Source organism: Microbacterium luteolum (assembly GCF_039533965.1).
Taxonomy (GTDB): domain Bacteria; phylum Actinomycetota; class Actinomycetes; order Actinomycetales; family Microbacteriaceae; genus Microbacterium; species Microbacterium luteolum.
This window is the reverse complement of sequence record NZ_BAAAUN010000001.1, coordinates 1,697,893-1,926,319: the sequence shown is the minus strand read 5'-3', so window position 1 is coordinate 1,926,319 and position 228,427 is coordinate 1,697,893. Positions and strand designations below refer to the sequence as shown.

Here is a 228,427-nt window from a genome sequence, read left to right as displayed (position 1 = left end):
GATGACATCGTCTTCCTGCAGTACCCGACCGTCGGCGACAGCGACGATCCCAACAAGGTCGTGCCGAACGAGCAGGCGGCGAGCATCATGTGGGATGCCATCACGGCGAACGCGAAGCTGCAGGTCACGCACCAGAACACCAGCAACGACGGCGTGGTCGTCCAGGACCCCGCGGCCCCGGTCGAAGGCGCGACTCCTGACCCGTCCGTGGTCGCGCTCCCGGACACGATCAAGGGAAACTCCGCCGCGCAGCAGACCTGCTCGAACGGAAACGTCCGCTAGTCGGTCGTCTTCGCGGCCGCCGGTTGGAGGGCGTCGATCAGCGCGGCCATGATGCCGGGCATGTCCACGGTGGGGTCGATCATCCACTGCAGCTGCAGACCGTCGGACGCGGCCTGGATGATCCGTGCCAGCGTGTCGGGGTCGAGCGTGGTGCGCTGCTGCTCGGAGGAGAAGCTCTCGGCGATGGTCGAGCGCAGCCGCTCGCTGCGCTCGAGGAAGTAGTCGTGGGCGGGATGCGCGGGGTCGGCGGCGTCGACCGAGAGGCGTGAGAACAGGGCGACAAGACCCGGGACCTGGGTGTTGTGGCGGATGACCTCGAGGAAGCCCTCGACGGCATCCTGGGCGTCGAGCACGGAGGGCTCGAGGCCGTCGTGCTCGTCGCGTTTGCGCAGCACCGCGGTGAAGAGCTCTTCCTTCGAGCCGAAGTAGTGCAGGAGGGCGGCGGGGGTCACGCCGACGACCTCGGCGATCTCCTTGAGGGAGGCGTTCTGGTAGCCCTTGCGGCCGATGACGTCGAGGGCGCTCTCCAGGATCTCTTCGCGTCGTGCGACGCCTTTCGCATAGGAACCTCGGGCAGCCATGACTCGAGACTAATCCTGAATGACGTTTGGAATCTAATACTGAAGCGCATATAGTTTTCGCAAGGACACCGCCGTCGCTGCGAAAGGAAGACCATGACCGAGATCTCGGCCTCCGACCTGACCCTCGAGGAGAAGGCGTCGCTGACCAGCGGCGCGGACTTCTGGACCACGAAAGCGGTCGACCGAGCCGGCATCCGGGGCGTGATGATGACCGACGGCCCGCACGGCCTCCGCAAGCAGAGCGGCGGCACGGATCACCTGGGTCTCGCCAGCAGCGTCCCGGCGACCTGCTTCCCGCCCGCGGTCGGCATCGGCTCGTCCTTCGATCCCGAGATCATCGAGCGCGTCGGCGCGGCGATCGGCGTCGAGGCCGCGATCGAAGACGTCGCGGTCGTCCTCGGGCCGGGCATCAACATCAAGCGCTCACCCCTGTGCGGTCGCAACTTCGAGTACTTCTCCGAGGACCCGATCGTCTCCGGCATCCTCGGTGCCGCATCCGTGCGCGGCGTGCAGTCGCAGGGCGTCGGCACCTCGCTCAAGCACTTCGCCGCGAACAACCAGGAGTTCGACCGGATGCGTGCAAGTTCGGACGTCGATCCTCGCCCGCTGCGCGAGATCTACCTGCGCGGCTTCGAACGGGTCGTGAAGGATGCTGCGCCGTGGACGGTCATGTGCTCGTACAACAAGCTCAACGGCGTCTGGACCTCGGAGGACCCGTGGCTGCTCACGAGCGTGCTCCGCGATGACTGGGGCTTCGACGGGCTCGTCGTCTCGGACTGGGGCGCGGTCAACGATCGCGTCGCCGGCGTCGCCGCGGGGCTCGACCTGGAGATGCCGGCATCCGGCGGCCGCACCGACGCGCAGCTGGTTGCGGCGGTGCGCGCAGGAGCACTCGATGAGAGCGTGCTCGACACCGCCGCCGCGCGCGTGGTCGACCTCGTGCGCAAGGCCGGAGAGCGGCCCGCGGTCGCCGGCCCGCTCGACGTCGATGCGCACCATGCACTCGCCCGCGAAGCCGCCGGTCGGTCGATCGTGCTGCTGAAGAACGACGGGGCGCTGCTGCCGCTGGCTCCCGCGAAGAAGGTCGCCGTCATCGGCGCGTTCGCGACCGAGCCCCGGTTCCAGGGCGCGGGGTCCTCGCTCATCAACCCGACACGTGTCGACGCGGCGTTCGACGAGCTGCGTGCCGTCGGGGGCGACAACGTCTCCCACGCTGCGGGCTACGCCGTCGAGGGCGGCGCGATCGCGGCATCCGGCCGTTCGGCGGATGAACTCCGCACGGAGGCGGTCGCGGTCGCCGCGGCCGCGGACGTCGCCGTCGTCTTCCTCGGGCTGCCCGCGGCGGAGGAGTCCGAGGGCTTCGACCGTGAGCACATCGATCTCCCCGCGGTGCAGCTCGCCCTGCTCGACGCGGTGCTCGAGGCGAACCCGCGCACCGTGGTCGTGCTGTCCAACGGGGGCGTGGTCGCCCTGCCCTTCGTTGATCGCGTCCCGGCGATCGTCGAGAGCTGGCTGCTCGGCCAGGCCGGCGGCAGCGCCGTCGCCGACGTGCTCTACGGAGCCGTGAACCCCTCGGGCAAGCTCACCGAGACGGTTCCGGTGCGCCTCGAGGACAACCCCTCCTTCGGCAACTTCCCCGGCGAGTTCGGCCACGTCCGCTATGGCGAGGGGCTGCTGGTCGGCTACCGCTGGTACGACGCCAAGGGACTCGACGTGACGTTCCCGTTCGGCCATGGGCTGTCGTACACGACCTTCGGATACGGGCCGGCGACAGCACAGGTCGACGGGGCGGGCGACATCGTCGTGCGCCTCGACGTCACGAACACGGGAGACGTGGACGGTCGCGAGGTCGTGCAGGTCTACGTCGCGCGGACCGGATCGATCGTGCAGCGCGCGCCGCGCGAGCTCAAGGCGTTCGCCTCGGTGCCGCTCGCCGCGGGGGAGACCCGCACGGTGGAGCTGGTCGTGCGCCGCGAGGACTTGGCGTACTGGGACGTACGGGTCGACAGCTGGATCGTGGAGGGCGGCGAGTACACGGTGGATGTCGCCGCGTCGAGCCGCGACATCCGCTCGTCGGCATCCGTGCAGGTCGACGGCGACGACGTGCTGCTGCCGCTCAACCTGAACTCCTCGATCGGCGATGTCGTGGCGCACCCGGTCGCAGGCCCGATCGTCATGGGTGCGCTCGGCGGCTTCCTCGGCGAGCTGTCGGGCGCCGACTCCTCTGCGGCATCCATGATGCCGAACGACGAGGCCATGGAGAAGATGATGGCCTCGTTCCCGATCGGGCGTCTCATCGGGTTCCCCGGGGTCGACGTGTCGCACGAGCAGGTCGAGCAGCTGCTCGCGGCCGCGAACGCCGGCGGTGCCGTCGCCGACTAGTGGCGGAGGTGACACCGCAGTTGCGGAGGTGACACCTGTTGTCGCTATGGGCTGCTGATAGCGGCAACAGGTGTCAAGTTCCGATGTGCGAGTGCTTCGGAGGTGGCACCTGTTGTCGCTACGGCCTGCTGATTGCGGCAACAGGTGTCAAGGTGGCGCGAGATGCTCCGCCGATGTCAGGGATGCGGTGTGAAGCGCCGCGGGGCGTGCGTCGCGGCGACGAGCGCGCGCATTTCCTCCAGCGTCGCGGGCGCGGCGCCCAGGGCGCGAGCCTGCACGAGCACGTTGCCGAGCGCTGTCGCCTCGACAGGACCCGCCAGCACCGTGAGCCCGGTGCGGTCGGCGGTCGCCTGGCAGAGGAGGGCGTTCAGTGAGCCTCCTCCGACGAGGTGGATCACGTCGATCGGGCGTCCGGACAACCGGGCAGCTGTGGTGATCGCCTCGGCGAAGGCGGCGGCGATCGACTCGACGATGCTGCGGGCGAACGCGGCCCGGTCGGTCGGCGGTTCAGCGCCGGTCGCGCGCAGGAGTGCCGCGATGCGCCCCGGCATATCACCCGGGGCGTTGAGTGACGGATCGTTCGCATCGAAGAGCGGCACAGTCCCGTCGACGGCGGATGCCGCGGCCAGCAACTCCGGCAGATCGACGGGTGCGCCGTCTTCGGATTCCCAGGCGCGCACCGTCTCGCTGAGCAGCCAGAGCCCTGTGACGTTGTGCAGGAAGCGGTAGCGGCCGTCGACGCCCAGCTCGTGGGTGAAGTTCGCGTCGCGCGCGGCATCCGTCAGCACCGGATCCGACAGTTCGAGCCCGACCAGTCCCCACGTGCCGCAGGAGATGTAGGCGGCAGAGGGCGAGGTCATCGGCACGGCTGCGACGGCGGAAGCGGTGTCGTGCGACCCGACCGCGATGACGGGCAGCGTCGCGCCGATGCGCGCGGCGAGCTCCGGACGCAGTTCGCCGATCAGGGTCCCCGGGTCGACGAGCTCGGGCAGCAGCGCCGACGGGATGCCGAGGCGGTCGGCGAGCTCCGTGTCCCACTCGCCGCTCTCGACGCCCAGTAGACCGGTCGTCGACGCGTTCGTGCGCTCGGCGACGCGCGCGCCGGTGAGCAGGAAGGCGAGGAGATCCGGGATGAGCAGGGCTACGTCGGCGTCGGCGAGACGGGTGTCGACGCGGTACTGGTAGAGCGTGTTGAACGGCAGGAACTGCAGGCCGTTGCGGCGGTAGAGCTCGGCGAACGGCGCGATCGCGTGCACCTCTTCGACCCCGCGCGCGGTCCGCTCGTCGCGGTAGTGGAAGGGCTCCGCGAGCAGCTCTCCGCCGGCGAGGAGTCCGTAGTCGACGGCCCAGGAATCGATCCCGATGCTCTCGATCGCCGGCTCACGGCGGATCGCCTGGGCCAGCCCCTCGACGATGTGCTCGTACAGGGCTGCGAAGTCCCAGTGCAGGCCGTCCTCGCGTTCGACGGGCCCGTTGCGGAAGCGCGAGACGAGCTCGAGCTCGAGCACGCCGTCGCCGACGCGCCCGATCATGACACGCCCGCTGGTCGCCCCGAGGTCGACGGCCGCGACCGCGCGCACCGTCATGACGTCGTCCCGACCGAGGAGGCGCGTTTCGTCTCGTCGCTGCGCTCCTCGCTCAACGACCGGGGTCTCTTTCGGTCGTTGAGCGAGCGAAGCGAGACGAAACGCATCGCCGGGGAAGTCATCGCAGGAAGGCCGCGGCGACGCCGGAGTCGACCGGGATGTGCAGCCCGGTCGTGCGGCTGAGCTCGGGTCCGGTCAGCACGAAGACGGCATCCGCCACGTTCTCGGGGACGACCTCGCGCTTGAGGATCGTGCGGTTCGCGTAGAACTGGCCGAGGTCCTCCTCGGCCACGCCGTAGGTCGCGGCACGGTTCGCGCCCCAGCCCGAGGCGAAGATGCCAGAGCCGCGCACGACACCGTCGGGGTTGATGCCGTTCACACGGATACCGTACTCCCCGAGCTCCACCGCCAGCAGTCGCACCTGGTGCGCCTGATCGGCCTTCGTCGCCGAGTACGCGATGTTGTTCGGTCCGGCGAAGACCGAGTTCTTCGACGAGATGTAGATGATGTCGCCGCCGAGCTTCTGGTCGATCAGCACGCGGGCGGCGGCCTTCGATACGAGGAACGAACCCTTCGCCATCACGTCGTGCTGGAGGTCCCAGTCCTTCTCCGTGGTCTCCAGGAGCGGCTTCGAGAGCGAGAGTCCGGCATTGTTGACGACAAGGTCGACACCGCCGAAGGCGAGCACGGTCGCATCGAGCGCGGCCTGGATCGCATCGGCATCCGCGACGTTCGCGGCAACGCCGATGGCGACGTCGGTGTTCCCGAGCTCCGCCGCAGCGGCCTGGGCCTTCTCGAGGTCGAGGTCGGCGACGACGACGCAGGCGCCTTCCGCAGCGAGCCGGGTCGCGATGGCCTTGCCGATTCCGGATGCCGCACCGGTCACGAACGCGATGCGCCCCTGGTGCGTCTTCGGCTTGGGCATGCGCTGCAGCTTCGCCTCCTCCAGCGCCCAGTATTCGATGGCGAACTTCTCGGCATCGGAGATGGGGGAGTACGTCGACAGCGCCTCGGCGCCGCGCATCACGTTGATGGCATTGACGTAGAACTCGCCGGCGACGCGGGCGGTCTGCTTGTTGGCTCCGTAGGAGAACATGCCGACGCCGGGGATCAGGACGATGAGCGGGTCGGCGCCGCGGATCGCGGGGGAGTCCGCCGTCGCGTGCGCGTCGTAATAGGCCTGGTAGTCGGCGCGGTACTCCGCATGGAGTTCGTGCAGGCGCGTGACCTGCTCTTCGACGGTCGCCGTGGCGGGCAGATCGAGGATCAGCGGCTTGACCTTGGTGCGCAGGAAGTGATCCGGGCAGCTCGTGCCGAGGGCGGCGAGCGCCGGCGCCTTCTCGGATGCCAGGAAGTCGAGCACGACGTCGGCGTCGGTGAAGTGGCCGATCTGCGGACGGTCGTGCGAGGCGATTCCGCGGATGGTCGGAGCGAGGGCGGCGGCGCGCTCGCGGCGCTCGGTCTCGGGCAGCGCCTCGAACCCGGTGCGGATGCCGCCGAAGGGATCGGCCTTGCCGTGCGCGACGATGTAGGCGGCGGCGGTGTCGATGATCCACAGCGAGTTCGCCTCGACCTCCTCGGAGGTGTCAGCCCACGCGGTGATCCCGTGCCCGCCGAGGATGCAGCCGATCGCCTGCGGGTTCTCCGCCTTGATCGCCGCGATGTCGAGTCCGAGCTGGAAGCCGGGACGGCGCCACGGGACCCACACGACCTTGTCGCCGAAGATGGCCGACGTCAGCGCTTCGCCGTCGGCGGCGGTCGCGATCGCGATGCCGGAGTCGGGGTGCAGGTGATCCACGTGCGCGGCGTCGACGAGGCCGTGCATCGCGGTGTCGATCGAGGGAGCCGCACCGCCCTTGCCATGCAGGCAGTAGTCGAAGGCTGCGACCATCTCGTCCTCGCGCTCGAGACCGGGGTAGACGTCCGTGAGTGCCCGCAGGCGGTCGAGGCGCAGCACGGCGAGGCCCGCCTCCTTCAGCGTGCCGAGGTCTCCGCCGGAGCCCTTGACCCACATCAGCTCGACGGGCTGTCCCGTGACCGGATCGGTCGCGGCGCCCTTGGCCGAGGTGTTCCCACCGGCGTAGTTCGTGTTCTTCGGGTCGGCGCCCAGGCGGTTGGACCGCGCGAGAAGGGCGGCAGCGGTGGGGGTCGTCATGTTCTGCATCCTCGGTTCGAAAAGTCTCGGTGGGTGGCGGGCGCTCAGGCGCCCCAGCCGGCCTGCACGCCGCCGACGCGGTCGGTGGCGATCTTCTGCTGGTAGCCGGATGCCGCGTAGGCGGCCATCGGGTCGCCGGCGAGGCCGCGCGACTCGCGCCACTCGGCCAGGGCCGGACGCACGTCGGTGTAGAACGCGTCCATGAACACGGCATTCGCGGCCAGCACATCGCCGGACTTCTGTGCCGCCGTCAGAGCGTCGCGGTCGACGAGCAGGGCCCGCGCCGTCATCTCCTGCACGTTCAGCACCGAGCGGATCTGGCCGGGGATCTTGTCCTCGACGTTGTGGCACTGGTCGAGCATGAAGGCCACGTCGGGGTTGTTGAGGCCGCCGCCGCGGATGACCTCGAACAGGATGCGGAACAGCTGGAACGGGTCGGCAGCGCCCACGATGAGGTCGTCGTCGGCGTAGAAGCGCGAGTTGAAGTCGAAGGAGCCGAGCTTTCCGAGGCGCAGCAGCTGCATGACGATGAACTCGATGTTCGTGCCGGGGGCGTGGTGGCCGGTGTCGAGACAGACCATGGCCTTGTCGCCGAGCGCGCTCACCTGGGCGTAGGACGTTCCCCAGTCCGGAACATCGGTGTGGTAGAACGCCGGCTCGAAGAACTTGTACTCGAGCACGAGGCGCTGGTCGTCGCCGAGCCGGTCGTAGATCTTCTGGAGCGACTCCTGGAGCCGGTCCTGGCGTCCGCGCAGATCGGCCTGGCCCGGGTAGTTCGAGCCCTCGGCGAGCCAGATCTTGAGGTCGCGGCTGCCCGTGGCATCCATCACGTCGATGCAGGCGAGGTGGTGATCGATCGCCTTCTGGCGGATCGCCGCATCCTCGTGCGTGAGGGCGCCGAACTTGTAGTCGTCGTCCTGGAACGTGTTCGAGTTGATCGTGCCGAGGGTGACGCCGTGGTCCTCGGCGTGCTTGCGCAGGTCGTCGAACGAGTCGACCAGGTCCCACGGGATGTGCAGCGCGACCGTTGGCGCGAGTGCGGTGTAGGCGTTCACCTGCGCGGCATCCGCGATCTTTTCCCACGGATCGCGCGGCGTGCCGGGCGTGCCGAAGACCTTGAAGCGGGTGCCGGAGTTGCCGAACGCCCAGCTGGGGAGCTCGATGCCCTGCTGCTCCAGGGCGGCGAGGTTTTCGGTCGAGAGGATGCTCATGGGGCGCTGCCTTCGGTGTCGGCGCGGTCGACGTCGACCGCGAAATGAATCGTTTCAAGTGTAAGTCGGATGGGGGGACGATGCAACTGCGGCGCTACGGTGTCGCTATGGAGCATCAGGAACGCGCGCTGGCCGCGTACATCGCGCAGGTGGCCACCGACCCGCAGGTGCTGGGCGTCGTCCTCATCGGGTCGCTGGCTCGCGGCACCGAGCGGGAGGACTCCGACGTCGACGTGTACCTCGTCGTCACCGAGGAGGCTTTCGCCCTCGCCGGCGCGGAAGACCGATGGGCATGGATCGATCGCCACGGCGTCGACTACCCGGGGTCGTACATCGACGTGAAGCTCGCCGACCTCGCCTATCTGCGCGCGGCGGTCGACCGCGCCGATGATCCCACCAGGGCGTCGTTCGCCGGAGCGCGCGTCGCGTTCAGCCGCGCCGAGGAGCTCGAGCCCCTCGTCCGCGCGATCAGCGTTCTCGGCGACGACGTCTGGGTCGGCCGCGTGCGCTCGCACATCGCCCAGGCGCACCTGCACGGCGGGTACTTCCTCCGCCAGGCCGAAGAGCACGGCGACCCCTTCCTGCTCCAGCACGCGGCCGTGCACCTGGCGCTCGCCGCAGCGCGCGCCGCGATCGCGGCCGACCACCGCCTGATGCCGGGGCCGAAGTACATCCACGGGCTCGTGCGCGAGGTGCCCGCTCCCGACGGATTCGTCGCGGCCTGGGACCGCCTGGTCGCCGAGCCGTCGACGGCATCCGCGGAGGCGCTGACGACGATTCTGGACGACTGGCTGGGTGACGGTCAGACGCGCGACGAATCCCTCTCGATCTTCATCCGCGACAACGAGCTCGCGTGGCTGCGCGGCACGACGCCGGCGGAATACTTCTGACACCGGTCAGCCCTTGACGGCGCCGCTCGTCATACCCGCCACGATCTGCCGGTTGAAGAAGACGTACATGACCAGCGGCGGGATGGTGATGAGCAGGATGTTCATGAACAGCAGGTTCCACTGACTCAGGCTCTGACTCTGGAAGTTGTACAGGGTCAGCTGCACGGTCGCATTCGCATCGCCGGGCAGGAAGTAGAGCGGTCCGGTGAAGTCGTTGAACACCGCGACGGACTGCACCACGATCACCGTGATCGCGACCGGCTTGAGCAGCGGCATCACGACGGTGAAGAACAGGCGCAGGGGACCTGCTCCGTCGATCACCGCCGCCTCGTCGAGCTCGCGCGGTATCGTCGAGATGAACGCGCGGAACAGCAGGATGCAGAAGCTCAGACCGAACGTCGCCTCGATGAGGATCATGCCCGGCATGGTCTTGAAGAGCCCGATGCCCTGCAGTACCCAGATCGTCGGCACCACGGCGGGCGGGACGATGAGGCCGGCCAGCACGAAGACGTTGATGACGTGGTTCCACCGCGACTTGCGCCGCTGCAGGATGTAGCCGACCATCGCAGCGAAGACGACCATGATCGCGACGCTCGCCACCGTGAGGACGGTCGAGTTGATGAACGCGCGCACCAGCATCCAGTCGCGGGTCTCGAGGACCGTCACGACGTTCTCCCACAGATACCAGCCCTGCGCCGGCAGCGAGAACTCGAACAGCGAGGCCTCGGCCGGGTTCTTGGCAGCCGTGAGCACGATGAACGCGAACGGGACGATGAAGACCACGATCGACGCGATGATCGCGAGGATCCCCACCACGTAGCGGCTGAGGAATCGTCGAGGGGTCATCGGGCGGCGGTCCTGACGGCGGATCTTCGCCTTCGAGGCGCCGGCCGTCGTGATGGTGCGGGTGAGGGTCATTGCTCCACCTGCCTCTTGTTGAGGATGTACTGGACCGGCACGATGATCGCGGTCACCACCAGGAAGAGGACGACGTTGCCCGCCGTCGACAGGCCGTAGAAGCCCGCCTGGTACTGCTTGTAGATGACCGAGGCGATCACGTCGCTGGTGAATCCGGGTCCGCCCTTGGTCATGGCCCAGATGAGTTCGAAGGACCGCAGTCCGCCGATCAGGGACAGCAGGATGACGGTCGCGGTGGCGGGCTGCACGAGCGGCAGCGTGATGTTCTTGAATCGCGCCCAGGCGCCGGCGCCGTCGACCTTGGCCGCTTCGAAATACTCCTGCGGGATCGCGACCAGCCCGGCGATGAAGATGAGCGTGGCGATGCCGACGCCCTTCCAGACGTCTACGAGTGCGACGGACAGGAGTGCCCAGGCGGGATCGGTGAGCCATCCGGGCCCCTCGACGCCGATGAGGGAGAGGGTCTGGTTGATGAGACCGTCGAACGGGTCCATCAGCACTTTGAACGTGATGCCGATGCCGACCGTGGAGACGAGAACGGGGAAGAAGATCGTGGACCGCAGATAACCGCGACCGAGGATCGAACCCGTCAGCAGCAGGGCGAGCGCGAGCCCGAGGACCACCTTGAGAGCGGAGGTCACGAAGCCGTAGACGAACGTGTTGACGAAGCCCTGCACGAGCATGGGTTCGGTGAAGAACTGGACGTAGTTGTCGAAGCCGATGAACTGGATGTCGAACAGCGACCAGCGGGTGAGGCTGAAGTAGAACGAGGCGAAGGTCGGGATGGCGAACAGGACGATGTAGAGCACCGCCGACGGGATGTAGAACCACGTCGGGTAGGAGCTCCTGATCCCCTTTCGCCCGCGGGGCGAGGTCTTGGCGGCGGGTGGCGTCGCAATGGCGGTCATGGGTCTCTCCGTCGAGTGAGGTCGGCGGGTGCGGGCCCGTGCATCGGGCCCGCACCCCGGGATCAGTCGGCGATCACCAGCCGTCGAGGCCCAGCTGCTGGGCCTGCTTCTTCACGTCCTCGTCGTAGAGCGCGGCGCCGTCCTCGGCGGGGCGGATGCCGCTGCCGACCTCGACGGTGATGTTCTCGAGGTTCGGTCCCTTGATGGGCGAGAGGAACTCGAGCGCGGGGTTCGTGTTGCCCTCGTCGAAGTAGACCTGCATGTCCTTCAGCAGACCGGGCACGTCGTCGCCGAGTTCGCACGTGCTGATCGCGTAGGGGCCGGAGGGGACCATCGCGGTGTTCTGCACGTCGCATCCGGCCGGCGAGTTGATGAACGCGACGAACTTCTTCGCTGCCTCGAGCTGGGCGCCCTCGGTCGTCTTGGGCACGTACACGGCGTTCGGGAGCCAGACGGTCAGCTTGGTGTCCTCGGCCTTCTGCGCGGGCAGCGGGAAGACGCCGATGTCATCGATCTGGTCGGGGAAGTTCTGCTGGAAGGTCGAGACGATGCCGGTGAGGATCGGGTAGTGCGCGCCCTCGCCGGTCGCCACCATCCGTGCGCCGTCGTCGTACAGGGCGGAGGCGAAGTCCTCGTTCCACCAGCCCGACTCGAAGCCCTCCTGCTGGTTGGCGAAGCCGGCCAGGGCGGGCTCGTCGACGTACTTGCGCTCGCCCGCCGTGTACTCGGTGCCCCAGTCCTCATCCTGCGCGAGCACGTTGCCGAAGTCGCCGAGGACGAACAGCTGGCTCGTCCAGGTGTCGCCGTAGGTCTGGATGACCGGGGTGATGCCGGCCGCCTTGATCTTGTCGTTGTTGGCCGCGAACTCGTCCCACGACGTCGGCACCTCGAGGCCGAGGTCGGCGTAGATCTTCTTGTTGTAGACGACGGCGCCGGCCTGGGTCGCACCGAACGGTGCGCCGTAGACGCCGTTGTCGGTCTCGACGACGGCCTTCATCGTGTCCTGCATGTCGCCGACCCAGGACTCGTCCGTGAGCGGGGCGAGGTTCTGGTCCGGATTCAGCGCCTGGAACAGCGAACCGGAGTTGTACCAGAAGACGTCGGCCATCTCGCCGGTGGCGAGCTTGGTCTTCATGAGGTTGTCGCCCTCGGTGCCGGCCGGCTGCGACTCCACCTTCACGGTGATGTCGTCGTTCTCCTTCTCGAAGGCCGCGACCATGGCCTCCGCGGACTCGATGTTGGTCCCTGCGGTCGGAACGAGGAAGGTGATCTCGACGCTGCCGTCGGCGCTTTCGCCTCCTCCGCCGGTGCTGCAGGCGGCGAGGGGGATGGCGAGGGCTGCGACGCCTGCTGCGGCGAGGAGGACCCTCCGACTACGGGTGTTGTCCATTCTTTTACCTCCATGTAAAAGCTGACTCTTGAGTGACGATCTCCGCACCGAGAACGTCTTTTCGTCGATGGGTTGAAACCATTCAACGTCGGTAACGTACGACGATCCGGAGCGAGTGTCAACGATTGTCACCGAATCGTCAGAACCCGAGTCATCCGCGGTGCGACCGATCCGGCACCGGTGTGCGTCCAGACCTTGACATCCGATCATGAATCGTTTCAGTATCGTCTCGTGTGCAGCGAGGGAGCGCATGCGGGGAATGACAACCGTGGACCTCGGCAAGAAGGCGGGAAGAATGACTCTGACAGTGGCGCGCGTCGACGTGGATGCGCCGTACCGCAGCGATGCGGTGGCCGTGGAAACTCCGGCGATCAGCTGGGTGACCGAGGCCTCCGTGCCGGGATGGACGCAGGACGCCGCGGAACTCGAGCTCACCGGCGACGGCGTGCAGACGCACGTCGTCCGCGGCCGCGAGTCGGTCCGCGTCCGCTGGCCGTTCCGCCCGCTGCGTCCCCGCGAGGAGGTGCAGCTGCGTGTGCGGGTGACGGGCGCCGACGGTGAGGTGTCGGACTGGAGCGCCCCGCGTCGCATCGTCGCAGGCTTCCTCGCCGACGGTGAATGGCAGGCGAAGACCGTCGGCATCGCGGCACCGGCATCCGCGGCGGAGCCGGCCGAGCTGCGGCGCGTGTTCGCGCTCGAGGGCGACGTGCGCCGCGCCACGCTGTATGCGACGGCGGTCGGCGTCTATCAGGCATCGATCAACGGCGTCGACGTCGACGATCAGGTGCTGAAGCCGGGATGGACGCCCTTCCAGGCCCGCACCGTGCATGAGAGCACCGACGTGACCGGTCTTCTCGCTGCGGGGGAGAACACTCTCGCGGTGCGGCTGGCGGGAGCGTGGGCGACGGAGCGGTACGGCTTCCGGGACGAGGCGGCCACCGTCTACGGCGATCAGCCGCGCTTCGCCGCGCAGCTTCTCATCGAGTACGCCGACGGGCGCACGGAGACCATTGCGACGGATGCCGACTGGCAGAGCGCCCCCGGCCCGATCACGGCCAGCGGCCTGTACGCCGGGGAGGACCACGACGCACGTCGCACCGCATCGACGTGGGCGCCGGTCGCGGTGGTCGAGGACGTGCCGGTGCCGGGCGCCCGCGTCTCGCCGTTCGTCCGACGGATCGAGGAGCTGCCGGTCGTCGAGGTCATCACGACGCCGTCCGGGAGGACGGTCCTGGACTTCGGGCAGAACCTCGTCGGGCGGTTGCGCATCCGGGTCGACGGTGAAGCGGGCCAGGTGGTGACCCTGCGGCATGCGGAGGTGCTCGAGCACGGCGAGCTCGGCACGCGTCCGCTGCGCGCCGCTGCCGCGACCGACCGGTACACACTCGCCGGAGGGGGCATCGAGGAGTGGGAGCCTGAGTTCACGTTCCATGGGTTCCGCTACGCCGAGATCGACGGCTGGCCGGGGGTGTTCGATCCGGCCGACGTCACGGCCGTGGTGATCCACAGCGACATGGAGCGCACCGGGTGGTTCGATACCTCGCATCCGCTCGTCCGCCGGCTCCACGAGAACGTCGTGTGGGGCCTTCGCGGCAACTTCCTCTCGGTGCCGACCGACTGCCCGCAGCGCGACGAGCGACTCGGGTGGACCGGGGACATCCAGGTGTTCACGCCCACCGCGAGCTTCCTCTACGACGTCCGGGGATTCCTCGACTCCTGGTTGCGGGATCTCGCGATCGACCAGGTCGACGGCGTCGTGCCGTTCGTCGTCCCGAACGTTCTCGGCCCGGCGCAGCCGGCCGCAGCCTGGGGCGACGCCGCGACGGTGGTGCCCTGGGTGCTGCACGAGAGGTTCGACGACCTCGAGACGCTCGGGCGGCAGTACGACAGCATGAAGGGCTGGACCGACGCCATCGTCGCGCTGTCCGGCGAGCGGCGTCTGTGGGAGGGCATGTTCCAGTTCGGGGACTGGCTCGACCCGGATGCTCCGCCCGAGCAGCCGGCAGATGCAAAGACGTCGGCCGACATCGTCGCGACCGCCTACGTCTTCCGCTCCGCCGACCTCACGGCGCGCGCGGCGACGCTGCTGGGCAGGGACGACGAGGCGCCGGAGTATGCGCGGATCGCCGAAGACGTGCGGCTCGCGTTCCTCGAGGCGTACGTCTCATCGGACGGACGGATGACCTCGGATGCGCAGACGGCGTACTCCCTCGCGATCGTGTTCGACATCGTGGACCCGGAGCAGCGTCAGGCTCTGGGCGACCGGCTGGCCGAGCTCACGGCGCAGGGCGACCACCGGATCGGCACCGGCTTCGTCGGGACGCCCATCATCGCGGACGCCCTCACCCGCACGGGGCACATCGATGTCGCCCAGCGGCTGTTGACCCAGACCGAGAACCCGTCCTGGCTGTACCCGGTCACGATGGGGGCGACGACGATCTGGGAGCGCTGGGACTCGATGCTGCCCGACGGCACGATCAACCCCGGGGAGATGACCTCGTTCAACCACTATGCGCTGGGGGCGATCGCTGACTGGCTGCATCGCACCCTCGCCGGACTCGCGCCGGCGGCACCGGGCTACGCGCGTCTGACGATCGAGCCCCATCCACTGGACGGATTCGACTTCGCCGAAGCCGCGCACCTGACCCCGTACGGGGAGGCGCGGGTGCGATGGGAGCGTTCCGACGAGGGGGTCGTCGTCGAGGCGCAGATCCCGGCGAACACCGAGGCGGATGTGAAGCTGCCGGACGGGCGGATTCAGGTCGTCGGCTCCGGACGCCACCGTTGGGTCTCGGCGACGACGAGTGCACGGCGGGCCGCGGACTAGGCGGGCCGAGGCGTGCCGTACACTCGCGGACAGTGCACGACAGGAAGGGGCACCCGGTGGCAGTGAGCGTGCGCGAGGTGGCGGCTGCGGCCGGCGTCTCCGTCGGCACCGTGTCCAACGTCCTGAACCGACCGGACAAGGTCGCCGAGGGCACCGTCCAGCGCGTGCGCGATGCGATCGACGAGCTCGGGTTCGTGCGGAACGACGCCGCGCGTCAGCTGCGCGCGGGTCGCAGCCGCAGCATCGGTCTCATCGTGCTCGACGCCGGCAACCCCTTCTTCGCCGACGTCGCCCGCGGCGCCGAGGCTCGCGCGGACGAAGACCGTCTCTCGGTCCTGCTCGGGAACAGCGACGAGGATGCCGCGCGCGAGAACGGCTACCTCGACCTGTTCCGCGAGCAGAGGGTGAACGGGGTGCTCATCACGCCGGCATCCGATGATGTCGCTGGGATCCAGAGACTCGCGGATTCGGGGACCCCGGTGGTCCTGGTCGACCACGAGATCCCGGGCAGCGGGTTCTGCTCGGTGTCCGTCGACGATGTCGAGGGCGGGTACCTCGCCACGAGGCACCTGCTCGAGATCGGCCGCAGGCGCATCGCCTTCCTCGCCGGGCCCGGGTCGATCGCCCAGGTCGCCAACCGTCTCGAGGGGGCCCGCCGTGCGGTCGCCGAAGAGCCCGATGCCGAGCTCGAGGTGATCGAGGTGCCGGCGCTGACCGTGCTGCACGGGCGGGAAGCCGGCGAATCGATCGTCGCGCGGGCAGCCGCGGAGCGTCCCGACGCGGTGTTCGCGGCCAACGACCTCCTCGCCGTGGGCCTGATGCAGGCGCTCACGATCCTCGGGAGTGTGCGTGTGCCGGAGGAGATCGCGCTGATCGGCTACGACGACATCGACTTCGCCTCGGCCACCGTCGTGCCGCTGACCTCCATCCGCCAGCCGGCGCGGCTCATCGGACACACGGCCGTCGACCTCCTCCTGCGGTCGATCGACGACCCCGAGGGCGACTACGAGCGGAACGTGCGCTTCCGTCCCGAGCTCGTCGTGCGCGCCTCGACCGCCGGCTGACCGAGCCCTGACGTCTCCCGGAGGAGATGACGTTCCGCGGAGGACTTCGCGCGGTGTCCTCCGCGAGACGTCATCAGTTCCGTGATCCGTCGCCGGATGCGGCGCTCCAGGCTCCCTCGATGCGGTGACTGCCGCTGCCGATCTCGTGGCGCTCGCCGCCGGGCAGCTCCACGGTCGCGGTCGTGCCGGTGGGAACGACGACGTGGACCCGCAGCACCTCGCCGTCGATCCGCCACGCGATCTCGGCCCGGCCGTACGGCGTCTCGTGCGCGGCTCGCGCATGCGTGAACTCGCCGCCCGGCTTCGGCGCGAAGCGGATCGCACGGTAGCCCGGCGCCGCGGGGGCGAGCCCGGCGACGGTCCGATGCAGCCAGTCGGCCACCGCGCCGAGGGCGTAGTGGTTGAACGAGGTCATCGTCCCGGGGTTGACCGTGCCGTCGGGGCGGAGGCTGTCCCAGCGCTCCCAGATCGTCGTGCCGCCCTGCAGCACCGCATAGAGCCACGACGGTGCCTCGGTCTCCAGGAGCAGGTCGTACGCGGCATCCGCGTGGCCGGTGACGGTGAGGGCGTCCGAGACGAGCGGCGTGCCGACGAAGCCGGTGGCGATGCGGTGGCCCGCTTCCTCCACGAGCTCGGCCAGGCGGGCGCCGGCGGTCGCGAGGTGCTCATCCGACACGAGCTCGAAGGCGATCGCGAGCGAATACGCGGTCTGTGCATCGCTGGTCATGCGGCCATCCGGCAGCACATATGCCGCCGTGAACGCCGCGCGCACCTCGGCGGCGAGCTCCGCGTAGTGATCCCGGTCGTCGTCGTGACCCAGCACCTCGGCCATCCGGGCGACGCGGTCCGCGGAGCGCGCGAAGTACGCCGTCGCCACGAGGTAGCGGTCGGTCGTCGCATCAGCGGGGTCCTCGGGCGGGGCCGCGGGGTCGAGCCAGTCGCCCAGCTGGAAGCCCTCGTCCCAGAGCCGGTCCTCGCCGGCCAGGCGCTCGAGCAGATCGACCCACTTCTTCGCGCTCTGATACTGATCGCGGAGGATGCGGCTGTCGCCGAAGCGCTCGTAGAGCGTCCACGGGGTGAAGGTCGCGACATCGCCCCAGGCGGCGCCGGGGCGGATGGGCGTCCACTGCTTGTCGGCGGGGATCACCGGGACGTACCAGGGCACGGTGCCATCGGGCAGCTGTTCGATGGCGACATCCTTCAGCCAGCTCGAGAGCATCCCCGACACGTCGTAGAGGAACGACGCGGTCGGGGCGAACACCTGCAGATCGCCGGTCCACCCGATGCGCTCGTCGCGCTGCGGGCAGTCGGTCGGGATGTCGAGGAAGTTGCCCCGCATGCTCCAGACGACGTTCTCGTGCAGCCGGTCGACGCGGGCGTTCGACGACTCGAACCACCCGGTGCGCTCCATGTCGGTGTGGTAGACCCGGGCGACGATGTCTCCCGCGGCGACCGCGGCGTCGAGGGCATCCGCTCCGCCCGGCCATTCCACCTCGGCGTACCGGAAGCCGTGGAACGTGAATCGCGGCTCCCACTCCTCGACGCCGCCGCCGGCGAGGATGTACTCGTCCGTCGACTTCGCGTCGCGAAGGGGGCGGGTGTAGATCTCGCCCTGCTGCAGCACCTCGGCGGTGCGGAACCGAACCATGTCGCCGGCCTGCCCGGTGACGCGGAAGCGCGGACGTCCGACGAGGTTCTGCCCGAAGTCGAGCACGCGCCGGCCGCTCGGCGTCGTGAGCAGCTCGACCGGCGGCACCTCCTGCGTGCAGCGGACGGGCGGGCCCTCGGGGGCGGTGAGGGTCGCGGGGTCGCGATGGGCCGCGACGACGCGGGACCAGTCGCGGGCGTCGAATCCCGCCTCCGACCAGCCGGCGATCTCGGCGGCGACCCGTGCGTCGTAGGTCTCGCCGTCGTAGTTGCCGGTGTGCAGGATCGGGCTCGGCGCCGCGCGCCAGTCGCCGTCCGTCACGACGGTCTCCGTCGAGCCGTCGGCGTATCGGAGTTCGAGCTGGGCCAGCAGCGACAAGTCGGTCCCGAAGACGTTGCGGAAGCCTCCGCGCCAGCCCATGCGTCCGCGGTACCACCCGTCGCCGAGCCAGGCGCCGATGGCGTTGGGCCCCTCGGTGATCGCGTCGGTCACGTCGTAGGTGTAGTAGCGCAGCTTCTGCCGGTACGGCGTCCAGCCGGGAGACATGGCGTCGTCTCCGACGCGGCCGCCGTTGATCTCGACCTCGTAGACGCCGTGCGCGGTGACGTACAGGCGCGCCGACACGAGTCCCTCGCGCGCCGCGAAGTCGCGCCGAAGGACCGACGGGCGGCGTTCGTCGCTGAGCGGATTCTCGTTCGCGTTCGAGCCGACGGCCATCGCCGACCAGTCCGCGGGGTCGAGCAGTCCGGCTTCCACCGCGGCGGGCTCGCTCCAGTCCGAGACCGAGCCGTCGCCGCCTGTGACACGGACGCGCACGACCGCGCGTTCCCGCGAGGAGAGCGGATGCGACGGCCACGGGCGCAGCACCGAGTCGGCGTCTTCGGCGGACGCGGTGGACACCTCGTCCGCACGCGTCACCTCGAGTTCGTACGACGCCTGCGTCCAGCCGGCCGGCGCCTGCGTCTTCCAGGAGATGCGGGGCGTGGATTCGCCGATGCCGAGGGCGTGGCGGTGGTGCTCGAATGTGGGCGCAGCGACGACGATGCTCATGAGTCTCCAGATCGGGGTGTGTCTCGATCATTCCTGATCGATTGACACGTTTCAAGGGTGGGCGGGAAGATGGAGGAAACGAAAGGATCCCCATGCGCGTTGTCGTCACCGGCAGTTCGGGAAAACTCGGACGTGCCACCGTGGAGCGGCTGCGCGCCGACGGCCACGAGGTCGTGGGATTCGACATCGTCGGCTCGCCCGGTCCCGGCTTCGTCCGGGTGGACCTGCAGGACTACGGCCAGGTGCTCGATGCGCTGCTCGGCGTCACGGCCCGTCACGACGGCCTCGACGCCGTCGTGCACCTCGCCGCTCTGCCGGTGAACGGGCTCGTTCCGGATGCCGCCACCTTCACGAACAACATGAACGCCACGTTCCATGTGCTCCACGGAGCCCTGCGCGCCGGCATCCGCACCATCGTCCAGGCGTCGAGCATCACCGCGATGGGCTTCCCCGATTTCGCGAACCTGACGTCGCTCCCGGTCGATGAGGCCTACGTCGAGGCGAACAACACCTATGCGCTGGGCAAGGTCGCCGAAGAGGCGATCGCCGCGCAGCTGGTGCACTGGGCCGAGGGCACGAGCATCACCGCGCTGCGGTTCACCAACGTCGTCGCGGAAGGGGAGTACGCGACCTTCGAGCGCGCCGGCGTCGCCGACTACCGCCGCGACCTGCTCGGCACCTATGTGGACGCGCGCGATGCCGCCACCGCTGTCGCCCTCGCGCTCGATCACGCGACCCCCGGCTTCGAGGTCTACAACGTCGCGGCGTCCGACTCCGGCGTATCGACCCCGACCGCCGAATATGCGGCGCGCAACTATCCGGGAGTGCCGCTCAGCGAGGGGCTCGGCGAGTTCGAGACGCTGATGTCGATCGACAAGGCGCGCGACCGGCTCGGGTTCGAGCCCGTGCACCTGTGGCGTCAGGAGTACGCGGCGACACCGCAGCCGGCGTCGTAGGCGACCGGCACCGCGTCGGTCTCGCCGGAGGACCGGCGTCACGGACCCGCGTCGACGTGCGCCCAGGCGTCGGCCAGAGCGCGCAGGGTCGCGAGACCCGGCGCCAGCCTCTCCTCCAGCGTCGTCGGTGCGGCCGGTGCGCCGACCTTCACCCCCACCTGCAGCGGGCTCGCTCGCCGCGCGACCGCGACGGCATCGACGAGTGCGGCCGTGGTGAGGAGCGACTCCGGGTCGACGTCCGCGATCGCGAGATGCACGTCCTCCCACGGAAGACTGCGGGAGGTCGGCTGTCCCGACACCCCCGAGACGGTGAACCCGCAGAGCGTCCCCGCCGTGCGCAGTCGTTCGAGGTGCTCGACGGCGCCGCGAGGCGCGCGTGTCTCGATCACCGAGCGTCCCCAGTTGACGGCCTGGCCGATGGGCGCGCCGGTCCGTGCGGATGCCGTGCGCACGGCGTCGATCTCCTCGTCCAGCGACAGCCAGCCCTTGGCCGGCGCGTGCGTCGGGGTCGCCGCATCCGAATGCTCGACGAGGAGCCGCACACCCGACCAGTCCCAGCCGGCGATCTCGGTCAGCGAGGCGGCGAGGTGCGTGCTTCCCGCCGCGCCGGCGGCCGCCGAGGGGGCGCACTGCAGTTCGACCGTAGTCACGGCGAGCGGTCCGAGCGCCTCGCGCAGCGCGAAGACCTCGTCGCGCAACTGCGCGACATCATCGACCGCGCGACGACGGCCGTCCGCGTCGGCGGAGGCGAGGCCGTAGGCGGGGTCGACGTCGACCGCCGCGAGCGTGTGGGGCATCGTGGTGGCGATGTTCCGCCACCCGGGGTCGAGCAGGGCGGAGAGCCGCCCGATGCCGTGCGGGTGCAGGCCATGCAGGAAGCCGAGTTCGAGCCCGCCGATGAGCGGTTCGGCGCGCAGGAGGCGGTACCACTCGTTCTCCGTGTGTGCGGACGCGGCGAGCTCGGCAGGTGCGGCCGCGGCGAGCTCGGCAGGTGCGGCGTTGTAGGCGGCGTACGTGAACATCGCTCAGGCCGCGGTCGTGGTGGTGCGGATCCGGTAGAGACTCGTCGAGGCCGTGATGAACAGGTCGTGGCCGTCGTCGCCGCCGAAGGTGCAGTTCGACACCGTCTCGGGCACCGGGATGTGCTGGAGCAGCTCGCCGTCGGGCGCGTAGACGTAGATCCCGTCGCCGGCCGAGCTCCAGAGTCGGCCTTCGCGGTCGACCGCGAACCCGTCGGAGGCGCCGACCGGAGGCTTCGCGAACTCCGTGCCGGGCCCGACGACGGTCGCCCCGTCGACCTCGAACACGAGGATCTGCTGGGCCTCCGGACGGTCGGCGTAGAACCCCGTGTCGGCGACGTAGAGCCGCGTGCCGCCGGGGGAGAAGGCGATGCCGTTCGGGTGCACCATGCTCGTCACGACGGGCACCGCTTCGCCGGTGACCGGATCCCAGCGGAACACGTAGCAGGCGTCGTACTCGGAGGTGCCGGGGTGACCCTCGCGACCGCTCGGGTCGATGCCGTAGGGCGGGTCGGTGAACCAGATCGCTCCATCGGATGCCACCGCGAGATCGTTCGGGGAGTTGAAGCGGCCGCCGCTCCAACGGTCGACGATCATCTCCGGGCCCTCTGCCCCCTCGCGCTCGATCGCCCGGCGCCCGTGACTGCACTGCACGACCCGGCCTTCGTGGTCCAGCGCCCTCCCGTTCGTGTACTCGGCGGGCTGGCGGAAGGTCGAGACCTCGCCGGTGCGCGCATCCCATTCGAGGATGCGGTCGTTCGGGATGTCGCTCCAGCGCAGGCGTCGGGTCTCGGGCAGCCAGACGGGGCCTTCACTCCACACGGCGCCGTCGGCGAGGCGCTCCAGTTCCGCTCCCGACGCGATCAGCGCCGGTGTCGATGCCGTTGACATGTGAATTCTCCTATGAATAAACTTGCGCTGAAACGGTTCATGACCGACCGTAGCACTCGCGGCGAGGAGATCCCACGATGACGTCCCGGCAGCGGCCGACTGTTCTGGTGCTCGGCACCTCGGGGCTCGGCTCCGGCGATGAGGAAGCCGCGGTCGAGACCGCCGTGGCGCTGCTGCGCAGCGAGCACCTCATCGACACCTCCAACAACTACTCCGGTGGAGCATCCGAACGCATCCTCGGCCTGGGGTTGGCTGCGCTGGCCCCCGAGGAGCGGATCGCGGCGGCGCGCAGGATCATCACGAAGGTCGACCGGGATCCGGAGACCGGCCGCTTCGACGCCGACCGCGTGCTGCGCTCGGTGGAGGAGAGTCTAGGACGGCTCGGCGTCGACACGGTGCCGCTGCTGCATCTGCACGATCCCTACGTCGTCACGGTCCGTGAAGCTCTGGCTCGCGGCGGGGCGGTCTCTGCGCTGGTCCGGCTGCGTGAGGAGGGCGTCGCGGCGACGATCGGCGTCGCGGCCGGTCCCGTGCCGCTGCTGCAGCGCTACCTCGACAGCGAGCTGTTCGACGCGGTCCTCTGCCACAACCGCTACACGCTCGTCGACCGCAGCGCCGCGTCGATGTTCCGCGATGCGCACGAGCGTGGATGGCAGGTCTTCAACGCGGCGCCGTTCGGCGGCGACCTGCTGGCCCGCGGGCCGCGTGCCGGTGCGCGGTACCACTACCGGCCGGCATCCGAGGAGCTCGTGGACTGGACGGCGCAGGCCGAGCTCGTGTGCACGCGCCACGGGGTCTCGCTGCCCGCCGTCGCCCTCGCGCTCTCCCTGCGCGAGCAGACGATCGACGGCACGGTGGTCGGCGTCTCCTCTCCGGCGCGCCTCGACGCGCTCCTGCAGCTCGCGGCGACCGTGGTCCCCGACGCGGTGTGGGATGAGCTCGACGCGCTCGGTCCGGCTCCGTCGCCCATCGATGACAGCGGATACGGAGACGACGAATGACCGGTCGCTACTGGGAGAGCACGCTGCCCGGTGCCGGCAGGCGCGCCCCGCGTGCGGATGCCGTGAGTGACGCCGCCGTCCGCAGCCTGAACGGCGTCTGGCGCTTCCGGCTCTCGCCGACCGCCGCCGGAACCGGCGACGGCTTCTTCGCGACGGAGTTCGACGACACCGACTGGGACGCGATGCGCGTCCCTTCGCACTGGGTGCTCGAGGAGTTCACGCCGCTGGCCGGTGGTCCTGCGCGCCGCATGCTCGGCACCGAGGAAGGCCCGCTGTACACGAACACCGCGTATCCCATTCCGCTGGATCCGCCGTACGTGTCGACCGAGAATCCGACCGGCGACTACCGACTGGTGTTCGAGGTTCCGGACGACTTCGGAGCGGCCGTGCTGCGCTTCCAGGGTGTGGACTCGTGCGCGAAGGTCTGGCTGAACGGCGAGGAGCTCGGCTGGTCGACGGGCAGCCGCCTGCCGTTCGAGTTCGACGCACCGGTGCGCGCCGGCCGGAACGTGCTGGCGGTGCGCGTGCACCGCTGGTCGGCCGGGACGTACCTCGAGGACCAGGACATGTGGTGGCTGCCGGGCATCTTCCGCGACGTCGAGCTGCTCGCGCGGCCGGCCGGTGCGATCGACGACCATTTCGTGCACGCCGACTACGACCCGGTGAGCGGAGTCGGCACCCTGCGTGTCGACGCCTCGGTCGATGCCGTGGTGGAGATCCCCGAACTGGGGATCTCGATGCCGACCGGCCAGACCGTCGCCTTTCCGGTGGAGCCCTGGAGCGCCGACACCCCGCGCCTCTACCGCGGCACCCTGAGCGCGGCGGGGGAGTCCGTCGAGCTCGCGATCGGATTCCGCCGCGTCGAGATCGTCGACGGGGTGTTCGTGGTCAACGGCTCTCCGCTCACGTTCCGGGGAGTGAATCGCCACGAGCATCACCCCGACACCGGACGCACGCTCGACCGCGAGACGATGATCCAGGACATCGTGATGATGAAGCGCGCGAACATCGATTCGGTGCGCACGAGCCACTACCCGCCGCACCCCGAGTTCCTGCGCCTGTGCGACGAGTATGGACTGTGGGTGGTTCTCGAGGTCGACCTGGAGACCCACGGCTTCATCTACGAGGGGTGGGAGCACAACCCGCCCGCGCTGCCGGAGTGGCGCGAGGCGATCATGGATCGCCTGCATCGCACGGTCGAGCGCGACAAGAACCACCCCAGCATCGTGGTCTGGTCGCTCGCGAACGAGAGCATGTCGGGCGACGGCTTCACCGAGATGCGCCGCTGGCTCGACGAGCGCGATCCGTCGCGGGTCGTGCTGTACGAGCGCGACCCGAGCTATCGCGACTCGGACTTCTACTCCCTGATGTATCCGTCGCTGGAGCTGCTGGAGAGCATCGGGCGGCGCGAGGAGCCGCGCGGCGGCAAGCTGAGCATGCACGGGATGGTGTTCGACGGCCCCGACGAGCCGCTTCCCGCCGGGGTGACCGAGGCTGAGGAGGAGCGCCGTCGGGGGCTGCCGTTCCTGCTGGTCGAGTACGCCCACGCGATGGGCAACGGACCCGGCGGGCTGCAGGACTACTGGCGCGTGCTCCGCTCGTACGACCGGCTCTGCGGCGGTTTCGTCTGGGAGTGGATCGATCACGGCATCAACGCGGTCGACGCCGAGGGTCGCGCGTTCATTCTGCAGAGCGAGGACATCGACTACGAACCGCGCGGCGGCCGGTTCAGCCTCGACGGCCTGGTGCTGAGCGACCGCACGCCGAAGCCGGCGCTCGCCGAGCTCGCGAAGGCGCACGAGGTGATCGACATCGAGGTCGGCGAGCGCGTGCGCATCGCGAACGAGCGGCACGCGGCCGACACCTCGGATCTGCGGTTCCGCTGGTCGGTCGAGGCGGACGGGCGGAGCGTCGCCGACGGACTGCTCGACGTGCCGACGATCGCCCGCGGAGAGCGCGTCGAGATCGCGATCCCGGATGCCGCGGCATCCGCTCTGCGTGCGACGGACGCGGTGCTGACGGTCGAGGCGACGCTCGCGGCGGAGACGCTGTGGGCGCCGGAAGGCCATGTGATCGCCTGGGCGCAGAAGATCGCGGCGCCGGTCGAGGATGCCGTGCGCCGAACGGGGAATCCCGCAGGGGCGACCTCGCGCGACGGTGACGTCATCCGGGTCGGGGAGGCGTCGTTCGATGCCGCCACCGGCCGCCTCCTCGGGCTCGGCGATCTGCAGATCGACGGCCCCTGGATCGACCTGTACCGGGCGCCCACCGAGAACGACCGCGGACAGGGAGACAACAACAACCTGGCGGCCGTGTGGCACGCCACCGGCCTGCATCGCCTTCTGCACCGGGTCGATGACGTCGGGCTCGACGGAGAGCGCCTGGTCGTGCGCGGACGGACCGCGCCGCGCACGCACCCGCACGGTGTCACCTGGACGATGACGTGGGTGCCGGACGGCGACGGGGTGCGGTTGGAGACCTCCGTCGACTTCGTGGGGCCCTGGGCGGACACTCCGTACAAGCATCGCGACATCTGGGTGCCGCGAGTGGGGCTGCGCTTCGCCCTGCCCACCGCCGCCGACCGGGTCGCGTGGTTCGGGCGGGGGCCGGAGGAGACGTACGTCGACTCGGTCCAGGGTGCGCGCGTCGGCCGCTTCGCGCGCACGATCGACTCCGTGCAGACGCCGTATCCGATCCCGCAGGAGAACGGCAACCACACGCAGACGCGCTGGCTCGACGTGTCGGGAGAGGAGATGGCCACGCTCCACGTGGACGGCGACCCCTTCGACTTCACGGCGCGGCGGTGGACGTCGGAACAGCTCGAGCAGGCGCGTCGTCCGAGCGATCTCGTCGCCGGCGACCGGGTGTGGCTGAACATCGATCATCGACAGCAGGGCATCGGCTCGGCATCCGTCGGTCCTGCACTCCCCGAGCAGTACCGCGTGCCGCGCGAGCACACCGTCTGGAGCGTGCGGCTTTCCGTCGGTTGACAGGGGAAGGACAACTGTTGGTGCGCATCGGCGTTACCAACACTTATTGAGCTAAGTGTTGGTAAAGTGGGTGGCATGCCGACACATTCCTCGACCATGCGCATCCCCGTAGATGCGGTCTCGCAGGAGACTCTGCGCTGGACGCCGCGCGCGCCCGAGATGTACTCGCGGGCGGAGGTCGAAAGGCAGACGGGAGCGTACGCGGCGACGATCACTGCGGCAATCGCTGAATGGAGACCTCAAGTCTCCGCCGAAGATGCGGCCGATATCGAAGACGCCACTCGCCGGCTGGTCGCATTCGATGACCACGCCCAGCGCAGGCTCGGGATGGGCAGCCCCGTCCTCGGACCGATGGCAGCGATCCTGCTCCGCACTGAATCGGCGTCGAGCTCGCAGATCGAGCAGCTGACGACATCAGCGAAACAGCTCGCCCTTGCCGAGATCGACGAGGGTGGGAAGAGCAACGCGCTCACGGTCATCGGCAATGTCCGCGCGATGGAAGCGGCACTGGCGCTCTCTACCGACATCACGGAAGGCTCCATCCTTCAGATGCACGCGGCGCTCCTGCGGCATCAGGCCGGGTCCGAGCAGGACGCCGGGCAGTACCGTCAGGAGCAGGTCTGGATCGGGGCGGGGAGCGCGGGCCCGCGTCTCGCCGAATTCGTCGCACCTCGCCCAAGCCTCATTCCCGCAGCGATGGCCGATCTCATTCGGTTCATCAGAAGGCAGGACCTCTCCGTGCTGGTCCAGGTAGCCGTGGCGCACGCGCAGTTCGAGACGATTCATCCGTTCGTCGACGGCAACGGCCGAACTGGTCGAGCGCTGGCGCAGTCGATTCTGCGGAACAAGGGACTCGTCGGCTCGACCGCAGTGCCGATCTCTGCGGGCCTTCTCCGGGACACCGGGCGCTACTTCGCCGCCCTCACCTCGTTTCGAGCGGGGGACGCGGGGCCGATCATCCGGGAGTTCGCCGCCGCGAGCCGAATCGCCGCGACGACGGGGGTGCAGCTCGTCGATGACCTCGTCGCCGAGCTGGAAGAGTCGCGCGCCCGGATGCAGGGCCTCCGCGCTGACGCCGCGGCGTGGAGCCTGCTTCCCGCACTCGTCGGACAGCCCGCCGTGAACACTCCGTACCTCGTGGACACGCTTGGCTTCGGTGAGATGGCGGCTCTGCGCGCGTTGGACGCGCTCGCCGAACGCGGTGTGCTCGTCGAGACGACCGGCAAGGGGCGTAATCGTGTCTGGCAGCACCAGGGGATACTCCGCGTCCTCGATGGTTACGCCGCGCAGATCCGTCGGATGACACCACGAAAGTAGTTGCTGCACCTCGCTGAAATAGAGGCTTGATGCGGCACTTGTATTTTGCAAGTATGAGCGCATGAGCCTCTTCATCACCTGCCCGGTCGAGAGCGTCGAACGCGCGACCGCCTTCTACACGGCCCTCGGCTGGACCCTCAATGCCGAGATGTCGGATCACAACGTGTCGTGCTTCGCGATCGCGCCCGAGCAGTACGTCATGCTCGGCAGCCGCGAGATGTACGCGAGCGTCGGAGGAGTCGAGGAGCTGATCGGCGGCCCCGACACGCCCTCCAAGGTCACGGTCTCGTTCGACCTCGGCAGCCGCGAGGCGGTCGACGAGTTCGTGGAGCGCGCCGGAGCCGCCGGTGGACGCATCGGCGACACCGACGACTACCCCTTCATGTACCAGCGCCAGTTCGACGATCCGGACGGCTACCACTACTCCCCGTTCTGGATGAAGCCGGCGGACGAATCCGCCGCGTGAGCGACCTCGCCGCGGCCCTCGACATCGTCGGCGCGCGGTGGGCCCTGCTCATCGTGGAGCGACTGCTCGACGGGCCGCAGCGCTACGGCGACCTGCAGCGCGACCTCGGTGCGCCGACGAACATGCTGGCGACGCGCCTGCGCGAACTCGAAGCGGCCGGAGTGCTGACGCGGCTGCCGCTCCGGCACAACACCCGGGCCTACGCGCTGACCGAGCGCGGAGTGGCGCTCAGCGAGGCGATCACGGCTCTCGGACGATGGGGCGCGGGGAGCGCCTAGAGCTCTCGGTCCGGCTTCGCGCTCAGGCGTCGAGCGCCTCCACGTCGAGGAACAGAGTGTCGGCACCGACCTGGCCGCCCTTGAGCAGCAGCTCCAGCCCGTCGATCGCGGGGTCCGTGGCGTGCGGCCGCAGCAGCACGACGTTGCCCCACGGATTCGCGGCGATGGACAGCGCCTCGATGCCGAGCAGCCGCGTGATGCGACTGGACGTGTCACCGCCGCACACGATCACGCGGCGCGCGGCCCGCGCCTGCGCGGCGGCCTTGACGATGATCGCGGATGCTTCCGCGATGGCCTCGAGGACCGGACGCTCACCAGCCCCTGACACGTCGGCGTCGGCGGAGGTGAAGACCACTCCGCGGCCGGAGGAGAGCGCTGCCACGGCATCCTGCGCGGCTTCGGCCGCGTCGGCGACGTCGAGAGGAAGCGGCCGGACCAGCCATCCTGCGGCCGCGGCGGCTTCAGCCTGCCGACGCGTCTGCGGCGAGCGGCTGCCCGAGACGACCAGCACCGCACCGGCGGCCGGTGTGGCGACGGGAACCGGCGCGCTCGTGCCGGGCGCCGCTGCGGCGATGCCCTGCGAGAGGCCCCCGGAGCCGATCGCGAACACGGGAACCGGGAGGTCGCGAAGGGCGGCGCCGACGGTGACGAGATCCGCGTCGGTCACGGCATCCAGGACGACGCCCGCCGCGTCCGCATGGCGGAGGCGCTCGGCGAGGTCGGCGTAGACCGTGAGCGACACGGCTCCGATGGGCAGGGCGGTCTGCCGGCCGATGTGGATCGCGAGATCGGCCTCCGTCATCGGGGTGGACGGGTGACTCGACATGGTCGGCTGCCGGTCCAACCGGTGCACGACGCCGTTCTCGGACGCGAAGTGCGTGCCGAACAGGGTGAAGCGCCCGAAGTCCGGCTGGGCGAACAGCATCGGCACCGGGTGCGGTGCGACGATCTCGCGCCCGAGCTCGATCACGCGTCCGAGGCTGCCGACCTCCGGCGCGGAGTCGGCGGTGGAGCACGCCTTGTACTGCACGATCGGAGCACCGGTCGCGAGCAGAGCCCGTAGCGCGGGGGTGACCTCGGCATCCATCTGCTCCGGTGAGAGCGATCGCGCGATGCCGGCGATCCCGACCACGTCGACGGTCTGCGCCGCCGCGTGCAGAGCCTCGGGCGTGGGGAGCGTGGTGAAGAGACGTCCCGACCATCCGCGCCGCGCGAACTGCAGCAGCGCGTCGACGCTCCCGGTGAAGTCGTCGCCGTAGAACGCCGCCCGGATCTCAGACATGCCGGACCTCAGACACGGACGGGGCCGAACACCTCGGTCGCCCGGCGCAGAGCGGCCGATCGGTCGACCGCATCCTGAGCCGTCTCGCCGCGGGCCGCCGACGCCCAGGCGTCGCGCATGCTGCTCACGCCGGCCGCCGCGCCGTCGGGGTGGCCGTGGATGCCTCCGCCGGCGAGCACCAGCAGATCCGTCGTGCCGACCGCGCGGTAGGTGGCGTGCGCGAGGCCTCCCCATTGGCCGCTGGAGAGCACCGGAACGGTCGGGGCGATCCCCAGAAGCGGTTCGCGCACCGCGGCGATGGAGTCGAGCACCTCGTCGTCCGTCTCGTAGAACTTGTTGCTGATGCCGTTGGTGTGCAGATGATCCGCGCCCGAGAGGCGGGCGATCTTCTGCCACGCGCGAAAGCCTATCCCGACCTGCTCCGACCGGCCGATCGCACCGAACATGGTGCGGTGCCCGTGGATCGGCACGGCGGTGTGCGCGCTGAGGAATTCGAGGCCGGCGAGACCGACGAGGTTGACGCACGCCATCACGCAGGTGCCGCCGGCGGCGACCACGAGGTCGTGGTTCGCCTCGAGGCGCGAGATGTCGTCGGTGATGTTGAACGCGTACATCGGCATGCGGCCGGTGCGGTCGGCGTATCGGTGCAGCACCGGCATGACCGCGGCGACGCGTGCCGACAGCGGCGAGGACGGACCGTTCCCCTGCAGCTCGTCGTCCTTGATGAAGTCGATGCCCGCCTCGGCGAGCTCCCCGACGACCTCGGCGAGCTCGGTCGGGGCGAGGCCGATGCTGGGCTTGATGATCGTGCCGATCATGGCGCCGTCGGACGCGCCCATCAACCGGCGTGTGCCCGCCACCCCGAAGCGCGGACCGCGGTAGCGCTCGGCGAACGCGGGCGGCAGATCGAGGTCGATCAGGCGCACCGCGGAGAGCTCCTTGATCTCGAAGAGGTTCCCGGCGACGGCCGCGAGCAGGTTCGGGAGGGAAGGCCCGAAGTTGTCGAGGGGGAAGCGCAGCCGCAGCACGGCCCTGCGCCGTGCGGCGGGATCGCCGACCGCGCCGGGCAGCGGCGAGGCTCCGGTCAGGGGAATCTCCTGGAGGGACTCGACCTGGGCGGCGAACCGCGCCCGGAGGTCGTCGGACTCGCGCTGCACGCGGACGAACGTGCCGGTGGACTGCTCGCCGGCCAGCACCTCGGCCGCGTGCTGTAGCGGAAGAGAGGTCTCAATGACATACGTCGCGATGACGTGGTGCGTGCTCATACGAGTCACCACACCAGGGGGAGCCACACGGACATCTCGCCCGCTCCCCGGTTGCCCCACGTGTAGTACGGCACGAGGCGGGCGGGAGCCGTGGCGACCTCGGCGTCGCCGAGCAGGTCGTAGAGCGAATCCTCCGACGTGGTCGGCAGCACGGCGATCTCGGTGTCGAGGGCGACGACGCGGTGTCCGTCGATCTCGGTCGGCACCGGCGTCAGTGCCGCCCCGCGCCGGAGCGCCGCCTGCTCGAGCACGACCCCGTCGGGCAGGTCGGCGCTCTCCAGGGCGTAGACCACGGGTCCACGGCGCACCGCGACCTGGTTGGCCGTCTCCTCGGCGAGGCGGTGACCGCGCAGCATCCGCACCGGCATCGGCAGCGTCAACACGACCACGTCGCCCTCGACCCAGTCGCGCTCGATCCGCGTGTACGTGCTCGGTGCCGACACCGCGACCTCGACGCCGTTGACCGTCGCGGTCGCGCCCTCGCTCCAGCCGGGGATGCGCAGATGCAGGGGGAGCCCGCCGCCGGATGCCGCGGTCACGGTGAACGTGAGCGTCTCGCTCCAGGGGTAGTCGCTCTCCTCGCGCAGGGCGAGGGAGCGGCCGTCCTCCGTCGTCACGTTCAGCTCGCTGCCGCCGTACTGGTGCACGTACAGGCCGTCGTCGCCGAGACCGGCAGCGCGCTCATGGAACCGGGCGAGCGTGCGCGCGATGTTCGGAGGGCAGCAGAAGCAGGCGAGGTAGCTCTCGCGCAGGCGCTCATCCGAGGGCGGCGGCGGGGGAGTCGGGTGGATCGCGGTGTCGCCGGGACGACGCAGCGGATACGGGAGGTCGCGGACCTGGCGCAGGGCGTTCGTGTAGAAGTACTCGGAGCCGCCGAGGCTGATGCTCGCGAGCAGGCTGTTGTAGGCGACCTGCTCGATCACATCCGCGTACTTCGCGTCGCCGGTGAGGGCGAGCATGCGCTCGCTCCAGAAGATCATGCCGATGTTGGCGCACGACTCGTTGTGCGCGGTGGTGTGCGGCAGCTGATACGCGCGGCCGTAGGCCTGGTGCACGCGGCTGATGTCGCGCTGCCACGGGGAGGCGTCGGGGGAGGCGCCGTCGTAGAGCGCGCCGCATCCGCCGGTGATGTAGAGCTTCGTGTCGACCACGTCCTGCCACAGCCGCTCCAGCACGCCCTCGAGCTCGGCGTCGCCGGTCTCGAGCACCAGGTCGGCGAGGCCCGCGTAGAGGTAGTTGGCACGCACGGCGTGACCTGCCACGACCGTCTGCTCGCGGATCGGCACGCGGTCCTGGTTGTCGTCTCCGCCCTCGAAGTCGTCACGCACGCGCACGAACGCCTCGGCGAGGCGCAGGTAGCGCTCCTCGCGCGTCACCCGGTACAGCTCGATGACGGCCATGTAATGCGAGGGGCAGATGGCGCTGCGGGCGAGCTCCAGCGGCTTGTTCGTGGCGAGGTCTTCCAGGAAGCCTGCTGCTCTGCGCGCCGCGTCGAGAAGAGTGTCGGACCCGGTGACCTCGTGGTGCCGCACGCCGGCGGTGATCAGGTGGCCGAGGTTGTAGGTCTCGAAGTGGAAGCGGTCGGCGAGGGCTGCGACGTCCAGATCGTTTCGATCCGCGATGATCGTCGGGGTGTGCAGGTAGCCGTCGGGGCGCTGCACGGAGGCGATCAGCGCGGCGATGTCCTCGATGCGCGCGGCGAGCTCCTCGTCGGGGTCAGTCTCGAGACTGGCGATCGCCGCCTCCAGCCACTTGTAGAAGTCGCCGTCCATGAAGGAGGGGCCGAGGTGCTCGCCCTCCTCGAGGCCGGCGGCGATACGGAAGTTCGCGAGCCCCGGGCTCACCGCCGGATCGCTGAGCGACGACCAGATCTGCGGGACCGTGACATCACGCGTGCGATCGTGGATGCCGCCCCAGAAGCCGTGGGTCCAGCGGGCGCTCTGTGCTCCGAGCGGCCGCAGCGGGCTCGATTCGCGCAGAGTGTTCGTCGTCGACATGACGTGTTCCTTCCGAGGCGGCTGCCGTCGATGGCAGCAGTCAGATCGTGCGTTCTGCAAGTCATCGCAGGACTGCATGATCATGCATGTTAGCGCGAAATCAGGGTCGATGTGAATAAATTTTCAATACTGATTGTTGACACACCGTTGAAACGATTCTATTCTCATGTCATACCCCGCATCGCCCTGCACTTCGTCAAGGAGGACGTCATGAACATCCACAGCACCCGCAGCCGGAAGTGGCTCGCGCTCGGAATCGTCGTCGCGGCGGCCCTGCCGCTCGCGGCCTGCGGCGGCTCCGGCGACAACGGCGGCGGCGGTGGTGGTGGCTCGTCCGACGGCGGCACCGACCCCGAGGCCTTCACCGTGATGACGGCCAACGAGAACACGGTCATCGGCCCGACGCTCGACGCTCTCGCGGCGGACCAGTGCAAGGCCGAGAACGAGGCGCTCCCCATCGAGCACCAGAAGATCGCTCAGGCCGACACCGTGCAGCGCATCACGCTGCTGGCCAGCCAGGATGCGCTTCCCACGCACACGATCGCCGGCACCGCGCTCATCCGCCCCACCGGCGACCTCGGCGCTGCGGGCCTGGTCGGAGACCTGAAGGCGGCGCTCGAGGAGAAGGACGCCTGGGACAACGTGCTGCCCGCTGCGGCATCCACCGTCGAGCAGGTGTACGGCGGGTTCGTCTCGCTGCCGTACCAGTACAACATCGAGGGCATCTTCTACAACAAGCAGATCTTCGAAGAGCTCGGCCTCGAGGAGCCCCAGACCTGGGATGAGCTCGCCGAGGTCTCTCAGGAGCTGCAGGACGCCGGGTACACGGCCATGGCCCAGGCAGGTGCCGCGGGCTTCCCGCTCACCCGTCTGCTGGGCATGTACATCTTCCGCAACGTCGGACCCGAGGCCATGCAGGCGGTCGCCGACGGCGACGCGAAGCTGACCGACCCCGAGTACGTCGCCGGCGCCGAGGCGATCGCCGAGTACGCCGAGAAGGGCTACTTCGGCGAGGGCTTCTCGACCCGCGACCCCGACGCCACGTCGAACCTGTTCCTCACGGGCAAGGCCGGCATGGCCTACGACGGCACCTGGCTGCTGAGCGCCATCAACGACCCGGAGCGCAACCAGATCGGCGGAGAGAACGTCGGCTTCATGCCGTTCCCCGCGGTCGACGGCGGCAAGGGCTCGATCGACCAGTACCCCGCCAACGCGGGAGCGCCAATGATCATCGCGGCCGGGCAGTTCGGACCGAAGGTCAAGGACTGGGTCGCCTGCATCGCCGAGAACTACGGCCAGCAGGCGCTGCAGGACACCGGCTCGATCTCGGGCTTCGCCGTCAACGGCGAGGTGTCCGACATCAGTGAGAACACGCTCGAGATCCAGGAGCGCATCTCCGGCATCGACGAGACCGTACTGTGGTTCGAGGCGCTGATGGACCCGAAGAGCAACTCGCTCGCGTCCACCAACGGCACGCTCCTCACCACCGGTCAGATGTCTCCGGAGGACTACATGGCGGCGCTGCAGGACAGCATCGACGCCAACCGCTGACCCGGAAGCCGACTCCTCGCCGTCCGGGTGAGGAGTCGGCTTCTTTCCGAGAAAGGACCGAGCGAATGAACTCGATCTTCGGAGATCGCAAGACGATCTTCATCCTGCTCGGCCCCGCGCTGCTGCTCTACACGCTGCTGAAGATGGTGCCGGTGCTGTGGTCGTTCGGCCTCTCGTTCTTCGAGGGCAACACGCTGCGCGGGTTCGACTTCGTCGGCATCGAGAACTTCACCACGTTCTTCACCGACAAGGCCGCGTTGCAGTCGCTCGGCGTCAGCGTCTTCTTCGCCATCGTCGCGACGGTCGGACAGGTCGCGCTGGGCTACGGCCTCGCGCTCCTCTACGTCTTCGTGCTGCGCAAGGGCTCCTCGCTCGTGCGCACGATCGTCTTCTTCCCGGCGATCCTTCCCACCGTCGCCGTCGCGCTGCTCTTCAAGAGCTTCGTGGCCGTGGGCGACAACCAGGGGCCGGTCAACGACATCATCAACTTCTTCGGCGGTGAGAGCGTCGAGGTGCTCGCGTCGACGGCCGGAACGATGGCGACCGCGATCGTCATGACGCTGTGGAGCTCGATGGGGTTCTACGCGGTGCTGCTCTACGCGGGCCTCCTCGACATCCCCGAGGAGATCATCGAGTCCGCTCGGCTCGATGGCGCCAACGGTCTGCGTCTGGTGAAGAACATCATCCTGCCGCTGTCGCTCCCGATCCTGTTGTCGTCGATCATCTTCAGCCTGAACTCCACGCTCAAGGTCTTCGACAGCCTCCTGGCGCTGAACAACGGTCAGCCGGGAACCTCGACAGCCCCGCTGACCCTGTACATGTACCGCACGGCCTTCGAGTACGCCGAGTACGGCTACGGATCGACCATCGCACTCGTGCTCACGATCCTGTGCCTGGTCTTCACCCTCGCGATCTTCCGATCGCAGCGACAGAAGGCGGAGGTCTGATCATGACGACGCTGCAGACGCAGACACAGCTCACGGTCGCCACGCCCACGGTGCAGCGGCCTCGACCGGGTCAGGGGCGCCGCGCCGCGATGCGCGCCATCCGTCGCATCCCGGTCTGGATCCTGGTCGCGCTCCTGATGGTGGTCGTGCTCTATCCGCAGGTGTGGATGGTGCTCGGATCCTTCAAGACGCAGTCGGAGTTCCTCTCGGACCCGGCGCTGTCGCTCCCGAAGACCTGGCAGTTCGACAACTACATCTCGGCGCTCACGAACGGCGATGTGGCCCGGAACTACCTCAACAGCATCATCGTGACGATCCCGTCGGTGCTGCTGATCGTCTTCATCGGCGTCGCTGCCGGGTACGCGCTCGAGGTGATGATCTGGAGGGGCCGCAACGCGGTCCTGCTCTACGTCCTCGCGGGCATCATGGTGCCGGGGCAGATGATCCTCGTCCCGCTGTTCATCGTCTACTTCCGGCTCGGTCTCACGAACACGATGCTGCCGATGATCATCACCTACACCGTGATGGGTCTGCCGCTGACGACCTTCCTGATGGCGACGTACTTCCGCGCCGTGCCGCGCGAGATCTTCGAGGCCGCGACGGTCGACGGCTCGGGTCCGCTGCGCTCGTTCTTCCTGATCGGCATGCCGATGATGAAGAACGCCATCCTGACGGTCGGGATCGTGCAGTTCTTCAGCGTCTGGAACGACCTGCTGATCGCGCTGACGTTCACCACCAGACCCGAGCTCGCGACGATCCAGGTGGGACTGCTCAGCCTGAGCGACGAGTACGGCTCCACGCAGTACGGTCCGCTGTTCGCGGCCGTGAGCCTCAACATCCTCGTCCTGATGATCGTCTTCCTGGCGCTCAACAAGAAGATCATGGCCGGCATGGCCGGCGGTGCCCTGAAAGGATGATCCGATGACCTCCTCCATTCCGCGTGTCGCGTTCATCCACACCGGGGCCGTCGTGATCCCGCCGGTCGCGGATCTCGCGCGCGAGCACCTCGCCGGGGTGACCACGGTCAACTACCTCGATGACAAGATCGTCGCCGATCTCGGGGATCCCGAGCGCGCGGCATCCGTTCCGGAGCGCCTGATCGACCTTGCCCAAGCGGCCCGTGCAGGCGGGGCCGATGTCGTCATGTTCACGTGCTCGTCGATCTCTCACCTGGCAGGTTCCACAGCGGATGCCGTGGGCATCCCCGTGCTGCGGATCGACGAGGCCATGGCCGATGACGCCGTGACCGCGGGGGACCGGATCGCCGTCCTGGCCACCCTCCCGACGACGTTGACCCCGACCCTCGCCCTGCTCCACGAGCGCGCGGAGCGAGCGGGACGAGCGCCGGAGTTCGTCAGCGAGGTCGTGGAGGGAGCCTTCGCGGCCGTCTCCGGCGGCGACAGGGCCACGCACGACCGGCTGGTCGGTGCGGCGATCGAGCGCCTGGCCGCGGATGCCGACGTCGTCGTGCTCGCGCAGGCGTCGATGGCCAGCGCGGCCGAGGGCGTCGATGTGCAAGCACGGGTGCTCACGAGCCTCGACCCCGGCATCCGGCGACTGAGCGAGGCCGTCGCGGCGCTCTAGGAGCGGCGCCCCCGGCGTCGTCAGATCGTCTCGGCGAGGCGCTCTGCCGTGTGCAGGTCGGTCACCAGCGCGGTGACCCATCCGCCGGCGATCGCACCCCGGATCGCATCGAGCTTGCGCTCGCCGCCGGCGATGCCGACGCGGCGCGGGATGCGCAGGAGCTTGTCGACGGGGATCGCGATCACGCGGTCGTCGATCTCGCCGGTCACCGCGGAACCGTCGATGCGGAGGACGTGGTGGCAGATGTCGCCGACCGCGCCCTCGGCGAGCAGCTGGGCGCGCTCGTCGTCGGCGAACGCGTTGCCGCTGGTCGACAGCACGTCGGAGGGCTCGATGCTGCCGATCCCCATGATGGTCATCGTCAGCGACTCCCAGTGGCGCATGGTCTCCTGCATGGACGGGTCCTTGAGCAGGCTGTCGCGCACGGCCGGGTCGGCCACGATGCCGGGGGCCTGGACGTATATCGGGTCGGCGCCGAGCATCCGAGCGAGCGAGCTGAGGAGGCGGTGCGAGTGACTCTGCGCCTCGGGCGCGCCCGTGCCCCCGAGCAGCTGCACGACCTCGGTCGCCCCGCGCGTCGGGAGCGGCCGCATCCGGTCGGTCATCGCCAGCACGGAGCGGCTCCACGACGAGACGCCGATCCGATCGGTGCCCGACAGCGAGGCCTCGAGGTAGCCGGCGGCTCCGGCTCCGATGGCGGCGAGCAGCTCGGCTTCGTCGGCATCCGGCTCGACGTCGACGATGACCGCTTCCGCGAGCCCGTACCCCGCTTCGAGTCGTTCCTCGAGCTCGGCGTGCACGCCGGGGGCGACCGTGACGATGGTCCGCACGATGCCGGCGGTCTCCGCGCGCTTGAGGAGTCGCGACACCTTCGCCTGGGAGATGCTCAGGGCTGCGGCGATCTCCGACTGGCGGATGCCGCGCTCGTGGTACATTCGCGCCACCTTGGTGAGCAGGCGCAGCTGTCCGTCGACGGGGGTGGCGAAGGGGGTCGACGACACGGTGGTCCTCCTGCTTCAGCGCGGATCGGATGGAGATTCGCTGATGAAAGTATATTCTCTCAGATTCTCGATGAATAGAGATTCATCAGGCGCGGATTATGCAAGACTGGGGATCATCGACGCCCGACGACGGGTGGCCGCCGACGCAGGAGGATGATGATGTTCCCCAGGTACGACACCGTCGAGCTCGTCTTCGAGGGTGCCGATCGTCTGCCGGTCGGTGCGGAGCCGCCCTTCTCGGTGCGCCTGCGCAACGGCGCGGAGGAGATCGTCGTCCCCGGATTCTGGGACGGCGGGACGACCTACCGCGTGCGGGTCTGCCCCCAGTCGGACGGCACCTGGACGTGGGAGGTCGAGGGCGCGCGCACCGCGCTCGACCGATCGAGCGGGAGCTTCGAGGTCACGCCGGGAGCCGCGCACGGTCCGGTGCGGGTGGCGCACCGCTTCCACTTCGCGCACGCCGACGGCACGCCCTACCGTCCGGTCGGCACGACCGCGTACAACTGGCTGCATCAGGACGAACCGCTGTTCACTCAGACCGTCGACGACATCGCCGAGGTCGGGTTCGACAAGCTTCGTTTCATGGTCTTCCCGCAGGGCGGCGGCTACATCGAGCACGTGCCCGCGCTGATGCCGTTCGAGAAGACGGACGGGCACTGGGACGTCAGCCGTCCGGTGCCGGAGTTCTTCCAGCATCTCGACCGTGCCGTCGAGATGCTCGGCGCGCGGGGCATCCAGGCCGACGTGCTCATCTTCGACGCCTATGACCGTGGCCAGTTCGGACTCGACGCCCTGACGGAAGAAGAGGATGCCGTCTACCTGCGGTACCTCGTCGCGCGGCTGTCGGGATACGCGCACGTGTGGTGGTCGCTGTGCAACGAGTTCGACCAGCTCGAGCGCCCCGACGACCGTTGGGACCGCACCGGTGCGCTCCTCGCCTCCGTCGACCCGCACGACCACCTGCGCTCGATCCACAACTGGATCGAGATCTACGACAACAACCAGCCGTGGGTGACGCACGCCTCGATCCAGAACGGCGCGGCGACAGAGGACTTCGGCCGGGCCAACCTGTACCGCGACGTCTGGAAGAAGCCCGTCGTGCTCGACGAGATCAAGTACGAGGGCGACATCCCCGATCGCTGGGGGCACCTCGACGGCCAGGAACTCGTGCACCGCTTCTGGATCACGACGGTGGCCGGATGCTACGCCTCGCACGGAGAGAGCTTCCTCACCGAGAGCGGCAGCCTGCACATGGTCGAGGGCGGTGTGCTGCGCGGCGAGTCCCCGGCGCGGATCGCCTTCCTGCGCGGCATCCTCGACGATCTGGTCGTACCCGGCCTGGACCCGATCGACAAATGGGACGACCCCGCGTACGTGGCTGGCTGGCCTCGGCAGCAGTACGTGCAGTACCTCGGGCGCTCCGCGCCGGCGTCGTGGTCGTTCCGGCTCCCGGTCGGACAGCCCGGGGAGAGTCCGGAGGAGGGTGATGTCTTCGAGGTCGACGTCATCGACACCTGGAACATGACCGTCACGCCGGTGGGGCGCCGCTTCACCCTCACCGAGGTCACCCGCAACGAGGCCTTCGACCGCGACTCCGCGCCGGTGGACCTGCCCGCGGGGAAGCCGATCGCGCTCCGCATCACGCGCGTCGAGGTCTGAACCGTGGCCGAGAGCGGGTCCCGCCGTCGGACCGCATGGGCGGACGGCCCGCGGCTGGGCACGGCGTACTACAACGAGTACCTTCCAGACCCCTCCCGGCTGACGACGGACCTCCGGCTCATGGTCGAGGCGGGGATCACCTGCATCCGGGTGGGGGAGTCGGTGTGGTCGACGTGGGAGCCGCGCGACGGCGAGTTCGACCTGGAGTGGCTCGCGCCGGTGCTCGACGGTGCAGCGGCGCACGGGATCGACGTGATCCTCGGCACCCCGACCTACGCGGTTCCGCCGTGGCTCAGCAGGCTCCACCCCGAGCTCGCGGTCGTCCGCAAGGACGGGTCGTCGGTCCCGTGGGGCGGGCGGCAGGAGGTGGACTTCACCTCCGAGGTCTTCCGCGGGTACGCCGAGCGCGTGATCCGCGCGGTGCTCGGGCGCTACGGCAGGCATCCGGCCGTCATCGGCGTGCAGGTCGACAACGAGGCGGGTCTGCACCTCATCCACAATGCGCACGTGGTCGCGCGCTTCCGCCGCTGGGTCGCGGAGCGCTATGGCGACGTCGAGACGCTCAATCGCGAATGGGGCCTCGCCTACTGGTCGCATCGGATCTCCGACTGGGATGAGTTGTGGGCCCCGGCGGGCAACACGACGCCGGCGTACGACCTCGCCTGGCGACGCTTCCAGGCCGAGCTCACCGCGGAGTTCATCGGCTGGCAGGCCGGGATCGCGCGCGAACTGGTCGCCGACGACACGGTGCTCACGACCTGCATCGCCTATCAGCGCCCCGCGATGGACGACGTCGCCGTCGGCGCCCACCTCGACATCGCCAGCGGCAACGCCTACTACCTGGCGCAGGACTCCCTCGATTACGAACGCGAGTGGGCCGGCGGCCAGTGGTACGCCGACGATGTGCCGCAGCTGATCCTCAGCGCCGACCGGATGCGGGCGACCAGGCAGGCGCCCTTTCTCGTCACCGAGACCGGAGCGGCGTCGATCGGCGCGGCCTCGCTGACCCGGCCGCCGTACGACGGGCAGCTGGCGCAGGCCGCGTGGCTGCTCGTCGCGCGAGGCGCACGACTCGTCTCCTACTGGCACTGGCACACGCTCCACTCGGGCGCGGAGGTGCACTGGGGTGGGATCCTCGGGCACGATCTCCAGCCCGGCCGGGTGTACGACGAGATCGCGGAGATCGGACGGCAGTTCGCCGTGGCGTCGGGATGGCTGGCGGATGCCGTGCCGGATGCCGACATCGGCATCGTGTACGCGCACGACAGCGAGTGGATGATGGCGTTCGAGCCTCCGCTGGCGGCGCCCGGCGGCGCCCCGGACCGCGGCTCCTACGCGCGGATCGTCGGCGCCTTCGGCCGTGCCGCGATCGATGCGGGACTGCAGGTCGAGTACGTGAACGAGCGGCAGCTGACGGATGCGGGGGAGCTGCTGTCGCGGTATCCGACACTGATCGCAGCCGGGCTCATCGCGGCATCCGATCGCACGCTCGAGATCCTCGCCGAGTACGCGCGGCTGGGCGGTCGTCTCGTCGTCGGACCGCGCACCGGCTACGCCGACGATCAGGGGCGGATGCGGGCGGTCACGGCGCCGGCGGTGCTCGGGCCGCTCGCCGGAGTCGCCTACCGTGAGTTCGCGGCGCCGCCGACGCCGGTGCCGCTCGAGCGCGATGGGACGGTCGTCGGCGAAGCGCGCGGCTGGATCGACGCGCTGGAGCCCGACCAGGCCGACGTGCTTCTCGGGTACCGGCATCCGCACTACGGGCGCTGGGCCGCCGTCACCCGTCGATCTGTCGGGGAGGGCACGATCACGGTCGTCGGCACGCTTCCCGACCGCTCGTCTCTCGCGGGCGTCATCGCCGAATCCGCCCCACCGCCCCGTTCGTCGGGAATGTTCGGCGACCGTCCGAGGTCGATCACCGCCCACTCGCTGACCGGCGTGCGCGGGCGCGTGTGGGTGCTGCACAACTGGTCGGGCCGAGCGCAGACGATCCGTCCGGAGCGCGCCGTCTCGTCGGTGCTCGACGGCGCCGCCCATGACGCCGGCGCCCTCGTCGAGCTCGATTCATGGGACGTGCGGGTCTGGTGCGAGAGCTGATGCGGAAGCAGAATCACGGGGGAGGAGAGACATGCGAGTAGCAGTCACCGGCGCATCGGGACGCGTGGGGCGCGCGGTCGTCGACGTGCTCGTCGCCGCGGGACACGAGGTGCAGCGTCTCGACCGTGCCCCGGGCGAGGAGATCACGCAGATCGACCTGACCGATGCGGAGGCGACAGCCGACCTGCTGCGCGGCATCGCACCGCAGGCGCTCGTCCACCTCGCCGCGATTGCGGTGCCGTTCAGCGCGCCAGAGCGGGACATCTTCACCGTGAACACGGGCATGGCCTTCACCGCCATCGAGGCCGCCGTCGCCGCCGGCGTCACGCGGATCCTCGTCGCATCGAGTCCGACGGTGCTCGGCTACGGCACCCCGGATTGGACCCCGGAGCGGCTGCCGCTCGACGAGTCGGCTCCCACGGCCCCCGCGAACGCCTACGCCCTGTCGAAGGTGTGCGTGGAGGAGACGGTCGCCGCGTTCGCCCGCTCCGCACCGTCCGTGCGTCTCGCCTCTTTCCGCCCCTGTTACGTCATCACGCCCGAGGAGTGGGACGGGGCTCCCACCCAGCAGGGGCACACGGTCCTCGACCGGCTGCGGGACCCGGCGCTCGCCGCCGTCTCGCTGTTCAACTACGTCGACGCCCGCGACGTCGGCGTCTTCATCGACGCCTGGCTCGCGGCGGATGCCGCACCGAGTGGGGCCCGCTACTTCGTCGGCGCGGCGGATGCCCTGGCCGTCGACCCGCTCGACGAGCTGCTGCCACGCTTCCACCCCGGCACGCGCGACGCGGCCCCTGCGCTGCGCGGAACCTCCAGCGCCTTCGACAACACGGCAGCGACGCGCGACACGGGTTGGGTCCCGCGACGCTCCTGGCGCACCGAACTCCACCCCGATGCTCTCGCGGCTCTCGCCGCATCCACATCCGCTCCCGACGGAAGGACCTCCCGATGACACTCGCATTCCGCGATGGCCCCCTCTACTTCCCGGTCACGGCCTTCGACGCCGACGGCGAGGTGGATCTCGCGACCACGGCGCGGGTGCTCGCCGAAGGGATGGAGCACGGACCCGGCGGAGTGTTCCCCGCCTGCGGCACCGGCGAGTTCCATGCCCTCTCCGCCACGGAATCCCTCAGCGTCGTGCGGGTCGCGATCGACACGGTCGCGGGGCGCGTCCCGGTGGTCGCCGGCGTCGGCGGACCGGTCGGGCAGGCGATCGCGTCGGTCCGCGAGCTGGCCGGGATGGGGGCCGACGGCATCCTGCTGCTTCCGCCGTATCTCGTCGGCAGCTCGCAGGAGGGGCTGGTCCGCTATGTGAGCGCGGTCGCGGAGGCGTCGACCCTCCCGGTCGTCGTCTACCACCGCGGCAGCGCGCGCTTCACCGCCGAGACGTTCGCGCGCCTGCTGGCCGAGCAGCCCACGATCGTGGGGTTCAAAGACGGGATCGGAGACGTGGCCCTCGCCCAGGCGATCGTCCTCGCGGCGCGCCGCGTGCGCGACGACGTGCAGTTCTTCAACGGCCTGCTCACCGCCGAGGCCAGCCAGGCGGCGTACCGCGCGATCGGAATCCCGCTCTACTCCTCCGCCGTCTTTGCCATGGCGCCGCGGATCGCCTCGGCCTTCTACCGCGCGTACGTCGACGGCGACAGCGCCGCGTGCGATCGTCTGCTCGAAGGGTTCTACCATCCGCTCGTCGCCCTCCGCGACACGACGCCGGGCTACGCGGTCGCGCTGATCAAGGCGGGGCTGCGCTTGAGCGGAGCCCCGGTCGGCGGCGTCCGTCCCCCGCTGACCGACCCGGGTGATGCCCACTCGGAGGAGCTGCGCCGGATCCTCGACGCCGGCGAGCGGATGCTCGGCGGCTCATGAGCGAGATCATCCGGATCGACGTCCGGCCCCTGTCGGTGCGGATGCCGCGGCCCTGGGTGCCGGAGGCCCCCGACCTGCATCTCGTGCGCGTCGACGTGGAGGATCGCGACGGAGGCGTGGGGAGCGGATTCTCCTGGACGCCGACGATCGGAGCCCGTGCGGTCGCCGCGCTTCTGGAGGACGACATCCGCCGCTTCGCGCTCGGTCGCGACAGCGACCCGACAGTGCTGTGGCCCGCGCTGTGGGCTCATCTCCACGAGGCCGGTGGAGGCGGAATCACCACGATCGCCATGGCAGGCCTCGACCTCGCGCTCTGGGACCTGCGCGCGCGTTCACGCGGGGTCGGCGTGCCCGACCTGCTCGGCCGCACGCAGGAGCGGCTTCCGGTCTACGGCTCGGGCGTCAATCTGCACTACACGGAGGCCGAGCTCGCCGCACAGGTCGAGCGGTGGGTCGAGCGCGGCATCCGGGCGGTGAAGATCAAGGTCGGGCGGCCGGACCTCGGTGAGGACGTGGCGCGGGTCGCGCTCGTGCGGGAGATCCTGGGTGCCGACCGGCAGCTCATGATCGACGCGAATCAGCGGTGGGATGTCGATCGGGCCACGCGCGCCATGAGTGCACTCGCCCCCTTCGATCTCACCTGGATCGAGGAGCCGCTGCGCTCCGACGACACCGCCGGCTACCGCGAGCTGGCCCGGCGCATCACGACGCCGATCGCCCTCGGTGAGAACCTGCACACCGTGCACCGCTTCCGGGAGGCGCTCGACGCGGGATTCGCCGCGGTCGTCCAGCCGAATGTCATCCGCGTAGGAGGGATCACTCCCTTCCTCGAGATCGCCGGCCTGGCCGAGGAGCGCGGCGTCACGCTCGCTCCGCACCTCCTGCCCGATCTCTCGGCGCAGCTCGCCGTGACGCTTCCGCGTGCGACCTGGGTCGAGGACGTGGAGGATGCCGGATTCGACGCACTCGGCATCCTGGCCGCGCCCTCGCCCGTGCGCATCGAGGGCGCCTGGGCGACGGTGTCCTCGGCTCCGGGGCTCGGGCTCGACCTCATCGTGCCCGCCGTCGCCTAGGCGCGGCCCGGGGCCTCGGCGATGGAGCCGCCCGGCACCATCTCGCACGGGATGAGCACGGCGGGCAGCCCCGCGTCGGGATTCTCGATCCGGTCGATGATGGTGTCGACGCCGAGGCGCCCCAGCTCGTCGGCCGGTGAGCGGAGGAACGTCAGGGCGGGGTCGACCATGTTCGCCATGTGGGCCGAGGAACCCAACGAGATGATCGAGAGGTCCTCGGGCACGCGCACGCCGGCCTCGCGCAGACCGATCACGATTCCCGGCGCCGCGTGCTCGTTCAGCAGCAGCATGGCCGTCACGTCGGGGTGCTCGTCGCGGAACGCGCGTCCGAACGCCCTGCCCTCGCGCGAGTCCTCGAGGCAGTAGCGCACGGCGCCGGTCAGTCCTGCGGCCTCAATATCGGCGAGGAACGCGGCACGCGAACGCTCGGCGGGACCGTGCTCCTCGAATCGACCGGCGCGGGAGCCGCCCGTGACCAGGCAGAAATCGCGGTGTCCGAGGGCGACGAGCGTCTCGACCGCGGTCGTCACGGTGGCGCCGAAGTCGACGTCGACGTACGCGAGCCCTTCGGGGTCCGCGGTGCGTCCGATGAGGGCGAACGGGGTGCGGCCCTGGACCAATGCCGGCACGCGATTGTCGTTCAGCTGCACCTCCATCAGCAGCACGCCGTCGACCAGCCCGGTGTCGGCCAGCGCCATCGCCTCGTCGGACTCGTTGCTGATCGGCCACAGCACGAGCTGGTAGCCGCGCTCCTGCGCGCGGACAGCGGCGCTGGTGAAGAACCCTCCGACGGTGCCGCTCAGCGGGCGCTGCAGCGCGGGGTACAGCATCCCGATGATCTTGGTGCGGCCGCGGGCGAGGGCGGCTCCGACCGGATTGCGACGGTAGCCGAGCTCCCGCATCGCCTGCTCGACGCGCGACGTCGTGGCAGGCGAGATCGGCTTGGTGCCGTTCACGACGAACGAGACCGTCGCCACCGAGACGTTCGCTCGGGCGGCGACGTCGTGCATGGTGACCATGGTCGATCCTCTCGGGGCGAGGCGATCCCGCGGGGTTACGGGTGCGTCCATCATCGCTGATGAATATGTTGACAAGTCCAACATATGTCTGCATACTCGGACAACGGTGAGTTTAAACGCTTAACCGAAACTCTGGTGCGATGACGAACAGGAGTGGTGATGACAGAGATGTCTGACGGCCGTGAGCTCGGCGTAGGTCTCGTCGGAACGTCGTTCATGGGCCGCGTGCACTCACAGGCCTGGACCCTGGCATCGCGGGCGTTCGACCTCGCGCTCACCCCTCGGGTCCTCGCCGTCGCGGGTCAGGATTCGGAGCGGACCGCCGCGTTCGCCGCGCGGAACGACATCGCCCGGTCGTCCACCGATTGGCGCAGCCTCCTCGACGATCCGCGCGTCGACGTCATCGACGTCTGCGTGCCGGGCGACCTGCATGCGGTCATCGCGGAGGAGGCGCTCGCGGCCGGCAAGCACGTGCTGTGCGAGAAGCCGCTGTCCAACTCGCTCGCCGAAGCCGAATCGATGGTCGCGGCCGCACAGTCGGCGCGCGAGCGCGGGATCCAGTCGATGGTCGGGTACAGCTACCGCTTCGTGCCGGCGCTCGCCCACGCCAGGGCGCTGGTCGGCGCCGGTCGCCTCGGGACGATCCGCCACATCCGTGCTCAGTACCTGCAGGACTGGATCGTCGCGGAGGACTTCCCGCTGGTGTGGCGCCTCGATCGCGAGCGCGCCGGCTCCGGCGCGCTCGGTGACATCGGAGCGCACATCGTGGATGCGGCCGTCTTCGTCACCGGCCAGCGGCTCACCGGGGTGAGCGCACTCACCGAGACGTTCGTCAGAGAGCGCCCGCTACCGGCCGCGACGGGTGCGCTCGCCGCGACGGCCGGCAGCGGATACGGCCCGGTCACCGTCGATGACGCCGCCGTGTTCATCGGCCGCACCGACGGCGGCGCCCTCGCGACCTTCGAGGCGACGCGCTTCGCGGCGGGACGCAAGAACGCGATGCGCCTCGAGGTCAACGGCTCGCTCGGCTCCGTCTCCTTTGATTTCGAGAGCGCCGACGAGCTGTGGTTCCACGACCACACCGTCGATGCGTCGGAGGCGGGGTTCCGTCGGATCCACGTGACGGAGCCGTCGCATCCGTACGCCGGTGCCTGGTGGCCGGCCGGCCACGGACTCGGCTACGACCACGCGTTCGTGCACGAGGTCGCCGACTTCGTGCGTGCGATCGCGGAAGAACGCACGCCGGAGCCCTCCTTCGAGGACGGCCTCTACGTGCAGCGGGTGCTCGACGCCGTCGAGCGCAGCGCAGCAGCCGACGCCGGCTGGACGCCGGTCGACGCGGATCGACCCTGAATCACATCCTGCATCACACACGAAGGAGTAGACGATGCGCACACGCAAGACACTGATCACCCTGGTGGCGGGGGCCGCCGTCCTGCCGCTCGCCCTGGCCGGCTGCGGCGGGGGAGGCTCCGCATCCAGCGGCGACCCCGACACCCTCACGATCCTCGACTACTACAACAACGAGCCGGACAAGACGCTGGTGCAGGACCTGCTCGACCAGTGCGCCGCCGACATCGACGTGACCATCGAGCGCGAGTCGGTGCCGGGCAAGGACCTCATCCAGAAGGTGCTCCAGCGCTCCTCGTCCAAGACGCTCCCCGACGTGCTGATGCTCGACAACCCCGATGTGCAGGAGATCGCCGCGACCGGCGGGCTCGCGCCGCTGAGCGACTTCGACGTCGACACCTCGGGCTTCGCCCAGGGGATCCTGGATGCCGCGACCTACGACGGCGAGGTGTACGGCCTCGCGCCCGTCGTGAACACCCTCGGCCTGTTCTACAACGTCGACCTCTTCGAGCAGGCCGGCCTCCAGCCGCCCACGACCTGGGACGAGCTGAAGGAGACCGCTGCGGTGCTGACCTCCGGCGACCAGTACGGCATCGCCTTCTCGGCGATCGCGACGTACGAGGGCAGCTGGCAGTTCCTCCCGTTCATGTGGACCAACGGCGGAGACGAGACCGATCTGCAGACCCCGGAGAACGCCGAGGCGCTGCAGCTCTGGGTCGACCTCGTCGGCAGCGGATCCGCCTCCGAGAGCGTCATCAACTGGAGCCAGGGCGACGTGAAGGACCAGTTCGTCGCCGGCAAGGCCGCGATGATGGTGAACGGCCCCTGGAACATCCCCGCCTTGAACGAGACCGACGTGAACTGGGCTTCGGTCCAGGTGCCGGTGAACAAGGTCGGACAGACGCCCGTCGCACCGCTCGGCGGCGAGGTGTGGACCGTGCCGCAGACCGGTGACAAGGCGAAGCAGGCCAAGGCGGCGGAGTTCGTGGAGTGCATGTCCGGCGACGACATCGAGCTGCAGGCGGCGGAGTCGCGGTTCACGGTCCCGACCAGGACCGACCTGATCCCGGAGTACGTCGAGAAGGTGCCGTCGATGGAGGCCTTCGCCGAGCAGGTCGTCAACGCGCGTTCGCGCACGGGCGAGCTCGGCGAGGACTGGCCGGAGCAGGCGACCGTGATCTACAACGCGATCCAGCTCGCTCTCACCGGCAAGGCCACCCCGGACGAGGCCTTCGAGCAGGCGGCCAAGGGCTGACCCGATCGGCATCCGATGGTGCCCCGCGGCGATCGCGGGGCACCGAGGAGGGAATCGACGTGATGACGACGACAGCGACAGCACCCGCGGTGAGCGCACAGCGCACGCCCACGGCCCGACCGACCAGCCGATTCCGGCGGGAGGGCGTGGTCAAGGCGATGTTCCTCGCGCCGGCCGCGCTCTACATCCTGCTCTTCTTCGGCTATCCGGTCGTGAAGAACCTGGTGATGAGCTTCCAGGAGTACACGACGAAGACCTTCTTCACCGGCGAGGCGCCGTGGGTGGGCTGGGAGAACTACGCGACTGTCGTGAACAGCGGGCTGTTCTGGCCCGCGATGCTGAACACGGCGCTCTTCACGGTCGGCTCCATCGCCGGACAGTTCGTGATCGGGCTCGCGCTCGCCGTGTTCTTCCGGAGGCGGTTCCCGCTCAGCGGGTTCCTCCGCGCGATGCTCCTGCTGCCATGGCTGCTTCCGCTCATCGTCTCGAGCGCGACCTGGCGATCCATCCTCGACCAGGACAGCGGCATCCTCAACGAGTTCCTCGCCTCGGTCGGGCTCGGGGCGGTTCCCTGGCTGAACAGTCCGGATGTGGCGCTGATCGCCGTCATCCTCGTGAACATCTGGATCGGCATCCCGTTCAACGTGACCATCCTGTACGGCGGTCTCCAGGACATCCCGGAGGAGCTCTACGAGGCGGCAGCCCTCGACGGGGCGACCGGCTGGAAGTCGTTCTGGCACATCACGCTGCCCAACCTCCGCCCCGTGATCAACGTGGTGCTGGTGCTCGGCGTGGTCTACACGCTCAAGGTGATCGACATCATCCTGGGGTTGACCAACGGCGGGCCGGCGAACGCGACGCAGACGATCGCGATCCGCTCCTATCAGTCGTCGTTCGTCGACTTCGAGTTCGGCGTCGGCGCCGCGTTCAGCAACATCCTCATCCTCATCTCGCTGGTGTTCGCGATCTTCTACCTCCGCGGGAACCGCAAACAGGTGGACGAGTAGGAAGGCAGAGCAATGACCACCATGGCCATCGTCACCGACGGCGCCGCGAAACGGCGGGCGACGCGTCGCTCCGGGCGCGACATCCTCTTCACCGCGCTCGGCGTCGCGTTCCTCGCGATCATGCTGTTCCCCGTCTACTGGATGTTCAACGCCTCGCTGCAGCCGTCGGGCAACACCCTCACCGCGTCGCTCCTTCCCCTGAACCCCAGCTTCGCGGGGTATGAGAAGGCGTTCGCCGACCAGGGGCCGAACCTCGTCACGAGCCTCGTCATCTCAGTGGGCACGGTCGTCTTCAGCCTCGCGATCGCTGCCCCGGCCGCGTACGCGCTCGCGCAGTTCCGCTATCGCTGGATCAACGTCGCGCTGCTCGCGGTGCTGATCGCGCAGATGATCCCCGGGGTCGTCATCGCGAATGCCCTCTACGCGGCCTACAACGACCTCGGCATGCTCAATTCGATCCCCGGGCTCATCCTCGCCGACGCCACTCACGCCATCCCGTTCTCGATCATGATCCTCCGGGCCTTCATGATGAGCGTGCCGCCCTCGATCATCGAGGCGGCGCGCGTGGACGGCGCCGGGCACGTTCGTGCGTTCTGGTCGATCGTGCTGCCGGTCGCGAAGAACTCGCTGATCACCGCAGGGCTCTTCGCGTTCCTGTTCTCGTGGAGCGACTTCCTCTTCGCGCTGACTCTCACGACCACCGACGACATCACCCCGGTCACCCTCGGCATCTACCAGTACCTCGGCACGCAGGTCGCGAACTGGAGCGCGGTCATGGCGACCGCGGTGCTCTCCTCGATCCCCGCGATCGTGCTGCTCGTCATCGCGCAGCGGTACATCGCCGCCGGCGCGACCGGCGGGGCCGTGAAGTAGCTCCGAGACACCCGACACCCCGCAGAAGACCCCCGCACCCGAGCGCAGAAGGAAGAAGAGAAAATGAGCGGCACCACCACCCCCGAGCACCCCATCCGCGTCGTCGTCTGGGGGGAGAACCGACATGAGCAGGTCGAGCAGAAGGTGCGCGACATCTACCCGTCGGGCATGCACACCACCATCAAGGAGGGCATCGAGGAGAACCTCCGCGAGCGGGCGGTCGTCACGACGGTCACGCTCGACGACCCGGAGCATGGCCTGACCGAAGAGGTCCTGGCCGACACGGACGTGCTCGTGTGGTGGGGGCATGCGGCGCACGACGAGGTCTCCGACGAGGTCGTGGACCGCGTGCAGCGCCACGTTCTCGAGGGGATGGGACTCCTCGTGCTGCACTCCGGGCACTGGTCGCGCATCTTCGGCCGCCTCATGGGCACGACGTGCACCCTGCGCTGGCGCTCCAAGGACGACCGCGAGATCGTCTGGACGGTCGACCCGACGCATCCGATCGCGCGCGGCATCCCGCATCCGTTCCTCATCCCCGCGCAGGAGATGTACGGAGAGTTCTTCGACGTGCCGGCTCCGGACGAGCTCGTCTTCCTCTCGACGTTCTCGGGCGGGGAGGTGTTCCGCAGCGGGATGACCTATCGGCGCGGCTTCGGGAAGATCTTCTACTTCAGCCCCGGCGATCAGGACTATCCGGTGTATCACCAGGCCGAGGTGCGGAAGGTGATCGCGAACGGCGTGGAATGGGCGAAGACGCTGCGTCCGAAGCGCGATATCCCCGTCCTGCTGCGCTATGAGACCGAGGACTTCTACAACGGGCGCGGGTACGAGGGGGCGATGGAGCGATGACGGGCCCGCTGCGCCTGGTGCAGGTCGGCGCCGGTGGGATGGGGCGCGCGTGGCTGCGCACGATCGCCGAGAGCCCGGAGGTCGAGCTGGCAGGTCTCGTCGACCTCGACCTCGACGTGGCTCGCGCCGCGCTGTCGGATGCCGGACTGCACGGCGTCGAAGTCGGCAGGAGCACGGCGGAGGTCGCGGATGCCGTCGGTGCCGACGCCGTCGTGAACGTCACGGTGCCCGAGGCGCATCTCGTCGTGAACGAGGAGGCTCTGGGCGCGGGGTATCCGGTGCTGTGCGAGAAGCCCGCGGCGCCGACGGTGGTGACCGCCCTGATCCAGGCCGGGATCGCCGAGCTCTCCGGTCGGCTGCTCATGATCAGCCAGTCGCGGCGGTACTTCGCCTCCCTCAGGGAGCTGCGGCGGCAGGCTGAGGCGCTGGGGACGATCGGCACCGTGAGCACGGAGTTCTTCAAGGCTCCGCACTTCGGCGGTTTCCGCGAGGAGATGCCGCACGTGCTGCTGGTCGACATGGCCATCCACGCCTTCGACGCCGCACGCTTCGTCATCGGCGCCGAACCCGTCTCGGTGTACTGCGAGGAGTACAACCCGTCGTGGAGCTGGTACGCCGGTGCAGCCAACGCGGCCGCCGTGTTCGAGTTCGAGGGCGGCACCCGCTACGTCTACAACGGCAGCTGGTGCGCGCCGGGGCAGGAGACGTCGTGGAACGGTTCATGGCGTGTGAGTGCCGCCGAGGGCACGGCGACCTGGGACGGCGAGGGGTCGCCGATCGTGCATCGACCGGACGCGGGTGAGTCCGTGACGGTCGCCGCGCCGCCGATCCGCGAGGAGATCGCCGGGTCGCTCGAGGCGTTCGTCGACGCCCTGCGCACCGGAGCCGAACCGGAGAACAGCATCCGGACGAACCTGCGGAGCCTCGCGATGGTCGAGGGTGCCGTGGCGTCGGCGGAGACCGGTGCGAGGGTGCGGATCGATGATGTGCTGGAGCGGGCGCGAGAGACGGCGAGCGCTCAGACCCGCCGGGATGACGTGCGCGAGTGGCTCCGGGGGGCGTCGATCGCGCGCTGAGGAAGGGCGGGCGCCCCGGCATCCGGGCGCTCGCCAAGGAGATGTGCGCTTCCCTCGGACGTTTCTGCGGAAACGGTCCGGGGGAAGCGCACTTCTCCTGTCGAGGTGCTCGGGCAGAGTGTCCGGGTCAGCGCTCGATCTTGTCGAGGTGCAGCATCCGCGCAAGGTTCTTGTCGAGCTCGTCGTCGCGGAAGATCTTCTTCCAGTCGTCCTTGATGATGCTCTCGCGGCCGTAGTCCATCGCGATCAGGCACGCGTCGGAGAACGGGTTGTCGCCGCGCAGTCCGTTCGCGAGCGCCACCTGCGTGTGACCGTAGAGGATGCTGCGTGCCGCCGCCTCCGGAACGCCCATGGTGTTCACGGTCTCCTGCAGGGCCTCGTTGAGCAGGTCGCCGATCATGCAGGCGACGGTCTCGACGAGGGTGGGCTCGAGCTGCGCGAGCTGCTTGATCGTGACCCAGTGCACGTCGATGACGGGCGCGTAGATCGCGCGGACGGTCGCCTCGACGATGTCCTTCTTGGCGTCGTCGTCGCTCTCGATCGCGGCGATGGCATCCTGCGGGGCGGCGATGCCGCCGAACGTGTCGGCCCACTGCTCCGGCGTCTCCCGCCGCAGGAAGATCGACGGGTGGCACGGGTGGGCGACGGCCTGGATCACGTCGTCGCGCGTCGTGAGGAGTCCCGCGTACGCGGCCGCCGGGTCGAGGGTGAGCACGATGGCTCCGCTCCTGGCCTGCGGCACGAGCTCGGCGGTGACCGGGCCGAGGGCGAGGTCGGGGACGGCGAGCACGAGGATGTCGGCGTCGGCGACGGCCGTCGCGGCATCCGTCAGTTCGCGCCCGGCGTCGATCGTGCGCTGCTGTCCGGCGGGCGAGTTCTCGACGTACCAGACGGTGTGATCGGTCTTCGCCAGGTTGTTCGATACGCGCATGCCCATCTTGCCGCCGGCGCCGATGACGGCGATCTTGTAGGTGGTGCTCATGATGTCGTGCTCCTCAGGTAGTCGAGTGCGGTGCGGGTCCATTCCCGCTCGGTTCGGATGGTGGTCTCTGCGTCGTCCTGCCAGGGCAGCCAGTGCTCGACGATCTCGTTGATGCCGCGTTCGCGCGGCTGCACGGCGGCGAGCAGCTGCGCGTAGTCGTGCAGCCCGGTGCCCATGGCGGCACCGGAGTAGGTGAAGCCGACCCAGCCGGGCTGACGGGCGAACGCGAAGTCCTTCACATGGATGTTCTTCGTGAGCGCCGCGGTCAGCTCGACGCAGGTCTTCGGGTTCTCCAGCTGGGCGACGACGTTCGCCGGATCCAGGCAGATGCCGAGGTTCGGGCTGCCGACGCGTTCGATGATGCCGACGAGCTCGGCGGTCGGCACCTGCTCGTAGGTCTCGAGCGCGAGTGTCACGCCGGCGGCCTCGTAGGAGCGGATGCTGTCGCGCAGCCAGGTCTCCGCCTCGTCGAGCGTCGGCCGGGAGTCGGGTCCGTACAGCATGCTCCGCACGAGCCGTGCGTCGAAGATCGCGGCGAGCTCGAGGAAGCGCGAGAGGTGCGCGGGGACGATGCCCTTCGTGCCGAGCTCGATCGTGAGGCCGAGGTCACGGGCGGCCGCGGCAGCGTCTCGCACCTCGTCGTCGCTCATCCGCTCGAGGGGCGCGTAGTCGCAGATCTGGAACAGGTCGACGCCCTGGGCGCGGGTGTCCTCGAAAGCGCCGATCAGGCTCAACGGCTCGGGCGCGCGGTCGGAGTGCTGCCAGAAGTAGGCGTAGGTGCCGAGGCCGATCATGAGTCGCCTCCGCTGGGTCCCTGAGCTCCGCTGGGCCCCTGAGCTCCGCTGGGTCCCTGAGCTTGTCGAAGGGCCGCCAGCTCCGCCGCCTCGTCCAGCACGGCGACGAGGGCATCCGGATCATGCGCGAATCGGCCGAGGAAGACGCCGTCGACGTCGTCGCCGAGCGCGGTGAGAAGGCCGGGGCCGGCGGCTCCGCCGTAGATGACGGTGGAGTCCGTGCGGTCGGCATCGCCATCGAGCGCGGCACGCAAGGCGGCCGCGACGACACGGATGTGGTCGTGCGGCGCCGGCTCGGGGGCTCCGATCGCCCACACGGGCTCGTAGGCGACGATCACGGCGCCGGCGGGGGCGTCGGTGAGGGCGGCACGCAGCTGGGCGACGGCGACGGCGGCGGCATCCGAAGGCTCCTGATGCGAGGTCTCGCCGATGCACAGCAGCGGCGTGAGCCCGGCGCGCAGGGCGGCGGCGGTCTTGTCAGCCACGACCTCGTCGGTCTCGGCGAAGAGGCGACGGCGCTCGGCGTGGCCGATCTCGGCGATCGAGGCGCCCACCTCGGCGAGCTCGGCAGCCGAGACCTCGCCGGTGAACGCGCCCGTGTCGGCTGCGGCGACGTCCTGTCCGCCGATCCGCACGGGGGTGCCGGCGAATGCGGCGATCGCGGGGAGCACCTGAAGGAACGTCGGCGTGACGAAGAGCTCGACCGCTCCGGACTGCACGGCGTCGTGCGCGCGGACCCGCGTGGCGACCGCGTCGAACCAGGTCGCCGCCTGCCGATGACCGAAGTACATCTTCAGGCTCACGCCGACCGTGACCTTGGCCATCAGCAGGATCCGGTGGACTCGTATTCGCCGATGACCGCGACCTTCTCGGCCGAGGCGCTGCTCGGGTCGAAGCGGTACGTCAGCCACTCGCGCACGAGGCGGCGGGCGAGCTCGATGCCGATCACGCGCTGACCCATCGTGAGGATCTGCGCGTCGTTGGAGAGCACGCCGCGCTCGACCGAGAACGAGTCATGCGCGGTGACGGCACGGATGCCGGGGACCTTGTTCGCGGCGATCGCGACGCCGAGTCCCGTGCCGCAGATCAGCAGGGCGCGGTCGGCTTCGCCCTTGGCGACGAGCTCGGCGGCGGCGATCGCGACGCGCGGGTACGCGGTGTGGCCGTCGGCATCCACTCCGACGTCGACCACGCTCGCGACGATGCCGTTCTGCTCGAGGTCCTTCTTCAGGATCTCCTTGTAGTCGAAGCCGGCGTCGTCGCTGCCGATCACGAGGCGGAGGGTGTCAGTCATTGCTGTTCCTTTCGAGGTCGGCGAGCAGGTCGCCGACAGCGGTCACGATCAGGGCGAGAGAGTGCGCGCCGGGATCGGGTGTGCCGACGCTGTGCTGCCCGTGGGCGCGGGCGCGGCCCATGCGGGGGAGCAGGTCGGCCGTGGCGGCGGCGGCGCGGGTGGCGGCATCCGCAGCGGTCCGCCAGGCGTCTACGAGGGAGGAGCCCCCGTCGACCGCGGCGGTCAGGGTGCTGCTGAAGGGCACGAGGGCGTCGACCAGGGTCTTGTCGCCGACCTCCGCCTTGCCGTACTCCATCACTCCGCGCGCTCCGGCGGCGACGCCCGACGCGACGGCTGCGGCATCCGGTCGTCCCGCATCGCCGAGGCGTGCGGCGATCGCGTTCAGGATGACGCCCCACAGGGCGCCCGAGGTGCCGCCTGCCCGGTCGGCCCAGGCGTCGGCGGCGTGCGACAGGGTGGTCGCCGCCCCCGCGCCGGCTCGGGCCGCGGTGGTGGCGGCGGCGAGCGCGGCGTGTGAGCCGCGCTGCATGCCGATGCCGTGGTCGCCGTCTCCGGCGATGGCGTCGATGCGGCCGAACTCCTCGACGTGCTCGTCGACCGTGTCCACGATGCGCTGCACGGCGGCCTGCACGACAGTGGCAGCGGCAACCGACTCGTCGTCACCGCGTTCGATCGCGGCCTCGGCGACGGCATCCGCCTCGGTGACCTCCGCGCGTGCGGCGGCGATCACGGAGCCCCGACGGTAGGCGGGGGTGTCGACCGGGGTCTCCCAGAGCTGCTCGAGCTCGTCGTCCAGCCAGAAGAGCGTGAGGGAGGTACCGGCCATGTCGAAGCTCGTGCAGTACTCGCCCACGTGCGGATCGACGAGGACCAGACCCGCATCCGCGAGCAGCTGGGCGATGCGGCGGTAGACGACGAACATCTCCTCGTACTTCAGCGAGCCGAGGCCGTTGAGGATGGGCACGACGCGGGCACCGGAGGTCTCGACGCCGTCCGGAACCTCGTCGAGCAGACGGCTGACGAGAAGCTCGGCCAGGCCGTCGGCCGTCGGGATGTCGGTCTCGTCGATGCCCGGTTCACCGTGGATGCCGAGGCCGATGGCCATCCGTCCGGCGGGGACCGTGAACAGGGGCTCGGGGGCTCCGGGGAGCGTGCATCCGCTGAAGGCGACGCCGAAGGAGCGCGTGCGCTCGTTGGCGAGCGTCGCGACGCGGGTGACGCCGGCCAGGTCGTAGCCCGCCTCGGCGGCGGCGGCAGCGGTGCGGAACACCGTGAGGTCGCCGGCGATGCCGCGTCGCTTGTGCTTCTCCTCTGCCGAGGCGCTGAAGATGTCGTCGGTCACGGTGACGGTCTCGCAGGCGATGCCCTCGGCGCGGAGCTTCTCCTGCGCGGCGTCGAAGTTCAGTACGTCGCCCGCATAGTTGCCGTAGCTGAGGAAGACTCCCGCGCCGCGGTCGGCCGCCTTGGCCACGGTGTGCACCTGCTGGGTGGAGGGCGAGGCGAACAGGTTGCCCATCACGGCACCATGGGCGAGGCCCTGGCCGACGAGTCCACCGAACGCCGGGTAGTGGCCGGAGCCGCCCCCGATCACGACGGCGACCTGACCCTCGGGCACGACCGTGCTGCGCACCACACCACCGGGAACCCCGCGCACCGAGCGCTCGTTCGCGGCGATGAAGCCCGCGATCATCTCGTCCGCGAAGTCGGCGGGATCGTTCCAGAGCCTGGTCATCGCGTCTCCTCCACGACGGGCGTGGCGGCGGTGGCACCGGGGAGGACGCGGCTCCGACGGGCGAGGATCACCATCAGCACGGCCGACAGCAGCATGAAACCGCCGACGATGAACATCGGCACCTGGTAGCCACCGGTCCAGTCGTGCACGGCACCCGTGATGTACGGAGCGCTGAAGCCGGCGAGGTTGCCGATCGTGTTGATGAGCGCCACGCCCGCCGCGGCTGCGACACCGGTGAGGAACTGCGTCGGCAGCGTCCAGAAGTTCGGCAGTGCGGCGAAGATCGCGCAGGCCGTGACCGTGATGACGGCGATGGTCGCCACCGGGGACCCGGTGAACAGGGCGAGCGGGATGGAGACCGCGCCGGCGAGGGCCGGGACCGCGATGTGCCAGGTCTTCAGGCCGCGCTTGCCGGCATCCCGCGACCAGAAGTACATGACGATGGCGGCGGGCAGGTACGGGATCGCGGTGATGAGGCCCTTCTGCAGCACGTCGAAGGTGCCGCCGGTCTCGGTCTGGAAGCCCTCGATGATCGTGGGCAGGAAGAACGCCAGCGCGTACAGGCCGTAGATGAAGCCGAAGTAGATGAAGGACAGCATCCAGACGCGTCCGCTGGAGAAGGCGAAGCGCACGGAGACGTGCTTCTGGCTCGCGGCGGTCGTCTTGCGCTCGGCCTCGAGGGCGGAGGTGAGCCAGGTCTGCTCCTCGAGGGTGAGCCACTTCGCGTCGGAGGGCTTGTCCTTGAGGTAGAACCAGGCGATCACGCCGACGACGATCGCGGGGATCGCGACACCCATGAACATGAAGCGCCAGCCCTCGAGTCCGAAGAAGACGCCGTGCTGCTGGATGAGGGCGCCGGCGAGCGGGGCGCCGATCACCGTCGTCAGCGGCTGGGCCAGGTAGAAGAGCATGAGGATGCGCCCGCGGTACTGCGACGGCACCCAGAGGCTGAGGAAGAGGATCGCGCCGGGGAAGAAGCCGGCCTCGGCGACGCCGAGCAGGAACCGCAGCACGACGAGCTGCTCGAAGTTCCCCACCCAGGTGAAGAGGAGCGCGACGATGCCCCAGCTGACCATGATGCGGGCGAGCCAGCGACGCGCTCCGAACTTGTGCAGGGCGAGGTTCGACGGCACCTCCAGCAGGATGTAGCCGATGAAGAAGACCCCCGAGGCGAAGCCGAACTGCGCGGCGCTCAGGGCGAGGTCGTCGTTCATCCCGTTGGGGGAGGCGAATCCGATCGCTGTGCGGTCGAGGTAGTTGATGAAGAACATCAGCGCCACGAACGGCACGAGGCGGATGGAGACCTTGCGGATCGCGGACTTCGCGACAGGCGTTTCGGTCTGGGTGGTGTCCACGGTGACTCCTGTATCGACGGTGATCGCGCAGGACTTCGTTCTGTGCGCACATCCATATTGGCGAACCGGTTGACCAATTGCAAGTCCGTCTTCTGCGACGGTGCCGGTAAGTTTGCTCCCATGCCCGCTTTTCCCGGAGAACCGGTGGATGACATCGCCGCCGCCCTGACGGCCATGCCGTCGGGCACGCCGGTGTCGGAGGTGGCCCGTCGCCTCCTCGACCTCTTCACCGGTGGCTCCATCGCCCCGGGTACTCGTCTGCCCCCTGAGCGCCAGCTCTCCGCGTCGCTCGGCGTCGGGCGATCCGCGGTGCGTGAGGCGCTCGCCGCCCTGGAGATCCTCGGGATCGTCGACGTGCGGCCCGGTTCCGGCACGTATCTCCGGGGGGCAGCGAGCGAGCTGCTGCCGCAGACGCTCCGCTGGGGGCTGCTGATCGGGGAGCGCAACACCGCCCAGCTGCTGGAGCTGCGCGAGGGATTGGAGATCTTCGTCGCGCGCCTGGCCGCGGCCCGCGCCGATGCCGCGATCATCGCGCGCCTCGAGAAGAGCGTCGAGCGGATGCGAGCGAGCATCGACGACCTCTCCACGTTCGCCCGCGCCGACCTGGACTTCCACCACGCGCTCGCCGAGGCCGCGGGGAACGAGACGCTGACCGATCACGTGCACGTCGTGCGATCGCTGCTGCAGGTCTACGCCGACCGTGCCGTGCACGACCCCGCGCACGCCGAGCAGGCGGTCGCCGAGCACGGCGCCGTGCTGGATGCCGTGCGGGCCGGCGATCCGGATGCCGCGGCGTCGGCCATGGCGATCCACATGTCGACCGCCACCAAGCGCCTCCTCGACGCCTGACGACGGCGCTCATCCGCTCGGTTCGTACCTGCCCATCGGACCCGTTATGATGGCTAGGTGCATCCGTGCTTTCGGGTCGGATGCCTGGAGACGTCGCATAGTCCGGCCGAGTGCACCACCCTGCTAAGGTGGAGTCCCCTCACGGGGACCAGGGGTTCAAATCCCCTCGTCTCCGCAGTGAAAATCCCCACTTAGGCGGGGATTCCTGGTTGCTGGAGTGCGGAGCACAGTTCCGCGATATCGTCATGCCGTCCACGAAAGCCGCCCACTGCCGGGGGTGCAGTGGGCGGCTTCCGTGTCTTGCGGTCAGGAGTGTCTATTCCTCAGGGACTCCGATCCGAACGAGCTCGATGCCACTCCCTGACTGTGGCCACTCAGCGCGAGGCTGGTCCAGGTTGCTGGGCAGCGACTCCCAGCGGAGGTACCAGGTTCCTCCCGCAGCGGCGGCTCCGTTGAGGTCGGTCTGGAGGTTGACCTTGAGCCCCGGGTAGGTGCCGCGAACGGTGGTGACCGATGCGGGCAGGGGCGGTGTGGGCGCCTGAGCCACCCCGGTCAGCGAATCGTTCACCACGATGCTCTGGGGTGATCCTTCGCACCGGAAGTCGACGCGGATGTTCCCGTCGCTCATGACCTGAGATCCGCCCATGATGACCTTGAAGTCGAGGCTTCCTCCGCCGCCAAAGCTCCAGCGTCCTTCCCAGTTGCTGACCTGGCTGATGTCCCAGTCGCCTGTGCCGTCCGCACGGGCGACATAGATCTGCGAGCGACCCGTGTCGTCGTACTTGTGGTAGCTGATGATGGGCGTGCCATCCGCGTCGAAGCCGAGCTTCGCGTTGCCGTTGAGCAGTCCTCCTCCGTCGGGAACGGGATCCACGACGTCGGCATCGCCATAGCGGAACGGCGACGTGAGCGGGTTGCCCGCGCTGTCGAACCAGTCGACGAGGTTCGCGCTGCGCGCGTACGTGAGCATGCTGTTCGTCGCCGCGTCACCCGTGTCCCTCCAGACCCAGACCATATGGAAGTTGCCGTCCGGACCGAGAAGCGGGTTCTCGAAGTAGGCGTTCCACGTGCCCGAGGGGTTGGTGGCCGAACCGGTTCCGTTGAAGAGGGGCTGGTCGACGAGCCGGGACCAGGTGTCGGAGGTCTCGTTGAAGACGTTGAAGTACGTGACGCCATCCCCGGAGCCGCCATTGCGGTGGCTGAAGACGAGGCTGCCGTCCTGCCTGTTCACGAACTCCGGGTACGTGACCGAGTTCTCGGTGCTGGCGCTCACCATGTTCGTCACGCGTGTCAGGGAGTTGACGTTGCCCGGCGTCGTGGTGCGGAAGTAGATCAGGCCGACGTTATGCATGTTGCCGGCGACGTGGAGGTTGCGGTTGCGGTCGAGCCCGATGGAGATGTAGTTGTGGCTGTCCCAGCCGAGCGTGGTGGGGAGGACCTTCGTCGTCCAGGTGGGGGTCGCGGCGGAAAGACTGCGATGCGCGATGGTCATGCCGCGCTGCGCGTTGTAGTACGCGACGTACTGGTCGTCGCCGTCGGTCAGGACGCGCTGCGTCACGGGTATTCCGGCGAAGGTGGTGCCCACCGGCACCGTCTCGAGAACCTCTCCGCTGCCGCCAGGGAAGTCGTACTGCCCGGTGGGCTTGCAGGCCACGGCGCCCGGCGGGGTGATGGCCGGAGTGGCGGTGGTGAGATCGAACGACCGCGCCTGGAGATTGCCCGAATTCGAGTAGAGCCCGGCGTAGCCGCCGACTCGCGCAGGGTCGATGACGGCGAGGGTGTGTGCACCCGTGGCGAGAGTAGCTCCCGTCGCCCCGTTGCGAACCGTCACCTGGAACTGTGCGCCGTCTCGCGCCAAGCTCAGCTGCAGGCGCGTCCCATAGGGAGCGGTCATCGTGCCCTGCGTGAGGACCGTGGGGGTCGCATTGTTGGCCATCTTCAGCAGCTGCCACTGGCCGGATCGAGTGCCACCGGCGGTCGTCGCCCGGAGCACGTAGTAGTTCAGCGACGTGGTGCCCTGGACGTTGGCGACGATCCCTGACCACTCGGCGCCGCCGGGCGCGGACGCGACGATGTCGATATCAGCGGTGACTGTGTACGACCGCCCGAGTTGCAGTGTTCGGTGGGTCGCGACGTTGTTCCCCGGTGAGCCCGCGGACAACGCCTTTCCTGATGCGATGCTCCACGTACCGCGATCAGCGGTCCACGCGGTTCCCAACCCGCCGTTCGCACGTTCGAAATCGTCTGATGCGCTGGCGCTTCCGGTCGTGGCCTGGGCGGGTGGGGCCGTGGCGGCGCCGGCGAGCGCACCCGCCGCGAGTGTCGCTGCGAGGAATATGGCAGTCAGCCGGTTCCTTCGCTGTGTGAGCCGAACGGTCTTCATCTACTTCTCTCTTCCTTGAGATCGGTAAGCGCGCGGGGAGGCTCCCGCAATCGAGCAAAACGTTACGACATGCGAAGAACTGCGTCAAGGCAAGCCCTGCCATTGATTTCCGACGCGTTCCGCTCTACTCTGAGTGAATCGTTTCGCCACCCCGACGTCGAGGAGCCCAATGTCTACGGCTGGTTCTTCTGTCGTTCCCAGCGGTCCTGCGTGCGCGGACCGGCTCTGCGACTCAGTCGGTCAGCCGTCGAACAGATGCGCCGATCTGGAGGTGTCCGGGAAGCTCGAGCATCACGTGGCTCGTCGTCGAATCCGGGTCGTCCAGTCGAGCGTTCATGATTCGAGCGGCCTCGGTCGCGATCTGCTCGACGGGCTGCACGTAGACCGTCAGTTTCGGGCTCGTCACCTTGGCGAGCTCGACGGAGTCGAAGCCGACGAGAGAGATGTCGTGCCCGAGGCGGAGCCCGGAATCGTTCACGGCGGCGACGGCGCCGACGGTCAGGTCGTAGTTCCCAGCGAACACCGCCGTCGGGCGCGTCTCCGCCGCGAGCAACCGCATCATCGCCGCATACCCGTAGTCCACGTTGATCGGGGCGCGTTGGATGTGGTCGTCGGCGATGGTGACGCCGGCGGCACGAGCCGCCGCGAGGAAACCATCGAGCCTGCCCTGCAGGCTCCACATTCCCTCTTCGCCGACCAGGGCGCCGAGGGTCCGATGGCCGTGATCGATCAGATGCTGGGTTGCGACCTTGCCCGCCTGCACGTTGTCGAGCGAGACCGAGTCAGCGTCCAGTCCACTCGGGAGCCAGTCGACAGTGACGACGGGGATGCCGATAGAGACGGCGGTTGCGAGCGCCGACGAGTCCGACAGTGCCGGAACGCCGATGATGCCATCGACTCTTCTGCTGAGGAGCAGCTCGACGGCGTTGACGCTGGATGGGGTCCCATCCTGCTCATTGGAAGTCACCAGCACGCCGATGCCGTGAGTGCGCAGATACTTCTCGATTCCGACGACGATCTCGAGGTGGAAGGGATTCTGAAAAGACGGCAGCAGAACGCCGACGGTTCGGGTGACGCCGCGCCGCAGGCTGCTGGCGAACGCGTTCGGCCGGTAGTTCAGTTCCGCAGCCGCCGCCTCGATCGCTTCCCTGTTCGAGGCAAGAACGTTTCGCCCGTTGTAGTACTTCGAGATCGTCGCCAGCGACAAGCCCGTCAGCCGCTGGATGTCCTTGTACGTTGCGGGAGATCTGGTGCTTTTCGACAATTCCGGTCCTTCGTATCGCGAGTGTCGCCACCGTTCGCGCTCATCAACGATGTTGCCCGGAGTCTACCCACGATCCGCAGACCTTTAGTCGTTTCGCTGTGTCGCGAAACGAAGATCACATACCAGGCGGGGCGCCACGTGGCGATTCGTCGAGTCATCCCGAGGAGAGAGCAATGACCGATAGTCCCACCCTGCCCGAATGGGCGAGGCAGTCCACTCTGGGCATCTTCATCCACTGGGGGCCGTACTCGGTTCCGGCCTGGGCGGAGCCGACCGGCGCATGGGGTGCTGTCCCGGAAGAGAAGTGGTTCGCCCACAACGCGTACGCGGAGTGGTACGCCAACACCTCCCGGATCGAAGGATCGCCGGCAGCACTTCACCACATCGCGGAGTACGGGGACAACTCCTACGACACGTTCCTCGACCGTTGGAACCCCAGCCAGTTTGATGCGTCCGAGTGGGCACGGCTCTTCCACCGAGCTGGTGCCGACTATGTCATTCCTGTGGCGAAACATCACGACGGGGTGACCCTCTGGGACGCACCCGGGGCGGGCAGGCTGTCCACGGTTGCTCGGGGACCCAAGCTGGATCTGCTCGCGCCCCTCGCCGAGGCTGTGCGCAAGGAAGGGATGCGCTTCGGGGTCTACTACTCAGGTGGACTCGATTGGGCCTTCACGGACTTCCCTCCGATCGAGTCGATGGCCGATGTCACCGAGTACCGGCCCAACGGCGCGGAGTACGCCGAGTACGCAACAGCACAGGTCCGCGACCTGATCGACCGCTACAAGCCGGCAGTGATCTGGAACGACATCGAGTGGCCGGATGCGGGCAAGGCGGACGGCTCGCTCGTCCAGCTGCTGGACTACTACAAGCGAGTGGTGCCGGAAGGCATCGTCAATGACCGCTGGGGCGCGCCGGTGTGGGACTACCGGACCAGCGAGTACTCGCACGACACTCAGAACGAGCGAGGGATCGGCTGGGAGCACAACCGGGGACTCGGATTCTCATTCGGGCACAACCGCACGGAGGACGAATCTCTGACGCTATCCGCGCGCGAACTCGCCCGTCTGTACGCTGATGTCGTCTCGCGCGGAGGTCGCCTGCTGCTGAACATCGGGCCGGAGGCCAGTGGTCGGATTCCTGACGTGCAGCGCCGCAGCCTCGAAGGGTTCGGCGAATGGAGTCATGACCTGAAGCCGTACACGCTCGACAGGTCGCCGATCGAACGCGGCTCCGTCACTGTTGGCGGCAGTGACTGGTGGGTGGCGTGGCGCCACCGCGACTCGATCGTCGTGGTGGCGGACGATCCTCACGTCTCCGTTCGCACGGACGAAGCGCTTCAGGTGGTCATCTTCGGACTGCCCGAGTTGGAAGATCCAAGAACGGACGCGTAAGCATAACGTTTCTCCCGCGAGGATTCGCGGAATGCAACCAGTTTCCTGAAGAAAGTCGAGACACTTCGCTCGCTGGGTGCTATATTTGCCCCGACAGAGCGAAACGATTCACCCTGAAGAATCGTCCGACGTCACGCAGCCACCACAAAGGAGTGAAAATGCACCAGAACCAGACCCCGCGAGGAGTGCGCAGACGCGCGCTCTCGATCACCGCCTTCGTCGGCGTTTCCGCGCTCGCCCTCGCCGGCTGCGCATCCGGCGCAGCAGCCGGAGGCGGTGACGGCGACAAGACATTGACCGTGCAGGTCCAGTCGGTCCAACAGCCCGCCTTCGAGTACGCAGCCAAGATCTTCGAGAAGGAGAACCCCGGAGTGACCGTCGAGTTCCAGACGGTGACCGAGCAGCAGAAGAGCACCACCAACACGCAGATCATGGCGTCGTCGAACGCACCGGACATCGGTCTCGTACCGGTCAATGCTCAGCCGTACTTCGACTTGGTGAAGGCCGACGCGCTCGAGCCCCTCGACGACCTGTGGGCCGACGCCGATCTCGAGTCTCGTTACGGCGACACGATCGCGGGTGCCCTCAAGTGGGATGGCACTCCGTACCTCGCGCTGTTCGACACCACCTACTACAACGTGGTGTTCTACAACAAGGATGCCTTCGCCGAGGCCGGGATCACCGCACCCGCCAACCACCAGATCGCTTCGAACGATGAACTGTACGACATCGTCTCGAAGCTCGACACGTCGGGTTACGACGGACTCGCGGTGGGAGGTGCGGCCGGATATCAGCTTGCTTGGCTCCAGGATGCGCAGCTGCAGGCGAACTCGCCCGACGCGCTGAAGGACTACCTCGTCTCGTGGCAGCCGGGAGTGGAGCCGAAGGAGAAGTACGACGATCCCGCGTTCACGGATTCGCTCGAACAGATCGCAGAATGGAACGACAACAACGTCTTCCAGGAAGGAATGGCCGGCGCTGCGGGCGATCAGGCGCAGGCGGCCTTCACCGCTGGCGACGCCGCAATGCTCCTCGGCGGCGTCTGGATCCCGTCCATTCTCGGCGACGTCGACTTCGAGTACGACTGGCTGCTGCTCCCCGGAGCGGGAGACGAGCCGACGCTCCCCTCGTTGTACGCCGGTGACACGCTGGCGGTCCCGAAGACGTCGAAGAACATCGACCTCGCCAAGAAGTTCCTCGCCGTGTACTCGTCCGACGATGTCCAGAAGTTCGCTGCAGAGAATGTCGGTTCTCTTCCCGCCGTCAACACCGTCGCGGCGTCGGACGTTCCCGGCCTCGGGCCGGTGGTGCAGAGCGTCATCGAGTTCACCAACTCGGTCGGATTCGGTCTCGGCCTGACCAGCACTCTCCCTGGCTCCATCGGCGGATCATTCATGGACCCGCAGATCCAGCAGCTTGTCAGCGGACAGACCACCGCGGAGCAGGTCGGTCAGGCGCAGCAGGGCGCTTTCGATACTTGGAAGTCTCAGAACAAGTAGCGCACGAAGGTGTGCCGCTCGCACTATTGAGCGGCGCACCTTCCTGTTCTGCGAGAAAGGCGCATGGTGAGTTCACTCGAAACCGTGACAGTCGTCCTCCCCGACGAATCCGGACCCTCACGACGAGCGGCACGATCAGCGAAAGGGCGGGGGACACCCCGCGAAGTCTGGTGGATGCTCGCTCCCGGGCTGATCATCCTCGCGGTGTTCTTCGGGCTCCCGATCATCGATCTGATTCGAACGTCGTTCACGCAGTGGCCCGGTGTCGGTGAACCCCAATACATCGGGATCGACAACTACGTCACGGCGTTCACCAGTTCCGCGGTGCGTGATGCTCTGTTCCGCTCCGTCCTCCTCGGCGTCGGCGCGGCGCTGGTGCTATGCGCTATCGCCACCGTCCTTGCGGCGCTCGTGTCGGGAGGCATTCGTGGAAAGGCCTTCTACCGGGTCGTGTGGTTCTTGCCGGCGATCGCACCGCCCTCTGCCGTTGCCGTGTTCTGGGCGCTGTCCGTCCAGCCTCGGTCGGGTGCCGTGAACGCCTTCCTGGGTGCCATCGGTCTCGGCGATACGCATGCATGGCTCGCAGATCCCTCGACGGTGATGTACGTCATCATCGCCGTGGCGGTCTGGGCGGGCGTCGGATTCGCATTCCTCGTGATTCTCGGGGCGATGGAGGAGGTGCCGGTCTCGGTGTACGAGGCGGCATCGATCGACGGCGCATCCCGGATCCGGCAGTTCTTCTCCATCACGCTCCCGCTCGTGCGTCCGGTGCTCTCCATGATCGTTCTTCTCGAGGTGATCTGGGCGTTCAACGGATTCACCCTGGTGTGGGGAATGACCCAAGGCGGGCCCGGAAGCGCGTCGACGATCCTGCCCGTGCAGGTCTACAAGGATGCGTTCCTCTTCGCCAACTTCGGCCTCGCCGCCGCCGTCAGCGTGGTCGGCGGGCTTCTTCTTCTTGTCGTCGGCCTCGTCGGCCAAGCCCTCGGATCCCGGAAAGGGGTAGACGAATGACACGCAAGACTCGCGTTCGCGCCGGCACCGTCGTCGGCCACACCGGCGCAATCCTCTGGAGTGCTCTCGCGATCATCCCGTTCGCGCTCATCGTTCTCCTGGCGTTTAAGTCGAACACGGACATCTACACCGATCCCCTGGGGCTCTTCGATGTCGACTGGCATCCGCAGAACTTCGTCGACGCGTGGAACGGAGCCCCTGGCGGTCAGGGATTCGCCGTCTATCTGCTGAACTCGGTGATCGTCACCACCGTGGCGATCACGGGCTGCTTGCTCATCGGAGCGTTCACCGCCTACTTCGCAACGCTCGCATCGACGCGAGTGCGGTTGACGATCATCCGATTGTTCCTCGTGGCGACGACGTTGCCTCTGATCATGCTCCTGATCCCGTACTACACGGCGTTCAACGCCCTCGACCTGTTGGGATCTCCCTGGGCGCTGGGAGTTCTGTACATCGCCCTGTGCCTCCCGACCTGCGTGTTGATCCTGCACAGCTTCTATCTCGGTTTCCCCTCGGAGCTCGCGGAGGCGGCAGCGATCGATGGTCTGGGACGATTCCAGATCTTCGTGAAGATCGTGCTTCCCCTGTCGAAGGGCCCGATCGTCGCGGTTGGCATGATCAACGCCTTCTTCGTCTGGGGCGAGACGCAACTGGCGATCGTGCTCCTGCAGGCCCCCGACAGCCGCACCATCCCCGTCGGTCTGCTCGACTTCAAGGGGCAGTTCGCGAGCAACACCGGCGCCATCTTCGCCGGCCTCACGCTCGCGACGATCCCGCTGATCGTCGTCTACCTCGTGTTCAACCGGAGCATCACCAAGGGCGTCGCCCTCGGTGGGGTGTTCCGATAGCCCGGGAGCTCTTCCATGATCCACGGTCACGTCGCTCCTGGCTTCTCGGCGGTCGGTGACGCCTTCGAGCGCGGACACTCGGACGACCCCGGCGGCGCCCAACTCTGCGTGTATCAACACGGGAACGTGGTGGTCGATCTGTGGACGGGCTCCGACCCGGAGACGGGCGCCGCGATTGACGGAGACTCCCTGTTCGTGCTGTGGTCCACCACCAAAGGCATGGTCGCGATCCTCGCAGCGCTGCTCATCGAACAGGGCCAGCTCGATCCCGAGCAACGGGTGTCGAGCGTGTGGCCGGAATTCGGCGTCAGCGGCAAGGAGCAGACGACCGTTGCGCACTTCCTCAGCCATGCGGCTGGTCTTCCCTTCTTCCCCTCCGGCGCGGGGATCCAGAGTCGTGACCTGCCGAACTGGGGGCTGTGCACGGAGACGCTGGCCGCCGCCGAACCGCTCTGGGTGCCGGGACCGCATCGTGGTACCACCCGTTCACGTTCGGGTATCTCAACGGCGAAGTGATTCGTCGCGTGACGGGCAAGACCGTGAGCGAACTCTTCGCCGAGCGCGTCGCCACTCCGCTCGCCCTGGACTTCTGGATCGGCGGGCTCCCGACAGCTCGCGAGACCGACGTGACGCATCGCAATGAGATGCATCCCGCCGCAAGTCCGGCTGATCTGTGGTCGCAGCACGGAGTGGATCTGTCTGACCCGGTCGTCCGGGAACTCCTCGAGGAGGTGCAGTCGATCCCTGACATGGTCGAGTTCCTCAACACCGCCGAGGGGCACCGGATGGAGTTCGGAGGGGCAGGGGGAATCGCGAGCGCACGATCGGTGGCGAAGGTCTACGCCGCCACCATCGGTGAGATCGATTCCGTGCAGTTGTTCTCACCGACGACCCTTGACCTCGTGACCCGGCCCCGCACTCTGGGCTTGGGTCCGGTTCCTCAACTGGCTGGGGTGCCGAACCAGCAGCTCGCCGAGTTCGGACTGGGATTCTGGTTGGGCTCGCAGTTCTCTAGTGGGAGATTCGCGACTGGGGGAACATTCGGGCACCCAGGGGCAGGCGGGAACTTCGGGTTTGCGCACCCCGAGTCGAACATGGCTGTCGCCTACACATGCACCGGGATGTGGTCGGATACCTCGCGACCGGACCCGCGCAGGGCCTGGGTCGATCCACTCGCCGATCTGGCCGGCGCATAGGAGCCACGTCCGGCGGAATGCCGGGCTTACTCGGAAGATGGATGAACATGGCATTCTCAATAGGCATCGTCGGTGCCGGGCAATTCGCCGGGCAATTCTCGACTCTGTTCACGCGGCACCCCGACGTGAGCGCGGTGTACCTCACGGATCTGCTGCCTGAGCGCGCCGAAGCGCTGCGCGTCGAGCAGAGCCTCGCCGGCACCTTCTCGACCTTCGAGGCGATGTTGGAATCGGATGTCGACGCGGTCGCCATCTTCACGCAGCGGTGGACTCATGGACCGTTGGTGGTGCGGGCCCTTCGCGCAGGCAAGCATGTGTACTCAGCGGTGCCGATGGCGATCTCGGAGACGGAGATCGCCGAGATCATCGACGCCGTTTCCGACACGGGGCTGACCTACATGATGGGCGAGACGAGCTACTACAACCCGGCGACCGTCTTCGCTCGTGATCAGTACGCGGCAGGTGCCTTCGGCCGCGTCTTCTATGCGGAAGGCGACTATCTCCACGACATGGATCTCGGCTTCTACTCGGCCTACGAATACAGTGGCGGGCCGGGGTGGAAGCGAACCGCGAGCTATCCGCCGATGCTGTACCCGACGCATTCGATCGGGGGAGTGCTGGGAGCCCTGCCCACGTACGCCACCAGTGTGAGTTGCATCGGTGTGCGTGACGACGTCGACGACGGAGTCTTCGACCGGGAGGTCAGTCAGTTCGGGAACGACTTCTCCAATGCGACGGCCCTCTACGAGCTTGCCTCTGGCGGGTCGATGCGGATCAACGAGTTCCGTCGCGTGGGGTACCCGAGTCACCTGCGAGAGTCGCGGTTCCGGTACTTCGGCACCAAAGCCAGCTTCGAACAACTGGCGAACGTCTCGGTGTGGCAGGACAAGGTCGGGCTGAAGGATGTATCCGATCTCCTGGCTACCAGTGAGACGCTCAGCCTCGACGACCCCTCGTTGGCGCACGTGGCACCCGAACTGCGCGCAGCGTTCGTGTCCGGACACGCGCGGGTCCACGATCCGGCGCGACTTCCGGTGACATTCGCCGGCGCTCCGGATGGGCACGAAGGAAGTCACCACTTTCTTGTGGACGATTTCGTCACCGCGGTCAGGGATTCCTCGATACCGAGTGTGAACGCGTGGGTTGCAGCCCGGTTCACCCTGCCGGGAATCATCGCCCACGAGTCGGCACTTCTCGGCGGAGTTCGCCTCCCGATTCCCGACTTCGGAGAGGCCCCTGCCTGACAGCAGCGGGAATCATCGATCAGGTCTGCCATCGGGTCCACGCCGCGGAGGCGATCGCGAGCGTCGGCAGAGTCCAGCCCCAGGGTGATGAGGCCATGGATGAGTGCGCTCATGAAGGTGTCGCCCGCCCCCACGGTGTCCACGACGTCGACACGCTGCCCGCGGATATGCGTCACCCCGGTGTGCGGTCCTACGGTCATGGGACCGCACCCGTGTGCGTCCGCTCCCCTCGTCTCCGCAGTAGATCTCCCAGCTGTCGATGGTGCGGAACGCCGCACGTAGGATCGACGCATGCACACACGCGCACTGGGCAACGACACCGTCGGCCGCGTCGAGGTCGGAGCGATCGGTCTCGGCTTGATGACCTTCGACCAGACCGGCGACCAGCCCCGCGAGCAGTTGCTCGACACCGTCCGCGCCGCGCTCGATGCCGGTGTCACCCTCTTCGACACCGCCGATGCCTATGGGCCCGGCCAGGAGCGGGGTTCCGACGCTCAGGGCGAGAACGAACGGCTCATCGCCTCGATCCTCGACGAGTTGGGCGTGCGCGACCGCGTGTTCCTCGCAACCAAGGGCGGCGCCTTCCGCACCGAGGGCGGCGGCTGGGATCACGACGGGCGTCCCGAGAATCTGCGCCGGGCGGTCGACGCCAGTCTGTCCCGACTCGGGGTCGAGCAGATCGCGCTGTGGCAGCACCACCGCCCGGATCCGAAGGTCGAATACGCCGAGACGATCGGCGCGCTGACCGAGATCACCGCCAGCGGCAAGGTGCGCATGATCGGGCTGTCGAACGTGAACCCTGGCCAGATCCGCGCGGCGCACGCGGCGCTGGGAGACAGCCTCGTCAGTGTGCAGAACCAGTTCAACCCGAAGTTCCGCAGCAGCCTGCCCGAGATCGAGGTCTGCACCGAGCTGGGGCTGGCCTTCCTGGCCTGGAGCCCGCTCGGTGGGTTGTCGGATGCCAAGGAACTGGCCACCCACCACCCGGCCTTCCAGCAGGTGGCCGAGGCTCGCCGCGTGAGTGCCCAGCAGGTGGCACTGGCCTGGGAGCTCGCGCAGTCGTCGGCGGTCATCCCGATCCCGGGGGCCAAGCGACCGCAGTCGATCCTCGACTCCGCCGCTGCCGCGGACCTCGATCTGTCCGCGGACGAGCTGGCCGCCCTCGATCAGACCTGAGCCCCGCTCTCGCCCGCAGGTCTCGCAGGCCGGTCACGAGGCTGTGACGGGGGAGATGCTCGAGTCGGATCACCCCGTTCGGCCCGGTGACTACGTTGAGGTCGTCGCAATCCTTCCCGGCGGGAAGATCACGGACCAGGCGCTCGTCACCGTCACGGCGTAGCGCGCGGTGGCGGCTCACCGAACGTTAGCCCGACGTTGCAGCGCAGGATTTCGATCCGAGCGCCCGCCGTGTCGCTCGTACGTTGGTAGTGAGCCCTTTCGGGCTGACAAGTCGTCGTGACCTGCAAGGGGCGATGACCGCCGTTCCGCGCATGTCCGGATTCCCAGACGGATGTGGCGCGGGCGTGAAGTGCTGTGGCTCCGTCGATTACCGATCACTCCTCCCCCAGAGGCCGCCTCTCCCCAGGAGGCGCAGGAAGACGGAGCCACAGTCTCACCCTTCGCCGGTCCCGAGCTTCTCGACCATCAGCCGCGTCTTCCGTCCGCATGGTCAGGGGATCACAGGCAGAGCGACAGCGCGAGGTCGGGCCGCGCCCACAGCAGAGAACCTCCGTATCCGGGAACCACGGTGAGGGAGGCGTTCGGCAGCCGCGACGTGAGCGTGCGTCCCTGGTCGGGAGAATGCGTCCAGTCTTCCGCGCCGAACAGAACGTGCACAGGGACGCCGACCGCAGAGAGATCCAGTCCCCAGTCCGACATGGCGAGGGCCGTGTCACGTGCGTACCCCAGTGGCCCCTGGGCGAAGCCCTCGTCGAGTGTGCGGCGGAAGCTCTCTCTGAAGCTCGCGTCCTGGTACACGGGAGCGTCCGCAGTCGGCGGATCGGACATGATCATCTCGAACAGGCTCGACGCGGAGAACGAGGTGAAGGCCTTCGTCGCCTCGCCGAGAGAACCCTGTGCCACACTCCGGACGAATCGTCCCATATCCTCCGGCAACTGCGCCGTCACCGCTGGATGCGCCACTTCATCGCCGGGGGAGACCAGCACCAGAAGTGTGGCCGCTCCCGCGATCGCCGCGGCGATCGCGAAGGGAGCGCCCTGGGAGTTCGCGACGATGGGGATGGCGTGCCCGGCGAGCTCCGCCACGAGGTCGGCGACATCCGCTCCGACGCTCTCCAGGGTCTTGGCGGGATCGGCCTCGGATCTGCCGAGCCCGGGGCGGTCGAACGACACGAGACGGAGACCATGAGCCTTCAGCACCTCTCCGCCGAAGGCCATCGAGGAACCGGATGCCGCGCCGGGAATGAACAGCACAGGAGACCCGTCGACGCTTCCGTATTCGGCGTAGGACAGGATGCGACCATCTCGGGCCGTGACGGTGCCGCGTGCGAAGGGCTCAGGAACGAGCTCAGCCACGGTTCCCGCGTGCGCAGCCGGTCGGTGCGATTCGCGGCTGTCTGGCCGTTCGTCGTCAGCGGGCATCGGATTCCGGTCAGGCATGATGGACAGCCGCCCAGAACGGTGAGAGCACGCGCCACCCCAGCGCCTCGTAGAGATGACGGCCTTGCCCGCTGGCGAGCAGGATGCCCTCGGATCGCCCTCGATCCAGTGCGGCGTTCGAAAGCGCGCCCATGATCGCCTTTCCCAGGCCGCGCCGCTGATGCGCGACCTGCGTGACGATCTGATCGGGCACGGCGAGCGCCGTCAACCCCAAGCGACCGCTCGCTGCGAGAGCGCCGGAGTCGGTCATCACCTTGGCCTCGAGTGCAGAGCCTTCGTCGTCCATCGTGAGGCTATACCCGTACGGCAGTGTCGGCGCGGCGCGTGCGAGCCGAGCGCTCATGAGGAACTGAGGCTCGACGAGTCTCCAGCCGTCGGGCATCGTCGGTTGGGCCTCATCGCGGGTCGCAGGCCATTTGATCCAGAAATTCGAAGCGGCGGTGTGCGATGCCAACTCGCGGGCGCGTCCGGTATGCGGCCCGGTCAGGACATACCGCGCGGATTCGGAGTCAGAATCGACCTGGATGTGCACACCGCCCCGGATCGGAGTCGGAGATGCGTGGCCGCGGGACCGGACCCATCCCTCGGTCCAGGCGAGGATGTCGGCTGCGAGAACGGGGGCAGTCTGCTTGGCGTCTGGCATCACGCCGGGGTCAGGTCGAGTCGCAGGTGCAGGATGGGGAACGGTCTTCCCTGGTCGTCGAGATCGGAACGAGAAGCGACCGAGAACCCGCGAGCGGCGTAGAAGCGGCGGCCGCTGTCATTGTCCTCATTCACGTCCACCCTCAGCTCACCGAGTCCGACCTTCGAGACGTCGTCGCGGACAGCGTCCAGGAGAGCCGATCCGACGCCACGACCCTGCGCAAGCTCCGCGACGAACAGCATCTGGATCGCGCCCGCCTCCTGCGCGATGAACCCCAGAGCTGTCTCGGCTGCGTCGGTTCCGTCCGCTGTCTCCTCGGTCGGAACCGCGATCCGCAGATCCGCAGCGGACTGCAGGTAGGAGAGCACGTGCGGTTCGTACCAGTCGATGTCGGCGGGACTCAGGAAGTGGTGTGTTGCCTCCACGGCGCTTCTCCAGACACTGAGGAGTCCGGGTCGTTCCGAATCTCTCGCACGGCGGACGATGGTCATGTCGTTTCTCTTTCTGGGGTGGGAACGGTAGCGAAAGGCGGGAAATCGCAGGTCTTCGAAGGGCCGGTGAACGCGCGGACGCGCCCACCGGCCCTTCTCATTCTCGCGGGATCGCCCGCGTCAGACTCGGGCGAGTCTGCGGCACATCACGATGACGCCTGCGCCCAGGGCCAGCAGAGCGATCGAGATCGCCGGCAGCCAGCCCAGGTCGAGACCGGTCGAGGCGAGGCCACCCGAGGTCGGCGAGCTGGCCGTGCCAGCTCCTGAGCCGTCGGTCGGGTCGGTCGGGTCGGTCGGGTCGACCGGGTCGGTCGGGTCGACCGGGTCAACCGGGTCGCTGTCCGCGACGACGACGTAGGTGAAGGCCCGCGTCGTCCGGTTGCCGGCCTTGTCGATGGCGTCGACCGTGAACGTGTGCTCACCGAGCTCGTTCGTGGGGAGTGCGTCGCCCGACGCGTGGGCCGAGGTGCACTTCTCGACACCGGACAGCGCGTCTGTGCACGTGTAGGTGAAGGGCACGACTGCTCCCTTCTTCACCTCGATCGGCGCGATACCGTCGGCCGCGAGACCTGCCGGCGCGATTTCGGAGTCCGCCTGGATTTCAGGGAGCGCACGATCGAGGTTGACATCGATGAACCCATGCTCGCTCTGGTTGCCCGCGTTGTCGGCCGCCCAGAACTCGATGGTCTGCGAACCGTCCGCAGGCTCGAACTCGAGCGTCTCCTCGTTGTCCACGTAGGTTTCGCCGTCGTAGTCCGCCCAGATCCCGTTGATTCCGGAACCGGTGTCGGTGGCCGTGATGGTGATCGTGTCGCGGTTGGACCATTCCCCGGCCGGCACGTCCCAGTCCGAGGAGACCTCGGGCCGCGTCGTGTCCGGGGCCTGCACGGTGAACTGGATGACCTGGGTGGTGCGGAGCCCGATGGAGTTCACGGCGATCCCGGTCCAGGTGTAGTCACCGTCGGCGAGTTCCAGGGGCGTTCCGACCGCGACCGGATGACCGTCCTGATCCCACATGGCGCACTTCTCGATGCCCGATTCCACATCAGCGCAGGAGAAGTCGACGTACTCGTCGCCGGTGCCGGTGTAGACACCGTTCATCGCGGGGGTGACGGAGGAGAAAGACGGAGCGGTGCTGTCGGTCGGATCCGTCGGTGCGGCGACGACGTAGCGGAACATGCGCGTCGTCCGGTTGCCGGCGTTGTCGAACGCGTCGATGGTGAAGCCATGCTCGCCGAGTTCCCCCGTGGGGAGTGCGCGACCGGAGGGGTACGCCGAGGTGCAGTTCGCCACTCCGGAGTAGTCGTCCGTGCAGGTGTAGGAGAACGGAACGTCAGAGCCCTGGATCACCTCGACGGGGGAGAGCCCGTCAGGAGCGATCTCCGAGTCGACCGTGATCGTCGGCAGGCCGAGGTCGATGTTGAGCTGCAGCGTCTTGTGCTCACTCTCGTTGCCGGCGTCGTCGGTGGCCCAGAACTCGATCGTTCGCGACCCATGCAGGAGTTCCACCTCCGCAGTGTCGGAGTTCCAGATCCGCCGACCGTCGTACTGGATCTGGATGTCACGAATGCCGGAGCCGCCGTCGGTGGCCGAGACTCTGAGCGTCTTGCGGTTGGACCAGTCGCCGTCTGCGACGTCCCAGTCCGAGGTGACCTCGGGACGGGTGGTGTCCGGCTTCTTCACGGAGAACTTGATCTCCTGCTTCGTGACGAGCCCGTTCGCGTTCGAAGCGATTCCGGTCCAGGTGTAGTCACCCTCCGGCAGCTTCAACGGCGAACCCGGGGCAACGTCGTGTCCTTCGTGGTCGCGCACAACGCAAAGGAAGATCGGTGATTCCGCGTCTGCGCAGGAATAGTCGACGAACTCGTCGCCCTGTCCTGAGTACGCGCCGTTCATCACCGGAGTGACCGGAGTGAAGGACGGAGCGGTGGTGTCGCCGGGGTTCGCCACCCAGAACTGGTAAACGCGCTCGAACCGAAGGCCGATCGAGTTCACGGCGACGGCGGTCCAGAAGTAGTGACCGCTCGGAAGCCACAGCGGTTCGCCGTTGGTCTGCGGGTGGTCGTTGTGATCGTAGAGCGCACAATCCGAGATTCCGGATTCGCTGTCGCGGCACTCGAAATCGATGGTCACTCTGCCGTCACCGAAGAACACCTGATTGGCGGCTGGAGTCCAAGCGAAGAACTCGGGCGGAGTGGTATCGGTCACTGCTTCCTGCTCCGCTGCGGAGGCCGGGGCAGAGGACTGCTCCGGACTCTCCGCCGCGACATCTGTCGGGGCAGCGGAGCTCGGCTCCGACGGGACAGCTGGCTCCGTTTCCGGTGCGGGCTCCGGGACGGGTGCCGGCTCCGGTTCGGGTGCCGGCGCCGGTGGGGCTTCAGGGTCCACCGGGTCCGTATCGGTAGAAGGCTCAGCGACGACCAGTGAGGTCGTCTCTCCGGCCGACGAGGTTTCCGCAGAGGGAGCCTCGCCCATGGCAAGGGCAGGCCCCGCCGCGATCAATGGCAGGGCGATCAACGCCGCGACTGCCATCGCAGCCACGCCAGTGGACAGAGGGGTTCTCATGTTGTTTCCTTCAGGGTTTCGACGGTGCGACGGTTGTGGCGACTTCAGCGACGCTACGGGGGGCGGGCGATCGCCGATCCGTGTTGTTGCTCGCTGCAACGTTCGTCTTACGCCCTGACGAAGTGGCGTCCATGATCCTTTTCGTGGCATAATTGCTCTAGATCACTTTAGGGAGTCATGTGGAAGTCGTGATTATCCGATCCGCCGCCGAAGCCGGTCGCATCGCTGCCGACCGCGTCGAGGCGGCAATCGCTGGCAGGCCGCGGCCCGTGCTCGGGCTCGCGACAGGATCCTCTCCGCTCCCGGTCTATCGCGAGCTCGCTGATCGAGTCCGCTGCGGACTCGATCTGTCGCATGCGCGCGGGTTCGCGCTCGACGAGTACGTCGGCCTGTCGTACGAGCACGCCGAGAGCTACCACTCCGTCGTCCACCGCGAGGTGACCATCCCCCTCGGCCTCGACCCGGATGCGGTGGAGGTGCCGCCCGGCATGGCCCAGGATCTCGCGGCGGCCGCCCGGCGCTACGACGACGCGATCGTCGGGGCCGGGGGCGTGGACATCCAGCTCCTCGGAATCGGCAGCGATGGTCACATCGGCTTCAACGAACCCACATCATCCTTCACTTCGCGAACGAGGGTGAAGCGCCTCGCGGAACGGACCAGAGCCGACAACGCACGGTTCTTCGGCGCGCCCGAAGATGTCCCGACGCACTGCGTGACGCAGGGGCTCGGGACCATCTCCGAGGCGCGGGAGGTGGTGCTGCTCGCATTCGGTGCGGGCAAGGCGGATGCCGTCGCCGCAGCCGTCGAGGGGCCGCTGGCATCGATCTGCCCCGCGTCGGTGCTGCAGCTGCACGAACGAGCGACGTTCATCCTCGATGAGGAGGCTGCGCAAGGTCTCCGGCTGCGCGACTACTATCGCCAGGCGTACGAGAGCAGCGGTATCAGTCGTTGAGCGGGTGGGGCAGTCGCACGATATTGCTCACGACCTCATAGCGGTCGAAGCGGTAGCGAGATCGCACATGCTGGACGACCTCGCCCAATGCGTCGGAGAAGGTGTCGACGATCTCGAGCGCCGGAGCGCCCGCCGGAAGCTCCAGCAGTGCGGACTCGTTCGGCGAGGCGACCACGGCGCGCACCCTGCGGAAGGTCGAGTAGGGAACCACGCCCTCGGCGGCGAGGGTCTCATGGACTGATCGCGTCAGATCTGCTGCCGACAGGATCTGTTTGAGTCGGGCCGGGTAGACGGAGATCTCGTGGCACAGTGGCTCGCCGTCCGCCGTTCGAAGCCGCTCCAGCACGACAGCCTGCTCGTTGGGACGCAGGGCGAGGATCGTCGTGGTCTCCAGGTCGGGGATGACCGGCTCGAACCGCAGAACCTTCGCTCCGGGCGTCAGGCCGAGGCGGCGGAGGTCCTCGGTCAGTGAGGTGAGGCTCGGCCCCATGGCGACGACCGGTCGACTGACGTAGGTTCCGCTCCCTCGCGTGCGTCGGATCCACCCCTCTTCGCCCAGCTTCGACAGGGATTGCCGGATCGTCATCGCACTGACCCCGAACTCGGCGGCGAGCGCTCGCTCGCTCGACAGCTTGGACCCGACGGCCAGATCTGCGCACCTCGTGCGGAGCTGACTGAGGATCTCTACGTACTTCGGCTCTGCCATTGCTTCTTTCCGGTTGCTGATGTAACCCAAGCGTAACGAATTCGAAATTTCTTGGATCAAACACTCGACTAGATTGCTCTAGAGCAGTTACTATCCAGATTAGTGCTCTTGGGAAGCATAGGGCAGGCAGCGCAACCTTCGAAGAGGTGCGTGTGCGGCATGACACAGAGAGGTGAAGCCATGAAACAGACCCGATGGGTGGCGGCAGCTGCGGCGGCCGTGACAGCGATCACGCTGGGCGGCTGCTCGGCCGGTCCCGCGGAGGGCGACAAAGAACTGATCCTTTGGCATATGGAGAGCACGCCCAACCGGGTCGCGGTCTTCAATGACATCGCCGAGCAGTACAACGCGACCGACCCCGAGTACCCGGTCAAGATCCAGGTCCAGGAATGGGACCAGGTCTACGCGAAGATCGCAGCGGCAGCGCAGTCCGGCGACCAGCCGGACATCCTGTTCTCGATCCCCGACTTCACGACCTACGTGCGCCAGCTCGGTCTCGGCCAGCCGGTGACGGACATCGTCGAAGCTCTCGACGAGGAGAAGGGCATCGCCGAGACGGCGTCGCAGCCCTACTTCGACGAGGACGAGTACTGGGCCGTGCCGCTGTACGGCATGGTGCAGATGCTCTGGTACCGGGCTGACCTCCTCGATGCGGCCGGGGTGACGCCCCCGCGCACCTGGGATGAACTGCTGGCGGCGGCCGAAGCGCTCACCACCGACGAGCAGAGCGGCATCGCCATCCCGGCGGGCAAGAACCTCGCCTCGGACCAGGTCATCTACAGCCTGATGACGACCGGCGGCGCCGCCGACTTCTTCACGGAAGACGGCGAGATCAACTTCGACACCCCCGAGACCGTGGCTGCCTACGAGCTCTACAACGAGCTGCTCAAGTACTCGCCGACCGACTCCGGTGCATACGCCTGGGGTGAACCGCAAGCGGCGTTCAACAGCGGTGCCGCAGCGATGGCGATCGAGAAGGGGCAGTACCTGAGCCCGTTCGAGGCGGAGTCGGGCCGGCCGGGCTCGGACCTCGGCTGCCTTCCGATCCCCGTGAAGGACGAGGGGGGAGAGCCGGGCAGCATCTACTACTCGAACGGCGCCATGGTGCTGAGCGACGATGCAGCGCACAAGGACGGCGCATCGGAGTTCTTCGATTGGCTGCTGCAGCCTGAGCAGTACAGCGAGTTCCTCAACGCAGAGCCGGGTCTGTTCCTTCCGGTGACCGAAGACGAGGAGAGCGCGGCGACGTGGAGGACCTCCGATGTCGTGAGCCAGTACCCCGACTGTGTGGACGCCATGCTGAAGCAGGCGGAGACCGGCGAGCTCTTCGGATTCGTGGACGGCCAGTACATCGACGTCGTGGGAGAGATCTCGGGACAGAACTTCCTCGCGCAGGGCGTGCAGGAGATGTACGTCAACGGCAAGTCCGCGGAAGAGGCGGTCGCCTGGACGCAGCAGCAGATGCAGGATGCGATTCAGTAGTGTCCCGTCCGACTATGACCGGCGCGGCGTCACAGGGCACCACCCTGCGGCGCCGCCCCGGCCCGCCCCGCACCCCGGTGCCTGACAGGCGCGCCTCGTCGCGAGAGGCCTCTCCGCGGCAGCGCTCCCGCCTCGCCGCGCAGCCGCTGTCGACCCGCCTGTTCGGGTACGCGCTCATCGCACCCATCGTCGTCATCATGGGCCTGGTCATCGTGTATCCGCTGATCAACGCGGTGGTCACGAGTTTCCAGGATCAGCGTGTCATCGGCAGCTCGTCGGACTTCGTCGGATTCGCCACCTACGCCAAGATCATCGGCGATCCCGAGTTCTGGGCGGCGTTGGGGCGGTCCACGTTCTGGCTGTTCGCGAACATGATCGTGCAGACCGTGTTCGGTTTCATGACCGCGCTGCTGCTGCAGCGCTCGGGCAGGTGGTCCCGAACGGCTCGCACGTGGATCGTCCTCCCGTGGGTCATTCCGACGGTCGCCGTCGCTGTGATCTGGCAGTGGATGCTGAACAGCAACTACGGCGTGATCTACAAGGCTTTCGATTCGATCGGGATCGACATCGGCTCGCCGTTCGGAGACAGCGCCATCGCACTCGTCGCCATCGTGCTGATCAACAGCTGGCACTGGTTCCCCCTCAGCGCCGTCATCATCTACGGGGCACTGTCCACCGTGCCGCACGAAGTGATCGAAGCCGCTCGGATGGACGGTGCGAACGCGTGGCGGTTGTTCTGGGCGGTCACCTACCCCCTGCTGCAGCCGGTGCTGTTCTCGATCGCCCTGGTCGGATCGCTCTGGTCGTTCAACATCCTCGACTCGATCTACCTGATCACCGAAGGCGGTCCGGCGGGGTCGACGACCACCGTGCCCGTCTACATCTATGACACCGCGTTCAGTGCGTTCCGCTCGAGTCAGGCGGCTGCGGCGAGCGTGCTCACCGTGATCGTCCTCGGTGTCGCGGCTCTGCTGTTCGTCCGCTTCGGCCGCCCCAAGGAGGACTGATGAAGCAATCGCGTGTTCTCAGAAAAGTCCCTCGTGTTCTGGCCATGGTGGTGCTCACCGTGGTCGTCCTCGGACCGTTGTACTGGATCGCCACCTCGGCGTTCAAGGGCCGGGAGGAGATCATCCGATCCGTTCCGACCCTGTTCCCCGAGACCTGGACCCTGAGCAATTTCGAGCGGCTGTTCACGGCGACCGAGTACGGCGTGTTCCTGTCGAACAGCCTGATCATCGCCGTGGCGACGACGCTCGTCACCGTCGTCGTGTCCCTCTGCGCCGCGTACGGGCTGTACCGCGTCAGGGTCCCGGGCAGCGGGAAGATCGCCGGGGTCGTGCTGCTGTCGTACATGATCCCGGGAACGCTCCTCATCGTGCCGCTCTACCGGACACTGTCCGAACTGCAGCTGATCGATACGTATGTCGGGCTCGTTCTCGTCAATGTGGCGTTCACCGCACCGTTCTGCACCTGGTTGCTTCGAGGCTTCATCCTCGCCGTACCGGTGGAGATCGACGAGGCGGCTGCGCTGGACGGCGCGGGGCCCGTGCGCACGATGTTGCGCATCGTGCTCCCTCTCATGGCACCGGGCATCGCGACGGTCACGGTGTACTCGTTCGTCTTCGCCTGGACGGAATTCGTCTTCGCGTCGCAGTTCATCGTGAGCGACGCACTGCAGACGCTGCCCATCGGACTCAATGCCATCGTCGGCCAGTACACGGTCGACTGGGGACTCGTCATGGCGGGAACCCTCTTCACCCTGCTGCCGACCGTGCTGCTCTTCCTGTTCGTGGGAAAGTACTTCGTCGGCGGCCTGATCGCGGGAGCGACCAAATGATGATCGACACAACCACCAACCTGACGACCTCGTCCTCCGACTACCTGGACGGGGTCACCGAACTCCTCGCCGAGGTGATCTCGAATGAGAAGCCGGCCATCGCTGCTGCAGGTCGGCTCGTCGCCGACCGGTTCGAGAACGACGGACTCCTCTATGTGTTCGGCAGCGGACACTCTCACGTGTTCGCCGAGGAGGCCTTCTACCGTGCAGGTGGCGCCGCACGCATCTGCCCGGTACTCGTGCCGGAATACATGCTGCACGTCAGTGCGGAGCACAGCACGACGCTCGAGCGCGAGTCCGGGCACGTGTCGCAGATCCTCAGCGCCTACGAGCTGAACCCGGAACGCGACGTGTTCCTCGTCGTGTCGAACTCCGGAGCGAATGCCCTTCCGGTGGAGATGGCGCAGACAGCCAAGGATCAGGGGGTGCCCGTGATCGCGATCACCTCGCGCGCCTATGCGAACGCCAGCACCAACCCCGGCCGTCGACTGCACGACGTCGCCGACATCGTCATCGACAACCACTGCCCGCCCGGCGACGCGACGATCACGATCGCCGATGACCTCCCGAAGGTGGGCCCGGCGTCGAGCTCCATCGGACTCGCGCTGATGAACGCCCTGCTGGTCGAGGCGCTCGCGCTGCAGGTCGAGCGCGGCGACAACCCGGACGTCTGGGTGAGTGCCGGCATGCCGAACGGGCGAGCGCATAACGTGGAGCTCGCCAATCGGTTCCGGTCGCGGATCCCTCACATCTGAGGATCCTCCGGCTGACACCCTCGACTAGAAGGCAGGAGCGTCGATGAGCGCGAACTCAGTGGTTCTCGGAATCGATCTGGGCACGACGGGTGTCAAGGTCGTCTGCTTGGACCCGCGACTCGGCCGCATCATCGCTGCGGCGAGTACGACCTATCCGTCGTACTCGCCGCATGCGGGTGCTCACGAGCAGGAGCCTGCCGAGTGGTGGGCAGCGGTGGTCTCCACTGCTCGACAGGTGATCGCGGACGTGGCGCCGCTCCGGATCGAGGCGGTCGGTCTCTCCGGCCACATGCACACACTTTTGCTGGTCGACGACGCAGGAGTGCCGGTCAGCCGCGCGCTGACATGGGCGGAACGCCGAGTGGGTCAGGACACTGCGCGGTTGGCGGCAGACATCAGATTCTCGGAGCGCGGGTGCAACGAGATGACAGACGTCTTCACGGCGCCGAAGCTCGCCTGGCTCGCTCGCACACAGCCGGACGCGATGGCGCGTGCGCGCCATCTGCTGCTCGCGAAGGACTACATCCGGTACCGGCTCACCGGCGAATGGTGCACGGACGAGACGGATGCCATGGCGACGATGCTGTACGACGTCAGGCGACGCGAGTGGGTCTCCGACTTGTGGAGCGCCGCGGGAGGATCGGTCGATTGGGCGCCGCGCGTCGTGAGATCGACGGAGGTGAGCGGGGTCGTCTCGCCCTCGGCGGCATCGGAGATCGGGCTGGTGGCGGGGACGCCGGTCCTGGGAGGTGCAGGGGACGTGTCAGCGGCCGTGCTGGGTACGGGCGTCGTGGATCGAGACCAGATCTGCCTCAACGTGGGCACAGCGGCTCAGGTCATGGGGCTCTCGCAGGCTCCGAACCCCGGCCCGGGATTCTCGTTCGGGTCCGCGTCGGACGATGGGTACATCACCATGGTCTCCGTCTACGCCGCGGGTGCCAGCATCCGGTGGGCGGAGCGTGCCCTGCTGAACGGCGGTGACGTGAACACGCCGGCGGCATCGGCGGCCGCGGGCTCCTCGGGGCTGACCTATCTTCCCTTCATGTTCGGGTCCACGGTGCCACGCAAGAACGATGCGGTCCGTGCCGCATTCATCGGCCAGACCGAATCGCACGGGCTCCCCGAGTTCGCGCGCGCGGTGATCGAGGGGATCGCATTCGGCTGCGCGCAGGCGATCGAAGCCGTCGCTGACGTCGTCGGCCGACCGAGAGAGGTGCGAGTGGTCGGCGGTGTGTCGAACTCGCTCATCTGGCGCCAAACCTTGGCCAGCGTGCTCGACGTCCCGATCGGCGTGGTCGCGGAAGGAGGTTCCGCGCGCGGTGCGGCGATCTGCGCCGCACTCGGCACGGGCCACTACTCCGATGCCTCCGACGCGGCTCGCTCCGTCACCGTGCATCGCGAGGCCGAGCCGGATGACGGCCAGCGGGCAGCCTGCGCCGATGCGTACGCCGCCTTCCGGGAGTCGGCGAACGCCCTGGTCTGATCGCGTCAGGCTTCGGTGCGTGGCAACGTCGCGAGTTCGTCCAAGAACGAACGGACGACAGGCGTTTCGTTCGTCGGGTTCCAGACCACGCCGATCTTCCAGGAGGCGCTCGTTCCGTTCAGGCGGCGCATGCGCACGTGTCGGGGCGCGATATTGCGAGCGCTCTCCGGCACGATGCCGATGCCGACGCCCGCGGCGACGAGCGCGAGGACGGTCTGAAGGTCGTCTGCGTCCTGGACGATGGTCGGCTGAGCGCCGACGTCCGAGACATAACGTGCGGCCTGAGCCGCGAGCCCCGGACCTCGGCCGACCGACAGCCGGACAAGCGGATGCTCGTCGAGCCAGTCGGTGAAGGCCGCATCGTCGGCCGGTGGCTCCCACTCGGCGGGATACGCGATCGCCAGATGGTCGGAGAGGACCGAGACAGCTCGGAGATCACGAGGAACCGGCAGGCGGGTGAACCCGACGTCCAGCTCTCCGGTGCGCACGCCGTCGACCTGAGCCGACGAGGACATGTCCTCCAGGCGCACCGAGACTCCTGGGGAGCTCGCGCGGAATGCTGCGACGGCGCGGGGGGCGATCGTGATGCTGGAAAGTCCGAAGCCGATGGTGAGATGGCCCTCTTCTCCGGCGCCGACGCGCTTCGCCCGACCCTCGAAACGAGCGACGAGGTCGACGATGGTGCGTGCCTCGCCCACGAGCTCCGTGCCTGCGGCGGTGAGCACGGCGCCGTGGCGCCCTCGGCTGAACAGCGGCGTTCCGACCAGCGACTCAATCTGCTGGATCTGCTTGGTGAATGCTGGCTGGGTGATGGAGAGCGCTAGCGCTGCATCACTGAACGTCTGTCTGTCAGCGCCCTCCACGAAGGCCCTCAGCAATCGGATATCCATTCCTCAAAGGTATATCAAGTTATGGTTTTTTCATTGGATGTAATGCATGCGTTCGGGTTGAGTGGAGGGAGTCCTCGACGAAGGGAAAGATCCGATGACCGAAACCGCTGCAGACCTCCGCGTGTCCGTGGTGCAGTTCGAAGCAGTGCCGGCGGACAAGGCCGGAAACCTCGCCACGGTGCGCCGCCTCGCCACCTCTGCGGCGGAGGATGGATCGCGTCTCGTGGTGTTCCCGGAGATGTGCCTGGTCGCATACTGGCACCTGACCAAGTCGACCACGGAGCGCCTCCGCGAACTCGCGGAGCCGGCCGATGGGCCGCTGGTGCAGGCTCTCAAGGAGATCGCGGCAGACCTCGGCGTGGGCATCGGTGCGGGTTTCCTCGAATCCGACGGCGACGAGTTGTTCAACTCCTACGCCGTGTGCTTCCCCGACGGGACCGTGCACATCCACCGCAAGCTCCATGCTTTCGAGCACGAGGCGATCTCGAGCGGCAACGACTACACAGTGTTCGACACGCCCTGGGGTGTGCGCATGGCGATCCTGATCTGCTGGGACAACAACCTCGTCGAGAACGTGCGAGCCGTGACTCTCCTCGGAGCGAAGGTCCTCATCGCTCCGCACCAGACCGGTGGCACGAGTTCGCGCAGCCCGCATGGCATGAAGGTGATCCCGTCAGCGCTGTGGCACGACCGGTTCGAGAACCCTGAGGCCCTGGAGGAAGCGGTCAACGGGCCGTACGGTCGAGGATGGCTCATGCGCTGGCTCCCCGCACGCGCGCACGACAACGGCATCTTCCTCCTCTTCAGCAACGGCATCGGCCCCGACGACGACGAGATCCGCACCGGAAACGCGATGATCATCGATCCCTATGGGCGGATCGTGGCCGAGACGCCCGTCGCGGACCAGTCGGTGGTGACCGCTGACCTCGACATGGATCTCCTTCCGCTGTCGACCGGTCGGCGATGGCTGCTCGGCCGCCGCCCCGAGCTCTACGGTGTGCTCACCCAGCGCTCCGGTCTGGAACGTGACGCTCGTACCGCGCGTCACTCCGACGTCCCCGTCCCGGACGATTTCCAGATCGAGAACTGACCCGGCCGCGCCACGAACGTCGAGAGACGGGTTCCCTCGTGGCGCGGTCGTACCAACGTCGAATCCCCCATTCGGCCCCTCCGAGCCCTCGGCGTCCCAGCGCCGGGGGCTCGATACTCGGCGCAGGTCGACGCGGGCAGAGCCCGCTGAACGGAGAGGTTCAGGAATCCCGATGAACCAGACAACAGAGTCCTCGAACCCCGTGGAGGCGGCCACCGGTCGCCCCCGCACTTCCGACGCCGGTCAGCGCCGAAGCGCCGGAGCCAAGGATCTCCTCCAGGCATTGCCCTGGATCGGGCCGGCACTGCTGCTGATCATCGGTGTCGTCCTGTTCCCCGCGGGAGTGATGTTCTTCAACTCCACCCGCGACATCTCGCTCTCGGGTCTCGACAAGGGGTCGGTCGGGTTGGACAATTTCTTCGCTGTGTTCGCGTTCGCGGAGTTCTGGCCGATCTTCTTTCGGACGATCGTCTGGGTCGTCGTCACCGTCGCGGTCACAGTGGTGATCTCGCTCGGGCTCGCGCAGATCCTCAACAAGGCGTTCCCCGGGCGGCAGATCGTCCGCATGGCGGTCATCGTCCCCTGGGCAGCATCCGTCGTGATGACGACGCTGGTGTTCTACTACAGCCTCGAGCCCTACTTCGGGGTGTTCAACAAGTTCCTCTACGACATCGGCCTCTCGGACGACGCCGTCGGGTACGGGTGGACGAAGAACTCGACGACGGCGTTCATCTGGTCGATCGTCGTGTCCATCTTCGTGTCCCTCCCGTTCACGACCTACACGATCCTCGCCGGGCTGCAGTCGGTGCCCGCGGATGCGATCGAGGCGGCGAAGATGGACGGCGCGGGTCCCGCCCGCACCTATTGGTCGATCGTGCTCCCGCAGCTGCGCAGCGCCCTGGCCGTCGCGGTGCTGATCAACATCATCAACGTGTTCAACTCGCTCCCGATCCTGAAGGTCATGACCGGGTCCATCCCCGGCTACGGGGCCGACACGATCATGACGATGATCTTCAAATACATCGAGCTGCAGAAGAAGGTCGATGTCGCCAGCGCCCTGTCCGTCGTCGCGTTCCTGATCGTGATCGTGATCGTCGCGATCTACGTCAAGGTCGTCAAGCCCATGAAGGAGGTCTGATCATGACCGTGACCGAGACCGAACTCGTCACCACCACCGGCCGCGGCGGACGCGCCCTCCCCCCGATCAACGGCCGCAAGCGCCGTTACACCGAAGACCAGGTCACCCTCCCGCGGGTCATCCTCCGCATGGCCGCCGGGTTCCTCGTCCTCGCGATCTTCGTACTCCCGTACCTGATCATGTTCTTCGGGTCCGTGAAGACGAAACCCCAGATCCGCTCCGTCGACCCCACGTATCTCCCCACCGAATGGCACTGGGAGAACTACCTCACGATGTGGTCGACCCCCGAAACACCCCTGCCCTACAACCTCATCTCCACGATCATCATCGCCGTGTTCGCGACCCTGCTCGTGCTCGTCGTGTCGCTGCCGGCCGCGTACTACACCGCCCGGTTCAAATTCCCCGGCCGCATGGTGTTCCTGTTCCTCGTCATCGTCACCCAGATGCTGCAGCCCGCCGTCCTCACCTCGGGTCTGTTCCGCCAGTTCACGACCCTCGGCCTCGGTGACACGTGGGCGGCGATGATCTTCATCAACGCCGCGTTCAACCTCTCCTTCGCCGTCTGGATCATGCACTCCTTCTTCGCCGGCATCCCCAAAGAAGTCGACGAAGCAGCCCAGATCGACGGCGCCGGACGCTTCACCGTCCTGTTCAAGATCAACCTGCCCCTCGTCTGGCCCGGCATCGTCACCGCCATCGTGTTCACCTTCGTCGCCTGCTGGAACGAATTCGCCGCGTCCCTGGTGATCCTCTCCACCGACAAGAACCAGCCGCTCTCCGTCGCGCTCACCAAGTTCGTCGGACAATACGAGACCAGCTGGCAGTACGTGTTCGGCGTCTCGATCGTCGCGATCCTGCCCGTCGTCATCCTCTTCATGCTCATCGAGAAACGCCTCGTCGGCGGATTGACCGCGGGCAGCGTCAAGTAGGGCAGTTCACACGCTCGAGTTCTGCGGCCATCGCTGACTTCTGCGGCCACCCCCATCCGGAATGGCCGCAGAAGTGGCGAGGGGCCACAGAACTTCAGGCGCGCGTGGCAGGACGCTCCAGAACGTACGACAGCCGTCGATGCTCGGTCTCGAACCCGAGGCGGAAGTACAGCTCGTTGGCCCTCGACTCCGATGCGCTGTCCACGTCCAGCGTCACCGAATCGATTGCCTGGTGAGCGGCCGACGCGACAAGATCGCCGAGCAGGGCTGCGCCCAGTCCCCGGCGTCGGTGCGTCTCTTCGACACCGAGCGAAGCGAGATACGCCGCCGAGTCCGTGCGGCTTCCGTGCTCGTCAAGGCTGTGCTCGACGAGCGTGTAGGCGACGACCTGACGCGATTCATCGAGGACGACCTTCGACAGAGTCCTGTCGAAGACCGGGCGCTCGACGTGCTGCGCCCATCCGTCGACGTCGAAGTCATGCGCACCCCACTGATCGCGGAAGGCCGTATTCCTGAGTCGGCGCACCGGCTCGCTGTGCTGATCACTGAACTGCTCGATCGTGTAGCCGCGCGGGGTCGTCGCGGTCAGCGGGGTATCGGTGCTCCTCTTCAGATGCAGATACTCTCGCGCCGACGAGAATCCTTCTCCGTGGAGAAGCGCGCGAGTATCCACCGCTCCGGCATCGGCGTACGTCAAGAGCCGCAGCGGGGCAGGGTCGCCGAGCGAACTCAACCACGCGAACCCCTGATCTCGTTGCCAGGCGACCATCCGTCGGCCCAGTCCCTGACGACGCGCATCAGGGGAGACAGCACCGAGCATCAAGGCGGTGACCGGAGATGTGTCCATGGAGAAGGGGAGCACCATCGCGTAGGCGATGATTCGACCGGATTCATCAGCTCCGACGATGCCGATGCCCTCGCCTGTGCTGATGGCCGCGAGGTCTTCGGACACCTCTTCTGCCGGGACCGTGAAGTACGGATGATCTATCGCTCCGGCACCGGATGCCACCGCGTGGATCGCATCCGCGTCATCGACCGACGCTCGTCTCCACTGGATTTGCCCTGGCCCGAGCGGAACGACAGTCGACCGATCGCGTGAGGGCGGGCCCGGTGTGCGGGTGGCAGCATCTTGTTCGCACTCTGGCGCGACCTCTTTATTCATGCTCCCCACGGTATGAGGGACGCGCCGCCTCGGTGCGGCTTCGGCGGCTCGTGCAACGCAACGCCAACGTACGAACTGCAGCGATTCCTCAGTGAGGTCGGGCGTCGGTCACGGGTGTGGGTGCGAGTCCCGGAAACGGGACGGAGGCCCTCCGTTGTCGCAAGGTTGTCGCCCCGGTTTCGCTCGTATGACGCCGCCCCGGTGCTCCTAGCGTGGCTTCATCATCACCGAACTCCATCTGAAGGAACGCCCTCATGACCGCTGAACAGTCCCTCCCCGCCGCCCCGCTCACCCCGTCCGAGGAGAGTCGCTGGGTCGTTCTCGCCCACATCGGCGGACTCCTCTCCTTCATCGGGCCGCTCATCGTGTGGCTCATCTATCGAGACCGCAGCGATGCTGTCGAGCGCGAATCGAAGGAAGCCCTGAACGCTCAGATCACCTACGCGGCGGCGGCGCTCGCGCTCTATGTCGTGGGCGGGCTCCTCGCGATCGTGCTCGTGGGCTTCGTCTTCATCATCGCCGCGACGCTCGTGCAGCTCGCCGGCCTCATCCTCGCCATCGTCGCCGCCGTCCGGTCGAACACGTCGGGGACCTTCCGCTACCCGCTCACCTTCCGGTTCCTGAAGTAACCCGAACCGACATCCCCAAGGAGATCATCATGGAGACTCAGTCCCCGCAGTTCCCGCCCCTGGTCGAATCAGCATCGCCGGCGCCGTACGCCCCGCCCCAGCACGTCGCGCCGAGCAACGGTCTCGCGATCACCGCCATGATCTTCGGGATCGTCGGTGCAGCCGTCGGCTTCTGGGCGATCATTCCCATCACCGGCTACTTCTCCGCGGCCGTCGCCTTCCCCCTCTCCGTCGTCGCGGTGATCTGCGGTCACCTCGGCCGAGGGCGATCCCAGCGCCTCAACGGCGCCGGTCGCAAGCAGGCCATGGCCGGCATCATCCTCGGCTACGCGTCGATCGCGGTGATGGTCATCGCCAGCGCGGCGTGGACCGTGTTCCTCTTCGTCGGCGCCTGATTCGGCGACGTCCCACCCATCGGCCGCCAGGCCATCCCACAAGGAGAACAAGACAATGACCCCCTCCCGCCGACGAGCAGCTGCGGCTGCAGCACTCGGCCTCTCGATGGCGGCCGCCCTCAGCGGCTGCGCGCTTCCCGCCCTCCCCGGGTTCCCCGCAGCCGGCGGCGACTCCGGCGGCGTCGGTTTCGATGACGTCCAGTCCGCCACGATCCAGATCGAGGCCGTCGGCACCTTCGTGTCGCCCGAAGAAGGGGGTTACGAAGCCGCCGGACGCGGCTCGGGCTTCCTGATCAGTGACGACGGTCTCGCCGTCACCAACAATCATGTCGTGGTCGGAGCCGGCACTCTGAAGGTATGGCGCGGCGGCGACACCGAGAGCACTCTCAACGCGAAGGTGCTCGGATCATCGGAGTGCCTCGACCTCGCCGTCATCCAACTCGAGAAGGACGACTACCCGCACTTCACGTGGCGTGAGGGCGAGATCCCGACCGCCACCGATGTGTATGCGGCGGGGTTCCCGCTCGGCGACCCCGAGTTCACCATGACGCGCGGCATCGTCTCCAAGGCCGACACCGCGATGGACACTCCCTGGGCCTCGCTCAGCCATGTCATCGAACATGACGCGCGTATCCGCGCCGGCAACTCCGGCGGCCCGCTCGTCGACGAGAACGGCAAGCTCGTCGGTGTCAACTACGCCGGCAACGATCAGCATGACCAGAATCTCGCGATCCACCGCGACGAGGTACAGGGCGTCCTGGACCAGCTGATCAAGGGCGAGAACGTGATGAGTCTGGGCATCAACGGCACCGGCCTCATGAACGAGGACGGCGAGGGCCTCGGCATCTGGGTCAACTCCGTCGCCTCCGGCTCAGCCGCCGACAAGGCCGGCGTGGAGCCCGGCGACCTCCTGACGAAGATGGAGGGCGTCTCCCTCGGCACCGACGGCACGATGGCCGACTACTGCAGCGTTCTCGAGACGCACGGCGCCGACGCGACACTGGCCGTCGATCTGTTCCGCTCCGGAGAGGGCGTCTACTACTCCGGTCAGTTCAACGGCGATGCCGTCGAGGCGGTCTCCGTCGCCCAGGACGCGGGTGCATCCGATGGTGGCGCACAGGGCGTCGACACGGAGTACGTCACGGTCGTCGACGACACGGAAAGCGTGGCGGTCGAAGTCCCGGCGAGCTGGAAGGGCCTCGACACGGCCGTCTTCGTGGATCCTGAGGGCGGCGAGTGGGCCCACATCGATGCCAGCCCTGACATCAGCGCGTTCCAGGGTGGAGATTGGAGCGTTCCCGGCGTTTCCATCATGGCCGCGCCGACCGCGACCGCCTCGTTCACTCCGGAGGAGTGGCTCTCCATGGCCGAGCAGCACCTCGGACAGTCCGGATGTGTGAAAGACACGGAGGACGCTTACGCGGATGGAATGCACGAAGGCGCATTCACGTATTGGACCGGATGCGGTGGCGTCGGTGCCCAATACCTGATGCTGTCGGCGTACTCGACGGACGGCTCCTACGTCATCGCACTGGCCGTCCAGGCGGTCTCGGAAGCCGACCTGACGACCATCGACCGAGCACTCGGAAGCTTCGCAGCGAGCTTCTGACCGCGCCCACCTCCGTCATGCCCCGGTCGACCTCAGACGTCGACCGGGGCATGACGCATGTTCCCCCGGCGTCAGCCGCGTTCGAGATCGCGGGACGCATCGCGCTCGTAGATGATCTCGAGCCCATCTTCTTCGTCCCACTGTTCGCCGGTCTCGACGAATCCGTAGCGGCGAATGAGCGCCGACGAAGCGGAATTCGCGGGGCTGATCGTGGCTCGAACAACCCGGACGTCAGGGTGCTGACCCGCGACGGCGAGCAGTATCTCGAGAGACCGCCCGGCGTACCCTCGTCGGCGTTGCTCCGGGTCGATCTGATAGCCAACCTCCACCATGCCCGTGTGATCGGGTGGCCCATGGAATCCCGCCATTCCGACGGGCGCCTCAGCTCCAGGCATCATGATGAACCGGGTGACCCACGGCGCATCCGACGGGTTCGTCCTGATCTGTGCGCTCCGCACCCGCCAGATGGGGAGGCATTCGGCTCCCCATGAGGTAGGGCGACGCGAATCGAGCGGGCAACGAGGCCGCGTCTTCGGCGGCGAAGGCGTGCAGGACGCCCTCGGGGACCATCTCCAGCCGCAAGCCCGACCGGATGGGCTCCGGGTGACGCCAGGGGCCGTCGTTCACCGCCGCCCTGCCGAGATCCGCGATCCGTTCACCGCGGAGATGGTCTCGTACTCGCTCGCCAGCAGAGCGAACTCGTCCAGAGTCGTCCACTCTCCCTTGAAGAAGTCGGCGTCGACGTGGCGAGCCTCCTGGTGGAATCCCACCCTTGCCAGCACCCGTCGAGACGGTTCGTTGCGTGCATCGCATGAAGCCGTGACCCGGTGGGCCCCAGCAGACGTGAACAGATGGTCCAGGACGAGGCGGACGGCCTCTGGGGCGAATCCCTGACCCTGTGCTGCCGGCGCCAGCGTGAACCCGATCTCGTACGTGTCGGGCTGTTCATCGAGCCGGTGAACGGCGACGTCACCGAGCAGCTCGCGAGACTGTCGGTCGCGAACTGCGAGCTGCACCCACTCACCTGCGGGCGGGAGCCCGTCACCGTCGGAGAGCGATTCCTGAGCGCTGACGAGGCGATGGGCTCTCTGCTCGTCGTAGTCGACGTCCCACGACTGGTACCGCGCGACGTTCGGATCGCGCCGGTAGGCGACGAAAGCCGGTACATCGACGGCCGTGAGGAGGTCGAGCTCGATGCGTTCACTCGAGAGTGGTATTCGCCTGTGAGTGGGTGTCGCTGCCCGCAGCATGCTCAGCTGCGCAAATCGGTGAGAGCGGTGAAGACACGCTCGGGGTGCTCGGCGATGCGGTTGAGGACGTAGAGCCACCATTCACCGCCGAAGACCACGTATTGACGCGTGCGATAGCCGTCGGCCCGCAGGCCGTCGAGCAGTTCCGTCCCCAGCCCGAGCAGCATCTCGAAATCCACGCCGGGCTGGCGGAGCCTGTCGCCGTGCTCACGCTGGAGAGCCTCGACAAGGGCGTCATCGTGGGTGGCGAATGTGACGGCGTGCCCGGACTCGAGCGCCACGCGACCGAGGTCCAGGTACCTGGCGGTGAGTTCCTCCGTGCCGCGACGAAGGGCGATCTCCTCGCTTTCGAGGAAGGCTCCCTTCACCAACCGCACGCGTCCGTCCGTTCGCAGCACGCGCTCGAGATCACGCGGCGTGCGGTGAAGGCGTGCCTGGAGCGTGATGCCCACATGGTCGTACTCGTTCGCGAGGGTCTCGTAGAGGCCGAGGACGAGGTCCGTGCGGTCGGAGCCCTCCGCCGAGATCATCATCTCCTGGCCGGAGCTCGCCGTCGCGGCGGCGAGCTCGCGCGCATGCGCCAGCCCGAGCCCGGCGTCGACCACGGCTCCGAGGTGCGACAGATCGAGCGACACCGAGCTGGGAAGGCCCTCGTCGGCGATGGCCTGAGCGAGCTCGAGGAACACGTCGGTCTCCGATCGGGCAAGGTCGCGATCGCGCACGCTCTCACCGGCGTACTCGATGCTCGCAAGGTGTCCGCTGGCGACTCCGGCGCGCGCGACGGCGACCGCCTCGCCGATCGTGTCCCCTCCGATGTAGCGGCTGGCGACGCGCCGGGCGGCGGCGGCCAGACCGGGGTCGCTGAGGACCCGTGCCTTGAGCTCTTCGTCGAGTGCCCAGGCGCGCAGGGCGTCGGCGACCTCTTCGCGACGGGTGGTGGCCGAGTCGTGGGGGTTGATCATGACGCTCTTCTCTCTCTGTGTCCTCGTGCGGAGGCGCTCGGGGGTGCGGTGGTGTTCGGTGTGGTGGTTCACGAGGCATGTCTCAGATCGGCGAACGGGCCCTCCAGAAGAGCCCACTGGAGGAGCATGATGGTCTTCCCATCCGTGATTCCGCCATCTCTGATCATCGAGTATGCGTCGATGATCGACATCTCGAGCACCTCGATGTCCTCGCCCTCGTGTTCGAGCCCGCCGCCGTCGTGACGTCGATCGATCGGCTCGTAGGGTGCGGCGAAGAAGTGCAGACGTTCCGTCACCGAGCCCGGGCTCATGTACGACTCGAAGACCGGCGTGACGGCCCCCACGATCACGCCGAGTTCTTCCTCGGCCTCTCGGCGGATGGCCGATTCCGGATCGTCGCCCTCGAGAAGCCCGGCGGCGCATTCGATGAGCATTCCGTCCGGGTGGTCGTTGACGTAGGCGGGGTAGCGGAACTGCCGCCCCAGCAGCACGGCCTGCTTCGCGACGTTGTAGAGGAGGATGACGGCGCCGTTGCCCCGGTCGTATGTCTCCCGCTGCTGCGTGCTCCAGGTCCCGCGACGGTCGCGGTAGTCGAACGTCGTGCGACGGAGCACGTGCCACCCTTCGGACGTCAATTCGACGTGCCTCACGATGACGTCCGGGTTGCGGTCGAGGCCCATGCCGGTGAGTTCGAGACCGGTACGGCCACGATGGTCGGGAATCTCGCCGCCGGGGCGGGGATCGGAGGATGCTGAGCTGGTCATGGAGGGTCCTCGGTATCAGCGGCTTCTGGTGAGGCCGGACGAAAGGGAGATGAGCTCACCCAGGGAGAGTTCCGTCCCGCGCTCATACGCGGCGCTGTAGTCGCGCGGGAGGAGGCCGCTCGCCACGCGGTCTCTGTGCACCTGGGCGTCGGCGCCTTCTGCGACCACGGGGTTGTACGAATAGCGTCGGCCGATCGTGTCGACGGCGCCGAACACCGCTGCACCGTCAGCATGCCGTTCGACGAAGGCGGACGCGCCTCCGGCGAGGTGCAGGAGAGCCAGTGCTCCGGGGATGTCCCCACCGATGGCAGCCGTCTGGGCGCCGCGGACGAGCAGCGGAATCGCCTCGCGCGATCGGCGGACCTCGATGAGGATCTTCCCCGCGACGTACTCGCTCGAGGACAGAGCCCACGCGTGGCCCGACTTCTCGGCGAGCTGCCGAGCTTCCGCGAGACTGTCGAGTGCTTCGGACGGGCGACCGAGTGCGCGCAGCGTCTGCCCGCGGCTCATGAGGATCTCGGCGCGCAACCACGACGGGCCCCCGGCGGCGTACGCCGTCGCCTGGTCGATGAGGCTCTCGGCCTCATCCGGTTCGCCGAACAGGGACTTCCCGTACGCGATGTAGGCGAGAAGGCTTGCGGTCGCGAGAGTGTCACCTCCTGCAGTGGCCCGCTCGAGGCCGATTCGAACGTACTCGAACGCCGATTCCGCGTCTCCGGACTGGTACGCGAGGTTCACGATGCCCAGAAGTGCGCGGGCTTCGATCGAAGGATCGCTCTCGCCGGGGATGGCCAGGGCGCGGTCGATGACCGCCCGGCCCTCGACGAGCCATCCGCGCTTGAACCAATGCCAGGCCTGGCCGCCCGAGAGCCTCAATGCCAGGTCTCTCTGACCTGCGTCGATCGCGTGCTCGGTCGCCAGGTGCAGGTCTGCGGCGAGGGCATCGAGCGTGGCATGTGCTGCTTGGGCGTCGTGCGTGCGGATTGTCGGCGCGACGCGGTCGACGAGGTCGGCGAAGTAGGCGGTGTGCCGCACGTACCAGGCGGCGGTCGCCTCCGTGTCCCTTCGGGGCCGCACGAAGGCGCGCATGGATTCCAGCAGCCGATAGCGCCTCTGCCCGCCCTCCGTCTCGTCGACGGCGACCAGGGACTTGCGCGCGAGAGCGAGCGTGAGGTCGCGCGCGGATCGTTCGCCAGCGGTGCAGATGCTCTCGACCGCGTCGAGCGTGAAGAGGCCGGCAAAGCTCGACAACTCGACGAGCACGGCGAACTCGTCGGGCTCGAGGTTGTCCGTGCTCCAGCGGATCGTGCTCTCCAGGGTCGCATGGCGTTCTCCTGCTCGCGCATCCCCGGCAAGATGCTCGCCGCGTTCGAGTGCTGAGGTGAGCTCCTTGACGCTCAGCACGTCAGTGCGGGCGGCGGCCAATTCCAGGGCGAGGGGGAGCCCGTCGAGAAGACGGCACAGGCGTCGGATCGTCGCGGTCTCGTCGGCCGATCCCTCTGCGCCCCCGCGGGCCGCAGCTGACCGCTCTCGGAAGAGCTCGACGGCGCGCTCGGATGACTCGCCGATCAACCCGTGCACCCGGATGATGAACTCTCCGGCGATGCCGAGCGGTTCCCGGGAGGTGACGAGTACCGCGAGACCGTCGCAACGCGCGAGAAGTCCTCTGACGAGGGCGCGGGTCGTCGAGATCACGTGCTCCGCGTTGTCGAGGATCAGCAGCGTGGCGCGCCCTTCGATTCGTGCCGCGATGCTCTCCAACGACGGGGAGACGGCGCCGAGCGTGTCGGCAGTGGTCGCGAGCACGTCTCCTCCGGCAGCGACGGTCGAGAGATCGACCATCCACTGCTCCGTATCGATCGTGCGGGTGGATCGGCGAGCGCTCTCGATCGCGAGACGCGTCTTCCCGACGCCGCCGGGACCGACGAGACTGACCAGGCGATGGGCGCTGCGTGCCTCTTCGATTCGTCGCAGCTCATCGTCCCGGCCGAAGAGCTGAGTGAGGGGCACGGGGATCGCGTGCCGCTCGACGTGCTTCTCCGTCGAGCTGCTCGCGCCGAGGGCCGGGTCCTGCCGGAGTATCGACTGCCTGAGCGCATCCATGCGCGCGGACGGGTCGAGCCCGCCGCTTTCGAGGAGCGCGGTCCGAGATCGGTCCATCACCGCGAGGGCTTCCGTGACGCGACCGTCGGACGCATAGGCGAGTGCGAGCGATGCGACCAGGCCCTCATGAAGGGGATCTCGTGCGACGAGGGGGGTCAGCTCGACGATGGACGCAGCGGCCTCACCCCGCTGGATCCGAACCCGCGTGACGCGTTCCAGCGCGAGAGCTCGGCGCTCTTCGAGCGCGGTGCGGGCACCTTTCACGAACGGGAACGCGCCGAGCGCCTCGAAGGGGTCGGCGGTCCAGACGCTGAGCGCCTCTTCGTAGCGTTCCGACTCGATGAGCGCCTCGAAGTGCAGGACGTCGACGTTCGCCGGGTCGATATCGAGCGTGTAGCCGCCCCGTCCGCCCTGAAGGACCTCCCCCAGAGGGCCGGACCGCAGCCGGGAGACGTACACCCGCAGAGAGCCGGACGCGTTCGTCGGCGGGGTCTCCCACAGTGATGCGATCAGTCGCTCCGTCGTCAGAGTCTGCCCGGCCGAGAGGGCGAGCCGTGCGATGATCGCGCTCGCGATACCGGCGCTCACGTCGATGATGTCTGACTCCGAGCGGACGGCGAATGAGCCGAAAGCGTTCACATGGAATCGGCTGTTCATCGGTAGCTCGCTTCCTCGCTGTCGAGAATCCTGTCCGGCACGGTCAGTGCGGATGCGGCGCGTCCTCGTCGGATGTTCACGAAGACGATGCTTCCGAGCACCAGCCCGATGCCGAGAGTCTGCAGGGTGCTGAGCGATTCGGCACCGAGGAGCACGCCGACGGCGACGCCGGTGATGGGGTTCAGCAAGCCGATCACTCCGACCACACCCGCAGGCAGGTGGCGGAATCCACTGAACCAGCAGAAGAATGCCAGTGCCGTCGCCACGAGGCTGACGTGCGCGAAGGCGACGAGCTGTGCGGCATCGAGCTGCGGCGGCGCCCCTTCGAAAAGCAGGGCGAGCCCGGTCAGCTCGAGGCCGCCGACGAGCAGCTGCCACGCGGTGACGGTCAGGATCGGGGTGCCGTCATCCCAGCGCCGGGTGAGGACGGCACCAACCGACGACAGGGCCATCGCCACGATGGACGCGACGACGCCCCACGCATTCAACGACCCCGTCGACGTGCCGACGATGAGCAGCACGCCCACGGCTCCGGTGGCAGCGCCGACGAGCACTCGTGAACTGGGGCGCTCGCGCACGATCAACCAGGCCGACCCGGCGATCATCAGCGGCGTGACGGAGCAGATGGACGCGGCGACGCTGGACGGCAGCATCTGTGCCGCGATGTAGACCAGGCAGAAGAACAATCCCATGTTCAGAGTTCCGAGGATCGCTGCCCGCCACCACCATGCCCCGCGGGGGAGTTGCCGCGCCACGAGCAACAGAACGATGCCGGCCGGCAGGGCGCGGATGGCGGACCCCCACAGAGGTGAATCGAGCGGCAGGAACTCCCTCGTCACCCAGTACGTCGATCCGAATGCCACGGGCGCCACCGCGACGATCAGCGGCCAGCGCAAGGGGCGCCAAAGCCGCCGGATCGACCTCAGAATGATTTCCATGGAAACCACTATAGCTTCCACGGAAACTATAGTGGCAACATGAATGAACCTGATCGTGTCGCACGGATGATCGAACAGTGGAATCGTGAGCGCCCGGACATCGATCCGAGTGCCATGGCCGTGATCGGCAGGATGCGCCGACTCTCCGACACGTTCACAGGAGTGTTGACGGACAACTACCGGTCGTACGGCGTCGGCGAGGGCGAGTTCGACGTGATGTGCGCCCTTCGAAGGGCCGGGCGGCCGTTCACGCTTCCTCAGGGGGAGATCGCCGAGCACACCATGGTCACGGCCGGCGCCACCTCGAAACGCGTGGATCGACTCGTCGGCGCCGGTCTCGTGTCTCGTGAACAGCAGGCCGGCGACGCCAGAGGGAGGATGGTGTCGCTCACTCCGCAGGGCCTGGAACTCATCGACGAGATGTATCCCCGGCACCTGGAGAAGGAGCGGCACCTCCTCGCTCCGCTGACCGCGGTAGAGCAGTCCACGCTCGAGAGGCTTCTGCGAAAGCTGTCCTTCGGGACCGAGGCGCAGGTCGGCATCCCGCCTATCTAGGGCTCCTCTGCCGGCCGCGAACATCGGCGCGCTCCTGCCTCGTGGTGCTAGCCGCAGAGCGCGGGATCTGCGCGGGTGATCCGAAGCGGAACGTCCTCCGGGTCGTTGTGCATGATGTAGTCCTCGCCCTCCGGCACGAGCCAGAACCTGGTGCCAGGGTGGATCCAGTCGCCGCCGTTCGTCGGGCTGGAGGTGTACTGCGCCTCCAGGTTGTCGTCGAATTCGAGGACGGTGGACCAGGTCTCCTCGATCATGGGAACACTGATGGAGACGTCCCACGGGCCGCGAATGCCTGTGCAGCTCAGGCCGGAGTACTCGGCGGAGTCGAAGGATCCCGAGAGTGCCCACACATCACCGCCGACCGTGATGCCGATCCCACCGCGCCCGATTCCTCGGCGGGTGACGACCTCGAAGTCGGGATCCACCTTGCCGTACTGCTGGCCTGCGATGAACTGGTAGTCCGCGTCGGCGATCTGCTGACGTCCCGTCGGGTTCACGGTCGAGTCGCCGATGATCTGGGTGAGCTCCACCGTCCCGCGAGTGATCTTCTCGCCGTCGACAGTGCTGACCGCATCCACCCACAGCTGCTGCTTCTCGCCGGGTCCGGGAGTGAGCTCCTCAGCCTCGACCAGGACGTCGACGCAGTTGCCGTCACGCCAGTAGTCCTCGGAGGCGCGGGCGACGAGGAGGGCGATCTGTTCGGCCAGGTCGTCCACCTGTGCGGAGAACGCTCCGTCGAGCTGCTCGTCGGCCGTCAACGCGCCTCGGTCCTGCACGCCCTCATCCCCGAACTCGAAGGCGTAGGCGTTGTCGTCACGACGGTCGGCGTCGGGGTCCGGTACGTCTGTGGGCGAGTCGGTCGACGGTGAGCCGGTGCGCACGGCGGAATCGACGCGTGCCCAGAGGTCGGCGGCGTACGCCTCGTCGTTCACGTGGGTGATCGTCTTCATGTCGATGTCGATCGTGGTTCGCTTCGGCTGCCCTCCACTCGGCGTGAACGTCACGGCCGCGGTGGTGAAGAACGCCCCCTCTGCCGCGCCGTACTCATCCGGGCATGCGCCGACGGAGAACGCTCCCTCGAGAGCGACGGTGACCGAATCGCCGGACTCATCGGTGTCGCTGATCGAGCTGGCGAACTGCCCGGACGCCTGCCCCTTATCCACGTTCCAGGAGCTGGACGGATTGTGACCTGCGGGGGACGAGTATTCGGCGGCGTGTCCCGCCGAATCTCGCGATGCGTCGCCCAGCGCGTCGCGGAGCAACTGGTGCAGGACGCTGAGGCTGTTGGTCGCCGCACCGACGGTCTCGGAATCCGGCTGGGGGACCGGGTACTCCGCCCGGGCGGATGCTGTCGCTCCTCCTGTGACGTGGGACGCCGCGATGAACAACGGGCCCGCGCTGCTTTCGTCGGATCGCGGAGCATCCGCGACCGGCGACGTGGTGTCACCGAATCTGGGCAGGCGCTGAGCGGCGTCGTCGGCTGACACGCCCCAGGCCTCGTTCATGCCGAGCTCGCGGACGAACTCCGCATCGAGGTCGTGCTCGGCCTCGCTCAATGCCCGGGCTCCGCTCTCCACCGAATCGAACGACCAATCGCGGGTGCTCGCAGGGCCATCCTCGGTCGACGGCGGAACGACTGAGCAGCCCGCGAGCGTCGACAGCGTGAGCAGAGCGGCGACGCCCAGAAGCAGGGATTTGCGGCAGGACATGGGGCTTCCTTCAAGTGACGCGGTGAGCGCGGTGCTCGCCGGTGATGTTCCTCACGCTAGGAGGGCCGATCGTTCGTCGAATCGGCGATACCCGGTCTGCAATCTTGCAGCAACGTTCGGTGAGGGCGGCCGACCTGCCGCTTGCCTACCCGCTGAGGCATCCGGGGGTCAGAGACCTCCAATGGCGTTCTCGACCGCCGTGGCGAGAGCGTCGACTCGGTCGAATGTCCCCAGCCCTCGCGTCACGTAGGCCATCGAGTATTCGAGTCCGGGGTCGTACCACGCGCAGCTTCCGCCGATGCCTCCCATACCGAACCCGCCGCCGTCGACGCGCAGACCCAAGGACCAGGATGCGGAGGACTCGAGGAAGTGATCGAAGCCCGTGGCCTGGGGTTTCATGAACTCCTCGTGGAGTTGAGGTCCCAGATACTCGGCGAGGGTGCCATCGCGGCGTGGCAGGTCGTCGTAGAACCGGGCGAGACTGGACGCGTTCGTGATCAGACCGTCGGCGGGGAAGGTCGCACGCCGGGAGGCGGCGGTGTTGGTGTGTCTGGGATCGAGTCGGCCAGTCGGTATCGTCAAGGCTCGACACGAGAGGTCTCGCTGCAGGTATTCGCCCACCCACGCCTTATCCATGATCTCGAGATCCGCCACTCGACCGAGCAACTCCTCGGGTACGCCGAACCAGAAGTCCGCGCCGAACTCTCGGGCGAACTCGGCTACAGCGGTGCGAACATCGTCGGCGCTTCCGGCGGCCAGGGCACCTTCGATCAGGTGTCCGTAGGTCAATGCATGCTCGGCGATGACCTGACCGGGAGCCCACAGGGGCTCCTGCGAGACGAGGTCCGCGATGAGCCGCGCCGAGTCCAGGGGGTCGGCTGTCCGGACACCTTCGGAGAACGCCGGGAGCCCGGCCGTGTGACTGAGGATGTGGCGCAGGGTTGTCGACGACTTGTTGTGCTGTCCGAACTCCGGCCACCAGCGGGTGATGGGCGCATCAAGGGTCAGGTGTCGCAGCTCGACGGCCTTCAACGCTGCGAGGGCGGCGAAGGGCTTCCCTGTCGAGTACGTCATAGCAAGGGTGTCGGCGCACCACGGGCGCTGGCGACCCGCATCCTGCCAGCCGGCATGCAACTCGACGAGCGGTCGTCCGTCGCGCCACACGCTGACGCTTGCACCGATCTCCTCGCCGGTGCGGAACAGGTCGAAGAAGACCTCTCTCACGTTGTCGAAACCGGCCGCGAGTGTCGATGTCACGGTCGGAGCGTGCGATGCCGGGCTCATGCGTGTCCTCTTCCGATGCGGGCGCTTTCCTTGACGCTGGCGGGATCGAGCCCGTTCTATCGCGCCGGGATCTCGTCGAGGCTGCGGTAGACGGGCAGACCGCGCTCGCGCGCGATCTCTTCGTCCTTATCCGCTCCGGAGGACTCTCCGGGGAGACGCAGCACCGCATCGCAGTGCTGCAGCAGGCGGTACGCGGTCTCGTACATCACATCTCCGTCGACCGAGTCCTGCTCATCCATTCCGCGGAGGATCGGCAGCGCAACCCACTCGCCGATCATCGGTACGTGGCCGAGCCGGTGGATCGGGGCGGCGGCCTCTTCGAGGCGCTCGAGGTTCTTGGCGATGAGAGCGGAGTCTCCGCCCGTTCCCGAGCGGTAGGGGCCGGCAATCAGAATCAACATTGGCTTTTCCATGCTCACAGGCTAAGCTAAAACATGCAGAAACGTGAAGCTTCGTAAAGGAATCGTATGCTCGGTGCTCAGCGCAAGTCCCATCTCCTGCAGATTCTCGCCCGTGACGGAAGGGTCGTCGCGAAGGATGTCGCACACGAGCTCGGGTTGTCGGAGGACTCCATCCGCCGCGACCTTCGGGAGCTGGCGGAGGACGGGAGGCTGGTGCGCGTCTATGGCGGAGCCTTGCCGATCCCCGCTGCTGACCGACCCGTCGAGCAGCGGTTCGCCCTCGCCACGGAGAGCAAGATGCGCGTTGCGGAACGAGCGGCGGCGCTGATCCGCCCGGGATCCACCATCGTGCTGGATGCCGGCACCACCGCTCACCAACTGGCGCGGATGCTTCCGAGCCACTCGGCGCTCACCGTCATCACGCCGAGTCCGGGGATCGCGATCGAGGTCGCCGACCGGACGGACGCGCGCGTGGTGATGATCGGGGGAGAAGTCGCCCGCTACTCGATGGTCGCGAGCGGTCCGCTCGCGATGGAGGCCATTCATCACTTGGCTGCCGACGTCTTCTTCATGGGAGTCACGGGTATCGACCCGACTCGCGGACTGACCACGGGGAACCTCGACGACGCCGCGACGAAGCGCGCGATCGCCGGTCGGTGCGAACAGACGTTCGTCCTCGGCAGCGAGGAGAAGGTCGGCGCCACGTCCCGCTTCCCCGTGATGGATCTCGATGACGTCGCGGGCGTCATCGTCGATCCGCTCGACCGCAATCCGCTCATCGAACGGCTTCCGATGGTCGTTGCTCGCTCGAGCTGAGGGCATCGGCCGGAGGAGCAGGGTTCCGATGCCGCGCATTCACGAAAGCGATGCCCTCAGCGCGAGAGACTTGTCCGCGCGCTTGAGGTCGGCTGAACTATGCCACGCCGACGTATCGCGCAGGATCGGCGTCGAAGGCCGGCCCGCACCCCGCGCAGCAGAAGTAGTACCGCGCTCCCTTGTGGTCTCGGTAGAGCCCCGCCGCCTCGGCGGCTGACGTGCTCGCCACGACACCGCCCATGACCGGGCAGGTCGTTGCGTCTTCCGGGGCGTTGCCGAGGAGATTGGCTCTGCCGCCGGCCGTGGGCGACGAAGTGTTGCTGCGAACGCTGCAACAGCTCATGGGGCTCGTGCTGTTCGTTTGGTCGATGCTCACGCTGATCTTCTTTCGTCGGTGACTCCTCAGTCTAATACCCCCAGGGGGTACTGTTAAACAGTTGATACAACGTTGCACCGCGGGAACCTCGTAGACGGACGGGTCGGATTCTCCATACCGTGATCTGACGAACTGAGTCACGAACGACACCTATTCCGCTGGATGGGAGGTCGATGAGGAATGGGAGTGCATCGTGGTGGAACTGGACGGCCTGAGCGCCTTCCCTCTGACGCCCCTGCGTGATGGCGCGTTCGACGAGGCTTCGTACGCCGGTCTGATCGAACGCCTCGCCTCGGCGGGCGTGGATTCGATCACCGCGCTCGGGTCGACCGGCTCCTACATGTACCTGGACCGCGAGGAGCGCCGCCGGGTCGCACGCGCAGCCGCGACGCAGGCGGGCGACGTACCGGTCATGGTCGGCATCGGAGCCCTGCGCACCTCGCAGGTGCAGCGGCTCGCCGACGACGCGCAGGAGGCAGGGGCGAGCGCCGTGCTGCTCGCACCCGTGACCTACCAGGCGCTCACCGTCGACGAGGTGTACGGGCTGTTCGAAGACGTCACCGCGGGGCTCTCGGTCCCGCTCGTCGTCTACGACAACCCCGGTACCACGCATGTCACGTTCACGGACGACCTGTACGCGCGGATAGCGACGCTGCCGCACGTCGCGTCGATCAAGATCCCCGGGGTTCCGTCGGCGCCGAAGGATGCGGCCGCACGGGTGGATTCGATCCGTGTGCGCGTCCCGAGCACGGTGACCATCGGCGTCTCCGGAGACTGGTTCGCGGCGACAGGTCTGAACGCCGGATGCGATGCCTGGTACTCGGTCATCGGCGGCACGCTCCCCGAGCCGGCACTCGCCATCACTCGCGCCGCGCAGAGCGGTGACCACGCGGCCGCGACGGCGGAGTCAGCGCGCCTGCAGCCACTGTGGGATCTGTTCGCGGAGTACGGCAGCTATCGGGTGACCGCGGCGATCGCCGAATGCCTTGAACTGGTGAGCTCGGATTGTCTTCCGCGTCCGGTGCAGGGGCTGAACCCGCAGGGGCGGGTGAAGGTCGCCGAGATCATCGACCGACTCGGACTTCGAGCCTGACAGGGAAAAGCCCGGAACTCATCTGAGTTCCGGGCCTTCTGACGGCATCGGCCCCGACGACGACGAGATCCGCACCGGGAACGCGATGATCATCGACCCGTACGGGAGGATCGTGGCCGAGACACCCGTCGCCGACGAAGCGGTGGTGACCGCCGACCTCGACCTGGAGCTACTTCCGCTGTCGACCGGCCGCCGGTGGCTCCTGGGTCGCCGCCCCGAGCTCTACGGCATCCTCACCCAGCGCTCCGGCCTGGAACGTGACGCGCGGACCGCGCGTCACTCCGATGTTCCCGTCCCGGACGACTTCCAGATCGGCCGATGACCCGATCGCTAGTTGCGCCCTAGAACCGCAGCAGGCGCCGGATCGCGACGACGGCTCCGGCGCGCGCCCACTCGGTGAACTCGAACGGCTGCACATCCAGGGGGATGGGCAGGTCGCTCGGCAGACGTGTGGCGTCGATCGCGCGCATGACCTCGTCGCCGGAGACGTCCATCACGGCGAGGCCGTCGCCGGTGAGCACGATCTTCTCCGGGTCGAGGCCGTTGATGATCGTGCCGATCATCAGACCGAGGGCGCGCGCCGCAGCATCGAACGCGCGCGTGGCCACCGGGTCTCCTGCGCGGGCGAGCTCCACCGCTCCCGGGTAGTCGAGGCCCTCGACGCCGATCGCCGTCACGATGCTCGCGCTCGGAAGATAGGCGCTCGCACAGCCGTGGTGGCCGAGGCCGCAGGTCGGGCCGTTCGAGTCCACGATGAGATGATCCAGCTGCCCGGCGCGACCGTTGTGCCCGGTGACGACCCGTCCCTCGACGACCAGCCCGAAGCCGATGCCGGCGCCGACGGTGACCAGCGCGAGCGAATCGCATCCCGCCCCGGCCCCGAACCAGTGCTCTGCCGCGGTGAGCGCCCGCACGTCGTTGTCGGCGGTGACCGGAATGCCGAGGCGCTGCTCGAGGAGCTCGGCCAGCGGCACATCGTGCCAGCGCAGGAAGTAGGACGCCACGACGATCTGCCGGCCGTCGATCTGTGCGAGGTCACCGGCCAGACAGATCCCCGCGGCGCGGATGTCGCCGAACGTGCGGGCGAAGCGCGCGTGGATGGCCGCGATCTGGTCGACGGTGTCCTCGACGGATGTCGAGACGAGCCGCTCCTCGACCTCGGCGACGCTGCGGGCGCGCAGATCGGTGACGACGGCGAAGACCGAATCTCCGGTGAGCTTGATCCCGAGAAGATGGTGAGTGTCCTCGCGGATGACGAGCATCTCGCTCGGTCGTCCCATGGCTCCGCGGAGCGCGATCTCGTCCTCGGCCACGAGCGAGTGCTCCATCAGCACGCGCGAGGCGCGTGTCAGGCTGGCTCGGGATACATTGATGCGACGCGCGATCTCGGCGCGGGGGAGTGCGCCATGGATGAGGAGCTCGCGCAGCGCGCCGCGTTCCACGCCGGTCAGGTAGGGCCAGGCATCGAATGCCGAACCGCCTCGTGCGTCTGCCACCTGTCCCGCTTTCGATCCACTGACATCCGGATCATATCTCCCGATGACTCTACCGACTTTGTTAACCTATGTAATAAAGTAGCAGCAGTAAGAACGTTGATTCGGCCCCCGACGCAAGGACGCTCATGGCATTCCGCCCCCTGCACGAAAACTGGACCCTCACGGCCGCAGACGGACCCGTTCCCGACGCGGTTCGCGGCGCATCGATCCCGGCTACGGTCCCCGGATGCGCGCATACCGATCTGCTCGCCGCCGGGCTGATCGCACCGCCGTTCGACGGCGACAACGAGGCCGAGCAGCAGTGGATCGGGAGCACGGTCTGGCGCTACGAGACTCGATTCGACTGGCAGGACGACGGGTCCGATCGACACGATCTGGTCGCCGAAGGACTCGACACGGTCGCCACGATCGAGCTCAACGGCGCGGTGGTCGGCCGCACCGAGAACCAGCACCGCAGCTACCGCTTCGACGTGCGCCCGCACCTCGTCGACGGCGAGAACAGCCTGGTGATCACCTTCGCCTCGCCCGTCGCCGAGGCCGAGGCTCGCAGCGCCGCCCACGGACCGCGCCCGCACACGAACCACCACCCCTACAACGCGCTCCGCAAGACGGCATCCAACTTCGGCTGGGACTGGGGCATCGATGTCGCCACCAGCGGGATCTGGAAGCCGATCGGACTCGACAGCTGGTCGGGCGCGCGCATCGCGTCGGTCCGTCCCCTCGTCGGCCTGTCGCACCGTGCCGATGGCGTCGACGGCCGCCTCGACGCGCGCGTCGCGCTGGAGTGGGCCGATGCCTCCGCCGAGGGCCCCTGGGAAGTCGCGGCATCCGTCGCCGGCGTCACCGCGGATCAGGCGGTCGAGGCGGGAACCACGGAGGTGCGCCTCGAGCTCGAGGTGCCCGATGTCGATGTCTGGTGGCCGATCGGGCATGGCGATCAGCCCCTCTACGACGTCGACGTCCAGGTCGCGCAGGCATCCACGCCGGTCGCGCACTGGTCGTCCCGGATCGGATTCCGCACCGTGCACGTCGACACGGCTCCCGACGCCGAGGGCTCGCCCTTCGTGCTCCGCGTCAACGACGAGATCATCCAGGTGCGGGGTGCCAACTGGATCCCCGATCACGCCTTCCTCGCCGAGGTCGACGCCGACCGCTACCGCCGCCGGGTCCGCGACGCCTCGGAGGCGAACATGAACCTCCTCCGCGTCTGGGGCGGGGGGATCTACGAGTCCGACGACTTCTACGCGGCATGCGACGAGGCGGGCATCCTGGTGTGGCAGGACTTCCTCTTCGCCTGCGCCGCCTACGCCGAGGAGGAATGGCTCGCCGTCGAGGTCGAGGCCGAGGCACGCGAAGCGATCACGCGACTCAGCCCGCATCCGTCGCTGGTCATCTGGAACGGCAACAACGAGAACATCTGGGGCTACTACGACTGGGGCTGGCAGGAGAGGCTCGAGGGTCGCACCTGGGGGCTCGGCTACTACCTCTCGCTCCTCCCGGGTCTCGTGGCCGAGCTCGACCCGAGCCGCTTCTACTCGCCCGCGAGCCCGTACTCGTTCGATGAGGCGCTCCATCCGAACGACGCCGCCCATGGCACGATGCACATCTGGGACGTGTGGAACACCGTCGACTACTCGGTCTACCGCAGTCACCGCCCGCGGTTCGTCTCGGAGTTCGGCTTCCAGGGCCCGCCGGCGTGGTCGACGCTGGTCGACGTCGTGCACGACGAGCCCCTCGAGCCGTACGGCGCGCAGATGCTGGTGCACCAGAAGGCGAACGACGGCAACCTGAAGCTCGAGCGCGGCATGCAGGGGCATCTGCCCGAGCCCCGCACGATCGACGAATGGCACTGGGCGACGCAGCTCAACCAGGCCGCCGCCGTCCGCTTCGGGATCGAGCACTTCCGCTCGCTGTCGCCGAGCAACACCGGTGCCATCGTGTGGCAGCTGAACGACAACTGGCCCGTCGTCTCCTGGGCCGCTGTGGACTTCGCCGAGCACCGGAAGCCCCTCTGGTACACGCTCCGCGACGTCTACGAGCCGCGGCTCGCGACGTTCCAGCCGCGCGACGAGGGCCTGGCGCTCATCGTGCTGAACGACACCGACGAGCCGTGGACCGGCGACATCCGACTGCAGCGGACGCTCTTCGACGGCACCGTGCTCGCGGAGACCGTGGTGTCGGCATCCGTCCCCGCCCGGGGAGAGACGACGGTGACGATCCCGACGGAGCTCGCCGCCTTCGGCGACAGCGCCCGCGAGATCCTCACCGCGCAGCTGGACGGGTTCGCCACCGCGATCCACAATCCGGTCGAGATCGTGGATCAGGCGCTCGACCCGGAGCCGCTCGAGGCGGAGATCGGCGAAGCGGATGCCGAGGACGGCATCGTGCTCGTCGAGGTCACCGCGCGCAGCTACGTCCGCGACATCACCCTTCTCGTCGATCGCTTCGACGCCGCCGCGCGCGTCGACCGGGGCATGGTGACGCTGCTCGCCGGGGAGCGCGCGGTGTTCCGCGTGACGACCGACTCCGCACTCGACCGCGCTGGCCTCCTCGCGCCGACCGTGCTGCGGCACGCGAACTCCCTGCACCGCGGCCGCAGCGTTCTCGCGGATCAGGTCGGCTGAGTGGGGGAGCGCGAATGATCAGCCTTCCGACACCGACGATCATCCCCCTGCGAGGCGGCCCCGTCGCCCGTTGGGGGGTGCTCGCCCCGGGCGGGATCGCCGAGGACTGGGTGAGTGCGCTGCACCGGCACACCGACCAGCGCGTGCTCGCCGTCGCCTCGCGGTCGGCGGATCGCTCCGCGGCCTTCGCTGCACGACACGGTATTCCGAGACACTACGAAGGTCAGGACGCTCTTCTGCAGGACCCCGACGTGGACGTCGTGTACATCGCCGCTCCCCATGCGCAGCACCATCCGCTGGCGCTCGCGACCATCGCGGCAGGCAAGCACGTCCTCATCGAGAAGCCCATCGCTCTGAACGCCGCGCAGGCGGAGGAGATCGCGGATGCGGCGCGCGCCGCCGGGGTCTTCGCGATGGAGGCGATGTGGTCGCGGTACCTGCCACAGTCGCATCTCGTCGCCCAGCTCCTGGCTGAAGGGGAGCTCGGTGACGTGCGACTCGCCACCGCGCACCTCGGGTGGCAGTGGAAGTACGACCCGGCCGATCGCAACTTCGATCCGGCCGCCGGCGGCGGGGTGATGATCGACGCCGGCGTGTACAGCCTGTGGTTCGCGCACTCCGTGCTCGGCGCGGCGACCGCCGTCTCCGCCCGAGGTTCGCTGGCTCCCACCGGCGTCGAGACGGAGGCGGTGATCCTCCTCGAGAACGAGCGGGGCGCGCACGCGGCGGTGAGCGCGTCCTGCACGATCGACACCCCCGGCCTGGCAGCCGTCCACGGGTCGACGGGAAGCGTTCACTTCGAGACGAGCTTCGTCTTTCCCGCCGAGCTGCGCATCGCACGGGGCGGTGACGAAGTGCGGTGGCGCGACGAGAGCGGCCTGGTCGGGCGAGACGGGCTGGCGTGGCAGGCGGCAGCCGTCGCGACGTACCTCGCCGAGGGCCGGACGCAGTCGCCGCTGCACTCCCTGGATGATTCCCTCGCGGTGATGCGCACCCTCGACGAGGTGCGGCGGCAGATCGGCAGCCTATGAGCGGCGCCGAGGTCGATCAGAACGACTGACCGACCTCGGCGCCCCTCCACCTCAGCCTCAGCGGCGCGTGAGGTGGAGGATGATCGCCTGTGCGGGCCACAGCGGTGGGATCTGCAGCCCGACCGTGTCGAGGAACGAGCCGGTCAGGCCGACGGTGCCGCTCGACAGCCAGGCGGGGGTCGCGAAGCCGTGCCGTGAGGCGCCGATCTCGTCGCGCACCCGCACGTCGTAGATCGCGTCCTCGTCGAGCCCGTGCAGCCGGATCCGCTCGGGAAGCGAGTCCTCGAGCGTCGCGACACTCGCGATCGTGAACACGGCCTCCGCGCGGTCGGGAGCGACGGCGCCGACGACGCGGAGCGCGGGGTCGCGCACGTCAGCGTGCACGGCCGTCCCCGTGTGGATCACCGAACGGAGCTCCTTGTACAGCGCAGACCATCGGGTGATGACCTCGAGCTCCTCGGGCGTGCACTCCGCGATGTTCCACTCGAAGCCCGCCGAGCCCATCAGGCTGGTGGCGAGCCGGAACGACAGCGGCGTCGTGCGTCCCGTCGAGTGGGCCGTCGTCGGACCGACGTGACCGCCCACGAGCTCGGGAGCGAGCAGCAGCTGCGTCCACCGCTGGATGTCCTGACGCTCGATCGGATCGTTGGAGTCGCTCGCCCAGACGCGGTCGGCGACCTCGAGGATGCCCAGGTCGCTGCGCGCGCCGCCGGAGGAGCAGGACTCGATCTCGAGACCCGGATGCCGTGACTTCAGCTCCGCCATCATCCGGTACACCGCGCGGGTCTGCGCGTGCGTGCCGGGACGGCCGTCGTGCACCGCCTCGACCAGATCGCGATTGTGATCCCACTTGATGAAGTCGATGCCGAGCTCCGTCACCAGGGCGTCGAGGCTGCCGAGGATGTACGCGTAGGCGTCTTCACGAGCGAGGTCGAGAACGTACTGGGTGCGCCAGGAGAGGTGCGCGGGCGTCGGCAGATGATCGCGCGGATGCAGGAGCCATTCGGGATGCCGGCGCGCGAGCTCCGAATCGAGATTGATCATCTCCGGCTCGAACCACAGCCCGAACTCCATCCCCCGCTCGTGCACGCGGTCGGCGAGCGGACCCAGGCCGTCGGGCCAGACCGCGCGGTCGACGAACCAGTCGCCGAGCCCCCTGATGTCGCTGCGGCGTCCGAGGAACCAGCCGTCGTCGAGCACGAACCTCTCGACGCCGACCGTCGCGGCGAGATCGGTTAGCGCGAAGAGGAAGGCGGGGTCGTGATCGAAGTACACGGCCTCCCAGGTGTTCAGCACGAGCGGCCGCGGCGAATGCGGATGGTTCGGGCGCGCCCGTTCGAACCGGTGGAACCGCTCCGACAGTCCGTCGAGACCTGCTCCCGACCAGGCGAAGTAGGCGGTGGGGGTCGTGTACGACTCTCCGGGACCGAGCGCGATCTCGCCCGTGCGCAGCAGTTCACCGGCGCCCAGCACGTCGACGGAGTCGGGCATCCGGTCGTTCCGGTAGGTGCAGTCGGCGCTCCAGCCGAGGTGGACGGCCCAGAGCTCGCCGCTGCGATCGCGCGGCCGATCGATCGAGACGATCGAGAGCATGGGGGCGTCGTGTCCGCCGCGCCCGCGCCTCGTCTGTCGCGTGGTCGCCCCGCGAGGGATCCTGCTGGTCGTCGGCACCTTCTCCCGCGTCCATCGGCCCGCGAACGTGGTCAGGTGGTCGACGGCCTTCGGGGTCGGGAGCGTGGCCTCCAGCCACTCGATCACGAGAGCGCTCGCGTCGTCTGCCGTGCGCGTGACGGTGTGCGTCACGGTGACGATGCCGCCGGCCTCGACGGCGACGGCGGAGTCCAGCTGCAGCCCGTTGCCGACATCTTCCGCGATGACGGAGAATCGGCGACCGTCGGGGTCGGTCGAGCACTCGATGCTCGCCCAGCGCGGGTGGACGGGGGTGCCGTCGACGCCGGCGCTCAGCCCGGGACGCCCGCCCCAGCCTTCTCCTTCGAGAGGCAGCAGCGACACCTGCCATGCGGCGTCGAGCGTGCCCGCGGCCTCCTGTCGGCTCATCGCCGCGACGATCTCTCCGGGATCGAGGTCGTCGAGGTCGCCGAGATCGGCTCCCCAGAACAGCACCTGGGGCATGGCGGACGAGGCGCCCTGAGCGCCCGGCGCCGACGCGGTGTCGATGACGAGAGACACCCCGTCGCCGCGCAGATGCGCGAGCCGCGAGGGGGGTGGAGGATGCGCGGCCTCATCGCCGCGGACATCCGGAGTAACGAGATCAGTCATGGTGCCCTCTCGGACGGGATCCGTCCGGTCGATTTCTGGAAGTGCTTGACGGACTTAGTTTACCTACGTAACAATGAGGGCGGTAGATGGAGATTCCTTCCACTCACACAGTCGGCGCGGACAACCCCTCGGGTGGCGCGCCTGGGAAAGGACGACGATGTTCCTCAGCACGAAGCGCCCACGCGCCGGCATCCGGATGGCCCTGGCGGGAGCCTCGGCCGCGATGGCCACCACCCTCCTGCTCGCGGGCTGCGCGCCGGCATCCGGCGGTTCCGCCTCCGGATCGGCGGACACCCTGATCGCGTACACGGGGCAGTCCGGCGACTATCAGATCAACTTCAACCCCTACTCGCCGTCGCAGATCGGCGGAATCGGCACGATCTTCGAGTCGCTCTTCTTCGTCACGAACGTGAACACCGAGGCGTACACGCCTCTGCTCGGCACCGAGTACACCTGGAACGAGGACGGCACGCAGCTCTCCGTCACGTTGCGCGAGGGCGTCACCTGGTCGGACGGCGAGGACTTCACCGCCGACGACGTGGCGTTCACCTTCCAGCTGCTCCTCGACACGCCCTCGTTGAACAACGGTGGCTTCGACGGGACCGTCGAGGCCACCGACGACACGCACGTCGTGTTCACCTGGGACCACCCCGCGTTCGTGAGCGGGCCGACCCTGCTCGGCCGCACCCCGATCGTGCCCGAGCACATCTGGTCCGGGATCGACCCCACGACCGACGTGATGGAGAAGCCGGTCGGCACGGGTCCGTACACGCTCGACAACTTCAAGCCGCAGGCGTTCACGCTCGCAGCCAACGAGGACTACTGGGACGGCGCCCCCGCGGTGAAGGCGATCCGCTACCTCTCGCTGTCCGGCAACACCGCCGGCGTGGACGCGCTCAAGGCCGGCACGATCGACTGGCAGACGGGCCCGGTGCCCGACATCGAGAACGTGTCCACGACCTACCCCGGATACGACGCGATCACCATCCCGCAGAACCAGGTCGCACTGCTCACCTGCTCGAGCGCCGAGCTCGGCTGCACGGGTCCGCAGACGGATCCTGCCGTGCGCCAGGCCGTGTACGCCGCGCTGAACCGCGATCAGGTCAACTCGCTGGCATTCCAGAACACCGCGAGCGAGATCTCGCCGACGTTCGCGCTCACCACGACGCAGAAGGACCTGATCTCGTCCGCCGTCGCCGAGCCCGTCGCGCCCGGTGCCGCCGACCCCGACACGGCTGCCGAGATCCTCGAGGCCGCCGGCTGGGCGAAGGGATCGGACGGCATCTACGCGAAGGACGGCGAGACGCTCTCCCTGACCGTGGAGGTCGTGACCGGCTGGACCGACTACATCACCGCGATCGACACGATGGCGCAGCAGCTCAAGGCCGCCGGAATCGATCTGCGCGTCTCGCAGTCGTCGTGGAACGAGTGGACAGACAAGAAGGGCAAGGGCACGTACCAGCTGGCGATCGACTCGCTCGGCCAAGGCGCCGCGTCCGACCCCTACTACCTCTACGACAAGTACTTCAACACGGCCTTCACGGCACCCGTCGGTGAGGTCGCGCCGCAGAACGTCGCCCGATTCAGCGACCCGGACGTGGACGCCGCACTCGCAGTGCTCAAGGCGACCAACCCGGAGGACGCCGAGACGCGACAGGTGCAGTTCGACATCATCCAGGAGAAGATCGTCGCCGCGATGCCGTACATCCCCGTCCTGACGGGTGGCACGACCAGCGAGTTCAACGTCGACAAGTTCACCGGATGGCCGACGCAGGACGACCTCTACGCGTTCCCGGCGGTCTGGGCCTCGCCGGACAACGCGCAGATCTTCAAGTCGCTGAAGCCGGCGGGGGAGTGATCGTGATCGTCACCGAGAAGGAGCGCGGCGAGCGGGGACAGGGACGGATGCTGTGAACTACTTCGTCCGAAAGCTGGGGTTCTATCTCATCGCCCTCTGGGCGGCGCTGACCCTCAACTTCCTGATTCCGCGGCTGCTGCCGGGGAACCCCGTCGACATCTTGCTGGCCAAGCTGCAGCAACGGGGCGGCATCGTCACCCCGGACACGCGCAAGGCCTACGAGCTCCTTCTCGGTGGCGATTCCTCGGAACCGCTGCTCGTCCAGTACTGGAACTATCTGATCAACATCTTCCGGGGCGACCTCGGGGTCTCGGTCAGCTACTTCCCGACGCCCGTCATCGAGGTGATCAACACCTCGCTGCCCTGGACCATCATGCTCGTGGGCGTGTCCACGGTCCTCGCCACGGTCATCGGGGTGGCGCTCGGGGCCATCGTCGGCTGGAAGCCGGGGACCTGGCTCGACTCGCTGATCCCCGCGACCACGCTGCTCGCCGCCGTCCCGTACTTCTGGCTGGCGCTGCTGCTCGTGTACTTCTTCGCATCGACGCTCAAGCTCTTCCCCTCGCAGGGCGGGTACGACGTGATCCTGGACCCCGGGTTCTCGTGGGAGTTCATCGCCTCGGCGATCCAATACGGATTCCTCCCCGCGCTGACGATCGTGATCGCCTCGGTCGGCGGATGGCTGCTCGGGATGCGCAACATGATGGTGTCGACCCTCTCCGAGGACTACATCCTCACCGCGCAGGCGAAGGGGCTCAGCCCGGGGCGGATCCTCCGCCACTACGCGGCCCGCAACGCCGTGCTGCCCTCGGTCGCCGGCTTCGCCATCTCCCTCGGGTTCGTCGTCTCCGGCTCCATCGTCACCGAGCAGGTCTTCTCCTACCCCGGCATCGGATCGAAGCTGCTCTCGGCCGTCACCAACAACGACTACGCGCTGATGCAGGGGCTGTTCCTCTTCATCACCCTGGCCGTCCTGGTCGCCAACCTCATCGTCGATCTGTTCTACGGGCTCATCGACCCTCGCACGCGGGTGAACGCCTGATGTCGGCGGCGATGACGCCGGTGCCGATCCGCGCGCTGCTCTTCCCGGAAGGACTCAGCCGATGACGAACCTCGCTCCCCGCACCGAGCCCAACGTCCCCGATGCGACCATGGCCCTGGCCACGGCCGCCGCCGAACGGGGCAGGAAGCCGCGCTCGCCGTGGCGGATGATGCTCCCCACCATGACGCCGTGGCTCGCCTTCGGTCTCGTGCTCGTCGGCGGCATCGCCCTGTTCGGCATCATCGGACCGCTCCTCGTGCAGGATCCGACGACCATCCGGGACTCGGGTCTGCAGCCGCCGAGCGCCGAGCACATCCTCGGTACGACGCAGACCGGACAGGACGTGTTCGCGCAGTTGGCCTTCGCGACGGCCGGCTCCCTGCAGATCGGCCTCATCGTCGGCGTGCTCGCGACGATCCTGTCCGCCTTCTTCGGCATCCTGGGGGCGTACATCGGCGGGTTCGCGGATGAGGCGTTCTCCCTCTTCTCGAACGTCTTCCTGGTGATCCCCGGACTGCCGCTCGTGATCGTGATCTCGGGATTCGTCCCGCAGGCGCAGCGCGGTCTCTGGACGATCGCGGTCGTCCTCGCCATCACCGGGTGGGCGGCGTCCAGCCGTGTGCTGCGTGCGCAGACACTCTCCATCCGCAATCGCGACTACGTCGCGGCATCCCGGGTGGCCGGAGAGCGCGCCGGTCGTGTGATCGCCGTCGAGATCCTGCCGAACCTGCTCCCCGTGCTCGCGTCGCAGTTCGTCTTTGCCGTGATCGCGGCGATCCTCGGTGAGGCGGGGCTCTCGTTCCTCGGCCTCGGCGCCTCGAACTCGTCGACTCTCGGCACCATGCTGTTCTACGCGCAGAACGGCTTCGCGCTCTCCCTGGGCGCGTGGTGGTGGTTCGTGCCGCCCGGCCTCATCATCGCGCTGTTCGGCATGGGGCTGTCGCTGATCAACTTCTCGATCGACGAGATCATCAACCCGAAACTCAAGAACGTCCGGCTGCACCGCAAGCGCGCCAGGGTCGCCGCCCGTCTCGAGCGCTCTCGCGTGACGCGGGAGAGGAAGGCAGCCGCATGACGATCTCGGAGGAGACCCGCACGCGGACCGGTTCGGACCGGCCGGCCGTGATCAGCATCGAGGACCTGTCGGTCGTCTACGAGGTCGACCACCCCGTCACGGCGGTGAAGAACGCGTCCTTCTCTCTCGCTCCGGGCGAGATCCTCGGCCTCGCCGGGGAATCCGGATGCGGGAAGACCACGCTGGCCTACGCGATCAACCGGCTCCACAAGCCCCCGGCCCGCATCTCGTCGGGCAGCATCACCTTCCATGATCGCGACGGCAGCGACCTCGACCTGCTGGCGCTGGACGAGGATCAGCTCCGGGCCTTCCGCTGGACGAAGCTGTCGATGGTGTTCCAAGGGGCGATGAACGCCCTTAACCCGGTGACGACGGTGCGCGCCCAGCTGGACGACGTCTTGCTGACCCACCGCTCGGAGATGTCGAAGAAGGAGCGCACCCAGCGCGCTGGCGATGTGCTCGAGCGGGTCGGGGTGGACCGTCGCCGCCTGCACTCCTATCCGCACGAGCTCTCCGGAGGCATGCGGCAGCGCGTCATGATCGCCATGGCGATGCTGCTCGAGCCCCAGGTCATGATCATGGACGAGCCCACGACCGCCCTGGATGTCGTCGTGCAGCGGGACATCCTGCGGGAGATCGTGCGGCTGCGCGACGAGCTCGACTTCGCGGTCATCTTCATCACGCACGACCTGCCGCTGCTGCTGGAGATCAGCGACCGCATCGCCATCATGCTGCGCGGCGAGATCGTCGAGCTCGGCACGGCCGATCGGATCTACCGTGCGCCGGAGCACGAGTACACCCGGCAGCTGCTCTCCTCCTTCCCGAGCCTCAGCGGATCGCGCGGGGCATTCATCCGAACCGGCGACGACGAGGGACAGGTGCAGCGCTCATGACCACGATCCGAGTGACCGATCTGACGAAGGACTACACGATCAGGAAGGGTCTGCGCCGCGGCGCGTTCCGCGCGGTGGACGGGGTCTCGTTCGACCTCGTCCCCGGACGGACGATCGCTCTCGTCGGCGAGTCGGGGTCGGGCAAGTCGACGATCGCGCGGATGCTGTCCCGGCTCGAGAAGCCGACGTCGGGGCAGATCGACGTCACGCTCGACGACGGCACGCCGATGCCGCGCTCGCTCTACCGCCGGCACGTGCAGATGGTGTTCCAGGACCCGTTCGCGTCGCTGAACCCGTTCCACAGCATCGAGCATCACATCGCACGCCCCATCCGCATCCACCGTCGCGCCTCCGGCACGGTGGCGGTGCACGAGAAGGTGCTGAGCATGCTCGATCGGGTGAACCTCACACCGGCGGAGGACGTCGCGATCCGGCGCCCGCACGAGCTCTCGGGCGGCCAGCGACAGCGCGTCGCGATCGCCCGTGCCCTCGCACCGGGTGCCGAGGTCCTGATCGCCGACGAGCCGGTGTCGATGCTCGACGTGTCGATCCGCCTCGGCGTGCTCAACCTGCTCGGACGACTGCAGCGCGAGGACAACCTGGCGCTGCTGTACATCACGCACGACCTCGCGACCGCCCGGCACTTCTCCGACGAGATCCTCGTGCTGTACCACGGCCGAGTCGTGGAGCGCGGGCCTGCCGATGACGTCATCCTCAACCCGCAGCACGGCTACACGCGCCTGCTCGCGATCGCCGCGCCCGACCCGGAGAAGATCGGGAAGGTCGTGTCGAGTGAGGCCGCTCCCGACCGCTCGACTCTGGACAACTCCATCTGCTACAACCACTTCACGCAGTCCTGGGAGGGCTCGGAGCGGGAACCGGCCCGTGCCTGAGGAGCTCGGCCGACCCGGCGACGACGTTCTCGTCTGGGGTGACGACGCGCTCGAACTCGTGTTCGCGATCGGACGGGACGCGCCGGTGTCGCTCATCGGGCTGGGGGCTCCTGGCACGTCGCGAGCAGGAGCCGCCGTGCTGGCGCCTGCCCTCCGGCAGCCGCTCGTCGAGATCTCGGCGTTCGGGCACGGGCGCTTTCCCGGGGGCTTCCGCAACGTGGACACGGTCATCGGCGCGCGGCTCCGCCACGAGTCGCATGTCGTCGAGGAACACACGCTGCGCATCCGCCAACGCGATGAGGAGACGGGGCTCGCCGTGACGAGCGTCTTCGAGGTGACTCCCGGTGTCGGAGGATTCCGGACCTGGTCGGAGGTCTCGTATGCGCCGTCGCCGGCGGGCGGTGTCGAGGCCGCCTCGATCGTGCTCGACTTCGTCTCGACCTTCGCCACCGGGGCGTTCCTGACGGAGGCTCCCGACGTCGACGGGTTCCAGCTCGCGTCCGCCGCGAACGACTGGGTGAGCGAGGGGCGCTGGTCGACACGCTCGCTCCGAGACTCCGGGCTCGCGCGCATCGATCGCGACCTGCAGCATCACCCTCCGCGCAGCCGGATACACGTCGCCGATCGGGGTTCGTGGTCCAGCGGCGAGCATGTTCCGACGGCGGCGCTCCTCGCGGAGTCCGGCGACTACGCCCTCGCCTGGCAGATCGAGCACAACGGCCCCTGGGGCTTCGAGATCGGGGAGACCCGGCACGGCGCCTATCTGCTGCTCACCGGCCCGACCGATCAGGACAACCAGTGGAGCGTGCGACTGCGGCCGGGCGACTCGTTCACGAGCGTGCCGGCGTCGGTCGTCGTCGCGTCCGGGGGAATGGACGAGGTGCTTTCGCGGATGACGTGGCAGCGTCGGGCCGTCCGGCACGTGCGCGCCGCGGATCGTCGTCTGCCCGTCGTCTTCAACGACTACATGAACACGCTCATGGGCGATCCGACGACCGAGAAGCTGCTGCCGCTCATCGACGCGGCGGCCGCGGCGGGTGTCGACATCTTCTGCATCGACGCGGGCTGGTACGCGGACGGGAGCTGGTGGGACTCGGTGGGGGAATGGCGCCCCGCTGCTCGCCGATTCCCTGGCGGCATCGAGGAGGTCATCGACCGGATCCGTTCGCACGGGATGGTCGCGGGGCTGTGGCTGGAGCCGGAGGTGATCGGCGTCCGCTCTCCGCTCGCCGTCGCATCCTCGGGGAGGGCGCTCCCCGACTCGGCGTTCTTCTCCCGCGGCGGGGTGCGACTGGCCGAGCATGGCCGCCATCTGCTGGATCTGCGCGACCCGGCGGCCCGCGGCCACGTCGACGCAGTCGTTGATCGCCTGGTGGCCGACTACGGCATCGGCTTCATCAAGATGGACGACAACACCATGACCGGACCGGGGACGGATGCCGGTGGCCTCGCGCCGGGCGCCGGACTCCTGGAGCACAACCGCGCCCTCCTCGCCGTGATCGACGGCTGGCAGGCGCGGCATCCGGAGCTCCTGATCGAGAGCTGCGCGTCGGGCGCGATGCGCCTGGACCAGGCGATGCTGTCGCGGCTGCATCTGCAGTCCACCTCCGACCAGCAGGATCCGGTGATGTACGCGACGATCGCCGCGGCCGCACCCGCCGCGATGCTTCCCGAGCAGGCCGGGAACTGGGCGTATCCGGTCGCCGGCAGCTCGCGCGAGGAGATGGTCTTCGCGCTGGTGAACGGCATCCTCGGTCGCCTGTACCTCTCCGGCTATCTCAATCGGATGACGGCGGACGAGCAGGCGCTCGTCCGCGCCGCCGTGGACGCGCACCGCCGCGTGCTGACGACCATCGAGCGAGCCGTGCCGTTCTGGCCGCTGGGCCTTCCCGCCTGGGAGACCCCGTGGGTCGCACTGGGGCTTCGCGAACCCGCCGGCTCCGCGCTGGTGAGCCTGTGGCGGCGCCCCGGTGCCGCCGACGAGGTCGTGATCCCGCTGCCGTTCCATCGCGGCGAGGAGATCGAGGTCGAGGCCTTCTTCCCCGATTCCGCCGACGGCTGGTCTTGGCGGTGGGACGCGGCGGCCGGAGAGCTCGCCGTCACCGTCGCCGTGCCGGCACCGACCGCCCGCGTTCTGCGCGTGACGTGGACATCCCCCGCCCCTTCCCCCGAGAGGACCCCCGATGACCAGTAGCACCGAGACCCTGGACGACGGCCCTCGCCGGATCGTCGAGTGGCCGACCGAAGGACTCTCGTTCGGAGGCGACTACAGCCCCGAGCAGTGGTCGTGGGATGTCGTGCTCGAGGACATGGAGCTGATGCGCGAAGCGGGTGTGAACCTCGTGACGCTCGGCGTGTTCTCCTGGGTGGTGCACGAGCCGCGCGAGGGTGTCTTCGACTTCTCATGGCTCGACCGGATGCTCGATCTGCTGCACGAGAACGGCATCGCGGTCGACCTCGCGACGCCCACCGCCGCGGTGCCGATGTGGCTGCACCGTCTGCACCCCGAGATCCTGCCGCAGGACATCCACGGGCATCCCCTCGCCCCCGGCGGCCGGCTGGGCTGGTGCCCTTCGTCCACGGTCTTCCGGAAGTACGCCGTGCGCATCGTCGAGCGCCTCGCCGAACACGTGGCCGGTCACCCGGCCGTGCTGATGTGGCATGTGAGCAACGAACTCGGCGGCGGGAACGCGCGCTGCCACTGCCCCGTCTCGAACGCCCGATTCCGCGAGTGGGTGGCAGAGAAGTACGTCACGGTCGAGGCTCTGAACGCGGCCTGGGGCATGGCGTTCTGGGGCAACAGCTACTCTTCGTTCGAGGAGGTGACGACTCCGTGGGGCGTCACGGCGCACAATCCGGGGCATCTCCTCGACTACGAGCGCTTCTCGTCCGACGAGCTCCTCGCGCAGTACCGCGCCGAGAAGGAGGCGCTGCAGCGGTTCACCCCGGAACTCCCCATCACCACCAACTTCATGGTCGGTCTCGGTCCCGACGTGGTCGACTACACCCGGTGGGCCGACGAGATGGACATCGTGGCGAACGACCACTACACGTTCGGCCCTGATCCGCGGAAGCACCAGGATCTCGCGTTCAGCGGGGACCGCATGCGCGGCATGTCGGGAGGTCGGCCGTGGATGCTCATGGAGCACGCGACCGGTGCGTCGAGCTGGCATCCGATCAACCAGCCGAAGGCTCCGGGGGAGATCAGCCGGCACGCGCTCGCGCATGTCGCGCGCGGCTCCAACAGTGCGATGTTCTTCCAGTGGCGCGCATCGAAGTCCGGCACCGAGCAGTTCCACTCCGCGATGCTGCCCCACGCGGGCAAGGACACCCGGGTGTTCCGCGACATCGTCGCACTCGGTGCGCAGCTCGCCGCGCTCGCCGAGGTGCGGGACACGGTCGTCGCCCCGGCGGAAGTGGCACTGCTCCACGACAACGAGGCGGGCTGGGCGCTGCGGTCGGGTCTCAAACCCGCCAACAACCTCCGCTACGCCGACACCGCGCGGGCCGTGCACAACGCGCTGTTCGAACGTGCGGTGACGGCGGATGTCGTGGCGCCGTGGTCGCCGCTGGGCGACTACCGGCTCGTGATCGTTCCGGGGCTCTACCTGGTGTCGGAGGAGAACGCGCGCGCCCTGCACGAGTATGTCGAGGCGGGTGGCACCGTGCTCGTGACCTGGTTCTCGGGCATCGTCGATGAGGCAGGCACCGTGCACATCGGCGGGTATCCGGGCGCGTTCCGCTCCCTCGTCGGCGTGACGAGCGAGGAGTTCTTCCCGCTCGAGGAGCAGCGGACCTTCGCCCTGGACAACGGCTGGACCGGACGCCGGTGGTCGGAGCGGCTGCGGCATCCGCAGCCGGAGGACGACGTCGAGATCGTCGCGGGTTACGCCGAGGGCCCGCTCGCCGGACACCCCGCTCTCACGCGCCGGCAGGTCGGCGCCGGAACGGCGTGGTACCTGTCGACCGACCTCGACGAGACGGGTCTGACCGAGCTGGTCGACCGCCTGCTGGCCGAGGCGTCGGTCGCTCCGACCGCCGTCGTGTCACCCGGTGTCGAGGCCGTGCGACGGAGCTCCGCCGATGCGTCCTACCTCTTCCTCATCAACCACACCGATGAAGAGGGCTGGGCAGAGGCATCGGGGACCGACCTGCTGACCGGATCCGCGCACACCGATCGAGTGCCGGTGGCTGCGGGTGCTGTCGTCGTCATCCGCGAGTAGCCGCGGTACCGGCGGCGATCCGACGTGCTGATCGCCGCCGGCATCCGCGTCAGTCCTCCGCCGGCACCCGCTCCGCTTCGAGCACGAGAGCCTGACCCGGTCCCAGCAGGGGCAGACGGATGCCGCGCTGCGCGAGCGCCGCGCCGGTGAGCACCACGTGCCCGCGATCCATCCACGGCGGAGGCGTGGGTTCGATCGCCCGCGGCATCCGCAGTTCGGGGACCGGCCGCACGAGGTACTGCGCCTCCGGATCGAGGTCGGGGATGCGGAGAAGTCGCGGAAGCGCGCGATCGGAACTGGTCACCCGCGCGACCCTGATCACCGCACGACTCGCATCCGGCGAAGTGACCGACGTGACGCGCAGGCCCTCGTCGCCTCCCTCGGGATGCGCGAGGACACCGCTGTGCAGCAGGCCACGGAGCCGTCGGTAGGCGGCGATGCCGTCGCGCATCTGATCGAGCTCGTCGGGCGAGCACTCCGTGATGTCCCACTCGATCCCGAAGGAGCCGAAGAGCGCGACCGCGATGCGCAGGCCGAGGCCCGTCTCGCGACGTGTGGTGTGGGTGACCGGCGGCCCGACGTGCGAGCCGATCAGCTCGAGCGGCAGGAGCAGCTCCGTCCATCGCTGGATGTCGAGACGCTCGATGGGGTCGTTGGTGTCCGACGCCCAGACGCGATCGGTGTGCTCGAGCACACCGAGGTCGACGCGCGCTCCGCCCGACGCGCACGCCTCGATCTCCAGGCCCGGATGCGCGCGGCGCACGGCGTCGAGGAGCTCGTAGACCGCGAGCGTGTGGCGGTGCACCGCGGCTCGTCCGTCGTGGACCGCCTCGATGAGATCGCGGTTCTGGTCCCACTTGATGTAGTCCAGCTCGTACTCGCTCACGACGGAGGAGATCGAGTCCCGCAGATACGCGAAGACGGCCGGGTTGGCGACGTCCAGCACGTACTGGTTCCGCCACGTGCGCACGCCCGCGTCGGGGTCCTGCAGCAGCCAGTCGGGATGCTCGCGCGCGAGGTCGGAGTCGACGTTGACCATCTCGGGCTCGAACCAGAGCCCGAACTGCATCCCGAGGCTGCGCACCTCATCGGCGAGCGGGTGGAGCCCGTGCGGCCAGATCTCCGCGTCGACGCTCCAGTCGCCGAGGCCGGCCACGTCGCTGCGCCGCCCCCGGAACCATCCGTCGTCGAGGACGAAGCGCTCCACTCCGATGTCGGATGCCGTCTCGGCGAGGGTGCGGAGGCGATCGATGTCGTGGTGGAAGTACACCGCTTCCCAGGTGTTGAGGGTGACCGGACGTGTCGAGGGATGTCCGTCGCGGGTACGGAGCGACGAGTGTAACCGCGCACCGATCCCGTCGAGCCCGCGATCGCTCCAGACGAAGACGGCAGTCGGAGCACGGAACCGGTCTCCCGGAGCGAGGACGACCTCGCCCGCGCGCAGCAGCGGCCCGGCACCGAGGAGGGTCGGCGCCTCCGGGAGTGCGTCCTGACGGTAGACGGAGTCGGCGCTCCACGCGAGATGCGCCGCCCACACCTCGCCGGTCCGGTCGCCGAAGTCCGAGGTGCCGAGAGCCAGCAGCAGGGGGGAGTCGTGGCCGGTGCGGCCGCGGCGGGATTCGCGCACGCGGCTGCCCTCGAGAAGACGACTGCGCTGCGGGCTGCGCTCCCTGGTCCATCGGCCGGAGAAGTCGAGCGCGTCGGCGGCGAGGTCGCCGACCGGCATCGTCGTCTCGAGCGCGAGAAGCTCGAGATCATCGTCGCCGGTGTTGCGGATCTCGTGCGTCACGCGGAGGACTCCCGCGTCGTCGAGCCGCATCTCCGTGCGCAGCTCGAGACCCTCGGCCCGCGCGGTGACGAGCAGTTCCGTCTCGTCGCCGTCGATCGCGACCACGGTCCATCTCGGCAGGCAGATCCGTCCCGACCGGTGGGCCGCGAATCCGGGCCGCCCCTCCCACCCGTCGTGTTCGCTCGGGAGAAGAGTGATCGGCCACTCCGCGTCGAGCGCGCTCGGCGACACCTGCCGGCGCGAGGACAGCACGAGCTCCTCCCGGTCGGCGGCGCCGAGGGGTGCGCCCCAGTGCAGGATCTCCGGGAGACGATCGGGGGCGGACATCACGGACACCTCCACACCGCCTCCGCGGAGGGCGTGGTGCTGAGGTCGGGGCAGTTCCAGCCTCGTGTCATCCGATCGGAGGTCGGTCGCTGTCATGGGTGCTGCGCTTTCCTCGGAGAGTCCGTGCTTCGACGGCTCGGAGGCGAACGCCCCCGGCCGTCACAGCCTGGTGCGAATCCGCGCGTTTGTCAACAAGTGAAACTAACGCCCGCTAGAAGCGGAGGACGGTGCGGATGCCGAGGACAGCCGCCGCGCGCGCCCACTCGTTGAACTGGAACGGCTGGACGTCGAGCTCGAGGGGCTCGGATCCGGCGCTCAGGACCTCGTCGATCGCCGCGCGGATCTCGGGCTCGGCGATCTCCCACACCGGCAGGCCGTCGCCGGTGAGGATGATCTTCTGGGGGTCGATCCCGTTGGCCGCCGTCGCGATGAGCGTGCCCAGCGCGGTGCCCGCATCGCGGAACGCACGCAGCGCCGCGGGGTGCCCGCCGCGCGCCAGTTTGACGGCCTCGGTGTAGTCGGCGGCGGCACCGTTCAGCGACCGGACGATCGACTCGTTGGTGAGATAGACCGACGCGCAGCCGCGGTGGCCTTCCGGGCAGAACGGGCCGGCGTCGTCGATCCTCAGGTGATCGAGGCGCCCCGCCCTGCCGTGGTGGCCGGCGACGAGACGGTCGTCGATCACGAATCCGAAACCGATTCCCGCGCCCACCGTGATGAGCGCCAGCGACGAGCATCCCGCCCCTGCCCCGAACCAGTGCTCCGTGGCCGTGAGAGCGCGGACATCGTTCTCCGTCGCCATGGGAATCCCCAGTTCATCCGTGAGAATTCGGGCGAGCGGCACGTCTTTCCAGCCGAGGAATGGCGAGTCGACGACGAGCTTCCTGTCCTGGGTCAGGTCGCCGGCGACGCACACTCCGCCGGCGACGATGTCGTCGAACGCTCCGGACAGCTCGGTGTAGATCGCGACGATCCTCTTCACGACGTCGGCCACGTCGCGCGACGTCAGGGCCTCCTCGACGGTGGCGACCTCGTGAGCACCGAGATCGATGACGGCGGCGAAGATGGTGTCGCCGGTGAGCTTGACGCCGAAGAAGTGCCGGGCGGTCGGAGCGATGTCGAACAGCTCGCTCGGTCGCCCCGTCCACGCGCGCTGCTCCGTCGCCCCCTCGATGATGAGGCCGTGTTCGAGGAGGCTGCGCGTGACGCGCGTGAGGCTGGCTCGCGAGACCCCGAGGCGGCGAGCGATCTCCGCGCGGGGGAGTGGACCGTGGATCAGGACCTCGCGCAGCGTCTCGCGCTCTCCGTGGTTCAGTCTCGGCCACGCGGTGGTCGCGGCAGGAGGGGGTGCGGAGCTCTTCGTCATCGCAGTTCTCTCTTCGTTCATCCCCATCATGCCGTAACGAAGAATTCCGAAGTTAGTTTCACTTGTTGACAAACACGCCCCGCGGCGGCAATCTAGGTGAGCCGGCATTGTGACCGGTCCCGATGCCGGAGACAGTCCGGCGCACACAGCAATCAAAGGAGATGTTGATGCGCACTCATCGACCGCTTGCCGCCGCCGTGGCGGGTCTTGCCATCATCGGTGTCGCCGGACTGGCCGGCTGCTCAGGTTCCGACGCGAACAGCGACGGTCCCGTGCAGCTCGAGTACTGGGCGTGGGCCTCGAACTCGCAGGACGTCGTCGACCAGTGGAACAAGGAGAACCCGGACATCCAGGTCAAGTACACGGATGCCGGAGGCGGGACCGACTCCTCGGCCAAGCTGCTGACCGCCAACCGTGCGGGGAACGCGCCGGATGTCGCGCTCGTCGAGTACACGACCCTTCCCGCCATGATCGTCGCGGATGTTCCCGCCGACATCACCGAGTACGTGGGCGATGTCGAGGATGCGTTCACGGAGGGCACCTGGGCGCAGACCACCTTCGGCGGCGTCGTGTACGGCATCCCGCAGGACGTCGGGCCGATGGCGAACGTCTACCGCGCCGATCGGTTCGAGGAGCTCGGGGTGACTCCGCCCACGACGTGGGCGGAGTTCCGCACGGCCGCCGAGGCCGTGAAGGCTGCCGATCCCGCGACGGTGATCGCCGCACTCCCGCCTGCCGAGTTCGGATTCTGGGCCGGCGTCTCCACCCAGGCCGGTGGGCAGTGGTGGTCGAGCGAGGGCGACGAGTGGACCGTCGGCATCGCCGACGAGCCTTCGCTCGAGGTCGCCGACTTCTTCCAGGCGCTCGTCGAAGACGGCCTGGTCAGCACCGACCCGCTTCTGACGCCGGAGTACAACGCGGCGCTGAACAACGGGACGATGCTCTCCTGGCCCTCCGCCGTCTGGGCTCCCAGCGTGATCGAGAACGTCGCGGCCGACACGAGCGGCGGGTGGGCGATGGCTCCGCTCCCGCAGTGGACCGAGGGCGACGCGGCCGTGCCGTACCAGGGCGGATCCGCACTCGTGGTGACCACGAGCAGCGACCACCCCGAGGAGGCGGCGAAGTTCGCCAAGTGGCTGAACGCCTCGGAAGAGGGCAACGAGCTCATGATCAACACGCAGTCGCTCTACCCGGCGGCGATCGTCGGCCAGGAGATGACCGAGAGCAACGACCCGCCGGCCCTGATGCCGCAGCAGACCGACTTCTACGCCGTCGCGGCCGAGATCTCGGCCGACACGATCCCGGTCACCTGGGGTCCGAACGTGAACCTCGCACGAACGGTGTTCGCGGACGAGCTGCAGAAGGCCATCGACAACGGCACTCCCTGGCGTGACGCGTTCATCGCCACCCAGAAGGCCGTGATCGACGACATGGTCAAGAGCGGTTTCACCGTCACGAACGACTGACCGGAGAGGGGTGTCGACAGGGTCGGCACTCCTCCCGCCAGCCGACCGCAGACAGAAGCGAGGCAAGAAAGTGACCACCGCATCTCCGCGACGGGCCGCGAAACCGGCGGCATCGTCGAAGCCCAGAAGGGCGAAGTCGAACCGGCTCGCGCCGTACTTCTTCACGACGCCGGCGATCGTGCTGTACATCGTCTTCACGGTGATCCCCGTCGCCTACGCGATCTGGCTCAGCCTGCGCGCCTACCGGGTGACGGGAGGAGCGCTCGGGCGCAAGCAGGACGTCTTCGTCTGGTTTGAGAACTATCTCGCCGTGCTGCAGGACGAGACGTTCCTCGCCGGATTCGGAAGACTGCTGATCTACGGCGTCATCGCGATCCCGCTGACGCTCGGCCTCGCCCTGCTCTTCGCACTCCTGCTGGACGCGCCGGCGGTCCGCGCCAAGCGCTTCAGCCGGACGGCGATCTTCATCCCCTACGCGGTGCCCGGTGTCGTGGCGGCGCTGCTCTGGGGCTTCATGTACCTGCCGAGCACGAGTCCGTTCTCCTACTTGACCAAGGCTGCCGGGCTCGGATCGATCCCGTTCCTCGAGGAATCGGGCATCTTCGGGTCGCTGGCGAACATCGCCATCTGGGGCGGCGTCGGCTTCAACATGATCATCATCTACACCTCGCTGCGCGGCATCCCCGCCGACATCTACGAGTCGGCGCGCCTGGACGGCGCGAACGAGCTGCAGATCGCCTGGCGGATCAAGATCCCCCTGGTGGCTCCGGCCCTCGTGCTCACGGGCTTCTTCTCTCTCATCGGGACGATCCAGCTCTACAGCGAGCCGGCGACGCTGCGGCCGATGACCAGCACGATCTCCGCCGGCTGGGTGCCGCTCATGGCCATCTACCGAGATGCGTTCGGCACGGACAATCTGCCGCAGGCTGCGGCAGCATCCACACTTCTCGCGGTCGGCACGGTGCTGGTGTCGGCGCTCGTCCTCCGGCTCGTGAACCGCCGACGGAACGGAATGGAATCATGACCTCGACGATGACGCGATCGATCGTCCTCGGCGACGAGAAGAACCGGTCCGCACGCTCTCGGCGCGCGAGCGAGCGCAGCCGTCAGGGCGGCTGGGGCGTGCTCCCGACGATCGTCCTGATCGTCGGCGCCATCTACTGCCTGATCCCGGTGGCGTGGGTGTTCACCGCGGCGACCAAGTCCCGCAGCGAGCTCTTCACCACCTTCACCTTCGCGCCGGGAAGCGGTCTCTGGGAGAACCTGGTCGAGGTCTTCACCTATGAGGACGGCCAGTACCTGCTCTGGTGCCTGAACTCCCTGCTCTACTCCGGCGTGGCCTCGGTGCTCTCCGTCTTCGTCTCCGCGATGGCCGGATTCGCTCTGGCGAAGTACAGCTTCCGCGGGCGCAACGCGATCTTCTTCGGCTTCCTCGTCGGCATCCTCATCCCCGGCATCGTGCTGGCCGTGCCGCAGTACCTGCTGATGTCGACCGTGGGCCTCACCGGAACGCAGTGGTCGGTGCTGCTGCCGAGCATCGTCAGCCCGTTCGGCATCTACCTCTGTCGTGTCTACGCGATGTCGGCCGTTCCTCAGGAGACCCTCGAGGCGGCACGCATCGACGGCGCCGGTGAGTGGCGCATCTTCCGGATGATCGTGCTGCCCCTGATGGTGCCGGGCATGGTGACCGTGTTCCTGCTGCACTTCATCGGCACCTGGAACAACTTCCTGCTGCCGTACATCATGCTGTCCGATCAGGACCTCTACCCGCTCACCGTCGGCCTGTTCACGCTCCTGTCGAAGGGATCGGGAAGCCCGGCGCTCTACTCGGTGGCGATCACCGGGGCCGCGATCTCGATCATCCCGCTCGTGGCGCTCGTGCTGTCGTTGCAGCGATACTGGCGTCTGGACCTCGTCTCGGGAGGAATCAAGGGATGACAGCGCGCGTCCTGCCCCCGCTGTGCGTCGGGGCGAGCCCGCTCGGCGGTATGGCGCAGACGTACGGCTACGACGTCGACGAGAGCACGGCGATCCGCACCGTGCGACACCTTCTCGAGAGCCCCGTCCGGTCGATCGACACCTCCAACCAGTACTCGGGCGGAGAGAGCGAGCGGCGGATCGGGCGGGCGCTCGCCGACGCCGGCGGCGTTCCGGACGACTTCGTGATCGCCACGAAGGCCGACCCGCTCCCCGGTGACGGCGGGTTCTCCGGCGACCGCGTGCACCGGTCGTTCCAGGAGAGCACGGAGAGGCTGGGCGGTGCGCGTTTCGGCGTCTACTACCTGCACGACCCCGAGTGGTTCGACTTCGACACGATGGTCGGTCCGAACAGCGCGGTCGAGGCGATGGTCTCCCTGAAGCGGGATGGCCTCGTCGACGCGATCGGCGTCGCGGGCGGCGACCTCGACGAGATGCGTCGGTACGTCGATCTCGGCGTCTTCGACGTGCTGCTGAACCACAACCGCTACACGCTGCTGGATCGGTCGGCCGACTCGCTCATCGACCATGCGATCGAGAGCGGCGTCGCCTTCGTGAACGCCGCTCCGTATGCCAGCGGCATCCTGGCGCGACCGGCCGCCGCACGGCCCACGTACCAGTACCGGCCGCCGAGCCCGGAGATCGTCGCCACGACCGCACGGCTCCGCGAGGCGTGCGCGCGTCACGGCGTCCCGCTGCCGGCGGTCGCCCTCCAGTTCTCCACCCGCGATCCCCGCATCACCTCCACGGTCGTCGGGGTCTCCGCTCCTCAGCGCGTCGACGAGCTCGTCGAGAATGCGGGCATCGATGTGCCCGCCGCCCTCTGGCACGAGGTCGGCGACATCATCGGCGCCGACGCCTCCCACCTCCTCACCTGAAAGACGACAGATGCCGCACACGCAGTACGCACCAGGTCAGTTCCTCTTCGGAGGCGACTACAACCCCGAGCAGTGGTCGCGCGAGACGTGGGCCGAGGACATCGCGCTGATGCGCCGTGCGAAGGTGAACACGGTCACGATCGGGGTCTTCTCCTGGGCCATGCTCGAGCCGAGCGAGGGCGAGTACGACGCGGCCTGGCTCGACGACGTGATCGCCGGCCTCGGCGCCGCCGGCATCGGGTTCTTCCTCGCGACACCGACGGCCTCACCGCCGCCGTGGTTCACCGTCGCGCACCCCGATGCGCTGCCGATCCGCGCCGACGGCACTCCCGTGCTGCACGGTTCGCGCGACACCTACGCGATCAGCGCCCCGGCGTACCGGGAGGCCGCTCGTCGCATCGCTCGTTTCCTGGGGGAGCGCTACGGCACGCATCCGGGGCTGCGCGGCTGGCACATCCACAACGAGTACGGCACCGTCGACTACGGACCCCACGCCGCTCGGGCGTTCCGGGAGTGGCTGCGGGCGAAGTACGGCTCCATCGAGGCGCTCAACACGGCCTGGTACACGGCCTTCTGGTCGCAGCGCTACGGGGACTGGGATCAGATCCTCCCTCCGCTGCAGACGCAGTATCTGCACAACCCCGCCCAGCTCGTGGACTTCCGGCGCTTCAACTCCGACGAGATGCTCGCGGCCTACGGCGAGCAGCGGTCGGAGATCCGCGCCACCGGGTCGACGGCTCCGATGACGACCAACTTCATGCTGCCGACCTGGAACTTCCTCGACCAGTGGTCGTGGAGCGCCGAGCAGGAGGTCGTCTCGATCGACCACTACCTCGACACCGACGGTCCCGACGGTGAGACGCACGTCGCCTACGGCTCCGACCTCACTCGCTCGTGGGCGGGTGGGCCGTGGCTGCTGATGGAGCAGAACGCCACCGGCATCCGCGTGGGTGAGCAGACGCTCGTCAAACAGCCGGACCGCATGATCCGGAACTCCCTCGGCTACATCGCTCGCGGATCGCAGAGCTCGCTGTTCTTCCAGTGGCGGGCGTCCGCCGCCGGCTCAGAGCTCTGGCACGGCGCGCTCGTTCCGCACGCCGGTGCGGACTCCCAGGCTTTCGAGGCCGTCGTCGAACTCGGCGGCATCCTCGAGAAGATCGCCGAGGTGGCCGCCCCGCCTGCGGACGGTGTCGTCGTCGAATCCGACGTGGCCGTCGTGTGGGATGCCGAGGGCTGGTGGTCGCTCGAGACCCCGCACCTGCCGAACGACGCGATCACGTATTCGGACGAGGTGCGCGCCGCGCACCGGGCGCTCTGGCGCGGCGGTCACGCCGTCGACTTCGTCGCGCCCGGAGCGGACGTGTCGAGGTATCGGATGCTGGTGGTGCCCGCGCTCTACGCGATCACCGCGGCGACCGTGGACTGGCTCGAGGAGTACGTACGGGCCGGCGGTCATCTCGTCGTCACCTTCGCTACCGGCCTGGCCGACGAGAATCAGCGCATCGTCCCCGGCGGGTATCCGGGCATGCTCCGAGACCTTCTCGGCATCCGGGGCGAGCAGATCCTTCCGCGCGCGGACGGGGACACGGTGCCGCTCAGCAACGGGATGACGGGCGGCTCCTGGACCGAGCTGTTGCATGCCGAGACCGCCGAGGTCGTCACACGATACGAGTCGGGTCCTCTCGCGGGAGTGCCGGCCATCACCCGGCGCGAGCTCGGGGAGGGGAGCGCGACGTACGTGTCGACGAAGCTCGAGCAGGAATCGCTGGATGCCTTCCTCGCCGGTGTCGCATCGACGGCAGGGGTGGAGGCGGTGTTCCCCGATTCCCGCGCGTTCGGAGTGGAAGCGATCAGGCGGCGTGGAGCGGACGGGGACTACCTGTTCCTGCTGCACCACGGCGGGCGGCCGGTGCGTGTGGACGGTGAGGGGGTGGATCTGATCTCCGGTGCGGTCGACGGTGTCGTGCTGCAGCCGGGGGCGGTGGCGGTGATCCGGGAGGGCTCTGCGGCATGGTCGATCGCGGCGGTGTCGTGATCTGACGGTCTCGTCACCGATTCCAGTGGCGGAGCTTGTCGGGATTGCACACGACCCAGACGCTGGACAGGAGTCCCGATCGCTCCTCTGCGGTGACCGCTCCGACGACCTGTCCGCCGCGGATCAGGGTGAACCCGGGAACGCTGTTGATCGACGCCATCGCGACGGACGTGTCCGACGTCATCAGGCTGAGCAGCTGCGAGGTAGCCGCGGCCGGTCCCTCGGCGGGCTCGGCCGCGTGGGGAACGAACCCGCCGCTGTCGATGATCACCACGACGTCCGGGTGCAGCATCTCGCGGAGCACATCCTCATCGTTCGACGTCAGAGCGCTCGCGAGTTCGCTCATCGTGCCCTCGGCGGCGGCACCACGAAGCCTCCGGCGCCACCACGCCGGGTAGTGCTTGCGGGTCATGCGCTGACCGCGGTGACATGTCCGAGCTTCTGCGGGCTCATGACCCAGAGGAGCTGAAGGATGCCTTCGGTCGATGTCGTCACGGTCACGATGGTGGTCACCGCGTCGTCCTCGGTGAGGGTCGCGGCGGGCTGACCGTTGACGTGAACCCAGTCGATCGTCTTTCCTGTCCAGAAGTGGTGGGCGAACGCGGCGACGAACTGCGCGACGCGGCGGCGTCCGTTCACGGGAGTGCGCGCGGCGAGCTTCACCCCGTTGCCGTCGGTGTAGCTCACGACGTCGGACGCGAACAGGCGCTCCAGCTCCTGGGCGTCACCCTTCTGCGCCGCAGTGAGGAAGGCTTCCAGCAATCGGCGTTGCGCGTGCGGATCCACGGTCGCCACCTTCGTGGAAGACAGATGCGCTCGCGCCCTGCTGACGAGCTGTCGCGCGCTGACGACGCTGCTGGAGATCACCTCGGCGATGCGGGGATACGGGTAGTCGAACGCTTCGCGGAGGATGTACGCCGCCCGCTCGGTCGGGGTCAGCTTCTCGAGCGTCAAGAGGATCGCGAACTGCAGCGCCTCAGCCCGCTCGGCACCGAGAGCCGGGTCGTCGTCCGTGTTGACCGGCTCGGGCAGCCACGGCCCGATGTAGGTCTCGCGTCGCGTGTGCGAGGACTGCAGGACGTTGATCGAGAGCCTGGTGGCGATCGTCGTGAGAAACGCCACGGGCTCCTGAATCTGCGTGCGATCCGTGTTCTGCCACCGGATCCACGTCTCCTGGACGATGTCCTCCGCATCCGCGACGCTGCTCAGCATGCGATAGGCGATGCCGAACAGGCGTCGACGGTGGGTGTCGAAGATCCGCACGGCCTCTTCGAGGTCTCCGCTCCTGCCGAGATCGTCAGGGCTCGACATCACCTCATCGATTCGCATCTCGCCCGCTCCGTTCCGTTCCCGCGCACACCCCTACAGAAGCACAGACCGGTGGCGGCCACGATCTGTGACAGGTCGGGTGAGGAATCCGACGGGGGCCGATCGGGTCGAAGGCGCGCTGTCACATCGAGCGTCTCTCCCCGGTCCTATCTGATGGGCGCCGAGCGGCGCTCTTGAGAACGAAAGGCAGGGAAATGGCAAAGATCGTCGTCATCGGGGGCACGGGCCTCATCGGATCCAAGGTCGTCGCGAAACTGACGGAGCACGGCCACGAGGCCGTCGCGGCTTCGCCGAACACCGGTGTCAACTCCCTCACCGGAGAGGGCCTCGCCGAGGCATTGACCGGAGCGGATGTCGTCGTCGACGTCTCGAACTCGCCGTCGTTCGCACCGGACGACGTGCTCGAGTTCTTCACCACCTCGACGCGCAATCTGCTCCGCGCGGAGGCGGAGGCCGGCGTGAAGCATCACGTCGCGCTCACCATCGTCGGCACCGACCGCCCGCAGGCGATCCCGTACTTCGCTGCCAAGGTCGCTCAGGAGAAGCTGATCCGAGAATCGGGCATCGCGTACTCGCTCGTGCACGCCACCCAGTTCTTCGAGTTCATCGGAAGCATCGCCGACATCTCGACCGAAGGCACCGAAGTGCGGCTGCCCGGCGCACTCGTGCAGCCCATCGCCGCCGAGGACGTCGCCACGGCCGTGGCTCGCACCGCCGCCGGCGCCCCGAGCGGCGACGTCGAGATCGCGGGGCCGGAGGCCTTCGGCATGGACGAGTTCATCCGCAGGGGACTGACCTTCCGCAAGGATCCGCGCACCGTCGTGCGCGATGACAGCGCCCCCTACTACGGCGCTCAGATCGAGGAGCGCACTCTGGTACCTCTCGACGGGGCGCACATCTTCGAGACGCGCCTCGAGGAGTGGCTGCCGCTCAACCCGCCCCGCAAGTAGAGGAAGCGCCACCGGGCGGACGACGTGCAGGACACGCGTCTGCCCGGGCTGCGCTCTCGGGTCAGCGCGTGGCCAGGCCGACGAGCGCGGCGATGAGCCCCGCGCCCACGAGGATCACGATCGCGATGATGTGGACGACCTTGCCGACGACGAGCATCGGGAGGTCGGGCCCGTCGTAGGCGGCGGCGCTGAACATGAGGCCGCGGGCGGGGAAGCTCCAGCGGATGCGGAAGCCGATGCCCCGGAGCTGATGCGACGGGGCGGCGAAGGTCTGACCGCGCTGTTCCCGTGATGCCTTCCACGCCGCCTGCGCGGCGTACCACGCGATCACGAAGAAGGGCATCGCGAGGGACGCGGCCCAGGCGATGAGGGCGACGCCGATCAGGACGCCCATTCCGGCGCCGAGCTCGCGGATGAAGAACAGGCCGAGTGCGGCCAGCCCCACCGCTGCCGGGACGAGCACCACGCCCCATCCCCAGCCGGGATGCGCTTCACCGGTCTGCCGTCGATCCACGTGTCCTGCGTCTTGCCAAGTCATATATCGGCCCCCGGCTCACCACCCTAGACGGCGCTCACCGTCTCATCGCCGGTCCCGAGCCGGAAGAGAGGCACGAAGTCGGGGTCGACGATCGCGGGTCGCGTCAGGCTGAACGACGAGATGTCGTGCTCCGTGCGGCCGACCGTGAGCAGATCGGCGAGGATCCGCCCGACCAGGCTCGCGAACTTCCCCGCGTGCCCTGCGCCGTTGAACACGGCGACGTGAGGATGCCCCGGCACGGTGTCGAGCACGAAGTCTCGGTCGGCGGGCATGTCGTACACGCACGTCTTGCTCATCAGCAGCGGTCCGTCGGCACCCGGCAGGTGCGCACGGAGGAAGGCGCGGAGGACCTCCGGCTCGTCGTCGTCCGGGACGAACGAACGCTCCGAGGGAGAGATGAAGTGGCCGCGCATGTCGCGTGCGAGCTTGACCGCCGCTTCGCCGTACACCGGGAATCCGTAATGCACCTCGTCGCTGTGGTGGATCCAGATCGGGAATCTGTCCGGAGTGAAATCGGAGAGATTCTGCGAGGAGAAGTACCCCACCTGCTCCTGGCTCAGAGTGAGAGCGAACGACAGTCCGAGGTCGGGCATCAGGTCTCCGAGCCAGGATCCCGCGGCGACGACGAGCTGGCCTCCGTCGAACGATCCCTCCGACGTCGAGACGGTCACCCCGTCGGCGTCGATCCGCACGCCCGTCACGACGACACCGGAGCGGAACTCCACCCCGGCGGCCCTGGCCAGCGACACATGGGCCGACACGGAGCGGCGGATGTCGAGGATGCCGGCATCCGCCTGATGGATCCCGATCGTGTCGTCCGACACGTTCCACTGCGGATACTGGCCGCGGATGTCGTCGATCGTCAACTCGTCGTAGCGGATGCCGGCCGCATCCATCGCCCGTCGGTACTCGTCGATCTCCGCCGCGCCCGGGCTTTCCGCGACCGCGAGGTCGATGCCTCCGGTCTGCGTGTAGATCTTCAGACCGGAGCGCTCCTCGACGTGCGCCCACGCGGCGAACATCGCGGCGGTGAGCTTCGTGTAGTCGTCGCGGTGGTACGCCCGACGGATGATCCTCGAGTGGTCGCCGGACGAGCCGAGGGCGTGGCCGAGCTCGAACTGCTCCAGCACGAGCACGCGTTCTGCGCCCGCCTGCGTCAGCCAGTAGGCGGCAGCGGATCCGATGGCTCCGGCGCCGATGACGATGTGGGAGTATCCCTGGGTCATGTCGTTCCGTTCTTCCGATGATCCTCGAGGCGGGGCGTCGCGAACGATGCGATGAACCGCTCGGCCGCGGCATCCACCTCCTCGGAGGGGCTCAGCAGTCGTTGCAGCAGCAGGCCGCGTACGCACGCGATCGCGATGAGGCTCTGCTGCACGGCCTCCGCCTCGGGCCATCCTTCGCGTCGTGCCGCCGCCTGGAGAAGGCGGGTGAGGTCGTCGAGGTCGGCGACGAAACCGTCGAAGGCGCCGCGCTCGTACACCGCCAAGCCGATCAGGTGGAAGAAGGCGCGGGTCCGCTCCTCATGCCCGGTGTTGGCGTAGAAGCCCCAGATGGCGCGGAGCATGTCGACGAAGCCGAGGTCGTCGCCGGTCGCCGCGATGATGAGGTTGTCCCGACGACGCGCCTCCGAGAGGACGGCGCTCAGCAGAGCAGGGCGCGACCCGAAGTGGTACGTGAGGAGCGTGTGGTGCACGCCGAGGCGCTCGGCCACCTGGCGCATCGACAGGTTCGGGCTGGGCCCGGTCTCGCCGAATTCATCGAACAGCGCCTGCAGGAGGCGCGCCTTCCCTTCGCCGATCGATGCTCGCATGTTGCCTCCGTTGACACCTTCACCACTGTTGAGTACGTTAGCCTACAACGAATTCACCACTGTTGAGGACAGGGCTGTTCTCCGGAAAGAGGCTCCATGACCGAGATCTGGTTCGCCGGCGGCACCGTCGCGGATGGATCCGGCTCCGAGCCCTCCGCCGCGGATGTGTGCGTCGAGGACGGCGTCATCACCCGGATCGGAACCGCCCCGGCGGGGGCCGAGACCGTCGACCTCGACGGCATGCTGCTGACCCCCGGCCTGATCGACGCCCACGTGCACCTCGGACTCTCGAGTCCCATCCGGGCCCAGTTCGGGTTCCAGCTCTCCGCGGCCGAGATCGCCGCCGACATCTTCAGCACGGCCGGCCGCACCCTCGACGCCGGCTTCACCACGGTGCGCGACACCGGAGGCATCGACGGAGGGGTCGTCGACGTCATCGCGAAGGGCAAGGTCCGCGGCCCGCGCGTGCTGTCGTGCGGCCCCGTGCACTGTCAGACCGGCGGGCACGGCTACTACGGCGCCGAGTGGGAGCCGACCGAGCTCTGGGAGACGCATCACATCCCCGGTCTCGCCGCCCTGTCGCTCATGTCGGGCAACGCCGACGAGCTGCGGCGCAACGTCCGGGAGTCGTTCCGACGCGGAGCATCCTTCCTGAAACTGTGCGTGACGGGTGGGGTCGTCGGGGGTCATGATCGCCTCGAGGACACGCAGTTCACCGTGGCGGAGATCGCGGTCGCGGTCGAGGAGGCCACCGCGCGCGGCACCTACGTGACCGTGCACGCGCACAACAACGCCGGCATCCGCAACGCCGTGATGGCGGGCGTGCGGTGCGTGGAGCACGGCACCGACATCGACGAGCCGACCGCGCAGCTGATGCGCGAGCACGACGTGGCGCTCGTCCCCACCTTCGCGGTGATCGACCAGATCATGGACCCCGGGAGCCTCGACGTGGATCCCTCGACGCGCGAACGCATCGCCGGCGCCCGCCGCCGTATGGCCACCGCCCTCCGGATCTCTCGTGAGGCCGGCGTGCGGATCGGTCTCGGCTCCGACCTCCTCGGGGCGGGCCAGCACCGCCGCGGCGAGGAGCTGCGGTTGCGTGCCGAGCTGGAGTCGCCCATGCAGGCGCTCGTCTCGGCCACCAGCGTCAACGCCGACATCCTCGGCATCGGCGAGACAGTCGGGATGATCCGCGTGGGGATGGCGGCGGACCTCGTCGCCTGGAAGCGGAACCCGCTCGACGACGCCCGCATCTTCGCGGAACCGGACATGGTCGCCTTCGTCGTGAAGGCCGGCCGCATCATGAAGGGAGACACCCAGTGAGCGCGATGCTGAACGGCTGCTTGGCCGACACGGAGTACCTCGAGGTCACCGCACGGTCGGGGAATCGGTACGGGGTCTGGGTGACGACGCCCCCGGGCTACGCGGAGTCCGCGGACGCCCTGCCGCTGATCTATGTGGTGGACGGCAACTTCGCTGTCGGGCTGACCGCCCCGCTCATCGTCACCCAGGCCGATCCCTATCTCACCGTCGCCCCCTACATCCAGGTCAGCGTCGGGTACGCCGGCGAAGAGGCCGAGCAGTGGGCGCAGCTCCGCAACCGCGACCTCGTGCCTCCGGGAGAACCCGTCAGCGACGAGATGCGGAAGACGCTCGCGGCCGCCCGGGACTCCGGGGCGATGACCCAGGAGCACATGGACGCCTACCTCGCGCACCTGGTCGACACGCACGCGGACGTCTTCCTCTCCTTCCTGACCGAGGAGCTGCATCCGCTCCTGCAGTCCCGCCTGCGTGTCAGCGAATCCGGCCATGGCCTCTTCGGCTACTCCTACGGAGGCCTCTTCACCCTGTACGCGTGGTTGCGTCGGACGTCTCCGTTCGCGACGTTCGGCGCCGGCAGCCCCGGCGTCGCGGCCACCGACAGCCAGGTGTTCCCCTTGATCGCCGCCTTGCCGGACCACGGTTCCGCCGCCGCCCGTCGGCTGCATGTCACCCTGAACGAGGCCGAGCTGCTCGGGGACATTCCCATCTACCGCGAGATCGGTCGAAACCTCCTCACGGTCGTGGAGGAGCTGCACACCAAGGGGCGCGCGGGGGAGGTCACGAAGGCCCTCCTGCACGAGACCCATGTCACGGGCTTGCAGGCGTCGTTCCTGAGCTATCTGAAGACCTGCCACACGCGTTCGGGATCCGCCGCCGGCGATGACGACCGTGAGTGAGTCCGCGCTCCTCGGCGACCTCGCGGCGGTTCTCCCCGCCGACCGTCTCACGACGGACCCCGATGTGCTCGAGAGTTACGCGCACGACGACGCCGAATGGGCGGAGTGGTCGCTGCCCGCCGGCCTCGTGCGACCGCGCACTCCCGAAGAGGTGCAGCTCGTGGTCCAGGCGTGCCTGCGCCACGGCGCGGCCGTCGTCGCCCGTGGGGCGGGAACCGGCCTCTCGGGCGGCGCCAACGCCGTCGCCGGCTGCATCGTGATCTCGCTGGAGCGGATGAACGCCGTGCTCGAAGTCGACGAGCTCGAGCGGCTCGCCGTCGTGCAGCCGGGGGTCGTGAACGACGATCTCCGGGCGCGCGCCGCCCAGCACGGGCTCTGGTATCCGCCCGATCCGGCGAGCTCGCCCTGGTCGACCATCGGCGGCAACGTGGCGACGAACGCGGGCGGCGTCTGCTGCGTCAAGTACGGCGTCACGCGGGACTACGTGCTCGGGATGCAGATCGTGACTGGGACGGGGGAACTGGTCCGGCTCGGACGCCGCACGGCGAAAGGGGTCGCGGGGTACGACCTCACGGGTCTTCTCGTCGGCTCCGAGGGCACTCTCGGCATCGTGACGGAGGTCACGGTGCGGCTCCGGCCGATGCGCCCGGCCGAGCAGACGATCGCGGGGTACTTCGATTCGCTCACCGACGCGGGGAAGGCGGTGCGCGAGGTCGCGGCGGCCGGGCTCACGCCCTCGGCACTCGAGCTGATCGACCGCAACTGCCTGCGGGCCGTCGACGAGTGGAAGAACATGGGGCTCTCGGCCGATGCCGCCGTCGTCCTGCTCGGACGCGTGGACACACCCGGCGCGGCGGGAGACGAGGAGGCGGCGGCGCTGCTGTCGGCCTTCGAGCGCGGTGGCGCCACGTGGGCCGATCGGAGCACGGATGAGGCCGAGGGGGAGGCGCTCTTCGCCGCCCGGCGCCTGGCGTATCCGGCGCTCGAACGCCTCGGACCGGTGCTGACGGAGGACGTGTGCGTCCCGAAGGCGGCCGTCCCGGAGATGCTCAGCCGTATCGAAGCCATCGGGCTGGCGAACGACGTCCTGATCGCCAACATCGCGCATGCCGGTGACGGCAATCTCCATCCGCTCCTCGTCGTCCCGGCCGGGGACGATGAGGCTCGCGCTCGCGCAGAGAAGGCGTTCGCCGAGATCATCGACGATGCCCTCGCGCTCGGCGGCACGGTCACCGGAGAGCATGGCGTGGGCCTGCTCAAACGCGAGGGGCTCCGATCCGAGCTCTCACCGGCAGTCCTCGACATGCATCGAGCGGTCAAGGCGGCTCTCGACCCGGCCGGGATACTCAACCCCGGCAAGGTCATCGGTTGACCTCCGAACCACGAGGCGGGACGGACTCCCGGCTTCACGATCACGATCGGCCACGACATAGACACGCTCCGGCGCATCGAGTTCATCCGGATGTTCCCGCGCGGCGTCGAGTGGGCCGCGACGGGCGAGATCACGCTCAGCGGACCCGACCGCCGCGGCGACCGTCGCTTCCTGCCCTGGCCGTACTACAACGGCGAGGGCTGAGCGCCCGACCGCACTCCGCGCGTGTCAGCGGAAGTCGCCGACCTGGTCCTCGAGCGGCACGGTGCGTTCGGTGATGACGTCGCCGGTGTGCGTGGTGGTGACTGTCTCGATGAGGACGATCTCGACCTCCTCCTCGGCGATCGGGTTGTGCTGCACACCCCGCGGCACGACGTAGAACTGTCCGGGGGTGAGCACGACCTCCGCGTCGTCGGGGAGCTGGATACGGAGGCGGCCCGACACCACCAGGAACATCTCGTCCTCGGCGTCATGCGCGTGCCAGACCAGCTCGCCGAGCAGCCTGGCGACCTTGATGTACTGATCGTTCACTCGACCGACGACGCGCGGAGTCCAGTGAGCCTGGACCTGCAGAAGTTCGGCAGCGACGTCGATTCCGTGAAGAGCAGTCATACCACCAGTCTGGTGCCTCTCGCGGGTGACGAACCTGTCCGGGGGTCAGGATTCCGCCCTGAGCGTCGGCTCCGGTGGTGACGTGGCGGCGTCGGCGGCCCAGGACGCCAACAGCTTCAAACGCTCTGCCGACGGGGAGCCCGGTTCGGCGGAGTAGATCAGAAGGACCTGGCCGGGTTCTGCGGTGATCGCGAGTTCCTCGTACACGAGCGTCACCTCACCGACGACAGGGTGATGGAAGCGCTTCTTCCCGGATCCGTGGGAGCGGACGTTGTGCGCGGCCCACAGGGTGCGGAAGGTCTCGCTGCGGGTCGAGAGTTCGCCGACGAGATCCTGGATGCCTTTGTCATGAGGATCGCGGCCTGCCTCGGCGCGGATCACGGCGACGCACATGTCGGCGAAGCGGTCCCAATCGGGGTAGAAGTCGTGGGACACCGGGTCGAGGAACTGGAACCTCGCGAAGTTCGGCATCCGTCCACCGTCCCCGATGAGCGGGGAGTAGAACGCGCGTCCGAGGTCGTTGAAGGCGACCAGGTTCTGCCTCTGGTCCCGCACGACCGCGACCGCGTCGGTGATCGATGCCAGCGCCCATTCCAGACTGGCGCGAGGGGGTCCGGGTGTGGTGCTGCGACGGCGATGGCGGCCGGAGGAGGGGATGCCGTCGGCGTTGCGCGCGAGGTCGAGCAGGTGCGCGTGCTCCGCATCGTTCAGTTGCAGGGCACGGGAGACCGCGTCGAGCACGGCCCCGGAGGCACCGGATATCGCCCCACGCTCCAGCTTGGAGTAGTACTCCACACTGACCCCGGCGAGAGTCGCCACCTCGCTGCGCCGCAATCCCTCTACGCGACGGTTCGAACCCGCGGGGATGCCGGCGGCTTCCGGTGAGATCCGCGCGCGGCGGGTCATGAGGAACTCGCGCACCTCTTCTCGATTGTCCATACGCTTCAGGGTAGGTCGACGGAGCCGCGTCGGGGGGTTCTCTGTCAGTACACCCCTCGTCAGGGACTCCCGCTGAGACGCGTCCGCGCGAAGGATGGATGCATGCCTTCCCTCTCGCCGTCATCGCCGAGCCTCAGTCGACGCGTGCGGCCGTCCTTGCTTCTGCTGTTGACGGTGTTCGGTCCGATCTCGATGGATCTCTACCTTCCCGCCCTTCCGGCACTGACGGCGGAGCTCGGCGCCGTCACCTCAGTGGCGCAGCTGACGGTGACGGCGTGCCTGATCGGGCTCGCCGCGGGTCAGCTGATCGCGGGCCCACTGTCCGACCGGTTCGGGCGCCGCGGGATCCTTCTGATCGGGATCGCGGCGTACATCCTCACCTCTGTGCTGTGCGCGCTCAGCCCGTCGATCGAGCTGCTGATCCTCGCCCGCCTCGTGCAGGGTCTCGCCGGCGGTGTGGGAATCGTCATCGCCACCGCGGCCGGCCGCGACGTCTTCGAGGGCAAGGCCCTCATCCGCTTCTACGGCCGGCTCACCGTCATCGGGGGGTTCGCGGCCATCGTCGGGCCCCTCCTCGGAGGGCTGTTGAACACCTTCACCGATTGGCGGGGACTGTTCGTGTTCCTCGCCGTCATCGGTGCGGTGCTTCTCGTCATCACGCTCCTCGTGTTCGGGGAGACCCTGCCGGCGGACCAACGCACGCGCGGCGGATTCGGGGAGACCCTCCAGGCCTACCGCACCCTTCTCGGCGACCGCGTGTTCCTCGGCGCGGTCCTGAACCAGGGGTTCCTGTATGCGGCACTGTTCGCGTATCTCGCAGGATCCACGTTCGTCCTGCAGGACATCTACGGACTCAGCCCGCAGTGGTACGCCGCCGCGTTCGGACTCAACTCCGCCGGGCACATGATCTTCGGGTACCTCGCCGGGCGCACCGCCGAGCGGTGGAGCATCCCCGGCACGCTCGCGGCGGGAGTCGTCGTCACGGCACTGGGCGCAGTCGGACTCCTCGTCGCCGGACTGACGCCGATGCCGTTGTGGGTGGTCATCATCTCGCTGTTCGCCCTGTCCAGCGGTGTGGCGATCACCGCACCTCCCGCGACCACGCTCGCTCTCGCCGACTACCCGCAGATGGCCGGAACGGCATCGTCTCTGCTCGGCATGGTCCGATTCGGGTTCGGCGGGATCGCTGCTCCCTTCGTCGGCATCGCCGGAGCGCTCAGCATCCTGCCCCTCGGCATCACCACCGTCGTGACCGTCCTGCTCGCCGCGGCCGCCTGCCTCCTCCTGGTGCGCAAGCGCGCCACTCCCGCAGGCGCTTCGCGCTCGCGCTCTGCGTCGAACCCCACCCTCGTCGCCTGATCGGAACGGAGAAGATCGCCGTCGGCTGAGTCAGCCTTCGATATCCACCACATCGGCTCGCGCCCCGCTCAGCGCCCCACCGACGACGTCGAGGGAGTACGTGCGGGGGGATGCGGTGGGGATCAGTGCGGTGAGCACCTTCTCGCCGTCCTGTGCGAACAGTTCGATGGAAGAGACCCGCTCGTTCAGCGCATCGATCCAGACGTCCCATCCGATCTCGTCCGGCTGTGCGAGGAGCATCGACGGAGTCCCGGGGAAACCCGGGGGCATCCCCGCACCAGGACGATCGAGTTCGATGCGTCCGCTCGCACGGTCCTGACGGATCACGACTCCGTCGCCCGACGAAGACTCGATGCGCAGCTCGACGCTCTGCGCATCGCCGAACGCCGCCGCGAGGCGGATCCGCGCGGCCCCGGTCATCCCTTCGCCGAGCACAGCGCTGCCGGCCAGACGACCGAGCTCGATGCTCTCGCCGGGGTCGACCTCGATGACCGGCGTCTGCCGCAGTCGCTCGGCGCCGCCCTGGTCGCGGGTGAGCGAGAGCCGTCGAGGAAGCGTCATCGCGCTGCGATGCTCTTCGGATTCTTCGGCGGGGATGAGACCGGCGTACTCCCAGTTGTCCATCCAGGCGATGAGGGTCCGGTCATGTCGACCGAGACCGTCGAACGTGACGCCGGCGTAGCAGTCCGGTCCGAAATCGATCCAGCCGAACGCTTCCAGCTCCGCGCGAGACTGGCTCCCGTCCGTCAACGACTCGGGCCCGGGAGTCGCGAAGGGCGCGCTCGGGTGGAAGACCGTGCCGTCGAAGTCGCCCACGACGTAGTGCGTGCCGGAACCGCCGGCGATGCCTCCGGGGTTCAGGCTGATCAACAGCACCCATCGCACGTCGTCCTCGTCGCCGTCGACCGCGAGCGGGAACATGTCCGGGCACTCCCAGACACCGCCGACCGGTCCGGCCGGACCGTACGACGAGAGGAAGGTCCACGTCTTGAGGTCGTCGGACCGATGGAACAGCACCTGACGGTCCTGCGCCTCGACCGCGATCATCACCCAGAATCCGTCCCCGCCGTCGTCGTAGCGGAACACCTTCGGGTCGCGGAAATCGCTCGTGCCGCGGTCGAGGACGGGGTTGCCCTGGTACTTCGTCCAGACGTACCCGCCGTCGGTGCTGTACGCGAGAGCCTGGGCCTGGTGTCCTGGCGCCGCAGCCGTGTAGAGCGCGACCAGCGCCGGCTCCTGGTCCGTGCCGAATCCCGATGTGTTGCCGTGGTCCACCACGACGGAGCCGGAGAAGATCTGCGCCTCGTCATCCCAGAGGATCGCCGGATCGTGCTCGGTCCATCGCGTCAGGTCGGTACTCGTGGCATGGCCCCAACTGATGTTCGCGTGCGAGACCCCCTGCGGGTTGCACTGGAAGTACAGGTGGTAGAGCCCGTCGTGGAAGACGAGTCCGTTCGGATCGTTCATCCAGTTGTTCTGAGGGGAGAAGTGCATCCGCGGGCGAGTGATGCGGACCGGGGGAAGGTCAGTTGTTGTCACCGGTGCAGTCGTCTTTCTCTGTGATTCGGATGGGGGTCACTTGCCGACGCCCGCGGTGAGTCCTTCGCGCAGCGGCTTCTGCCCGAAGAAGAACACCAGGAGCGCGGGGATCATCGAGAGGATCACTCCGGCGAGCACCGTCGAGATACTGCCGGTGCCGAGGTTGCCCTGCAGCGTCACGAGACCGAGCGGCAACGTGAAGTTCTGATCGCTGATGGTCATGATCAGCGGCCGGAAGAACTCGTTCCAGTGATAGTTGAAGGCGAGGATGCCGACGATGGCGAGGCCAGGCGTCGCCAGCGGAAGGTACACGCCGAAGAACGTGCGCCATGGCCCTGCCCCGTCGAGCTGGGCGGCTTCGCCCAGTTCGGTCGGGACCCCCATGAAGTACTGCCGCATCAGGAACGTGCCGAACGCGGTCGGCAGCGCGGGCACGATCAGCGCCAGGAGCGTGTCGGCGAGTCCCATGCCCCTCACCAGCATGAACACGGGCACGATCGTGACCTGCAGCGGGACCATCATGGTCGCGAGGATCAGAGCGAACAGCAGCTTCTTGCTGCGGAACTCGAACTTGGCGAAGACATAGCCGGCCATCGCAGCGGAGAGCATCTGACCCGCGGCGATCAGCAGCACCACGAGAGCGCTGTTCCACGCGTAGAGCCAGATGGGGATCTTGGTGAAGACATCGGCGAACGCCCCGAACCCGACGCTGACCTCCTGGGTCACGCTGTCGGTGGGCGAGAGCGCCGTGACCAGGGTCCAGACGACGGGCCCGAGGGTGAGGAAGACCGCCAGTGCGAGGAGGGCGAACTTCCCACCCGTGCCGAGGCGCAGGAGCCAGGAACGCTTCGTCGTGATTGTCGTGGTCATGATGGCCTCACCCGTAGAAGACGAATCGGCGGCTCAACCGGAATTGGATGGCCGTGACGAGCATGATGAGCAGCGTGAGAACGATTCCGATGGCCGAAGCGCCGCCGAAGTCGAGCTGCCGGAAGGCGGATTCGTAGATCACCATCACCGCGGTGCGGGTCTCATCGCCGGGGCCTCCTCGGGTGAGCACCCACGGCTGGTCGAAGATCTGCAGAGCGTTGATGATCGCCATGACGGATGCCACGAGCAACGTGGGACTCACCAGGGGAAGTGTGATCATCCGGAACTGCGTCCACCCGGCTGCGCCGTCGAGGGAGGAGGCCTCGTAGACCTCCCGGGGGATCGCCGAGAGCCCCCCGATGAAGAGCAGGAAGGTGAACCCGAAGTTCTGCCACACGTAGACCAGCAGCACCACGACCTTCGCCCCGAATCCGGTCGTCAGCCACCCGACGTCGGCGATGCCGATCAGGTTGAGCGTCTGGTTCACGAGACCGAATTCCTGGTTGAACAGGTAGGCCATGATCAGGGAGACAGACGCGGCCGACAGGATCAGTGGGAAGAACAGCGACGACCGGAAGAAGGTGCGCAGCCATGCCGGCATCCTCGACTGGACGAGGATGGCGAGCACCAGCGCGACCGTGAGCTGAAGGGTCACGGCCACCACCACGAAGCCGATGGTGTTCAGGAACGACACGCGCACCGTCGGGTTCATCGCGAGGTCGACGAAGTTGTCGACGCCGACGAAGACGGGATCGGAGATGATGTCCCAGCGGAAGAACGCCAGGACGAACGATCCGACGATCGGAACGAGGTTGAACAGGCCGAGCCCGATGAGGGTGGGCGCCAGGAAGATCCATACGATGAGTCGCCCGGATCGGGCGGTAGTGCCGGTCTCACTCCGGGAGCCCCGAGGGACGGTGAGGGTGCGTGTGGTGCTCTCGGACATCATCGTCCTCCCAGTGCGATCTCGAGGTCTCGCTGCATGGTCTCGAGGCCGCGGCGCACGCCGGACGGACCGTTCGTGATGGTCGACACGACGTTCTTGAGCAGGGCGGACTCGACGGCAGCCTGCTGCGGCGGTGCCGGCATGGGGCCGGTGTCGGGGAACTTGTCGAGCGTGTCGTAGAAGACCTGCCAGTGGTCGGGGCCCACTCCGGCTCCGTACAGTTCGGCATTGAGCGAGCGACGGGGGAGTGACGAGTCGGGCTTCGGGTGGGCGATCGTCATGCCCTCGACGGACACGCAGTACTTGAGCCACTCCCACGCCTCGTCCTTGCGCGGCGAGGTCTCCATGATCGCGTAGCCTCCGGCGCCGAACTGGTGACGCTGACCCGCCATCCGTGGGAAGTACGTCACGTCGTAGGCATCGTTCGCCACGCCCGCTTCGTCGAGGCCCCGGACCCAGAATCCTCCGGCGGGGGTCATCCCGACCGATCCCGTCGAGAACAGGGAGACGAGCTCGTTCCCACCGCCCTGGGCGGGGTTCGCAGCGAGGCCCTCGGAGACCATGCTCTCGAGCACGGAGAAGCTCTCGACGGCGTGCTCGTTCAGTGCGTCCGCCTGCCGCCAGACGTATCCTCCGCTCCGTGCCGGCTGATCCGGGTAGAAGCGGTTCCAGAACCAGTCGCCGCCGCTCGCCTTCTCCTCCCGCAGGAAGCTGGTGTTGTTGACGTAGAGCCAGGGCACGACGCCGCCCCACAGTCGGTTGTTCCAGAAGTACGGCAGGAACTGACCGGGAGCGCTCTTCTTCATCGCACGGGCCGTCGCGAAGAAATCGTCCAGGGTCCAGTTGTCGGCGGGGCGTTCGAGCCCGGCGCGCTCCATGGCCTGCGTGCTGTAGAAGACGTTCGCCGCATTGAAGTTGTCGGGCAGCTGGAACAGGCTGCCCTGATACATGAACGCCTCGATGAGAGTCGGGTTGACGTCGTCGAAGTACTCCTGCATCTCCGCGGCGTCCCGGCGCACGAGATCGTCGAGCGGGTGCGCCAGCCGTGATGCGAAGAGCTGGGCGCCCTCGGTCGCCACCGTGACGACATCCGGGGGTGTGCCCGCCGCGATCATCGTCAGGATCTTCGCGAAGTACTCGCTCCAGTCCTGTCCCTGAATGGCGACGATGCGCACTTCGATGCCGGGATGCTTGCGCTGGAACCCGTCCACCAGCGACTGACGAGCCACGGCATCCTGCGCGGTGCCGAAGAGAGCGACTGTCAGGACATCCTGTCCGCGCCCGGGGATGTCGGCGCCGGTGAGCCGCGGCCACGAAACCACGGTGCCGACGATCCCCAGTCCGATCGCGCCGAACAGGGCTCTGCGAGTGAGATCAACCACGATGTTCTCTCCTGTTTTTCTTGACTCCGCGGGCGGAGGAACGATGCCCGACCCGCAAAGCTAAATTGATTCAGCATCGCCGAGGCTAGCATCGTGGAATCGAACCTGCAACGATTTTGCTGAATCAATTCATCACCACTGGTTCCGCGGCAGAGCCGCCACTGCCTAAGCTGGGACTGTCGCGACGGGAGGAAGCCCATGCCGAAGAACGTGGATCGCAGGCCGACGCTCGCCGATGTGGCCACGCTCTCCGGCATGTCGAAGGCCGCCGTCAGCATGATCCTGAACGATCGACCGGGCTCGCGCCTCTCCGTCGATGCCGCGCGACGGGTCAGGGCCGCCGCAGAGGAACTCGGCTACCGGCCGAACCCGGCGGCGCAGAGCCTTCGACTCGGGAAGACGAAGACGCTCGGCTTCATCTCCGATCAGATCACCGTGACCCGCTACGCCTCCGAGATGATCCGCGGCCTGCTCTCGGCGGCGAAGGAGCACGGCCATACTGTGCTCATTGCCGAGACGGAGGGCGACGACGCGACCATCTCCGACGAGATCCAGGCGATGATCGACCGCCGCGTCGACGGCATCCTGATCGGACTCCTCGGCGCCCGCATGATCGAGGTTCCGCAGACGCCGCACGACGTCCCGGTCGTGATCGTGAACGGGACGTCGACCACCGGGCACCCCTCCGTGCTGCCGGACGAGCGCACAGCCGGGCACGCGATGGCGCATCTGCTCACCGAAGCCGGGCACCGCCGCGTCGGGGTGATCGGCAACAATCCCCGCGCAGTCTCGTCTCCACGGCACTCGGTCACGATCGGGCCGCGCTTCGACGGGATCCGCGCCGCCTTCGCCGAGGCGGGCGTTCAGCCGTTCATCGTCGACGTTCCGGAATGGAACCCCGATATCGGATACACCCGCACCCTGGAGATGCTCGACGCCCATCCCGATCTCACGGCGATCCTGGCCGGCAACGACGGCGTGGCGTTCGGCACGTACCAGGCGATCGCGGAGCGCGGACTGAAGGTCCCGGACGACATCTCCGTCGCGTCGTTCGATGACGAGGAGCTGGCGAGCTTCCAGCGGCCGGGCCTGACGACCGCGCGGCTCCCCTACGACGTGATGGGGCGCACTGCCGTCGAAATGCTGCTCGGAGAGCTCCCCCTGGGCGCGGTGCTGATTCCCATGCCGGTCGTCACGCGGTCGTCGATACGCGACCTGGACTGACGGCGAACGGCACGGTCCCGCCGACCACGAGCCGCCGCGGGAGGACGGTGAGATGAACTCCCATCCGGTATTCTCGCCCGCATGGCAACGGCAACGACGCAGTCCCCGAAACGCGAGGCCTTCGGGTCGCGGAACGTCTTCATCCTCTCGGCGATCGGTTCCGCCGTCGGGCTCGGAAACATCTGGCGCTTTCCCTACGTCGCGTATGAGGGCGGCGGCGGCGCGTTCCTCATCCCGTATCTGTGCGCACTGTTGACCGCCGGGATCCCACTGCTCTTCTTCGACTACGCGATCGGCCACCGCTTCCGCGGGTCGGCGCCGCTCGCGTTCCGTCGCATGCATCGCGCGGCCGAGCCTCTGGGCTGGTGGCAGGTGCTCATCTGCGTCGTGATCGCCGTGTACTACGCCGTCATCGTCGCCTGGGCCGCGATGTACACCTGGTTCTCGGCGCAGCTCACGTGGGGAGCAGGCAACGAGGAGAGCTTCTTCTTCGTCGACTTCCTCAAGTCGGCTGATGTCGCCGAGGTCGGCGTCTCCACCGACTTCGTTCCCGGCGTCGGCATTCCGCTGATCGGCGTGTGGGTGGTCGTGATCGGCATCATGGCGCTCGGCGTGAAGCGAGGCATCGGCAAGGCGAACATGATCCTGATGCCGCTGCTCACGCTCATGTTCGCGGTCCTCGTCGTGCAGGCGCTGTTTCTCCCCGGTGCGATGGACGGCCTCAACGCCTTCTTCACCCCGAACTGGGAGGCGCTCGCCGACCCGGGAGTCTGGGCGTCGGCGTACGGGCACATCTTCTTCTCGCTGTCGGTCGCCTTCGGCATCATGGTCACGTACTCCTCGTACCTCAAGCGCAAGACCGACCTCACCGGCTCCGGGCTGGTCGTCGCCTTCGCGAACTCGGGCTTCGAGATCCTCGCGGGCATCGGCGTCTTCGCCGCCCTCGGATTCATGGCGCAGGCGCAGGGCACGGATGTGGCGGGCGTCGCCACCTCCGGAATCGGTCTCGCGTTCGTCGCCTTCCCGACGATCGTGTCGCAGGCCGCCGGCGGCTCGATCATCGGCGTGCTCTTCTTCGGCGCCTTGGTCTTCGCAGGGATCACATCGCTCATCTCGATCCTCGAGGTGATCGTGGCAGCACTTCAGGACAAGCTGGGCTGGAGCCGCATCCGCACCACGCTCACGGTCTCGATCCCGCTCGCCGTCATCTCGATGGCACTGTTCTCGACCACGACGGCGCTCTCCGTGCTCGATACGGCGGATGCGTTCGTCAACGCGTTCGGGATCATGGCGGTCGCGCTCGTCGCGGTCGTCGTCGTGGCCTGGGTGCTGCACAAGCTCCCGGCGCTGCAGGAGCACCTCAACCGGCGCTCCAGCTTCACGGTCGGCATGATCTGGAAGATCGCGATCGGCGCGCTCGCCCCGATCGTGCTCGGCTACCTGCTGGTCACCGAGCTCATCTCGAAGATCTCCGAGCCCTACAGCGGCTACCCGGCCTGGTTCCTGGCCGTGTTCGGCTGGGGCATGGTGATCGCCCTCGTGATCTTGGCGTTCCTGTTGTCGCTCCTGCCGTGGAGCGGGCGCTCCCATGCCAAGGATGACCCGGAGTACGACGACTTCCTCGTCGACGAACACTACGACCCCGATCCCGAGACGGGTGCCGTGCATATCCAGAAGACCGACGAGAAGGGAGCGGTCGCATGACAACGACAGCCATCGTCTTCATGATCATCGCCATGGTCACGGTATGGGGAGGACTCGTCGCCGGAATCGTGAATCTCGCCCGGCATCCCGAGCAAGCCGACGACGAGCCCCCGGTGCCCGTCGAGCTCTGATTCGTCGGCCCGGCCCGGCTCGGCCCGGCCCGGCTCTGATCAGTCGACCGCCAGGTCGAGCCCGTAGAACACCCGCGGCGCGCCGTCGATCACGACGTCGACCGTGCCGGAGGCGACCGCGAGGTCGGACCGCTGTCCGATCGCATCGAGCTGGTACGCGGTGCCGCCGGATGCCGGCAGCGTGAGGGTCGTCTTCGTCGGCCAGGGGTCGACCCAGACCTCGGGCGCGGCGAAGTGCCAGTCGGCGGGATCGTGATCCGTGTTGAGGAGGTAGCCGTCGGCGCGGCTCCACAGTACGGCGGCATGCCCGAGGGGCGTGTCGAACAGCAGGCCCTTGGCGTTCACGACGCCGAGGTCGAGCTTCCCGAGGAAGGTCGCCCCGTCGAGCGTCTTCGCGGCGTGCGCATAGGCCAGGAGCGACGGCTTCGCGCTGAGGTCACGGTTCATGAGGCCGTAGTGGTACTCGACGTTCTCGGGGTCGGCGACCTGAGGATTTCCCAGCACGCTGTCGTGGAACTGGTACCAGCACACGTGGCGGATGCCTTCGGCCTTCGCGAGCGCGAGTGTGAGGAACACGTTCTCGGCGGCGTGCCGATAGGTGTCGTTCCACCAGCCGTTCGGCCGTGTGCACGCATACGCCTCGGTGAGCCAGATCTCCTTCTCGCCGTGCACGTCCATCAGCGCCTTCAGCTGCTTCAGGCCGCCGGCGAAGTTCCAGTAAGTGCCGTTGCTCGACTCCTCCCAGTCATCGCCGTCCGGGATGTAATCGGGGGTGAAGTTGCCGCGGCCGGGGTGGTAGGCGAAGGCGTCGATGAGGTCCCAGCCGCCCCCGGCGATGAAGTTCTCCACCCAGGGCTTGTCCATCCCCGCGAGGCCGTTGTTCATGATCTTGATCGATGAGCCGGTCGCCGCGACCCGATCGACGACGGGGCGGAGCGCCTTGTCGATGTAGGCCTGCGCGGCGTCACCCGTGTTGAAGGGCCGGTTCAACTCGTTGCCGATCTCGAAGTACTCGGCACCGGCGGCGATCGCCGTGGTCACATTGGCGACCGCCCAGTCCGCGGCGGCCGCGTCGGTGACCTCCAGCGAGGGCTGCAGCTCGATGTTGTGGAGCATGCTCCGTGCGTCGAAGTCCGCCGGCGGCAGACCGGGGCCTCCGGCGTAGGAGATCCGCACGCGGCTGACCCCGACGCGCTGCCAGAGGTCGAGGACGGCGGGAGCGGAGGGTCGCAGCAGCCAGGGATAGTTCGCCATCCCGAACATGCTCGCCACGCTCGGATCGAGACTGCGCGGAGGGAGCGCGGCGATGTTGGTGCGGGCGAACGCGGCATCCGTCCCCGCGCTCGCCGTCACCTCCGCCAGCGAGATCCCCTGCGCGGGAACGGTGAGCGTGAACGTGTGCTCCGCCGTGCCGGCGGCGCTTACCGGCACGGTCACCGTGCTGGTGGCGAGCTCGGTGCCGTCGAAGTCGCGCACCCACCAGGACAGCTGCACGTTCTTGGCCGTGGACCCGCCGTTGGCGACGAGGGCCGTCAACGATGCGGTCTGGCCGCCTTCCCAGATGTTGAACGGCTGATCGGTGCGCAGTTCGATGCCGAGCTCATCGCCGCGGCCGATCGTCGCCGTCGCGGACGGGCGGGTCTCGCTGAAGAAGAAGTCGGCCTGGCTCAGATACCCGCCTCCGGTCAGCGCGGTGCCGGGGGAGTGCACCCAGGTCGTGTTGGTCCACGCCTGGCGCGAGCGCTCCAGGAGGAACATGCCGTGCAGGGCGCCCCAGGTGGAGACGTGGGCGATGCCGGCCGTGTCCTCGTACGGGATGCCGCCACGGTCGTCGCGCACCCATTCGGTGACCGCGACGAAGTCGTCCGGCGCCGTCGAGGCGAGGATCGCGCGGCTGAAGAGGAAGCCGTCCGGGACGAGCGTCGCGTCGCCCTGCACCTCCCATTCGAGGTGGGCATGGTTGGTCGACAGGGTGATCAGTCCGACGACGGTCGTCGGTCCGGCCGCGGCGTCGAACGTGTAGTCCATGCGGATCGCCGGGGCGCCGTCGGGGGCGGTGACCAGGCTCGGGGTGCCTCCGACGGAGACATGGATGCCGCTGAGCCGATCCTTCACCTGGAACTTCGAGCCCTGTGTGCGGATGACGCCGCTCGCGTCGCGGATCGCGATGCGACCGCCGACGCTCGCCAGCACGCTGATGCCGGTCGCGGACAGCGTGACGTCGCCGGCGGCCGCGTGAGCCGTCACAGGACTCGCCTCCGCGACGAGCACGACGCCCGCGACGATCGTGGCCTTGAGGAAGCCGCGGCGGCTGAGGCCGGGCGTGCGGGGGTCTGGTGCTGACGTCATCGTCACTCCTGCTGTCGGTGGGGGAGGAATCTGCTCATGCGTATCAGCAGATTCGGTTTCCTCATCCTGAGGAGTGCCTCCGAGCGTTGTCAAGAGAATTTGCAAAAGTTGCAGATACGTATTAGCGTCCTGCAAATACGAATTATCACTCGGTCAGGAGTCAGGATGGCATCGAAGCCACGCAAGGTGACGCAACGCGAGATCGCGGAGATCGCCGGGGTGAGTCAGAGCACCGTGTCGATGGTGCTCAACGACCGCGACGGAGCGAGCGTCCGCATCCCCGAGGCGACCCGTGCGCGGGTCAGGCAGGCGATCGAGCAGTCCACGTACGTCGCCGATCCCGCGGCCCGCCGACTCGCCGGTCTCGACAACCAGATCATCGGCGTCTTCACCTACGAGGCGGCGCTCTCCCCGGAGAGCATGGACTTCTACGGGCCGCTCCTCAACGGCATCGAACGTGCGGCGGAGCGCGTCGGCTGCGACCTCCTGTTCTTCACGAGCTCTCCGGTCGAGGACGGCTCGCGGCGGCTGTTCCACAAGAACACCCGCCTGCGGCTGGCCGACGGCTGCATCCTGCTGGGACAGCGGATGGACGGCGACGACCTGGCCCGCCTCGTCGATGAGCAGTTCCCCTTCGTCGCGGTCGGTCGACGCGACGAGACAGCGGCCAAGGTGCCCTACGTCGGACTCGACTACGTCACCCCGACCACCGCGCTGATCGAGCGTGCGGCGCAGCTCGGGCACGAGCGCGCCGTGTACGTGCACCACGACCTCACGAGCCCGGCGGCGGACGACCGCATGGCAGCCGTCCGTGCGGCGGATGCCGCGGGGGTGCTGCAGTTCGACTACCTCCGCGAGGCCGATCTCGCGGCCGTCGTCGACGCCGTCGGCGCGGCGACCGTCGTGTTCGCGGAGGACTCGTTCCTCGCGGAAGACGTGATCCACACGCTGTCGAAGTCGGGCATCAGTGCTCCCGGCGACCTCTCTGTCGCGTCCCTCGCCGAGGTGCGCGGACACCGGGTCGGCGACCGCGCGCTCACCGGGTTCCATGTTCCGCGCGAGCAGGTCGCGGTCGAAGCCCTCGCCCTGCTGCAGCAGCTCGTCTCGAGCTCGGCGGAGGAGGACTGGCCCCAGCTCGACACGCAGCGCCTGCTGAGTGCCGAGGTCGAGTTCGGCGCCACCCTCGTCGAACGGCGCGCGCAGTGAATCTCACCACCGACGTCGCCGTCATCGGCGGCGGACTCGGCGGCGTCGCCGCCGCCCTCGCCGTGCTCGAGCGCGGCCATCGCGTCGTGCTCACCGAGGAGTACGCCTGGCTCGGCGGACAGCTCACCTCGCAGGCCGTGCCGCCCGACGAGCACATCTGGGTCGAGCAGTTCGGCGTGACCGCTCGCTACCGCGCCCTGCGCGACGGCATCCGCCGCTACTACCGCGACCACTACCCTCTCTCCGAGGAGGCGCGCGCCGACCAAACGCTGAATCCGGGGCGCGGGCGCGTGAGCCGCCTCTGCCACGAACCCCGGGTGGCGGTCGCGGTCATCGAGCAACTGCTGGCGCCGTACCGGTCCAACGGGCAGCTCGTCGTCCTGCAGCCGGCCAAGCCGGTCGCGGCGTCAGTCGTCGACGACGTGGTGCGCTCGGTCACCGTCGAGCACGGGCGCACCGGCATCCGCACCGTCATCGAGGCGTCGTTCGTGCTGGATGCCACCGAGACCGGAGACCTGCTGCCGCTGACCGGAACCGCGTACGTCGTCGGCGCCGAGGCCCGCTCCGAGACGGGCGAGCCGAGCGCGGCCGCGGTGGCCGATCCCGAGAACGTGCAGTCGATCGCCTGGTGCTTCGTCTTCGACCACGTCGACGGCGACCACACGATCCCGCGTCCCGTCGACTACGACGAATGGAAGCAGCTCGAACTGCCCTTCTGGGGTGCGCCGATGCTGTCGTTCACCGCGCCGAACCCGCGCACTCTGGAGCCGGAGGAGCGCACGCTCGACGTCAACCCCGCCCTCGATCGCTCCGGCGACCCGCGCGTCGACGCCGGCGACACCGATCTGTGGCAGTTCCGTCGGATCGCTGCGCGGCAGACCTTCCGCGAGGGCTTCGCCCCGAGCGACATCGTGCTGGCGAACTGGCCGCAGCTCGACTACGTCGGCGGGTCCATCATCGACAGCACCGACCGCGAGTCCCACCTCGCCGCGGCCAAGGCCCAGTCGCTGGCCTACTTCCACTGGCTGCAGACCGAGGCGCCGCGCCCCGACGGCGGATACGGCTGGCCCGGGCTCCGACTGCGCGGTGATGTCATCGGCAGCGACGACGGTTTCGCCCAGGCGCCGTACATCCGCGAGTCCCGCCGCATCCGAGCGCTGCGGACCGTGGTCGAGCAGGACATCTCCGTCGCCCACCGCGGACACGGGGGACCGGCGACCTTCGACGACACGGTCGGGGTGGGCATGTACCGCATCGATCTGCACCCGTCGACGGGCGGCGACAACTACATCGACGTCGAGTGCGCTCCGTTCGAGATCCCGCTCGGCGCGCTCATCCCCGTGCGGACGAAGAACCTGCTCGCCGCGGCGAAGAACATCGGCACCACTCACATCACCAACGGCGCGTACCGTCTGCACCCCGTCGAATGGAACATCGGCGAATCGGCCGGCGAGCTCGCCGGCTTCTGCCTCGAGCAGGGACACCGCCCCCACGACGTCGCGGCCGAGGCTGCGCTCACCGCACAGCTCCAGTCCCGCCTCGGCGAGGTCGGCGTGGAGATCCACTGGCCCGAGATCATCGGCTACTAGAAGAAGGAAACGACATGAACACAGCAAAGAAGCTGTTCGGCGCCGCGGCGCTGACGGTATCGATCGGTCTCGTGACCGCGGGCTGCGCGGCTGCTGCGCCGGAACCCGTCGAGACCGAGGCCGCACCCGGCAGCGTCGATCTGCGGATGAGCGTGTGGACCTCGAACGAGGACCAGCTCGCGCTGTTCGACTCGATCGCCGACGCCTACAAGGCCGATCACCCGGAGATCGGGTCGATCACCTTCGAGAGCCTTCCGTTCGCCGACTACAACACGACGCTCACCACGCAGATCGCCGGCGGCAACGCCCCCGACCTCGCGTGGATGGGAGACCTGTCGAAGGACCTCATCGCGGCGGATGCCCTCGTCCCGCTCACCGACGAGCTCGAGGCGACGAAGGGCTGGGACTACGACGACCTCCTGGGCAGCGTCACCGCGGAGTTCTCCGTCGATGACGAGCTCTACGCATACCCGTTCTCGAACTCGCCCTTCGCGCTGTACGTCAACACCGACCTCCTGACGCTGGCGGGCCAGACGCTCCCCGCGGAGGATCCGACGTGGGAGGACATCTCGACGATCGGCGCCGCGGTCAACGCCGCCACCGGCAAGGCCGGCTTCGTCATCCGCGACTTCGACTACTCGTCGTGGAACACCCTCGCCACGGTCTGGACGGGCTGGGGAGCCTCGGCATGGTCCGACGACGGCGCGACCTGCACCTTCGACAGCCCGGAGATGGTCGACGCGTTCCAGTTCCTCCACGACGCCGCCTTCGTCGACAAGTCCATGCCGGGGCCGGGGGTGGCCGCCGACTTCTTCGCCGGCGACGCCGCCTTCACCGTCGCGCAGGTGTCGCGCGCGTCGCTGCTCGACGGGACCTTCGCCTACGACGTCATCCCGCTGCCCGCTGGGCCCGAGGGCGACTACTCGGTGATCGGCCAGGCCGGTGTCGGCGTGCTCTCCTCGAGCGCGCACACCCAGGAGGCCACCGACTTCCTCGCCTTCCTGACCGACCCGGAGAACGCCGCGCTGCTGGCCCAGTACTTCCCGCCGCCCCGTGCGTCGCTGCTCACGGGCGAGAAGCTCGCCGAGAACAACGCCAAGCTCACGGCGGAGCAGCTCCAGGCTGTCGTCGTCGACCAGGTGCCCGACTCCGTGACGCTGCCCAACCACACCAACCCGGCGGAGATCGCGCAGAAGGGCAAGGCGGCCTTCGATGCGATGTGGGTCGCGGATGCCGACGTCGAGGCCGTGCTCGGAGAGGTGTGCGAGGCGATCCAGCCCGTGCTCGCGAACTGAGATGACCGTCACCATCGTGGAAACCCGGGAGGCGCCCGCCGGCGCCTCCCGGCCCCCCGCCGCACCGTCCAGACGACGGTTCTGGTCGGCGTCGCGCCGCGACCAGCTCGCGGGCTACCTGTTCATCACGCCGCAGCTCATCGGCGTCGTGCTGTTCGTGCTCGTGCCCGTCGGACTCGCCGTCTGGTACAGCCTCAACGACTGGAACATCTTCAGCGGCCGCCTCGAGTTCGTGGGCGGCGACAACTACGCCGACCTGCTGACCGACCCCCAGCTGCCGTCCGTCCTGCTCGCGACGGTGGTCTTCTCCGGCGGCATCGTCGTCCTGAACATCGCTCTCGGCCTGGGACTCGCCGTGATGCTCAACCGCCGATTCCGCGGTGTGACCTTCTTCCGCACGCTGTTCTTCTCGCCGGTCGTCGTGTCGGTCGTCGCCTGGACGCTGGTCTGGGGATTCCTCCTGCAGGACAACGGCGGCATCAACGGCGCCCTCTCCGTCATCGGCATCGACGGCCCGAACTGGCTGCAGAGCGGCGACACGGCCATGATCGCCGTGATCGTCTCGCAGGTGGTCCGCAGCGTGGGGATCAACATGGTGCTGTTCCTCTCCGCCCTCCAGGGGGTGCCGAGCGAGCTGCACGAGGCCGCCCGCATCGACGGGGCAGGCAGCGCCACCATCTTCTTCCGCATCACGCTCCCGCTCATCTCGCCGACGGTGCTGCTCACCGCGATCATCACGATCGTCGGGGCGCTGCAGGCCTTCGCGCAGATCGCCGTCCTCACCGGCGGTGGGCCGGGTCTCTCCACGACCGTCCTGGTCTACTACGTCTTCCAGCAGGCATTCGAGTTCAACAACATCGGCTACGGGTCGACTCTCGCGCTCATGCTGCTGACGTTCGTGATGCTGCTGACGCTCCTGCAGTGGCAGCTCCGCAAGAAGTGGGTGTTCTATGAAGACTGATCTCGTCTCCCACGGACAGCGCCGAGCCGGCCACGTCCTGCGCCGCGTCATCCTCATCGTCGCGCTGTCGGTGCTCGCCATCCCCTTCGTCGTCCCGACCGTGTGGATGATCGCCTCGTCGCTCAAGCCGTTGAACGAGATCTTCCAATCTCCGCCGACGATCTTCACGGACTCCCCGACGCTCGCCGCCTATGCGGAGGCGTTCACGTTCCAGCCGTTCGCGCGTCAGTACTTCAACAGCGTCTACATCGCCGTCGTGGTCACGCTCGTGACGATGCTGGTCGCGAGCCTGGCCGGATACGCGTTCGCACGGATCCCCTTCCGCGGGCGCAACGTGCTGTTCTTCGTCGTGCTCATCGGCCTGCTCGTGCCGAGCGAGGTGACCATCGTCCCGCTGTTCCAGATGTTCACGCAGGCGGGGCTGGTGAACACGCACTGGCCGCTCATCCTGGTCACGGCGCTCGCCGCGCCCTGCGTGCTGGCGACCTTCGTCATGCGTCAGTTCTTCATCGCGCTCCCCGGCGAGCTCGAAGAGGCGGCGCGCCTGGACGGCCTCGGCCGGGTCGGCATCTGGTGGCGGATCAGCATGCCGCTCGCCAAGCCGGCGCTGTCGGCGGTCGCCATCCTCACGTTCCTCGCCTCGTGGAACCTGTACCTCGAGCCGACCGTGTACCTCACCTCGCCCGAGCTCTTCACCCTGCCGCAGGCGCTCACCCGCTACGCCGACGCGTACGGCGGCGAGATGTGGAACACGCAGCTCGCCGCCGCCACCATGACGGTCGTGCCGATGCTCATCGTGTTCATCATCGCGCAGAAGCAGTTCGTCGAGGGTCTCGCGCACTCCGGCCTGAAGGGATGAGCGAGACCGTCGACGCCGAGGTGGCGACGTGGTGAGGCCGGGTCAGCGCGGCGCCGACAGCGCGGGCGAACGCGACGCGAGCTCGAGCATGGCCTGACGAGCGAACCGTCCGAGGAGGCGCTGCAGCTGCGAGACATCCTCGGCGCTCCAGCCTTCGGTGACCGCGCGGTAGTGCCGGTCCGCGTTGGCGACGATGCGCTCGCCGATCTCGCGCCCCTCGGGGGTCAAGGCGATGAGGATGCTGCGCTCGTCGGTCTCCGAGGCGATGCGGGTGACGAGACCCGCGTCTTCGAGTCGCCGCACGATCTTGCTCATGTTGGCCCTGCCGGTGCCGAGGGTGGAGGCGAGATCGGTGGGGCGCAGGGCGCCGCGGTAGGTGAGCTGGTTGACGACCAGGAACATGGGCATGTCGTCGAGGGGGAATCGGATGCGCTGCATCGTCTCCTCCCGCACCTCGCGGCTGTCCGCCCAGTGGATGATCGAGGCGACGGTCAGCCGCAGATCGAGCGGGTCCTGGTCGAAGACCGGGGAGATGTCGGCCCTCGACGTCATCTTTCCTTCTCCTTCACCGCATCCGCTTCACAGTCACCGGGCCGAGCAGTCCGTAGTCCCGCACGATCGTCTCGTGAGTCCCCGCGCGGCCCGAGAACTGCAGCGCCACGTCGGCGATCTGCTCATAGTAGCCGCGCGCACGGAGCCGGTTGTTGAGCGAGCTCGCGACGCGCACCACGACCTCGTTGGTCCCCGGACGCACGTCGGAGGTGATGTCGATGACCGGATGCGAGGTGTCGAAGCCGCGCGCAGCCCCGTCGTTGATCCGGACCGAGCCGAGCCCGCCGGACGTCGATCCGAGGTCGAGGAGCAGTCGGCCGTCCGCGGCAACCGCGGCGTCGATCGTGAAGACGGCGCGGTACTCTCCGACGCCGGAGACCTCGGGTCCGATGTCGGGGAGGTCCTTCCACGGGCGAAGCGCGGTGGCGGCGCTCTCGATGCGGGTGACGGCGGTGGTGGGCTTGACCTCGCGGGTCACGTAGCCGAGTCCGCGGTCCTCGACGATCGTGATGTCCTCACCGGCGTCCCAGCTCTCGACGGCGATGCGCCATTCTGCGATGTCCGCCACCGTGGTCGCGCGCGCCGGAACGGAATCCTGCCCCGCTGAACCCCGGTCTAGCGTGAACAGCGCCGACTCTCCCGGCGCGAGCGTGATCGTGACGATCGTGCGATCGCCCGCCTGACGCGTGCCCTGATGCGGCAGGGCCTCGCCCGTGTTCGCGTCGATGTGATGGACCGCGCCCGCCGGCAGCGCGACCTCGACCGTGGTCTCGGCGCCGGTCTCGTAGAGGAAGTGGTACGCGAACAGGTGCAGCAGATCCCCGTCCTCGCGCAGGTAGGTCAGCACGTCCCGGTTCTCGGCGGTGAACTCGGCGCGGCCGATCACGCCGAGGTCGCGGAGCGCCTGGACGGTCTGCGCCGGATCGTCGATCTCGCGCACGGAGGGGAGGGCGCGGAGGGCGGTGAGCGTCGCGGCCAGCTCCTCGTCGCGGCCGTCCCGTCCCGGGGTGCGCGAGGCGGCCCGCTCGTGCGTCGTGTAGTCGCCGGTGAGGAGGAGCTTCAGCTCCCGCGCGCCGTTGACGATGAGCACGCGCAGACCGGCGCGTGCCCGATCGAGCAGGAGGGCGGCCGCGTCGGGGTCGAGCGCCTCCTGGTAGACGATGAGCGCCTGGTACCCCGGGCCGTCGGGCTGCACGACGCCTTCGCCGAACGAGACGTCGTCGTGCAGGAGGAGGGAGGCGTCGAAGAACTCGTAGGACCAGCCGGCATCCTGCATCCCGAGGTCCTGCCACCAGTGGTTCTCGCGGTTGCGCATCCACCACCGGCCGTAGGCGACCTCGTCGGGGACCCGCGTGCCGTCCTCCTCGACGAAGACCAGGCCAGACAGGTTGTCGACGAAGTGGTCGGTGCGGAGGATGCCGACATCGATGCGCGGCCGTCCCTGGCGGAGCAGGTACTGGTAGCGCCCGATCGCGTCGTTCCACAGCGGGTAGAACTCCGACGCGGGCTGGCGCGTGTCGAACCGCTCCGAGAACATCGGCCACATGCCCTCGTGCCCCGGCCACTGCGTCGCCCCTTCGGCGCCGACGGTGCTGGCCCAGCCGTGCAGGACGGTTCGCGTCACTCCGGCAGCGAGCTGGGTGCGGATGATCTGGTCGAAGAACCGGTGGTCGAGCATGTGGTTGCGGGTCGTCGCCCCGGTCTCGGAGGAGTACTGCTTGCCGAAGAGGTGCGCTGGCCCGGCCAGCAGCCGGTATGCGTCGATCTGCGATCCGAACTCGAGGGACTCGGTCTCGATGCCGTCCACGGCGGGCCCGGGGCGGGTCAGCTCGAAGGGCAGTCCGTAGCTGATCTCCGCGCGCAGCGTGATCCCGTTCTCGTGCAGGAACGCGGCGAACGGCTCGAGCATGTTCTCGATGTAGAGGTCGGTGAGGGTCTGCGCGTAGTCGTGGCGCACCTTCTCCACCTCGGGCTGCTGCGCGCTCTCCGCGTCGTAGTGGTAGGTGGTCGCGGCCGCCATCATCCGGATCTCGCGGATGAGGAACGGCAGCCACGGCACGATGTCGTAGCCGCGGCGCCGGCGGAACTCGTCGCGGATGCTCTGTCCCCAGAACATGCCGCCCGCACCCCAGATGGTCAGCTCCAGGGAGTCCATGTACATCTGCGCGCGCGGATTCCGTGCGATCTGCTCGCGCAGCTCCGCGGTGAGGACGACCTCGGACCAGTAGTCGATCACCGCGTCGACGCCCGCCCGCTCCAGGTAGTTGACGGTGTAGTTGACGGTGGCGGAAGGCGCCGCTGTCTGGCCCGTCCCGTGGGCCCAGAAGACGAAGATCCGCCAGTCCCGGTCATCGGCGGGCTCCCAGTCGAGACTCTCTCCGTCGACGCGCTCGGACAGATCGAGCACGGAGGACGAATCGATCACGCCGTCGCCGGTGAGCACCGCGGCGACCACGGCCTCCAGCCGCTGGGTCTTCGGTGCGACGCGGTGGCCCGGGAGCAGTGAATCGCCCCGGTTCGCGTCGAGGTCGATCCGCGGCAGAGCGCCGGCGGCCGGTGCTCCGCGCCTCACGTCGATCGTGACGACGTCGAGCTCCTGCGCCGCCGCCGGATGGTCCGGGTCGATCGTCGGCAGGTTCGCGTTCGACCAGTTCGTGCCCGACGTGAAACTCACCGACATGCCTCGAGCGGTCGTCTCCTCGACGACGATTGCCGAGTCGTGCACCCACTCCTCGGCGCCCCAGCCATATCGACCGTGGTCGATCATCTCCTCGTCCATGGCGAGGAACTCCATGCCCCCGAAGCCGAACCGGTGCGCGGTCTCGATCTCCGAGCGCAGCGTCTGATCGGTGTGATGCCCCTCCGCGAGCCACCAGCGCAGCTCCGGGCGGTACTCGATCGGAGGCTGGCGGAGCGCGGAGCGGTGGTCGGCGAAACGGGACATGGATTCTCCTTCGAACAACAGGCCCTGACGATGCGTCACAGCTTATTTGATGTCGTCAGGAAAGCAAGTAGTTCACTCAGGAAATCAGAGAGATGTCATCCCGCCGTCGACCGCGAACAGCGAGCCGGTCGCGAACGCGGCGTCGTCGCTCGCGAGGAACACCATGATCCCCTCGATGTCCTTCGGGCTGCCGGCGCGACCGAGCGGGATGCGACCGATGATCGCGGCCCGGGAATCGGGATCGTCGGAGATCGTGGAGACGAGCCCGGTCTCGGTGTACGCCGGCACGACGGTGTTGACCCGGATCCCCGACGCGGCGTACGCGGCGGCGACGGTGCGGGCCAGCCCGTGGATGCCGGCCTTCGATGCGGAGTACGCCGTGAAGTCCTGTCCCTCGCCGTTCAGACCGGTCGGGCTCCCGGTGAGGATGATCGATCCGCCGCCGGAGGAGAGCATCGCTCTCACCGCGTGCTTGACGGTCAGGAAGGTCCCGGTGAGATTGATGTCGATCGTACGGCGCCACACATCGAGGTCGAGCTCACCCGCCCTCGCATCCTGTCCGAAGAGCTGCACGCCGGCGTTCGCGACGACGACGTCCGGCGACCACCCCGCCGCGACCGCCGCGGCGAAGCCGGACTCCACGGAGGCTTCGTCGGAGATGTCGATGACCTCGGGGCGGGCGGCAGCACCGATGGCGGCCGCGACGGAGGCGGCGGCCTCGGCGTCGCGATCCGCGATGATCACGCGGGCGCCCTCGGCGGCGTACCGTTCCGCGACGGCCCGTCCGATGCCGGCGCCCGCGCCGGTGATGAGCGCGGTCTTCCCGCGGAGTCGCGGCGATCCGCTGCCGGTGAGAGTGTCGTTCATCCTTCGCCTTCGATTCGTTGTGTCCGTCCGTCGGCGCGCGTCAGGCGCAAGGCCATGTACTCGCGCCCGGGGAGCTCGACCCGCACGGGACCCGCCCCGAACTCGCCGGGCACGCGCTCGACCGTCATGTTCCAGGTGTCGATGACGTCGATCACCCAGCTGCCCTCGCCGACGACGACGTTGCGGAACCGCGGTCGGTTGAACCCGAAGTAGCCCACGAGCACCTCGCCGGCGGCACCGCCCCACGGGACGTCCCAGTCGCCGGGCAGCGGATCCCACACACCCTCGGGCGCTTCCGCGAGCAGCCGCTCGAGGAACCCGATGCGCTCGGGTGAGGTGCCGTGCAGCTCGCCGCCCTTGGACCACCACAGCGTCTCGTCGTCACGCCCGAGCGCCGACGGCAGGTAGGTCTCGCCGTGACCGACATAGCCGCCGCGCACGGCACCCTCCCAGAACCGGCGCACCATCTCCTCCCCGGTGATGTTGCCCCAGCCCTGGTCGATGTCGCCCTCATAGGCGCACTCGTCGATCACGACGGGCTTGCCCCACCGTTCGCGCCACTCGTCGGTGTTCTCTGCCGTGCGGTACACATCCACCCGCTGCACGCTGACGTGCGTGATCCACGGTGCCGAATAGTCGTAGAAGGGGCGACAGTTGTGGATCGAGTTGAGGTGCCCGAAGGCGTCCTCCTCGCCGACCACGGCGGCCAGACGCTCCCAGTCCGCGGTGTCCTTGGCCCACAGCAGGTCGTACTCGTTGGCCATCGACCACCACACGTTGGCGAAGCCGGAGAGACGCCGCACCACGTACCGGAGGTAGCGCTCGTCGACGGCGGGACCGAGGTCGGCGAAGCCCCACCGGTCGTAGGCGTGGAAGAGGATGAGGTCGGCTTCGATGCCGAGCGCGGCGAGCTGCTGGATGCGGCGCTCCAGGCGGCGGAAGTGCGCGGGGTCGAAGCGCTCCAGGTCGAAGCCGTCGTCGAGCGAACCGGGGAACGGGAAGTCGGCCGGCTCGTTCGCGTTGTACAGGTACGACTTGGGGAACACGCACATGCGCATCTTCGTGAACGGCGCCTCGGCGAGCGTCGCCAGGGTCTGCTCCTGCAGCTCCTCCGGCTGGTGCGTCCACGCGTACGCCGTCGTGCCCAGCGGCCGATGGCGCGTGCCGTCCGCGTGCCGGAAATGGAAGCCGTCGACGCGCACAGGACCGTGCGCGTCCTGGACGGGTGGACCCACCACGACCGTGCCCGTGAGCCCGTCGAGGGAGCGTGCCGTCGAGTGCGTCTCGAACGTCCACACGCCCTCCGCATCGGCGAGCGCCCGGATGACGTATCGGCCGTCTCCGTCGTAGAAGCCGCCGACCCGCCGCTCCTCGCCGTCGCGGATGAACACCGCGCCGAGCTCGACGTCGACGAACGGATTCCCGTGCGTAGGACCGTCGATGACGATCTCCAGCGGACCCCACAGGGAGACGGATGCCGGCAGCGCCACGGTCGCGGAGCCGCGGGCCACGGCATCCGTCTCGTACCCGGGATCGGCCACGATCGCGGGAGCGTACGGCGCGCGCTGCACGTCGTCGCCGATGTCGGCCAGCTCGGCCCACAGCCGATCGCGCGCCTCCTGCTCCTCGAGCGCCGGCACGAGCGCGACGAGGGCGCCGAGGCGTCCGTCGCGGAACTGCAGCGCCATGGGCGAGGCGGCGATGCCCGGCATGAGGCGTTCCAGGACGGCGCGCGCGCCGGGGTGGTCGAGGGCTTCTCCGAACGTGGAGCGTCGGTCGAACATCGGGTTCCTTCTGGTCAGGCGGTGGCGGAGCGGATGGCGTCGTCCACGCGGGCGAGCACCTCCGGAGGAGTGAACATGAGGGCGGTCGAGACCGGACGCCCCGCACCCCAGACGGTGCCGGTGCGCACGGCGTCGACGCGATCCGGGGCAGCATCCGCGAGGGTGTCGAGCAGGGCGCGGTAGGCGCGCGGGTCGTCGATCACGTCAGCGAGCGAGGCCTCGAGCCCCGCGAGCGACGGGCGCGGAGGCTCGGTCGGCGCGACGTAGCGCCACTCGTGCGTGCCCGCGCCCACGGACGGGGGAGCGCCGGGCACCGACACCTCCGCCGTGGTGTTCGGCGGCACGGTCGCGGTCACCACGATCTCGCCGCCCTCACGACGCCAGGCGACGGACGCGGTGCCGTACGGCGTCTCATGACGGGCGGAGGCGTGGCTCAGCGCCGTCAGCGGGCGCGGGGCGATGCGCAGCCGCCGATACCCCGGTTCGGCCGCGGCGAGTCCTGCCACCGTGCGGTGCAGCCAGTCCGCGACAGCGCCGAGCGCGTAGTGGTTGAACGAGGTCATCTCCCCCGGATTCACCGAGCCGTCCGGCAGGAGCGAGTCCCAGCGCTCCCAGACGGTCGTGGCCCCCTGCGTGACCGGATACAGCCACGACGGGCATTCGGTCTGCAGCAGCAGCCGCTCGGCCGCGGCCGGATGCCCGGCGTTCGTCAGCGCATCGGCGACCAGGGGGGTTCCCACGAACCCCGTGGCGATGCGGTAGCCGCCCTCGCGCACGAGCGCGGCGAGCCGGTCGCCGAGCGCACCTCGCTGCCGCGCATCGGTCGCCAGATCGAACTCCAGCGCCAGCGCATACGCGGTGACGGCGTCGCTCATCATGCGACCGGCCGGCGTGATGTACTCGGCGGCGAACGCGGCGCGGGAGCGCTCGGCGAGGGCTCCGTAGCGCTGCGCGTCATCGTCGCGCCCGAGGAGCACGGCGGCCTCGGCGACGAGGCGCAGCGAGCGCGCGAGGTACGCGCTCGCGACGATGTCGGAGTCGACCCTGGCCTGGCCGGGCTTGTCGGCGGGCGCCGCCGGGTCGAGCCAGTCGCCCAGCTGCATCCGTCCGGCCCACAGGCCGTCGTCGCCGGCATCGCGCAGCACGGTGTCCACCCAGTCCCGCATGCTCGTGTACTGCGCGGCGAGCACCGCGACGTCGCCGTACCGCTCGAAGAGCACATGAGGCACGACCGTCGCCGCGTCGCCCCAGGCAGCGGGGGTCGCACCTCCGGCCGCACCGAATCCGGGGAGGGCTGCGGGGACGACGAGCGGCACCGCACCGCCGGCCCTGGCCTGCTCGAACGAGAGATCGCGCAGCCACGACGTGAGGAAGCCGTCGCAGTCGAAGAGGAAGCTCGCCGTCGGAGCGAACACCTGGATGTCGCCCGTCCAGCCGAGCCTCTCGTCGCGCTGCGGGCAGTCGGTCGGGATCGAGAGGAAGTTGCCGCGCATGCCCCACAGCACGTTCTCGTGCAGGCGTGCGAGCAGGGGATCGGAGGCGTCGAACCAGCCCGTGCGCCTCATGTCCGAATGCAGCACGACGGCCTCGACGTCGTCGGGGGACACGTCGGCACCCGTGAGCTGCGCGTAGCGGAATCCGTAGAACGAGAAACGCGATTCGAGCACGTCGTCGCCGCCGGACAGATCGAACGTCGCCGTCGCCGCGGCATTGCGCAGCGGACGCAGCGCGAGCTCGCCGTCTTCGAGCACCTCGGCGTGGCGGACGACGACACGCGATCCGGCCTCTCCGCGGATGCGGATGCGGAGACGCCCGACGAGGTTCTGCCCGAAGTCGAGGATCCGGCCGCCGGACGGCGTCTCGAGCACGTCGATCACGCTGAGCGTCTCGGTACGGCGCACCGGCGGCGCGATGCGCGCCTCCGGCACCGGCACGTTCTCGTATCCGGGTGCCGCGGCGGCGCCGATCCTCGCCGGCGTCCACGCCGTCGCCGCTCTGCGGAGGTCCTGATGCTCGCCCGGATAGATGCCGCTGTCGACGACGGGTCCGTCACCGGCGGCCTCCCAGCCCTCTCCCGTCGCGGCGACGACGTCGGTGCCGCCGTCCGCGTACTCCACGCGGATCTGGGCGAGGAAGGACGGCTGCGTGCCGTAGAGGCGGTCGGCGAACGCGAAGAACCCGTACTTCTCGGTGTACCAGGCTCCGGCGATCGTGGCCCTCAGCTCGTTGGCGCCGTCACGGAGGAGCGCCGTGACGTCGACGGTCTCGTGCACGAGGCGGTCGCGATAGGCGGTCCATCCCGGGGCGAGCACATCGTCGGAGACGGCGGTTCCGTTGAGTTCCGGTTCCGCGGCTCCCAGCGCCGTCCAGAACAGCAGCGCCCGTGCGACGGGGCGATCGAGCATGAAGGATGCGCGCACCACCGCGGGCTGGGCGTCGCGATCGGGCGCGTCGAGCCCGATCGGCCGCGCGATCCACTCGCCCTCGGCGAGGAAGCCTGCGGCGACGGTGAGCGGCTCGCTCCACGGCGTCTGCTCACCGGCGACGGACCGGGCGCGCACGCGCACGTCGCGGGATTCGCCGGCGGCGAGCGGGGCGAATGGCCAGGCCACGAGGGCGCTCTCCGCGCCAGGTACGGCGACGGTCTCTCTGCCGTCCGTGACCTCGGCGGAGCTCTGCAGCCAGCCGTCCTGCGCGGTCGCGACGGTCCAGCTCAACCGGGGCGCGGGGGTCGCGACGAACGAGGTATCGTCGCGGAGCTCGGCTCTGACGGATGCGATGCGGGCTGCTCCGGTCATTCGTCGTCTCCCTCCGCGGTCCAGCGTGTCACGACGATGTCTCCGGTGACCGCATAGGCGCCGATCACCCTCCCGGTGAACGACTCGGCCGTCTCGGAGGAGAGGAAGCGCCCGTCGATCTGCGCCAGCTCCTGCCGGACCCCGTCGGCGGTCACCGCGAGGTGGAACACGTCGGAGGTGCGCGGGAAGCCGCCGCCGGCGTGCGGCGGGCGCGATTCGATGTGGAGCTCGAGCACGTCGGAGGCGACGGGCGCGGTCCATTCCTGCACGAGGTCCGCGACCACGGCACGGGCGACCACCGCGCCGCCGCCCGCCTCGATCTCCACGTGGAAGCGCTCGTCGTAGCGCACGGCGAGACCGCCGACGCCGGCGCTCACGTCGACCGCGACGGTCACCGCGTTCGTGAGGTGCTCCTGCCGTCGCCCGAGGAACACGGGGCGGGGGTCGTCCAGCGTGCGCCCGTCGCCGTGCAGCACCAGTGCATCCGCACGCGCATCGAGGTCGGCGATCGAGCCGGGCGTCTGCCGCACGGCGATCCACTCGCGGTCGAGCTCGCGCACCGTGGAGAAGTCGATGTCGACACGGGTGCCCGGTCGCGCGTGGAGCAGCACGGGGTCGATGGCGGGCCAGCCGTCGTCCTCCCATCGCACGGCGGTGACGAACGTCTCGCGACCCAGAGCGGAGAACGCGCGGGTCATGCTGCGAGGGCGCACGCCGAGGAGCACGCACAGCCATGTCCCGTCCGGACCGATCACGAGGTCGCCGTGACCGGTGTTCTGCACGGGACGGATCGTCGATCGCGCCGACACCAGCGGGTTCTGCGGCGCGGTCTCGAACGGGCCCTCGGGGGAGTCTCCGCGGGCGATCGAGATGCCGTGACCGCGCTCCGTGCCGCCCTCGGCGATCATGAGATACCAGCGGCCGTCGACCGGGTACAGGTGCGGCGCCTCGGGGAACTGCCCGCCGGTCCCCGACCAGAGCGAGCGCGGCTCCTCGAGGGCGATGTGGCGGTCGAGATCGACGCGCACCTGCTGGATGCCGAGGTGCTGACCGACGCCCTCCCCGCTGAGGAGCAGTCCAGAGAAGGTGATGTAGACCGTGTCGTCCTCACCCCAGGCGATGTCGGGGTCGATGCCGTCGACCGATCCCGTGCCGTCCTGCCTCAGGATCAGGTCCCCGTCGCTCCACGGGCCGGCGGCATCCGTCGCGGTGAAGTGCAGCATCCCGCGTCCCATCGCATCCGTGATGACGAGATGGAACACGCCGTCCCGGTGACGGAGGGTCGGCGCCCACGCGCCGCCCGCGGTCGGGACGTCCGCCACGGCGAGCTGCCCCTCGCGCGTGGCGACGTGCCCGATGAGCTCCCAGTTCTCGAAGTCGCTCGAGCGGTGGATCGGGATGCCGGGAAGGTACTCGAAGGTCGAGGTGGCGAGGAACCAGTCGTCGCCGACGCGCACGACCGAGGGGTCGGGGTGGAAGCCGTTGAGGAGGGGGTTGAACAGGGTGGTCATGGGGAGCTTTCCGGTCTGCGGGGGTCAGGAGGAGAGGAGGATGCCGAGCTCGCGCGCGACGGAGACCGCCCGCGGATCGGCGCCACCGGGCCACGGGCCGCGCGCGATCGTCCAGGCGAAGGCGACGCCGCTGTCCGGATCGACGCACGCGAGGGCGCCCATCGCGCCGTCGTGCCCGAACGCGCGGGGCCCGCCGAACGCCAGCTGCTGTGACGGCTTCTGGAAGACCACGGCGTGGGCGCGATCGTGCTGATGCAGCACCTCGTCGTATCCGCGGACCTGCTGCTGACCGATCTGCTCGACCGTGTCGGACGAGAGCAGCGGCGGAGCCCCGTCGACACCGGTGACGGCGACCGCGAGCAGGCGCGCGATGCCCCGCGCCGTGCCGGTGCCCGATCCGCCGGGATGACCGTACCGCCAGCTGCGCGGGGAGTGCGCCAGGTCGACGTCGTCGGGCATGGCGAAGACCACCGGTCCGAGGGCGGACGTCGCGGGTGGTGTCGTGTCGGTGGCGGGCGGGATCATCGGCAGCAGCGGCACGAGTCGCTCCTCGTGCTCGGCGGGGAGCCCGAGGAAGAAGTCGATGTCGTGCGGGGCGCGGATGTCGTGCTCGTAGAGCTCATGCAGCGTGCGACCCGTCGCCCGGAACACCAGCTCGTCGGCGAGGTTGCCGATCGTGATCGCGTGGTAGCCGAAGGCGCTCCCGGGGTACCAGAACGGTCGGCTGGCGGCGAGCCTCTCGGCGGCGGCGTGATGGTCGAGCAGTTCGTCCCAGGTCAGCCCGGGGACGGTCTGGGGGAGCCCCGCCTGATGCGACAGGAGCTGGCGGACGGTGACGGCTCCCTTGCCCTTCGCGGCGAACTCGGGCCAGTGGTGCGCGACGCGCTCATCGAGATCCAGGTCGCCGCGTTCCACGAGGAGGCCGACGGCCACGCCGATCACGTTCTTGGTGACTGAGTATGGGACCGTCAGCGACTGCGCGCCGAGGTGAGGTCCGCCCCACGCGTCGAGCACCGCGGTGCCGTGGTGATACGCGGCCACCTGGAACGACAGATCGGGGTCAGCGGCGAGCGCCTCGTCGAGGCGCGCCACGACGGCGGCGAGCCGGTCGTCGGCGCGTCCCTGGAGACGGCCCGTGAGGCTCGCGAGCGCGGTCATGCCTGCTCCCAGTCCACCGACAGCGGCAGCTCGACGACGGACGGCCCGATCCGCAGCGTGTACTGCCCGGGTTCGACGACCCAGTCGCCCGCCCAATGCGCGAGTCGCCGGGGTGGGACGGGGATCACGGCGGTGACGGTCTCACCGGGTTCGGCGCGGACCGCGGCGAATCCGACGAGCCAGCGCTCGGGGCGTTCGACGGCGGAGTCGGCGCGCTCGGCGTACACCTGCACGACCTGCTTCCCGCGACGCGCGCCCGTGTTCGCGAGGGTCACCTCGACGGCATCCCCGTGACGCTGTGCCGCGCCCCAGGTCCAGGAGGTGTAGCCCAGGCCGTGGCCGAACGGGAAGGCCGGGGCGGCGCTCTGCCGCAGCCAGGCGCGGTATCCGATGTGCAGACCCTCGGCGTACACGAGACGGCCGTCGGCCGGGGTCACGGCGGAGACCGGCACGTCGGCGAGCGACGCCGGCCACGTGGTCGGCAGGCGGCCACCGGGCTCGGCGGCTCCGGTCACGACGTCGGCGATCGCATGGCCGAACTCCTGCCCGCCGAAGTAGCCCTGCACGATGGCCGCGACGTCGGCGGCCCAGGGCAGCACGACCGGGGATCCGGCGTTCACGACCACGATGGTCGGCGTGCCGGTGGCGGCGACCGCGCGCACCAGGTCGTCCTGACGTCCCGGCAGGTCGAGGTCCACGCGGTCGTATCCCTCGGACTCGACCTTCGAGTTCGTGCCGACGACGACGATCGCGACCTCGGCGCCGCGTGCCGCCTCGACGGCCCGAGCGATCAGCTCGTCGGGGTCGGTGCGCTCCGGGGCGATGCCGAGGGTCACGCTCAGGGCGCCGTCCAGCGCACCCCGCGACTCCCGGGTGAACTCGGCGCGGATGTCGATCGCACGCCCGGCCTCGACCGGTACGGCCGTTGTCACGGACGGCGGGTTGAGGAAGGCGGCACCGAGGTCGGTTCCCTCGATGACCGGGGTGTCGTCGAGCACGAGCTCGCCGTCGACGAAAATCCGCCCCGGATTCGCCCCCGCGAAGCCGAGCTCGATGCTCGTCGTCTCGGTCGGCGTGTACCGGGTCGACAGCACCACGGTGCGGCTCGCGCCGATCGGCGCATCGCCGCCGAACCACACCAGCGCGGTCGCGCGCCGGTCCTCGGCGAACAGCTCGGTGCCGTCCCCGTCGAGGAAGCTCACCCGCAGCCCCTGATCGCCGGTCACCGGGTTGACGATCGTCGTCGGCGGGATCTCGGCGACGCCGTCCTGCACGACGGCGCCGATCTCGTAGCGGGTGTCCGCGGCGGGGAACGCCGCGCGGAGAGCATCGAGCGGCGACACCACCTCTTCCGGCAGTACCGTCGCCGAACCGCCGCCCTGAGTGCGGGCCTCCCTGGCGTTGTGACCGATGATCGCGATGCTCCCGACGCCGCCGAGCGGGAGCACCCCGTCGTTCTGCAGCAGCACGGCGCCCTCGATCGCGGCCTCGCGCGCGAAGGCCGGGCCGTCCAGGGGTGCCGGGACGACGGCATCCGTCCCTTCGAGCGCACCGACGCGCTCGGCGAGGAGCAGGATGCGCAGCACCTTGCGATCGATGTCGCTCTCCTGCACGCGCCCGTCACGGACCGCGTCCACGAGCTCGGCCCAGGCGGGAGCGGGACCGGGCATCGCGAGGTCCTGCGCTGCGGCGACGGCGTCGAGAGAGCGCACGGCGGTCCAGTCGCTGACGACGACGCCGTCGAAGCCCCACTCGCTGTTGAGCGGCGTCTCGAGCAGGTCGTTCTCCGTCATCGTGACGCCGTCGACGGCGTTGTAGGCGCTCATGATCGACCACGCCCCGGCTTCGACGGCACGCTCGAACGGTGCGAGGTAGAGCTCGCGCAGTGCGCGCTCGTCGACCTCGATGTCGACCGTGAAGCGATCCGTCTCCGAGTCGTTCGCGACGTAGTGCTTCGGGGTGGCGGCGACGCCGTTCTCCTGCATGCCGCGCACGTACGCGGCCCCCAGCTCCGCGGTGAGCTCCGGGTCCTCGCTGAGACACTCGAAGTGCCGTCCGCCGAGCGGCGAGCGGTGCAGGTTGATCGTGGGGCCGAGCACGACGTCGACGCCCTTGCGCCGTGCCTCGGATGCCGCGGCCGCCCCGTACCGGTGGGCGAGGTCGACGTCCCAGGAGGCTGCCAGCGCCGAGCCGGACGGGAGGTTGAGCGAGGGATCGCGCTCGTCCCATCGCGGTCCGCGCACCCCGGCGGGGCCGTCGGAGAGCGTGAGCGCGCGCAATCCGATCTCGGGCAGCGGCACCGTGGTCCAGAAGTCGGCGCCCTGCACGAGCGCGGCCTTCTGCTCGAGGGAGAGCCGCTCCAGCAGCGGACGCAGGTGAGCGGTGGAATCGGACGGGCGGGCGTTCATACGGCTGATCCTTCGGAGATGTTCTGCGCGTCGATGAGCGCGCGACGGTCGGCGCGACGCTTCTGCTGGGCGTCCGGGTCGGGGACGGGGGCGGCGAGGAACAGCCGCTGCGTGTACGGATGCGCGGGCCGCGCGGTGACCTGGTCGCCGTCGCCCGTCTCGACGAGCTCGCCCCGGTACATCACCGCCACGCGATGGCTGATGTGACGGACCACCGCGAGGTCGTGCGAGATGAAGAGGTAGGCGACGCCGGTGCGCTCCTGGATCTCGATGAAGAGATCGAGGACGCGCGCCTGGGTCGACAGGTCCAGGGCCGAAACCGGCTCGTCGCACACGATCAGCTTCGGATCCAGCGCCAGCGCGCGGGCGATCGCCACGCGCTGGCGCTGCCCGCCCGAGAACTCGCGGGGGAGCCGGCGGGCAGCATCCGCCGGGAGCCCGACGCGATCGAGCAGGTCGGTGACGCGGGCGTTCGCAGCCTTGGCCGCGACGCCGCGTGCGGTGAGCGGCTCCGCGAGGATCTGTGCGATCGTCATGGACGGATTCAGCGAGGAGTACGGGTCCTGGAACACGACCTGGATCTCGCTGGCCAGCGAGCGCCGCTCGCGACGGTTCAGGTGGCCGATCTCGCGGCCGTCGTAGCGGATCGAACCCTCCGTCACCGGGGCGAGCCCCAGCACGGCGCGTCCGAGCGTGGTCTTGCCCGAACCCGATTCGCCGACCAGACCGACGGTCTCGCCGGGCCGGATGTCGAGGGAGACGCCCTTCAGTGCGTGGAACGGCTCGGCGCGGAACCCCTTGCCGGGGTAGGCGACGTGAAGGTCGTCGACCTGGAGCAGCATGTCGTTCACGACCGGTCTCCTTCCGTGGGACGTGCGGTGACGAGCGGGGCGCGGGCTGGACCATCGTCGAGGATCGCGTCCAGCAGCGACTGCGTGTAGGCGTGCGAGGGGGAGCGCAGGATGGTCCGGACCGGACCCTGCTCGACGAAGAGCCCCTGCTGCATCACCGTCACCCGGTCGCAGAGATCGGCGACGACGCCGAAGTTGTGCGTCACGAGCAGCATCGCCATCTGGCGCTCGCGCTGCAGATCACGCAGCAGGTCGAGCACCTCGGCCTGGACCGTGACGTCGAGAGCCGTCGTCGGCTCGTCGGCGATGATGAGGTCGGGATCGGTCGACACGGCGCCGGCGATGAGCACGCGCTGCGCCATCCCGCCGGACACCTCGAACGGATAGGCGTCGAAGGTGCGCTTCGGGTTCGGGATGCCGACGCGGTCGAGGAGCGCGAGCGAACGCTCGGTCGCCTCCTTCTTCGACAGGCCGAGATTCTTGCGCAGCGGTTCGACGAGCTGATACCCGATCGTGAAGGACGGATCGAGGTTGCTCATCGGCTCCTGCGGGATGTACCCGATGCGCCGCCCGCGGATGCCGGCATAGGCGCTCTCCGAAGCGTCGGCCAGCTGGGTGCTCTCGTACTCGATCGAGCCTCCGGTGACGCGTCCGCCCCGCGGCAGCAGCCCGAGCACGGCGAAAGCCGTCTGCGTCTTGCCGGAGCCGGACTCGCCGATGAGGCCGTGCACCTCGCCCTTGCGGATCTGCAGCGAGACGCCGTGCACGACCTCGATGTCCTCGCCCTCCTGCTGCTCGTACGCGACGCGCAGATCGGAGACCGTGAGGATCGGTGCGGCACCGGGCGTGCTCCGGCTCGCGTCGTCGGGATGGACGATCGTCTCCCCGACGACGGGCAGGGGAGCGGACTCCTCGAGCGCGTCGGCATCCCCGCCGGACATGCTGAACGAGGTCGTGACGGCGGCGATCGATCCGGTCGAGGTCGTCACGGCGCGGCGGCGACGGCGGCGCACCACGGCCGTGCGCTCGAGCACATCGCGCATGCCGTTCGCGAGCAGGGTCAGAGCGATGGCCGTGAGGCCGATGGCCAGAGAGGGCCACAGCATCAGGAGCGGCTGCTTGTAGATGTTGGCGAACCCGTCGTTGAGCATCCCTCCCCAGGTCGGGACGCTCATGTCGCCGAGGCCGAGGAACTCCAGCCCGGACTGGATCGCGATCGCGATCCCCGTGATGATCGCCGACTGGATGATGATCGGCGCGCGCACGACCGAGAGGATGTGGCGGCCGATGATGCGCACGTCGGAGAGGCCGGACACCTTCGCCGCGTCGACGTAGAGCTCGCCGCGCACACCGGTGACCGCCGCGTAGACCAGGCGGTAGTAGGCGGGAGCGAGCAGGATGCCGAAGATGAACATCGCCAGCCACACGCTCGGTCCGAGGACGGCACGAGCCGCGAGCAGCACGACGATGCCGGGGAGGGCCATCACGAGCGACGTGACCCAGGAGGCGACGGCGTCGAACCAGCCGCGGTAGTAGCCGGCGATCAGACCCGAGACGACCCCGATCACGAGCGCCGTGACGACGGCGACGAGAGCCGCGGCGAGGGTGATCTGCGTGGCGGCCAGCAGGCGCGAGAGCACGTCGCGACCAGCGCTGTCGGCACCGAGCAGATGCTCCCCGCTCGGCGGAGCGAGCACCAGCTGGAGCGAGGCGAGGTTCGGATCGAACGGCGCGATCCAGCGTCCGGTGACCGCGATGATCGCGATGACCGCCAGGAACACGAGCGAGATCAGCGAGACGGGGCGTCGAACGAGTCGGCGCATCAGCGAGATCTTCGCCGCGGGTGTCGGCACCGCGGTCGGAACGTCGATGGCGGTCATGAGAGTCGCACCTTCGGGTTGAGCGCTGCCTGCGCGAGGTCGATGAGGAGGTTCACGATGAGGACGATCACCGCGAAGGCGATCACGACGCCCATCACGACGGGGATGTCGCCCTGGGTCGTGGCCGAGACCGTGAGCTGGCCCATCCCGGGGAGGGCGAACACCTGCTCGACGATGACGGCCCCGCCGAGGAGGCCGATGAACTGCACGGCGAGGACCGCGAGCGCGGGGCCCCCGGCGTTGCGCAGCACGTGCTTGTAGATCACGCTGTTCGACGACAGCCCGCGGGAGCGGAGCGTGCGCACGTAGTCGCGGGACATCGCGTCGACCACCGAACCGCGCACCTGCTGGGCGACGGCCGCGATGGCGCCGATGGCGAGGGCGGCGATCGGCAGCGTCACCGATGCCAGCCACCCGCTGAACGATTGCGTGATCGGGATGTAGCCGGTGGCCTTGAACCAGTGGAGGTTGATCGCGAAGATCAGCACGAGGTACAGCGCGATGAGGAAGCCGGGGATCGCGAAGCCGATCACCGAGATGAACTGCACGACCGCGTCGACCCAGCCGCCGCGGCGTGCGGCGACCACGCCGAGCGCGATCGCGAGCACGGCGGAGATGAGGGTCGCGCCGATGACGAGCGAGAGGCTGACGCTGAGGCGTCCGCTCAGGCTCACCGAGACCAGCTGCCCGTTGAACCAGGAGCGGCCGAGGTCGCCGGTCAGCGCCGAGGTCAGCCAGTCCCAGTACTGAGCGGTGAGCGGGCGGTCGAGGCCCAGCTCTGCCGCCTTCTGGGCGACCAGCTCCTCGGTGGCGTTCTGGCCGAGGATGCGACGCGCGATGTTCGCGCTGTCGAGGAAGAGGAGCCCGAACGTCACCACGGAGATGACGATGAGCAGGACGATGCCGGCGAGGATCCGGCGCACGATGAACATGAGCATGCTGCGCTCCTGTGGTGGAAGGGATCGGGTTCCGGCCCGCCCGCAGCGACGCGGGCGGGCCGGAGGGATCGCGTCAGGACTTCGGCGTGAAGTCGTAGATCGCGGGGTAGGCGTTCGTCGGGAGCATCTCGACGGTCGTCGAGGCGTCCGTGGCGAAGCTGCCCTGCACGCGGTAGAAGGGCGCGAACCACGCCTGTTCGACGATGTAGGCGTTGAGCTCCTTCGCCACCGATTCCTGCGTGGCCTCGTCGCCGAACTGGATCTCCTGGATGAACTCGTCGACCTTCGGGTCCTCATAGCCGAACGGGTTGAAGATCGCGGACGGCGCGATCATGAACTGGATCAGCTGCCAGTCGGGGTTCTGCTCCAGAGCCATGAACGACACCGGGAACTTCGGCGCGAGCAGGTCGGCGATGAAGTTGTTGCCCGGGTCGGTGTACTCGACCGCGATGCCGACATCCGCCAGCTGCTGCTCGATCAGCGTGTACGTCGTGGCGCCCAGCAGCGTGGACGACGGCATAGAAAGCGTGAGACCGCTGGCGTATCCGGCTTCCTCGAGCAGCTCCTTCGCCTTCTCGGGGTCGTAGGTGTAGTAGTCGTCGAGCTTCGGATCGTACGCCGCCGACGACTCCGGGAAGACCTGAGTGGTGACGGTGCCGTTGCCGAGCTGCAGGGCCTCGAGCAGGCCTTCGCGATCGAACGCGTAGTTCAGCGCCTGGCGGACACGGACGTCGGCGAGAGCCGGGTTCATGGTTCCCGCACGGTCGAGGAGGAGCATCCCCTGGAAGTCGAGCTCGTTCGCGTTGACGGTCCAGCCGGCGCCCTCGACCTCGGCGAGGTTGTCGTTGCTGGCGAGCTTGACGCCGTTGGCCTCGCCGGCCTTGATCGCGTTGAGCGAGGCCGTGGCATCGGCGAGCACGTTGATCACGAGCTTGTCGTAGTGCTGTACGTCGGGGTTCCAGTAGTCGGGGTTCTTCGTGTACGAGTAGCTCGTTCCGGTGACCGTGGCGGCGGTGTCGAGGATGTACGGTCCCGATCCGATCGGGTCGGTGGCGAGGTTGTCGTTGCCGAGGGACTCGCCGCTGGCGACCAGCCCGGGGTCGCGGGTGAGGTAGTTGAGCAGTGCGGGGTCCGGGGCGGCGAGCGTGATGACGACGGTGGTGTCGTCGGGGGCCTCGAAGCTCGTGATCCCGGCGAAGTAGTTCGCGTCGGGCGACGTGCCCTCCTTGAAGCGCTGCAGGTTGTCGGCGACGACCTGCCCGGTGAGCGCCGAGCCGTCCGAGAACGTGACGTCGTCGCGGAGGGTGAGGGTGAGGACGGTGTTGTCGTCGTTGTACGACCACTCCGTCGCCAGCCACGGCTCGATCGTGCCTTCCGGCGTCGCGAGCAGAAGAGTGTCGAAGACGGCCTGGTAGAAGGGGGCGCGGTTGCCCCACTCGGAACCTGCCGGGTCGAAGGTGGTCGGCGGCGTGATCGCGCCGAGTGTGAGGGTGCCGCCGCTCCCGTCGCCCGAGCCGCCGTCTTCCGCTCCGCCGGCGCAGCCGGTGAGAACGAGAGCAGCGATGGCGATGGTGGCTGCTGTGGCCTTCCAACGGAACATCCTTTGTCCCTTTCGTGGGTGGCGGTACCCCTGCGGACCGCCTCTGGTGGGAGAAGCTAGCAGCAAAAGCGAGTAGTCGCTAGGTTTTTAACGCAAAAAGCTAGCGGATGCTAGGAATTCGTTATAGAACGGATTCGCAAGGGCAATGCGCGGTGCCGATGGCGGCTGCCGACGACGGGGGATACGGTGACAACGATGACCATGAACAAAGGGCCCAGTGTGCGCCGCGGCGTGCGCGGCGAGTACGCCAAGACGCGCGAACGACGGCGGACCATCCTCGATGCCGCGCTCGAGGTGTTCTCGGAGGGCGGCTACCGCGCCGGTTCGCTGAGGGACATCGCCCAGCGCGTGGGGATCAGCGAGGCGGGACTCCTCCATCACTTCCCGAACAAGGTGGCGCTGCTGGAGGCCGTGCTCGATCACCGCGACGACCGGTCGCGCGAGATGGTTCCCCTGGAGTCCGGCGACGGCGTGGCCATGATGCGCGGCCTGGTCCGGCTGGCGCTCTACAACGCGTCGGTGCCCGGTGTCGTCGAGCTCTACTGCACGCTCTCGGCGGAGGCGACCTCACCCGATCACCCGGCGCACGGCTACTTCGTGCGTCGCTACGTCTACACCCGCGCGAACATCGAGAAGGGCTTCGCGAACCTGGAGTCCCGGGGGATGCTGAAGCCGGGAGCCTCGCCGTACCGATGCGCCGTGGCTCTCATCGCCATGATGGACGGCCTGCAGGTGCAATGGCTCCTCGACCGGACGGTCGTGGACATGGCCGAAGAGCTCCGCGCGTTGATCAGCACCTTCGCCGACATCGACTGGGACGAGTCGACGGACGACGAGGCCGGAGGCGAGAGGGCATGACCCGCATCGCCTTCGTCGACGGATGGAGCGTCGGCCCGAAACTCGGCGCCTTCGAGACCCGGGACGGCTCCACGGCATCCGTGCCCGTCCGCCTGCCGCATGACGCGCTGCGCGACCTGCCGCGCGCCGCCGACGCCGGCCAGGGCGTGCACAGCGGATACATCCCCGGCGGCGTCTTCGAGTATGCGAAGACCTTCGACGTGCCGGAGGAGTGGCGCGAGAAGACCGTCCGCATCGAGTTCGAGGGCGTCTACCGCGACGCGACCGTCTTCCTCAACGGGGACTTCGCCGCGCATGAGGCGAACGGCTACTCGGCGTTCGTGGTCGAGGCCGACCCGTTCCTGCGGTTCGGCGAGCGCAACACGATCACGGTGGAGGCGCGAGTCCACCGCGACAGCCGGTGGTACACCGGCGGGGGCATCTACCGGCCGGTGCACCTGGTCCTCGACGACCCGGTGCATCTCGCCCTCGACGGCACCGTCGTCGAGAGTCACGACATCGACGCCGAGCGCGCGATCGTCGAGATCGCCACCTCCGTCGCGAACCGCACGAGGCACGCGGCGACGCGCCGCCTGAACTGGGCCGTCGTCGACGAGGACGGCGCCGAGGTGGCGACCGGCACCTCGCCCGTCACGGTGCTCCCGGGGGAGCAGGCGGTGGCGCGCGCCCGTCTCGCGGTGCGCTCGCCGCGGTTGTGGGGCCCGGATTCGCCGCACCGCTACCTCGTCCGCACGACGCTGGCCGACGGACAGGGCGCCGTGACCGACGAGACCGTCACGCGGCACGGCATCCGTCGTCTGCAGCTCGACGTCGCGCACGGTCTGCGCGTGAACGGCGTCGTCGTCGATCTGCGCGGTGCCTGCATCCATCACGACAACGGCCCGCTCGGCGCGGTGTCGATCGCGGATGCCGAGGATCGACGCGTGCGTTTGCTCAAGGCCGCCGGCTTCAACGCGATCCGCAGCGCCCACAATCCGGCGAGCCGCGCTCTGCTGGACGCGTGCGACGCGCACGGGATGCTCGTGATGGACGAGCTGACCGATGTCTGGACGAAGTCCAAGACGGCTTTCGACTCGTCGATCGGCTTCGACGAGCGGTGGCGCCGCGATGTCGCCTCGCTCGTCGCGAAGAACCGGAACCATCCGTCGGTCGTCCTCGTGTCGATCGGCAACGAGATCCTCGAGCTCGCGACGCCGCACGGCGCGACCTGGAGTCGCCGCATCGCCGAGGAGTTCCGCCGGCTCGATCCGTCGAGGTTCGTGACGAACGGCATCAACGGCGTCATCGCGAACCTCGGGGCGCTGGCGGAATCGATGGCGGATGCGCCCCCCGCGGACCCGAACACGATGATGGCCGAGATGGGCGAGCGGATGGCGTCGATGAACGCCTCGCCGCTGGTGACCGAGTCGACCGAGGAGTCGGCGGCGGTGCTCGACGTCGTCGGCTTCAACTACGCGGACTCGCGCTACGACCTCGACGCGGAGCTCTTCCCGAACCGTGTGATCGTCGGGTCGGAGACCTTCCCGGATCGGATCGCCTCGCTGTGGGCGGACGTGCGTCGTCTGCCGCACGTCATCGGCGACTTCACCTGGACGGGGTGGGACTACATCGGCGAAGCGGGCATCGGCCGCGTGGACTACACGGACGTCGAGGGCTACGTGCCGACGGGGACGGCGGGGCCCTTCCCGTACCTGCTCGCCGACTGCGGGGACATCGACATCACCGGACACCGGCTTCCGGCCTCTCACTATCGCGAGATCGTGTTCGGTCTGCGCACGGAGCCGGTGATCGCCGTGCATCGTCCGCAGCATCACGGCCGGCCCGCGTCGAAGACGCCGTGGTCGTGGGATGACGTCGTGTCCAGCTGGAGCTGGGGTGCGGCAGAGGACTCTCCGGTGACGGTCGACGTCTATGCGGATGCCGAGGAGGTCGAGCTGCTCCTCGACGACGTCGTCATCGATCGCGTCGCCGTCGGGTCGCCGCTGCCCCTGATCGCGCGCTTCGAGACGCGGTACCGACGCGGTGTGCTGACGGCTGTCGCCTATGCCGCCGGGCAAGAGGTCGCCAGGACGTCGCTGCGGACGGCCGGAGATCCCCGCCTCGTCGTGCGAGCAGAACGCACCGAGATCTCCGGCGCGGACGCCCTCGCCTACATCGCCCTGACGATCGAGGATGCCGAGGGCACGGTCCTGTGCGATGCCGACGTCCCGGTGACCGTCGAGGTGTCCGGCGGCGTGATCGCCGGGATGGGGTCGGGGCAGCCTCGCACCGAGGAGGGGTTCGCCGGTCCGACGCGGAGCACGCATGACGGCCGTGCGCTCGTCATCGTCCGCCCCTCGGACCTGGGCGAGATCGTCGTGACGGCATCCGCCGCAGGGTTCCCGTCGGCCGAGGTGGTGGTGACTCGGCGATGAGCTCCCCGTGGTGGCGGACGGATGCTCGCGAGTGGCGGTCCCACGACTGGCGGCTCGAGCTGCGCGGTGACGAGATCGCCGACATCAGCCACCGCGGGATCGTCGTGCTGCGGGCCGTCCGCGCGGTCGTGCGCGACCGCGGCTGGCAGACCGTGCCGGTGGTCGTGCAGAGCGTCGACGGCGATCCCGAAGTGCTCAAGCTGACGCTTCGGCACGAAGGGCTCGGGGCGCGGGTGCGTTCGACGCTGACGGTGCGTGCGCGTGCCGGGGAACTCGGGATCGAGTGGGACGCCGTGAACGAGATGGACTTCGACACGTGCCGCATCGGTCTGGTCGTGCTGCACCCGGCATCGGACGCCGGGCGCGCCGTGATCGTCGACCACGACGACGGATCCGAGGAGACGACGTCGTTCCCGCGGGCGCTCACTCCGCATCAGCCGATGCGTCACATCCGCCGACTCCGGATCGACGGCGGCGCGAGCATCGCCTTCGCGGGCGACGTGTTCGAGATGGAGGACCAGCGCAACTGGACCGACGCCTCGTTCAAGACGTACAGCCGCCCGCTCGACCTGCCCTACCCGTATGCGCTGCGAGCCGGTGAGACGGTCCGACAGGCGATCACGATCGGTGCGCCCGACGCCTCGATCGCCGCGGATCCCGGTCGTGCGTCACCGGCGGTGATCGAGCTGCGCGAGTGCGGTCCGTTCCCGGCGGTCGGCGTCGAGGCCTCGACGGCTCCCGACCCGGTCCGCGCCTCTTCGGCGGGCTCGTTCCGCGTGGTCGAGCTCGATCTCACGACGCCGGCGTGGCCGGCGGCGCTCGCCCGTGCGTCGTCGGACGGCCTTCCGTTGGACATCCGGATCGTGTCGGACGGCGATGCGCGTGCGGCGGATGCTGCCGCGACGGCACTCGTGGGCCTCCCGGTGCTGCGGGTCACCGTGTTCGACAGGGCCCGGCACGCGACCACTCCGGCCTCGGCCTCCCTGTTCCGCGCGGCGCTCGGGAGCGCCGGCATCCGCGTGCCCCTGCTGGCCGGTGCTCGGTCGCATTTCACCGAACTGAATCGCGAGCAGGCGACGATCCCTCGAGACACGGCCGGGATCGTCGTCACCACCACGCCGCTGTTCCATGCTCTCGACACCGAGCAGCTCGTCGAGGCGGTCGCGGTCCAGCGCCTCGTCGCCGAGGAGACCGTTCGGATCGCGGAAGGGCGCGAGGTCCATATCGGCCCCGTCGCGCTCCGTCCGCGCTACAACAACGTCGCCACGACGGCGCAGCCGGCACCGACGAGGAGCGATCTCGTCGACGGCTACGGCGCGCAGTTCACAGGAGCGGACGACGAACGGCAGGCCGCACCGGAACTCGCAGCCTGGGTGATCGCCAGCGCCGCGGCCAGCGCGGTTCCCGGCGTCCGGTCGCTGTCCTGGTTCGAGACCTGGGGGCCGCGAGGGCTGGCAGATCACCGCGGGCGGATGCCGGCGGCCGACGCCGTCGATGCTCTGACCGAGCTCCGTGGAAGCGCGCTGCTCGGAGGGTCGAGTCCCGATGGGCTCGTGTGGGCGATCGGCGGTCGCGCCGCGGAGCGCGACACGATCCTGATCGCGAACCTCGATGTCGAGCCGCGCGTCCTCGACGTCCGCGCGCACGGCAGTGCGCCCGTGCGCGTCACCGTGGCCGCCGGCTCCTGGGAGCGTGTCTGAGCAGCAGGCGCCGGAACGTCGATGATTTCGAGTGTCATAGGACGGATTGGCATCCCGGCGCCGCCGCGCTCGCTGGTTCACTGGTCTGATCCGCCCCCCCCGACCCCGAGGTGAAGAATGACCATCACTGACACGTCCGCAACCTCGACGACGGACTCCGCCGTCCCGGTGATCGCGCACTGGATCGACGGCGCGGAGCGTCCGTCGACCAGTGGGCGCACGGCTCCGGTCTTCAACCCGGCCACAGGTGCCGTGCAGGCGCACGTGGCGCTCGCCGACCAGGCCGAGATCGACGCTGCGATCGCCTCGGCGGATGCCGGCTTCCGCGTGTGGTCGGGGTACTCGATCGCCAAGCGGCAGTCGGTCCTCTTCGCGTTCCGCGAGATCCTGAACGCGCGCAAGCTCGAGCTCGCCGAGATCATCACGGCCGAGCACGGCAAGGTCGTCTCCGACGCGATGGGTGAGATCCTCCGCGGCCAGGAAGTCGTCGAGCTCGCGACAGGATTCCCGCACCTGATCAAGGGCGCATTCAGCGAGAACGCCTCTTCGGGCATTGACGTTTACTCGCTCAAGCAGCCCCTCGGGGTCGTGGGTGTGATCTCGCCCTTCAACTTCCCCGTCATGGTGCCGCTGTGGTTCGTGCCGATCGCGATCGCGGCCGGCAACGCGGTGGTCCTCAAGCCCAGCGAGAAGGATCCGTCCGCCGCGCTGTGGCTCGCGCGGGTGTGGAAGGAAGCGGGGCTCCCCGACGGCGTCTTCACGGTGCTGCAGGGTGACAAGGCCGCGGTCGACGGGCTGCTGAACAGCCGGGTGGTGCAGTCGATCTCGTTCGTCGGCTCCACGCCGATCGCGCAGTACATCTACGAGACGGCGTCGAAGAACGGCAAGCGCGTCCAGGCGCTCGGCGGGGCGAAGAATCACATGCTCGTCCTCCCGGATGCCGATCTCGACCTCGTGGCCGACCAGGCCGTGAACGCCGGATTCGGCGCGGCCGGTGAGCGGTGCATGGCGATCAGCGTGGTGCTGGCCGTCGAGCCCGTCGCCGACGACCTGATCGCGAAGATCACCGAGCGCATCGCCGCGCTGAAGATCGGGAACGGCGCCGGCGTCGACGGCGTGGAGCCCGACATGGGTCCGCTGATCACGGACGTGCACCGCGACAAGGTGTCGTCCTACGTCGACATCGCGGAAGCGGACGGCGCGACCATCGTCGTCGACGGTCGCGGCTTCACGGTCGACGGACACGAGGACGGCTTCTTCTTCGGACCGACCCTGATCGACGGACTGCCGACCACGTCTCGCGCCTACACCGAGGAGATCTTCGGGCCGGTGCTCTCGGTCGTCCGGGTGGACTCCTACGATGAGGGCCTCGCTCTGATCAACTCCGGCGAGTTCGGCAACGGTACGGCGATCTTCACCAACGACGGGGGAGCGGCTCGCCGTTTCCAGAACGAGGTGCAGGTCGGCATGATCGGCATCAACGTCCCGATCCCGGTGCCGGTCGCGTACCACTCGTTCGGTGGTTGGAAGAAGTCGCTGTTCGGCGACGCGAAGGCGTACGGCGTGCACGGATTCGACTTCTTCACCCGCGAGAAGGCCATCACGAGCCGCTGGATCGACCCCGCGACGCGCAACGACTCCACGCACGGCGGCATCAACCTCGGGTTCCCGCAGAACACCTGAGCCTCTCCCGCGGACCGGCCCCTTTTGACCGACCCGGCCCTTTGAGGACGCGCTCAAGGGGCCGGTTCGCGCAGAGAGGGGCCGCTCGGCGGGACGGCGTCAGGCCTGCGTCAGCTGCAGGGCGCCCCAGAGCTCGGCGCGGGCGGCGAAGGTGTCGAGGTCGACGTCGAGCAGCACGCCGGCGGCATCCACTCGCGCGCGCAGCGTGTGCCGGTGGATGCCGAGGGCCTTGGCCGCGGGATCCCACGCGCCGTTGTGCTCCAGCCAGACCTCGAGCGTCCGGCGCAGGTCCGCCGGGTCGTTGGCGCTCTCGAGCGGCAGCAGCATCCGTCTCGCGATATCGTGCGCCTGCGTGTGCTCCAGATGCCCGAGGAGTCCGGCGCGGGCGATGTCGTCGAACTCGCTGATCGGCTCCTGCGGAGTCGTCCGGGCCAGCGCCCGCTCGGACTCCGCCATCGCCTCGGTCAGCCGGTCCCAGGTCGTGGCCGCCGAGAACCCCGCGGCGACGTCGTGCCGGGTCAACAGCGCGAGCAGCCCGGATCTGTCCTCGTCGGGCGTGACGGTCACGATGCGGTCGCGGCGCTCCGCGAAGAACACGGCTCCGCCGCTCTCGACCGCGAGGAGCTCCAGCGCGGAGCGCAGGGTCTGCGCGCCGCCCTCCGCCTCGTCCGGCAGAGCGATGCAGCCGACGCGAAGAGGGCCTTCGGGAAGAGGACCCCACAGGTGCGCCACCGTGCGCTGCGCCACCGCCGTGATCCCGGCCATGAGCAGCTCCAGCACGCCGGAGCGCAGGCGTCGCCGCGCGTCGTCGAGCGTGCGGCTCTGCTCGAGGGCGATGCTGGCGAGCGCGATGACGGCGTCGACGAGGTCGGCACGCGCCCGATCGAGAGCGCCGGTGCCCGTCCCCACGGCGAGGACGCCTCGCAGATCTCCGCGCTGACCGAGCGTCTGCAGCGTGACCTCGTCCGACCCGGTGACGCTGAGCCGTACGGCCGCCGTGCGGCCGCGCGCCAGCATGCTCGCCACGGCATCCTCGATCTCCGGTGCCTGGGATGCCGGGATCTCGCGCTGCGTCGGCACCCGCACCCGGGAGCCTGACGCATCGAAGAGGGCCACCCAGCAGTCGAGGTTGCGCTCCAGCTCTCGCAGGATCTCGGCGAGCCCGTCGGGCCGGAGGGCCGCGCGGGCGACGGAGCGCTGTGCGCGCAGCGAGCGCTCCAGCATCTGCCGATCGTCGTCCGCCACCGCATCCGAGATGAAGCGGATGATCCCCATGAAGGGGGTGTCGCGCGGAACCTCGAGCAGGGGCAGACCCCGGGACGCGGCGGCCTCGGCCAGCTCGGCCGGGATGCGCTCATGCACGATCCCGGTGGAGAATCCCAGCGCCAGGACCCCGTGATCGACCAGGCGCTGCACGTAGGGGTGCGCTGGTTCGGGGTCCGGCTCGTCGAACTGCACGCCGTCCGTGAGCAGGAGGCCCCCCGAGTCGAGCCAGGGAGTGGGATCCGGGAGATCCGAGTTGTGCGCCCACAGGACGGCGTGCGAGAGAAGGGCGTCGTCGACGCCGCTGACCGGACGCAGGTCGAAGCGGGGCTCGTTGAGCAGGGCGCGGAGGGTGGCGGGCACTCCCGCATCCTGTCCGATGCCGTTCTGTCCGTCAAGTGAGTGGCTGTTAGACGAATTGTCGCCCCCGCGCGGGGCGCCCGACTGGGATGATCGGTGTGCCGCCACCTTCGAAGGGCTTCCCATGACGACCAGCACTCCCACCGCCGCGACCCTCACCAACGCCGAGGTCTCGAACGCCGATCGCTCGCGCGTCTTCCACTCGTGGTCGGCTCAGGGCTCGCTCGCCCCGATGGCGATCGCCGGCGGGTCGGGGACGACGGTGTGGGATGCCGAGGGCAATCACTACCTCGACTTCTCCAGCCAGCTCGTCAACGTGAACATCGGGCACCAGCATCCGAAGGTCGTCGCGGCGATCCAGGCGCAGGCCGAGGTGCTGACGACCGTCGCGCCCGCGCACGCCAATGCCGTGCGCGCCGAGGCGGCGCAGCTGATCGTTGACATCGCCCCCGAGGGGTTCGAGAAGGTGTTCTTCACGAACGGCGGGGCCGACGCGAACGAGAACGCGATCCGCATGGCGCGCCTGTTCACCGGCCGCGACAAGATCCTGTCGACCTACCGCTCGTACCACGGGAACACCGGCGCAGCCGTCGTCGCGACCGGAGACTGGCGCCGCATCCCCAACGAGTACTCCCGCGGCCACGTGCACTTCTTCGGCCCGTACCTGTACCGCTCGGAGTTCTGGGCGACGTCGCCCGAGGAGGAGTCGGCTCGCGCGCTGCACCACCTCGAGCGCGTCGTGCAGGCCGAGGGCCCCGACAGCATCGCCGCGATCCTGCTCGAGACCGTCCCCGGAACGGCGGGCATCCTCACCCCGCCGCCCGGGTACCTCGCGGGTGTGCGCGAGATCGCCGACCGCTACGGCATCCTGCTGATCCTCGACGAGGTCATGGCCGGGTTCGGGCGCACCGGGGAGTGGCTCGCGCTCGACGCCTTCGGCGTGCGGCCCGATCTCATCACCTTCGCGAAGGGCGTCAACTCCGGCTACGTGCCGATCGGCGGCGTCATCATCCCCGGCGAGATCGCGCATCATTTCGACGATCGTGTCTTCCCCGGTGGGCTCACCTACTCCGGCCACCCGCTCGCGGCGGCCAGCGTCGTCGCCACGATCGAAGCCATGCGCGAGGAGGGCGTCGTCGACAACGCGAAGCGCGTCGGCGCCGAGGTGATCGGACCGCATCTCGCTCGGCTCGCGGGCCGGCACGACGTCATCGGCGAGGTCCGCGGCAGCGGAGTCTTCTGGGCCGTCGAGCTGGTCGAGGATCGCGAGACGCGGGTGCCGCTGGCTGCTGCCTCGATCGGTGCGTTCAAGAGCGACCTGCTCACGCGTGGTCTGCTGCCGTTCTTCGCCGACAACCGCCTCCACGTGGTGCCGCCGTGCGTGATCACCGCGGAGGATGCCACGCGGGGGCTCGACATCATCGACGACGCTCTCGCCGCCTTCTCGGTCTGAACGCGGGTCAGACCTTCTCGGTCTGCACCGAGCGCGCGACGCCGACCGCGTGGCACTCGGTGTTCTCGTTCGCGACGCCGAAACGGATCAGCTCGCGGGAGTCCGCTCGGTAGTCCGGCGGGGCGGAGGCGAGGGCTGCGGCCTCCAGCAGAACGAATTCCGCTGATATTCCCACCAGCCGCAGCGCCCCGGCAGGAAGGCACTGCGCGACGAACTGGAACTCGCCCGGCCGCTGGTGGACCGTGGCTCCGCTGATCGACCAGGCGGTGAACTCGTTGGCCATCGCCGTGCAGATCCAGTTCTGCTGAGCGACACCGGTCACGCGCAGCAGGGCGGTGTTCCCGCGCAGGTGCTCGGCCTGTCGCAGCTCGAGCAGGATGCCGACGGTGCCGGTCATGACATCCACGATGATGCGGGTGACCTGGGCATCGACGAAGAGCTCGGGGTGCAGGAACGGGTTCTCGGTGTCACGGAGCTCGGGGGCCCGCATGGGTACGCCGGCGAGAACATCGTTCACATTCATATTGCTTCGCCTTCGCCGTCTTCCCCAGGATCTCCACACTAGCCAGGCCTTGTTCACAGTTGCCTGAGCGACTGTGATGAGTTCCGGAGCCGATCGGATCCGACCAGAATGATCGGGTGACGGGGTGCGCCCGGCACCGACGATGGTGAGGAAAGGAGGACCTCATGATCGGCACGCTCAACGCTCTGATCGATCTCGTCGAAGCCGATGCGGCAGAGGAGATCGATGTCGTCGGGTTCGCACGCGAGCACGGCACGACCGAATACCATCTGCGCCGGATGTTCTCGGCGCTGGCGGGTATGCCGCTGTCGGAGTACGTGCGCCGGCGTCGGATGACGCTCGCCGGTGCCGAGCTCGTCGCCGGCGCCGCGAACATCCTGGACGTGGCCGTGCGGCATGGCTACGGCTCGGTCGAGGCGTTCGGCCGAGCGTTCCGCGCCGTGCACGGCATCGGCCCGGCCGATGCGCGCCGTGACGGGGGTCCTCTCCGAACACAACCCACGCTCCGGTTCCGCCTGAGCGTCGAAGGGAGCACCCCGATGGATGTCACCATCACGCACCAGCCCGAGCTCGTCCTCGCCGGCCATTCGGCCGAGGTCCCGCTCATCCACGCGGGCGTCAATCCGCATATCCAGGAGCACATCGCCGCGATCCCGCCGAGCGAGCACGCCCGGCTCAAGGCGCTCGGCGATGCCGAGCCCCGCGGCATCCTGGCGGTCACAGCGGGCATCGAACCGGATGCGCCGGAGGGCAGCATGCTCACCTACCTCCACGGCGTCGCCCTGCAGGCGTCGACCCCGGTGCCGGACGATCTCGACGTCATCCCCCTCGAGGAGGGGACGTGGGCGGTCTTCGCGTCCAGCGGACCCTTCCCCGAGACGCTGCAGAACCTGTGGGCGGCGACGGCGACCGAATGGTTCCCGTCGAACCCGTGGCGACTGCGGCCGGGACCGTCGATCGTCCGGTATCTGGAGTTCACGGGGACCTCCGCGTCCTGCGAACTCTGGCTCCCGGTCGAGCAGGGCTGACGCATCCGGTCGGGTCGGGGAGCGCGCACGCCGCGCTCCCCGGCCCGATGTCGGCGGGCCCTGCCACACTGGGGCACGAACAAGGAGACGTGCCATGGCGATCGATCCCAAGAAGACGCTCGATGCGTACCAGGCGAAGCACGGTGTGATCCGTCTGGTCGAGGTTCCGCCCCTGCAATACCTGATGGTCGACGGCGCCGGCGATCCCAACACCGCGCAGGCCTATCAGGATGCCGTGACCGCGCTGTTCCCCCTCGCCTACACGCTCAAATTCGCGAGCCGGAAAGAGCTCGGCATCGACACCGTGGTGATGCCGCTCGAGGGCCTCTGGCACGCGCCTGACATGGCGTCGTTCACCTCGCAGCGCGACAAGTCGGCCTGGCTGTGGACACTCATGATCATGGTGCCCGACCATGTCACCACCGAGATGTTCGCCGATGCGGTCGCGAGCGTCGAGGCGAAGGCGGCCAAGAAGAAGGAACAGCCGTCGCCCGCGCTCTCCACCGTGCGGCTGGAGACCCTCGCCGAAGGCCTGAGCGTGCAGACGCTGCACCTCGGTCCCTTCGACGATGAGGCGCCCGTGCTCGACGATCTGCACCATCGCTTCATCCCCGAGAACGGACTGGAGATGCGCGGCCTGCATCACGAGGTCTACCTGAGCGACATGCGTCGCGTGGAGCCGGCGAAGCTGCGCACGATCCTGAGACAGCCCGTGTCGAGGGTCTCCGGATCCGACGCCGCGTGAGCCGCGCGCCGGGAAATCAACCCCCTCCGCGCCGGATCCTCCGGCCGCGTAGTCTTCAGCGATGACCACCGCGAAAGACGCCGCGCGCGCCGCCCAGCGCTCCGACGTGTTCCGCCGGGTCGCCCGCGTCGGCTTCGTCGTCGTCGGAGTCGTCCACATCATCATCGGCTGCCTCGCCGTCTCCCTCGCTCTGGGTGCCGGTGGCGACGCCGATCAGGACGGCGCCATGGAGCAGGTCCGTCTGAGCCCCGTCGGAGGGCTGCTGCTCGGCGTGATCGCCGCAGGGCTCATCGCGCTCGCCGGGTGGCAGATCGCGAGCGCGTTCCTGGCCTCCGACCCGGCCGACACGAAGAAGTGGGGCAAGCGGGTCAAGTACTTCGGCATCGCCCTCGCCTATCTCGTCATCGCAGGGATGGCCCTGATCGTCGCGTTCGGCGGCCGGGTCTCCTCCGAGAATGCCTCGCAGACTCTCAGCGAGATCGTGCTCGCGGCCCCCGCCGGCGTGGTCGTGCTCGTCATCATCGGACTCACCGTGAGCGGGGTGGGCATCGGGTTCATCGTCAGCGGATTCACGCGCGGCTTCAAGAAGCTGCTCGACCTGCCGTCCGGTGTCGAGCGCGGCGGCATCGTGACCTTCGGAGTGGTCGGCTACATCGCCAAGGGCATCGCCGTCGCGGTCACCGGCGTGCTGTTCGTCGTCGCCGCGTTCACGAACGACCCCGACAAGTCCGCCGGCCTCGACGGGGCTCTGCACAGCCTCGTGGCGCTCCCGCTGGGACCGGTGATCCTCTGCGCGGTGGGTGCGGGGCTCGCGGTCTACGGTCTCTTCTGCATCGCGCGCTCGCGCTACGCGCGGATGTAGTCGCGCACGGCGATCAGGTGGTCGCCGGCTTCTCGCTCCACACCAGGAGGAAGGCGCCGAGGCCGATCATGAGTACGCCGCCCGTCGCGCTCATCGCCTCGATCCGGCGGGGTGACCGGCCGAACCAGTCGCGGGCGGCGCTGGCGAGAAGCACCCAGACGGCGTCGCAGGCGACGCCGATCGTCACGACGATCGCGCCGAGCACGAACAGCTGCGTCGGAACGGAGCCGGCGTGCAGGTCGACGAACTGGGGGAGGATCGCGAGGAAGAAGGCGATCGACTTCGGATTCGTGACTCCGACGACGAATCCCTCGAGAAGCAGGCGTGGGCGCGAGCGCTGGGGCTGCACGCCCGAGACCGCGCCCGCCGCATCCTTCCGATGCCGGATCGCCTGGATGCCGAGGAACACCAGGTATCCGGCGCCGAGCACCTTGACGGTCGTGAAGAGCACGACCGACTGCGCCACCACGGTGCCGACCCCGAGGGCCACGGCCACGACGAGCACGATCGAGCCGACGGCGGTGCCGAGGATGCTGAGGAACCCACCCAGGCGTCCCAGCGCCATCGCGCGCCCGATCGTGAACAGCACGGTCGGACCGGGGATCACGACCATGACGAAGGCCGCGATGATGAAGGTCGCGAGGGTCTCGGCGCTGAACATGCTGCGAGCCTACTGTCGCGGACCACCCCGCTCACATCGTCAGGTGGGAAACTGGAACGATGAGCACTTCCCCTGCAGTCGACGTGACCGCCCCTCTGAGCGAGGCCGAGGTCCGCCGTATCCGCGAGGACTTCCCGATCCTGCAGGCGCAGGTGCAGGGGCATCCGCTCGTCTACCTGGATTCGGGGGCGACCTCGCAGCGCCCGCTCGCGGTGCTGGATGCCGAGCGCGCCTTCGCGACGACCATGAACTCCGCCGTGCACCGCGGCGCGCACACCCTGGCGGCCGAGGCGACCGAGGTCTTCGAAGATGCCCGCAGCACCGTCGCGCGCTTCGTAGGCGCCGACGACGACGAGATCGTCTGGACGTCGAACGCCACCGAGGCGACCAACCTGGTGGCCTACTCCCTGTCGAACGCGTCGATCGGCCGCGGGGGAGCGCCCGCCGAACGGCTCCGGCTCCGCGCAGGGGACGAGATCGTCACCACCGAGATGGAGCACCACGCCAACCTCATCCCGTGGCAGGAGCTCGCCGCCCGCACCGGCGCGACGCTCCGGGTGATCCCGCTGGATGACGACGGCGCCCTGCGGCTCGACGTCGCTGCCGATCTCATCACGGAGCGCACGAAGCTCGTCGCATTCACGCACGTCTCGAACGTGCTCGGTGTGATCAACCCGGTCGATCGGCTCGTCGCACTCGCCCGCCGGGTGGGGGCGCTGACGCTGCTCGACGCCTGCCAGTCGGCGCCGCATCTGCCGCTCGACGTGCGCGCGCTCGACGTCGACTTCGCGGTGCTCTCCGGCCACAAGATGCTCGGACCCACCGGCATCGGCGCCCTCTACGGTCGGCGCGAGCTGCTGGAGGCCATGCCGCCGTTCCTCACCGGCGGCTCGATGATCACGACGGTCACCACGACCGAGGCCGAATACCTTCCGCCGCCGCAGCGGTTCGAAGCGGGAACGCAGCGCGTCTCGCAGGCGATCGCGCTCGCCGCGGCCGTGGACTACCTGACGGCGGTGGGGATGCCGCGTATCGCCGCGCACGAGGCCGCCTTCGGGCGCCGGCTCGTCGAGGGCCTTGCCGCGATCGACGGCGTGCGTGTCCTCGGCGCCGGCATCGACCTGCCGCGGGTCGGGCTCGCGAGCTTCGACGTCGCCGGCATCCACTCGCACGACGTGGGCCAGTTCCTCGACGATCTCGGCATCGCGGTGCGTGTCGGGCACCACTGCGCGCAGCCGCTGCATCGCCGGCTCGGCGTCACCTCGTCGACGCGGGCGAGCACCTATCTCTACACGACGGATGCCGAGGTCGACGCGGTGATCGACGGCGTCGCGGGCGCGATCGAATTCTTCCGGAGGGGCGCATGAGCGATCTGCAGAATCTGTACCAGGAGCTGATCCTCGACCATTCCCGCACGCCCCACGGCTACGGGCTGCGCGAGGAGATCCCCGCGCAGTCGCACCAGGTGAACCCGACGTGCGGCGACGAGGTGACCCTCCAGGTGCACCGCGCCGCCGACGGGACCATCGAGGCGATCGCGTGGGAGGGGCACGGCTGCGCGATCTCGCAGGCCTCCGCCTCCCTGCTCGCCGAACTCGCGGAGGGGCTCTCGGTCGAACAGCTCGAGGTCCGCATCGCGGCGTTCCGTGAGGCGATGCGTTCGCGCGGCAAGATCGAGCCCGATGAGGAACTGCTGGGCGACGCGGCCGCTCTCGGCGGCGTCTCGAAGTACGTGGCCAGGGTCAAGTGCGCGATGCTCGCCTGGGTCGCCGCGGAGGATGCTCTGACGCGGAGCTGACTCACCCGGGGAGACGCGTCACAGGACGTCACCTCCGGGAATAGCGCCGCCTCTCAGGCGTTGCTCCGAGCATGACAACTCTCGGAATCATCGGTGCAGGACACATCGGCAGCCAGGTCGCCCGCGTGGCGGTGGCGAACGGCTACGACGTGGTGATCGCCAACTCGCGCGGCCCGGAGACGCTCGCCGACCTCGTCGCCGATCTCGGACCCCGGGCGACGGCGGCCACGGCGGCGGATGCTGCGGCGGCCGGCGATGCCGTCGTCGTGACGGTGCCCCTGCACGCCATCGATCGCCTGCCGGTCGAGCAGCTGGCGGGCAAGATCGTCCTCGACACCAACAACTACTACCACGAGCGCGACGGGCGCATCGAGGCTCTCGACAAGGGCGAGACGACGACCTCGGAGCTCGTGCAGCAGCAGCTCCCCACGTCGAGGATCGCCAAGGCGTTCAACCAGATCCTCGCCGCGGACATCACGACCGACGGCACGCCCGCGGGTACTCCGAACCGCCGGGCCCTCGCCACCGCGGGCGACGACGACGAGGCCGTGGCCTTCGTCACGCGCTTCTACGACGAGGCGGGCTTCGACACCGTCAACGTCGGACCGCTCAGCGAGTCGTGGCGCGTCGAGCGCGACCGCCCCGCGTACGTCGCCCGGCAGAACGCCGAGGAGCTCGAGGCCAACCTCGCGCTCGCGAACCGACTGCCCTGAGCGCGTCCCCCGTCGTCGGTCCTTCGCACTCCGGTCACGGTTGGGATACCAAAAGTTGGTGAACCGCCGTGCAGGTGAGAGAATGCGGACATGACGGCGGCGGGGGCCACCGGCGAACTCGAGTCGGTGAGGGTGACGCGCATTCTGCGCGACGACATCGTGCTGGGCCGACGCCTGCCGGGTTCCCGACTCGTCGAACGAGACATCGCCGCAGAGCTCGATGTCTCACGCCTCCCCGTGCGCGAGGCGATCCGCACGCTGGTCTCGGAAGGCGTGGTGGTCGCCCGCCCGCGCAGCTGGGCCGTGGTGCGGGAGTTCACGCAGCGCGACATCAGGGACTTCGCCGAGGTGCGCGAGTCGGTGGAGACGCTGATCTTCGTCTTCGCGGCCGAGCGGCATGACGAGGCCGGCATCGCGCGGCTCCGTGACGTGTACGAGCGAGAACTCGCCGCGGCGCAGGCCGGCGAAGCCGAGGCCGCGCGGATGGCAGCGGGGGAGTTCCACGAGGTCGCCGCGATGCTCGCGGGCAACGACATGCTCTGCGAGCTGATCGACGTCTTCGCCACGCGGCTGCGCTGGCTGTTCGGGCAGCACGACGATCTGCTGGCGATGGCGGCGGAGCACCGTGCCATCCTCGAGGCGATCAGCGCCCGCGACTCCGATGCGCTGCGCCGGATCGTCCCCGAGCATCTCGCGAGCGGCCAGCTCGCCGCCCAGCTGCGTCTCGCGGACAGGGCCGTCGTGATCTGATCCGGTCGGGGACCCGCGCGGCGTCGGGTGAGGTCGAACCCTCCCAGTTGTATATTGGGCACTTCGGAACGGTTCCGGAGCTGTCGCAATTGCCCTGGGGAGCGAGATGCGAAATCTTGCTGTCGTCGTCGGAAGCCTGCTGCTGGTGGGCGGAGCAGTCGCCGTCGTGGTCGCCGACCAGGAGCGCGCCTCGGCCGTCGCCGAGGTGAAGGCGCAGATCCAGCAGGTCGAGCAGGAGCTGGACGCGTCGCGAGGCGAGAACCTCCAGCTCGCCGAGAAGCTCACGGCGCTGCGTTCGCAGATCGCCGAGCAGGACGCCAAGCTCGCCGACACCACGGGATTCCTGAAGTAATGCGCCGGATGCTCGCGGTCGCGGTCGTGTCCGCGATGCTGCTGTGCGCGGGCATCGCCGGTCGCGCTGCCGGGCTCGACCAGGAGCGGGCGGATGCCGTCGCGGAGCTGCGCGCGCTGGCGGCCCAGTCGCATTCCGCCGCACAGCGCACCGACTACCTGGAAGGCGCCGTCGACCGGGCCGAGCAGGATGCGGTCGACCGCGCGGCCGTGCTGGAGCTCCGCCCGGCGTTCGTCGCCGAGCTCGCCGCGTTGACGGCGGCGCTCGGCGGGGCCGAGGGCAAGGTCGACACCGCCACGCATCGCGCGTCGGCGCTCTCCACGCAGCAGACGGTGCTCGCGGAGAAGACGGATCCCGCGACTGTGACGGCAGCGACCGCGACCATCAACGCCTTGACGGCGAAGGTCGGATCCGAGGTCGCGAGCTGGGACGCGGTGCAGCTCGCGCAGTACGCCGGTCCCGACGGCCCCCCGTGGGCGACGAGCGGTCCCGACGGCTACGCCAGGGTGCGGACGGCCCTCGACCGGGTCGGCGGCGCGGGAGTGGGGCTGTACGAGTCGTCGTCCTGCGCCGGCGGGACCGCACCGGCCTGCGCGAACAGCAACGGGTACATCAAGTACCGCGCCGACATCGCGGAGTGGGACGAGGGGCGGCTGAACTGGGCGATGGCGCACGAGCTCGCGCACATCTATCAGTTCCGCGTCTGGGGGTCCATGACCTCGTCGTCGGCGTACGGCTCGATGTTCGGGTCCGATCCGGAGTTCCTGGCGAACTGCATGGCCGTGGTCCGCGGGTATCCGGGTTCGGTCGGCTGCGACGGCGACCAGCAGGCGTGGGCCTCCGGGATCTGGGTCGGCGCGGTGCAGTGACCGCCTCGTCGCGGGGTCAGGCGACGGGCGTCGTCGTGTCGATCGCCGCACGCAGCGGGCGGCGCATCGCCCGCCAGTAGCCCGACGGCGAGGTGCGCACCAGCACGTCGATCAGGCGGGCCTCGCGTCCGACCATGGTCCGCGCGGCCCGGCGTTCGGTCGCACGGATGATCCGGGCCGCGGCATCCGTCGGCTCGGTGTGGTACATCGCGGCCTGTGCGGCGGCAGCGCGCGCGGCGACATCGGGATCGATCGCCGCGGCGTAGCGGCCGTGCAGGATGATGCCGGTGCGCACGCCCGCCGGATACACCGCGCCGACGGAGACCGTGCTCCCTTCCAGCTCGTGCCGCAGCGCCTCGGAGAACGCCCGGACCGCGAACTTGCTCATCGCGTAGGGGATCCGTCCGGCCGGCGCGGCCAGGGCGTACACGCTGGCGAGGTGCGTGATGTGCGCAGCGGGTGCGGACCGCAGCGCAGGGAGCAGCGCCTTGGTGACCGAGACCGTCCCCCAGAGGTTGACGTCGGTGAGCCAGCGCATCTCCTCCATCGTGAGCTGTTCGAGGGTGCCGAGCATCGACGAGCCGGCGCAGGTGATCAGCGCGTTGATGCGCGGGTGCGCGGCCGTGATCTCGGCCGCGCCGGCGAACACGGCGTCGTCGTCGCGGAGGTCGATCACGTGCGTGGTCACGGTGGCTCCCCGCAGTCCGTCCGCCAGAGCCGACAGGGCTGCCGCGTCGTGATCGATCAGCGCGAGATGCGCGCCGCGGGTCGCGAGGAGTCGAGCGATGTCCGCGCCCATGCCGTTCGCCGCTCCCGTGATCACGGTGGTGCTGCCGACCAGGTCGAGATGCTTCATGCGGCCTCCTGCGGACGCGTTCACGGGTCGCACCGGGCGAATGTCGGACCGATGCGGGATGCTGAACCGGTACCCATTCTCACCCACACCGCTCCGGCGGCATACCGGTACGCTCGAGGAGAGGAGGTCGCGGTGGGACGAACAGCGGATGCCATCGCCGAAGGCGTTGCGATCGCGACCGCTGCCGCGCGCCTCGCCGTGAAGAACCACATCCTCGTCGGCACCATCGCCGAGGACGGCGTCTTCGACACCGACAAGTACATCGCCGATGCCAGGGAGGCCCTCGGGGCGATGGCCGCCGAGGCCGAAGAGGCCGCCGCGAACGTCACGGCGCTGCGGAAGCGCGCGCGCGGTCGGCACTCCGATCCGCACGGCACGCACGACTACCGCGACCGCGATGTGCGCAACCTCCGTCGCCGCGCCAAGCAGTCCACCGGCGTCGCCGTCCGCCTGCGCGAGATCATGCAGGATCCGCAGCGGTTGAGCGTGATCGTCGAAGAGGCGCGCGAGGCGGCCTGGGCCGATGTGCGGCACAACCTCGACCGTCGGCTGCGGGTGGAGGGCATGCGTCCTGACCACGATCCGGAGTACGGCAAGATGCGCGAGGCGCGCATGCAGGCGTTGCGTCTCGTCGACCTCCAGGCTCTGTCGTCCGAGCAGCGCGCGAAGGCGAAGCGCCGCAAGAAGCAGGAGAAGGCGGAGGCCCTCGACGACTGAGGCCCCGTTTCGCTTTCGCGTCGGGACTGTTGTAGGCTTATCGTCGGCCCGCTGAGCTTCACCGCAGCGCGAGTCATGCGCCCGTAGCTCAATGGATAGAGCATCTGACTACGGATCAGAAGGTTAGGGGTTCGAGTCCCTTCGGGCGCACACTGTGTTGAGACAGTACAGATCCCCCGTCGCGAAAGCGGCGGGGGATCTGCTTTGTCCGGGGCGTTTCCGGCCGTCGGCATCCCGTCGAGCGACGCCCGTCAGCCCACGGCGCCGATCCGGCTGAGCGCCTTCAGGTCCGCAGGTCCGCCGGAGGTCACGGCATCGATCAGGACCAGTGTCGCCTGCGCGGATAGGCGCGGTCCTTCCGGCCCGCGGATCCCGGTGATGGTCGGCAGCGGGGCGAGGATCAGCCCCGCATCGACCAATCCGAGGTGGGCGACGCCGTCGAGCGTCACGCGCTCCGCATCCCCGCGCGCGAGGAAGCCGTCCACGGTGGTGTCGTACTCCGGGTTGGGGTCGCTGTCTCCCGCGACGAGGAACAGCACGGGACGGCCGAGATCCGTGTCGGCGGGAGATCGCGGCATCCCATCGATGTCGACCACGCCGCGGATCCGATCGTCCATCCGTGCGGCCTCGATCGCGGCGGCGCCGCCGAGCGAATGCCCCGCCGCGATGATGAGCGACGGATCCGCATGGTCGAGCGCCGGGAGCCCGGCGTCGCCTCGATCGATCCGGTCGATGACCGCGCTGATGTCCTGTGCGCGGATCGCCGCCGCGGCGTCGGCTGCGGCCTGGTCGCGTTCGTCATCCCCGGTCGCGACGAGCTCGGTGTCGGCCGTCGATCCGTCGGCCAGTTCGGCGGAGGCGGAGTCGTACGGGTGGTCCAGAGCCATGACGATGACGCCGTGGCTCGCGAGCTCCTCCGCCCATGAGGTCATCAGCCACCGGGTGCTTCCCGATCCCGGAGACGCGATGACCACGGGGAAGCGGCCCTCGGCAGGGGGCGTGTCCTCTGCCGCGTTCGCGCGGCCGCGGGCGACGCTGTCGAACACCAGCGCCGGCATCCCGTATTGAGCCGAGAGCGCACCGGTGAGCGCAGCCGCGCGTCCTCGATCCGGGAGGTAGGCGGCGTTCTCGCCCGATGTGGAGGCCGGATACCAGACCGTGGCCGGGATCGATCGCGATTCGCTGCCGTCGCCGTGACCACCGTGGGCATCGCGGGTGTCGTCGATCCACACGGTGGAGCCGACACCGACGGCCTGCGGGCCGGATGGCGCGGGCACCTGCAGCGGCGGCAGCCCCCACGCGGCACCCGCGACGACGACGAGGGCAGCCACGACGACGACGGATGCCACGCGGGAGAGCACCGTGAGCCGGCCGGAGCGCGCCCACACGGCCAGACCGGCGACGAGAGCACCGCAGACGGTCAGCGCGATGACCTGCCAGCGGTCGCCCTCCACCCACCATGCGACTCCGAGAAGGATGAAAGCCGCCCCGCCCACCGCCGAGACCGGTGTGAGCGAGCGCTTCCGTGTCGTGAGTGCGGTGAGGAGGGTGGCGATGAGGCCGACGGCCACCGCGATATCGAGCCAGGGCATGTGCTTCACGCTATGAGCCGGTGCCCGGCCGGGTCGTCATCCTCGGGGTGCAACCGTCTACCTCGGGAGGATGAAATCGTCGGCGCGCTACAGCAGGCTGGTGATGGCCGGATCGCGCCGGGCGACCTCGGCCGCCGTCGAGAGGATCACCTTCCGCATCGCGGCCACGGCCACGGCCGGGGTCACGTCCGAGCGGTGTGCGAGGCTCACGATGCGCGTCATCATCGGATGCGTCAGGCGCACGGATCGCAGCGCGGGCTGGTCGAGCAGCACCATCGCCGGTACGACGGCGACACCGAGCCCGCGCTCGACGAAGCGCAGCACGGCATCCATCTCGGCGCCCTCGAGCACATGCGTCGGCGTGAGCCCCACGGAGCGGAATGCGGCATCGGTCGTGGCGCGGAGCTCGTACGTCTCGTCGAGGGCGATCAGCGGAAGCGTGGCGAGATGATCGAGTCCGATGGCGGGGGTCACCGCCACCGGTGGCCGGGATGCCGAGGAGACGACGACGAGTTCTTCGGTGAGCAGCGGTGTGCGCGTGAGGCTGAATCCCGACGGCGGCGGCCCGTCCGATTCGGTGATCAGCGCGATGTCGACGGCGCCGACGGCGAGCTGATCCACGAGCAGACGCGAGCCGCTTTCGATGAGGTGCAGGTCGACGTCGGGGTGCGCGGAGTGGAACACGCTGATCGCCTCGGCCACGAGACTGATGCACAGCGTCGGAGGGGCACCCAGGCGCACGCGACCGCGTCGCAGGCCCTGCAGCTCGTCCATCTCCTCGCGGATGGCCTCGGCCTCGGCGAGCATGCGCTGGGCGCGGGGGAGCAGCGTCTCACCCGCGGCGGTGAGGGCGATGTGGCCGCGCGCGCGATGGAACAGCTCGGCGCCCAGTTCGCGCTCCAGCGTCGAGATCTGCCGGCTCAACGAGGGCTGCGCCAGGTGCAGATGCTCGGAGGCGCGGGTGAAGTGTCCGAGCCGGGCGACCTCGACGAACCCGCGCAGTTGCTCCAGGTTCATGGCCATAGCCTACCTGCATGGTTCGAAGTCGAACTATGCATTGGAGTTATTAGGATCGCCTAACTAGCGTGATTCGTATGAGTACACGCGAACGTCAGATCTCCACCACCGTCCTGGTCATCGGGACCGGTGGTTCCGGGCTGCGGGCGGCGATCGAGATCGCCGAACACGGCATCGACGTCCTCGCCGTCGGCAAACGCCCCCGACAGGATGCCCACACCTCCCTCGCCGCCGGCGGCATCAATGCCGCCCTCGGCACCATGGACGCCGACGACAGCTGGCAGCAGCACGCCGCCGACACGATCAAGGAGAGCTACCTGCTCGCCAACCCGCACACGGTCGAGATCGTGACGCAGGGCGCCGAGCGCGGCATCCGCGATCTCGAACGCTGGGGCATGGACTTCGCGCGCGAAGACGACGGCCGCATCTCGCAGCGGTTCTTCGGCGCCCACACGTTCCGTCGCACGGCCTTCGCCGGCGACTACACCGGCCTCGAGATCCAGCGCACCCTGGTGCGCAAGGCCGAGCAGCTCGAGGTCCCCATCCTCGACCACGTCTACATCACCCGCCTGCTCGTGCGCGACAACGTCGTGTTCGGCGCTTACGGCTTCGACCAGGCCGATGGCACCCGCTACCTGATTCACGCGGATGCCGTGATCCTCGCCGCCGGCGGACATAACCGCATCTGGCGTCGCACCTCGTCGCGTCGCGACGAGAACACCGGCGACTCCTTCCGTCTGGCCGTCGACGCCGGCGCGCGGCTGCGTGACCCGGAGCTCGTGCAGTTCCACCCGTCCGGCATCATCGAGCCCGAGAACGCCGCCGGCACCCTCATCTCCGAGGCGGCCCGCGGCGAGGGCGGCATCCTGCGCAACGCGCTCGGCGAGCGGTTCATGGAGAAGTACGACCCGGAGCGCATGGAGCTGTCCACCCGCGACCGGGTCGCGCTCGCCGCGTACACCGAGATCCAGGAGGGACGCGGCACCGAGAACGGCGGCGTCTGGCTCGACGTGTCGCACCTGCCGCGCGAGACGATCATGACCCGTCTGCCGCGCGTCTACCAGACCATGATGGAGCTGCAGATGCTCGACATCACGACCGACCCGATCGAGATCGCGCCCACCGCGCACTACTCGATGGGCGGCGTGTGGGTGCGTCCGGAAGACCACCAGACGGATGTCGAGGGCCTCTACGCGATCGGCGAGGCGTCGAGCGGGCTGCACGGCGCGAACCGCCTCGGCGGCAACTCGCTCATCGAGCTGCTCATCTACGGTCGCATCGTCGGACAGGCCGCGATGGCGCACGCCGCGGGGCTGGACGCACAGCGGCGCTCTCCGGAGGCGGTCGCTCAGGCGCGGTCCGAGATCGCCGATCTCCTCGCCGCCGACGGGCGCGAGAACGTCCGCGCGCTGCAGCGGGCGATCCGCAACCTGATGACCGAGTACGCCGGCGTGGTCCGCTCGGAGGAGGGCCTGCGCGCGGGTCTCGCCGACCTCGACATGATCGAGGGTCGGATGGAGGACATCGGCATCCACCCCGACATCGCCGGATTCCAGGATCTCGCGCACGCCTTCGACCTCAAAGCCTCCGCGCTCGCTGCGCGCGCCACGCTCGAGGCGGCGCTGGAGCGCCGGGAGACCCGCGGATGCCACAACCGCAGCGACTTCCCCGACAGCGACCCGACGCTGCAGGTGAACCTCGTCTGGAGCCCGCGCACCGGTGTGACCCGCGAGTCGATCCCCGAGATCCCGGGGGAGATCGCCGAGCTCATGCGCGAGGTCGACACCGAGGGCAAGCTCGTCGAGTGATCCGACGCTTCGACAGGCTCAGCGACCCATCCCCGGATCCCTGAGCCTGGGTTCTGGGTCCTGGGTCCCTGAGCCTGTCGAAGGGCTCAGTCGGCCTGCGGCTCTTCCGTGTCGATGACCCCGATCCCGACCGCCTCATGGTCGGGCTCGGGTTCTTCGCGCTTCGGGGCCTTGGGCTCCTCGCCGGGATCCTTCTCGGTGCTCGGTTCCTCGAGCTGCTCGGTGCTCGGAATCTCGTCCGGGTCGGCCTGCTCGGGTGAATCCGCCTCAGCGGGGGTCGTTGCCTCTCCGGAGGATTCGTCGCCCGAGGATGCGGCGTCGTCGGTCGTGTGCACCTGCTCGGGTGTCTGCGCGTGCACCGCGTCTTCGTCGGTGGCCGGTGCCGCTCCCTGGTCTGGCGTGCTGTCGGTCATGATCGCCCCTTCCGTGATGTCGTCACGCTCAGGATGCCCCTGCTCACGGCGTCGACGAAGGGGCTTGACGTGCGGGCCGTCCGGTGTCATCCGTCCCGGTTAATGAAGGTGAACCGAACGGCCCGAATGCGGCGTAGCCTGGACCTGTGACTGCGTACGTCTCGGCCTTCGACCTCTTCTCCATCGGAGTGGGGCCTTCGAGCTCCCATACGGTCGGACCGATGCGGGCGGCGCTCGCCTTCGCGCAACGGCTGGACGCGAGCGGTGCGCTGGACCGCATCGCCCGGGTCGGGTGCACCCTCTACGGCTCCCTCGGTGCGACCGGGATCGGACACGGGACGCCGGATGCCGTCGTCGCCGGGCTTCGCGGGCTCTCGCCGGAGACGTGCGACCCCGCCGACGTCCGCTCGGCGTGGACCACCTACACGCCGGGCGAGCCGCTGCGGCTCAACGGCGTGCACGAGGTTCCGTTCGCGAAGGAGGACATCGTCTTCGCCCCGCGCACGCGTCTCCCCGGACACCCCAACGCGATGACCATCACCGCCTGGGACGCCGACGACGTCGTCGTCGTCGAGGAGACGTACTACTCGATCGGCGGGGGCTTCATCCGTCGCGACGGTGAGGAGGCGCAGCTCGCAACCGGTAGTTTCCCCTACGCGTACACGGATGCCGCCTCGCTGCTCGCCCTCTGCGACGAGAACGGGCTGTCGATCGCCGAGCTCGCGCGACTCAACGAGTCGTCCCTGCGGAGTGAGGACGAGGTCGCCGCAGGGCTCGATGCGATCTGGAACGCGATGTCCACCTGCGTCGACGCCGGGCTGCATTCCGACGGCGTCCTGCCGGGGATGCTGAAGGTGAAGCGGCGCGCCGGCATGATCCGCGCGCAGCTCGAGGAGTCCGAAGCCGACGGGCACCGTGAGCTCCCGGGTGAGTGGCTCGGCGCCTTCGCCCTGGCCGTCAACGAGGAGAACGCGGCCGGCGGTCGCGTCGTCACCGCTCCGACCAACGGTGCCGCGGGCATCCTTCCGGCCGTCGGCATGTACTGGTGGCGGTTCATGGCCGACTCCGGGCTCGGAGCCGGCAATGCCGTCACCCCCTACGGAGAACTGGTCGGCAGCGCCCTGCTCGGATTCGGCGCGGAGGCCTCGCTCGTCGCGGTCGGCGCGATCGACGACCCCGACGCCGTCGCGGAGGCGAACCGCCGCCGCGGCATCCGTCGTTTCCTGCTGACGGCGACCGCTCTCGGGTCGCTGTTCAAGGCGAATGCCTCGATCTCGGGTGCGGAAGGCGGATGCCAGGCCGAGGTCGGCTCCGCCTGCGCGATGGCGGCCGGCGGTCTGACGGCCGTGATGGGCGGCACCAACCGCCAGATCGAGAACGCGGCCGAGATCGCGATGGAGCACCACCTCGGCCTCACCTGCGATCCGATCGGCGGTCTCGTGCAGATCCCCTGCATCGAGCGCAATGCGATCGCCGCGTCGACGGCCGTCACCGCCGCCCGGCTCGCGCTCCGCGGTGACGGAAGCCACTACGTCTCGCTGGATGCGGTGGTCGAGACGATGCGTCAGACCGGCGCCGACATGTCGACCAAGTACAAGGAGACCAGCGAGGGCGGCCTCGCGGTCAACGTCATCGAGTGCTGACCCTGCAGTATCGCCGCCTTTGTCGGGAGTCGCGGTTAGTCTCCCCTTGATGATCGGATGCCGGGGGAGTGAGCATGACGGGTGACTTCTGGCTGCCGACCTCGCGTCGGCGGAAGCAGCAGCCCGTCGTCTCGGTGCAGCCGTCGGATGATGCTCCGGCGGCGGGCGTGGACTGGCCGACGAACATCCCCGCGGTCGGTCAGGTGCTGCGCGAGGGGCTCGAGCTCGACCCGGGTGTGACGTTCCTCGTGGGGGAGAACGGCAGCGGCAAGTCGACCATCGTCGAGGGCATCGCGATCGCCTACGGCCTGTCGCCGGAGGGCGGCTCGCGGCAGGCGATGCACAGCACGCGTCCCACGGAATCGCCGCTGTCCGAATGGCTGCGTCTGCAGCGCGGCGTCGGATCGAGCCGCTGGGGCTTCTTCCTGCGCGCCGAGACGATGCACTCGTTCTACACGTACCTCGAAGAGAACCCCTCGACCCGTGGGCCCGATGTCCCGTTCCACGAGATGAGTCACGGGGAGTCCTTCCTCGCCCTGCTGGAGAGCCGCTTCGACGAACCTGGCTTCTACTGCCTCGACGAGCCGGAGGCGGCACTTTCGTTCAACTCGACGCTGGCCCTGATCGCGGTGCTTCGCCGCATCGCCGACGAAGGAGGGCAGGTGCTGTGCGCCACGCACTCGCCGGTGCTCGCCGCGCTTCCCGGCGCCCGCATCCTCGAGGTCGGGGACTGGGGTGTCCGGCCGGCGGAGTGGGACGACCTCGAGATCGTGAATCACTGGCGCTCGTTCCTGGATCACCCGACGCGCTACCTGCGGCACCTGCTCGACTAGCGGCGACCTCGTAGGCTGACGGGCATGACCGAGCAGAAGCCGCTGCGGCGTCGCGGGCGCCCGCGGGGCGGCTCCGACTCGCGCGAGCGCATCATCGCGGCGGCGGTCGACGAGTTCGGCGAGCAGGGGTACGACGGCGCGACCATCCGCTCGATCGCGGCGCGTGCGGGCGTGGACTCCGCACTCGTGCACCACTACTTCGGCACGAAGGCCGACCTGTTCGCGGAGGCCGTCGGCATCCCGCTCCGTCCGGACATCGACGTCCCCGGCATCCTCGCCGGACCCCGTGACGAGGTGGGGGAGCGACTGGTCCGCTACGTGCTCGAGGCGTTCGAGCAGCCCGACATCCGCCGGCGTGGAGTGATGCTGATGCGCACGGCGATCGGCAGCCGCCTCACGACGCCGCTGCTCGCCGGCTTCCTGTCGCGCGAGCTGATCGGCCGGATCGCCAAGCAGCTGGGCGTGGACGATGCCGAGCTGCGCGCGACGCTCGTCGCCTCGCAGATCGCCGGGCTCCTCCTCACGCGCTACGTGCTCAAGATCGCGCCCATCGCCGCGGCTTCGGTCGATGAGCTCGTCGCGCGCATCGGCCCCACCGTGCAGCGGTACCTCTTCGGCTGAGCAGCCGGCGGCATCCGTCCGCCCCGCGCCCGCCGCGCGCCGCCGCCCGTGCCCGCCCCCGCCCCGCCGCGCACAACTTCGGAGACAGCATCCGACGCGCCGGTGTCGCCGGAGGATTGCGCGTGTGTCGCCCCGATTCTCCGAGGGTGTGCGGTCCGCGACGGCATCCGTCCGTTGACGTCGCCGGGCCGCAGGCGCATAATTCATCACATGATGAATAACTCGGCCGTCGAGATCTCGCAGCTGCGCGTGCGGCGCGGGAGCACGGACGTGTTCGATGGCATCGACCTCGCGATCCCGCGCGGGCAGATCACCGGACTGCTCGGGCCGTCGGGGTGCGGCAAGACCACGCTCATGCGCTCGATCGTCGGCGTGCAGAAGATCGCCTCGGGCGAGGTGACCGTGCTCGGCGAGCCCGGAGGGTCGAGGCAGCTGCGCCGTCGTGTCGCGTACGGGACGCAGGGCGCGGCGATCTACGGCGACCTCAGCGTGCGGCAGAACCTCGCGTACTTCGCGGCCCTGCTGAAGGCGCCGAAGCGCGACGTCGACCGCGTCATCGACGAGGTCGGGCTGCGCGCGCAGAGCGGCCAGCTGGTCGATTCGCTCAGCGGAGGCCAGGCGACTCGGGTGTCGCTCGCGATGGCGCTCATCGGTTCGCCGGAGGTGGTCGTGCTCGACGAGCCGACGGTCGGGCTCGACCCGGTGCTGCGCGTCGAGCTGTGGGGCCTCTTCCGGGAGCTCGCCGATCGAGGGGTGACCCTGATCGTCTCGAGTCACGTCATGGATGAGGCGCTCCGCTGCGACCGTCTGCTGCTGATGCGCGAGGGGCGGATCATCGCGGACACGACTCCGTCCGCGCTCCTCGAGGACACCGGCACCGCAGACCCCGAGGCCGCGTTCCTCGCGCTCATCGAACGCGACCGAGGAGTGTACGGCGACACTCGTCGCGCCCGCAGGGATGCCCGCGATCACCCTGAGGAGGAAGGGCGGTGAACGGCCGGCGGATGCTGGCCACCGCGGGCCGCGTGCTCGCACAGCTGCGGCACGACCCCCGATCGATCGCCCTGATGCTCGTCGCGCCGAGCCTGCTCGTCGGCCTCTTCGCCTGGCTCTTCAGCGATCAGGACGGCGTGTTCGACCAGTTCGGCGGCGCGATCCTCGCGCTGTTCCCGTTCGTGGTGATGTTCCTCGTCACCTCGATCACGACGTTGAGGGAGCGCCGGTCCGGCACGCTCGAACGCCTGATGACCACTCCGCTCGGCAAGGCCGAGTTCATCCTCGGCTATGCGCTCGCCTTCGGGCTGATGGCGCTGCTGCAAGCGGTGGTCACGGTCTCGTTCGCGGTGGGAGTGTGCGGGCTCGACGTCGACGGACCTCTCTGGCAGCTGGGCCTCGTGGCGATCGTCGACGCGCTGCTCGGCACGGCACTCGGGCTCCTCGCGAGCGCGTTCGCCCAGACCGAATTCCAGGCCGTGCAGTTCATGCCGCTGCTCGTGTTCCCGCAGATCATCCTCGGTGGACTGTTCATGCCCCGGGACCAGATGCCCGATGTGCTGCACGCCATCTCCGACTGGCTGCCCCTGAGCTATGCGATCGACACGATCAACGCCGTCGCAGCCGGCGACGACGGGTGGGATGTGTTCGGTCCGCTGCTCATCGTGGTCGCCTTCGCGGTCGGTGCGCTGATCCTCGCCTCGCTGACGCTGCGGCGGCGCACGCGCTGACCCAGGCCGGGCGTGCACAATTCAGGAAGATTGTCACCGAATGTGGCCGGACGGGCCTGATTCGGGGGTTCGCGTGCAGAACTGCCTGAGTTGTGCACGCCAGCGGCCGGGCTCAGCGCGCGGCGCGACCCTTGGTGTGCCTGGTCGGGGCTGTCGCCCAGGGATCCTCCGGCCACGGATGCTTCGGATAGCGGCCGCGCATCTCGGCGCGCACCTGGGCATAGGGGCCGGACCAGAACGAGGTGAGGTCGTCGGTGACGGCGAGCGGGCGCCCGGCGGGGGAGAGCAGATGGAAGAGCACGGGCACGCGGCCGTCGACCAGCCGCGGAGTCTGCGCCCATCCGAAGCACTCCTGCAGCTTCACGGCGACGACGGGCCGGGCGTCCGGGTCGTCAGCCTCCGGGTAGGCGATGCGGACGCGGGAGCCGCTGGGCACCTCGAGCCGCTCGGGCACGAGCTCGTCGAGGCGCCCGGCCTCGGGCCAGGGCAGCAGCCGGCGCAGCGCGGAGGTCAGGTCCAGTCGTGCCACCGGGGTGCCGCCGGCCAGGGCATCCAGCTCGGGCGCGAGCCACGCGTCGAGGGCGACGAGGAGTCCGGCATCCGACACATCCGGCCACGGCGATCCCAGCTCGCGATGCAGCAGAGCCAGACGTCGCCGCAGCGCGACGGCCGTCTCGGACCAGGCGAACATGCCCAGCCCCTCGCGATGGAGTGCTCGGCGCACGGCATCCCGCCCCTCGTCGGCCGACGCGCGCACCGGCGCAGAGGAACGCAGGATCGCGCCCACCCGCCGCTCGCGACGCGCGTGGATGCGACCTCCGACGAACTCCGCCTCGACCCGGTCGGTGATCAGGTGGCTCGCGGCCGGTTCCATCTGCTGCTCGGTGAGTACCGCCGCGGACCGGACGATCGCGCCGGACCCGGCAGCAGCGCGACCTGACGCCCGCACGACATCCGCGATGGCCAGCCACTCGACCGCCGCGAGCGGACCGCTCACCCCCGCGCGAGTGCCGGATGCCAGCAGGAAAGTCGCCCCGGCCGATGTGCGATCCATCCGGCGAGCGACCCGCTCGGGGAACGCCAGCGCGATCACGAGCCCGATGCCGTCGAGGTCGGAGCGCACGCCGGGTGCCGGCGTCGTGAGTCTTTCGAGGCGATCCGCGTCGCTGCGCCACCGCCGTGCCTCCGGCGTCCGGCCTCCGCGGAGCGCGATGAGCGTCTGCGCGACATCGGCGTCGGCGGTGCGCACATCGCTGCCGAGCAGCGCGACGACCTCGGCGGCGAGCCGAGTGCCCACCACCGGGCTGCCGTCGCGCAGCGCACGGGCGAGCCGCGGATCGGTCGGGATGCGAGCCAGGGCGCGTCCCTCCGAGGTCGCGCGGCCCTCGTCGTCGATCGCACCGAGGTCGTGCAGCACCGTGAAGGCGTCCGCCAGGCTGTCGACGGGCAGCGGATCGATCAGCCGCAGACCGACCCCGCCCGGTACGCCCCAGCAGGCGAGCAGCAGGGCCGCGTCCGTGAGGTCGCTCGAGGCGATCTCCGGAGTCGGGCGCGCGGGAGCTGTGGCATAGGTGCGCTCGTCGACGCATCGCACGACGGTTCCGGGGCCCTGACGGGTGGCGCGACCGGCGCGCTGCACGCACGAAGAGCGGGAGGCGGCAGTGGTCACGAGCCCCGTCATGCCGCGGGCAGCATCGCGCTGCGGGCCTCTCGCCAGGCAGGTGTCGACGACCAGCCGCACGCCGGGCACGGTGAGCGAGGACTCCGCGAGTGAGGTCGTGACGATGACGCGGGCCTGCTCGCCGGAGCGGCGGCCGCGGATCACGGCATCCTGCTCTGAGGCCGGCATCTGCCCGTGCAGCTCCCGCACGTCGAACGCCTCGGTCGCGCCGCGGATGCGGCGGGCGATCTCGGACACCTCGCGTGCGCCGGGCGCGAAGACCAGCACGTCGGCCGCAGGGTCGGCGCGGCTCAGCTCCAGGGCGGCGGATGCCGTGGTCCGGGCGACGTGATCCAGGAACGCCCAGGTGACTCCGCGTTCGTCGAGGCGCGGCGCGGGACTCGGAGCCCAGCGCTCGGTGAGCGGGAAGGCGGGGACCTCGTGGTTCACGATCGGAGCGGGCCGGTCGTCCGTGCCGATGACCGCGGCGATCCTTGCGGCGTCGAGGGTCGCGGACATCGCGATGAGCACGAGGTCGTCTCGCAGCTCGCGCACCTCCGAGAGCAGACCGATCAGCAGGTCGGTCTCGAGCGCTCGCTCGTGCACCTCGTCGATGATGACGGCATCCACCCCCGCGAGGCCGGGATCATCCAACAGGCGACGCAGCAGCACGCCCGCCGTGACGAATTCGACTCGCATGTCCCGTCCGACCGCGCGCTCGCCACGCACGGTGAAACCGACGCGGGTGCCGAGCGGTGAGCCGTCGAGCTGTGCCAGGCGACGTGCGGCTGCCCGGGCGGCGACGCGGCGCGGCTGGGTGACGATGACGCGCCCCCGGGAGCGCGAGGCGAGCAGCGGCGGCACGAGCGTGGTCTTGCCCGTGCCGGGAGGGGCGCTCACCACCGCGGATGTGCTCGCGTCGAGCGTCGCCGCGAGCTCGTCGACGGCATCCGCGAACGCGAGACCCGCACCGATCGTGGCGAGGTCGAAGGCGGCGGACGTCATCTCCCCAGTCTGCCCGGTCGGGACGGGGCTCGGCGGGCGTCCGCAGCCCGGAGGCCCGTGCACAATTCAGGAAGAACGCAGCCGATCAGCGCCGCGCAGGCCGAATCCGACCGGTTGCGCGCCGTTCTTGCTGAATTGCGCACGCGGGACATCCGGGACACGACGGATGCCGCGACCGAATCGGTCGCGGCATCCGCTGTGCTCTGTCTTCTGCTACTCCGCGGCGGGTGCCGGCGGGGCCGGCGGCGGCGGGGTGGTGGGCTTCGCCGTGCGCGGCGCGGGGGGAGTGGCTGCGGCCACACCCTCGCCGAAGCCGCGGCCGACGGCCTGGCCCTGGATGATGCCGGCGAGGTCGAGACCGGTGGCCGAGTGCACGCTGTCGAACACCGACCGCAGAGCCTTCGCGCTGTCGGCGCCGACGACGCTCGATGCGCCGTCCTCGCCGGAGCTCCCGATGATCGACACGTTGCCGATCGCCGCGTAGCCCTTGGCGAACTCGGACATGATCGACGGCAGCACCTCGAGCACGCGCTGCGAGAGGAAGGCGTCCTGGTTGGAGGCGATGGCCTTGGCCTCTGCCTCGAGCGCGGCGGCTCGGGCGTCACCGGTGGCGCGGATCGCCTCGGCCTCGGCGGCGGCCTGCAGGCGGCGGGCGTGAGCCTCGGCCTCGGCCTTGGATCGCAGCGCGTCGGCCTCACCGGTGGCGCTCGCGACGGCGGCCGCGGCCTCACCGGCGGCGCGGGCCTTGTCGGCCTCTGCCTGCTGCTCGGCGATGCGGGTGCGGGCCTCGGCCTGCTTGACCTGCTCGATCGCGGCGGCCTCGGCCGCCCGCTCGCGCGTGTACAGCTCGGCCTGCGCGCGGGTCTCCGCCTCGTACCGCTGCGCGTCGGCGACGCGCTTGACGTCGGCGTCGAGCTGGGCCTGGCGGTTCTCGGCCTGCTGCTGCAGAACGGCCTGCTGCGCCTGCTCGCGGGCGAGGTTCTCGGCCTGCTCGGCCTCGGCGCGTGCACGGCCGATGCCGGCGTTCGAGTTGGCCGTGTTCGTGTCGAGCGCGGTCTGCTCGATCAGGTTGGCTTCCTGGTTCGAGATGTTCTTCTGGTTGATCGCGCGGTCGGCGTTGGTCTGCGAGATCTCGGCGGACTGACGCTTCGCCTGGATCTCGGGAGCGCCGAGCGACTGGATGTAGCCGACCGCGTCGGTGATGCCCTTGATCTGGAACGAGTCGAGGATCAGACCCTGCTCGGCGAGCTCCTGCGAGACGTCGGCCGCGATCTGGTCGGAGAACTTCTTCCGCTCGCGCATCAGCTCGACGACCGACAGGGTCGCGACGATGCCACGGAGCGCACCTTCGAGCTGCTCCGTGGTGAACTGCTCGATCGCGGCATCCTGCGAGGCGAAACGCTCGGCGGCGCGGCGCACCAGCAGGGGATCGGAGCCGATCTTGACGATCGCGACACCGTCGACGTTCAGCGTGACGCTGTCGAGCGACTGTGCTTCGGCGTTGAGGGAGACCTGCCGCGAACGCAGCGAGATGATCTCGTGGCGCTGGGTGATCGGGTTGACGAGCGACTTGCCGTTCACGATGACCGTGACGGGCGATTCCGACATCTCGTCTCGACTCGTGCCGTCGGCCCCGAGTACAGCCAGCTGCACCTTCTGCTTGCGTCCCGAGATGACGAGTGCCTCGTCGGCTCGGGCGACCTTGATCCAGCTGCGTGCGAACAGCAGCAGGATGAGCAGCAGAACGACGACGACGACGACGGCGATGCCGACGATGACGAGGATGCCGATGATTCCGGCGATCTCCATGAATGACCCTCCCTCTTCCCCCAAGGGGTGGCGCGCGATGCTGCGCGCCTTACGCTCCACCCTGCCAGATCGGGCGGAGCGGAGTGAGAAGGGTCAACCGCGGCGGAGCTTCTCGGCCAGGTCGCGGAGGGTGCGGAGCTCGTCGTCGTCGAGGCGCGACATGCGCTCGGCGATCGAACGGCCGTGGATCGTGGCGAGGGCGCGGAAGGTGCGGGCTCCGGCATCCGTCGCCCGGATCAGTGCGCCGCGCCCGTCGTCAGGGTCGGGGCACTTGGCTACGAGGCCGCGCGTGACCATGCGGTCGACGAGTCGCGAGACGCTGGGCTGACTGATCAGCATGTTGTTCGTGACGTCGCGAAGACGAGCGGTCATGCCGGGGGAGCGGGTCACCGTGAGGAGCACGTCGTACTCGGCCTGTGCGAGATCGCCGTGCTCGAAGTCGGTGACCATCTCGTCGAACAGTTCGTGCTGCGCGCGGAACAGGCTCTCCCAGGCCTCCAGGGCGAGCTTGCGATCGGTCATGGTCACAGAATACTGGCAACAGTAAAGGGCCGGTCGGAGAGGCTCCCGACCGGCCCTTGTCCCTTGCACCAAGAGTGTCCTGCAATCACATGCGGTGAGTGCCACAGCAAACATTCACCGTGTGATCACTGTATAACGGCGAGGTAACGAATGCAACGGTTTGGTCACGGAAACTTCGGCGAGGTTCGTACGGTCCTGTCGATCCCGCTCTCACGTGTCAGTACGCCCCCCGTTGTTGTCAGTAGCGCACGGCGGGTGTCAGTGGCGCCGAGATTGTTGTCATGAGTCGGTGTGTCTTCGTCGAAGCTGGCCGTCGAGGTCTACCTTCCGAAGCGTAAGCACCGTGACGCAAGAGGAATGACCACCGATCGCAGAGGAGCAGACTTCCCATGCTCATGTCCGAGGTGTTACCCACGACCGAAATCCGTGCTGGTCAAAGTTCCGTGGAAGCTGACATCGGTGGTCGACGGGTCACCGTCGATGCAGCTGACATGGTGGACCTCCCCGTGAGCAGGCTGCGGCAGATGCGAAGCTCCCCATCTTGGAAGGGGAAACGCAACTACTCGGGCTTTTACTGGGCCGCGACGACACGCCGGCACCATTGGTTTGAGTCGCTCTACGAACAGGCGGCGTTGATGTCCGTGGACCGCGATCCGTCGAATCTTGAGATCAGCACCCAGCCGTTCACTCTCCGATGGGGAACAGGGCGCGTTCATACCCCGGATATTTGCGTTCGCCTCGACGACGCCAGGTTGCTGGTGATAGATGTACGCCCGCGCCCGCGAATCGACTCACGCGCACGAGAGAGCTTCGCGTGGACCAGCGCACTCTGCGAGCAGATAGGAGTTACCTATCGGCTGTTCGCCGACACTGAATCGCAGGAGATCACCAATCTTCGCTTCCTCAGTGGATACCGCTTCAGCCGGTGGAGTCTGACTCAGCGGGAGCAAGACCAGATCGCCGCGTCACATGAAGATGTTCGGACGATCCAAACTTGGATTCGGGAGATGGGATCCAGCGACAGGCCTGCTGCTGGCCTGGTTTACTCAGCGCTCTGGAGCGGCCACCTCGACGTTGATTTGACGGTGCCTTTGAGCATGAGATCGCTCGCGCTCGCGCACCTGAACTCTGCCCCGGCAGTAGGGGGGACGGCATGAAGCTCAGGCTTGGAGACGTGCTGCTCTGGGACGACGTCCCTCTGGAAGTCGTCGCTATCGATTCCAAGGTGGTGCATCTGCGCGCCGTCGACGACGGGTTCTTGCGGAAGGTGCTGATCGATGAGCTTTACCGCTCGACGGAGATTCAGTGGCCCGAGGCCTTTCGAAAGCCACGACTGTCGGAGCTCGCCGTTTTGGATGGATTGTCTGCTGAGAAACGACGGATAGTTGACGCGTGGCTGCCCATGCTGCAGCGCCTCGATCAGGCGTCTAGGTCAAGCGCGAGCGGGCGCAGTAAGCGCACCGAGGACATCGTGCACGAGATATGTGGGGATCTGCAAGCAGTAGGCATCCTTACTAGTGGTCGAACAGTATGGCGAAAGCTCGATGCGTATCGCGAGCGTGGCATCTTCGGCCTTCTCGATGGGCGAAGCACACCGTCACCTCGAAACGACAAACGAGATCCACGCATCCTGGAAGTGATCTCGGAGGTCTGTGCGAGCGCGACAAATGAAGCCACGGGAACCTTTTCTCGACTCGCAAAGCGCGTGGTGTGGATCCTGCATGATCGTTACCCGGACGACCCCACCCTGGTCGTGCCAACCGAGAAGAGCATTGCACGATGGATCGCCGAGATGCCGGCATCGAAGCACCTCACTGGTTCTGCGAAGACACGCAGATCTCTCGCGAACCGGCCCGATCGAGAGTACGAGCAGCACGGCGAGTGGGCACCCGGTGACCATGTCCAGATCGATACCACTCCGCTCGACCTTCAGGTACGTCTCGACGACGGAAAACTCGCGCGGGCCGAACTCACGATCATGCTCGACGTCGCGACGCGGAGCATCATCTCTGCGGTGGTGTGCCTTGATGGAACGACCACAGAGATGCTTGCTCTTGTCCTCGCGCGCGCGCTGGTCCCCTACGGTCTGCGCCCCCCGGGCACGCATGAAACACGTGAGCTTGTTGCATCGGCCTGGGCCGCGGCCGGACGGATCCCCGAGGAGGAGCTCGACGACTTTCGTCGTCGGCAGCCCTACATTCGCCCCTCGACCATCACAACGGACAACGGCAAGATCTTCGTTTCCAAGGCATTTCGTGAAGCATGCGAGCGTCTGGAGATCAGCATCATCAACTCCGCGGTGTACACGCCAACGGACAAGTCTCATGTCGAGCGCACCTTCAAGACCATCGCAGCCCAGTTCGCGCAGCATTTCCGCACTTACACCGGGCGTAACGTGGAGCATCGAGGGCGCGAGGTTGTGGCGGAGTTTGCCCCGACGCTCGTCCAGCTCCAAGAGCTGCTCGACGACTGGATCAGCATCTGGTGGCAAAACCGCCCGCACAGCGGTCTGCGCGATCCGATCCGCCCCGCCCGCAAACTGACACCCAACGAGATGTTCGAGCATTATCGGCGCATCATGCCCGAGGTGCACGTGCCGTTCGGTGCAGATGACTACATACGGCTTCTCCCCGCGGAGACCCGCACGCTCCAGGCCTACGGGTTCACCATCGGCCACCGGATCTACTCCTCTCGCCGCCTTGGGGAAATTCGAAAGTCGATCGATCGAGACGGCGGTCGCCAATGGCGAATCAGACGGGACCGCTTCAACCTGTTCACCGTGTGGCTCGAGCACGACGATGAGCTCGTTCCTCTCACGTGGCGAACCACCGTCGGCCGTACCCCTTTCGGCGAAGATCTTCGACGGTCGATAAGGTCCAGCGATTCGGGCCAGCAAGACGATTCCCGCGCTTCGGAGCTCGCGTTGCTTCTTCAAGAAGGCCTGTGGAAAGGGAGATACGGCGAACCCGAGCCAATCGACCTGGATGACGCCGGCGCGGACCCAAACGCGGTTGAGGGCGAGCCCGACGAGCCGGAGCTATACCGAAGGACAGGCGCTATTCAATACCTCGGAGGCACCGTGGACGACGAGGATCTGTGGGAGGCAGCAGGCGGGTTTTCGGGCATCAGCGGCGACGACATGAAGGGTCGGATTGATGATTGAACTCGACATCTATCCGGAGATGCTCGGCCGGGCGAACTGGAAGACCAAGGAAGGCTGGCTCGACTTCGTCGGCGAACGCATTCTGAAGCCGCCTCGGATGGACTCCAAGCAGTACGCGGAACTTTCGGACCGCGAGCGATCCGACTACAGCTGGGCCCGATTGAACTTCATGCTCAACGGGCGGATCGTCCTCACGCCACAGGTACGTGAAATTTCGCGCCTCCTCTACGAGCGGGTGCGGCTGAACGCCTACAAGAGAAGCGGAAAGTTCGGGCTCATCGTCGCTGGCGCACCAAACAGCGGGAAGACAACCACCTCAACCAATCTCGCGAAGGAGTTCCACCTGCAACGGCTTCAGCGCAAGAGCGCGCCGAGAGCGTCGGTCCCTATCATTTACGTGTGCGCGCCCAGTGACTGCACCCCCAAGGCTCTTCTCGGTGAGATGCTGCATTTCATAGGCGTTCCCTACCGCCCTCGCGCATCCGCACCAGAACTGATGAACTCCCTCGCGACGTCCGTGATCAACTCACGAACTGAGTTGGTCATCATCGATGAGATTCACAACCTGGGCAAGGAACGCATCGGCAACCAAGACAGCACCGACTATCTCAAGCAGCTCTCCGAGAAGTGTCCCGCAACGTTTCTGTACGTCGGCACGGACGATGGTGTGGGCAACCTCCTAAATGGTCCACGAGCGGAGCAAGTGACGGCGCGTTTCCGCGCTGTCGTCCTAGAGCCCTACTTGAATCGAACTCAGAACCAACGAGACGAGTGGACCAGCTTTCTCGAAGCGCTTGAGGAGAACACAGGCCTCCTGCGACAGAAGCCGGGCGCGATCGTGGGCGATGCGGACCTCCTGTATGAGCTGAGCGGCGGAAGGATCGGCGATGCCGTCGAGCTTGTCCAGATCGCCGCGATACGAGCCATGGAAGACGAAAGTGAACGGCTCAGCTTTTCCGGTCTTCGTGCGGAGCGAAATGCAGAGGCGCAAGTGATCGGACGAGCTAACCTGAGGCGCGCGGGTAAGTGAGACCATGCTTGATGCCGTGTGGGTGAACCCGTCAGGGAGACTCCGCCGACTTCCAATCGGCGTCAAGCCGCTGCCCGGCGAGACAGTGACTGGATACGTGGGTCGACTATCGCTCGTCCACGGACTTGAACCATGGGTTCTCCCAGCGCATCTCGCGGAAGCCGCCGGCCTGTCTCCGTCTCGGCTAGACCTAGAGAGGACATCGAAGTACGTGGAGCAGTTGGCGGGCTTACCCACGGACCACTTCATCACCCGTAGGCGAGTGCATGGTGTCTATGTGAGGTGCAGCCACGGGCGGTGGCGCCCAACACGTTGCGCTCGCTGCTCGAAGCTGCCGGCGCCTCGCTCCGCATGTCTGCGCTGTTCCCTCGGGGTGCCAACGACGACGCAGTCCCGGGGCGGAGCTGTCTGTATGCGGCACCGTCGCTGGCACCTGGGGGGCCGTGACATCGACGTAAGCGGCTATCTGTCATATCGCCGAGCCGAAGAGCTCGTCTCCGGAACCCTCTGGACGAGAGGGATCACCATACAAACGGGAGAGCTGCAGCTGGCTTGCACTTTGATACAACGGTGGCTCTCGGGCGGCGAACCGTCATCCGTCCGCGAACGCGCCCGGGCTTTAGGGGTCGATTCACTGGAGACGTACGAGCAGGTGCTCTTGGCGGCGTACCCAGAAGCTGTCGCTCTCGCGGTGACGCTAACGGATCCGCTCATCGTCGCCGAATTGCTGAACCCCAGATTCTCCGCGATCGCACAGACGCGCGTGCTTGAGCACGCTGTGTGTTCAATCATGCGAGGCAAGGTGAACGAGAGCCTCCATCAGCTCGCTCAGCGAATTATCGTGGAATCGCATGTCGCGGTGCTCAGCTCCTACGGGCTTCGACGCACCACGAACAACCTTCGTGTCCCATGCGAACTGAGCAAGGCCCTTCAGGTCTCTGCAAAGACACATCGCGTCTGCTTGCTTCGCCACCTCGAGGCCCGACGTCTTCCACAGGTCGTCCGGGAACGAACCGGCGGCGCTCCCAAGACGCAGGTCATGAATCGATGGACGCCGGTTCCAGATGTCGGAATGCTGGACTAGCCCTTGACTGCACAGGAACGACGGGCGATCTGAAGCGACGAGCACTCGCGACAATGGGTGCGCGTGTTGACTAGCGGTAGCGCATATCCGGAGCATCGCCCGGGATCAGCGTGACGAGGGGAAGCTCCAGAACCTGCGAAAGCGCAAGAAGGGTCCTTAGCGTCGGGTTCGCGGGGTTTCCCGGCCGCGACTCTCCTTTTTCGTACTTCTGATACGTGTAGCGCGTAAGGCCCGACCGATAGGCAACATCTTCCTGGCTCAGCCCGGCACGCTCGCGTGCGGAACGGAGCGAGGTCGCGAAGCGCTGGGAGTACGCGCTCCACTCCGCTTCAATCTCATCGTTCCGTCGGGGCACCTACCCAGCGTCGCGACGAGCCACTCCTCGTATGGCCTAATCGGTATGGCATAATTCGGAAGGCCATACGAAACAATCTCGTCCTCGTCGGATCGCTCCGCTCTTCCCTGCACGTGTGCTGCCCATCCTGATGACAGGCGGTCGCGTCGCGGGAAGGCCCGTGCGAGCGACCGCGATTGTGATGGTTGAGATGCCCGAGTCGTACCCGATCTGGTGGCAGGAAATTGACTCGCCGCCGCCAGCGGAGTGGGTGTTCATGTTCGAGGACCTCACCGGTGACGACACGGCAGAGCATTGGGCGTTAGCGGCGGCGATCTTCATCGCTCAGACTCGTCGCCGCACGGCAGCCGGACCGACCTTTGCGGAGCTCTTCACATACCTTCTGCCGGACACTGACGGGCTTCCCGGGCCCCTGCCACGAAACCTAGACTTCATGCAGCGGCGCCGCGCCGTCGCGGGCTTCCGCGGCCACGCGGCAATCGAATGGCGGCGCCGAGGCATGATCAGCTTCGACAACGGCGTCATGCGTAGCCTGCGCGTAGGGCGCGAGTTCCGCGAGCGGTCGCGTCGTCGTCAACAGGCCCGACAAGCCGCGCGTCACCGAGAAACGGAGCGCGAGAGGGTTGTTGAGCCCGCGGATACCAATGCCATCACGGAACGAGAGATTTGACATGACCGAGGACTATCCGTCGGAACTCCACGGCCTCCTCAAGCGGATCGCTCCAGGCTGGCCAGAACTGCTGGAAGTCGGAGCCGGCTGGTACCCGCTGCTGGCGAGACTCGATGCGACCCTGTCCGTCATCGCTCCGAACTACGTCGTGCAGCAGGTGAAGTCGAAGTTTGGTGCCTTGTGCTTCTATGCCGACCCGTCTGATGACTCGTCTCACTTCGATGAGGCATTCACGGCCGCGGTGCGTGCAGCTGAGTGGGAAAGCACTGAGACGTGCGAGGCATGTGGGGCTCCGGCGAGGCAGTACGTGATCAGAATGTGGGTGTCGACACTCTGCCAACCTCACGCGGCCACGATGAGGGATGGCGCGCTCGGCTCAGATCCGCCGCCTCTGGCCGTCTGACTCGCATCTTCGTTCAGCTCTTTCTGTTCATCGTCCTCGATCCATGCTCGACGAACGGAGCGCGTCGGGCCGATTCGGAGGGCTCTACACCGCCAAGCCACTCTGTTTTGTTGGTCTCGTCTCAGTAGCCGGGGGAAGCGAGAGCCGACGCCAGCGTCCTCGTAAGACTCCGAATGTGTTGAAATCTTACATAAATTCTTCCGCATGTAGCTCTAAAGAACATTCCTCAATTGTCACGCTCCGGGGAGACTCGTTCCAGCGCAAGGAGGCGAAGGTCAATGAGGATACGCGGAGCGGTGTTGACGACATCGTCCAGCACGGCACCCTATGGGGAATCGATGCCGATAGTGGTGGAAGAACTTGATCTTGATCCGCCGGGGCCGTCTGAAGTTCTCGTGCAGATTGAGGCGGCTGGCATTTGTCATTCGGACCTTTCCGTTGTCAACGGAAGTCGCCCGCGGCCTCTTCCGATGCTGCTCGGACATGAGGCGGCGGGTGTGGTCCTGTCATCGGGTGATGAGGAAGGGAGAGTGCTTGTCGGGCGACGTGTGGTGATGGCGTTCCTTCCGAGGTGTGGTGAGTGCGGTGCGTGCGCGACCGAGGGACGGCTGCCCTGCGAGCGTGGCTCGGCCGCGAACGCTCGGGGCAGTCTTCTTTCCGGCGCGCACAGGATCTCGCTCGGCGGTCGTCAGGTCGCCCATCACCTCGGCGTGTCTGGCTTCGCCACACATGCGGTCGTCGATCGCCGGTCGCTTGTGCCCGTTGGTGACGACGTGCCGCCAGATATCGCAGCGTTGCTGGGCTGTGCAGTGCTGACGGGTGGTGGAGCCGTGTTGAATGCCGCTCGCCCGGAGGCCGGGCAGACCGTCGCCGTTGTGGGTCTTGGCGGTGTCGGTATGGCCGCGTTGCTTGTGTCCCGCTGCATCCCGGGTGTCCGAGTAGTCGGGGTTGACCCCCTCCTGGAGAAGCGCCTCAAAGCGGCCGAGCTCGGGGCAAGTGAGGTCTTCGACCCGGCGGCAGCCGTGGATGCGGTGAAGGCAGACATCGTGATCGAAGCGGCCGGGTCCGCGATGGCATTCGAGACGGCGGTATCAATTACCGCCGTTGGAGGCCGCACGGTCTCCGTCGGATTGCCAGCGAGCGATGCCCGGGCTGCGATCTCTCCGCTCACATTGGTCGCGGAGGCGAGAGAGATCGTCGGCAGCTACCTTGGCTCCGCTGTACCGTCGCGCGACATCCCCCGCTTTGAGCAGCTGTGGCGGGATGGGAGGCTTCCGTTGCAGGAGCTGATCTCAGCGCGCATCAGCCTCGATGATGTCAATCAGGCGATGGATGAGCTCGCCAGTGGGCATGCCATCCGTCAGCTGATCGAGTTCTCGCGATGAGGGTGCGTGAGATGACACAGGTCCGGGTGCGCACTCGTGACAGCGCGGTATTGCACCTTGAGGGGTCTCGGACCGGTCAGGCTGTGCTGCTGATCCATGGCCTCGGCTATGCGTCGTGGGCGGCCCACCAGTTGCGACATGCGCTCGGCGATGATCTTGCCCTCTGGTCTGTCGACAATCGAGGCACCGGTCGTTCGACGCGTGGCCTCGAGGAGCTGTCCATCGATTTGCTCGCTGAAGATGCCGCCGTGGCGATCGAGGCGCTCGGGCGCCCGGCCATCGTCGTGGGCTACTCGATGGGTGGGTACGTCGCGCAGCTGCTCGCCCTCGCCCGGCCTGAGCTCGTCAACCAATTAGTCCTCCTCGGAACAAGCCCTGGAGGACCTGAGGCTGTGTCCGTTCCTGCCCCGACTCTCAAAGCCTGGCTGGACGCCGCGAATTTGACACCCGAGCAGTACGCCCGGCGCACCATGCCGCTCTCGTTCAGAGAGGGATGGCCTCAGTCGCACTCGAACGAGTATGAGGACGTCATACAGGCCCGTCTCACGTACCCGACATCGAGCGCAATCTGGCGTGAGCAGTACAAGGCCTGCGAACGGTTTCTGCAGACAGGGGCTCGGACGGCAGAACTAGCCGTGCCCACCCTGGTCATCCACGGGGGCGCTGACCGCGTGCTGCCGGCCGACAACGGTCGCGCGATCGCCCGCATGCTTCCTGATGCTCGGTATCGAGAACTGCCAGATGCCGGGCACCTGCTTCACCTCGAAGCGCCGGACGTCATCGCCACGGAGGTGCGCCGTTTCGTCGCGCCTTCTATTCCTCACTACGGCAACACAAAGGAGTAGCCATGCCCGTTTATCAAGTGGAACCTGGTGTGAACATCGCTTATGAGGACCGCGGATCGGGTAAGCCGATCGTCTTTCTCCATGGATGGGCGGGCAGCGGCGATGTCTGGGACTACCAGGTGCTCGACCTCGCCGGGTCCTATCGCTGCATCACCGTCGATCTGCGCGGGCACGGCGCGTCGGACAAGCCGTGGGGCGACTATGACTACGAGCTCTTCGTACGAGACCTGGACGCCCTCATCCTCGGGTTGGACCTCAGAGACGTCACCCTCGTCGGCTGGTCGATGGGTGGTCACATCGGCCTGAAATATGCGCACATGCACCCCGAAAGGGTAGGACGGCTCGTGATCACCGGCAGCGGACCTCGCTTCTGGCAGGCCCCCGATGCCCCCTTCGGCACGCCGCCGGAACAGGTGGAGGGCCTCATCGACGCCATCCGGTTGGCGCGGACGGAGACGGTTGCCGGGCTGTACGCCAACAACTTCCACCGAGCGGACCTGAAGGCAACCGAAGACCTCTTCATCCAGATCGGTCTCAAGGTTCCCGCGTTCGTCGGGGTCAGCAGCTTCCAATCCCTGATCGACGTGGACATGCGGGCCCATCTGCCGGCGATCGAAGTACCTGTCGCCGTCTTCTCCGGCCGTCACGACCTGATCTGGGACCCACGGTGGTCTGAGGAAGCACATCGTCTTCTCCCGAACGCCTCGCTGACGTATTTCGAGAACAGCGGTCATGTCGCCTTCATCGAGAACCGGGCGGAATGGAACGCGGCGCTCGTAGACGTCATCGAAGGGCGGATGCCTGCCGTCTCCCTCGGAGCCTCGCAGGACACCGCCGCCTGACGGGGCGAGAAGAACACTCTGGGCGGTCTCTGAAGGATCGCCCACAACTACAAGGAGGTAGTCACCATGACATCCAACAGATCCCCTTCACTGAACAACAGGTCCTCCCTGCACGGCGTAGAGTCCCCTCCCGCTCTTGGCGGCCTGCGTCGGGTGGTCACGGCCTCGATGGCCGGCACCGTCGTCGAGTGGTACGAGTTCTTCCTCTACGCCACAGCAGCGACTCTCGTCTTCAACAAGATCATGTTCCCGCCCTCGGACGATCCTTACGCCCCGATCATCGCGGCGCTGGGGACCTACGCGGTCGGCTTCATCGCCCGCCCGCTCGGCGGCATCGTCTTCGGCCACTTCGGCGACAAGTACGGACGCAAGAAGCTCCTGCAGCTCGCGATCATCCTGGTCGGCGTCGCCACTTTCCTGATGGGATGCCTTCCCACCTACGATCAGATCGGCTACTGGGCCGTCGGACTCCTGCTCGTCCTCCGGTTCATTCAGGGCTTCGCGGTAGGCGGGGAGTGGGGCGGCGCGGTGCTGCTCGTCGCCGAGCACTCGCCAGACAAGACGCGCGGGTTCTGGTCGTCGTTCCCCCAGGCCGCCGTCCCGGTCGGCAACCTGATCGCGACGATCGTCCTGCTGGTGCTCAGCCGTACTCTCACAGAGGAGCAATTCCTCGCCTGGGGCTGGCGGATCGGGTTCTGGCTGTCGGTCGTCATCGTCGTCGTCGGGTACTACATCCGCACGAAGATCACTGATGCGCCCATCTTCCTCGAAGTGCAAAAGGAGATCGAGGAGTCCGAGCAGACCCGGTACGGCGTGTTCGAAGTGCTCAAGCGCTATCCCCGCGGTGTCTTCACCGCGATGGGCCTTCGCCTCGCCGAAAACATCATGTACTACCTCGTGGTCACGTTCTCGATCACGTATCTGAGCGTCGCGCTCGAGGTGAACACGGCCGAGATCCTCGGTCTGCTCGCGCTCGCGCACGTCGTGCATATGATCGTCATCCCGCTGGTCGGCGGGCTGGCCGACCGCATCGGTCGAAAGCCCACGTACCTGATCGGGGTGCTCGGCGCGGCCGCGTGGGGCTTCATCGCCTTCCCCCTGTTCGACACCAAGAACCCGTTCGTCATCGTGTTCGCGATCTCGCTGGGCCTGTTCATCCACGCTTTCATGTACGCGCCGCAGCCCGCGATCATGTCGGAGATGTTTCCGACACGTATGCGGTACTCGGGTGTCTCTCTCGGCTACCAGGTCACCTCGATTGTCGCCGGCTCGCTCGCGCCGATCATTGCCGTAGCGCTGCTTTCGCAGTTCGGCTCGTACCTGCCCGTCGCGATCTACCTGGCGATGGCCGCCGGGGTCTCGCTTATCGCGGTGGTCTCGCTGCGTGAGACCAAAGATTCCTCGCTGCACGAGCTCGACCGTCTGGACGAGGCGAAGCGCTCCGCCCGCCCCGTGACCTGACCTCGGAAGACATATGGAACGCCCCGCCACGTGTGGCGGGGCGTTCCATATGTTCGGCCCGGTGTTATTCCCGAGCGTCGTGTACAAGTTCTCGGACCTAGCAAGCAGGGGCGCTCACTGTGGCACGCGACGTCGGTCCAATCAGACCGCGCTGAGGGAGCGCTGGTGGAAGGGCAGTCTCTCCCGGCAGATGCTCGTGCGGTTAGCTTGTCGGCGGTGTCCGTCGCTCCTCGTCCGCCGCAGGGCTGCGACAGAAAGGACGAGGTTGCGTCGGGGATGCGTGAGGTAACTCGGATGGTTCACGGAACTCGCTTCAACGCCGGTCTGCGGGTGGCTTGGCGGGCGGCATCCATTGCACCGTCACGTGGCTGAGGGCCGGGATCCCGGGTCCGGATAAATGTCGACCGACGAGTGAACCCAGCCCTCAAGGGTGATGACCGGCTATGCCTGCTTGTAGCCGGCCCCTCTATCTAGTTGCACCCGGAGGCCACCGTCCATGATCCGGACGCCTGCCGTCGAAGGGTCGTCACTGTGGAGTCACCCAGCCCCATGTACGCGAATGAGCCTTTTGCGTAGTAGCTCGCGTAGGGTGTGATTCCGTAGCTCAGAGCTCGTCCGGCCGCTAGATGTGCTGCATTGGACGCGGCGATGCAAGACGGGTCCGTCGGGGCCGGCGTGGACGTCGGTGAGGGCGTGGGAGTCGGGCCGGGCGTCGAGGACCCGCCCACGCGACGGTTGTTCTCAAAGAAGAACTTCGTCACGTAGGCGGGATAATCGATGCTGTCGCCTGAGATGTAGGTGCCGTTCGCGCCCGTCCCTGCAGGCCAGTTATGGCCGAGACCCGTGTTCTGGATCAGAGACACTCGTGGTCCGGACCCATCGCTGTAGAGCGTGCCGCTGCCGGTCGTATTCGTGCCTGCGAAGCCGCTGAGCGAGAAGGTCGACGAAGCCTCTGCGCCATAGATGCCAGCCATGATCTGTGCGTTCAGTGTGTTGTAGCCGACCGCAACCGTCGCATCGTTGCTGCCGTAGACCACGGAGGTGAGCTGCGTCTGGAACGCGGCGGAGTTGTCACCGGCGAAGCGCCTGCAGGTGTCCGTTGCGGTGGTCTTGCTGGTACTGACCCATGAGTACCCGCTTGTGGAGGTGCCGATAGTGGGACCGGCGTTGATCCCGACGCCGGCGAACATCTGCGGGAACAGGCACCCGACGACCATCGATTCCGCGCCGCCGGAAGACAGCCCGCTGATGTATGTCTGGTCGGGGTCGATAGCCAGCGAGCCGCGGGATTGCAGTGTCTGAGCGAGCGCAAGCAGGTTATCGTCGTGGCGGGACGGAGCCGTGGAACTGTGGCTTGAGTCGTAGTAGTCCCAGCATCCGAGATACACACCCCCGTTGGGTGCATCCGGCAGCGCCACGATCATTCCGTACTCGTCGGCCACGTCAGTCCAGTTCCCGCCCTGCTGAAGGTCTTGCGCCTTCTGCTGGCAGCCGTGCAGCGAGACCATGAGGGCCCGTCCGTCGGCGAGGGCTGGTGGCGTGGCGGGTGTGTAGATGCGGACTGACATGCCCGCGATCGTTTCGGTCGTCCAGGCTCCGGACGCGGCGTGCACCGGGGGCGCCAGCCACATACCGACGAGGACGGCGAGGACGGCAGTTGCCGCCGTCGCCGTGAGCGCGGTACGGGCGATCGAGCGGTGCAATGCACCTTTGTATGCCAACTTCATGAGATTCTCCTTCGACGACGTTGTCTTGGGCGAGAAGCACGCAGTTGCCCGCAACGCTTCTCCGGTATGGGTGTATCGCTGGCGCGGGATCCTCAGGCCGGCGCGCGTTTCACAAGCACGCGGTTCAGGACCTGGTGGGCGGACAGCTGTGCTGAGGTCACGAAGAGCCTGCGAGGGCAGCCGACCCCGAGGTTCCTCAGGTTCAGCTGCCCCGGTCCGCTCAGTTCGCCGGAATTCCTTCCTCCGTCACGGGCGGGAACGCGGCGTCGATCGCCTCAACGTCATCGTCGGTGACGCGATAGGTCGATCCGACGTAGTCCTGTACACCGTCTTCGACGACCTGGATGCCGGCCGCCGGGTAGGCCTCGTGAGAGTCCTTCGAGAATGCCAGCGGGACGATACCGTTGCCGGTGAGGTCGCCGGAGGTCAGTGCTTCGAGCAATGCCTCACGGGTGGGGTTCTGTCCCGACGCTTCCAGTGCCTCGGCGAACAGGTACGCCATGCTCATGCCGTAAATGGTGTTTCCGTCGAAGACGGCTCCGTCGTTGTATTCGTCGTTGATCGTGCTGAACAGCTTGACCCAGTCGGAGCTGATTCCTGGCATGTAGTTGGCGCTCACGAAGCCGTCCAGAAGCTGGGGAGCGGCGTCCTTGAGGAGACCCGACAAGGTGACGTAGTCGGCGCCGACGGATGTGGCGAACCACATCGGCGACCACCCCAGCTGTGCGGCGGTGCCGATTGCGAGGGCTGAGAAGCCGGGAATCGTACCGAGCATCACGATTTCGCAGCCCGCGGTCTTCAGCGCACCGATCTGCGCCGACACATCGGGATTCGATACGGCGTAGCGTTCGACGGCGACGAGCCCGTCATCCCCGAGCACGTGCTCGGCTCCTTCGATGAGCTCGGCTCCGAAGGAGTCGTCCTGACCGAACAGGCACACCTTCTTGCCTGGGTGTGCGTCGGTGGCATACTGCGCCAGCGCGGCACCTTCGACGACGTAGCTGGAATTGAACGAGAACGTGTACGGGTACTTCTCGGGCTGGTTCCAGTCGGAGGCGCCGGATGCGACGAACAGATCGGGCACCTCGTTCTGATTCAGGAAGTCGATGACGGAGAGGTGCGTCGGGGTGCCGAGCCCGTTGACGATGGCGAAGACCTTGTCCTCTTGAACGAGTTCTCGTACGACGGTCTGCGTGTTGGCGGGGTTGTAGCCGTCGTCCTTGACGATGTAGTCGATGGACCGCCCGTGGACTCCGCCGTTGTCGTTGAGGTATTCGAAGTAGGCCGATGCTGCGGCGGAGATTCCGGCGTAGCCGGCTGCGGCGGGACCGGTGAGCGGAGTGTGGGTGCCGATCGTCACGGTGTCTTCGGTGACACCGGGGACGCCGCCACCCTCCGATGGGGCCGCGGGCGTGCTGCACGCCGCCAGCGCGACAAGCAGGGCGGCGACACCAGCCGCGGCTGTGACGCGGTGGACGTGTGATCGATGTTCCATGGTCATTTCCTTCTCTCGTGTGGTGCGGACGGGACGCTCTGAACGGCGAGTTCGAGAACGGGTTCTGAGGCAGCCGGCGGTGCATCTGCTGCGGCTGAATCTGGTTGGGGGCGTCGTGGTGAACTCGCTCGACGATCACGCCGTGGTCGCGGGCGGAAGCGGATGCCGGCCAGTCCGCGGCGGGCTGTTGCCATCACGAGGATGAGGAGCAGCCCGAAGAGCAGGACCGGCAGATTCCCGGAGAGTCGCTGTGCGAGTTCCGCGGGCAGCGCTTCGGTCATCAGGGTGACCGTCCACGGCAGGAGGACGATGAGCGCGGATCCGAGCGCGGCGCCGCTGATGCTGCCGAGCCCGCCGATCACTGCGGCGACGACCAGCATGAGCGAGAACGCGAGAGTGTACGCGCCGGGGCTGACCGCCTGTGTGATGAAGCACGCAACTGCCCCTCCGGCGCCGGCGGTGACGGAGGACGCGAGGAAAGCGATGACCTTGATGCGTCCGGTGCGAATACCCGAGAGCCGAGCGGCGGTCTCATCGTCCCGGGTGGCGCGCATGTGCAGTCCGATCCCGCTGTGGCTCAAGGACGCCAGTGCAGTCACGACCACTCCGGCGACCAGGATCGCGATCCACGCCTGCCACTGCTCCATCGCGATGAGAGTCGCGAGTATCGGTGGCACGCTGTCGTTAGCGATCTGAAGGCCGGCATCCCCGTTGAACACTCCGGAGAAGAAGGTCGTCACCGGTGCGATCGCGATCGTGATCGCCAGGGTCAAGCCGGCCAGATAAGGGCCGCGCAGCCGTGCGGCTGCCAGTCCCAGCAGCAGCCCGAGGAGACCTGAGGCGGCGATGCCGCCGATCATCGCGAGGACGAATCGGGCCACGCCGTCGACTCCGACGCCGGTGAGTGCATTCGCGGTCAGCGCGTAGCCGTATCCGCCGACGGCCATCATCGCTGCCTGTCCCAGCGAAAGCTGTCCGCTGCTGCCGACGAGGACTGTGAGACCGGCGACGGCGCAGAAGGTGGCGGCGATGGTCGCCAGCTGGAAATTCCGGTACGGGTCGAGCAGGAACGTCGCCCCCAGCGCGATCACCGTGATCGCAGCACCCCAGAGGATGATTCGACCGGACCCGGCCTTGGTCGTGGATGGTCGGACTCGACGGATCATGCGCTGCGCACCTCTCGCATCGAGAAGATCCCGGCGGGCCGCACCAGCAGCACGCCCAACAGGAGGACGAGCAAGCCGATCGGCGCCAGCGTCGCGGCGATGTAGCCGCTGACGAACGTGATCACGACTCCGACGGTCAGGCCTGCGACAAGCGCTCCCAACGGGGAGTCCAGGCCGCCGATCACGGCGACGGCGAAACCGTACACGAGCAGCATGTCTGTCGCGTGCGGGTTCACGCCCAGTTCAGTCGGCATCAGCAGGAACGCGGCGAGTGACGCAACAGCAGAGGAGAGCATCCAGCCGATGGTCACCATGCTCGGTACCCGTACACCCAGCAAGCGCGACACCTCGGGTGCGAACGCGGCGGCTCGCAGCTGCAGCCCGATGGACGTGAACCGGAACAGCAGCCCGAGCGCGGCCATCGTGACGGCAGCGATCGTGACGATGAAGATGTCGTAGGGGGAGAGGAGCGGTGTTTCACCGATCATCAGTGGGCTGTCATCGAACGGCGCCTGCATCGGTCGATACTGGGGGCCGAAGAGGATCCCGAGCAGTGACTGCAGCACCATCACGATTCCGATCGCGACGATGATCCCGGCGAGGTGATCATGCGCGGGGACGAGGCGCATCACTCCGCGTTCCACTGCGACTCCGATCAGAGCGCCGGCGATCAGGGCGGCGATGAGTCCCGCCCAGTACGATCCCGACGCGGTGGTCACGGTGAACGCGACGTATGCGGCGACGAGCGCCTGTGCCCCTTGGGCGAAGTTGATGATGCGCGCTGCTCGCCAGATGAGTACGAGCGAGAGTGCGAAGAGTGCAAACACGGCGCCCCGGGACAGTCCCGTGGCGAAGAGAAAGATCAGTTGGTCCATCAGAATCCGAGGTAGGCGTGTCGAAGGGTGGAATCGCGCAGGAGATCCTGCGACGGGGCGTCAGCCACGACCTTGCCGAGGTCGAGGACGATTCCCCGATCGGCGATCGAGAGGGCGCTGGTGACGTTCTGTTCCGCGAGCAGGACGGTGAGGCCGCGATCGGCGGCGATATCTCGCAGAGCTCCGAAGATCTTGGCGATCGTGAGAGGGGCGAGTCCAAGTGAGGGCTCGTCCAAGACGAGTACCAC

190 protein-coding genes, 2 tRNA genes and 3 pseudogenes (2 of these 195 running past the window's edge) are annotated in these 228,427 nt (G+C 68.3%); 110 read left to right on the top strand and 85 right to left on the bottom strand.

Annotation, left to right across the window (positions count from 1 at the left end):
- Positions 1-282: the end of an LCP family protein gene (locus ABD648_RS09245; protein ID WP_282214669.1), read on the top strand. The gene continues 939 nt to the left of window position 1, outside the view; 282 of the gene's 1,221 nt are visible here — the last part of the coding sequence; its start codon lies beyond the left edge, outside the window; the stop codon is at positions 280-282.
- Here the strand turns inward: ABD648_RS09245 and ABD648_RS09240 are convergent.
- Complete coding sequence (locus ABD648_RS09240; protein WP_282214668.1) at positions 279-863, bottom strand: TetR/AcrR family transcriptional regulator; 585 nt, start codon at positions 861-863, stop codon at positions 279-281. The two genes, ABD648_RS09245 and ABD648_RS09240, sit on opposite strands and share 4 nt — an antisense overlap.
- Before the next feature lie 93 nt (positions 864-956).
- On the opposite strand from ABD648_RS09240, the gene ABD648_RS09235 reads away from it, so the two are divergent.
- Positions 957-3,245, top strand: a complete 2,289-nt coding sequence (locus tag ABD648_RS09235) for a glycoside hydrolase family 3 C-terminal domain-containing protein (protein WP_282214667.1) — start codon at positions 957-959, stop codon at positions 3,243-3,245.
- A gap of 176 nt (positions 3,246-3,421) precedes the next feature.
- On the opposite strand, the gene ABD648_RS09230 is transcribed toward ABD648_RS09235, so the two are convergent.
- From ABD648_RS09230 to rhaI, 3 genes are all read right to left on the bottom strand, one after another.
- On the bottom strand, positions 3,422-4,831 hold the full coding sequence (locus tag ABD648_RS09230) for a rhamnulokinase (protein ID WP_282214666.1): 1,410 nt from the start codon (positions 4,829-4,831) through the stop codon (positions 3,422-3,424).
- 118 nt (positions 4,832-4,949) lie between these two features.
- Positions 4,950-6,986 carry a bifunctional aldolase/short-chain dehydrogenase gene (locus tag ABD648_RS09225; RefSeq protein WP_282214665.1) on the bottom strand — a complete coding sequence of 679 codons (2,037 nt, stop codon included), beginning with the start codon at positions 6,984-6,986 and terminating at the stop codon, positions 4,950-4,952.
- Positions 6,987-7,030: 44 nt separating this feature from the next.
- Complete coding sequence (gene rhaI, locus ABD648_RS09220) at positions 7,031-8,197, bottom strand: L-rhamnose isomerase (RefSeq protein WP_282214664.1); 1,167 nt, start codon at positions 8,195-8,197, stop codon at positions 7,031-7,033.
- 107 nt (positions 8,198-8,304) lie between these two features.
- Between rhaI and ABD648_RS09215 the strand changes: the two genes are divergently transcribed.
- Complete coding sequence (locus ABD648_RS09215) at positions 8,305-9,087, top strand: nucleotidyltransferase domain-containing protein (RefSeq protein ID WP_282214663.1); 783 nt, start codon at positions 8,305-8,307, stop codon at positions 9,085-9,087.
- A 6-nt stretch (positions 9,088-9,093) separates the two neighbouring features.
- Here the strand turns inward: ABD648_RS09215 and ABD648_RS09210 are convergent, their stop codons facing one another.
- The 3 genes from ABD648_RS09210 to ABD648_RS09200 all read right to left on the bottom strand — a co-directional run bounded on the left by ABD648_RS09210 (position 9,094) and on the right by ABD648_RS09200 (position 12,303).
- Positions 9,094-9,933 (bottom strand): carbohydrate ABC transporter permease, encoded by an 840-nt coding sequence (locus ABD648_RS09210; RefSeq protein ID WP_282217530.1) that lies wholly within the window; start codon positions 9,931-9,933, stop codon positions 9,094-9,096.
- Between the two features lie 68 nt (positions 9,934-10,001).
- Positions 10,002-10,913, bottom strand: a complete 912-nt coding sequence (locus tag ABD648_RS09205; RefSeq protein WP_282214662.1) for a carbohydrate ABC transporter permease — start codon at positions 10,911-10,913, stop codon at positions 10,002-10,004.
- Between the two features lie 73 nt (positions 10,914-10,986).
- Positions 10,987-12,303, bottom strand: coding sequence for an ABC transporter substrate-binding protein (locus tag ABD648_RS09200; protein ID WP_282214661.1), 1,317 nt, complete (start codon positions 12,301-12,303; stop codon positions 10,987-10,989).
- Between the two features lie 295 nt (positions 12,304-12,598).
- Here ABD648_RS09200 and ABD648_RS09195 point away from each other — a divergent pair, with 295 nt between their 5' ends.
- Both ABD648_RS09195 and ABD648_RS09190 read left to right on the top strand, forming a co-directional pair.
- Entirely contained in the window at positions 12,599-15,130 is a 2,532-nt protein-coding gene (locus ABD648_RS09195; RefSeq protein ID WP_282214660.1) for an alpha-L-rhamnosidase, read from the top strand.
- A 56-nt stretch (positions 15,131-15,186) separates the two neighbouring features.
- On the top strand, positions 15,187-16,194 hold the full coding sequence (locus ABD648_RS09190) for a LacI family DNA-binding transcriptional regulator (protein WP_282214659.1): 1,008 nt from the start codon (positions 15,187-15,189) through the stop codon (positions 16,192-16,194).
- A 73-nt stretch (positions 16,195-16,267) separates the two neighbouring features.
- Here the strand turns inward: ABD648_RS09190 and ABD648_RS09185 are convergent, their stop codons facing one another.
- On the bottom strand, positions 16,268-18,892 hold the full coding sequence (locus ABD648_RS09185) for a glycoside hydrolase family 78 protein (protein ID WP_282214658.1): 2,625 nt from the start codon (positions 18,890-18,892) through the stop codon (positions 16,268-16,270).
- A gap of 92 nt (positions 18,893-18,984) precedes the next feature.
- Between ABD648_RS09185 and ABD648_RS09180 the strand changes: the two genes are divergently transcribed.
- Entirely contained in the window at positions 18,985-19,848 is an 864-nt protein-coding gene (locus ABD648_RS09180; protein WP_282214657.1) for an NAD-dependent epimerase/dehydratase family protein, read from the top strand.
- A 38-nt stretch (positions 19,849-19,886) separates the two neighbouring features.
- Here the strand turns inward: ABD648_RS09180 and ABD648_RS09175 are convergent, their stop codons facing one another.
- Positions 19,887-20,870 (bottom strand): DUF4862 family protein, encoded by a 984-nt coding sequence (locus tag ABD648_RS09175; RefSeq protein WP_282214656.1) that lies wholly within the window; start codon positions 20,868-20,870, stop codon positions 19,887-19,889.
- Positions 20,871-20,873: 3 nt separating this feature from the next.
- The gene (locus ABD648_RS09170) at positions 20,874-21,758 is read right to left on the bottom strand and encodes an SMP-30/gluconolactonase/LRE family protein (protein ID WP_282214655.1); all 885 of its coding nucleotides are present in this window, start codon (positions 21,756-21,758) and stop codon (positions 20,874-20,876) included.
- Between the two features lie 77 nt (positions 21,759-21,835).
- Here ABD648_RS09170 and ABD648_RS09165 point away from each other — a divergent pair, with 77 nt between their 5' ends.
- From ABD648_RS09165 to ABD648_RS09145, 5 genes are all read left to right on the top strand, one after another.
- Positions 21,836-22,759, top strand: coding sequence for an aldo/keto reductase (locus ABD648_RS09165; protein WP_282214654.1), 924 nt, complete (start codon positions 21,836-21,838; stop codon positions 22,757-22,759).
- Positions 22,756-25,749 (top strand): glycoside hydrolase family 2 TIM barrel-domain containing protein, encoded by a 2,994-nt coding sequence (locus tag ABD648_RS09160; RefSeq protein ID WP_282214653.1) that lies wholly within the window; start codon positions 22,756-22,758, stop codon positions 25,747-25,749. Before ABD648_RS09165 ends, ABD648_RS09160 begins: the two co-directional genes overlap by 4 nt.
- Positions 25,750-26,076: 327 nt before the next feature.
- Entirely contained in the window at positions 26,077-27,066 is a 990-nt protein-coding gene (locus ABD648_RS09155; RefSeq protein WP_344708888.1) for a Fic family protein, read from the top strand.
- A 61-nt stretch (positions 27,067-27,127) separates the two neighbouring features.
- Positions 27,128-27,532, top strand: a complete 405-nt coding sequence (locus ABD648_RS09150) for a VOC family protein (protein WP_282214651.1) — start codon at positions 27,128-27,130, stop codon at positions 27,530-27,532.
- Positions 27,529-27,810 (top strand): winged helix-turn-helix transcriptional regulator, encoded by a 282-nt coding sequence (locus tag ABD648_RS09145; protein ID WP_282214650.1) that lies wholly within the window; start codon positions 27,529-27,531, stop codon positions 27,808-27,810. The genes ABD648_RS09150 and ABD648_RS09145 overlap by 4 nt, the downstream gene beginning before the upstream one ends.
- Positions 27,811-27,832: 22 nt before the next feature.
- Here the strand turns inward: ABD648_RS09145 and ABD648_RS09140 are convergent, their stop codons facing one another.
- From ABD648_RS09140 to ABD648_RS09130, 3 genes are read right to left on the bottom strand one after another with little or no spacing between them, the layout of a single operon-like run.
- On the bottom strand, positions 27,833-29,092 hold the full coding sequence (locus tag ABD648_RS09140) for a four-carbon acid sugar kinase family protein (RefSeq protein WP_282214649.1): 1,260 nt from the start codon (positions 29,090-29,092) through the stop codon (positions 27,833-27,835).
- Between the two features lie 8 nt (positions 29,093-29,100).
- The gene (locus ABD648_RS09135) at positions 29,101-30,357 is read right to left on the bottom strand and encodes a RuBisCO large subunit C-terminal-like domain-containing protein (RefSeq protein WP_282214648.1); all 1,257 of its coding nucleotides are present in this window, start codon (positions 30,355-30,357) and stop codon (positions 29,101-29,103) included.
- Between the two features lie 5 nt (positions 30,358-30,362).
- Complete coding sequence (locus ABD648_RS09130; protein WP_282214647.1) at positions 30,363-32,354, bottom strand: glycoside hydrolase family 127 protein; 1,992 nt, start codon at positions 32,352-32,354, stop codon at positions 30,363-30,365.
- A 210-nt stretch (positions 32,355-32,564) separates the two neighbouring features.
- Between ABD648_RS09130 and ABD648_RS09125 the strand changes: the two genes are divergently transcribed.
- The 4 genes from ABD648_RS09125 to ABD648_RS09110 all read left to right on the top strand — a co-directional run bounded on the left by ABD648_RS09125 (position 32,565) and on the right by ABD648_RS09110 (position 36,436).
- Positions 32,565-33,905: an ABC transporter substrate-binding protein gene (locus ABD648_RS09125; RefSeq protein WP_282214646.1), complete on the top strand. Its 1,341-nt coding sequence runs from the start codon at positions 32,565-32,567 to the stop codon at positions 33,903-33,905.
- A gap of 65 nt (positions 33,906-33,970) precedes the next feature.
- Entirely contained in the window at positions 33,971-34,852 is an 882-nt protein-coding gene (locus tag ABD648_RS09120) for a carbohydrate ABC transporter permease (protein ID WP_282214645.1), read from the top strand.
- Positions 34,853-34,854: 2 nt separating this feature from the next.
- The gene (locus ABD648_RS09115; protein ID WP_282214644.1) at positions 34,855-35,769 is read left to right on the top strand and encodes a carbohydrate ABC transporter permease; all 915 of its coding nucleotides are present in this window, start codon (positions 34,855-34,857) and stop codon (positions 35,767-35,769) included.
- 4 nt (positions 35,770-35,773) lie between these two features.
- Complete coding sequence (locus ABD648_RS09110; RefSeq protein WP_282214643.1) at positions 35,774-36,436, top strand: aspartate/glutamate racemase family protein; 663 nt, start codon at positions 35,774-35,776, stop codon at positions 36,434-36,436.
- Positions 36,437-36,456: 20 nt separating this feature from the next.
- Here ABD648_RS09110 and ABD648_RS09105 read toward each other — a convergent pair whose 3' ends face one another.
- The gene (locus ABD648_RS09105) at positions 36,457-37,437 is read right to left on the bottom strand and encodes a sugar-binding transcriptional regulator (RefSeq protein ID WP_282214642.1); all 981 of its coding nucleotides are present in this window, start codon (positions 37,435-37,437) and stop codon (positions 36,457-36,459) included.
- Between the two features lie 156 nt (positions 37,438-37,593).
- Between ABD648_RS09105 and ABD648_RS09100 the strand changes: the two genes are divergently transcribed.
- The 5 genes from ABD648_RS09100 to ABD648_RS09080 are packed head-to-tail and all read left to right on the top strand — an operon-like array spanning position 37,594 to position 44,132.
- On the top strand, positions 37,594-39,096 hold the full coding sequence (locus ABD648_RS09100; RefSeq protein WP_282214641.1) for an apiosidase-like domain-containing protein: 1,503 nt from the start codon (positions 37,594-37,596) through the stop codon (positions 39,094-39,096).
- Between the two features lie 3 nt (positions 39,097-39,099).
- A complete protein-coding gene (locus ABD648_RS09095) occupies positions 39,100-41,193 on the top strand; it encodes a beta-galactosidase (protein WP_282214640.1) in 2,094 nt (697 codons plus the stop codon).
- Positions 41,194-41,224: 31 nt separating this feature from the next.
- On the top strand, positions 41,225-42,145 hold the full coding sequence (locus ABD648_RS09090; RefSeq protein ID WP_282214639.1) for an NAD-dependent epimerase/dehydratase family protein: 921 nt from the start codon (positions 41,225-41,227) through the stop codon (positions 42,143-42,145).
- Complete coding sequence (locus ABD648_RS09085) at positions 42,142-43,059, top strand: 5-dehydro-4-deoxyglucarate dehydratase (RefSeq protein WP_282214638.1); 918 nt, start codon at positions 42,142-42,144, stop codon at positions 43,057-43,059. Before ABD648_RS09090 ends, ABD648_RS09085 begins: the two co-directional genes overlap by 4 nt.
- The gene (locus ABD648_RS09080) at positions 43,056-44,132 is read left to right on the top strand and encodes a mandelate racemase/muconate lactonizing enzyme family protein (RefSeq protein WP_282214637.1); all 1,077 of its coding nucleotides are present in this window, start codon (positions 43,056-43,058) and stop codon (positions 44,130-44,132) included. The genes ABD648_RS09085 and ABD648_RS09080 overlap by 4 nt, the downstream gene beginning before the upstream one ends.
- On the opposite strand, the gene ABD648_RS09075 is transcribed toward ABD648_RS09080, so the two are convergent.
- Entirely contained in the window at positions 44,129-45,151 is a 1,023-nt protein-coding gene (locus ABD648_RS09075) for a LacI family DNA-binding transcriptional regulator (protein WP_282214636.1), read from the bottom strand. The genes ABD648_RS09080 and ABD648_RS09075 overlap by 4 nt on opposite strands.
- A gap of 159 nt (positions 45,152-45,310) precedes the next feature.
- On the opposite strand from ABD648_RS09075, the gene ABD648_RS09070 reads away from it, so the two are divergent.
- From ABD648_RS09070 to ABD648_RS09045, 6 genes are all read left to right on the top strand, one after another.
- The gene (locus ABD648_RS09070) at positions 45,311-46,504 is read left to right on the top strand and encodes a Gfo/Idh/MocA family protein (protein WP_282214635.1); all 1,194 of its coding nucleotides are present in this window, start codon (positions 45,311-45,313) and stop codon (positions 46,502-46,504) included.
- 34 nt (positions 46,505-46,538) lie between these two features.
- Positions 46,539-47,756, top strand: a complete 1,218-nt coding sequence (locus ABD648_RS09065; RefSeq protein WP_282214634.1) for an ABC transporter substrate-binding protein — start codon at positions 46,539-46,541, stop codon at positions 47,754-47,756.
- A gap of 62 nt (positions 47,757-47,818) precedes the next feature.
- Complete coding sequence (locus ABD648_RS09060; protein ID WP_425561726.1) at positions 47,819-48,763, top strand: carbohydrate ABC transporter permease; 945 nt, start codon at positions 47,819-47,821, stop codon at positions 48,761-48,763.
- Positions 48,764-48,775: 12 nt separating this feature from the next.
- Positions 48,776-49,636, top strand: coding sequence for a carbohydrate ABC transporter permease (locus ABD648_RS09055; protein ID WP_282214633.1), 861 nt, complete (start codon positions 48,776-48,778; stop codon positions 49,634-49,636).
- 63 nt (positions 49,637-49,699) lie between these two features.
- Positions 49,700-50,488 (top strand): ThuA domain-containing protein, encoded by a 789-nt coding sequence (locus ABD648_RS09050; protein WP_282214632.1) that lies wholly within the window; start codon positions 49,700-49,702, stop codon positions 50,486-50,488.
- A complete protein-coding gene (locus ABD648_RS09045) occupies positions 50,485-51,564 on the top strand; it encodes a Gfo/Idh/MocA family protein (protein WP_282214631.1) in 1,080 nt (359 codons plus the stop codon). The genes ABD648_RS09050 and ABD648_RS09045 overlap by 4 nt, the downstream gene beginning before the upstream one ends.
- 127 nt (positions 51,565-51,691) lie before the next feature.
- Here ABD648_RS09045 and ABD648_RS09040 read toward each other — a convergent pair whose 3' ends face one another.
- Genes ABD648_RS09040 through ABD648_RS09015 form a run of 6 tightly spaced genes read right to left on the bottom strand, consistent with a single transcriptional unit; the run spans position 51,692 to position 57,721 of the window.
- Positions 51,692-52,546: a phosphogluconate dehydrogenase C-terminal domain-containing protein gene (locus tag ABD648_RS09040; protein WP_282214630.1), complete on the bottom strand. Its 855-nt coding sequence runs from the start codon at positions 52,544-52,546 to the stop codon at positions 51,692-51,694.
- The gene (locus ABD648_RS09035) at positions 52,543-53,340 is read right to left on the bottom strand and encodes a sugar phosphate isomerase/epimerase family protein (protein ID WP_282214629.1); all 798 of its coding nucleotides are present in this window, start codon (positions 53,338-53,340) and stop codon (positions 52,543-52,545) included. The genes ABD648_RS09040 and ABD648_RS09035 overlap by 4 nt, the downstream gene beginning before the upstream one ends.
- Positions 53,337-54,164 carry a triose-phosphate isomerase family protein gene (locus tag ABD648_RS09030; protein WP_282214628.1) on the bottom strand — a complete coding sequence of 276 codons (828 nt, stop codon included), beginning with the start codon at positions 54,162-54,164 and terminating at the stop codon, positions 53,337-53,339. Before ABD648_RS09030 ends, ABD648_RS09035 begins: the two co-directional genes overlap by 4 nt.
- Entirely contained in the window at positions 54,164-54,634 is a 471-nt protein-coding gene (locus tag ABD648_RS09025; RefSeq protein WP_282214627.1) for a ribose-5-phosphate isomerase, read from the bottom strand. The genes ABD648_RS09030 and ABD648_RS09025 overlap by 1 nt, the downstream gene beginning before the upstream one ends.
- Complete coding sequence (locus ABD648_RS09020) at positions 54,627-56,366, bottom strand: dihydroxyacetone kinase family protein (protein ID WP_282214626.1); 1,740 nt, start codon at positions 56,364-56,366, stop codon at positions 54,627-54,629. Before ABD648_RS09020 ends, ABD648_RS09025 begins: the two co-directional genes overlap by 8 nt.
- Positions 56,363-57,721 (bottom strand): MFS transporter, encoded by a 1,359-nt coding sequence (locus ABD648_RS09015; RefSeq protein ID WP_282214625.1) that lies wholly within the window; start codon positions 57,719-57,721, stop codon positions 56,363-56,365. The genes ABD648_RS09020 and ABD648_RS09015 overlap by 4 nt, the downstream gene beginning before the upstream one ends.
- A 120-nt stretch (positions 57,722-57,841) precedes the next feature.
- Here ABD648_RS09015 and ABD648_RS09010 point away from each other — a divergent pair, with 120 nt between their 5' ends.
- Positions 57,842-58,570: a FadR/GntR family transcriptional regulator gene (locus ABD648_RS09010; protein ID WP_282214624.1), complete on the top strand. Its 729-nt coding sequence runs from the start codon at positions 57,842-57,844 to the stop codon at positions 58,568-58,570.
- Between the two features lie 86 nt (positions 58,571-58,656).
- Positions 58,657-58,745, top strand: a tRNA-Ser gene (locus tag ABD648_RS09005).
- Between the two features lie 141 nt (positions 58,746-58,886).
- Here the strand turns inward: ABD648_RS09005 and ABD648_RS09000 are convergent.
- Together ABD648_RS09000 and ABD648_RS08995 are read right to left on the bottom strand one after the other, a co-directional pair.
- Positions 58,887-60,731 carry a BNR repeat-containing protein gene (locus ABD648_RS09000; RefSeq protein WP_282214623.1) on the bottom strand — a complete coding sequence of 615 codons (1,845 nt, stop codon included), beginning with the start codon at positions 60,729-60,731 and terminating at the stop codon, positions 58,887-58,889.
- Between the two features lie 454 nt (positions 60,732-61,185).
- Positions 61,186-62,217, bottom strand: a complete 1,032-nt coding sequence (locus ABD648_RS08995) for a LacI family DNA-binding transcriptional regulator (protein ID WP_282214622.1) — start codon at positions 62,215-62,217, stop codon at positions 61,186-61,188.
- 173 nt (positions 62,218-62,390) lie between these two features.
- On the opposite strand from ABD648_RS08995, the gene ABD648_RS08990 reads away from it, so the two are divergent.
- From ABD648_RS08990 to ABD648_RS08960, 6 genes and pseudogenes are all read left to right on the top strand, one after another.
- Positions 62,391-63,611, top strand: coding sequence for an alpha-L-fucosidase (locus tag ABD648_RS08990; RefSeq protein WP_282214621.1), 1,221 nt, complete (start codon positions 62,391-62,393; stop codon positions 63,609-63,611).
- A 158-nt stretch (positions 63,612-63,769) separates the two neighbouring features.
- Positions 63,770-65,110: an ABC transporter substrate-binding protein gene (locus tag ABD648_RS08985; protein WP_282214620.1), complete on the top strand. Its 1,341-nt coding sequence runs from the start codon at positions 63,770-63,772 to the stop codon at positions 65,108-65,110.
- Between the two features lie 174 nt (positions 65,111-65,284).
- The gene (locus tag ABD648_RS08980; RefSeq protein WP_282214619.1) at positions 65,285-66,124 is read left to right on the top strand and encodes a carbohydrate ABC transporter permease; all 840 of its coding nucleotides are present in this window, start codon (positions 65,285-65,287) and stop codon (positions 66,122-66,124) included.
- Entirely contained in the window at positions 66,121-66,972 is an 852-nt protein-coding gene (locus ABD648_RS08975) for a carbohydrate ABC transporter permease (protein ID WP_282214618.1), read from the top strand. Before ABD648_RS08980 ends, ABD648_RS08975 begins: the two co-directional genes overlap by 4 nt.
- A 15-nt stretch (positions 66,973-66,987) precedes the next feature.
- Positions 66,988-68,168, top strand: a pseudogene (locus ABD648_RS08965) (serine hydrolase domain-containing protein).
- 47 nt (positions 68,169-68,215) lie between these two features.
- Positions 68,216-69,412, top strand: a complete 1,197-nt coding sequence (locus ABD648_RS08960; RefSeq protein ID WP_282217528.1) for a Gfo/Idh/MocA family protein — start codon at positions 68,216-68,218, stop codon at positions 69,410-69,412.
- 119 nt (positions 69,413-69,531) lie between these two features.
- Here ABD648_RS08960 and ABD648_RS20225 read toward each other — a convergent pair.
- Positions 69,532-69,612 (bottom strand): annotated as a pseudogene (locus ABD648_RS20225) (hypothetical protein); the annotation flags it as partial.
- 91 nt (positions 69,613-69,703) lie between these two features.
- Here ABD648_RS20225 and ABD648_RS08955 point away from each other — a divergent pair.
- Positions 69,704-70,588, top strand: coding sequence for an aldo/keto reductase (locus tag ABD648_RS08955; protein ID WP_282214615.1), 885 nt, complete (start codon positions 69,704-69,706; stop codon positions 70,586-70,588).
- A gap of 501 nt (positions 70,589-71,089) precedes the next feature.
- Here ABD648_RS08955 and ABD648_RS08950 read toward each other — a convergent pair.
- The 4 genes from ABD648_RS08950 to ABD648_RS08935 all read right to left on the bottom strand — a co-directional run bounded on the left by ABD648_RS08950 (position 71,090) and on the right by ABD648_RS08935 (position 75,373).
- Complete coding sequence (locus tag ABD648_RS08950) at positions 71,090-71,947, bottom strand: alpha/beta fold hydrolase (RefSeq protein ID WP_282214614.1); 858 nt, start codon at positions 71,945-71,947, stop codon at positions 71,090-71,092.
- A 76-nt stretch (positions 71,948-72,023) separates the two neighbouring features.
- A complete protein-coding gene (locus ABD648_RS08945) occupies positions 72,024-72,563 on the bottom strand; it encodes a GNAT family N-acetyltransferase (protein ID WP_282214613.1) in 540 nt (179 codons plus the stop codon).
- Between the two features lie 110 nt (positions 72,564-72,673).
- Positions 72,674-73,099 carry a GNAT family N-acetyltransferase gene (locus ABD648_RS08940; protein WP_282214612.1) on the bottom strand — a complete coding sequence of 142 codons (426 nt, stop codon included), beginning with the start codon at positions 73,097-73,099 and terminating at the stop codon, positions 72,674-72,676.
- 186 nt (positions 73,100-73,285) lie between these two features.
- Entirely contained in the window at positions 73,286-75,373 is a 2,088-nt protein-coding gene (locus ABD648_RS08935; RefSeq protein WP_282214611.1) for an OmpL47-type beta-barrel domain-containing protein, read from the bottom strand.
- 536 nt (positions 75,374-75,909) lie between these two features.
- Between ABD648_RS08935 and ABD648_RS08930 the strand changes: the two genes are divergently transcribed.
- On the top strand, positions 75,910-76,683 hold the full coding sequence (locus tag ABD648_RS08930; RefSeq protein WP_282214610.1) for a glucosamine-6-phosphate deaminase: 774 nt from the start codon (positions 75,910-75,912) through the stop codon (positions 76,681-76,683).
- Here the strand turns inward: ABD648_RS08930 and ABD648_RS08925 are convergent.
- Positions 76,673-77,389: a GntR family transcriptional regulator gene (locus tag ABD648_RS08925; protein ID WP_282214609.1), complete on the bottom strand. Its 717-nt coding sequence runs from the start codon at positions 77,387-77,389 to the stop codon at positions 76,673-76,675. The genes ABD648_RS08930 and ABD648_RS08925 overlap by 11 nt on opposite strands.
- A 180-nt stretch (positions 77,390-77,569) precedes the next feature.
- Here ABD648_RS08925 and ABD648_RS08920 point away from each other — a divergent pair, with 180 nt between their 5' ends.
- From ABD648_RS08920 to ABD648_RS08900, 5 genes are read left to right on the top strand one after another with little or no spacing between them, the layout of a single operon-like run.
- Entirely contained in the window at positions 77,570-78,871 is a 1,302-nt protein-coding gene (locus ABD648_RS08920) for an ABC transporter substrate-binding protein (protein WP_282214608.1), read from the top strand.
- Positions 78,871-79,878 (top strand): carbohydrate ABC transporter permease, encoded by a 1,008-nt coding sequence (locus ABD648_RS08915; RefSeq protein WP_282214607.1) that lies wholly within the window; start codon positions 78,871-78,873, stop codon positions 79,876-79,878. The genes ABD648_RS08920 and ABD648_RS08915 overlap by 1 nt, the downstream gene beginning before the upstream one ends.
- 44 nt (positions 79,879-79,922) lie before the next feature.
- Positions 79,923-80,708, top strand: coding sequence for a carbohydrate ABC transporter permease (locus tag ABD648_RS08910; RefSeq protein ID WP_282214606.1), 786 nt, complete (start codon positions 79,923-79,925; stop codon positions 80,706-80,708).
- On the top strand, positions 80,705-81,463 hold the full coding sequence (locus tag ABD648_RS08905; RefSeq protein WP_282214605.1) for an SIS domain-containing protein: 759 nt from the start codon (positions 80,705-80,707) through the stop codon (positions 81,461-81,463). The genes ABD648_RS08910 and ABD648_RS08905 overlap by 4 nt, the downstream gene beginning before the upstream one ends.
- Before the next feature lie 43 nt (positions 81,464-81,506).
- The gene (locus tag ABD648_RS08900) at positions 81,507-82,946 is read left to right on the top strand and encodes a xylulokinase (protein ID WP_282214604.1); all 1,440 of its coding nucleotides are present in this window, start codon (positions 81,507-81,509) and stop codon (positions 82,944-82,946) included.
- A gap of 5 nt (positions 82,947-82,951) precedes the next feature.
- Here the strand turns inward: ABD648_RS08900 and ABD648_RS08895 are convergent, their stop codons facing one another.
- The gene (locus ABD648_RS08895) at positions 82,952-83,836 is read right to left on the bottom strand and encodes a LysR family transcriptional regulator (RefSeq protein WP_282214603.1); all 885 of its coding nucleotides are present in this window, start codon (positions 83,834-83,836) and stop codon (positions 82,952-82,954) included.
- Positions 83,837-83,930: 94 nt separating this feature from the next.
- On the opposite strand from ABD648_RS08895, the gene ABD648_RS08890 reads away from it, so the two are divergent.
- The 3 genes from ABD648_RS08890 to ABD648_RS08880 all read left to right on the top strand — a co-directional run bounded on the left by ABD648_RS08890 (position 83,931) and on the right by ABD648_RS08880 (position 86,993).
- Positions 83,931-84,926, top strand: a complete 996-nt coding sequence (locus ABD648_RS08890; protein ID WP_282214602.1) for a nitrilase family protein — start codon at positions 83,931-83,933, stop codon at positions 84,924-84,926.
- Positions 84,927-85,098: 172 nt separating this feature from the next.
- The gene (locus ABD648_RS08885) at positions 85,099-86,064 is read left to right on the top strand and encodes a carbohydrate ABC transporter permease (protein ID WP_282214601.1); all 966 of its coding nucleotides are present in this window, start codon (positions 85,099-85,101) and stop codon (positions 86,062-86,064) included.
- A gap of 2 nt (positions 86,065-86,066) precedes the next feature.
- The gene (locus tag ABD648_RS08880; protein WP_282214600.1) at positions 86,067-86,993 is read left to right on the top strand and encodes a carbohydrate ABC transporter permease; all 927 of its coding nucleotides are present in this window, start codon (positions 86,067-86,069) and stop codon (positions 86,991-86,993) included.
- Positions 86,994-87,087: 94 nt separating this feature from the next.
- On the opposite strand, the gene ABD648_RS08875 is transcribed toward ABD648_RS08880, so the two are convergent.
- Positions 87,088-88,002, bottom strand: coding sequence for a GNAT family N-acetyltransferase (locus ABD648_RS08875; RefSeq protein ID WP_344708854.1), 915 nt, complete (start codon positions 88,000-88,002; stop codon positions 87,088-87,090).
- Between the two features lie 407 nt (positions 88,003-88,409).
- Between ABD648_RS08875 and ABD648_RS08870 the strand changes: the two genes are divergently transcribed.
- The 3 genes from ABD648_RS08870 to ABD648_RS08860 are packed head-to-tail and all read left to right on the top strand — an operon-like array spanning position 88,410 to position 90,788.
- The gene (locus ABD648_RS08870; protein ID WP_282214598.1) at positions 88,410-88,784 is read left to right on the top strand and encodes a DUF4870 domain-containing protein; all 375 of its coding nucleotides are present in this window, start codon (positions 88,410-88,412) and stop codon (positions 88,782-88,784) included.
- 29 nt (positions 88,785-88,813) lie between these two features.
- The gene (locus tag ABD648_RS08865) at positions 88,814-89,179 is read left to right on the top strand and encodes a DUF4190 domain-containing protein (RefSeq protein ID WP_282214597.1); all 366 of its coding nucleotides are present in this window, start codon (positions 88,814-88,816) and stop codon (positions 89,177-89,179) included.
- 55 nt (positions 89,180-89,234) lie between these two features.
- Complete coding sequence (locus tag ABD648_RS08860) at positions 89,235-90,788, top strand: S1C family serine protease (protein ID WP_282214596.1); 1,554 nt, start codon at positions 89,235-89,237, stop codon at positions 90,786-90,788.
- A gap of 71 nt (positions 90,789-90,859) precedes the next feature.
- Here ABD648_RS08860 and ABD648_RS08855 read toward each other — a convergent pair whose 3' ends face one another.
- From ABD648_RS08855 to ABD648_RS08830, 6 genes are all read right to left on the bottom strand, one after another.
- Positions 90,860-91,156, bottom strand: a complete 297-nt coding sequence (locus tag ABD648_RS08855; protein WP_344708851.1) for a GNAT family N-acetyltransferase — start codon at positions 91,154-91,156, stop codon at positions 90,860-90,862.
- A gap of 255 nt (positions 91,157-91,411) precedes the next feature.
- A complete protein-coding gene (locus ABD648_RS08850) occupies positions 91,412-92,038 on the bottom strand; it encodes a GNAT family N-acetyltransferase (protein ID WP_282214595.1) in 627 nt (208 codons plus the stop codon).
- A 2-nt stretch (positions 92,039-92,040) separates the two neighbouring features.
- Positions 92,041-93,000 (bottom strand): proline dehydrogenase family protein, encoded by a 960-nt coding sequence (locus ABD648_RS08845; RefSeq protein WP_282214594.1) that lies wholly within the window; start codon positions 92,998-93,000, stop codon positions 92,041-92,043.
- 68 nt (positions 93,001-93,068) lie between these two features.
- Positions 93,069-93,764, bottom strand: a complete 696-nt coding sequence (locus tag ABD648_RS08840) for an NUDIX domain-containing protein (RefSeq protein ID WP_282214593.1) — start codon at positions 93,762-93,764, stop codon at positions 93,069-93,071.
- Between the two features lie 15 nt (positions 93,765-93,779).
- Entirely contained in the window at positions 93,780-96,524 is a 2,745-nt protein-coding gene (locus ABD648_RS08835; RefSeq protein ID WP_282214592.1) for an AfsR/SARP family transcriptional regulator, read from the bottom strand.
- Positions 96,521-97,462 carry a DMT family transporter gene (locus ABD648_RS08830; protein WP_282214591.1) on the bottom strand — a complete coding sequence of 314 codons (942 nt, stop codon included), beginning with the start codon at positions 97,460-97,462 and terminating at the stop codon, positions 96,521-96,523. The genes ABD648_RS08835 and ABD648_RS08830 overlap by 4 nt, the downstream gene beginning before the upstream one ends.
- A 39-nt stretch (positions 97,463-97,501) precedes the next feature.
- On the opposite strand from ABD648_RS08830, the gene ABD648_RS08825 reads away from it, so the two are divergent.
- Positions 97,502-98,017, top strand: a complete 516-nt coding sequence (locus tag ABD648_RS08825; protein WP_282214590.1) for a MarR family winged helix-turn-helix transcriptional regulator — start codon at positions 97,502-97,504, stop codon at positions 98,015-98,017.
- A 47-nt stretch (positions 98,018-98,064) separates the two neighbouring features.
- Here ABD648_RS08825 and ABD648_RS08820 read toward each other — a convergent pair whose 3' ends face one another.
- The 3 genes from ABD648_RS08820 to ABD648_RS08810 all read right to left on the bottom strand — a co-directional run bounded on the left by ABD648_RS08820 (position 98,065) and on the right by ABD648_RS08810 (position 101,423).
- A complete protein-coding gene (locus ABD648_RS08820) occupies positions 98,065-99,726 on the bottom strand; it encodes a hypothetical protein (protein ID WP_282214589.1) in 1,662 nt (553 codons plus the stop codon).
- Positions 99,727-99,894: 168 nt separating this feature from the next.
- Positions 99,895-100,983 carry a serine hydrolase domain-containing protein gene (locus ABD648_RS08815; RefSeq protein WP_282214588.1) on the bottom strand — a complete coding sequence of 363 codons (1,089 nt, stop codon included), beginning with the start codon at positions 100,981-100,983 and terminating at the stop codon, positions 99,895-99,897.
- 83 nt (positions 100,984-101,066) lie between these two features.
- Positions 101,067-101,423 carry a TIR domain-containing protein gene (locus ABD648_RS08810; RefSeq protein ID WP_282214587.1) on the bottom strand — a complete coding sequence of 119 codons (357 nt, stop codon included), beginning with the start codon at positions 101,421-101,423 and terminating at the stop codon, positions 101,067-101,069.
- Between the two features lie 54 nt (positions 101,424-101,477).
- Here ABD648_RS08810 and ABD648_RS08805 point away from each other — a divergent pair, with 54 nt between their 5' ends.
- Positions 101,478-102,227: a DeoR/GlpR family DNA-binding transcription regulator gene (locus tag ABD648_RS08805; protein ID WP_282214586.1), complete on the top strand. Its 750-nt coding sequence runs from the start codon at positions 101,478-101,480 to the stop codon at positions 102,225-102,227.
- Between the two features lie 97 nt (positions 102,228-102,324).
- Here ABD648_RS08805 and ABD648_RS08800 read toward each other — a convergent pair whose 3' ends face one another.
- Entirely contained in the window at positions 102,325-102,468 is a 144-nt protein-coding gene (locus ABD648_RS08800) for a YHS domain-containing protein (protein WP_344709767.1), read from the bottom strand.
- Between ABD648_RS08800 and ABD648_RS08795 the strand changes: the two genes are divergently transcribed.
- The 3 genes from ABD648_RS08795 to ABD648_RS08785 all read left to right on the top strand — a co-directional run bounded on the left by ABD648_RS08795 (position 102,446) and on the right by ABD648_RS08785 (position 104,018).
- Positions 102,446-102,625: a hypothetical protein gene (locus tag ABD648_RS08795; RefSeq protein WP_344709795.1), complete on the top strand. Its 180-nt coding sequence runs from the start codon at positions 102,446-102,448 to the stop codon at positions 102,623-102,625. The two genes, ABD648_RS08800 and ABD648_RS08795, sit on opposite strands and share 23 nt — an antisense overlap.
- 168 nt (positions 102,626-102,793) lie before the next feature.
- Positions 102,794-103,696 carry a dihydrodipicolinate synthase family protein gene (locus ABD648_RS08790; protein WP_282217525.1) on the top strand — a complete coding sequence of 301 codons (903 nt, stop codon included), beginning with the start codon at positions 102,794-102,796 and terminating at the stop codon, positions 103,694-103,696.
- Positions 103,697-103,808: 112 nt separating this feature from the next.
- Entirely contained in the window at positions 103,809-104,018 is a 210-nt protein-coding gene (locus tag ABD648_RS08785; protein WP_282214585.1) for a hypothetical protein, read from the top strand.
- Between the two features lie 19 nt (positions 104,019-104,037).
- Here ABD648_RS08785 and ABD648_RS08780 read toward each other — a convergent pair whose 3' ends face one another.
- Positions 104,038-105,192 carry an ROK family transcriptional regulator gene (locus ABD648_RS08780; RefSeq protein ID WP_282214584.1) on the bottom strand — a complete coding sequence of 385 codons (1,155 nt, stop codon included), beginning with the start codon at positions 105,190-105,192 and terminating at the stop codon, positions 104,038-104,040.
- Positions 105,193-105,317: 125 nt separating this feature from the next.
- On the opposite strand from ABD648_RS08780, the gene ABD648_RS08775 reads away from it, so the two are divergent.
- Positions 105,318-107,816 carry a glycoside hydrolase family 2 protein gene (locus ABD648_RS08775; protein ID WP_282214583.1) on the top strand — a complete coding sequence of 833 codons (2,499 nt, stop codon included), beginning with the start codon at positions 105,318-105,320 and terminating at the stop codon, positions 107,814-107,816.
- Between the two features lie 14 nt (positions 107,817-107,830).
- Positions 107,831-108,847: a Gfo/Idh/MocA family protein gene (locus ABD648_RS08770; RefSeq protein ID WP_282214582.1), complete on the top strand. Its 1,017-nt coding sequence runs from the start codon at positions 107,831-107,833 to the stop codon at positions 108,845-108,847.
- A 57-nt stretch (positions 108,848-108,904) separates the two neighbouring features.
- On the opposite strand, the gene ABD648_RS08765 is transcribed toward ABD648_RS08770, so the two are convergent.
- Positions 108,905-111,127, bottom strand: coding sequence for an alpha-galactosidase (locus ABD648_RS08765; RefSeq protein WP_282214581.1), 2,223 nt, complete (start codon positions 111,125-111,127; stop codon positions 108,905-108,907).
- 157 nt (positions 111,128-111,284) lie between these two features.
- Here ABD648_RS08765 and ABD648_RS08760 point away from each other — a divergent pair, with 157 nt between their 5' ends.
- From ABD648_RS08760 to ABD648_RS08730, 7 genes are all read left to right on the top strand, one after another.
- Positions 111,285-112,985 carry an ABC transporter substrate-binding protein gene (locus ABD648_RS08760; protein WP_282214580.1) on the top strand — a complete coding sequence of 567 codons (1,701 nt, stop codon included), beginning with the start codon at positions 111,285-111,287 and terminating at the stop codon, positions 112,983-112,985.
- A gap of 52 nt (positions 112,986-113,037) precedes the next feature.
- Entirely contained in the window at positions 113,038-114,027 is a 990-nt protein-coding gene (locus ABD648_RS08755; RefSeq protein ID WP_282214579.1) for an ABC transporter permease, read from the top strand.
- A 61-nt stretch (positions 114,028-114,088) separates the two neighbouring features.
- The gene (locus ABD648_RS08750; protein ID WP_282214578.1) at positions 114,089-115,102 is read left to right on the top strand and encodes an ABC transporter permease; all 1,014 of its coding nucleotides are present in this window, start codon (positions 114,089-114,091) and stop codon (positions 115,100-115,102) included.
- Positions 115,099-115,995: an ABC transporter ATP-binding protein gene (locus ABD648_RS08745; protein ID WP_282214577.1), complete on the top strand. Its 897-nt coding sequence runs from the start codon at positions 115,099-115,101 to the stop codon at positions 115,993-115,995. Before ABD648_RS08750 ends, ABD648_RS08745 begins: the two co-directional genes overlap by 4 nt.
- Complete coding sequence (locus ABD648_RS08740) at positions 115,992-116,888, top strand: ABC transporter ATP-binding protein (protein WP_282214576.1); 897 nt, start codon at positions 115,992-115,994, stop codon at positions 116,886-116,888. The genes ABD648_RS08745 and ABD648_RS08740 overlap by 4 nt, the downstream gene beginning before the upstream one ends.
- A complete protein-coding gene (locus ABD648_RS08735) occupies positions 116,881-119,082 on the top strand; it encodes a glycoside hydrolase family 36 protein (RefSeq protein WP_282214575.1) in 2,202 nt (733 codons plus the stop codon). The genes ABD648_RS08740 and ABD648_RS08735 overlap by 8 nt, the downstream gene beginning before the upstream one ends.
- Complete coding sequence (locus ABD648_RS08730) at positions 119,072-121,111, top strand: beta-galactosidase (protein WP_282214574.1); 2,040 nt, start codon at positions 119,072-119,074, stop codon at positions 121,109-121,111. Before ABD648_RS08735 ends, ABD648_RS08730 begins: the two co-directional genes overlap by 11 nt.
- Positions 121,112-121,160: 49 nt before the next feature.
- Here ABD648_RS08730 and ABD648_RS08725 read toward each other — a convergent pair whose 3' ends face one another.
- Positions 121,161-123,227, bottom strand: a complete 2,067-nt coding sequence (locus ABD648_RS08725) for an alpha-galactosidase (RefSeq protein ID WP_282214573.1) — start codon at positions 123,225-123,227, stop codon at positions 121,161-121,163.
- Between the two features lie 211 nt (positions 123,228-123,438).
- Positions 123,439-124,593: an ROK family transcriptional regulator gene (locus ABD648_RS08720; protein ID WP_282214572.1), complete on the bottom strand. Its 1,155-nt coding sequence runs from the start codon at positions 124,591-124,593 to the stop codon at positions 123,439-123,441.
- Between the two features lie 167 nt (positions 124,594-124,760).
- On the opposite strand from ABD648_RS08720, the gene ABD648_RS08715 reads away from it, so the two are divergent.
- From ABD648_RS08715 to ABD648_RS08695, 5 genes are all read left to right on the top strand, one after another.
- The gene (locus ABD648_RS08715; RefSeq protein ID WP_282214571.1) at positions 124,761-126,059 is read left to right on the top strand and encodes an ABC transporter substrate-binding protein; all 1,299 of its coding nucleotides are present in this window, start codon (positions 124,761-124,763) and stop codon (positions 126,057-126,059) included.
- 70 nt (positions 126,060-126,129) lie between these two features.
- Complete coding sequence (locus ABD648_RS08710) at positions 126,130-127,083, top strand: carbohydrate ABC transporter permease (RefSeq protein ID WP_282214570.1); 954 nt, start codon at positions 126,130-126,132, stop codon at positions 127,081-127,083.
- Positions 127,080-127,997, top strand: coding sequence for a carbohydrate ABC transporter permease (locus ABD648_RS08705; RefSeq protein WP_282214569.1), 918 nt, complete (start codon positions 127,080-127,082; stop codon positions 127,995-127,997). The genes ABD648_RS08710 and ABD648_RS08705 overlap by 4 nt, the downstream gene beginning before the upstream one ends.
- Positions 127,994-128,914, top strand: a complete 921-nt coding sequence (locus ABD648_RS08700; protein ID WP_282214568.1) for an aldo/keto reductase — start codon at positions 127,994-127,996, stop codon at positions 128,912-128,914. Before ABD648_RS08705 ends, ABD648_RS08700 begins: the two co-directional genes overlap by 4 nt.
- Before the next feature lie 10 nt (positions 128,915-128,924).
- Positions 128,925-130,949 carry a beta-galactosidase gene (locus tag ABD648_RS08695; protein WP_282214567.1) on the top strand — a complete coding sequence of 675 codons (2,025 nt, stop codon included), beginning with the start codon at positions 128,925-128,927 and terminating at the stop codon, positions 130,947-130,949.
- 13 nt (positions 130,950-130,962) lie between these two features.
- On the opposite strand, the gene ABD648_RS08690 is transcribed toward ABD648_RS08695, so the two are convergent.
- Complete coding sequence (locus ABD648_RS08690) at positions 130,963-131,361, bottom strand: sigma-70 family RNA polymerase sigma factor family protein (RefSeq protein ID WP_282214566.1); 399 nt, start codon at positions 131,359-131,361, stop codon at positions 130,963-130,965.
- The gene (locus tag ABD648_RS08685) at positions 131,358-132,278 is read right to left on the bottom strand and encodes an RNA polymerase sigma-70 factor (protein WP_282214565.1); all 921 of its coding nucleotides are present in this window, start codon (positions 132,276-132,278) and stop codon (positions 131,358-131,360) included. Before ABD648_RS08685 ends, ABD648_RS08690 begins: the two co-directional genes overlap by 4 nt.
- Positions 132,279-132,472: 194 nt before the next feature.
- Here ABD648_RS08685 and ABD648_RS08680 point away from each other — a divergent pair, with 194 nt between their 5' ends.
- Entirely contained in the window at positions 132,473-133,228 is a 756-nt protein-coding gene (locus ABD648_RS08680) for an SDR family oxidoreductase (RefSeq protein WP_282214564.1), read from the top strand.
- Between the two features lie 61 nt (positions 133,229-133,289).
- On the opposite strand, the gene ABD648_RS08675 is transcribed toward ABD648_RS08680, so the two are convergent.
- Genes ABD648_RS08675 through ABD648_RS08665 form a run of 3 tightly spaced genes read right to left on the bottom strand, consistent with a single transcriptional unit; the run spans position 133,290 to position 135,579 of the window.
- Entirely contained in the window at positions 133,290-133,742 is a 453-nt protein-coding gene (locus ABD648_RS08675) for a hypothetical protein (RefSeq protein WP_282214563.1), read from the bottom strand.
- Positions 133,743-133,789: 47 nt separating this feature from the next.
- Positions 133,790-134,992 (bottom strand): N-methyl-L-tryptophan oxidase, encoded by a 1,203-nt coding sequence (gene solA / locus ABD648_RS08670; RefSeq protein WP_282214562.1) that lies wholly within the window; start codon positions 134,990-134,992, stop codon positions 133,790-133,792.
- Positions 134,989-135,579: a TetR/AcrR family transcriptional regulator gene (locus ABD648_RS08665; protein WP_282214561.1), complete on the bottom strand. Its 591-nt coding sequence runs from the start codon at positions 135,577-135,579 to the stop codon at positions 134,989-134,991. The genes solA and ABD648_RS08665 overlap by 4 nt, the downstream gene beginning before the upstream one ends.
- 96 nt (positions 135,580-135,675) lie before the next feature.
- Here ABD648_RS08665 and ABD648_RS08660 point away from each other — a divergent pair, with 96 nt between their 5' ends.
- Genes ABD648_RS08660 through ABD648_RS08650 form a run of 3 tightly spaced genes read left to right on the top strand, consistent with a single transcriptional unit; the run spans position 135,676 to position 139,170 of the window.
- Positions 135,676-136,902: a metal-dependent hydrolase family protein gene (locus tag ABD648_RS08660; RefSeq protein WP_282214560.1), complete on the top strand. Its 1,227-nt coding sequence runs from the start codon at positions 135,676-135,678 to the stop codon at positions 136,900-136,902.
- 5 nt (positions 136,903-136,907) lie between these two features.
- Positions 136,908-137,798, top strand: a complete 891-nt coding sequence (locus ABD648_RS08655) for an alpha/beta hydrolase (RefSeq protein WP_282217524.1) — start codon at positions 136,908-136,910, stop codon at positions 137,796-137,798.
- Positions 137,782-139,170 (top strand): FAD-binding oxidoreductase, encoded by a 1,389-nt coding sequence (locus tag ABD648_RS08650; RefSeq protein WP_425561701.1) that lies wholly within the window; start codon positions 137,782-137,784, stop codon positions 139,168-139,170. The genes ABD648_RS08655 and ABD648_RS08650 overlap by 17 nt, the downstream gene beginning before the upstream one ends.
- 228 nt (positions 139,171-139,398) lie before the next feature.
- On the opposite strand, the gene ABD648_RS08645 is transcribed toward ABD648_RS08650, so the two are convergent.
- Complete coding sequence (locus tag ABD648_RS08645; protein WP_282214558.1) at positions 139,399-139,782, bottom strand: cupin domain-containing protein; 384 nt, start codon at positions 139,780-139,782, stop codon at positions 139,399-139,401.
- Positions 139,783-139,827: 45 nt separating this feature from the next.
- On the bottom strand, positions 139,828-140,721 hold the full coding sequence (locus ABD648_RS08640; protein ID WP_282214557.1) for a helix-turn-helix transcriptional regulator: 894 nt from the start codon (positions 140,719-140,721) through the stop codon (positions 139,828-139,830).
- Between the two features lie 102 nt (positions 140,722-140,823).
- On the opposite strand from ABD648_RS08640, the gene ABD648_RS08635 reads away from it, so the two are divergent.
- Entirely contained in the window at positions 140,824-142,080 is a 1,257-nt protein-coding gene (locus tag ABD648_RS08635) for a multidrug effflux MFS transporter (RefSeq protein ID WP_282214556.1), read from the top strand.
- Between the two features lie 30 nt (positions 142,081-142,110).
- Here the strand turns inward: ABD648_RS08635 and ABD648_RS08630 are convergent, their stop codons facing one another.
- From ABD648_RS08630 to ABD648_RS08615, 4 genes are read right to left on the bottom strand one after another with little or no spacing between them, the layout of a single operon-like run.
- Positions 142,111-143,619 carry a glycoside hydrolase family 32 protein gene (locus ABD648_RS08630; protein WP_425561700.1) on the bottom strand — a complete coding sequence of 503 codons (1,509 nt, stop codon included), beginning with the start codon at positions 143,617-143,619 and terminating at the stop codon, positions 142,111-142,113.
- Positions 143,620-143,655: 36 nt separating this feature from the next.
- Positions 143,656-144,489 (bottom strand): carbohydrate ABC transporter permease, encoded by an 834-nt coding sequence (locus tag ABD648_RS08625; protein WP_282214555.1) that lies wholly within the window; start codon positions 144,487-144,489, stop codon positions 143,656-143,658.
- Positions 144,490-144,496: 7 nt separating this feature from the next.
- Positions 144,497-145,435 (bottom strand): carbohydrate ABC transporter permease, encoded by a 939-nt coding sequence (locus tag ABD648_RS08620; RefSeq protein ID WP_282214554.1) that lies wholly within the window; start codon positions 145,433-145,435, stop codon positions 144,497-144,499.
- Positions 145,435-146,817, bottom strand: coding sequence for an ABC transporter substrate-binding protein (locus ABD648_RS08615; RefSeq protein WP_282214553.1), 1,383 nt, complete (start codon positions 146,815-146,817; stop codon positions 145,435-145,437). The genes ABD648_RS08620 and ABD648_RS08615 overlap by 1 nt, the downstream gene beginning before the upstream one ends.
- A 198-nt stretch (positions 146,818-147,015) precedes the next feature.
- Between ABD648_RS08615 and ABD648_RS08610 the strand changes: the two genes are divergently transcribed.
- From ABD648_RS08610 to ABD648_RS08600, 3 genes are all read left to right on the top strand, one after another.
- Positions 147,016-148,041 (top strand): LacI family DNA-binding transcriptional regulator, encoded by a 1,026-nt coding sequence (locus ABD648_RS08610; RefSeq protein WP_282214552.1) that lies wholly within the window; start codon positions 147,016-147,018, stop codon positions 148,039-148,041.
- Between the two features lie 81 nt (positions 148,042-148,122).
- Positions 148,123-149,745, top strand: a complete 1,623-nt coding sequence (locus ABD648_RS08605) for a sodium-dependent transporter (protein ID WP_282214551.1) — start codon at positions 148,123-148,125, stop codon at positions 149,743-149,745.
- A complete protein-coding gene (locus tag ABD648_RS08600; RefSeq protein ID WP_282214550.1) occupies positions 149,742-149,876 on the top strand; it encodes a methionine/alanine import family NSS transporter small subunit in 135 nt (44 codons plus the stop codon). Before ABD648_RS08605 ends, ABD648_RS08600 begins: the two co-directional genes overlap by 4 nt.
- Before the next feature lie 39 nt (positions 149,877-149,915).
- Here the strand turns inward: ABD648_RS08600 and ABD648_RS08595 are convergent, their stop codons facing one another.
- Positions 149,916-152,225: a hypothetical protein gene (locus tag ABD648_RS08595; RefSeq protein ID WP_282214549.1), complete on the bottom strand. Its 2,310-nt coding sequence runs from the start codon at positions 152,223-152,225 to the stop codon at positions 149,916-149,918.
- 165 nt (positions 152,226-152,390) lie between these two features.
- Here ABD648_RS08595 and ABD648_RS08590 point away from each other — a divergent pair, with 165 nt between their 5' ends.
- Genes ABD648_RS08590 through ABD648_RS08570 form a run of 5 tightly spaced genes read left to right on the top strand, consistent with a single transcriptional unit; the run spans position 152,391 to position 158,135 of the window.
- A complete protein-coding gene (locus ABD648_RS08590; protein WP_282214548.1) occupies positions 152,391-153,431 on the top strand; it encodes a LacI family DNA-binding transcriptional regulator in 1,041 nt (346 codons plus the stop codon).
- Positions 153,428-155,020, top strand: coding sequence for an FAD-dependent oxidoreductase (locus ABD648_RS08585; RefSeq protein ID WP_282214547.1), 1,593 nt, complete (start codon positions 153,428-153,430; stop codon positions 155,018-155,020). Before ABD648_RS08590 ends, ABD648_RS08585 begins: the two co-directional genes overlap by 4 nt.
- Positions 155,021-155,034: 14 nt before the next feature.
- On the top strand, positions 155,035-156,315 hold the full coding sequence (locus ABD648_RS08580; RefSeq protein WP_282214546.1) for an ABC transporter substrate-binding protein: 1,281 nt from the start codon (positions 155,035-155,037) through the stop codon (positions 156,313-156,315).
- Position 156,316: 1 nt separating this feature from the next.
- Positions 156,317-157,276: a carbohydrate ABC transporter permease gene (locus tag ABD648_RS08575; RefSeq protein ID WP_282214545.1), complete on the top strand. Its 960-nt coding sequence runs from the start codon at positions 156,317-156,319 to the stop codon at positions 157,274-157,276.
- Positions 157,266-158,135: a carbohydrate ABC transporter permease gene (locus tag ABD648_RS08570; protein ID WP_282214544.1), complete on the top strand. Its 870-nt coding sequence runs from the start codon at positions 157,266-157,268 to the stop codon at positions 158,133-158,135. The genes ABD648_RS08575 and ABD648_RS08570 overlap by 11 nt, the downstream gene beginning before the upstream one ends.
- A gap of 42 nt (positions 158,136-158,177) precedes the next feature.
- Here ABD648_RS08570 and ABD648_RS08565 read toward each other — a convergent pair whose 3' ends face one another.
- The 12 genes from ABD648_RS08565 to ABD648_RS08510 form a co-directional block, all read right to left on the bottom strand.
- Entirely contained in the window at positions 158,178-158,687 is a 510-nt protein-coding gene (locus ABD648_RS08565; protein ID WP_282214543.1) for a MarR family winged helix-turn-helix transcriptional regulator, read from the bottom strand.
- A gap of 13 nt (positions 158,688-158,700) precedes the next feature.
- The gene (locus ABD648_RS08560) at positions 158,701-161,631 is read right to left on the bottom strand and encodes a glycosyl hydrolase (RefSeq protein ID WP_282214542.1); all 2,931 of its coding nucleotides are present in this window, start codon (positions 161,629-161,631) and stop codon (positions 158,701-158,703) included.
- 84 nt (positions 161,632-161,715) lie between these two features.
- Entirely contained in the window at positions 161,716-162,498 is a 783-nt protein-coding gene (locus ABD648_RS08555; protein ID WP_282214541.1) for an SDR family NAD(P)-dependent oxidoreductase, read from the bottom strand.
- Positions 162,495-164,282 (bottom strand): DUF5605 domain-containing protein, encoded by a 1,788-nt coding sequence (locus tag ABD648_RS08550; protein WP_282214540.1) that lies wholly within the window; start codon positions 164,280-164,282, stop codon positions 162,495-162,497. Before ABD648_RS08550 ends, ABD648_RS08555 begins: the two co-directional genes overlap by 4 nt.
- Before the next feature lie 14 nt (positions 164,283-164,296).
- Positions 164,297-167,080 (bottom strand): family 78 glycoside hydrolase catalytic domain, encoded by a 2,784-nt coding sequence (locus ABD648_RS08545; RefSeq protein WP_282214539.1) that lies wholly within the window; start codon positions 167,078-167,080, stop codon positions 164,297-164,299.
- A complete protein-coding gene (locus ABD648_RS08540; protein ID WP_282214538.1) occupies positions 167,077-168,591 on the bottom strand; it encodes a glycoside hydrolase family 43 protein in 1,515 nt (504 codons plus the stop codon). The genes ABD648_RS08545 and ABD648_RS08540 overlap by 4 nt, the downstream gene beginning before the upstream one ends.
- Positions 168,592-168,615: 24 nt before the next feature.
- A complete protein-coding gene (locus ABD648_RS08535; protein ID WP_282214537.1) occupies positions 168,616-169,749 on the bottom strand; it encodes a serine hydrolase domain-containing protein in 1,134 nt (377 codons plus the stop codon).
- The gene (locus tag ABD648_RS08530) at positions 169,746-172,157 is read right to left on the bottom strand and encodes a beta-glucosidase (protein ID WP_282214536.1); all 2,412 of its coding nucleotides are present in this window, start codon (positions 172,155-172,157) and stop codon (positions 169,746-169,748) included. Before ABD648_RS08530 ends, ABD648_RS08535 begins: the two co-directional genes overlap by 4 nt.
- On the bottom strand, positions 172,154-172,999 hold the full coding sequence (locus ABD648_RS08525) for an ATP-binding cassette domain-containing protein (protein ID WP_425561725.1): 846 nt from the start codon (positions 172,997-172,999) through the stop codon (positions 172,154-172,156). Before ABD648_RS08525 ends, ABD648_RS08530 begins: the two co-directional genes overlap by 4 nt.
- Before the next feature lie 5 nt (positions 173,000-173,004).
- Positions 173,005-174,888, bottom strand: coding sequence for a dipeptide/oligopeptide/nickel ABC transporter permease/ATP-binding protein (locus ABD648_RS08520; protein ID WP_282214534.1), 1,884 nt, complete (start codon positions 174,886-174,888; stop codon positions 173,005-173,007).
- A complete protein-coding gene (locus ABD648_RS08515) occupies positions 174,885-175,826 on the bottom strand; it encodes an ABC transporter permease (RefSeq protein ID WP_282214533.1) in 942 nt (313 codons plus the stop codon). The genes ABD648_RS08520 and ABD648_RS08515 overlap by 4 nt, the downstream gene beginning before the upstream one ends.
- 73 nt (positions 175,827-175,899) lie before the next feature.
- The gene (locus tag ABD648_RS08510; RefSeq protein WP_282214532.1) at positions 175,900-177,426 is read right to left on the bottom strand and encodes an ABC transporter substrate-binding protein; all 1,527 of its coding nucleotides are present in this window, start codon (positions 177,424-177,426) and stop codon (positions 175,900-175,902) included.
- Between the two features lie 195 nt (positions 177,427-177,621).
- Here ABD648_RS08510 and ABD648_RS08505 point away from each other — a divergent pair, with 195 nt between their 5' ends.
- The 4 genes from ABD648_RS08505 to ABD648_RS08490 all read left to right on the top strand — a co-directional run bounded on the left by ABD648_RS08505 (position 177,622) and on the right by ABD648_RS08490 (position 184,081).
- Positions 177,622-178,284: a TetR/AcrR family transcriptional regulator gene (locus tag ABD648_RS08505; protein ID WP_282214531.1), complete on the top strand. Its 663-nt coding sequence runs from the start codon at positions 177,622-177,624 to the stop codon at positions 178,282-178,284.
- The gene (locus ABD648_RS08500) at positions 178,281-180,698 is read left to right on the top strand and encodes a glycoside hydrolase family 2 TIM barrel-domain containing protein (RefSeq protein ID WP_282214530.1); all 2,418 of its coding nucleotides are present in this window, start codon (positions 178,281-178,283) and stop codon (positions 180,696-180,698) included. The genes ABD648_RS08505 and ABD648_RS08500 overlap by 4 nt, the downstream gene beginning before the upstream one ends.
- On the top strand, positions 180,695-182,398 hold the full coding sequence (locus ABD648_RS08495) for a D-apionate lactonase family protein (protein WP_282214529.1): 1,704 nt from the start codon (positions 180,695-180,697) through the stop codon (positions 182,396-182,398). Before ABD648_RS08500 ends, ABD648_RS08495 begins: the two co-directional genes overlap by 4 nt.
- A gap of 117 nt (positions 182,399-182,515) precedes the next feature.
- Positions 182,516-184,081 (top strand): CoA-acylating methylmalonate-semialdehyde dehydrogenase, encoded by a 1,566-nt coding sequence (locus ABD648_RS08490; RefSeq protein ID WP_282214528.1) that lies wholly within the window; start codon positions 182,516-182,518, stop codon positions 184,079-184,081.
- Positions 184,082-184,180: 99 nt separating this feature from the next.
- Here ABD648_RS08490 and ABD648_RS08485 read toward each other — a convergent pair whose 3' ends face one another.
- Positions 184,181-185,707, bottom strand: coding sequence for a PucR family transcriptional regulator (locus tag ABD648_RS08485; RefSeq protein ID WP_282214527.1), 1,527 nt, complete (start codon positions 185,705-185,707; stop codon positions 184,181-184,183).
- Positions 185,708-185,828: 121 nt separating this feature from the next.
- Between ABD648_RS08485 and ABD648_RS08480 the strand changes: the two genes are divergently transcribed.
- A complete protein-coding gene (locus ABD648_RS08480) occupies positions 185,829-187,157 on the top strand; it encodes an aspartate aminotransferase family protein (protein WP_282214526.1) in 1,329 nt (442 codons plus the stop codon).
- A 7-nt stretch (positions 187,158-187,164) separates the two neighbouring features.
- Here the strand turns inward: ABD648_RS08480 and ABD648_RS08475 are convergent, their stop codons facing one another.
- Entirely contained in the window at positions 187,165-187,680 is a 516-nt protein-coding gene (locus tag ABD648_RS08475) for a hypothetical protein (protein WP_282214525.1), read from the bottom strand.
- A gap of 164 nt (positions 187,681-187,844) precedes the next feature.
- Here ABD648_RS08475 and ABD648_RS08470 point away from each other — a divergent pair, with 164 nt between their 5' ends.
- The 3 genes from ABD648_RS08470 (at position 187,845) to ABD648_RS08460 (ending at position 190,315) form a co-directional block, all read left to right on the top strand.
- A complete protein-coding gene (locus ABD648_RS08470; protein ID WP_282214524.1) occupies positions 187,845-188,708 on the top strand; it encodes an AraC family transcriptional regulator in 864 nt (287 codons plus the stop codon).
- Between the two features lie 94 nt (positions 188,709-188,802).
- The gene (locus ABD648_RS08465) at positions 188,803-189,453 is read left to right on the top strand and encodes a GyrI-like domain-containing protein (RefSeq protein ID WP_282214523.1); all 651 of its coding nucleotides are present in this window, start codon (positions 188,803-188,805) and stop codon (positions 189,451-189,453) included.
- A 61-nt stretch (positions 189,454-189,514) separates the two neighbouring features.
- Positions 189,515-190,315 (top strand): DUF1206 domain-containing protein, encoded by an 801-nt coding sequence (locus ABD648_RS08460; protein ID WP_282214522.1) that lies wholly within the window; start codon positions 189,515-189,517, stop codon positions 190,313-190,315.
- Between the two features lie 13 nt (positions 190,316-190,328).
- Here ABD648_RS08460 and ABD648_RS08455 read toward each other — a convergent pair whose 3' ends face one another.
- Complete coding sequence (locus ABD648_RS08455; RefSeq protein WP_282214521.1) at positions 190,329-190,976, bottom strand: LysE family translocator; 648 nt, start codon at positions 190,974-190,976, stop codon at positions 190,329-190,331.
- Positions 190,977-191,035: 59 nt separating this feature from the next.
- Here ABD648_RS08455 and ABD648_RS08450 point away from each other — a divergent pair, with 59 nt between their 5' ends.
- From ABD648_RS08450 to ABD648_RS08425, 6 genes and pseudogenes are all read left to right on the top strand, one after another.
- Positions 191,036-192,343, top strand: coding sequence for an aminotransferase class V-fold PLP-dependent enzyme (locus tag ABD648_RS08450; RefSeq protein WP_282214520.1), 1,308 nt, complete (start codon positions 191,036-191,038; stop codon positions 192,341-192,343).
- Positions 192,340-192,774: a Fe-S cluster assembly sulfur transfer protein SufU gene (sufU, locus tag ABD648_RS08445; RefSeq protein ID WP_282214519.1), complete on the top strand. Its 435-nt coding sequence runs from the start codon at positions 192,340-192,342 to the stop codon at positions 192,772-192,774. Before ABD648_RS08450 ends, sufU begins: the two co-directional genes overlap by 4 nt.
- Before the next feature lie 53 nt (positions 192,775-192,827).
- Positions 192,828-193,487 (top strand): annotated as a pseudogene (locus ABD648_RS08440) (NADPH-dependent F420 reductase); the annotation flags it as partial.
- Positions 193,488-193,577: 90 nt separating this feature from the next.
- Positions 193,578-194,237: a GntR family transcriptional regulator gene (locus ABD648_RS08435; protein WP_282214517.1), complete on the top strand. Its 660-nt coding sequence runs from the start codon at positions 193,578-193,580 to the stop codon at positions 194,235-194,237.
- A gap of 106 nt (positions 194,238-194,343) precedes the next feature.
- Positions 194,344-194,589 (top strand): hypothetical protein, encoded by a 246-nt coding sequence (locus ABD648_RS08430; protein WP_282214516.1) that lies wholly within the window; start codon positions 194,344-194,346, stop codon positions 194,587-194,589.
- Positions 194,590-194,597: 8 nt separating this feature from the next.
- Positions 194,598-195,458, top strand: a complete 861-nt coding sequence (locus ABD648_RS08425; RefSeq protein WP_282214515.1) for a hypothetical protein — start codon at positions 194,598-194,600, stop codon at positions 195,456-195,458.
- A gap of 16 nt (positions 195,459-195,474) precedes the next feature.
- Here the strand turns inward: ABD648_RS08425 and ABD648_RS08420 are convergent, their stop codons facing one another.
- Complete coding sequence (locus ABD648_RS08420; protein ID WP_282214514.1) at positions 195,475-196,314, bottom strand: SDR family NAD(P)-dependent oxidoreductase; 840 nt, start codon at positions 196,312-196,314, stop codon at positions 195,475-195,477.
- Between the two features lie 132 nt (positions 196,315-196,446).
- Here ABD648_RS08420 and ABD648_RS08415 point away from each other — a divergent pair, with 132 nt between their 5' ends.
- Together ABD648_RS08415 and ABD648_RS08410 are read left to right on the top strand one after the other, a co-directional pair.
- Positions 196,447-197,031 (top strand): asparagine synthase, encoded by a 585-nt coding sequence (locus ABD648_RS08415; RefSeq protein WP_282214513.1) that lies wholly within the window; start codon positions 196,447-196,449, stop codon positions 197,029-197,031.
- A 77-nt stretch (positions 197,032-197,108) separates the two neighbouring features.
- Positions 197,109-197,181 (top strand) — tRNA-Arg (locus tag ABD648_RS08410).
- A gap of 101 nt (positions 197,182-197,282) precedes the next feature.
- Here ABD648_RS08410 and ABD648_RS08405 read toward each other — a convergent pair.
- Both ABD648_RS08405 and ABD648_RS08400 read right to left on the bottom strand, forming a co-directional pair.
- The gene (locus ABD648_RS08405) at positions 197,283-198,623 is read right to left on the bottom strand and encodes an alpha/beta hydrolase family protein (RefSeq protein WP_282214512.1); all 1,341 of its coding nucleotides are present in this window, start codon (positions 198,621-198,623) and stop codon (positions 197,283-197,285) included.
- A gap of 87 nt (positions 198,624-198,710) precedes the next feature.
- Positions 198,711-199,640 (bottom strand): LysR family transcriptional regulator, encoded by a 930-nt coding sequence (locus tag ABD648_RS08400; protein ID WP_282214511.1) that lies wholly within the window; start codon positions 199,638-199,640, stop codon positions 198,711-198,713.
- Between the two features lie 77 nt (positions 199,641-199,717).
- Here ABD648_RS08400 and ABD648_RS08395 point away from each other — a divergent pair, with 77 nt between their 5' ends.
- Positions 199,718-201,448, top strand: coding sequence for an L-aspartate oxidase (locus ABD648_RS08395; RefSeq protein WP_282214510.1), 1,731 nt, complete (start codon positions 199,718-199,720; stop codon positions 201,446-201,448).
- A gap of 86 nt (positions 201,449-201,534) precedes the next feature.
- On the opposite strand, the gene ABD648_RS08390 is transcribed toward ABD648_RS08395, so the two are convergent.
- Positions 201,535-201,861, bottom strand: coding sequence for a hypothetical protein (locus ABD648_RS08390; protein ID WP_282214509.1), 327 nt, complete (start codon positions 201,859-201,861; stop codon positions 201,535-201,537).
- Positions 201,862-202,007: 146 nt separating this feature from the next.
- On the opposite strand from ABD648_RS08390, the gene ABD648_RS08385 reads away from it, so the two are divergent.
- From ABD648_RS08385 to ABD648_RS08365, 5 genes are all read left to right on the top strand, one after another.
- A complete protein-coding gene (locus ABD648_RS08385; RefSeq protein ID WP_282214508.1) occupies positions 202,008-203,504 on the top strand; it encodes an L-serine ammonia-lyase, iron-sulfur-dependent, subunit alpha in 1,497 nt (498 codons plus the stop codon).
- A 74-nt stretch (positions 203,505-203,578) separates the two neighbouring features.
- Positions 203,579-204,337, top strand: coding sequence for an AAA family ATPase (locus ABD648_RS08380; RefSeq protein WP_282214507.1), 759 nt, complete (start codon positions 203,579-203,581; stop codon positions 204,335-204,337).
- A gap of 24 nt (positions 204,338-204,361) precedes the next feature.
- Positions 204,362-204,958 carry a TetR/AcrR family transcriptional regulator gene (locus ABD648_RS08375; protein ID WP_282214506.1) on the top strand — a complete coding sequence of 199 codons (597 nt, stop codon included), beginning with the start codon at positions 204,362-204,364 and terminating at the stop codon, positions 204,956-204,958.
- A 210-nt stretch (positions 204,959-205,168) separates the two neighbouring features.
- Complete coding sequence (locus tag ABD648_RS08370) at positions 205,169-205,951, top strand: ABC transporter ATP-binding protein (protein ID WP_282214505.1); 783 nt, start codon at positions 205,169-205,171, stop codon at positions 205,949-205,951.
- The gene (locus ABD648_RS08365) at positions 205,948-206,682 is read left to right on the top strand and encodes an ABC transporter permease (RefSeq protein WP_282214504.1); all 735 of its coding nucleotides are present in this window, start codon (positions 205,948-205,950) and stop codon (positions 206,680-206,682) included. The genes ABD648_RS08370 and ABD648_RS08365 overlap by 4 nt, the downstream gene beginning before the upstream one ends.
- A 112-nt stretch (positions 206,683-206,794) precedes the next feature.
- Here the strand turns inward: ABD648_RS08365 and hrpB are convergent, their stop codons facing one another.
- The 3 genes from hrpB to ABD648_RS08350 all read right to left on the bottom strand — a co-directional run bounded on the left by hrpB (position 206,795) and on the right by ABD648_RS08350 (position 211,678).
- Positions 206,795-209,347 carry an ATP-dependent helicase HrpB gene (gene hrpB / locus ABD648_RS08360; protein WP_282214503.1) on the bottom strand — a complete coding sequence of 851 codons (2,553 nt, stop codon included), beginning with the start codon at positions 209,345-209,347 and terminating at the stop codon, positions 206,795-206,797.
- 213 nt (positions 209,348-209,560) lie between these two features.
- Complete coding sequence (locus ABD648_RS08355; protein WP_282214502.1) at positions 209,561-211,156, bottom strand: SPFH domain-containing protein; 1,596 nt, start codon at positions 211,154-211,156, stop codon at positions 209,561-209,563.
- A 93-nt stretch (positions 211,157-211,249) separates the two neighbouring features.
- The gene (locus ABD648_RS08350; RefSeq protein WP_116634326.1) at positions 211,250-211,678 is read right to left on the bottom strand and encodes a MarR family winged helix-turn-helix transcriptional regulator; all 429 of its coding nucleotides are present in this window, start codon (positions 211,676-211,678) and stop codon (positions 211,250-211,252) included.
- 389 nt (positions 211,679-212,067) lie between these two features.
- On the opposite strand from ABD648_RS08350, the gene ABD648_RS08345 reads away from it, so the two are divergent.
- Genes ABD648_RS08345 through ABD648_RS08335 form a run of 3 tightly spaced genes read left to right on the top strand, consistent with a single transcriptional unit; the run spans position 212,068 to position 215,871 of the window.
- Positions 212,068-212,835, top strand: coding sequence for a TnsA-like heteromeric transposase endonuclease subunit (locus ABD648_RS08345; RefSeq protein WP_282214501.1), 768 nt, complete (start codon positions 212,068-212,070; stop codon positions 212,833-212,835).
- Positions 212,832-214,841 (top strand): DDE-type integrase/transposase/recombinase, encoded by a 2,010-nt coding sequence (locus ABD648_RS08340; RefSeq protein ID WP_282214500.1) that lies wholly within the window; start codon positions 212,832-212,834, stop codon positions 214,839-214,841. The genes ABD648_RS08345 and ABD648_RS08340 overlap by 4 nt, the downstream gene beginning before the upstream one ends.
- Positions 214,834-215,871, top strand: a complete 1,038-nt coding sequence (locus ABD648_RS08335; protein ID WP_282214499.1) for a TniB family NTP-binding protein — start codon at positions 214,834-214,836, stop codon at positions 215,869-215,871. The genes ABD648_RS08340 and ABD648_RS08335 overlap by 8 nt, the downstream gene beginning before the upstream one ends.
- A 1,154-nt stretch (positions 215,872-217,025) precedes the next feature.
- On the opposite strand, the gene ABD648_RS08330 is transcribed toward ABD648_RS08335, so the two are convergent.
- On the bottom strand, positions 217,026-217,310 hold the full coding sequence (locus ABD648_RS08330) for a helix-turn-helix domain-containing protein (RefSeq protein WP_282214498.1): 285 nt from the start codon (positions 217,308-217,310) through the stop codon (positions 217,026-217,028).
- Positions 217,311-217,425: 115 nt separating this feature from the next.
- Between ABD648_RS08330 and ABD648_RS08325 the strand changes: the two genes are divergently transcribed.
- The 6 genes from ABD648_RS08325 (at position 217,426) to ABD648_RS08300 (ending at position 222,916) form a co-directional block, all read left to right on the top strand.
- Positions 217,426-217,980 carry a hypothetical protein gene (locus ABD648_RS08325; protein WP_282214497.1) on the top strand — a complete coding sequence of 185 codons (555 nt, stop codon included), beginning with the start codon at positions 217,426-217,428 and terminating at the stop codon, positions 217,978-217,980.
- 1 nt (position 217,981) lies between these two features.
- Positions 217,982-218,383: a hypothetical protein gene (locus ABD648_RS08320; protein WP_282214496.1), complete on the top strand. Its 402-nt coding sequence runs from the start codon at positions 217,982-217,984 to the stop codon at positions 218,381-218,383.
- 278 nt (positions 218,384-218,661) lie between these two features.
- Positions 218,662-219,768 carry an alcohol dehydrogenase catalytic domain-containing protein gene (locus tag ABD648_RS08315; protein ID WP_282214495.1) on the top strand — a complete coding sequence of 369 codons (1,107 nt, stop codon included), beginning with the start codon at positions 218,662-218,664 and terminating at the stop codon, positions 219,766-219,768.
- 11 nt (positions 219,769-219,779) lie between these two features.
- Positions 219,780-220,613 carry an alpha/beta fold hydrolase gene (locus ABD648_RS08310; protein ID WP_282214494.1) on the top strand — a complete coding sequence of 278 codons (834 nt, stop codon included), beginning with the start codon at positions 219,780-219,782 and terminating at the stop codon, positions 220,611-220,613.
- Positions 220,614-220,615: 2 nt separating this feature from the next.
- A complete protein-coding gene (locus ABD648_RS08305) occupies positions 220,616-221,455 on the top strand; it encodes an alpha/beta fold hydrolase (protein ID WP_282214493.1) in 840 nt (279 codons plus the stop codon).
- A 66-nt stretch (positions 221,456-221,521) separates the two neighbouring features.
- Positions 221,522-222,916, top strand: coding sequence for an MFS transporter (locus ABD648_RS08300; protein ID WP_282214492.1), 1,395 nt, complete (start codon positions 221,522-221,524; stop codon positions 222,914-222,916).
- Between the two features lie 470 nt (positions 222,917-223,386).
- On the opposite strand, the gene ABD648_RS08295 is transcribed toward ABD648_RS08300, so the two are convergent.
- The 5 genes from ABD648_RS08295 to ABD648_RS08275 form a co-directional block, all read right to left on the bottom strand.
- A complete protein-coding gene (locus tag ABD648_RS08295; RefSeq protein WP_282214491.1) occupies positions 223,387-224,643 on the bottom strand; it encodes an extracellular catalytic domain type 1 short-chain-length polyhydroxyalkanoate depolymerase in 1,257 nt (418 codons plus the stop codon).
- A 220-nt stretch (positions 224,644-224,863) separates the two neighbouring features.
- Positions 224,864-226,138, bottom strand: a complete 1,275-nt coding sequence (locus ABD648_RS08290) for an ABC transporter substrate-binding protein (RefSeq protein ID WP_282214490.1) — start codon at positions 226,136-226,138, stop codon at positions 224,864-224,866.
- Positions 226,139-226,140: 2 nt separating this feature from the next.
- A complete protein-coding gene (locus ABD648_RS08285) occupies positions 226,141-227,304 on the bottom strand; it encodes a branched-chain amino acid ABC transporter permease (RefSeq protein WP_282214489.1) in 1,164 nt (387 codons plus the stop codon).
- Positions 227,301-228,179, bottom strand: coding sequence for a branched-chain amino acid ABC transporter permease (locus ABD648_RS08280; RefSeq protein ID WP_282214488.1), 879 nt, complete (start codon positions 228,177-228,179; stop codon positions 227,301-227,303). The genes ABD648_RS08285 and ABD648_RS08280 overlap by 4 nt, the downstream gene beginning before the upstream one ends.
- A protein-coding gene (locus ABD648_RS08275) for an ABC transporter ATP-binding protein (RefSeq protein WP_282214487.1) crosses the window boundary here: on the bottom strand, positions 228,179-228,427 show its end. 489 nt of this gene lie beyond the right edge of the window; 249 of the gene's 738 nt are visible here — the last part of the coding sequence; its start codon lies off the right edge, out of view; it ends in the stop codon at positions 228,179-228,181. The genes ABD648_RS08280 and ABD648_RS08275 overlap by 1 nt, the downstream gene beginning before the upstream one ends.

What these genes read in the sequence shown, in the direction of transcription:
- ABD648_RS09240 (WP_282214668.1), bottom strand. Translation starts at nt 863, where the DNA reads ATGGCTGCCCGAGGTTCCTATGCGAAAGGCGTCGCACGACGCGAAGAG.
- ABD648_RS09235 (WP_282214667.1), top strand. Translation starts at nt 957, where the DNA reads ATGACCGAGATCTCGGCCTCCGACCTGACCCTCGAGGAGAAGGCGTCG.
- ABD648_RS09230 (WP_282214666.1), bottom strand. Translation starts at nt 4,831, where the DNA reads ATGACGGTGCGCGCGGTCGCGGCCGTCGACCTCGGGGCGACCAGCGGG.
- ABD648_RS09225 (WP_282214665.1), bottom strand. Translation starts at nt 6,986, where the DNA reads ATGACGACCCCCACCGCTGCCGCCCTTCTCGCGCGGTCCAACCGCCTG.
- rhaI (WP_282214664.1), bottom strand. Translation starts at nt 8,197, where the DNA reads ATGAGCATCCTCTCGACCGAAAACCTCGCCGCCCTGGAGCAGCAGGGC.
- ABD648_RS09215 (WP_282214663.1), top strand. Translation starts at nt 8,305, where the DNA reads ATGGAGCATCAGGAACGCGCGCTGGCCGCGTACATCGCGCAGGTGGCC.
- ABD648_RS09210 (WP_282217530.1), bottom strand. Translation starts at nt 9,933, where the DNA reads ATGACCCCTCGACGATTCCTCAGCCGCTACGTGGTGGGGATCCTCGCG.
- ABD648_RS09205 (WP_282214662.1), bottom strand. Translation starts at nt 10,913, where the DNA reads ATGACCGCCATTGCGACGCCACCCGCCGCCAAGACCTCGCCCCGCGGG.
- ABD648_RS09200 (WP_282214661.1), bottom strand. Translation starts at nt 12,303, where the DNA reads ATGGACAACACCCGTAGTCGGAGGGTCCTCCTCGCCGCAGCAGGCGTC.
- ABD648_RS09195 (WP_282214660.1), top strand. Translation starts at nt 12,599, where the DNA reads ATGACTCTGACAGTGGCGCGCGTCGACGTGGATGCGCCGTACCGCAGC.
- ABD648_RS09185 (WP_282214658.1), bottom strand. Translation starts at nt 18,892, where the DNA reads ATGAGCATCGTCGTCGCTGCGCCCACATTCGAGCACCACCGCCACGCC.
- ABD648_RS09180 (WP_282214657.1), top strand. Translation starts at nt 18,985, where the DNA reads ATGCGCGTTGTCGTCACCGGCAGTTCGGGAAAACTCGGACGTGCCACC.
- ABD648_RS09175 (WP_282214656.1), bottom strand. Translation starts at nt 20,870, where the DNA reads ATGTTCACGTACGCCGCCTACAACGCCGCACCTGCCGAGCTCGCCGCG.
- ABD648_RS09170 (WP_282214655.1), bottom strand. Translation starts at nt 21,758, where the DNA reads ATGTCAACGGCATCGACACCGGCGCTGATCGCGTCGGGAGCGGAACTG.
- ABD648_RS09165 (WP_282214654.1), top strand. Translation starts at nt 21,836, where the DNA reads ATGACGTCCCGGCAGCGGCCGACTGTTCTGGTGCTCGGCACCTCGGGG.
- ABD648_RS09160 (WP_282214653.1), top strand. Translation starts at nt 22,756, where the DNA reads ATGACCGGTCGCTACTGGGAGAGCACGCTGCCCGGTGCCGGCAGGCGC.
- ABD648_RS09155 (WP_344708888.1), top strand. Translation starts at nt 26,077, where the DNA reads ATGGGCAGCCCCGTCCTCGGACCGATGGCAGCGATCCTGCTCCGCACT.
- ABD648_RS09150 (WP_282214651.1), top strand. Translation starts at nt 27,128, where the DNA reads ATGAGCCTCTTCATCACCTGCCCGGTCGAGAGCGTCGAACGCGCGACC.
- ABD648_RS09140 (WP_282214649.1), bottom strand. Translation starts at nt 29,092, where the DNA reads ATGTCTGAGATCCGGGCGGCGTTCTACGGCGACGACTTCACCGGGAGC.
- ABD648_RS09135 (WP_282214648.1), bottom strand. Translation starts at nt 30,357, where the DNA reads ATGAGCACGCACCACGTCATCGCGACGTATGTCATTGAGACCTCTCTT.
- ABD648_RS09130 (WP_282214647.1), bottom strand. Translation starts at nt 32,354, where the DNA reads ATGTCGACGACGAACACTCTGCGCGAATCGAGCCCGCTGCGGCCGCTC.
- ABD648_RS09125 (WP_282214646.1), top strand. Translation starts at nt 32,565, where the DNA reads ATGAACATCCACAGCACCCGCAGCCGGAAGTGGCTCGCGCTCGGAATC.
- ABD648_RS09120 (WP_282214645.1), top strand. Translation starts at nt 33,971, where the DNA reads ATGAACTCGATCTTCGGAGATCGCAAGACGATCTTCATCCTGCTCGGC.
- ABD648_RS09115 (WP_282214644.1), top strand. Translation starts at nt 34,855, where the DNA reads ATGACGACGCTGCAGACGCAGACACAGCTCACGGTCGCCACGCCCACG.
- ABD648_RS09110 (WP_282214643.1), top strand. Translation starts at nt 35,774, where the DNA reads ATGACCTCCTCCATTCCGCGTGTCGCGTTCATCCACACCGGGGCCGTC.
- ABD648_RS09100 (WP_282214641.1), top strand. Translation starts at nt 37,594, where the DNA reads ATGATGTTCCCCAGGTACGACACCGTCGAGCTCGTCTTCGAGGGTGCC.
- ABD648_RS09090 (WP_282214639.1), top strand. Translation starts at nt 41,225, where the DNA reads ATGCGAGTAGCAGTCACCGGCGCATCGGGACGCGTGGGGCGCGCGGTC.
- ABD648_RS09085 (WP_282214638.1), top strand. Translation starts at nt 42,142, where the DNA reads ATGACACTCGCATTCCGCGATGGCCCCCTCTACTTCCCGGTCACGGCC.
- ABD648_RS09080 (WP_282214637.1), top strand. Translation starts at nt 43,056, where the DNA reads ATGAGCGAGATCATCCGGATCGACGTCCGGCCCCTGTCGGTGCGGATG.
- ABD648_RS09075 (WP_282214636.1), bottom strand. Translation starts at nt 45,151, where the DNA reads ATGGTCACCATGCACGACGTCGCCGCCCGAGCGAACGTCTCGGTGGCG.
- ABD648_RS09070 (WP_282214635.1), top strand. Translation starts at nt 45,311, where the DNA reads ATGACAGAGATGTCTGACGGCCGTGAGCTCGGCGTAGGTCTCGTCGGA.
- ABD648_RS09065 (WP_282214634.1), top strand. Translation starts at nt 46,539, where the DNA reads ATGCGCACACGCAAGACACTGATCACCCTGGTGGCGGGGGCCGCCGTC.
- ABD648_RS09060 (WP_425561726.1), top strand. Translation starts at nt 47,819, where the DNA reads ATGACGACGACAGCGACAGCACCCGCGGTGAGCGCACAGCGCACGCCC.
- ABD648_RS09055 (WP_282214633.1), top strand. Translation starts at nt 48,776, where the DNA reads ATGACCACCATGGCCATCGTCACCGACGGCGCCGCGAAACGGCGGGCG.
- ABD648_RS09050 (WP_282214632.1), top strand. Translation starts at nt 49,700, where the DNA reads ATGAGCGGCACCACCACCCCCGAGCACCCCATCCGCGTCGTCGTCTGG.
- ABD648_RS09045 (WP_282214631.1), top strand. Translation starts at nt 50,485, where the DNA reads ATGACGGGCCCGCTGCGCCTGGTGCAGGTCGGCGCCGGTGGGATGGGG.
- ABD648_RS09040 (WP_282214630.1), bottom strand. Translation starts at nt 52,546, where the DNA reads ATGAGCACCACCTACAAGATCGCCGTCATCGGCGCCGGCGGCAAGATG.
- ABD648_RS09035 (WP_282214629.1), bottom strand. Translation starts at nt 53,340, where the DNA reads ATGATCGGCCTCGGCACCTACGCCTACTTCTGGCAGCACTCCGACCGC.
- ABD648_RS09030 (WP_282214628.1), bottom strand. Translation starts at nt 54,164, where the DNA reads ATGGCCAAGGTCACGGTCGGCGTGAGCCTGAAGATGTACTTCGGTCAT.
- ABD648_RS09025 (WP_282214627.1), bottom strand. Translation starts at nt 54,634, where the DNA reads ATGACTGACACCCTCCGCCTCGTGATCGGCAGCGACGACGCCGGCTTC.
- ABD648_RS09020 (WP_282214626.1), bottom strand. Translation starts at nt 56,366, where the DNA reads ATGACCAGGCTCTGGAACGATCCCGCCGACTTCGCGGACGAGATGATC.
- ABD648_RS09010 (WP_282214624.1), top strand. Translation starts at nt 57,842, where the DNA reads ATGCCCGCTTTTCCCGGAGAACCGGTGGATGACATCGCCGCCGCCCTG.
- ABD648_RS08990 (WP_282214621.1), top strand. Translation starts at nt 62,391, where the DNA reads ATGACCGATAGTCCCACCCTGCCCGAATGGGCGAGGCAGTCCACTCTG.
- ABD648_RS08985 (WP_282214620.1), top strand. Translation starts at nt 63,770, where the DNA reads ATGCACCAGAACCAGACCCCGCGAGGAGTGCGCAGACGCGCGCTCTCG.
- ABD648_RS08980 (WP_282214619.1), top strand. Translation starts at nt 65,285, where the DNA reads ATGCTCGCTCCCGGGCTGATCATCCTCGCGGTGTTCTTCGGGCTCCCG.
- ABD648_RS08975 (WP_282214618.1), top strand. Translation starts at nt 66,121, where the DNA reads ATGACACGCAAGACTCGCGTTCGCGCCGGCACCGTCGTCGGCCACACC.
- ABD648_RS08960 (WP_282217528.1), top strand. Translation starts at nt 68,216, where the DNA reads ATGGCATTCTCAATAGGCATCGTCGGTGCCGGGCAATTCGCCGGGCAA.
- ABD648_RS08955 (WP_282214615.1), top strand. Translation starts at nt 69,704, where the DNA reads ATGCACACACGCGCACTGGGCAACGACACCGTCGGCCGCGTCGAGGTC.
- ABD648_RS08925 (WP_282214609.1), bottom strand. Translation starts at nt 77,389, where the DNA reads ATGGCAGAGCCGAAGTACGTAGAGATCCTCAGTCAGCTCCGCACGAGG.
- ABD648_RS08920 (WP_282214608.1), top strand. Translation starts at nt 77,570, where the DNA reads ATGAAACAGACCCGATGGGTGGCGGCAGCTGCGGCGGCCGTGACAGCG.
- ABD648_RS08910 (WP_282214606.1), top strand. Translation starts at nt 79,923, where the DNA reads ATGGTGGTGCTCACCGTGGTCGTCCTCGGACCGTTGTACTGGATCGCC.
- ABD648_RS08905 (WP_282214605.1), top strand. Translation starts at nt 80,705, where the DNA reads ATGATGATCGACACAACCACCAACCTGACGACCTCGTCCTCCGACTAC.
- ABD648_RS08900 (WP_282214604.1), top strand. Translation starts at nt 81,507, where the DNA reads ATGAGCGCGAACTCAGTGGTTCTCGGAATCGATCTGGGCACGACGGGT.
- ABD648_RS08895 (WP_282214603.1), bottom strand. Translation starts at nt 83,836, where the DNA reads ATGGATATCCGATTGCTGAGGGCCTTCGTGGAGGGCGCTGACAGACAG.
- ABD648_RS08890 (WP_282214602.1), top strand. Translation starts at nt 83,931, where the DNA reads ATGACCGAAACCGCTGCAGACCTCCGCGTGTCCGTGGTGCAGTTCGAA.
- ABD648_RS08885 (WP_282214601.1), top strand. Translation starts at nt 85,099, where the DNA reads ATGAACCAGACAACAGAGTCCTCGAACCCCGTGGAGGCGGCCACCGGT.
- ABD648_RS08880 (WP_282214600.1), top strand. Translation starts at nt 86,067, where the DNA reads ATGACCGTGACCGAGACCGAACTCGTCACCACCACCGGCCGCGGCGGA.
- ABD648_RS08870 (WP_282214598.1), top strand. Translation starts at nt 88,410, where the DNA reads ATGACCGCTGAACAGTCCCTCCCCGCCGCCCCGCTCACCCCGTCCGAG.
- ABD648_RS08865 (WP_282214597.1), top strand. Translation starts at nt 88,814, where the DNA reads ATGGAGACTCAGTCCCCGCAGTTCCCGCCCCTGGTCGAATCAGCATCG.
- ABD648_RS08860 (WP_282214596.1), top strand. Translation starts at nt 89,235, where the DNA reads ATGACCCCCTCCCGCCGACGAGCAGCTGCGGCTGCAGCACTCGGCCTC.
- ABD648_RS08855 (WP_344708851.1), bottom strand. Translation starts at nt 91,156, where the DNA reads ATGGCGGGATTCCATGGGCCACCCGATCACACGGGCATGGTGGAGGTT.
- ABD648_RS08850 (WP_282214595.1), bottom strand. Translation starts at nt 92,038, where the DNA reads ATGCTGCGGGCAGCGACACCCACTCACAGGCGAATACCACTCTCGAGT.
- ABD648_RS08845 (WP_282214594.1), bottom strand. Translation starts at nt 93,000, where the DNA reads ATGATCAACCCCCACGACTCGGCCACCACCCGTCGCGAAGAGGTCGCC.
- ABD648_RS08840 (WP_282214593.1), bottom strand. Translation starts at nt 93,764, where the DNA reads ATGACCAGCTCAGCATCCTCCGATCCCCGCCCCGGCGGCGAGATTCCC.
- ABD648_RS08835 (WP_282214592.1), bottom strand. Translation starts at nt 96,524, where the DNA reads ATGAACAGCCGATTCCATGTGAACGCTTTCGGCTCATTCGCCGTCCGC.
- ABD648_RS08830 (WP_282214591.1), bottom strand. Translation starts at nt 97,462, where the DNA reads ATGGAAATCATTCTGAGGTCGATCCGGCGGCTTTGGCGCCCCTTGCGC.
- ABD648_RS08825 (WP_282214590.1), top strand. Translation starts at nt 97,502, where the DNA reads ATGAATGAACCTGATCGTGTCGCACGGATGATCGAACAGTGGAATCGT.
- ABD648_RS08820 (WP_282214589.1), bottom strand. Translation starts at nt 99,726, where the DNA reads ATGTCCTGCCGCAAATCCCTGCTTCTGGGCGTCGCCGCTCTGCTCACG.
- ABD648_RS08810 (WP_282214587.1), bottom strand. Translation starts at nt 101,423, where the DNA reads ATGGAAAAGCCAATGTTGATTCTGATTGCCGGCCCCTACCGCTCGGGA.
- ABD648_RS08805 (WP_282214586.1), top strand. Translation starts at nt 101,478, where the DNA reads ATGCTCGGTGCTCAGCGCAAGTCCCATCTCCTGCAGATTCTCGCCCGT.
- ABD648_RS08800 (WP_344709767.1), bottom strand. Translation starts at nt 102,468, where the DNA reads ATGGGCGGTGTCGTGGCGAGCACGTCAGCCGCCGAGGCGGCGGGGCTC.
- ABD648_RS08775 (WP_282214583.1), top strand. Translation starts at nt 105,318, where the DNA reads ATGGCATTCCGCCCCCTGCACGAAAACTGGACCCTCACGGCCGCAGAC.
- ABD648_RS08770 (WP_282214582.1), top strand. Translation starts at nt 107,831, where the DNA reads ATGATCAGCCTTCCGACACCGACGATCATCCCCCTGCGAGGCGGCCCC.
- ABD648_RS08765 (WP_282214581.1), bottom strand. Translation starts at nt 111,127, where the DNA reads ATGACTGATCTCGTTACTCCGGATGTCCGCGGCGATGAGGCCGCGCAT.
- ABD648_RS08760 (WP_282214580.1), top strand. Translation starts at nt 111,285, where the DNA reads ATGTTCCTCAGCACGAAGCGCCCACGCGCCGGCATCCGGATGGCCCTG.
- ABD648_RS08750 (WP_282214578.1), top strand. Translation starts at nt 114,089, where the DNA reads ATGACGAACCTCGCTCCCCGCACCGAGCCCAACGTCCCCGATGCGACC.
- ABD648_RS08745 (WP_282214577.1), top strand. Translation starts at nt 115,099, where the DNA reads ATGACGATCTCGGAGGAGACCCGCACGCGGACCGGTTCGGACCGGCCG.
- ABD648_RS08740 (WP_282214576.1), top strand. Translation starts at nt 115,992, where the DNA reads ATGACCACGATCCGAGTGACCGATCTGACGAAGGACTACACGATCAGG.
- ABD648_RS08730 (WP_282214574.1), top strand. Translation starts at nt 119,072, where the DNA reads ATGACCAGTAGCACCGAGACCCTGGACGACGGCCCTCGCCGGATCGTC.
- ABD648_RS08725 (WP_282214573.1), bottom strand. Translation starts at nt 123,227, where the DNA reads ATGTCCGCCCCCGATCGTCTCCCGGAGATCCTGCACTGGGGCGCACCC.
- ABD648_RS08720 (WP_282214572.1), bottom strand. Translation starts at nt 124,593, where the DNA reads ATGACGAAGAGCTCCGCACCCCCTCCTGCCGCGACCACCGCGTGGCCG.
- ABD648_RS08715 (WP_282214571.1), top strand. Translation starts at nt 124,761, where the DNA reads ATGCGCACTCATCGACCGCTTGCCGCCGCCGTGGCGGGTCTTGCCATC.
- ABD648_RS08705 (WP_282214569.1), top strand. Translation starts at nt 127,080, where the DNA reads ATGACCTCGACGATGACGCGATCGATCGTCCTCGGCGACGAGAAGAAC.
- ABD648_RS08700 (WP_282214568.1), top strand. Translation starts at nt 127,994, where the DNA reads ATGACAGCGCGCGTCCTGCCCCCGCTGTGCGTCGGGGCGAGCCCGCTC.
- ABD648_RS08695 (WP_282214567.1), top strand. Translation starts at nt 128,925, where the DNA reads ATGCCGCACACGCAGTACGCACCAGGTCAGTTCCTCTTCGGAGGCGAC.
- ABD648_RS08690 (WP_282214566.1), bottom strand. Translation starts at nt 131,361, where the DNA reads ATGACCCGCAAGCACTACCCGGCGTGGTGGCGCCGGAGGCTTCGTGGT.
- ABD648_RS08685 (WP_282214565.1), bottom strand. Translation starts at nt 132,278, where the DNA reads ATGCGAATCGATGAGGTGATGTCGAGCCCTGACGATCTCGGCAGGAGC.
- ABD648_RS08680 (WP_282214564.1), top strand. Translation starts at nt 132,473, where the DNA reads ATGGCAAAGATCGTCGTCATCGGGGGCACGGGCCTCATCGGATCCAAG.
- solA (WP_282214562.1), bottom strand. Translation starts at nt 134,992, where the DNA reads ATGACCCAGGGATACTCCCACATCGTCATCGGCGCCGGAGCCATCGGA.
- ABD648_RS08665 (WP_282214561.1), bottom strand. Translation starts at nt 135,579, where the DNA reads ATGCGAGCATCGATCGGCGAAGGGAAGGCGCGCCTCCTGCAGGCGCTG.
- ABD648_RS08660 (WP_282214560.1), top strand. Translation starts at nt 135,676, where the DNA reads ATGACCGAGATCTGGTTCGCCGGCGGCACCGTCGCGGATGGATCCGGC.
- ABD648_RS08655 (WP_282217524.1), top strand. Translation starts at nt 136,908, where the DNA reads ATGCTGAACGGCTGCTTGGCCGACACGGAGTACCTCGAGGTCACCGCA.
- ABD648_RS08650 (WP_425561701.1), top strand. Translation starts at nt 137,782, where the DNA reads ATGACGACCGTGAGTGAGTCCGCGCTCCTCGGCGACCTCGCGGCGGTT.
- ABD648_RS08645 (WP_282214558.1), bottom strand. Translation starts at nt 139,782, where the DNA reads ATGACTGCTCTTCACGGAATCGACGTCGCTGCCGAACTTCTGCAGGTC.
- ABD648_RS08640 (WP_282214557.1), bottom strand. Translation starts at nt 140,721, where the DNA reads ATGGACAATCGAGAAGAGGTGCGCGAGTTCCTCATGACCCGCCGCGCG.
- ABD648_RS08635 (WP_282214556.1), top strand. Translation starts at nt 140,824, where the DNA reads ATGCCTTCCCTCTCGCCGTCATCGCCGAGCCTCAGTCGACGCGTGCGG.
- ABD648_RS08625 (WP_282214555.1), bottom strand. Translation starts at nt 144,489, where the DNA reads ATGACCACGACAATCACGACGAAGCGTTCCTGGCTCCTGCGCCTCGGC.
- ABD648_RS08620 (WP_282214554.1), bottom strand. Translation starts at nt 145,435, where the DNA reads ATGTCCGAGAGCACCACACGCACCCTCACCGTCCCTCGGGGCTCCCGG.
- ABD648_RS08610 (WP_282214552.1), top strand. Translation starts at nt 147,016, where the DNA reads ATGCCGAAGAACGTGGATCGCAGGCCGACGCTCGCCGATGTGGCCACG.
- ABD648_RS08605 (WP_282214551.1), top strand. Translation starts at nt 148,123, where the DNA reads ATGGCAACGGCAACGACGCAGTCCCCGAAACGCGAGGCCTTCGGGTCG.
- ABD648_RS08600 (WP_282214550.1), top strand. Translation starts at nt 149,742, where the DNA reads ATGACAACGACAGCCATCGTCTTCATGATCATCGCCATGGTCACGGTA.
- ABD648_RS08595 (WP_282214549.1), bottom strand. Translation starts at nt 152,225, where the DNA reads ATGACGTCAGCACCAGACCCCCGCACGCCCGGCCTCAGCCGCCGCGGC.
- ABD648_RS08590 (WP_282214548.1), top strand. Translation starts at nt 152,391, where the DNA reads ATGGCATCGAAGCCACGCAAGGTGACGCAACGCGAGATCGCGGAGATC.
- ABD648_RS08580 (WP_282214546.1), top strand. Translation starts at nt 155,035, where the DNA reads ATGAACACAGCAAAGAAGCTGTTCGGCGCCGCGGCGCTGACGGTATCG.
- ABD648_RS08575 (WP_282214545.1), top strand. Translation starts at nt 156,317, where the DNA reads ATGACCGTCACCATCGTGGAAACCCGGGAGGCGCCCGCCGGCGCCTCC.
- ABD648_RS08570 (WP_282214544.1), top strand. Translation starts at nt 157,266, where the DNA reads ATGAAGACTGATCTCGTCTCCCACGGACAGCGCCGAGCCGGCCACGTC.
- ABD648_RS08565 (WP_282214543.1), bottom strand. Translation starts at nt 158,687, where the DNA reads ATGACGTCGAGGGCCGACATCTCCCCGGTCTTCGACCAGGACCCGCTC.
- ABD648_RS08560 (WP_282214542.1), bottom strand. Translation starts at nt 161,631, where the DNA reads ATGTCCCGTTTCGCCGACCACCGCTCCGCGCTCCGCCAGCCTCCGATC.
- ABD648_RS08555 (WP_282214541.1), bottom strand. Translation starts at nt 162,498, where the DNA reads ATGAACGACACTCTCACCGGCAGCGGATCGCCGCGACTCCGCGGGAAG.
- ABD648_RS08550 (WP_282214540.1), bottom strand. Translation starts at nt 164,282, where the DNA reads ATGTTCGACCGACGCTCCACGTTCGGAGAAGCCCTCGACCACCCCGGC.
- ABD648_RS08545 (WP_282214539.1), bottom strand. Translation starts at nt 167,080, where the DNA reads ATGACCGGAGCAGCCCGCATCGCATCCGTCAGAGCCGAGCTCCGCGAC.
- ABD648_RS08540 (WP_282214538.1), bottom strand. Translation starts at nt 168,591, where the DNA reads ATGACCACCCTGTTCAACCCCCTCCTCAACGGCTTCCACCCCGACCCC.
- ABD648_RS08535 (WP_282214537.1), bottom strand. Translation starts at nt 169,749, where the DNA reads ATGACCGCGCTCGCGAGCCTCACGGGCCGTCTCCAGGGACGCGCCGAC.
- ABD648_RS08530 (WP_282214536.1), bottom strand. Translation starts at nt 172,157, where the DNA reads ATGAACGCCCGCCCGTCCGATTCCACCGCTCACCTGCGTCCGCTGCTG.
- ABD648_RS08525 (WP_425561725.1), bottom strand. Translation starts at nt 172,999, where the DNA reads ATGCTGCTCCAGGTCGACGACCTTCACGTCGCCTACCCCGGCAAGGGG.
- ABD648_RS08520 (WP_282214534.1), bottom strand. Translation starts at nt 174,888, where the DNA reads ATGACCGCCATCGACGTTCCGACCGCGGTGCCGACACCCGCGGCGAAG.
- ABD648_RS08515 (WP_282214533.1), bottom strand. Translation starts at nt 175,826, where the DNA reads ATGCTCATGTTCATCGTGCGCCGGATCCTCGCCGGCATCGTCCTGCTC.
- ABD648_RS08510 (WP_282214532.1), bottom strand. Translation starts at nt 177,426, where the DNA reads ATGTTCCGTTGGAAGGCCACAGCAGCCACCATCGCCATCGCTGCTCTC.
- ABD648_RS08505 (WP_282214531.1), top strand. Translation starts at nt 177,622, where the DNA reads ATGACCATGAACAAAGGGCCCAGTGTGCGCCGCGGCGTGCGCGGCGAG.
- ABD648_RS08500 (WP_282214530.1), top strand. Translation starts at nt 178,281, where the DNA reads ATGACCCGCATCGCCTTCGTCGACGGATGGAGCGTCGGCCCGAAACTC.
- ABD648_RS08495 (WP_282214529.1), top strand. Translation starts at nt 180,695, where the DNA reads ATGAGCTCCCCGTGGTGGCGGACGGATGCTCGCGAGTGGCGGTCCCAC.
- ABD648_RS08490 (WP_282214528.1), top strand. Translation starts at nt 182,516, where the DNA reads ATGACCATCACTGACACGTCCGCAACCTCGACGACGGACTCCGCCGTC.
- ABD648_RS08480 (WP_282214526.1), top strand. Translation starts at nt 185,829, where the DNA reads ATGACGACCAGCACTCCCACCGCCGCGACCCTCACCAACGCCGAGGTC.
- ABD648_RS08475 (WP_282214525.1), bottom strand. Translation starts at nt 187,680, where the DNA reads ATGAATGTGAACGATGTTCTCGCCGGCGTACCCATGCGGGCCCCCGAG.
- ABD648_RS08470 (WP_282214524.1), top strand. Translation starts at nt 187,845, where the DNA reads ATGATCGGCACGCTCAACGCTCTGATCGATCTCGTCGAAGCCGATGCG.
- ABD648_RS08465 (WP_282214523.1), top strand. Translation starts at nt 188,803, where the DNA reads ATGGCGATCGATCCCAAGAAGACGCTCGATGCGTACCAGGCGAAGCAC.
- ABD648_RS08460 (WP_282214522.1), top strand. Translation starts at nt 189,515, where the DNA reads ATGACCACCGCGAAAGACGCCGCGCGCGCCGCCCAGCGCTCCGACGTG.
- ABD648_RS08455 (WP_282214521.1), bottom strand. Translation starts at nt 190,976, where the DNA reads ATGTTCAGCGCCGAGACCCTCGCGACCTTCATCATCGCGGCCTTCGTC.
- ABD648_RS08450 (WP_282214520.1), top strand. Translation starts at nt 191,036, where the DNA reads ATGAGCACTTCCCCTGCAGTCGACGTGACCGCCCCTCTGAGCGAGGCC.
- sufU (WP_282214519.1), top strand. Translation starts at nt 192,340, where the DNA reads ATGAGCGATCTGCAGAATCTGTACCAGGAGCTGATCCTCGACCATTCC.
- ABD648_RS08435 (WP_282214517.1), top strand. Translation starts at nt 193,578, where the DNA reads ATGACGGCGGCGGGGGCCACCGGCGAACTCGAGTCGGTGAGGGTGACG.
- ABD648_RS08430 (WP_282214516.1), top strand. Translation starts at nt 194,344, where the DNA reads ATGCGAAATCTTGCTGTCGTCGTCGGAAGCCTGCTGCTGGTGGGCGGA.
- ABD648_RS08425 (WP_282214515.1), top strand. Translation starts at nt 194,598, where the DNA reads ATGCTCGCGGTCGCGGTCGTGTCCGCGATGCTGCTGTGCGCGGGCATC.
- ABD648_RS08420 (WP_282214514.1), bottom strand. Translation starts at nt 196,314, where the DNA reads ATGAAGCATCTCGACCTGGTCGGCAGCACCACCGTGATCACGGGAGCG.
- ABD648_RS08405 (WP_282214512.1), bottom strand. Translation starts at nt 198,623, where the DNA reads ATGCCCTGGCTCGATATCGCGGTGGCCGTCGGCCTCATCGCCACCCTC.
- ABD648_RS08400 (WP_282214511.1), bottom strand. Translation starts at nt 199,640, where the DNA reads ATGAACCTGGAGCAACTGCGCGGGTTCGTCGAGGTCGCCCGGCTCGGA.
- ABD648_RS08395 (WP_282214510.1), top strand. Translation starts at nt 199,718, where the DNA reads ATGAGTACACGCGAACGTCAGATCTCCACCACCGTCCTGGTCATCGGG.
- ABD648_RS08390 (WP_282214509.1), bottom strand. Translation starts at nt 201,861, where the DNA reads ATGACCGACAGCACGCCAGACCAGGGAGCGGCACCGGCCACCGACGAA.
- ABD648_RS08380 (WP_282214507.1), top strand. Translation starts at nt 203,579, where the DNA reads ATGACGGGTGACTTCTGGCTGCCGACCTCGCGTCGGCGGAAGCAGCAG.
- ABD648_RS08375 (WP_282214506.1), top strand. Translation starts at nt 204,362, where the DNA reads ATGACCGAGCAGAAGCCGCTGCGGCGTCGCGGGCGCCCGCGGGGCGGC.
- ABD648_RS08370 (WP_282214505.1), top strand. Translation starts at nt 205,169, where the DNA reads ATGATGAATAACTCGGCCGTCGAGATCTCGCAGCTGCGCGTGCGGCGC.
- hrpB (WP_282214503.1), bottom strand. Translation starts at nt 209,347, where the DNA reads ATGACGTCCGCCGCCTTCGACCTCGCCACGATCGGTGCGGGTCTCGCG.
- ABD648_RS08355 (WP_282214502.1), bottom strand. Translation starts at nt 211,156, where the DNA reads ATGGAGATCGCCGGAATCATCGGCATCCTCGTCATCGTCGGCATCGCC.
- ABD648_RS08350 (WP_116634326.1), bottom strand. Translation starts at nt 211,678, where the DNA reads ATGACCGATCGCAAGCTCGCCCTGGAGGCCTGGGAGAGCCTGTTCCGC.
- ABD648_RS08345 (WP_282214501.1), top strand. Translation starts at nt 212,068, where the DNA reads ATGCTCATGTCCGAGGTGTTACCCACGACCGAAATCCGTGCTGGTCAA.
- ABD648_RS08340 (WP_282214500.1), top strand. Translation starts at nt 212,832, where the DNA reads ATGAAGCTCAGGCTTGGAGACGTGCTGCTCTGGGACGACGTCCCTCTG.
- ABD648_RS08335 (WP_282214499.1), top strand. Translation starts at nt 214,834, where the DNA reads ATGATTGAACTCGACATCTATCCGGAGATGCTCGGCCGGGCGAACTGG.
- ABD648_RS08320 (WP_282214496.1), top strand. Translation starts at nt 217,982, where the DNA reads ATGACCGAGGACTATCCGTCGGAACTCCACGGCCTCCTCAAGCGGATC.
- ABD648_RS08315 (WP_282214495.1), top strand. Translation starts at nt 218,662, where the DNA reads ATGAGGATACGCGGAGCGGTGTTGACGACATCGTCCAGCACGGCACCC.
- ABD648_RS08310 (WP_282214494.1), top strand. Translation starts at nt 219,780, where the DNA reads ATGACACAGGTCCGGGTGCGCACTCGTGACAGCGCGGTATTGCACCTT.
- ABD648_RS08305 (WP_282214493.1), top strand. Translation starts at nt 220,616, where the DNA reads ATGCCCGTTTATCAAGTGGAACCTGGTGTGAACATCGCTTATGAGGAC.
- ABD648_RS08300 (WP_282214492.1), top strand. Translation starts at nt 221,522, where the DNA reads ATGACATCCAACAGATCCCCTTCACTGAACAACAGGTCCTCCCTGCAC.
- ABD648_RS08295 (WP_282214491.1), bottom strand. Translation starts at nt 224,643, where the DNA reads ATGAAGTTGGCATACAAAGGTGCATTGCACCGCTCGATCGCCCGTACC.
- ABD648_RS08290 (WP_282214490.1), bottom strand. Translation starts at nt 226,138, where the DNA reads ATGGAACATCGATCACACGTCCACCGCGTCACAGCCGCGGCTGGTGTC.
- ABD648_RS08285 (WP_282214489.1), bottom strand. Translation starts at nt 227,304, where the DNA reads ATGATCCGTCGAGTCCGACCATCCACGACCAAGGCCGGGTCCGGTCGA.
- ABD648_RS08280 (WP_282214488.1), bottom strand. Translation starts at nt 228,179, where the DNA reads ATGGACCAACTGATCTTTCTCTTCGCCACGGGACTGTCCCGGGGCGCC.